Below are 230,686 nucleotides of genomic sequence, written 5' to 3' on the forward strand. Positions count from 1 at the left end.
TGACGCTCGTTCATAGCTCACGCGAGCCGAATTCTCCGGGTCTCCGCCGCTACTGCTGACTTCAGGCGCCACGTTCTCACCCGTATCAACGAGACGTTCTGATCGACTCGACCTCGCCTCTGCCGCAACAACAATGCTCACCGGCGCAGCCACAAAAACCGAAATATCGCTGCTGGCAATGAAACCTCCCATCCGTTCGTCCGCGCGGATCACTACCTACACCCAGACCACTGGCGGTGGAAAGTCATGTGGACGATGATTCAGTTCGCACATTGTGCCTGTGCTCGTCCGAGGCGTATGAGCCGTCATTCCCCTCGAAGCGCCCAGAGTGTTTGGTTCAGCAATAGTAATGCGCCGGTTTCGATGGCAACCGCGCTGGTGACCTACGAAATGGTTGATCACTTTTCGGTTCATCCGATGACCACAAACATCGCGGGGATCGGACGACGCGAGCCACGACGCTACGGATTTTGCACGTCACCAGGCCCGAATTCCGGCAGTTCCATTATCGCGGCCAGCAGATCAGCCATCCTCAATTCGATGTTGACACGGTCGGAGGCCGGAACGTCTGCGTTGTTCAGGATTTCACTTCCGAACAGGGACCAGCCGGCAATAGCAGCGAGCCCGAACACGATGCGTACATCCACCGAGTCGGACGACCGACCGCTCCGAGCGAGGATGGTGCCACCGTCGGCTTCGTCTGTAGGAAGTAAATCCGTTCGACCGTCCAAAGTCAGCCACGTTGCTATTCGTACATAGTCGGGATCTGCAACACCTACAAGAAAGAGACGACGCATAGCCTCTGAAAGTGATTCCACATTTTCGACGACGCTCGCAGACTGTTGACTGTTGCGCGCAAGGACCGCGCGCAAGATGTCGTCCTTGTTGCCGAGATGTTTGTGAATGAGTCCGAGATTGACCCCGGCATCTTGAGCCAACTCCCGAAGCGTTACCGACATCCCCTTGGCCGCGAACTTGGTTCGGGCTGCCCGCAATACGGCATGCCGCACTTCGTCTCTACCCCAGGCTTTTCCCACTGACTTCGGCTCGACCACCCCTTGACAGTAGACGCTTGTCTACTGTCAAATCAACGGGCACCGAAAAGTGACCTAACTCATCTCGTACTTGCTGTCGGGTCGTGCTGAGGTGATGGTCGGCGTCCCAGAGACGTATCCAGCTCGCCGAGCACAGCAATACACCTGAACCCCGGGCCTCACCCGGGGTCCACGAACCGCCCCGAGCCCTGCCGATTCGTCACGACGTCAACCAAACCAGTTCAGCCGAACATCTGACCACATCGGCAGTTCCACGACCAGTCAGTGCCGTAGCCACACCTGAAACGATCAGAGGGAAGGACAACTTTTTACGCCATGGAACGACGCGTTCCATGTCCCCATCATATTTCGGAGGACAGTGCTGAGTTGATCACCACACATGAAGAGAGTGAATTACCCTCTCCAACTGCGCCTTTCTGCTAGTCGGTAAAATTTATCCAGGGTGGACACCATTTACTAGCTACTCGTTCCTTTCCGATCTCGACCGAGCCGAGCATCGTCCGCAGGTCGCATGGTCAGTTCCCCCAGCACGAAGGACGGTCAGTAGATCTACGCCCAAATGATATTAGCGACGGCGACTTTCGTCGCTTGGACCGTCGGAGGCTAGCCGGAAGGAGCACCCAGGTGGAACGAATCGAGAATCGACGACGCGGGTGCCCGTGCTACCTCAGCTCAGCACGAAGGTGAAGAACTGGCCCGAGGCTGTCACCGCCGTTCCTCTAGACACTTACTCCCCCGAAATTCAAACTCCCCGGGCCGAGACGTACGAACATATCGACCGAACGAACACGAATACCGGCTAGACAGAAGCAAATCCGGATCCCGGATATCCGCCACTTCCGTCGAGCGGGACAACATTCAACACCAGGCACATCGCATACCGAGGAATCTTCGCTGGAGATTTCACTCATATTCACCTTGGAGGCATTCACATGATCCGCAGTCCCCTTCGTCGCAGTCGCAGATTGACCGCGGCTACCCTGGCGATCACCGCAAGCATGTTCCTGGCGTCATGCGCCGACAACAGTTCGAGTGGCGGCGGTGAATCCGCCGAATCAGGCTCCTCGCTGAAGATCGGAATGGTCAACGAACAGCCGGATCCCGGTACAGCCACCAAGGGCGGCACGCTGACATTCAGCGGATATGCAGCAGTGACATCGCTCGATCCGGCCAAAGTTCAGATCGCCGGATCTGCCGGTGGCAGTGAACTCGGCGCGATTTACGACGTGCTGATGCGTTACGACCCCATCGAGCAGACGTTCGTTCCGCAGTTGGCGCAGTCCCTCGAGCCGAGCAGCGACAGCAAGACGTGGACGCTCGAGCTTCGTGACGGCGTCAAGTTCAGCGACGGAACGACTCTCGATTCCAAGGCAGTTGTCGACAGCATCAACCGCTACGTCACCAACAAGGGACCGCAGTCGAGCCTGTGGGCAGCCAAGGTTGCCTCCATGGACACCCCGGACGCAACGACGGTTGTCTTCAACCTCGTCGATCCGTGGACCGGCATTCAGTCGATGCTCTCCACCGGCCCCGGCATGATCGTCGCCCCGACCGCTCAGCAGGGTGATCTGTTCACGCCCATCGGTGCAGGCGCATTCACACTCGAAAAGTTCACCCCCAACGAGGAACTTCTGCTCAACGCTCGCCCCGACTACTACGGCGGCGCACCGAATATCGACAAGCTCAAGCTCATCAGCATCGTCGGAGCCCAGCCCACCGCCGAGGCCGTCAAGACCGGTGGCATCGACGCCGCGTACATGCGCACACTCACCCCGATCCTCGATCTGATCGAAAACGGCAACCCGGGCTTCATCGACATCCCGTCACTCGGCTACCTCGCAAACGTCAACATGGCCGAGGGTCGCCCCGGTTCGGATCTCCGTGTGCGCCAGGCAATGGCATTGGCGATCGACCCAGAAACGCTCAACACCCGCGTCAACAACGGCAAGGGCCTTCCCGGCCAGGTGATCTTCCAGGACACCTCCCGCTGGCACAACGACGTCGCACCGACCGGTATAGATCCGGCCAAGGCCAAGGAACTACTCGATCAGGCCAAGGCAGACGGATACGACGGCAAGATCAACTTCGTTGCGATCCAAGAACCCTCCGCGCAAGCAACCGCTCTCGGCGTGCAGGCAATGCTCAACGCCGTCGGATTCGACGCGCAGATCGAGTACGTCACCGGCGCAGGCGATCTCATCAAGCGCCTGTACGTCGACCGCGATTTCGACATGAGCTCGGGTGCGGCCAGTCTTCCCGAGGCTGATCCGTTCGAGCGTCTCTACACGAGTACCAAGTCCGGCGGCAGGAACAACATCACGGGCTACTCCGACGCCGAAATGGATTCCCTCCTGGACAAGTTGGGTGTCGCGACCACCGACGAGGACAAGAAGGCAGTCCTTGCGCAGATTCAGGAACGCGCCAACGAGACCGTGCCGTGGATCGTCTGGGGCAACGTCCCGAACCTGGTCGTGTGGAACAAGGATATCCACGGACTGCAGCAGAACATCGACAGCATGATCCTCTTCGACGAAGCATGGAAGAACTAGACTCGACCATTTGTAGGAGACTTGTGCCGACCTGATCGTTCTTCGATCAGGTCGGCACAAACGAATCCCTGTCCGGCGCAGCCGATCACCCCGCGTGCAGCCGAGATGCCCGGTACAGTTCCATTCTGCGGCCCGCCGACAGATCACACCCGAGCGACGGGCCGCCTAGTCCAGCGCCACTCACAAAGTTGTTGCGACTGTCCACGCAGTATGAATTGCACCCTCGATGTAATCGACCTCGGAGGCGTCACCGACAACTCGAACATCGGACACCACAGCTGCCAATGCCTCGGCCAGCGGCGCCTGCGCCGACACACCCGATGCGACGACAACTATATCGGCGGGAGCTGTCAGTGTCTTGTCACCGGAACGGAACTCGACGTACTCCTTGGTGATTCGCTGCACCGTTGAATTACGGTGAATGTTCACACCCGCCTCCTTGGCGTGGCGCACAGCGGTCCAGCGGCGCGGCATCGCCATCGGAACACCCAACTGCTGACCTTCTTCGATCAGCGTCACGTTGCGTCCGCGCTCGGCCAGGAACTCCGCAAGTTCGAGTCCGACAAGCGAACCGCCGATAACCACGACGTCCTTGCCCATCGGCAGGAACTTGCGGGTCACCGCACGAATCGCGGCGGGGCTCTTGGTGATTCCGGAGAGCTTGCCCAACTTGGCCATAATCCGCAGGAACGGCGGAACCTGCGACGTGTCGCCGGCACCGGTCATCAAGGCGCGCAACGTATCACCGGTGTGCACGTGCGGCAGGTCGCCGCCGGGAACAGACGGGCGGTCGCGCACCGCGCCGGTGGCCACCACAACCACGTCGGCGCCCAGTGCCTTGATCGAGGCGACTGTGGCCTCGGTGTTCAGCCGGATATCGACGCCCAGGCGCGAGGTCTCGACCTTGAGCCAGTCCAACAGGCGACCGTTGTCCGGCGTCGTGAGGCTCGAGAACCACAGTGTGCCGCCGAGGCGATCCGACTTGTCCACCACCGTAACTCGGTGTCCCCGTTCGGCCGCCACGCGAGCAGTTTCGAGTCCACCGGGGCCCGCGCCGATAACAACCACGTACTTCGGGGTGGCGGTGTGCACGAAGGGGAGCAGCGTCTCGTTGCCGAGCGCGGGGTTCACCGCGCACAGCGGAGTGTCGTCCCAGAAGTTTTCCTGAACGCACACATAGCAATTGATGCAGGGGCGGACCCGCTCCGGTGTCCCAGCCTTGAGCTTGTTCACCAACTGCGGATCGGCAAGCAACTGGCGACCCATCGCCGCAAAATCGGCCTTGCCTTCGGCGATTGCTTTCTCGCCGACCTCAGGCAGCACGCGTCCCACGGTGATCACCGGAATAGACACGGCCTTTTTTACTTCGCCGGCAAGTTCGATGTACGCGCCGACTGTGTTCGGCAGCGGACCGTCAGTGAAGTTGGAGAAGGAATTTCGGCCCCAGCCCGTGACGTGGATTGCATCGGCACCGGCGGCCTCGAACAGCGCTGAAGCCTGCGCGGCTTCCTCCGTGGTCAGACCGTCTTCCTCACCGAACTCACGTCCCGCGACACGGAGCAGAATAGCCATCGAATCGCCGACCTCCGCCTTGACTGCTCGGATGGCATCGACAGTCAACCTCGCGCGATTCTCCAGGGAACCGCCGTAGTTGTCGGTGCGCTTGTTATCTGCTCGGCTCAAGAAGCCGCCCAGAACGTAGCCGTGGGCGCAGTGAATTTCGACGGCATCGACGCCTGCGGCCTTCACTCGCCCGGCAGCTTCGGCGAAAGTGCGCACCAACCAATCGATGTCGTCCTGGGTGGCCTCGTGATAGGAGTCTTGCTTTCCTGCGGTAACAGCGCCCATCTTCTTCAGCTCTTCGGGAGTATTGTCGGCCAGAGCAGACCTGTCACGGGGAGCAGAAGGCGTCGACGGAACCAGCATCGGGCGGTCCTGGACCGTATCGATCCGCGCGATCCGGCCGTGGTGCGTCATCTGGACGCACAGCTTGCTCCCTGCTGCGTGGATGGCGTCGGCAAGCGCTGTGAGACCGGGAATGAACCGATCCTCGGACAAACCGGGTTCCTTGGTGCTTGCGGATCCGGCCGGATAGGCGACAGCGCAAGCACCGGTGATGATCAACCCGGTTCCGCCGGCTGCCCGCGCCACGAAATGGTCGATGTCGCCCGTCTCGATTTCTCCGTCTTCGCAGAGGTTCATGTCCATGCCGGGCAGAACAACGCGGTTGGGCACGGTGATGGGACCGATGGTCCCTGGTACGAGCAGGTGCGGGAAGGTCTGGTTGCGGATCACGAGTAGACCCTAAATCTCCTGACAACGCCACATTGCACAGTTTCCGAACATCGAGATGTCACCGGGCGTGCCCCTCGAGACAGTCCGCAAATCACATCGGCAAACTCGCCACGCGGAAAGCATTGGGGACTGTGCCGTAACCTCTGGCGATAGTCGTAAACCTCTGGCGATAGTCGTAATCCGAGTCCCACAAGCGACCGCAACTACACGGCGCGGCGAGTCTGCACGAGGTGGTCGGCACGCTGTGCGGAGCGCGCATCGAGATCGGATGTTCGGGCACCGAACACGAACCGGAGGCGTCTTCCGTGGACATGTCCGCGCAGTGGGTCGTGAGTTGGTGCACATTGCGCAGGTACTCCGGCGCGTTGGTTCGGGTGGATACGGGCAGTGCCCGCTTGATCGTCGCGCTCTAGATGCCGCCGCCCGAGATCGTCACTTTTCTGCAGTGAGCTGTGAATGAGTCACCTTGGTGTGGGCGGAAAGCGCTCCACAAATCATGTCAACAAGGTTGGCGACGGTCTCTTCGAGGTCCGTAGGTGAGTTGGGTGTTGAGGGTGAGCGTTTTCTTTCGGCAAGATCGCCGATCTACAGAAAGCCATCGACGACAAGGTCCCCTTGATGGCCTGGGGTGCAGGCGCCAGTTTCGTACCCTGGACCTCCAACGTCTACGGAGTGGTACCGAGCATGACCAGCGTCATGCTTCTCGATCAAACTTGGATCAACTAGCGTCAACTCCACCCAACGTGACAGTGCCCTTACGGGCCCCCGGGAGGGCACTGCCAATCCAACTGAAAGAAACTGGGGATCAACAACATTCGAGACCCTGGGATAGCTCCAGCGGTAGAGCCATTGCACCAAGTGGCGGCGAACACTCCGGCTACACCTTTCCACGTTTCACTGGCGTCCCCGGAGGATTTTGCTATCACGCTGCAGTCGCACGGACCGCCTGATGAACCCATACCCCGTCGAGTTCATTGACATCAGGAAGCGTCAGAGCAGGGATGAACTGCTTCAGAGTGGTGTGACCAGAGACCCCAACTGAGCGTGATTACCGATCGGCATGCAGCCCAGAATGAATTGCTACGGGTGAACACCCCTCTCCAGGGTGTTCACCCGTCAATCGCTGTTGATTTCACCTATTAATCCGTAGATCTGCCGATACACAATTTCAGCTTGATCAGGCGTCGCGAGGCCGGTTTCGACGGATCTTCTCCGAGCATTTCGAACTCTCGGAACGTCGTGGCAACTTCGGTGACCTAGTCGGCGGTGGCCGCCGAGGAACCTCCCCCACGGATCCGCCTGCTCACGCCGACTGAACCAGTCGCGCAGAAGCTGCGGTGCAACGCCATCCGGTTGTTCTTCAGATCAGCGAAGGGACTCTCGATACCGACCCCGCGGGAAATACGGCGCTTCCCAGGCGAGGGTGCCGCGCTGAAACGGCACACGCAAGCTGCACGAAGTGGTCGGCACGCTGTGCGGAACGCGCATCGAGACCGGGTTGTTCGGGCACCGATCACGGACCGGAGAAACTGCCGCCTTGCGCTCCTGGCGACTGCACACAAGCCTGACCCGAACAACGAGGCCGACAACGGGACATGCCATCACCACAGTTCACGACACAGAAATGCACATCAACCAGCCACACCCAAGAAGCACTAGTGGCCACAAAGGGCCTAATCCCAAAGTGTCCTAAAGTGGCCAGCCAAAATGCCCTTGATGTCCGTTATCTTTACCAAGTGGTTGCCTTCCGTAGCCGCACCACACCCAGCGGACAGAACCGGAATAGGCAACACCACCATGACGACTGCCGAACACCAGCACCCACCTAGGCGCGCGATCTACAAGCCCATCGTCGCTGCGCTCTGGGTGATAGCTCTCGCAGCTTCCATGGTGTTCGGGACAGCGGTCGGACCTGCCTCAGCCGAAACCGCCGCCCAACTCATTTACCGAGTGTGCGGAAATTACGACGACAACCCAATCTCCGGGAGGGCTACCTATTGCCCGGAAAAGTCTTTCCCAGCAGGCGCGGACCTGACGAGCGCGACGCTGGCCTATGCGAACCTTTACCGCACGTACCTGACCGACGCGAACCTGACTGGCGCGAACCTGATCGGTGCGAACCTGGCCCCCGCGGGCCTGGTCCGCGCGAACCTGACCAACGCGAACCTGACCGACGCGGACCTGACCGGCTCGAACTTGTTGGAGGCCAACCTGACTGGCGCGAACCTGGCCGGCGCGAACCTGACTGACGCCTTTCTGCTCGACGCGACCTTAACCAACGCGAACCTTCGTTACGCGAATCTGACCAATGCGGACCTGACCGGCACGGACCTTCGCTACGCGGACCTGACTGGCGCAGACCTGACTGGCGCGAGAATGAACGCCACAGACCTGACCGGCGCAAAACTGACCGACGCGGAGCTGTACCGCGCGGACCTGGCCAACGCGAACCTGACCGACGCGAACCTGGACAACGCGAGCCTGGACAACGCGGACCTGGCCACCGCGAACCTGACCGGCGCAAACCTGAGCAACTCGTATTTTCGCGGCGCTAACCTGACCAACACGATCCTGACCGGAACATCTGCAATTCCGGCCAATATCACTGTGACCACCGAATCCACAGACGGCGCCCCCGTCACCTGGGCCACACCCGTCATGCCCACCGGACTGACTTTCGGCGGCTGCGACTCTGCCTCCGGGACGGTATTTCATGTCTATCTCCCTACCGCCACCGTGACCTGCACCGTCACCAGCACATTCAACGGTGCCCCGACGACAGGCTTCGGTACCTTCACAGTCAAGGTCGTTCCCTTATTTGTCGCACCCGCCTTCACCAATCCCCCACAAGCGCCACTGAAGGCTGGTGTCGGCCTGCCCTTCACTTACACCTTCGACGTCACTGGAAAACCCGAACCCACCCTCGCCCTCACTGTTTACAACCGGCCCGACTGGTTCACACTCACCGGCAGAACCCTTACCGGAACACCTGATGCCGCCGGTAGCTACTCCGTCACCATCACTGCAAGAAACGGCTATGACCCGTACGGCACAGTCCTGAACTTCACCATCGAGGTCACCGCTGAGACTCCCGTCCAGACCATTGCCAGGGTGTGCGGAAGTTACGTTCCCAACCCCACCCTCGCGAGCTTTACTGATTGTTCCGGGAAAGACTTAACCGCCGCACAGCTGAGCGACGTGAACCTGAACTACGCGAACCTGACCAACGCAAACCTCGACGGCGCGAACCTGAAGTTCGCGAAACTGACCAACGCAAAACTGACCAACTCGAAACTGACCAACGCGCCCCTCGACGGCGCGAACCTGACCAACGCAAACCTCGACGGCGCGAACCTGACCAACGCAAACCTGTACTTCGCGAACCTGACCGACGCGAGCCTCGACGGCGCGAACCTAACCAACGCAAACCTGACCCGCACGTACCTGACTGACGCGACTCTCGACGGCGCGAACCTGACCAACGCAATCCTGACCGACGCGGACCTGACCGGTTCGTCTCTAATTCCGGCCGACATCAACGCCACCGCCACATCCGCAGACGGCGCTACCGTCGCCTGGGCCAGCCCCGCCATGCCCACTGGACTGGCGTTCGGTGCCTGCGCCCCAGCCTCCGGAACGGTATTCCCCGTCGGCCGCACTAACGTGAACTGCACCGTCACCAGCGTGGCAGGTGGCATCATGACAACAGGTTCCGGCATCTTCACCATCACCGTTGCTCCCACGGGAACCATCCCCGAGATCATCTTGGGGGTGTGCGGAAACTACATTCCCAATCCCACCCCCGACGCCTACACCAATTGTTCCGGCGCAGACTTCACCTACGCGAACCTAACCGGCGCGAACCTGAGCTACGCGAACTTGGAAGGTGCGAACCTGACCAGCGCGAATCTGACCGGTGCGACACTGACCAAGGCAAAACTGACCAAGGCCATACTGCCCTACGCGGACCTGACCGGCGCGAACCTGTACAACGCCAACCTGTACAACTCAGTCCTCGGCAGCGCGAACCTGTACAACGCGAACCTCAACTACGTGAACCTGAACTGGGTGAACCTGTACAACGCGAACCTGACCGGCGTGACACTTATCGGCTCTCAGGTGTATGGCTCTCACCTGTACAACGCGAACCTGACCGGTGCGAACCTGACCAACGTGGACCTGAGACTCTCGCACCTGGACGGTGCGAACCTGACCGGCACGAACCTGACCGGCGCGAAACTAACCGGCACGACCTTCGATGACGCGACCATTGACGGCGCGACGCTGACCGGTACATCAGCAATTCCGGCCGACATCACTGCGTCTGCCGAATCCGCAGACGGCACCGCCGCCACCTGGACCTCCCCCACTATGCCCACCGGACTGGTCTTCGGCGATTGCACCCCACCCTCCGGCACACTGTTCCCCGTCGGCTCCACCATCGTCACCTGCACCGTCGCCGGCACGAATGACGGTGCATTGACGAGAGGTTCGGGTACCTTCACCGTCACTGTCGATGCCGTAGTCGTCGCCCCCGCCTTCACCGACACCGCACCAGTGACATTGTCCGGGACCGTCGGAACCGAACTACCGCACACCTTCACCGTCACCGGAACACCTACCCCGCAGATCAACGTTACTGGCGGTGAACTACCCGACGGCCTGACCTTGAGTGCCGCCGGCGTCCTGTCCGGAATACCCACCACTCCCGGACCCGTCTCATTCACCATCACCGCCGCCAACGGCACCACCCCCGACGCAACGATGCAAGTCAACGGCACCATCAACCCCGCACCGGAGACCCCCGCTCAGATCATTGCCCGGGTGTGCGGAAATTACGTTCCCAATCCCACCCCCGCGAGCTTTACCGATTGTTCCGGTAAAGACCTGACGGGCACGAATCTGTATGTCGCGAACCTGACCAGCGCGAAACTGACCGACGCGAAACTCGATAGCGCGAACCTCACCGGCGCAAACCTGACCGACGCGAACTTGGATGGCGCGACCCTGACCGGCGCGAACCTGGAAATCGCGAACCTCACCAACGCGAATCTCACCAGCGCGAACCTCACCAGCGCGAACCTGACCAGCGCGAAACTGAATGACGCGAAACTGACTAGCGCCAACCTGACCAGCGCGAACCTACTCGGCGCGAAACTAACCCGCGCCGATATGACCAACGCGAAACTGACCGGCACGACCCTGGATGACGCGACCATTGACGGCGCGACGCTGACCGGTACATCAGCAATTCCGGCCGACGTCACCCTCACCGCCACATCCGCAGACGGCACCGCCGCCACCTGGACCACCCCCACCATGCCCACCGGACTGGTCTTCGGCGACTGCACCCCACCCTCCGGCACACTGTTCCCCGTCGGCTCCACCACCGTCACCTGCACCGTCGCCGGCACGTATAACGGTGCGTTGACAAGGGCTTCGGGTACCTTCACGGTTGCCGTCAACCCTGCAGCCGTCGCCCCCGCCTTCACTGACACCACAGCCGTACAGCTAAACGGTGTCATCGGCACCGTACTGACCCGCTCATTCCCGGTTACCGGAAACCCCGCACCCGTTGTTACGGTGGTCGACCCGGCGAAGTTGCCGCCCGGCATGACCTTCACCGACGAAACCCTCACCGGAACACCCACCACGACCGGTGTGTACCCGTTCACCCTCAAAGCTTCCAACAGCACCACATCCGACGCAGCCCTCGACGTCACCGTGACCGTCGTTGCAGCACCCACTGCCCCGGCTTTCACAGATAGCGGCGCAGTGACCTTGAACGGCATCGTCGGAACCGACCTGAATCACACTTTCGCGGTCACCGGTAACCCTGTACCCACCGTCACCGCCACAGGACTTCCCACTGAACTCACCCTCAGTCCGACTGGGGTTTTGACTGGAACACCCACCAACACAGGAGCATTCCCCTTCACCGTCACCGCCACCAACGGAGTCGGAAACCCCGCAACACTCAATGTCGTCCTCGAGGTGGATGCAGCACCCGCTGCCCCGATGTTCACCGACGCCGGACCGGTCACCCTCAATGCTGTCGTCGGCACGGCACTGACCCGTGGATTTGCCGTCACCGGTAACCCCACCCCCACCATCACCGTGGTCGACCCGTCGAAGCTGCCCACCGGTATGACCTTCGCCGACGGTGTCCTGACCGGAACACCCACCGTCGCAAGTACGTACACGTTCACCCTCAAAGCTGCCAACGGTATCAACCCTGACTTGACTCTCGAGGTCACCGTCAACGTCACAGGCGCCCCAGTGGTTGACCCGCCCACAACCGGATCTCTCGGCTCACTGGAATCGAACTTCGGCAGCTGACCTCACACCCACCTCTCGACAAATGGCAGCGATGCCCTCACCAATGGTGGGGCATCGCCCACTTCCGTCGTAGCGTGCAATCACGGACCGACAATCACCCGAAGGCTTGTCACTGCTCGTTCATACCGTTTCTTCGTCGATCGTTCCACTGGGATCGACTGTCGCCCTGCCGAGTTCACCCTGCAACTATTTCGGCCAACCGTTCACCACGCTGAGGAGCTCGAGATACCTCTGCCTCCGTCCGTCGTTCGCAGCATCCAGCCATGTCAGCAGCTGGAGCCGGAGGCCCTCGTCGGCAGGCCTGTCAACTACCCGTGCGAAATCCGCTGCGACCGCATCAACCACTGGACCAGCCTCGGGAGACGACGGCACAACCCCCGCTATCACTGCCGGGCCAACGAGATCGCGGATCATCGCAGCCGTATCCCGGTGCACACCCTTACCGTGGCAAGCACGGTCAACAGCCAAGTGCTCAGTCAGCATCCTCATGACGTCGCGGAAGCCGCGATCTTGCGAGAGTTCCACCAACTCCACCCAGGCTCGAATCTGTTCCGGTTCAGGATCATCGGGCAGTTCAGGAGTCAGAGTGCGCGCGATCCCCTCGGCCGCGGATTCGGCCCGCCGGTCGCCGAATATGCTGTCGACGAACTCTCCGATCACAGCCCGTCGTTCCGCCTCGGACAGTCCCGCGAGAAGGGATATCGACGCCATCGCCGACGGCGTGCACCCCCGATCGGCAATCGCCAACAGCACCGCCCGTCGCCTACGGAGCAGACGAATGTGAACGGAGACAGCTTCGGTATGTGCGGCGATCACCGAAGACAACGACATCTCCTGTGCAAGCACTTTTCGTATTGTTTCCAGATCCACACCCAACTCACGAAACGTGCGCACCAACTCCAGACGCGCCGCCGCATCGGAATCGTATAGACGGTGACCAGCCGGGTTTCGGCCTTTCGGTGGCACGATCCCGCAATCCGAGTAAAAACGGATCACCTTGACGGTCAGACCAGTCTGCCGCGCAAGATCACCGAGCGAGCGACGATATCCGTGTTCGTCTGACCGTCGGCAATCAGGTCGGCGAACTCGAGAATTCGACCGTCAACATCAATAAATCCGTTGGCGCAGACGACAGCCACTGCTACTCTCTCCTCGAAGCCGTGCAAAAGAACGAGGAGGTGGTACCCGTGAACGTATCGACGTGGGTGCTCCTCCTCAGGGTCACGGTCGGGCGATAGGTCGCCCGGGAGCGCCGTTCAACGAGCACTCCCGAAAGGCACGACCATGCACTTCACTTCCGAACAGCGCCGCGAAAACGGCAGCCTGGAACGCGATTTCACCCTCGGCGAGATCCCCGGCATCCTGTGGACGCCCACATCCTCGCCTGCGCCACTGATCCTGCTCGGGCACCCCGGCGGACTGCGCACCATGTACCCCCGGCTGGCGGGGCGAGCCCGGCACTGCATGGCGAACGGCTTCGCCGCGGCCACCATCGAGCTCCCCGGGAGCGGTGACCGACCCCGATCGACCGATGCCGAGCAGGCCCGCGCGGATCTGCACCGCGCGCTCGCGGCCGGCCAGCCGGTCGACGAAATCGTCGATCGGCTGGTAATCCCACTGGTCGAGAAGGCGGTCCCGGAATGGCAATCCACCCTCGATGCACTTCTGTCACTGCCCGAGATCAGTGGCCCGGTCGGGTACTCGGGCGGGGTGATCGCTATCGGTATCCGCCTGGCGGTAGTCGAACCGCGTATTGTGGCCGCCGGTCTCTTCGCCGGGAGTTTCGTGCCCCGCGCCATGTTCGACGAAGCGCGCCGGGTCACGATTCCGCTGCACGTTCTGTTGCAGTGGGACGATGAGGGAAACGACCGGCAGTTGGCGCTGGACCTGTTCGACGCCTTCGACTCTCGGGAGAAGACGCTGCAGGCAAACATGGGTGGGCACGCCGGCGTTCCGAAGTTCGCAGCGGACGATGCGGGCCGATTCTTCGTCCGCCACCTCAAATGAGGCCTGGCCGTCAGAGCTGGCGACAGGCGGTGTCGGTAAAGCCCGGGGCGCCGCTCATCGAGGACAGATTAAGGAGAACGCCAGAATCGCACATATGATTACAGACACGCCGGTCGACACAGCTGGCCGGACTACCTGCAGACTTCCACTCAGAATCTTGCAGTGAGATCTGGGTTTTGGGGATTCTCGAAGATCCGAACAGCTTCTGCAACAACGGCGTAGGCAAAATCCGGCACTTCAGCTTCAGCCGGCAGGGCTGATAGCTTTTCCTTCGTCAGCGGAGAATTCAGCGCCCGAAGTGGTGTCGCGGCTTGGCCCATCCACGGGGCGAATACCTCGACAGCAGTCGTGTCCGTGATACCGAGGCGTCCGATTTCATCGACAACCTTGTCGAATGTGAGCCACACTTGGTCTCCCAATTGCTCGGCAAAGAGTGTGTACGAACCCCATGACCATTGGGCACGTTGGAGATTCGCAGTCAGCCTCACGGCGCCGTCGGCCGCCACGCCTCGTAGTTGCCCGTCTTCCCATACCCAATCGACTTCGAGGTCGGGGTCGATACTTTTTTGCGGCGTGGTCATTTCGATCGCGTTCGCTCTCTTCGTTTCCTTGCACTTGCGCATTTGTCGAGGCACCGGTGTACCTCTATTGCTGCGTACCTCTATTGCCTTCCTTGGATCACGACCCATGCAATCACGAATGCCGGCCGCTGTGAACCGAAGCTTCGATGCCTAGCAGGGTTTACATCGAGGTTTGCGCAGGTATACGCACTTTCCGCCGGTTAAAATTGAGACCCGACTGTAACATTCGGACATCGTGGAATCGCTCGCCGATCAAACATATTGCAGCAGAAACACATTAAGGATTCTCTGCGCACAAAGCTGCTCCGCAACTGCGGAGTAGACATGACACATCTCACCGAAGACGGCCGATGCGGAATTCTCTCCGGACCAGTGTGTTGCATTGACTGACGCTGTTTTGCCGATTGGGCCTGTCTTCGGGTCCTGTCTCCAACGAAAGGTTGTGCAATGACCAAGTTGCTGTTTGCCGTCACCTCTGCAGATCACTGGACGCTCAACGACGGGACCGCCCACCCCACCGGATACTGGGCCGAGGAGCTGGTCGAATCTCATAAGGCGTTCGTCGATGCCGGGTACGACATCGTGATCGCAACACCCGGCGGCAAGGTCCCGGTTGTGGATGAAGGAAGCCTTGCCCCCGAGGTCAATGGAGGTCAGGAGGGCGCCGACCGTATGCGCAAGTACATTGCCGATCTGCAGCCGGCGCTGAACTCGCCCCACATTCTCGAAGATATCGACGCCGACACCTTCGACGTGGTCTTTGTTCCGGGCGGGCACGGGCCGATGGAGGATCTCGCAGTGTCCACAGCCTTCGGCGAGCTTTTGGTGAAATTCTTGGACGCAGGCAAGGTTGTCTCAGCAGTCTGTCACGCACCGGCAGCGTTGCTTCCCGCACGCAGATCCGATGGAAGCTGGCTATTCGACGGCTACAACCTCACCTCCTTCACCAACGAGGAGGAGACCCAGGCAGGTTTGGCGGACAAGGCTCCGTGGCTGCTCGAAACGAAGCTACGCGAGCAGGGCGGCAAGTTCTCGAATGCCGAGGCGTGGTCCCCTTACGTTGTAGTGGACCGAAAGTTGTACACCGGACAAAATCCCGCGTCGTCCAAGCCCCTCGCAGAGCGAATCATCGCGGACTTGAGCTGAGCGAAATCCCTAAGCGGGGAGCCATGCGTGCCCCGCTTAGGGAATCGTCATGTGCGAGAGCGCTTTTCCATCGCACGCAAATTGATCTAGATCTGGGTGTAAACCGACTTCGTCTTCATATATCCCTCGATGCCCTCTCTGCCGTGCTCGTAGCCCCATCCGGACTGCTTGTATCCGCCGAACGGCATAGCGTGGTCGAAGACCATCTGGCAGTTCAGGGTGACAGTTCCGGCGTCCAGTCGCTTCGCGAGGCGGTGAGCACGTCCGACGTCCGAGGTCCACGCCGTGGCAGCGAGCCCGTATGTGGTGTCGTTTGCCATGGCAACCACTTGGTCATCGTCGTCGAACGGCATGATCGGAACGACGGGTCCGAAAATTTCCTGCTGATAGAGCCGCATGTCGGGCCTGACATCGGTGAGGACGGTGGGATGCACGAAATAACCCGGCCGGTCGATCCGGGATCCGCCTGCCACTACCTCGACACCGTCGCGCTTTCCCTCTTCGACGAAGCCCATGACTCGAGTGAGCTGCTTTTGACTGATGAGCGGACCGATGTGGACGCCCTCATCCTTAGGTCCGCCCAGCTTCAGCGAATTGGCAATCGCCGCAATGCCCTCCACGACCTGATCGTAGACACCCCGCTGAACGAAGATGCGTGAGCCGCTGATGCAGCCCTGACCGGAGTGCACGAAGATACCCATCGCGGCACTCAGGATGGCCGTGTTCAGATCGGCGTCGTCATAGATCAGTACGGGCGACTTGCCGCCGAGCTCGAGCATGACCTTCTTGAGGTTGCCACTGGCTACTTGCACGATCTTCTTGCCGACTTCGGTGGATCCCGTGAAAGCGATTTTGTCTACATCGGGATGCTCGCTCAGTGCCGCGCCTGCAGTGTGGCCGTAGCCGTTGACGAGGTTGACGACACCATCGGGCACGCCGGCCTGAGCCAATAACTTAACCAGTAGCAGTGCCGACAGCGGTGTTTCTTCGGCAGGCTTGACGATGACGCTGCACCCTGCGGCAAGGGCTGGAGCAAGTTTGGCGCACGCGTTGAAGATCGGGCCGTTCCACGGGAAGATCAGCCCGACGACACCCGCTGGTTCCTTGAGCGTGTATCCGTGCATATTCGAATGAGCACCAGTGATCCCGCCGGTCATGTGCACGTCATGGGCGATGCCATTGACCTTCGTGCACCAGCCGCCGTAGTACCGGAAGAATTCGGCACTGGTACCGACGATGGAATGCGCCTGAACGAATGGCATCCCGGTGTTGATCGAATCGAGCTGGGCGATCTCAGTTGCGTGTTCGTCGATCAAATCGGCAGCGCGCCAGAGGATTTTAGCCCTTTCACTGCCGGGGAGACCGTGCCACACACCGGCCTCGAAGGATTCGCGCGCACGAGAAACGGCTTCCTCGACCGCCTTTGCCCCGCCATCGGTGAACTCGGTGATCTGTTCTTCGGTCGCCGGGTCGATGACCGCAATGACTTCACCGGTGCCCGGGAGATTGCGTACCTCGTCCATGATCGATTGGAGTGTCATTCTGACTGCTTTCGGGTAGTTCGAAACATGAGCCGATATCGCTGGCCGATCGGGGTGATCGAATAGCTTGCCTGGGTGGAGATTCGGGCCGTTGGCACTAGCAACCGGGAACGGTGGCCCCGCTCCCCTGGATAGCCATCAAGGTGCAGTACGTCGTTGCGGAGACCTTCCAGGTACCAGCGTCCTGTACTGCCTCACCGGACTGGTCGGGGAGTACGGGAGTACCACCCATTACGAGTGTCCATTTGACAGAGGCGTTGTCGGCGCCGGCTGCGGTGACGCCTTCCACGGTGGCAGTAGTTGCCATCGACTGCGGATCAGCGGCCATCGCTTCGAGCGCTGGAAGAAATACATCGCCGTTCTCGAGCAGGGCGGCACGCGCGGCAGGTGCGGTAGTTCCATTGAAGAAGGTGATGTACGCGTCCGTGATTTCTTTGGTCGCCGCAGCGGACGCCACAGCGCTGGCTGTCGCGGCTGCCGGCGCCGAAGAACTTGTCGCCTTGGCTGATGAGGTGGTCTCGCTCGAACTGTCATCGGAGCTGCTACAGCCCGTCGCGAATGTAGTGACGATGAAGGCGCCGACGATCAGGGCTCGACCGATTACAGATTTACGCATGGTGAATCCTTTCCGGTGGACGGAACGGTTCCGCCACCACATGTTTCGAACTCCTGGCGTGTCAGAAGGTCACGACTGTTCTCCGTCGAGGGAGGGAAGTCTCGTTGCAAGTGCCAAATCGTAAGATTGGCGAGCCATCCAGAATCTCAGGAAATTGGTCAGTGAATACCGCAGGAAGATAGCAGCTCCGTTGATTCCTACGGCTATTCCGATCACAGCGACAATGATGGCGTCGCGTTGAACAAGCGGATCAGATGTGTTGTGTGACAGAAGATAAGCCCCCACTCCCAACGCCGGACCCAGCACCATCAGCGCGATTCCGAGTCGCAGCCAGAGACTGGACCGGCCCGCGGACGGGTCGGGAATCTTCAAATCGGCAAGCTCGCGGGAAAAGCGCTCTGCGCGTGTTTCAGTCGTGGTCATGTAGAACTCCCTAGGTAGAGGGTGGCAAGTTCGGTGCGCAGTCCGTCGTCCGGGTGGCCCTGCTTTTCGATCCGACCTCGAACGAGAACTGCAGCATGGTCAGCGAATTCGAGTACGGCGTTCGCGAACTGTTCGACGAGTATCACGGCGACACCTTGCCTCGCTATCTCGGCGACCTCCTCGTAGAGTTGGCCGACGATCAAAGGCGCTAGTCCCATGGACAATTCGTCGAGCAGAAGCACAGCTGGTTCGGTGGCCAAGCCGCGAGAGAGAGCGAGCATCTGCTGCTCGCCACCGGACAGCGTTCCGGCAATTTGTGAAGCTCGTTCCGCGAGGATGGGAAAACGAGTGAATGCGACCTCTTCGATCTCGTCACGAGAGCGACCGGTGAAGGTCATCATCGACAGATTGTCCCGGACAGACAGATTGGGGAATACGCCGCGCCCCTCGGGGATGAGACATACACCCGCGCGCGCCAATTCCCGCGGTGATACTCCGGTCATGTCTCTGTCACAGAACAGGAGCTGTCCTGAGGTGATCGGATGGACACCGGAGATGATGCGCAGCGTGGTGGTCTTGCCTGCACCGTTCGGACCGAGCAAAGCCACTACTTGCCCTGGCTCGACTGCAAGATCGATGCCGTGCAGGACAGCGATATCGTCGTAACCCGCGCGGACGCCGCGTAGTTCGAGAACGGGACTCATGATTCCCCCAGATACGCTGCCAGAACGGCGTCATCGCGCCGGATCATCTCGGGTGGGCCGACCGAGATGATCTTCCCGAGATCGAGCACATACACCTGATCGCACACGCTCATCACCAATTCCATGTCATGTTCGACCAACAAAACCGCTGTTCCCTGATCCGCCAGTGATCGCAGCAGCACCGAGAACCGTTGTGTCTCCTCGGGGTCCTGCCCGGCAGCCGGTTCGTCGAGAAGAATGACGGACGGGTGCACTGCCATTGCCCTCGCCACCTCGACGAGTCGTCCCATGCCGGTCGACAGCGAGTCGGCGGTGACGGCGGCCACCGCAGCCAATCCCAGTCGATCGATGATGTCGTCGACAACGGCTGTCGCGTTGCGTCGTTGCGGCCCAATTTCGGCGGCAACGAGGAGGTTATCTCTGACGCTGAGACGACCGAAGAGTTCGAGGCGTTGGAACGTCCGTGCCAGGCCGTGTTTGGCGCGCCGAGACGGTCCGGCTCGGGTCACGTCGCAGCCATCGAGGAACACACTTCCCGTGGCTGGCCTACGGAGTCCGGATATGACGTCGAACAGGGTGCTCTTTCCGGCACCGTTGGGTCCGATGAGGCCGGTGATGTTGCCTTGTTCGGCGGTCAGCGAAACGTCGGTGAGTGCGTGGTGGCCGCCGAATGTGACCGTGATGTCCTCAACTTCGAGCTGCGATGGCACGATCGAGCACCTCCTCGTCTTCCGTAGTCCAGGGGCGCTCCAGGCCCCACCACTCCACCGGAATCTCCCGCTGCGCCGGAGCATCCCGTTGCCTCGATACACCCCAACTTCGGGCTGCGAGAATTCCGGCCACCGCCCCGATGATCAGCACGTACCCGTTCACGACATCGACGAGTCGCAGAATCCACAGCGCCCCAATCCAACCGAGCAAGGCAGCCATCACGACGGGGTCCCGAAGTGCGGGCTCCCAACGCCGACGCAGACTGGGTACCAGTCCGTCGTCGACGGCGCCGGAACTGTATGCCAAGCCGGCAGCAGCGGGCAGCGTCTGCACGAGGTTGGCGGCCGCCGGCCACAACGCCACAATTGCATTGAGAGGACCGGCGATCATCGTTCCGGTGAAGAGTCCGTTTCCGACCACACCGAGCCCACCGACGACGGCGATCAGGAAAATACCCAGTCCGGCAACAAAACTGAACTGCTCCGCCGAGATCGACATCAGTTGCATTCCGTACAGCGCCCCACCGAGACCGGCAATGCCGGCTGACAGCGCAAAGACCAGCATTTTCGTCAGCAGCAAGCTGCCTCCCAATGTCGCAAACGCTGCCTCGCTGTCGCGCAGTGCAATCAATCGTCGGCCGAGACGTCCTCGTCGGAGCATTGCCACGCCCAGTGTGACGAGCGCCAGACACACTGCTGAGAACACCGTCAGTTCTGCCGGGGTGTCGATCGCGAATCCGAACAGTCGCGGGCCTACCAATTCCACTGAACCCTGATCAAACAGTGTGATCTCCGTGCCGAACACCTCGAAAGACGGCAACGTGAAGATCCATCGGTCGAAGATGGCCGCGATTGCCGCCGTCCCGAGCGCCAGGTACACCCCTGAGAGTCGCAGCGCCGGCACTGCGATCACCGCACCGACAATGCCCGCGATGACCATCACCGCCAAAAGTGCCCACCATTGCCCATTTCCGCCCAAGCGTGCACAGACGATCGCCCCGACCCCCGCCATCGTGAGCTGTGCGAGCGAGATCTGACCGGCGTAACCGACTAACGGAACGAAGGACAACGCGATGACGCCGAATGCGAATATCTGTCCGTAGGTGATCAGATCACCCTCCCCCAGTACGGTGGCCAGAATGAGTCCGAACGCGACGATAACTCCTGCGAAGGCGATTGTGCCGCGAACTGTCGGTAGCGGAACTTGACTGAGGTGACGGTCGCGTCCCCGAAGTCGCCCGTGCGGAAACAGCAACAGCGCGAGCAGCAACAGAATTGCCGGCGCAGCGAGTCGCAGCCCGGGAAGGTACGGACTCTGCGGTAGGTAACCGGTGAGGTAGCTTTCCATGCACCCGACGACGATCGCGCCGACAAAAGTCATCGGCAAGCTCTTCAACCGTCCGAATATCGCTGCGGCATAAGCACTGACGATCACGAGTGACAGTTGGGTCGCATCGAGGGCGACCATCGGAGCGATGAGAATGCCGCCGATTGCCGCCAATACCGTCCCCAGAACCCAGGCAACCCGGTTGGCGCGAACCGGGTCTGCCCCGGTCAGACCCACCAAGGCACGGTCGTCGACCGTCGCTCGCATTTCGGTTCCGGTTCGAGTGCGCAGCATCAATATTCGCAACCCCGCCGCGACGACGACCGCTACCAGCATGGTGATTGCCTGGTGCCAACTGATCGTCGCAGCACCGATCTGAAAAGAGTCTTGCTCGGCAAAGAACTTGGGAAGCGTGCGTGCCTTGTTCGGACTCCAGATCCACCTCGCGAGCGCAATCAGACCGCTCAGCAAGGCGATCGTCATCACCAGCTTCTCGGCCTCACCAAGGGCTTGGACCGGCCGCACCAACAGTTCGACTAGGAGCCCGAAAGCTGGTGCCAGAACCAGAAGTACGGTCGCTACCGACAGCCACACCGGCCAACCCCAACCGACGCTGAGCTGCCAATAGGAGAAAGCCGCAATCATGCCCGTCGCGCCGTGTGCGAAGTTGAACACGCCGGTGGTCGTGTAGGTAACCACCAATCCGCTGCCGATGATCGCGTAGATCGCGGCGGTGCTCAGCCCGACGATCCCAAAGGAGATGAACTGTTCCATTATTCGAAATCGCCGATGCTTTTACCGACTTCGGCCAGGGTCATCGGCGTCCCGAAGTCAGCCGTCAATTTACGAGCGGGGATATCGCAACGGTAGAGACCGTTGTCGGGATTGAAATCAGCTGCCTCCCATCCGTCAGATGTCGCTCGCTCGACGTTGAAGCACGGCTGCGGCGGGATAGGATTCGCCAAATCGTTAGCGACATGCAAACCTCCCCCGGTCCAGGCAGTTTCGGCGACAGCTGCGTTGTAAAGGCACGAGCGGGTGAGATCGTCACCGCAACTGGCGGCCGACTTCGCGAACAGCAACCACGACGACATGGCGAGCATCGACGGAAGTGTGATCTGCGCGTCCGGGGCGTACTTCTGGTACATAGCCTTGAGCTCCGCCACCGCTGGCTCGTCACTCTCCAATGGCGCTACCCCGCTGAGAGATACGAGATTGTTCTGGAAGTCCGCGGACTTCCCCAACAATTCGATGAACGAGGCGTTATACGCATTGTTGTTGGCATCGATCCAGTCGAGCTTGTAGTTCATGCTGGTGAGGACCTCTTCGAGCTTGGCCAACTGATTGAAGTCGCCCATGAAGATCAGACCCTTGACGCCCTTGCTCTTGATCGCCTGAGCGTATGGAGTCCAGTCCGAGACACCCATAGCTGGATAGAGCTCGTCGTAGATGAGCGTTGCACCGGTCGCTGCGAGTGTTTCTGCGGTCAAGGCACCAATTGCCTTGGTAACCGCCGAATCACCGTTGATGATCCCGACGGCGGCTTTCGAGTCCGGGTAGGCCTCGTCAGCGATCCAGGTCCGAAAACCGTTGTAATTGTCGTAACCGGGAACCATGGTCGGTGACGCACTCACCTCCAGGTCTGCGCCGGCAGACCGTGACTGGACAGCCTGCGCGGGGAAACTCGGCAACATACATGTCAGCCGGTCCTTGACACCGAGAGCATCCAACGCTGCGCCGCCGCCGACGAGAGCAAAGTCGTCACGACAGGCTTCGATCATTCGCTGACGAACTTCCATCAGTTTCGAATCGCGGATGTTGGCCACAATCCGGCGACCGTTGATGCCGCCCGCATCGTTACACCACGACGTGAAAACCTCTGCCGCGTCGGCAAATTCCGTGTTCTTGTTGAAACCCATGTCGGAGAAGACTCCGACAGAAATTTCCTCCGCGGTGACGCCTTGGGCCGGTGCGCCCTTGACATCGCCAGGCTGACACACGCCTCGAAGGTCGCCGAAGTCGCTGGAGGCGGCCGCAGCGCTCGTTCCGCCATCGTCGGCGCCCTCACCCGGACTCTCGCTCGAACTTCGGCCACTGCATCCGGTGACGGCTGCCGCTACCGCCACCACGGCGAGGAAGGCAGCGAGTGTTCGTTGTGGTTTCACAGGTCTCCTACATTTGGTCAAGGCGGTCAACTGACGCAATCGACAGATCACCGTGCATTCCTTGACATGGCACGTGCGTAAGTGAGAGTTCCGCTGCTGAGAGGGGAGGATTGATCCGGTGATGAAGCCGGCTTCCTCGGGAAGGCAAGGAAGCGCAGGAAGCGGCAATATATTCCGGCCGACCGAGCAGCATTGATACTGCGACGAATTCAGGTGATACGGGTCGACAGTGTTGCCCGTGGGTGTGGACGCTCTTTGGCGGCACACGCCGCGGTTAATCGCGACGTGCCAGGTGGCTTTCTGTCATCGCTGTCGGTACCGGGCCCGCACGGAGTGGAGTGCACAACCCGGTACCGAAACGTAAAGCGGAATGTCACTGCTACTTGAGGTTGCTACCGGCATCGATGGTGAGAGGAAGTCCTGTGACGTAACGGGATTCGTCGGAGGACAGGAACAGCACAGCATTGCTGACGTCCTCGGGCTCCACCCAGCCGATCGGCAGTACGTGCATGAACTGCGCGGCGGCCTTCAGATCCTCCGGTCCGGGGCTCTCGAGGTCGGGACGGAACATCTTCATCGTTCCCTCATTCATGAACATCGGTGTATTCACGTTTGTGGGATGAATGGAGTTGACACGGATGAAGTGCTCTCCCAGTTCGACTGCGAACGTACGCATCAGCCCGACCACACCGTGTTTCGCGGCGATGTACGGACCCATGTGGGCGTATCCCTTCAGACCTCCCATCGAACTGGTCAGAATGATCGACCCGCCGCGACCGCCCTCGATCAAGTGCGGAATACCGGCCTTCACCGACTTCCACACACCGGAGAGATTGATGTCCATCATCTCTTGCCAGTCCAGTTCACTGGTCTGGTCAAGGGTAGGGCCACCGGTTCCGATTCCGGCGTTAGCAACGATGATGTCGAGACGGCCCAATTGCTCGACGCCGCTGTCCACCGCAGCCTTGAGGGCGTCGAAATCGCGGACGTCGACCTCCGCCGTCACGATGCGACGGTTGAGTCCTTTGATCAGGTCTGCGGTTTCGGCCATATCGGCCGGCTCAGACGGGGCTATCTGGGCGTTCGGTCTGATCGGTCCGCAGATGTCGATGGCAATGATGTCCGCGCCTTCTTGTGCCAGTCGCACCGCATGACTGCGTCCCTGACCACGTGCCGCGCCGGTAACGAACGCGACCTTGCCCTCTACTCTGCCTGCCATGAAATTGCCTCTCTCGGTTGGGACATCGAGCAATCGCCCGATGCTGTTGTGCGACGAATTACGGCTTTCGGATCGGGTTGAACTCGATGTTGAGTTCCATGAGCCCGCGCAGCAGGAAGGTGGGCTCGTATACGTATCGACGGTTGCCCGCCGGGCCATGTGCGCGTTCGCTGATGGTGATGTCGCTCATCCGGTCGAGCAGACGGTTCAAGGTGACGTAGGCCTCCACTCGGGCGAGCGGTGCACCGGCGCAGGTGTGCAGCCCACGACCGAACGCGATGTGGTCGTGTGAGTTCTTCCGATCGAGCCGAAACTCACTCGGATTATCGAACTTTCGCGGATCACGGTTGGCGGCGGCGAGACCCAGCATGACGACAGTTCCGGCGGGGATGTCGAGATCGCCGATTCTGGTGGACTTGCGGGCGAGGCGGAAGTCCACCTTCGTCGGACTGTCGAAACGAAGTGATTCCTCCATGAATGGGCGGATCAGACTGCGATCCTCACGCAGAGTTTGCTGGAGTTCAGGGCGTTCGGCAAGTACTCGTAACGCCGAACTGAGCAGCTTCGTCACAGTCTCCTGACCGGCGGCGAACAGGAACGTTGCAGGCCGGACGATTTCCAGGATTTCAGGTGTTGATCCGTCCGGATACTTGGCCGACGCCAGACCGCTGAGAATGTCGTTGCGGGGTTCGCGACGCCTTTCGGTCACGTAACCGCTGAAGCGCTCCTCCAGGTATTCCAGCGGGTTGATCCCGACAGGATCATGGTTGAGCGCTCCGACGTGGTTACCGGGTGGCTTCCCGGCGCCCAGCATCCGGCGGAACTCCGCCCGATCTTCTGACGGAACGCCAAGCAGGTCCGTAATTGCCAGCGTAGCAAAAGGTTTAGCGTACTCACCCAGAAACTCGCAGTCCCCGTTATCGATGAATTCGTCGAGCTGACAATCAGCCAAGTCCCACAGATACTGTTCGTTCTCTTGCAGGCGCTTTGGGGTAAGGAGCCGTCCCAGTAGCGATCGAGCTCGCGTGTGCTCAGGTGGATCCATCACAACTATGTGCTCGAAGATCGGGAAATGGTGACGGTGCGCTTCGATCTGGGCGGTGATGTCGTCACCCTCGGGTTCGAACGGCAGCGGAGGAAACGGCCCGCCGATCGCGTTGACGGCCGACAGCGCGTCGGTGTTCTTGAATCCCTCGATCACCTCTTGATGTCCGGTGACTGCCACCACGCCGTAGTGCGGTTCACGAAAAACCGGATTCTGTCCTCGAAGGTAGTCGAAGTATTCGAAGGGATCTTGTGCGATCTCTCCGTCGGAGAAATAGTCGACTGATGCTAGATCGGTCATCGGATCACTGACCTTTCGGGTGAAGTGGCAGGCAATTCGTCCACGATGCTGATGGCCTGGCGCGGGCAAGCACTGACCGCGGCCAGCGCTTTGGGCCACAACGCTTCCGGAGGATTCTCGTTGCAGCTTGCGACGTCATCGTCGACGAGGTCGAAGATCTCGGGCGCGATCTCGACACACAGCGCGTGCGCCTCGCACATGCCGCGATCGATATGTACGCGCTTTGGGGAACCAGTCATTGGGTGCTCCGCATAGTGAATTCGAACTCGAACAGCGGTGGTCTCGCCGATTGCCGACGGCGCGGACATTTTCCGTGCGACCACCGTAGGATGTGAGGTAAGTAACTGAGTTACTAAGCGCTACGATAACCTGGTTATCCAGACAAGGCAAGGGAATTCACAAAATGGAGAACGTAGATCTTGCGGGCGGTCCGGAGCTCACACGAGACCCACTTCTCGACACCGTCATCGACTTCCTCGAGGACGAAGGGTACGACGCGGTGCAACTCCGCGAAGTCGCGCGTCGTGCCCGCACGTCGCTGTCGACTATCTACAAACGGTATGCCACTCGAGAAGAATTGATCGCTGCTGCCATCGAACGGTGGATGATGGAGAACCACTCCGGGCTCGTCAATCACACGCGCGGCCCGAATGAGCCCCTGCACCCGGCCATAATGCGGGTGATGGGGTCGATATTCGAACCTTGGGAAAAGCACCCGACGATGCTCTTTGCGTACTTTCAAGTACGGACCGTCGTCGGCGACCGTGACCTCGGCATGGACAGCTTCGACCCCGTCATACGCATCGGCAGATCAGTCATGTCCGACGTAGACCCTGAATTCGTCACAGAACTGCAGTCGATACTTTCGGCCGTCGTCTACGGACTCGTAGGTCGGTGCCGCGAAAACCAGATCGCGATCAGCGACATCATGCCGACAATTGATCGCACCGTCTACTTGCTGACCACTGGCTATCAGGCCTCGCAGCACAACGAGACAGCTGGGACCGATCGGCCGCCCGCTTCTGTGACTCGCTGATCGCGAGAGGGATCGCGATTGTGAGGTTATCCAAGTGCTGCAAGCGTTTCCGTCGAGGGTGGAGTCGTAAGCATGGCTACGAGCGTGTCGAGGAGTTGACTGACATACACGGCATATGACGCAACGGGGGCGCCGAGCAAACGTTGACGGTGGCGGTCGGCACTTGTGTGTAAGCACATTCCGGACGCTTGGTGAATTCTGATCTCGCGCAACGCTTGTGGAATGTGTCCGAGAAGAGCGCCGACTCGCTCGTAGTAGACACGTTCAGAGTCTCGAGACCCCTCGGGTAGGTCGTCAAGAGGATGCACCACCCGAATGAGTTGCTCGAGAAACGGCAAGTAGTAGCAGTCTTCGTCCTCAGCGAGTTCCATCAAAGGCAACTGATGCGCTTCGAGGACACTTCTCAGGTCCGTTGCAGAAGAGCGCGCGCCGAGAATTGCTCGCCTCCGTGTCAGTTCTTCGACCCGGTACGCCAGGATGGCTTGTATCAAGCCCTCTTTGCTTCCGAAGTGGTATTGCACAGCGGACTTGTTGGCCATACCTGCCGCAGTTCCGATGTGCCTCAGCGGCACACCATCGAAGCCATGCAGAGCATAGAGTCGCTCAGCAGTGAGAATCAGCTGCTGTTTGGCCGACAGGTTTACGGCTGCAGGGGCATATTTTGGCACACCTAATGTAACCATCATCGAAGCCTAAGTCCAAAGACTTAGGCTTCGATGCCCGGCCTCAAGGCGGGATGCGGCACGTGGCGTCCCCACACCCGACAAGCGCGGCACAGAAGGACGAAACCACCGAGCATGTGGCGAGGTACTCGAAGGGAAACTACGGCGATTCTCGATCACGACATTCCGATACGAATGTTCTTCACTTGCTGAAACTCGTGGAGACCCTCGAGTCCCCCTGCTCTACCTGTACCACTCTGTTTATAACCGCCGTAAGGACTTTGGGGTGAGATATCGCTGTTGCGATTGACCCAAACCGAACCTGCTTCGAGCTGACGCGCAACTCGATGTGCGCGTGTGAGGTCGTTGGTTTGAATGTAGGCGTTGAGTCCGAAAACGGTGTCGTTCGCGATGCCCACGGCCTGTGCTTCGTCGGTGAATCGCATTATCGAGACGACTGGGCCGAATGTTTCGATCCGGGCCAACGGTGAGTGATTGTCGACGTCGGTGAAGACGGTGGGTTCTATGAAGAAGCCGTCTGCCAGGTCTCCACCGAGTCGTTTGCCACCGGCGATGAGTTCACCCATCTCCTCGGTTGATGCCCGATCAATGGTCTCGAGGATGCGATCCGCCGCCACCTGACTTACCACTGGCCCGACTACGACGCTTGGATCGAAAGGTTCTCCGATTTTCACCGACTGCACCACAGCGAGAAATTTCTCGATGAACGCGTCGTAGACGGAGTCCTGCACAAGGATTCGACTACCACACGCACAGCTCTGACCGGCCTGTCCCAGTGGACCTTGAAACGCCGACAGTTTTGCCGCCGCATCCAGATCGGCGTCAGCGAAGACGATGTTGGCGGATTTGCCACCCAGTTCGGTGGCCACCGGGGTGAGATTGGCAGCAGCTTCGGCGATGATCTTTTTTGCGGTGTCACCTCCGCCTGTGAAGTGGATCTTGCTGATCCCGCGATGGCGGACGAGCGCGGCACCGCCTTCGGGTCCGGATGGCAGCACATTGACCAAACCGGGTGGTAGACCTACCTCGAGACAGAGTTCGCCGAATCGCAGTGATGTGAATGGGGAGAGTTCGGAAGGTTTGAGTACGACTGCGTTTCCGGCGGCGAGGGCAGGAGCAACGTTGAGTCCGACGACCACCATCGGCCCATTCCAGGGTGCGATGATGCCGACTACTCCGTAGGGCTCGCGTTCGATCAGGTTGACGTCGAACTTGTTGGACACGGGGGTACTCGATCCGTGGGCCTTGTCGACGTATCCGGCGTAGTACCGGATGAACTTTTCAGCCAATCCGATGTGCCCGGCACTCATCATTATCGGAACACCGAAGTCATGCACGTTGAGCCGCGCGAGACGATCGACGTCAGCTTTCACCGCGTCGGCGAGGTCGAACAAAAGGTCGCGACGACGCTCAGGCGTGTACGCGATCCACTCACGATGAGCCTCCCACGCAGACTTCACTGCACGGTCGATTTCGACTTCGCCGGCGATCTCGATCGTTGCGTTCCGTCGGCCGCTTGCCGGATACACGTGCTCGTACGATCCACCCGAGGAGCCCGAAACCCAGTCACTGCCGATGAGAAGTCCGCTGGGAAGTTCATCGAAAACGGTTGCAGCACCATATGTTGCAGTCATAGAACTTCCTTGTCTCGAATGACTGTCAGCGGATCATGAATCCGGCGTCGAGTGGCCATTGGATGCCGGTGATGAATTTGGCTTCATCGGAAACGAGATATGCGACAGCATTGGCGACGTCTTCACACTCGAGCATTTGCAGCGGTAAAGCGTTTTGCATCCCGGAGATCGAGTTCGAGCCGCCGGCAGCGGCATGCGCCATGAGGGCGTCCATCGCGGCATTCTGGGTCATCCCGCTGGCTACTCCGGTGGGATGGATGGTGTTGACCCGAATCCATTCCGGGGCGAGATGTGCTGCCAAACCCTGCATCAGAGCCACAACGCCACGTTTGGCAGACGCGTACGCATTGCCGCTGGCTGACAACGACGAGGAAGCTTTGAGACCGGCAGTCGAACTGGTGATGACGATCGACCCGCCGCGCGCAGCCTCGCGCATGGCAGGCAGCGCCGCTCGCACCGTGTGATAAACCCCGGTCAGATTGGTGTCGATGACATCGTTCCAGTCCGCCAGAAAATCCTCCGATTCTGCCCCCATCCGGATGATGCCTGCATTGGCAATAACAATGTCGACGCGACCGAACTGTTCGTACCCCTCCTCGAAGGCGGCAGTGAGTTGTCGATAGTTCCGCACGTCAGCTTTCAGGCCGACCATGCGCCGAGATTCCTTCTCCACCAACCGCACTGTCTCTTCGAGGTCAGCTTCGCTGGCATTCGGATAGGTCATCGAGTCCACGTTCTCGCAGATATCAACGCCAATGATGTCGACGCCTTCACGGGCGAGTCGTATCGCATGCGCTCGGCCCTGTCCCCGCCCGGCTCCGGTGATAAAAGCGACGCGGCCTTCTAATCCTGACATGTTCGAAGTTCTCCTTTATTCATCAACTTTTCGAATGTAATTTCTGGCGACGTACTAGGCGCTCTCATGTCGGACGCCGCCAACGGCAGTCCGGGCCAGGCTCAGTCGATCCCATGCTTCGTCGGCAGTCGTCTGTAGGGCTTCACCTTTGGCAAATCCCGAGTATGCGGATAGCTGGAGAACTACTTCATCCATCTCCGACTTGGTGATATCGCCCGATTCCAAGGCCGAGCCGACATGTGATTGCAGCGGCGTCACTGCATCGTTCACCGCCACGGATGCAACAGTGATGAACCGTCGATCCCGCCTCGTCAAACCCGGGCGCTGCCAGACGTGTCCAAAGACGAAGTTCAAGATCCCGGCGTGAATATAGGGAGTATCGGGCGATGGAGCGTCGATCAGATTGACGTCCATGAATTCTTTTACACCACGTTCGATCCGATCGTCCCAATCATTGAGCCCGAGAGTGTCATTGCTCGCAGGTTCAATTGGGGAACGCTCGAGACCTCGGTCCTTCTCTATACGGGCCCACTGGCGGCGAACGACGCCTTCGAGATGTGAAGCTTTGGGCCAACCGTTGTACACAGCGAAATGCAAGACAAACTCGAGCATCTCGTCGACGGTCATGTCACCGCTGTTCAGCGCGGCATAGACCTGATCGTCAATGGCGCGAGGCGCAACAGCGGCCCCAACGCAGGTCAGTGTGACCCAACGCCTGTTTCGCCGGCTCAATCCGGGACGAGACCAGATCTCGCCGAATACGAAGTCTTGGTTTGCCTTGTCGAACGCCGAACCGACCTCGGCCGGCCGAGTCGTCATCACCGCGTATACAGCTTCCTCACCTAGATTTTCCATCCCTGTACTCACCTTTCAGTCGTTGGACTGAACTCTAAGTCGTGGGACTTGTTTATGTCCAGCATGGGTTTTCTCGCGCCATGCCCGAACTGCCGTCATATCGCCAAATTCGGGTGGTGGGGGCCCATCGTTCCGGGGAGCAATTTCGGTCGGACCAGAGCGGGAGATCGTCAGCCACGCCACACTCATGATGCTCGAACATGCACTGCTACAAAAGAAACCGGATCGATCGGGAAGCTCGAAACCCCATGCGGCGATGCGAGGTCAGTGATCTCGACGATGCCGGAATGTTGGACGTTGACGCTCGCCTACCGTGTGGAGCGCGCCCAACGGACACCGGCCTCGTCGAACAGGACACCCACGAGGCCCACACCGAAAGTACTTTTCGTCAGTCAACCGAGTACGAGAAGTAGCGAGCACTGTTGCACCACTTCCAAGTCCCGTTCCCGACAGCTGAACACTACGAACCGTTACATGAGGCGTAGTTCCGGTCAGTAGTGGATCCGGAACCCGCCGATGAACGTCAGGGTGTTGCCGTCAGGGTCGCTGATACTCGACAGCTGCACGCCTTTGTTTGCATCCACCACCGCATCCAACGTCAGTCCTCGCAGCCCGACTGCCTCGCGGTGCGTCATGAGGTCGTCCACGGCAAAGTTGAGCAGCGCCTGACCCGCGCGGCGAGTGTCCACCGTGACCTGTACCCATCCGGCGTCAGTCACACGCCACTCTGCCAAGTTCACCATCGGACGATTGTCAGGCCCGCGTCCGAACAGACTCGAGTACCACTGCACTGCCTCTGCGAGGTCTCGAACGGGGACAACAGCGAGAACATGATCGATCGACATGAGTTTGTACCTCTCGACGTAAACAATGGCGCTCGTACTCTGATACTGACCTGGGAGACCGCGCTAATTCATCGGCGAGTTTTCATCTGCGAGTTTGTGGCGGGTCACCTTGGCCTGCCCTCGCTACCTGGTGGTCACCGGTAGATCGACACGGCTCCTGCGCCTACTTACAAGGTTCCTTCGCCGAACTGTTGGCGAGAACGCTGGATCGAGCTTTCACTCAGCAGCCGGCCTACCGAACTCAGGGGTTACCGACGACGCCATTTCTCGAGCAGAGATGTCACTTCAGGTTCAACAGAAATCCGTGCGGGCACCGATACGCTTCCATGCCTCCATCCCAGGGGGGACAAGATGCCACTCGATCGTTCGAACATGTTGATAGTCAATATGGTTCCGATACCGCACAGTTGGTGAGGCCCTTACGCTGGCCTCACTCGACGATTTCGTTCCCAATCCGGCGCAACGCGAAGTCATTTGGCGGGTTCGCTCTGGGTCAGTGCCGTGTGGGAGTCGAAGGCTTCGTCGAGGATGGTGAGCCAGTTGACGGATCCCTCATGCGCGCACCACTCGTCGTCGGCAAAGCTCACGATAGCGAACGCAATAGCAGCAGTGAGTCGGACGTTCCGGCCAGGGTAGGTAACTGGGCGTTTCTCCAGGACAGCTGCGACCTCGCGCTGCCATCGTTGAGCGACCAAGTGGGCGCGCCCACGCAACACGGGAGTGTCAGCAACCACGCGGTGCTGACGCAGGCGGCGCGCTCGCTCATCGCCGTGCACTTCCCGAACACGAAATATGCGTAATACCTGGTGGATCGCTTCAAGATCCGCCTCGTGCGTCGGTCGCGCCTCGAGCGCGGCGCAGAAGTCAGGGACAGTCCATTCGGCGTCGACGAAGAGGACCTCTTCCTTCGACCGAAAGTAGCGAAAGAAGGTCGTTACCGACACCTCGGCGTCGTTGGCGATTTCCTCGACCGTGGTTACGTCGTAACCGTTTTCAGCGAACCGCTCTAAGGCGACATCGACAAGGCGATGCCGCGTTGCAAGCTTCTTGCGTTCTCGTAGACCCATAGTGGTCTCAGCGTACGGTGGACTGCGCAGGACCTGCCACACACTCGGCGTCGCAGATAGACATCAGCCCATTTCACGGACCAGCGGCACGGTTGGTGAGTGATCTAAAAAATGGTAGTTGACTAACATTTGGTAGTTGACTTATGATTTCCCCGTGGCCATGGCCTCCACCTGCAGGACAACACCACACAACGTGCCTGAAGGGCGCCGACACTACAGACTTGGTCACTGCCTGGCTTGCCGCAGAGGGGACGCCGGCAATGACCTGTGTACCGATGCGCATCGCCACGAAAAGGAATGCGCGCCAGAGTGATCCAATTTCTTGTCAACCGCAAGTATCACCAGACGCGGACGCTGTAATTCAGCACCTAAATTCGGCCGATCCCCAAGAAAGGTAAAGAAATGGATTCATCTAATCTTGCCGTCGATTCTCAAGCCCCCGATGTACACGAGAGCCGGCGCATGCGCATCACACCACTAAGTGCCAACATTGGAGCACTCGTAGAAGGAGTCAGCCTCAACGCCCTCAGCGAGGATGAGTTCGACGAACTGCACCAGACCTTACTGAAGCATCACGTGATCTTTCTCCGCGATCAAAACTTGTCGGAAGCGGATCACGTCGCCCTCGCAAATCGGTGGGGCACTCCGATGGCTAACCCGGTAGCGAAACTCCACGGCGACGAAACAGTCTTACATTCCGTCGAAAACAACGCGAAAAAGCCGCCTCTTGCAGACGGATTCCATACCGATCTCACCTACTGGCCGGAGCCACCTAACCTGGCCATCCTCTACGCGCTCGACATCCCCGCAGTGGGAGGCGATACCCTCTGGGCCAGTCTGTACGCCGTCTACGACAGCCTGTCCGACGAAATGAAGCGAGTATGCCAGGACTTGCGCGCATTGCATAAGCCCTCCGACCACTTTATTCAGGCAAATGTGGCCATGTACGGAGATGAATCTGAGCAGGTAATCCGGCAGAATCTTCAGGGCGCGATTCTTCCGTTCGTCCGTACCCACGAAGAGACTGGGCGTCAAGCCTTGTTCCTGAGCTCCTTCATCGATCACCTTGTGGGCATGCACAGACCGGAGAGCGATGCGCTTCTTGGTTACCTGAAAAATCTCGTCAATAATCCGAATTATGCAGTTCGGTGGCGTTGGCGAGCGGGCGACGTCGCGATTTGGGATGAGCGCTGCACGAATCACCGCGCGCTTTCGGATCACTACCCTCAGTACCGGCTGATGCGCCGCTGCACGGTCGAAGGAGGGCGACCCTTCTACCGTCCGGACGGAGCGTCGGAACCCTTGTTTGAAGGAACCTTCGCCTGACAACGATCTGCCCTCCGTTCGAAGCGCACACAATCTTTCAAGTGCTGGTGCGACAACCCGCATCGTCTGCAACTACTTTTCTTAATCCCTGCCCCGACAGTTGCCCGTAGACGACCCGCAACACCGCCTTGAGACGTCTCCCGCGCCGCTGAAATCGTCCGAATTACATTCTCCGCGTTGACAAGTCCTGAACGAGCAACAGAGAATTTCCGTTCACAGGGACCTGTAGGCGGTTCCTGCGAGCACGGCCGATTTCAGCAACTACAGTGAAAACGACAGTTCCGTCGGAACTTGTTCCGATGCGTCTCGAGATGGGTGCCACCTTCCGCGGCCTGGATCGGGGATCGTGCACACGATAAACCTTGAATCACCGTTCTCCGTAAGGTTCTTTCGAAATACACGAAGCGGCACCTGGTAGCGGCTGAGCTGCAACAGATCCGCCGTCTTCGCCTCAGGTACCAGCTAGGAGGAGTGAATACCAGATGGAACGTATCGAAACCTCGACCGGCGTCAATTATGTTGGCACCCTTGCAACTCCACCTCAACGTGACGGTGAAGAACTGACCCGATACATTCTGGAAACAGACACCTACCGCACTGCGATACGACGTGTCGAGATGCTCTACGAGGCGGACCCACAGGGGTCGACACCGACAGGAAAAACGACGATCAGCAGGGCTGCGCATTCCCTTGCCACCGCGGTGACCCAATATGCTATCTGCTCGGACCCGGAAAACCCGATGCTCATGTGGGGCGTAACCGCTCCACACGAGTTTCAAGGACTGAGTTCCCCGAGGTCCGGTTTCGGAATCGAGAACCCGGACAACGTTTACCGGCACACAGCGGTATCGGGATCCTCGACATACGAAATCCGCGGAAAGATCAACCACCCTAGACCGACCGAGCAGCACTTCGAGATGCGCGCCGCCATCCCTGGGACCACCGCCCTCACCGCCGAAGGCGGCATACAACTCACAGGCCTGCACAGCGACGACATCACGGTCGAAGCGGACGGATCCTTCGTCATCACACTAGACGCCCACCCCGCCAACAGGCGGACCAACCACATCCAGATCCCCGCAGAGCAGGATTCGTTCCTGATCATCCGGGACCTCCTCAACGACTGGTCAACGGAGAATGTTGTCCAACTAGAACTGGTACGCACTGCAGGTCCTGCGGCTCGCGAGCCGCGGAGCTTGGAACAGCTGACTACACGTTCGGTGGAGTTGCTGACACAAATGGCACCGTTCTGGCTCGACTACTTCAACCAGTACTTCTATACCGAGGCAGCAAATTACGTGCGTCCGGCGCGTCGTCGTCCCGCAGGTCGTGGACTGTCGACGGGGGGATGGTTTGACGTGAAGGATGGAGAAGCGTTGGTTGTCACCCTCGATCCACTCGGTGCTGCGTCCCTCGGCATCCAACTTTCCGACCCGTGGGGAGTGGCTTACGAGTACATCGACCGAACAAGTAGCTTGAATACCATTCAGGCAGAGGCTAATCCAAATGGTACGTACTCATTTGTCATCTCCCGTGAGGATCCGGGCGCCTACAATTGGCTCGACCCCGAAGGTCATAACTCGGGAATGATCGCAATCCGTTGGCAGTCCCTTCCAGCCAACGCTCCCGTTGAGTTGGCCATCCGGTGCTCCGAAGTTGTCAACCTGGATCAACTCAGAGAGCGTCTACCGGCACGTACTTCCTTCATCACCGCACAGCAACGTAAACACCAGCAGACCTTCAGAGCCTGCAGCTTCTTGCGTCGATACACCGAGTAACGCACTTGTAGATTACTGAAAACGAGTCGATCGGATCGATCGCCTTGATCAACTCACTCGAATCGACTTGTCGTGCGGGCACAGCTACAGGAATGTATGAACCAATGACTGCAGCCGGCGATAGAACCTGTCTCACGGCCGAACACGAGTGCAACTCGAAATTCGCTTGCTCGCAACAGAACCCTGCCGTCCGCCAGGTTCCGATGAGCGGGACAACTCAACCTTCATCATGATGCACGTCACACAATAGGGAATCTTCGCTGAAGATTTCACTCATTCTTCCACTTGGAGGCGTCCCAATGACTCGTAGCTCCCTTCGTCGTCCGCGCAGATTGACCGCGGCTACGCTGGCGATCACCGCAAGTATGTTTCTGGCGTCGTGCGCAAACAACGAATCGAACGGCGGTGCAGGGGAATCCGCAGAATCGGGTTCCGCGCTCGAGATCGGCATGGTCAACGAACAACTAGAGCCCGGCACGCCCAACAAGGGTGGAACATTGACGTTCAGCGGTTTCTCCGCGGTGACGACACTTGATCCGGCGAAGTCTCAGGCCGCCGGAGCCGCCGGTGGAAGTGAACTCGGAGCAATCTACGACTCACTGGTGCGATACGACCCCATCGAGAAGACGTTCGTTCCGCAGTTGGCACAATCTCTCGAGCCCAGCACCGACAGCAAGACCTGGACATTGAAGCTCAGGAATGGCGTAACCTTCAGCGACGGATCACCTTTCGACGCCGCTGCCGTCACGGGGAGCATCAACCGGTACCTCACGAATAAGGGGCCGCAGTCGAGCCTGTGGGCAGCCAAGGTTGCCTCGATGGACACCCCGGACGCGTCGACGGTTGTCTTCAACCTCGTCGACCCGTGGACCGGTATACAGGCGATGCTGGCCACGGGGCCCGGCATGATCGTCGCCCCGTCCGCGCAACGCGGTGATCAGTTCACGCCCATCGGCGCCGGTGCATTCACACTCGAAAAGTTCAATCCCAACGAGGAACTGTTGCTCGCAGCGCGCCCTGACTACTACGGCGGTGCACCTAATCTCGACAAGCTCAAGCTCATCAGCATCGTCGGAGCCCAGCCCACCGCTGAGGCTCTCAAGACCGGTGGCATCGATGCTGCATATATGCGTACGCTCGCCCCGATGCTCGATCTGATCGAGAACGGTAACCCGGGCTTCATCGACATCCCGTCGCTCGGTTACCTTGCGAACGTGAACATGGCTCCGGGGCGTCCCGGCGCGGATCTGCGAGTTCGGCAGGCAATGGCATTGGCGATCGACCCGGAGACGCTCAATACCCGTGTCAACAACGGCAAGGGCCTTCCCGGACAGGTGATCTTCCAGGACACCTCGCGCTGGCACAACGATGTCGCACCGACCGGTGTGGATCCGGCCAAGGCCAAGGAACTGCTCGATGCGGCCAAGGCGGACGGCTTCGACGGCAAGGTCACCTTCCTCTCCATCCAGGAACCGTCCTCACAGGCAACAGCCCTTGCTGTGCAGGCAATGCTCAATGCGGTCGGATTCGACATCCAGATCGAATATGTCACCAGCGCAAGCGACGTCACTAAACGCGTCTTGGTGGATCACGACTACGATATGGGGACCGGCGCGCTCAGCCTGTCCGAAGCCGATCCATTTGAACGCCTGTATGCCAGTCTCAAGACGGGTGGCCGTAACAACGCCACCGGTTACTCGGATGCCCAGATGGATGTCCTACTCGATCAACTCGGAGTCGCTACCACCGACGAGGACAAGAAAGCCGTCCTCGCCGAGATCCAGCAACGCGCCACCGACACTGTCCCCTGGCAGATTTGGGGCAATGTCCCCACACTGGACGTGTGGAACAAGAACGTCCACGGCCTCCAGCAGAGCATCGACGGCATCATGTTCTTCGACGAAGCCTGGAAGGAGTGATCCGGTTGGAGGCCAACAGCACAATGCCGGCTTCGATGTTCGGTAATTGCGCCTCGCCGCACGCCCCACACCGGACTGCATCATGACGCTGCCTGGGCAGGCTAGCGTTCCTGCAGAAGCATTCACGTATCTCGCCGACATGATCAGGGACTTCCCCGAAAAACTCGCGCAACTGCCGATGCCCGACCATGCCATCGACGCCGCCGAGGGCAACCGACTGTTCCTGCGATACCTGACGATCGGGATCGAGCAATTCATCGAGTACACCGACCCCGCCTACCCGGACTTCCAGCAGAAGACCCGAGCAGGAGTGCGAAAGTTCGCGGGAGACAGCCCTGCTCAGCTGTACGACTCGAGCGCCGTGTCGTCGAAGTACCAGTACATCGTCACGGGAAGCATGGCCGAGACGGAACTCATCGAGTTCACCGTCTACTCAGGCGATTTGAGCGGCGCCAACCAAACGCCGCGACGTCTCATCGATGCGATCACAGAAGCCGAGATCGACACCACGACGGACGGCAGCTTCACACTCACAGTTGCCGCCGGCCATGAAGGACGCAACGGGGTGAAACTCGATGCAGACGCCAACTCCCTTTCGGTTAGGCGATATCTCCGTGATCCTCGCGTCGACAAGCCGCGACCATTGTCCATTCAAAGAATCGGCGGGCCCGTAAATCCACCTCCCATCACCGCCGAGACCTTGGCCACCGGACTAGAGCGCGCCGCGCAGTTCGCGTGGTTCAACACCCGAACTTGGGCACAGTGGGTGGAGAAAAACAAGACCGAGAAGTTCAACACCCTCAGCCCCATGCACGATTCGGGCGACATCTTCACCCCGGTCGGACACAAATACATGAACGGCTACTGGTCGGTGCCGGAGGGGTATGCGCTAAGTATCTCGTTCACACCACCTACGGGAGCGTACTGGAGCTTCGTCCCGATGAACTACTGGATGGAGTCCCTCGAATGGCGCTTCGGCAACCGCGTCTACGCCACCAGCTTCGATACCGAAGCTGACGAAACCGGGCGGATCGAATTAGTTTTGGCGCACAATGATCCCACGATTCCTGGCGCGACCTGGTTGGAGACGCTCGGGCACAGCGAAGGCACAATGGCGTTCCGATTCGCACGCTGCCACAACGAATTGCCTGAGACAACGGTCGAACTCGTCCGTCTGGAACAGAACTCGACACATGAGCGGGAGCCGCAGTAGAAACCAATACCGACGCATACGCCCCTGCTACCGCAGTCTCCACACGACCTCGCCCCGTCGCGCCACGGCGGTACGACGCATCGAGCCCGTGTGTGCGACTCGGGGCGATTGTGTTCGTCACGTTGGTTGCAGCGATTCTCCACGGGCCATTGCACGCAGCGTGGTTGGCCCTCGGAAAGCGATACTGGACGAACTCCTCTGCCCCGCTGCTTGTTTCTGTCGATTCATACGTGTCAACGACGAGATTCGCAGCTACTCTCGCGCGAAAGTCTGTGGACGGCGAATGCGGCGATAGGGTTACATCGAGCCATGATGCGTTTCCAGTTCGAGCTGGTACCGGTGGACGAGGTCGAACCGTGGGGAGAGAACCGGAACCTGCACTGGTTCGGACTCACCGAGGGCTGGTACTGCCTCGAGGTGGGTGGAGTCGAGTTGTTGCGTTATACCGAGCAAACCACGGCCAGGCGCTTCCCCGCCCACGGCCGACCGGTCCCCCCGTGGGCGAACTACTACGTGGTCCGCCTCTGGGAAGACATGCTGCAAGCGTTGCCCCACATCCTGGAACCGGTGCCGAGTGATCTGGTGGATTTCGTGACCGCCGGCTGGTCCATCGACTTCGATGACATCGACAACGCAGAGTTCCTGGACGACGAGCTGATCGAGGCGGCCATCGCTGCCTACGGTGATCGAAGCGTCGACACGGGTTATCTACGTTTCGGACCCGAACTACAGTGGTGGCGCACGCCGACGCCGGTAGACACCGTCAACGTGGGCTGGCGGTTCCCTGTCGACCCCGACGGCGAAGTCGCGTTCACTGCGCCGCTATCGGGCCGGGCATCGGTCACTACTGATGAATTTATCTCCGCAGTAACGGATTTCGACGACCAACTTCTCGAAGACATGCAGCGGCGGGTGGACAGGATCGCCGCGACCGGCGTTCCCCCGATGACTGACGTCGACATCCCCGGCCTGATCCGGGAACAGGCCGAGCGGCGAACCCTGCTGTCGCAAGCGATGGCGCACCAAGTGAACACCGACTGGGATGCGGTACGGGCTGGCGTGTCGATCCTGGCTCGACATTCGAGGTGAGTTCCAGCTCACCTCATTCACATCACTGAACGAGCCGATGCTGCAGGAATTCTCAGGCCACACCTGAACGGGCACGACGTCACCGGGGTTGCCAACACCCCTCACTAAGTTCTATGGTTCATTACATGAGTAACGAACCTGTGTGCCCCGGGAGCCGGTCATCGTGATCGACGACGGACGACCACTGTTCCAGCAGATCGCCGAGCAGATCGAAAGCTCGATCATCGACGGCTCACTGCCGGAAGACGAGCAGGTGCCCTCGACCAACGAACTTGCGGCGTTCCACCGGATCAACCCGGCGACGGCAGCCAAGGGCCTCAATCAGCTTGTAGCCGAGGGGATCCTCTACAAGAAGCGAGGAATCGGAATGTTCGTCACTCTCGGTGCGCGCGACGCGCTCAGGTTCAGACGCCGAGAAGCGTTCTCGCGTCAGTACATCGAGCCGCTCGTGGCGGAGGCCGAACGTCTCCAGATTCCCCTCGAAGAACTCAAATCCATGTTGGACGACAGGAAGGTGGCCCGATGAACGCAAGCATTACGACGGCAGAGTCCGATGTCAGGCGTTTCACCGAATCCGAACTCGTCGCCTCGATGCGCGCGGTGAGCAGGAGATACGGGGATGTCGATGCTCTCTCAGACGTCTCGTTCAAGATCGAGCGCAACAAGATCTACGGCCTGCTCGGCCGTAACGGCGCAGGCAAGACGACGATCATGCAAATTCTGACCGGGCAGGACCTGCACACCAGCGGCGACGTCGAGGTATTCGGCGACACCCCGTTCGAAAATGCCGACGTCTTGATGAACGTGTGCTTTGTCAAGGAAAGCCAGACCTACCCCGAAGACCTCCGGGTCAAGCACGTACTCGTCGCCGCGGGCCATCTGCTGCCGAACTGGGACCACACGTTCGCCGAGACGCTGCTCGGCGACTTCCAGCTTCCTCTGGGCCGCAAGGTGAAGAAGCTGTCGCGCGGCATGCGGTCGGCACTGGGGGTAGTAATCGGGCTCGCATCCCGCGCACCGCTGACGCTCTTCGACGAACCATATCTCGGTCTCGATGCCGTTGCGCGCCAACTATTTTACGACCGTCTGCTTGCCGACTACGCCGAACATCCACGTACCGTGGTGCTTTCGACTCACCTGATCGACGAGGTGGCAAATCTGCTCGAGCACGTGATCGTCGTCGACCACGGCCGAATCGTGCTCGACGAGGACGCGGACACACTGCGCAGCCGCGCAGTAGTGGCAACCGGCCCCCTCGCTGCCGTAGATGCTTTTGCCGCGACCGGCACGGTTCTGCACCGTGAGACGCTCGGCACCCACGCCCGCATCACTGTGCAGGCCGACGTGACCGATACCTCGCGGAACCTATTACGGGAGGCTGGGGTCGAACTGGAGCCGGCATCTTTGCAGGAACTTGTCATCGCGACCACCACACAGCGCAGGGAGACCACCGCATGAGCATCGCAGCGACACAACCGCGCACGATCCCGAAGGCGCCCACCCGGTCCCGGATCGGCTCCGTCCTCCGACTGCATACAGTCGCCTGGCCGCTGCTGATCGCCTGGCCGGTCGGCATCCTGTTGGTTTCGTTCCTGATCAGCTTCACCATCTACGCGATCGTCGGGAACGAGCAGGGCGAGGGCTTCACCGGCAGTGTGTTCTCCGTCTACGGTTTCGTGCTCGCGTTCTACCTCCAGTCGATGGCCCAGACATTCCCGTTCGCGCTCGGACTGAGCGTGACTCGCCGCGAGTTCTTCACCGCCACAACGGTGATGGCGCTGGCGCAGTCGGCAGTCTTCGCGATCGTGCTGCAGCTGCTGTCAGTGGTGGAATCCGCTACCGACGGCTGGGGTGTACATATGCGCATGTTCGGCATCGCACGCTATTTCACCGACAGCACGGCCGTGCAGTTGCTTTCACTGTTCGCAACGCTGCTACTGACCAGTTCGGTCGCAATGTTGACAGGCGCGATCTACCAGCGCTGGAGGATCACCGGTCTGCTGGCTTCCCTCACCGGACTCCTCGGCACGCTCGGCCTGTCAGTGATCGTGATCACCTGGGCTCGCTGGTGGCCGGCGATCGGTTCGTGGTTTGTCGATGTCCCCCGAGTGGTGCCGATGACGCTTCTACCGCTGGTCGTGGCAATCGCGTGCATCGCCGGAGCCTGGGCGACGCTGCGCCGCGCAACGCCGTAACGGCCACGATCACTTAAACGAGCCGAGGAGCGATGATGAACAAGGACGCCCCAACAGGCACGGGTGATGGTGCGCTGACGGAGATACTCGCAATCCACGAGCAGTGGTCCAAGGCGATCGTCTCGAACGACGCCGAACGAATCGGCAGATTCATGACGGATGACTGGGTGATCGTGTCCGACTCGGGCATCACTTCAAAAGAACAATTCCTGTCCATTGTCCGGTCTGGCGAGCTCACCCACTCGACGTTCGACCGCGTTACCGACGCCAGAGTCCGCACTTATGGTGACACCGCGGTTCTGACAGCGCGGTTGACGAACACTGCGCACTACCGCGGCCAGCAATTCGAGGCCGACGAGTGGACTACCGACGTCTTCGTTCTACGGAATGGCCGCTGGCTGTGCGTGTTGAGCCATATCACCGCAGCTGCCACTCCCTGATTCTTGCTCGTGCAGGTTGTCGGCGTCAGCCGATGATGTTGCTCGCCTGGTTGCTCCACGCCGGCAGACTGAACAGCTCACCGGAGCCGGAGATGAAGGCACTGTGCGCCTGCGCGTCTCCGCGCAATTTGTCCATGTTCCAGGCAGTGAGAACACCGAGGAACCCCTGCACCCCGCTGACGCAGCCCGGATCGTTTGCAGGGCAGCCTGGTTGCCCCTGAATGTCGTTGTGGTTCGGGCCGTTCAGAGTCGCGCGCACCTTCTCCACAGAGTCCGGAGTGGCACCGAAATAGCCCTCCGCGGACTGCGCTCCGATCAGGTCCCACGGCAACGGCTGCGCGGACTGCGAGATCGGGCTGTTGGAGCCGTTGACGTACAGAACGGAACCCGTGGTCAGCGCCCGCGGGTCGGTGCAGACGTTCATCGCCGCATCCGCTTTGGGCAGGCCACACATGTACTGCCCCGGAAGCTCAATGGGGACAGCGGTTTTCAGTTCGCCGCCGGCACTGATCGCCGCGTTGAGGGCACCGACCGCCCCCTGGGAGTGCCCCATCGCACCAACGTTGCCGGTATCCAGGGTCTGATAGAAGATGCTCGACGGACCGCTGTCCTCATGCCGGAGGAAATCCACTGCCTCCAGCATTTCCTGACCCGTGCCGGTATTGGTGTTATCGGCCGCGATCACCACGAAACCCCACGACGCCAGATGGGAGAGCAGATAGTCGTACTGGAAGGGGTGTGCCCACGTCCCGTCACCCCAAGTGATGATCGGGTGTCGATCTCCATTCGATCCCAGGTCAGTGGGGTACCAGACGTCGAACTTGCTGCCGGAGGAGTCGCAACAACCGAAACCTTGCTGACTGGTCACCTCCCACGGACCTCGCTCGGAGTACGTGGCGTCGACGGTGCTGCCGTTCGCGACAGGCTCACTTGTTCCACCCGCCTGCGCTGTGCCGGCGGATCCCAGCAGAACCAGAGTTGCAGCGGCGAGGAGCACGACGCTCTTGCTCATCAGACTTTTCATGTGACGCACCCTAACGACGAGACCTAATCAAAATTAGGCTTTGTCATCTAATCGTTACAGTTTCGAGTTTGCTTGCCGGAGAAGCACCTTCGGCGTCATCATTCTCGTATTATAACGTTTACATAACAACACCTATCAATAATTAAGTTTGATGGCACGATCAGTTTCCATCGGAAGGGTGACCGACCCGCACCATGGCGAAGGAGTACACATTGCACGACGAAGCAACTCACGAGGCCGTCGAATCAGCACTCGCCAAGCTCGACCTGGATGCGAAGGCCCAACTCCTCCAGGGCCAAGACATGTGGACCCTGCCTGCCCTCCCGCAAATCGGCCTCGGGTCACTGGTGATGTCCGACGGACCGGTAGGCGTGCGAGGAGTCTTCTGGGGACCGGACGATCCGTCGATCCTGCTGCCGTCGCCCACCGCCATGGCGGCGACCTGGGATCCTGACCTGGTCGCGCGTGCGGGAGTTCTGCTCGCACAGGAGGCCCGCCGCAAGGGCGTGCACCTGTTGCTCGCTCCGACTGTGAACATGCACCGTACCCCGGTCGGTGGCCGACACTTCGAGACTTACTCCGAGGACCCTTTGCTCACCGGCGCAATCGGTTCCGGCTACGTCCGCGGGGTGCAGTCCGGTGGCGTCGGCGCCACCGTCAAGCATTTTGTAGCCAATGACGCGGAGACGGAACGCATGTCAGTCGACAACATCGTCTCCCCGAATGCGCTGCGCGAGATCTACCTCGCGCCCTTCGAGGACATCGTCAAGAACTCCCGACCCTGGGCAATCATGTCCGCGTACAACAGCGTCAACGGCACCACTATGAGCGAGCACAACGAGCTTCTGAACGGAGTATTGCGGGGCGAGTGGGGATTTGACGGTTGTGTGGTCTCCGACTGGATGGGAACGCGCTCGACGCTGGGCGCCATTCTGGGTGGCCTCGACATCGCGATGCCCGGCCCCCGCTCCGTCTACGGAGAGCTACTGGCCGACGCGGTCAGGAAGGACGAGGTCGACGAGTCGGTAGTCGACGACGCGGTGCGCCGAGTCCTACTGCTCACGGCGCGCGCGGGTCTCCTCGAGGGCGCCAATCCTGCTGTGACCGAGTTCCCTGCGCCGGTGGACGGCCGCGCGCTGGCTCACGAGATCGCCGGACGGTCATTTGTACTGACCCGCAATGCTCCCGTCGGCGGTGAGACGATTCTGCCGATCGACCCGAGCACTACCACCGTCGCACTGATCGGACTGGCTGCCCACGACGCCCGCGTCCTCGGCGGCGGCTCCGCAATGGTCTTTCCCGAGTCCGTCGTGTCCCCTCTCGACGGACTGACGGCAGCGCTACCCGACGGCGCACTCAGCTACAGCATCGGCACAACGCTGACCGACCAGATGGGCACGGCCGAAAGAGGATTCGATTTACGCGCCCGATGCTACGACGCCGCGGGAACGCTGCTTCGAGAACTCGACCTGCCCAACGGGATGATCACGTGGATGGGAATCCTCCCGGAAGGCCTCGACTTTCAGGCGCTGCATACCGTCGAACTTCTCGGCACCTTCACGCCGAGCGAGAGTGGCGCGCATCGCTTCGGCACCAAGGGACTCGGCACTTTCACCTTGACTGTCGGCGGTGAGACTCTGTTCGACGGTGACCAGCCAATGGAAAGCTTCGATCCATTCGAGCTGTTCTTCGGTGCTCCGAAGGACCGCGGCTCCGTCGAACTGACGGCCGGAGAACCCGTCGAAGTAGTCCTGAAGCACACTCCGACCAAGATGGAGGGCTCGCCGATCGACATCCTCAGTTTCAGTCTGGGACACCGGGAGCCGCAACGAGACCCGGAAGAACTGGTGGCCGACGCCGTCGAGGCAGCGAAGGCGGCGGACGTAGCCGTTGTTGTCGTCGCGACAACTGACCAGGTCGAGTCCGAGGGCTTCGACCGCAGCACACTGAATCTGCCGGGGCGCCAAGACGAGTTGGTCTCCCGCGTGGCCGCCGCAAACCCACGAACTGTCGTTGTCGTGAACTCGGGTTCGCCAGTGGAGATGCCCTGGCGAGGCGACGTCGCGGCGGTACTACTGAGTTGGTTCCCTGGCCAGGAAGCCGGCGCCGCACTGGCCGATGTCTTGGTCGGACTGACTGAGCCAGGCGGCCGACTGCCGACCACTTGGCCCGCAACACTTGCGGATTGCCCGGTCACGGATGTGACACCCGTCGACGGCAAGCTCACGTACGCCGAGGGCCTGTTCATTGGCTACCGCGCCTGGGACCGAACAGATGTCTCACCCGCATTCGCGTTCGGGCACGGCCTCGGCTACACCACGTGGGAATACGAGAGCGTCGATCGGGAAGGCGACACCGTCTCGGTTCGCATCCGCAACACTGGATCGAGGCAGGGACGCGAGGTTGTGCAGGTGTATCTTGCTGCCGTCGACATCGACCCGTCCAGACCCGCCCGCGAGCTTGCCGGCTTCGCGAGCGTAGTGGCAGACGCCGGCGAAACCACAACGGCAACAATCACTCTGCCGCATCGTGCATTCGAGATCTGGGACGAGCAGCGCGGGCATTGGTGCTCCCGACCCGGTTCGTACGATCTTCACGTCGGCGCCTCGTCGGCCAACTGCCCGCTCACCCTGCGCATCGAGGCGCAAAATTGAAGTCCTTGAATACCTTTCGCGTCATCGCCGGGGCTGCCGCCTTGGCAGTGCTCTGGCCCGTGGTCAGTTCCGCTGAACCCCGAACAGACACTGCAGGGGTGGTCATCGAGTCGCACGATGTCAGCCGGAGCGTCGCTGATCCGGCTGACTGCGGTGCGGGATCGCGGCCGGACATCATGGCGGCTCAGAGTCAGCAGGCAGGACTGATGGCCGTCCTCCTCACCCAGGCGCGATGAGAAACGCTTCCGTCGATAGGCTCACTGCATGACTGAGCGACAGCGGGGTGGCCGGGCGGTCAAGGCCGAGGCCCGGCGCGAGGCCATTCTCGACGCGACGATGGCCGAGATCGCGGAGCGCGGATACCGTGGCACCACTCTCGCTGCTGTCGCCGAACGCGTCGGCCTGACGCAACCCGGACTGCTGCACCACTTTCCCAGCAAGGAACACCTCCTGATCGGAGTGCTCGACGCTCGCGACCGATGGGACGCCGCAGCCCTTCTCGCGAACTCGACGGATGTGCGACTGTCCCACCTCGAACAAATCGTGGAATTCAATGCCGACCGGCCAGGAGTCGTCCAGACCTTCACCGCACTCGCCGCCGAGAGCGCGACCGGGCAGCACCCAGCGCGTGAGTTCTTCACCGAGCGCTATGCGTCCGTGCGCGAGGGCATGGCCACATTGCTACGTGCCGAACTCGGTGACCGATTGGCCGGCGGGCTCACACCTGAGCAAGCTGCACCACTGCTCATCGCGGTCATCGACGGCATCCAGATCCAGTGGCTCTTGGCGCCGGACGAGGTAGATATGCCCGCCGCATTCCGGAACTTCCTCGCGCTACTGACCGCGATGACGCCTACCGAGAAGCCGACCAGCTGACCCGGTGAACTACCCCGGTCGGATGTGGCGGGGGCCGGCAGGCGCGAAGATTGTGTCCCAGTCGTGTTGGACGCTCGCCACTGTGTAGCCGCGACTGGCCGCCTCACCGAGGACCGTGTGTGCGCCGGTGTCGTAGGGCGTGTCATTGCGGGTGGAATCGTCGTGGTGGACGACAAGTCCAAATCCCGGTGGGTTCCCGGCCAGCGCATAGTCGAGCATCTGCGCGTCGCCGTCGGAATTACCCGCCGCGAACAGTGGCCGTCGTCCAATCCTGCTCCAAATACGTGCCGGTTTCTCAGGACCATCGTCCATGAACTCAAATGACGATCCATACCGCACATCGCCAATGGTGTTGTCGTATCTCAATCCGAGGGCTGAACCAATGACGCGTTCAGGCGGAATTCCATAGCATTGTTCGACGATAGGACGCATGAAATCGCGGTCGCCGCCGGAGACGATGTAGCAGCTGAAGCTGTTGTCCGCCAGAAAACGGAGCAACTCGACCATCGGCTGGTACGCAGTCAGCGGGTATGGCCGATGCAAGGTCGGATGCTGTGCAGTACGGATGAATTCAGCAACGGATGCCGCATAGTCGGTGACACTGAGACAGTCGGACGCGTGAGTGATCGCCCCAATTGCGATCCGCAGATCGGTGTCATCTCCCCCAGCATGTTTCTCCAACGCCTGTGCCAGCCAGCCGTAATCGCCGTCGAGCGCGCTGCGGTATGGCTCGATCTCGGCAAGTGCGGTGCTGGATGCAGCCTGCACGCGCCACTGCTCGACGATGAAATGCACCTGAACCGGCATGGGTTTTTCGGGCCACAATGTCCCGTCGTTGTCGAACACAGCTACCCGATCTGCAACCGGCACAGCGTTCGCCCCGCAGGTAGCGGTCTCGATAAAACGCACAATCGCCTCACGAGTAGGCGAACTGCCCCACGACGACAGCGGCGATGATCCCATCGCTCATACCTCTCTCACGACAAGACTCGCAACGTTCACCTCTGCAGGTCCTGAGAAGCTCCGAGTTCGTCGATGTCGATCAGATCGACATCGTCCAACTTCCATTCTTTCGCCATGACTTCGGATCCGACGCCATAGAAGCGGAACATCAGCTCGAACGTGTCCGAGTCTCCAGTTGCGATGAAATTCGACTCCAGTCCAGGGATGACCCGTGGCCCGAAGTATGCGTCAAGGGATCCGTCTTCGTTGAATCTCACGCCTGGGGTTTGAGAGGACACCGAGAACTTCGTCGCGTGACGGATGAAGGTGTGTTCCGTTCCGTCATACATTGTGACGGACCAGTATTGGGACACCGGCACCCCGGCCGGTACACGCAGCCGATACGTGCGGTCGGAGCGAAAGAGATTGCCTGCGCGATCGCGAACGTTCACCAGGTAGAACTGTCCGATTCCCAATCGTTTGAGACCGATGAATGCCATGTGGTAAATCACAGCGCGGTCGGTATAGGGGTAGACGTCGCCGTTCGCAAAGTTACGATTCTGTCCCTCTACGAAATCGCGCCCGGCGGGAAAGAACCACTGGCGGCCGTCGAAGAACGGCGGTTCGTGCTCGTACAATTCTCTCAACCACTCGTGCGCTTCCTGGATCGCGCTCTCCAGCAACGCGATCCGCTGCGCCGACGGCGCGAATGGCCGACCCCGCTCGATCCCGATCGCCTTCAACATTTCCGCGAAGGCTCGATCGCGTGGAAGCCATGGTTCCGCCTGAATTGTGCGGTCCAGCGCTTCCCAGAATCGGATGTCATACGGAATCCGCGTGTCGACCAACTGGCCGTGTAGGTCCCGTCTCGGAGTCTCTGTCGGATTGTCCGCCTCGGCAAGCGGGTAGATGCCGATTCTGTTGCAGTACTCCAATCCCGAGTCGAGGGCAGCCTGGGTCGGGTCCGGAAGCACCGACCGCAGCAAAGCGTACACTCGATTCGTATCCGATTGCAGCACAACATATCCTTCCGGAACTTCGCCGTCGTAGGCAGGCGGCAGGACGAGATAACGAGCGCCGCGACCCTCGTCGGCACCGAACTTTCCGACATCTTCGAGCGGCACCTGCCAGACATTGCAGATGCTTCCGTTGAGTACGTGCTCGCCGGATCCCGGCGGAATGTCGATGACGATCGGTCCGTCCCGTCCCGGATCGATGAACGCCATGTAGTAGATCAGATCCGGGTTTGGGGTCAACGTTTGGTTCTTCCAGTCCAAAAGGCCTGACCAGAAAAGAAACTCGTTCGCACCTGACGGCGACATCTCCGTGCGCATGACCTCGTAGTTCACCGCGGCCATCCCCCACACTGCTGCCTCGACGGCGCGTCTGTGGATCCCGCGATCGATGGCACTACCATCTGAAGCAATCGACATCAGCGAACATCTCCTCATCTCGCATGGCACGTTGACGTTCCCCACATCGTCGCCGATTCGGGCGCACCGTGATTCATCCCAAAAGGATGATCTCTGCGGCCTCGAGCGATTCGACTCGAACGAGGAGACAGTATCGAGACGACGTGACACCGTTGAACACCAGTGAACGAAGCTGCGGAGAGCCAGTTCGTTACTCGGGCACGAGCAATACCGACACGGTTGGACCGTCCTCACCAGCAACAAAGTCGACGCGTCGAATCGTGCGACAATCAGGCGGTGAACGACACCAGCGGAGTTTCGCACCAGAATCGATCGCGACTGCTGTGTGTCGGCGTCCTCTTCTCCGTAGGCTTGTTGTGGCCCACTCCCCTCGCCGCGGCCGCACCCGCCGCGACCGGACCGGCGAGCTGCGTACCGTTCGGAACCGCCCAGCTGCCGCCTGGCGCACCCTCGAGCGGAGGCCGAGTCGGGCTGGCCGAACTGCCGACGTTCACCGGCTCGACCGCCCCCACGTCCGTCGAGGTTCGCACGCCGACCACGCAATTCAACCGATTCTGGGACTTCGCGCTTGTCGGCCACGACCTGCTCACCCGACCCCGGGAAGCCGACGCGCCTACCGCCGAGCCCTGGCGATTCGTACCGATGCCCGAGTGCCTGCGCGGCCGCCTGGTCGGGATATCGGTAGACGACGACGAACTCGTCGCGGTCGACGACAACGGCTGGATCTACACGATGGACAATGCGTCCCAGCACCCGCTGGTGTGGAACTGGACCTCCGCGTGGGGCGCACCCCTGTGGAGCGCCCCCGGCCGCCAACTACCAGGAGACCGGCCGAACGGGTGGGCGCTGAGCGTGTCGTCGCCGTGGGACAACCAAACTTTCACCGACATCGCCGGACGAATCCACTTCGTCGGATTTGGCAAGATGACCATGCTCCCAGCGTTGACCGGGGACGGCAGCCGCATCACGTACGCGGACCCGTGGCTACCCAACGACGACAGCTACGAGATCGGCGGACCGCTCGGCGGGCGGTTCCAGGCCGACTCGTTGTCGGCGGCCGGATCGACCACCTTCGTGATGAACAAGTACGGCGACATGTACACCCGCACATTTGATTTCGACTCGTCGGGATCGGACTCGATCTTCTTCCGCTACAGCTGGGACGACCAGTCGGGTAAGCCGTCCGCACCCAATCTCGTTGCCGAAACACTCGACCGCAGCACCGCTGCGATCCAACTACCGGCGCCGGACTGGGTGCTCCAACCCAAGATTCCCGGCGAAATCACATCCGCGATCAGTGTGCACTCCCTCGGCCCCGGCCCGAATCGGCGCGAGTTGCGCGTGGAGGGCCGCAACGGCACCGAATCCGGTTTCTGGCACAAGGATCTCGTAGGCGGCATGTGGGAGTTCACGCCGACGGGCGCGGACCTCCTCGGCTCGCCGATCGAGAATGCGCCGACAGACCGCTCGACCGATACCCTGGCCCCCGCCGCCCCCTGGGACCTGTCCACATCCCTGCCCGCCCGCAACGGAGCCATCGACGGTCAGACATTGATCGACATCGGATTTCCGTACACGGTGGTGGACCCGCGCATGCTCGACGCGATCGGCCAGCACGCACAACCCTCTGGCTACCGGTTGGACGTGGACCACTTCGACCCGGTCGCCACTACCCGGACCGCAACCGTGACTGCACCGGACGGCACCTGCATTCCGGTCATCCTGCATACCGCCGACGGTCTCCGAATGACACCCCGCGGGCCCGGCCTCGACGCCAACCCACGCCACCTCGTCGGCGCAATCGAAATCCCCGCGGACTCATACGCGACTCGGGAATCGGACCCCACGCTGGACGCGTTCGTGCGGGACTGGATGCGCGGCAACCACATTGCGGCAATTACCCTCAGCGCCACCGACCATGACCTGGTGATCCGCTAACACGAAACCCGCTCGCACGTCACACAGGGGCCGCTCCCGCCGGTATCAACATCAGCGAGTTCTCCGTGGCAAGGAGGTGTGTAGCGGAGGATTCCGAACCCGCGAGACCACTGAGGCTATCAAGGTGGCTGGTCCTGTTTTTCAGGATTCAGGGCCATCACGTCCTCATCCCCAGCGGCGATTGCTCGGGCGTAGCGTCCGGCGTACTGCTCCAGAGTGACGGTTGCTTCAGCTTCACCTTCCCACTGGTCCGGCACCTCAGAGCCGTCTCGAGCCGTTCGCGAGACTCGCGCCGGGGAGAACTCGATGACGGTGCGTGTGAACACGCACCGTACGAAACTCGTGGATACGGAAAAGCGCGTCGCATCGAAGGTGCAATCGATGAACGACGTGTCGGAGAACTGCGCACCCGTGAGGTCCGAGTCGTCAAATGTGCACCGTTCGAACACGGTATTGGGCACGGAGCGGAGTCCCTGAGCTTTTGCCCCGGTGAAATCGCAATCGACGACATTCGGCCCGAGCGCCACGCGAGAGAGGGTGGCGCCGCGGAAACTGCATCGCTCGAATCGGCGGCTCAAGCGTGGTTGGCCGGTCAATGCGGCGAAATCGAAACGGCAGTCGAACAGTTCGGTCTCGAAGACAGTGAATGCACCCCGCGCGAAACTCAGATCGATACGTTCCAGCGTAAGGAATCTGATATCAAAACCCCAGGTATCCACCGTCAGACCACGCAGATCCACCAGCCCGTCATGGGTCGCCGGCCATCGAGAAGTGAGCGTGTGAGGTGGCTTCACGATCCGCGACTGATTGAGCAACTGTGCCCGTAGATTCTCGACGTCCTCGCTGGACCAACGGCGGCGCAGAGCGCTGATCTCGGACCTCTTCACGGTCTCAATCGTATCGCCGAGATACTCGGAAACTGGTCGTGGCTGCCGAAGAGCCAAAGAACGCTCCTTCGACTCCATGGCAGCCCCGACATCAACCATGAGGGCATTCCGACTCACCACAACCAAGCGCGCATGGTGCCGCGTGCGTAGATCGAAGCAGGCATCATGCCGTCGTAGTAGCCGAACTGCACCCACCGTTCCACCGCATCCATCAGCGAAAGATTAAGAGCGCAAGTGGCATTCGAGAGCCTTCTGCTGCGTACGCTGCATATCGGGGTCGCGCATCAATAGACTCGTGCGATGCTCCGGGGCACGCATCGAGTCGGCGACAAATCAATCCAATTCCCGCCGGGCTGGTAGATTCCGGAACGTCACGATCGGGAGTAGCACCGCCAAACCGAGCACGCAGAGGCTCGCGCGCAGCGCAACCAACCTGGATTCGACATTGATCTCGACCGCACGGTCGAGCTGGGCCGAGGACAAGTCCATTCCGGCAAGGCGGCTGCGAAGGTCGTCGTTTTCGACGAAGCTAACCGAACTGGTTGTTACTTCAATTCTGCTGCCCGACAGTAGATCCGATCCGTCGGCGACACGGACCGAGGCGGACTGCGCAAGCACGGACATCAGCACGGCCCCGGCGACGGCGGTACCCGTGCACAGGCCGAGAAAGTTCGCCATTCCCCGAGCGCTGCCGATCTCTCCGGAGAGCGACGGTGGGCTGGTCTCCATGAGCAGTGCACTGCCCGCACTCAGCCCCACTCCGATACCGAGGCCCAAGGCGACCTCACTGATCAAGGTCCACACACCTGACCATTGGTTGGAGATGGTCATTGCCAGCAGTATCACCGACGCGGCAGCCAGCACGTGGGCTGCAGTCAACAGCCAACGGCACGCTATCAATCGCATCAGAACTGGTGTGGCAGCCGCGGAGGCGAGTGCGGCAAGGGAGATCGGTATCAGCATCAGTGCCGTTCCCAGCGGGCTCTTGCCCAGCACCATCTGCGTATAAAGCGGCAGCAGGTAGCTCACGCCGGCCATCAACAGGTTCACCGCGACCAGCCCACTCAGGCACGCGCGGTTGAGCCCTGACCCGAACACCTGAGGGGCAAGCAGGGGTGTCCTGTCAGCGTCCTGCAACTCGTGTTGGCGCGCGACGAACGTGTGGAGCACCAGGCCGCCGATCAATAACAACGCGAGCACGGGCGAGAGGCCGAGCACACTCACGGGAGCGCCCTCGGCAGCGAGGACAAGCCCCCACGATCCGATCTGATTGATGGCGGCGACCAACATCAGCACGCCCACGGCCGAAAGCGCGATACTGGTCTTGTCGATGGTCCCTCGGAACGTAGTCCGGGGAAGCCGTAGACGGGACGCGACGACGCTCGTTCCTGCAATGACGACGAGCAGCAGTACGAAGGGTGCTCTCCAACCCCAGGCCTGCACGAGGAATCCACCGACCAGCAAAGCGAGCGCCGCGCCGATTCCGGTTGTACCTGCCAGGACCGAGACCGCAACGGTGCGCTGCGTACCGGAATATGTCTGACCGAGAATCGCCAGCGCGTTGGGCACAAGAAGAGCACCGCCGAGTCCGGCGATCGCCTCACCCGCGATCAGAACCGAGACATTCTGTGCCAGAACGCAAGACAGCATGCCGACGGCGTAGATTCCCAAGCCGAGCAGCTGAGTGTTTCTAGCACCCAGCACCCCGCTGATCTTGCCGCCCGTGATCGTGAAGGCTGCGACGAACACACCGTACGCGACGATGGCCAACTGCACGTTTGAGATCGTGGTGTCCAACCCGTCGACGATCCCACTGATTGCCATTGGCAACACCGTGGCGTTGAATACCGAGACCAAACCGGTGCAGCACACGAGCACGAGCGGCAACCAACTCGCCCTGAGTTGAGCGTCGACCGCACGCTCGGTTACCACAGGAACGGATGGCAACTGATCCGCAGTATCCATATGTGCACCCCTCGGGGATCGGTGATGTCGCGGCGGTGGCATAACCGGCGGTGAGCGTGACCACCCATGCACGGTGAGCCTGCTGCTGTCGATCAGGCCGGCAGAGTCAGAAATTGCATTGGCGGCGTTTCCTCGAAGCGGCGAGAGACGTTGCCGGCGAGTCCGCCTTCGAGGGATGTGTCGCCCATCAGGTCGAGCTTGCCTGCCGGCGCGCCCTCGCTGAAGTCCAGCTTGTCGAAGTCCACCCACACCACATTGGGTCGCGTGGTCGAGTCGAAGACGTACCGCTTATTGGTCAGATCGGAGACGGTCTGCCAAATCGTCTGCGAGGCATAGGGTTTGTCTGGATCAGGGATGCGGAATGGTTGCGCAGCATTGCGGATGACGCTGAATATTCCCGCGACCGCCTCGACCTCGCTCTTCGGCTCAGGCAGCCGGCCCACGTAATACGCAGCACGGGCGAACCGGTCGGCCGCAAGCGTGGTCCCCGGCAGCGGCTTGGTGCCACCGAAGCCGTCGACCTCCTTGAGAAGTTCGATCTGCTTGTCGAAAGACGGGGAATTGGTCATCACGAGATATTCACGGTCGTGCCAGACGGTCGCCTTGCCGTCGAGATACTCGATGATCGCCGAATCGCCGGTCGCGTCATCCAACGCGAGGTGAACGGCGGGCACCTCGCCGGTCGCCGGATCGCCCAGCGGTACAACCTGAACATCGGACTCGACAATCCAGGCGGCGGCATCCGCAACGGTGGCGAAGTTGTCCAGGAAGTACTGCAGCCAAATCGCCATGCTCAGACTTGGCCTCGATGTGTCGTGACTACCGTAGTCCGATTCCGCGAGCCATAAGATATGGCCCGCCAGTCCCGCCTCGTTCATACCGTCCACCGACATCATATCGAACGCGCCAGCCACGACGCTGCCGTATTCGGCTGTCCAACTGAGGGAACCGCCAACGCCGTCGTTGCGTTCAATCCCCCGGGGAAGTAACCACAGATTTGTCCCGGTATCGCGGTGATAATCCATGTTACGGCCGACGAGAACGGCTCCTGCGGCATCAGGCCACATTACTCTGGTACACATCGTTTCACCTTCTGTAGATTTCGAGAGAATCAATGTTTGCCGAATTTCTTCGCCTACACATCGCAGCCGCGAGGCCCATTCCGCGACAGCCGATCCCGCCCACCGGCAGCCACTCGTTTGCGAATTCAGTTGGTGGGCTTTTTGCGGCGGGTGGTGAGCAGACCGGCGATCCAGCCGAGCAGGAGAATCACAACGAGTGTGAGCCAGAGTGGTGACCGCACGGATACCCAGAACAGTTGGATCGTGGTCGCGCTCACGCGGGGTGAGTAACGATGTGGCGGAAGCAATCTGGGTGTCCGGACTCATCGGAGGTACCTTTCGTCGCCACAGTCGGTGAGTAATCGATCTGCAAGGATGCGTGCGTGAGACTGCTCGCGGTCAAGGTTCGCCGACCGCTGGGGAATTGATCCAGGCATCCACGTCCATGAGGGACGACTGGGCGGCACGGTCACAGGAACTTGCCCGAAAATCCGAACCGGACTCATCGGGCGCACGACAAAGATTGGAACAATCGAAATCTAACACGCGGGACGCGGTGAAATGGTCGATTAGGGCGAATTATTAGACTTTGCCAACCGTCCTGGTCACTACCTTTGCGCTACCGACCGAATCGACCACTCACTGCACGCGCGGTCGCCCACATCGCGCGTGACATCACGCACGAAATCGCTAAATTCACCCCCGATTTCACCCCTGGCCAATGCGCCGTATGCCCACGCAAACACGTGACCCGTGATACAAATCAAAGAGGAGTTGCCTTTGCATATCTTCTTTCGCACCCTTTGTCAGACCGGCAATTCTTGGACCGCGCCGATCCCCGGCGCAGATGAATCGTACGCTCGCCTGCCGAGTTGCGGACCTCGTGCGCCATATTCGGAGGGCATTCCAATAACCATTGCCTGAGCAGTTGATTCGTCCCACATCTGATCCAGGAAAGGTGAAAGTATGTGCACTCGCGTCATCTGGAATGAACCCGGCGGAGCGGTTCTCGTCGGTCGAAACATGGACTACCACCGAGATACCGGCACGAACCTGTGGGTTATGCCTCGGGGGATCAAACGAGACGACGGCGTCGGCGGCCAACTGTCCTGGGTAGCCCGATACGGCAGCGTCGTGGCAGGCGCGTACGACATGATGACCGTCGACGGGATGAACGAAGTTGGCCTCGCCGGGCACATACTCTGGCTCTCCGAATCGACGTACGGCAAGCACGACAAGAGCAAACCCGCCTTGAGCATGGCGGTCTGGATGCAGTACTTCCTCGACAACTTCGCAACCGTCGACGAAGCAGTGTCCTGGATCGAGGACACCAGTGTCCAAGTCGTCCCACCGGGAGACCCGAGCACCGGTGAAGTACCCGCGGTGCACCTCGCGTTGGACGATGCGAACGGCGACTCCGTAGTCATCGAGTACATCGACGGAAAGCCCAGCGTGTGGCACAGCCGTGACTACCGTGTGATGACCAACTCCCCCACCTACGACAAGCAGATCGAACTATTGAAGCAGGTCCAAGGGTTCGGTGGAGACAGGCCTCTTCCCGGCACCACAGTGGCCTCCGATAGGTTCGCGCGCGCAGCGTATTACGTCGGACGCCTTCCCGAACCCAAGAGCCAACTCGAGGCAATCGCCGGCATGTTCAGCGTCATCCGTAACACCGCGCAACCGTTCCGCATCCCAGATCCCGACAAGCCGAACGCGTCCCAGACGATTTGGCAGACCGTCTCCGACCTCACCAACAAGCGATACGTCTTCGAGTCGACAACTCGACCCAATGTCGTCTGGGTCGAGTTGAGTGAATTGAACTTCGAGGAGGGCGCTCCCGCCGGCAAGCTCGACCTGATCGGCGACACCGCTCTCGAGGGTGGGCTGGCCGGAAATGTCACCGGCCGCTTCGATGAGACCGCGCCTTTGAAGTTCCTCGCCCTACCGTCCTGATCGGTACCCGAATCATCGGTGGTTATGTGCGCCTGCACGATATGGACAACGCACATAACCGCCGGTATTCGCGCGATCATATCGCGCTATAAACCTTGATCGATTGTGTCTCACGATTCCTCACTTACGCACCGCTGTTTCCTCACGATGATGAAACTGGTGCACTCAGACCGCTTCTGCCATGGCTGACACTGGCCGGGTGCTTTTTCCCAGGAATACCGCGGAGGCGAACAGGAAGAACAACGCACCGACGAAGGTGCCGATATTGGCCATGTTGGGATCAAGTGTATTTCCGTCACGAAGTATGAACGATCCGACGGCAGATATGCCGAAAGCAATGGATCCGAATGTGTTGAGCCAGACGCTTTGCCATTCCTTCGATCGCGGCGCCCAGTACGTCTTCGCGCGCCACAGGATAAGCACAGCAAGACCGCTCGAAACGAGGAATGCGATAGAGCCCTCCGCGTTGGGATTCCAGACGAGGTGCATTTCTCCTTGCACGTTGAGGTTGTGCAGAGCTGATCCGGTACTGATGTTGAACAATATCGTGCCGAGAAGCTGCACTGCTGCCGATAACCACACGGCACGGATTGCCGGCTTACCGGAGTCGGAAGTAGTGGCCGATCCACTGAGTATCAACTGGATAAACGCGGCGCCGGTGAAAAACCAGGACCCGGCGAAAAAGAAGACGTTCGCGAGGGCGGCACCGAAGAGCGACGAAAGGAAGGGTGCCGAACCGAGCGCGAAGAGGGTCGATCCGATCACGAAGCCCCAGGACTGCATCCGTAATGTCGGGTGAATCAGCATGCGCCGCAGTGTAGTTCAACTCCGACATATTATTTCGTGGATCCGAGATTTTGCGCATACACCCCGGCCACGACTGCGTCTCCGGATCGATTCGCCAGGTCTGATCGTTACCGAATCAATAGGGTGATTTTTCGTTGTTTGCCCTCAATGTCCGAATTTCACTGTTAGCGTGCGAGTTATGACAGCCCCTTCAAAAGCTGGACATCGTTTACTGTTCCGCAATGTTCGTATCTTCGACGGCGTCTCTGCGACAGTAGTTTCGGGTGACGTTCTGATTGACGGAGAAACGATTGCGGGAGTCTCGCAATCCCCAATCGGAGACGACCCGAGTCGAGAGACCACCGTCATCGACGGTCAAAATCGAGTCTTGATGCCGGGCATGAGCGATGCTCACGTGCATCTGGTCGGCAACGCTAATTCATACATGGACATGGTGACGGGAAGCGAAGCGCACATCGCGCTCAATGGCCTCGCCGAGGCAAAGAACATGCTCCACCGCGGGTTCACCACGGTCCGGGACATGGCCGGCGACACCAGCAGCATCAAATCGGTCATCGACCGAGGACTGTTCGAGGGACCTCGAATCTATCCCTCCCAGGCCGCTATTTCGCAGACCAGCGGGCACGGCGACTTCGGATTCGTCTACGAATGCCCCACCGCTTTGGGCGGAAAGCAGTCTCGCGCCGAAGAAATCGGCTTCATGCGCGTCGCAGACGGTCCGGAGCGGGTACTGGCTGCGGTTCGCGAACAACTCAAAAAGGGTGCCTCACAGATCAAGATGATGGTCGGCGGCGGCGCAGCGTCGATGTACGACCCTCTCTACACTGTCCAGTTCACCGATCCCGAACTGCGCGCGGCAGTGCATGCTGCCACCGACTACGGAACCTACGTCGCTACCCACGTCTACAACGTCACCGGCATTCGCCGCGCGATCGATGCCGGTGTGAAATCCATCGAACACGGCCATCTCGCCGACGAGGAAACGATCGCGCTGATGGCCGAGAAGGACATTTGGCTTTCGATGCAACCCTTCGCGCTGGGAGATCACCATTATCCGGATCCCGGTCGCGCGGAAAAAGATCGTGAAATCTGCACCGGCACAGATGATGTGTACAGCTGGGCTCGCAAACACGGTGTCAAAACAGCTTGGGGCACAGACCTTTTACTCGAACCGCAGCTCGCGCCGCGGCAGAGCGAAATGGCCGCCCGACTCGGCGATCATTACAGCAATGCCGACGCCCTTCGGATGCTCACCTCCGGAAATGCCGAACTCTTCCGGCTTGCCGGCGAGCGGGATCCCTACAGGCAGGCACCCCTCGGAGTAATAGCCGAGGGCGCGTGGGCGGATGTCCTTCTCGTCGACGGAAATCCGCTCGAGGACCTCAACCTGCTCGCAGATCCAGGCAAGAGTCTAAGAGTCATCGTCAAGAACGGCCAGGTAGTGAAAGACACTTTGTGACATCTCTCGTCGATGCGTGATCCTCCACGAGACGAACCCACCGGGGACCTCTCGTGTAGCTCCGCGCCGCCGTGCCGCACCAAGGTCGGGAGGCCTCAAATTGGTTGAAACCAGTTCAGAGAGTTGGCAATTACCCGCCGCCACATCGGCGGGGACATTGGTCTCCGCTCGGGGCATCGAATTACACGGACCGTGGGGCCACGTGTTCGGTCCACTCGACATGGATATCGACGCAGGCGGTGTGACGGTGCTGTCTGCGCAAGCCGGCGCCGCGCGAACCGCCCTGCTGATGGCACTGTGTGGACGAATGCGATTGTCTGCGGGGACATTAGCGGTACTCGGCTACGACAATCCGAGACGAATCTTGGCCATCTCGGCGATCGCATGTCTGAACGAACTCGACGAGGTCCGACCGTCGGTGACCGTGCGTGACATGGTGACCGAACAACTGCGATGGGATTCGCCGTGGTACAAATTCGTTCCCCGCGTGAGCGAGGTGGAAGTCGCGAACATGTGTGCGGACACGTTCGGTGACATCGAACTACCACCGCTCAACGCCTTCGTCGACGACCTCCCGGAAATCCAACAATTGTTGTTGCGGATCGCCGTCGCGAACACCAGACGTCCGCCGTTGCTCGTTGTGGGGCGCATCGACAAAATCGCCGACGACCTCGAGCGAGCCGCCTTGCTGCAACGGCTTGTTGCACTCGGCGAGCACCAGTCGGTGATCACCGCAGACGTCAACGCCCTTCCGCCAGATACCGGGGTCCACACAGTGGTGAACATGCACGGACTGCTCGGGGCCGGCGATATCGGCGTCATGACCGAAGGAAGGTGACTGATGCTCGCAGGTATTTCTCTGGGCAGTGATGTCAAACGCTACTCCCGCGGCACCCTGCCCCGGATCGCGATCGTCACCATCATCTTGTTACCGCTGCTGTATGGCGCAATGTACTTGTGGGCCTTCTGGAATCCGTTCGGCGAGGTGAACAAGATCCCCGCAGCGATTGTCAATAACGACTCGGGGCGAACATCGACGGGCCAACAAGTCGACGCCGGCGATCAAGTCGTCAAATCGCTCATTGCCTCCGGACAACTTGATTTGACAGAGGTCTCGGAGCAGGAAGCCCAAGCCGGACTCTCCAGCGGCAAGTACTATTTCACGATCACGTTGCCGGAGAACTTCAGCGACGCTGTCGAGTCACCCAACGGCGACAACCCCGAAAAGGCCGATCTCACCTTCACCTTCAACGACGCCAATAACTATCTGGCCACCATCATCGGGCAGGACGCGTCTGAACAGGTCATCAACCAGGTCAACTCGACCATCGGGGCCCAAGGCGTCGGCCAAGTCCTGACAGGTCTGCAGACCGCCGGTTCGGGCCTGGGCCAGGCTGCCGACGGAGCGAAGACCCTCGCAGCGGGTATCGACACAGCAAAGGCCGGAGCGGATCAACTCAGCTCCGGTGCCGACGAGCTCTCCACCAACATGGTCACCGCACGCGATGGGTCTGCGCAGCTCGCAGCCGGCGCCGGGCAACTCGCCACGGCGATCGACGGTGTCGCCGACCCGTTGCTCAACGCCCTCGACTCCGGCAACGTGCCCAACCTCGGAGCCCAAGCGGCGCAGCTGAGGCAGTCGCTCACTGCTCTCGGCGATCGCCTCCCCCAACCGCCGCAAGTGACCATCTCCCCAGCGGTCCAGCGGGTGCTCGACCTTCTCGGGCCCAGCACCGATCCTCTCGCCCAACAGGCCGTTGCAGCACTCACCCCACTCACCGCAGCACAACCTCAAAGTGACACTGCCGCACTACAAGCAGAAATCAATCGGCTCAGCGGTGATGCACGCGCACTCGAATACCAGTTGACGGATCCAACCAGTCCCCTGCAATCCGGACTCGCACTCCTGCAAAACGGTGGACTCGCTTCAGACGTGCGGCAACTACGCGACGGTGCCGACCAGCTCAGTTCCGGAGCCACGACTTTGAACTCTGGACTGATCCAGTTGACCGATGGCAGTATCGCGCTTGCAAGCGGAGCCGATCAGCTCGCTTCGGGGATGGTGGAACTGCAATCGGGCTCGGATGAACTGGCAGACGCCCTCGCCAAGGGCGCTGGGCAAGTACCCAGCTGGACTGACGATCAGCGCACCGCTACCGCGGACACCCTGTCCACTCCAGTCGCACTCAAGCAGGACTACACGAACGAGGCGCCCACGTTCGGTACGGGATTCGCGCCGTTCTTCCTCTCTTTGGCCCTGTTCGTCGGCTGCATTATCACCTGGATGCTGTTGACCCCGTTACAATCCCGCGCAATTGTCAGTAATCTTGGCCTGTATCGAACAGTTCTTGCGTCGTACTGGCCGGCACTGCTCATCGGCATCCTCCAAGTGATCACGATGTACGCAGTGGTACACATCGGAGTGGGCCTGGACGTCAAACACGTTCCCGGAACGATCCTGTTCCTGATGCTCGTCTCGGCGACCTACCTGGCGATGATTCAGATGTTCAATGCTCTCTTCGGAGTTGCAGTCGGCCGCGTGGTGACATTGGCCTTCCTGATGCTGCAACTGGTCTCCGCCGGCGGCATCTACCCGGTGCCCACCACAGCTACCCCATTTCAATACATCCATCCCTTCGACCCGATGACGTATACCGTCAACGGACTCCGGCAACTCATCACCGCCGAACACGTCGATTCGCGACTCTGGACAGCAATCGCCGTTCTTTCCGGCATTCTGCTCGTCTCGATGACCATCAGCGCACTCTCGGTACGCCGCAACCGCCGCTACACGATGGAGCGTCTGTACCCATCGATCGAAGTGTAAATTACTGTGAAACAACAACATCCGACTTGATACTCGACTGTCCGACTGGTCCGTAATCGCTCGTTCGACTGGTCCGTAATCGCTCGTTCGACTATTGGAGGAGAAAGATGTCAGATATTTTTGCAGCTCCCACCGAAACCCTCGCACCTGCGTACACCGGAAGGCTCGGCACGGATCCAATTCCCGCGCTACGACTACCCAAAGCCGAATCCGATCCCGAAGCGGCATACCGGTTCATCCACGACGAGTTGATGCTCGACGGTAGTTCACGACTGAATCTCGCCACTTTCGTCACCACGTGGATGGACCCTCAGGCTGATCGTCTGATGGCCGAAACGTTCGACAAGAACATGATCGACAAGGACGAATATCCAGCAACAGCGGAAATCGAAACTCGTTGCGTCAACATGGTTGCCGACCTCTTCCACGCAGAAGGACTGACATCCGACCCTGCCTCCGCGACCGGGGTCTCCACCGTCGGCTCCTCCGAGGCCGTCATGCTCGGTGGACTCGCCCTCAAGTGGCGATGGCGTCAACGCCGCGAGCAGGAAGGCAAAGACGCTACGAAACCGAATCTCATCCTCGGTAGCAACGTCCAGGTCGTGTGGGAAAAATTCTGCCGTTACTTCGACGTCGAACCGAAATACCTTCCCATGGCCAAGGGCCGCTACGTGATCACACCCGAACAGGTCCGCGACGCTGTCGACGAGAACACCATCGGTGTGGTCGCGATTCTCGGCACCACTTTTACCGGCGAACTCGAACCCGTTGCCGAGATCGCCGCAGCACTCGACGACATCGCAGCTAACGGCGGCCCAGACGTACCACTGCATGTCGACGCAGCAAGTGGTGGTTTCGTGGTCCCATTCCTGCACCCGGAACTGAAGTGGGACTTCAAGATTCCACGTGTTGTATCGATCAACGTCAGCGGACACAAGTACGGCATGACCTATCCGGGCATCGGGTTCGTGGTCTGGCGCTCGAAGGAATACCTACCGGAAGATCTGGTGTTCCGCGTCAACTATCTTGGCGGAGACATGCCGACCTTCACCCTGAACTTCTCCCGATCAGGTAATCAGGTCGTCGGGCAGTATTACAACTTCATCCGCCTCGGTGTAGCCGGTTACACCCAGATCATGGAATCTCTACGTGACACCGCACTGATGCTGTCCGCGGCGCTCTCGAAAATCGACAACATGCACATCATCACCGACGGCACCGCCATCCCGGTCTTATCCTTCGAAGTCGTCGACGACCCAGGCTTCACCGTCTTCGACATCTCCCACGAACTGCGAGCACGCGGCTTCCAAGTTCCCGCCTACACGATGCCCGCAGACGCCGAGGACGTCGCCGTACTGCGCATCGTATTACGCGAAGGCTTCAGTCAAGACCTCGCATACAAACTGGTAACCGCGATCAACGAAGTCGTCCAACAACTCAGAAACAGCGCCGCCGACAGACCTGCGAAGAAGGCATTCGCGCACTGACCGCCAATTCCTCCCTCAATAGGTCAGGCCGCCCGACGGTGGCCTGACCTATTCTTCAACAAATACAGTGTGCCAATTCGATCTTCTTTGCACGAACCCTTTACGAGTGCAGCCTCGGCGCGTTTACGTGCGCACTTTCCCCGACGCTCGGTCTGCTCGACCGAGGGATCGGTCTCGTTCCGAAAATCGAGCGTGCTGGGCACCAGCGCGCGTCGGGACCGAAACTGCCTCCAACAGCGTGTTTACCCTTTTTGTCCAACCGACATTGCGGTGGCGGTGACACGACTGGTGGCAGAGTGGTCAGCGAACTGCTTCCGGTACGAGGAAGGAGTGGTTGCGAACGCGGTCACGAAGTTCTGCCGGAAGGTGACAGCGCTCCCGAACCCACAAGCGACCGCAATGGCATCGATGCTCCAGTCTGTCGTCTCCAGGAGAACTCGAGCCTCGCCCAGTCTTTGCTCGAGAACCCACCGGGCCGGTGTTGTTCCCGTAGCAAGACGGAACTGCCGGATGAAGTTTCGCCGACTCATCCGTGCCTCAGCCGCAAGGCGGTCGACGGAAAGCGGTTCGTCAAGCCGACCGAGCGCCCATTCCAGCACGTCTGCAACAGCTGTGTCGCCGGCAGATTCCGCAAGTGGTCTCTCGATGTACTGAGCCTGTCCACCCTCTCGATGCGGTGCAACAACGAGGTTTCGCGCGACGCGGGTGGCCACTGCGGATCCGAGGTGTTTCCGTACCAGATGCAGACATGCATCGACCGAAGACACCGTCCCCGCGGACGTCATGACGTCGCCATGGTCGATGTAGAGCACCGATTCGTCCAAACGGATGCTGGGGTGGCGTTCGGCAAGTGTGGGCATCATGTCCCAGTGCGTGACAGCCGAGCGACCGTCGAGGAGCCCGGCGTCAGCGAGAGCAAAAGCGCCGAGGCACAGCCCTACGATCGGCGTTCCGCGGGAGTGGGCCCGGGAAAGTTCGGCTCGCAAGAGCTTGCTGATCGGCGAAAGTGATAGCGGCCATGAGGGAATGATCACGATGTCGGCCCAGTCGAGCGTCCGCAGCCCCGCAACCTCTCCGATCGAGTACCCCTCGGTGGTTCGAATCGTGCCCGCTCGGTCGGACCAAAGCCGGGTTTCCCAGTCGGGTGCAAGTCCGAGACGACCTAACTCACCGAACACCATCAACGGTGCTGCAAGATGAAACATCGTGACGTCGTCAAACGCGTACACGGCGATTCGCATCGGACCTCCTCAACATGGCGCAAAATCATCGAAAGTATGCACCCGTGCCACTCACGGATGGGTACAAACCTACCGAAGAATGGAAGACGATCATCCGGATAGCCGATCCGGAACTGAATCCGAACTGCCATCAGGAGTGATGAACTGTGACTACACCCCGCCGCGCCCTTATCATCGTCGATGTCCAGCAGGAGTACTTCGACGGGCCTCTGCAGATCCAGTACCCGCCGCGTGAAGAATCGCTGGCCAACATCCTCAGTGCCGTCAAGATTGCCGGTGCCAGCGACGTGCCCGTCGTCGTCGTTCAGCACCAGATGCCCGAAGGCGCCCCGGTCTTTGTCGAAGGAACGCCCGGATGGTCACTTCACCCGGACCTCGAAGGGCACATCGATCCGGCAACCAAGCGGGTGCACAAGCAATTCGCAAGCATATTCGCCGGCACAGATATGGCGGAATGGCTGCGTGCGAAAGACATCGACACCATCACGATCGTCGGCTATATGACCAACAACTGCGACCTCGGCACCGCCGTGGAGGCCGAGGCTCTCGGGTTCTCCGCAGAGATTCTTTCCGACGCCAGTGGGGCGATCCATTTGGCAAACGAGGCTGGGCAGGTATCTGCTCGGTCACTGCACGAGACACTCATGGTGCTTCTGCAATCGAACTTCGCAGCGGTCACGACTACATCCGAGTGGGCCGACGCTGTACAGTCCGGAACGAGTTTACCCAAGAGCAATCTTGTGGTCTCGGCCATCCAAGGACGCGAGTCAGCGGGCAAATGACAACCCAATAGAGCAGGGCTACAAACGATTCGGGAAGTTCGACGCACCGGTGCCGACCAGGACCAGATCGGCACCGGTCCAGTTGTTCATTGCTCGCCGGATGCGGTGCACGTACCTCTCCTCCGCACTCAGCAACAGGTGCTGTCACGGACCAGTGAAAAAGTGGTCATCCAGGTCGATGCCGGTTTCCAGGTCCGATATCTCATGTGTGCAGGTTTTGTTCTTCCACCGCAACGGAATTCCAGTTTCCGCGTCGAACGCAACAGTGGAATCAAGACCGGCCCAGTCCGGCGGCATCTCGAATTCCCACGCACTGCGCCCATTAATCTCCACTGCACGGCCTGCCATATCTGGTGGAAGGAGGTCGGCGAATCGGGAATCCGGCCAGGCTCTGTGTATCTGGAGAAGTTGCGTGACGTGAATATCGAGACTGTAACCACCACTTCGTCGTTCGAGCACAGTGTCGGTGCGGAACCATGTCTGTTTCTGCCGATTCTGAAGAAAGAGCACCCCGCCGTCGTCAGCTAGTTGAATGCAGGATCGAGGTTTGAACCAGAATTCGAGTTGCGCACTGGGGCGACCGCCAGAAGGCCTCTCCTTGGAAATCATTCCGTGCAGCGGAATCCGCTCCGCAGCCTTGTAGCGTCGCGCTACCTGGCGCCACCTCGAGGGCGGGTTCTGCATCGAGGCAGCGGGACGATCCACCCGGAGGGTCCGCCCCTCGGCGGGTACAACCGCGACCGTAAATGGTCCTGCCTCAAACAATTCGGCGGTCGCAGCTAGACCCGTGATCCGCTCGGCCAAAGCAAAAGCGCCTTGCACGGCGTGCTCGCCCGGTTCGTTTTGTGCGTCGTCATCGATCCCGATTCCGCCGACTTCCCAGATCAGATCCACCACTCGCGCGTCCCCGATCACCGGGCCCGATCCGAACAGTTCGAAGTGCGCAACCCGTTCGCCGTTCAACCACCAGATGAACTGACTGTCGGCATTCACACCGAGATAGTGTGCTACCACCTCGTGTTCGGGTAGTAGCGGCCGCATCAGCGCTTCGGTGACTGCGAAAGACCCACCGTTGAGTTGGATTAACAACGTGTTGTCGCCGTCTATCGCTGCAACCGCGACCACGTGCACACCTCCGAATCCGCCTGCGACGGCATGCTCCACGAGATCTAGTTCCACTTCGCTGACCTCGGCAACGCCGACTGCCTCCGAGTGCATGTCCAAGTCCGATTGCGAACTCTCGGCACCAAGAAGACTCAATACCTCTACCGGAGAGCGACCGGGGATGACAGCAGCGCAGTATCCGAAGGCGAATTGCTTGTCCAAGTACGGCTGAAGCCATAAATAGTCGTGATAAGTAGGCACAGTGACACGCTGCCACAACGCCCGTCAAACGACGTACCGTTTCGGCAATGTCACCAACCGGGGCCGACCTGCAGGGAGAAGGAATAATTCCCCGCATGAATTGGAATTGCAGAAATGGTCGTGACACCCGGGTGCACGGGCGCACTTGATCAAGTGATCTCCGATTTCAGCAATATCCGAACTACGTTTCGCCGCCGAGCACGACAGCAGCCGGGCCGTAATGTACGGCCCGGCTGCAGCACTCACGCGCACCAACTGGAACTCTGAATTCGCCTAGCTGCTGAACCAGATGGACGCGATGGACTTACAGGTTGATTACGTCACCAACGAAGATCTGGTCAGGATCAACGATCTGTGGGTTCATGTCCCACACCGCCTGCCAGGTGAGGCCTCGTTCTGCACCGATGCCGAACAAAGTATCGCCGGTTGCAACAACCACCGACTCGCCTGATACGGGAGCCTCCGGAATGCTTTCTACCGGTGCGGGTTCGGATACCTCAGACTCGACAACCGGAGCCGGGTCCGCAGCGGGCACGGGTTCCGGGGCAGGCGCGAGTTCCGGGGCAGGCGCGAGTTCCGGTGCAGGCGCAGCCGCGAGTTCGGGTTCCGGTTCTGGTGCGGGTGCAGGCGCAAGTTCGGGTTCAGGTGCAGGTGCAGGTGCAACGCTCGCGCCGGTGTCACACGCGCCGACCGAACTCAGGAAGGACATCGGATCGATGGCCCCACCACTGTGAATGCGGAGATGCAAATGTGGGCCGGTGGAGCTACCGGTGTTGCCCGTTGCGCCGATCTGGTCGCCGACCGCAACGCGCTGTCCGACACCGACCCACGTTTCGGAGAGGTGACCCATCTGGATCTGCTCGCCCGAATCGGCTTCCAACTGGATGTACGTGCCGTATCCACCCGGATCGTTCGGTCCGGCAACAGAGATCGTGCCCGACGTAGGCGCATGGAGCACCGTGCCGACGTTAACGGCGAAGTCGACGCCGTCGTGCCCTCCGTGGTAACCCTGCGAGAGCGAGCCATTTACCGGCCACTCCCAGTTACAGCTCGCCGACCAGCTTTGTGCACCGGCCATACCGGCATTCACCACTGCCCCGGCGCCGACGAGAGAGCCAACTCCTGCAGTTACGGCGATGAATCGAATTGTGGTGGAGGTCTTGCGTTTGTTGTGCTTACTCATTTTTTCCTTGACTGATGTGGTCGGAGCAGGTGCATGCAGGCGGCACTCAGTGCGTGCTGAGCCGCGTGGCTTTCAGCACCAACCCCGTTGGGATGAACTTTTAGGGACGCGCCATGGCGAGAAGTGCACTTAGGACTCTCACGACCACGGACACGTGGGTATCAAGCGAACGTCCAGCAGCCGATGAGCTCGAGGATCTCCCCAAACTCTGGAGCCACGACGGAACCGTCAGTCGGTGGTGCGCTCGGCCCGTAGACGCCGCTGCGCCGCGAAACCGCGCGGGAGGACGGTGGGTCCGATGACACTCGCTATCTGCTGGCGACAGCCCCGACCGAACTTGGATCCACAGCGAAACGGCAGTGGACCCGATCCTGCGTCGGGGGCTTCGAAGCTACCTCACCGAACCGATAGCTCTTCGAAGACTGCTCAACGGGTGGCGGGTGTCTACCCAAGTTGTCGGGAATCAGGGGGTGAAACATGCAGATCCTTGCGTTGCGGACGGAAGCACTCCATACGATGCCGCTTCCAGAAGCTGCTTGCGACGGCTGAATTACCCAGGCGCATACCTGACTTGGTGGTTTCGACCCGACCGGTCGATATCGCGACTCGAGGCCCGATCAATGAGCGCTCATCTCCCTGAACTGGGCACGATTTCAAGGCAGATCGAGGTGATAGAGATCCGCAGTGCCCGGAGGGTTTCACCACTGCTCCGGCCCACTGTGACACCAATCCGATACCCCGAGATCCGTCAGCCGGACTTGTTCGCAGGACGACCCAAATCCGATGCATGACAAATCAATTCGAATGGCATCGGCTGGCGGCGCCGGGGTGCAGATGCCACTCGCGGTGAGCAACGCATGCCCTTTGAAAGACCGCTTGAAAGACTGCACTCACAGGGAAGCGCGGCGAGTTCCCCGGGTTCGGATATCAGCCAAGACGCCGGTAGAAACCCGCTGTTTGGTTTTATTGCTAATTCAGCGGGGCAAGGGGGTACCTACCCACACCGGTTGAATTACCTGTTTCGGTACCCGTTTTCAGCTGCGTCGATGCGCGTCACACTGTTATGTGAGAACCAGAGCGGACAATCGGATTTTTCTCGAATAATGCCGTCAACTGCACTTATCTCTTACGACTGGGATGCCGACGCACCGATTCACGAGCGGTCTCCTACTCAATGTCGGGTGCTACGTGGCGAACGCTAGACCATGCCCGCGATCGCTTACTCCTGTCCGCATCTGTCGATTCCCAGAACTTCACGCCACCAGGACTCTCGTTCGTCGGATTCCGTCCAAACAACTGGATCCATGTCACTCCTATTTTTCAACACACCTTCCCCACTGTTACCCATCCCACAATTCCTGAAACCCGGCACCAACGTGACGGAATGCGTGGATGAACGTCAGAGGACGGAGACAAAGGACGAATCGACGGCAGCGCAACGCTCCCGACCTCGACACAAAAGCTGTTGCGGAGTGGGCGTGAACACATCCACGTGAGCGACCGGTAACCGCTGATCGGCGGCAGTCCCGCGCGGTGTCATTCGGGCGAGGTGCCGGCGTCGTTCTCCCCATGGCGGGCTTGCTGGAGTTCGGCATTGATACGACGCGCTTCGGCAAGTTGATCTTCGAGGATGATGATGCGGCACGCCGAGTCCAGAGCCGTGCCATTGGCGACAAGCTCATGAGCGCGCGCGGCGATCCGGAGTTGGTAGCGAGAGTAACGCCGATGCCCTCCCTCGGACCGTTGCGGGGCGAGGAGCTTAGCGGCGTCGAGACTGCGCAGGAAAGCTTGCCTGACGCCGAGGATATCTGCGGCCTGGCCCATGCTGTAGGCCGGATAGTCCTCGTCGTCGAACCTGTCGGACAGTGCACTGTGCGGGGGTTCAGCCGGAATGAGTGGCCTCTTTCTGTCAACGGACGGGACCCCCGGCGCCGTAGAGGCCGCCGGGGGTCGGGGTTGAACTTCCATTACACAACTGCACTCTTTCGAGCTCCCGGACCCAATCGTGCTGTCCGGTAGCCGCTCTCAAGGGGCTGCCGAGGTCGTACACACTGACAACACAACCAACGGCCTCGACGCGACCCTGCCCTGCGGTACCGCTTGCGGGTAGTTCATTTCTCCCGCACTTCTTGATTCGTTCTTCCTTGCAAGAGATAACCTACAACGGCTTCAACGAAATGTCTACCCTCGTCGCTACAGAAATTTTCCAGTGACGTCTGGAACAATGCTCCTATGCGAAATACCCCGAAATCCGACTCCTTGCTCCGCACTCAGTTGGACAGGGAGGAGTTCGAAGCGTCTCAGGAGGATCGCGACCGCGATGTATCGAGGTCGGATGAGGACTTCACAGGGTCAGGATCGCGAAGTCGCGGCACCACGATGCGTACCGCACGGGCGGACCTGTCGACGCATGCGCGCGGGGTGGAGAACATGAACGAGGCCTTGCACCCACGACAGGATTGATATCCCGTATCGCTGTGCGGCGGGGTGTCGGCCGCTTCGAGAGCAGTCACATGCGGGCAGCGAACGTTTTCTGACGATGTGGAGGCGGAGCGAGCAACCGCTGCATCTCTCCGTTGCACTCGTCGCGTTTGTCGCGATTTCGATCGTCGCGTCGGGGTAGTCGCCCTGCCGAGCCACGAGGGCTTGAACTGATCCCCTCCCCACTGCACTGGTGGCGATGGGTCAATGTTTGAAGGCGTCCCTGAACTTTCGCCCCGCCTGTTTGAGCTTGTCGCCGGTTTGTTTTGCCTGGCCTTTGGCCTGTTCAGACCTTCCCTCGGCCTCCATCTTTTCGTTTCCCAAGCTCTTGCCCACGGTCTTCTTGATGACACCCTCGGCGGTTTCTGCCTTGTGCCTGATTCTCTTCACGATGCTCATGGCGGTTCTTTCTGCTCGATGATCGTCGGTCGAACGGGTTTCGCCAGGCGCCTCCGCCGGAACGTACATGAAGACGATGATCATGCTGGCCTCCCGGCCACACAGTAATGCCCAGTCAACGCCGCATTCCGTTGCAGGTCAACACCGTAGATCGAAGCAATGAACCCAGAACGGTGGGCCAGAGGGGAGAATCTCGCGACACGAGCGAATGACGACGGCCCGACCGCTCGAAGGTGCGTGCTTACATACGCGATTGGGTTGGCTTCGCAGCGAGATCGTGTCCAATCCAGTTGGCTGACAAAAGAACCTGCGGCGACAGTGCGTCCAGGTCCGGAGAAGCGGAGACTGGAGACAGGAGGTCATCATGCGTGTGCTCCGTGGTTTGTTCGACGCGCTCCTGGGGGTCGTCACGGCTGTGCTCGGCGCAGTGCTCGGAATGCTTGCGACCGTGGTGTGGCTTGTCGGTGCCGTACTGTGCGTGACGGTTATCCTGATTCCTCTGGGAATCCCCGTCATCAGGCTAGGTCGCCGACTCTTCACTCTTGCGAGGCAGCTGATGCACCTTCCGTAGGCCTGCCCACACGATTTCCTTAATTGTGTTCATCCTGTGCGATCCCGGCGGTCATCACCGAATCGTCTCGGCAACAGGCAATCACCGCATGAAGTTGTCGGGTTCGTAGGGCGAGAAGTACTTTGGTGGCGCGCGAGGATGAGTCCGAAGACGACGCCTGCGTCTGCATGGGCGGCTGTAACCAACCCGACCGACTCCGGCAGGAAGCGCTGCTCGGGTGCGGGTCCACCGACCCCGGCGTCGCCACGTTCTGCGACGACGTCGGTGGCACATAACCAGCGACCGTGAGACCAACCTACCCACCAATCAGACTGTGCACCAAGAATATCCGCCTTCCGGGGTGCAACGTGCGGTCGTCCATCGCTATGGACAGATTGTGCTCGAACGAACAGCTTGATGGCCGGCGAGAAGGTCAGATGTGTACTCGCGACGCCTGCCGGAACACCACATCACACCTGGAGGAGGGCTTACGGCCGCGTGCCTGAATGCCTACCGAGGTAGCCGGAAAGGCCGCGCCCGGCTCGGGTGACGATCAATACCCAAGCCGGCTACCCGTATCGGCAGTCACTGCGGTTTCGGTTCACGTCGCTGAAGACCGCGCCCCATACCCAGTGCAGCTGTGGCGAGACCTAGAACGCAGACAAGTGCTCCCACAACCACATTGGACCAGATCATGGAAGTGCTGGTATCGACACCCGCAACGATCCAAGGCGAGACGATCAGCCAAATCCCGAGTAGCGGTGCAACGAATGTCATGCCGTGGGTGCGGCCGTAAGCGGATCCGAATGCCACCGCAAGCAACCCGATCGCAGCACCACAGATCAAGTTGGTGACACTGAGGTTGGTTTGAGCCGTGAAGCCGATGATCCACGCGGACGCCGCTGCGTACAGTCCGGACAACAACATCAGCCCCTCGACGACTTGGGCGGTTGGTTGTTCGGCGGCCTGATCGTAGCGCTCGCGCAGTGCAATGATGTCAGGGTGAGTGTGCATCGGTGCGTGGGTAGATGATGACATGTGATTCATCTCCTCGACCGGAGCGGAGGGCAAAGGTTGCCCTTCCGATCCGTATGTATGTATGGCAGAGGTACAGACGCTTTCCGTTTCGGTCGTCACCGGTGAAGATTGCCTGACGAATGCGAGCCTTGTCGGTGCTGCCGAAATCGGTGAGGGCACTGGACCACCACATACGTACCCAATCAGGCGTCTGCCAAAAGCAATAATCGAAGCAATAATCAAGAAGATGACGGTGCGTGGAGCCCTGCACGCCGAACGGGAGACCAGGGCACGTTCCGGCATCGGAAACGTGCGCTGATCTCCCGTTCGGTGGATCCTATTGCTTGGTTGAGTTACCGCTTCGCTGCATGATGCGCTGCGATGTAGCCGTAAACCAGTCCCTGGCCGATCGTCGCGCCCGCGCCCGGGTAGGAGTGGCCGAACGCATTCGCGGCGGTGTTGCCGATCGCGTACAGCCCGTCGATGGAGCTGCCGTCCTCGCGGAGGACTCGGGCGTGGGCGTCGGCGCGCACGCCGCCGCATGTGCCGAGGTCACTCAATGTCATCTTCACCGCGTAGAGGGCGTTCTTGTCGAGCGGCCTCAGGTTCGGGTTCGGGGACACTGTCGGGTCGCCGTAGTAGCGGTCGTATGCGCTTCCACCGCGGCCGAATTCGCCGTCACTACCGGCCGCTGCGGCGTCGTTGAACTTCTGGAACGCCTCAGCGAACGCATCCTCAGGCAGACCGGCCTTACGGGCGAGTTCGGTCGGGTTGCTCGCCTGATGCGCGATACCCTCCTCGAAGAACGACGGCGGAAGGGGCTGGCGCGGGAAGATGCCACCGGCGAACACGTAGCTGTTGCGGTACTCCTGGTCGAAGACGATCCACATGGATTCTGCGGGGTCGCCCGCCTTCTCCCGGTCGAGCACGCACTGACCGAACGTCATGTAGTCGGTGGCCTCGTTCACGAAGCGTCGACCGGTGTGGTCGACGATGAACGAGCCAGGCAGTGCACGCTCGGCGAGCATCACCATCGGTGGTCTCCCCTTGATGCTCGCGACCGCCGGGAACCACCACGACTGGTCCATCAAGCCGATGTCTGCGCCCAGTTCCTGCGCGACTTCGATTGCCTCGCCGGTGTTGCCTTCGGCGCCGAGGCTCTCGTGCTCACCGAGGCTCTCCGACTGGTACTTGTGGCGCCACTCCATGTTGTGATCGAAGCCGCCGGCGGCCAGCACGACGCCGCGCCGGGCCGTCACGGTTACCTCACGTCCGTCTTGCACGACTACTGCACCGGTTACGCGGTCACCTTCGGTGATCAGCCGAACCAACGACGTTTCCGTCCACACCGGAATACCTGCCTGAACCACACCTGCAAACAGGCCGGCGGCGAGCGCCTGACCACCTGCGATGTATTCACGCTTGAGGACGTACTTACCGAAAACGCCCTGAGACAAGCGGCGGATGATGCGCGGAAAAGCCTTGGTCGGCTTCTTCGCCATCAGGTTCATCCACTTGTAGTCCGCGCCGGTCACCGGCATCGGCAGCCCGGCTTCCATCAAGCCGGGGCGCAGGCGGCCGCGTTCCTCTCCCAGCACCGAAGCGTCGAACGGCTGGCACTCGCAGGTGCGGCCGGCAGCGCTACCGCCGGGCAGTTCGGGGTGGTAGTCGGAGTATTCCTTGGCCCAGAAGAACTTCATGGGCGTCGTGCGGGAGAGCATGTCGATCGTGGCGCCACCATTGTCGACGAATGCCTCGCCACGTTCGGCTGGTGCCGTATCACCGACTACCGCACGCACATACGTCTTCGCGCGCTCAACGGTGTCGCCCGCATTGGCAGCTGCAAGTACCGGGTTGGCAGGCATCCAGAACGCCCCACCGGACCGCGCCGTCGAACCGCCCACGTACTGCGTCTTCTCCACGATCAGCGTGGACAAGCCGAGCTCGTTTGCGGTGAGGGCGGCAGCCATGCCGGTACCGGACCCGATTACCAGCAGGTCGACTGTGATGTCGTCGGCCCGTGTCGCGGGGGGTGCCTGATTCTTAGCCATTAAACAAATCCCTTCACGTGGTTTATCGAGGTAGAACGCTAGGGCAGGCGCGGGGCAAGATGGTCCGGATGCCCAGTCAGCGGGATTTTTTACGCGGATTGTTGGTGCATTGCGGCCGTCACAGCCGAATCATGACGTGCATGTCAGCGCTTTTCGTACCTGATCCCGAGAGCAAGAATGATCGTGACGACACACATGGCCACGAGCATCGCGCAGACAGCACCGAGCGCGGCAACTGTCGGTGTGGACGTGCCGGGAACCACGAGAGATGCGAGCAGAACTGTCGTAATCGACGTTCCGACGGCCATCGCTGCAGTTCGCACAACCGACTGACTACCGACAGTCTCGCTGGTGCTGTGTTCGGGAACGAATTCCACGAGGAGATTCGACAACGCCGTGTATGCAAATGCCGTTGCTATCGAGACGACGACGATCAGCATTGTCATTCCGACCACTGAACCGTGGAATACGAGAAAACCGGAACATGCCCCGAGGAACAATGCGGTTCCAATCAGCAACGCGGTGCGCGCGCCAACCGACGCTGCCAATTTGCCTGCGAGCGGTGTGAACAACATGCCGACCATCGCGCCGATGAACGACAGGAGACCGGCGGTGGTGGGTGAAAGCCCGAGCCCGAACGGTGAGGTTTTCGGAGATTGCATGATGATCGGAATGAGCATGGTGACCACACCGATCGGACCGAGCCCGAGAGCGATCGTGCTCAGCATGGTCAAAGCGATGTTGCGTTCAGCAAGCAAGCGCAAGTTGACAATTGGGGATGCGCAGTTCAACTCCCACCTCACCCACCAGGCAAGGACGACGGCGCCGACGAGCAGGAGGCTGAGTACCCGAAGATCGTCCCAGCCCCACGACTTTCCTTGCGTGAGCCCCAACAAGATAGACGCCACTGCGACGGCTAGTGCCACTGCTCCAGCGAAATCAACAGGCTGTCGATGGTAGGTCCGACGGCGCCACGGCAATACAACTTCAACCAGGATGATGCAGACGACGGCGTAGGCGGCAGTGACGACAAAGATGTACCGCCAATCGCCGAGATCGATGATCACACCCGCAACGACCAGCGACGCCGCACCGGCGGCAATGGCAGATCCCGCGATCAGCGCAACAGCCATCGCCACCTTCTCCACGGGCAGATGCTCGCGGGCCAAACCGATGCACAGCGGCAGAATCGCACCTGCGACGCCCTGAATGGCACGGCCGATAATGATGCCCTCCAGCGTTCCAACTGCCATGCTCACAATCGAGCCGACGGCGGCGAATGCCAGCACGACCATCAACACGCGTTCGCGGCCGTACATATCGCCGAGCCTGCCGCATACCGCAGCAGAGGATGCCGCGACCAGCAGGAACGCGGTGACGGACCATCCCACAGCCGACGCGTCGGCGTCGAAGATCTCGGCGAAAGTCGGCAGCGCCGCGTACATCATCGACGTCTCGAATGCGCTGATCACCTCGACCGTGATCAGCACGGTCAGTATGAGCCAAACCGGTCGGGACCGTTCGTATCGACGTTCGACATAGCCTGCCAGCGGTCTAGTTGGTTTCACCGTTGTCCGCATTCATGCTCCTCTTGGGTCGATATCGCTCGAAAACGGTAACAATGTGACTCTTGATACAACTTTTCCATTCCGATCAGTGAGACTGCCTCGAAGGTGTATAAAGCTGGCGCGCGGACGTACCCAGTCTGCAGGAACAATCCTCGGATGTGTCGTAGAGTTCCGTCGGCGGCAAAACCCGACCCCCGTCGCGCCCGCACCGACCAGCACCGATGCCCGCGCGTCGTAGGAGTCGTACAGTCGCGGGCAGAGACCAAGGAGGCGATGACGTTGAGCGCACAGTTCGATGACGAGACGACGACCAATCCCGACGAGACCAATCCCGACAACGAGTCACAGTCGAATAATCCTGCTGACGAACATTCATCCGGCGAGGTAGCCACGCCCACCAAACGTGACCGTGAATTATCCGAATTGGTGGACGGTCTAGAAGAACGTATCTCCGCCGAGCGCGAGGCTGCAGCGGTGCCGGGCAACGCAGCCGAACGTAAACGCACGACGCAAACCGATCCCGACGACCAGGCACCGGACTGACTCCGTCGCAACGCATTTCCCTCTTGCGGGGAAATTGGGCGACGTCACCCGGAAAGCAAGGTTTTCATTACCTGTCGTCAAGGGTGAACATGCGGAACACGGTCCGCATACACAGAACGACCCCGGCGAAGCCTAAGACCGCACTGGCGAGTGCATAGCCTGACAACTGAGGTGTGAGCTGCGGGCCGCCGGGTACGAACAGCAGAATCGCCGCGACAAGCAGCGCGGCAACTCCAGCCCCCATTCCCAGAGCGTTGTTCGCCGACCGTCGGAGCCATCGCCTGTCGTCGGGGTGAGCGACAGAACGGGTGCGGAGAGTGAAGCTTCCCGACGCGAGAGAGGTTGCGATCTGGTCGAGCTGACCGGGAAGACGCCGCACTACCGCGGTTGTGACCGCCGTCGTCGACAGAATCGCCTGCGCGGCCGCTGCCGGGCTGGCGACCTGAGCCAACAGTCGGGGAACTTCGGCGCGAACCGCGGCGACGAGGTCGATGTGTGGATCCAGCAGCCGCAGTGCGCGCTCCAATGACGCGAGTGAACGGAAAGCTGCCGCGACGTCTCCCGGCACTCCTATTCGATGATCTCGAAGCACGGTGAACATGCGCGCGAACGATGCCATGGAAACATTGGGTTGAACACTGAGCAGGGTGATCTCGCGGCCCACCTGGTGTCGCAGCGCTCCGCGTTCCACATCGGCGGGTACGTCGAATGCCATCAGCATCGCGTCGACGGTTGCCACCGGGTCGCCTGCCAGAGCAGCGTTCAGGAGTACGGCGAACAGTATCCGTGTCTCCCCGTCCAGCACGCCCACTGCGCCGAAGTCGAGTAGCCCTACCCGACCGTCGCGAAGGATCATGATGTTGCCGGGGTGCAGGTCGGCGTGGAACACCCCGTGGACAAAGATCCCGTCGAGCAGTGACGCAAGCAGTTCGGTGGCAATTTTGCTGCGGGTGCCGTGGTCGACGTCGATGAGCGCTGCTTCACCGTCGGAGAGCGGTGTGCCGTGAAGCCGTTCCATCACGACCACCCGTCCGCTACTGAAATCGGGATAGATGTGTGGAACGACTACATCCGGGCGGTTCACCATGGTGGCAGCAATCGCGGCGGTGTTCGCGGCCTCGGTACGGTAGTCGAGCTCTTCGAGCAGCGACGTGACGAGCCCGCCGGCAAGTCGGTGAGCGCCGATATCGCGCGCCCAAGGAAAACGGGTTTCCGCGAGGGACGAAACGCGAAGGAAGATATCGCAATCCACGCTCACTTGTGAGCTCGCCTCGGGTCGTTGAACCTTCACCACCACATCCACGCCTTCGTTGGTGCGCGCGGAATGTACCTGTGCGACAGAGGCGGCGGCGAATGGTTCCTCGTCGAACGACGCAAAAACCTCTTCGGGGGTGTCGCCGAGTTCCGATGCCAGCAGCTGTGCAATGCGGTCGGGATCAGCCGGCCGTGCCGAACTTTGGAGCGTCGAGAGAGCGCGAGCCAGCCCTGGTGGTACCAGGTCGTCTCGTGTGCCGAGGATCTGTCCCAACTTGACGAAAGTGACGCCGCACCGGTTGATAACTTCCACCAGCGCGTCCCCGAACTGAGGTGCGGACGGTCCTGCACGGAGAGCCGACCCACCTCCAGCTCGCGCGACGATCCCCATGATCTGGGCGTACCGCTTTGTTCGGCGCCACGATTTTCGGCTGCGCCGCAGTGCTTCTGGCACACCTGGTACGGACCCCGTAGGAATGACAACTTCAAGGAAGACCAATGCAGCCAGGCAAGCCGCGAAAACCCAGAGCGCGGCGACTCCGAAGAAGGTGAGCGCAATTCCCTCGCTCACCAGTAGTCGACCGTCCGGGCTCGCAATTCCGGCGAGCGTTGCGACGTAGCTCGCCAGCGAAACACCCACCGAGAGCGCTGTCACCGAGACCACCAGTGTCCGCGGCCACCCGACTTTCGCCCCCAGCGTTCGTCGCATGGCGACCGCGAGTGCTGCGGCAAGAATCGGCGTCGCGATAATCCAGACGATCAAGTCCATGGCGGTAGCGTAGAGGTTCACTACCTGCGTTTCATCCGGGAAACCCCGAGTCCGCCAATTTCGAATTAAGGTGCCGGCGGCGCCGATTCCACCCGCATCCCTACCGGCGGGCTGGGTACCGAATCGGTCGGCCCCACGGCTACACCGGCACCCTAAGCTGATCTCGTGACGACACACTCCGGCTTCGCAATCGTCGACGAAACGCTCGGCACTTTTGTCCGCGGGCATCACATCTTGTCCGATGGCGTGCGATTGGACGACAACTACTTCAGTCTGACCCGCAACATCGACGGGCGGGCAGTCGGATTCATTGCCCACTCTGTCGACCCCGACTCCGTACGCGGCATGCTCCCCCGCCTGCACCACGTCTTCGATCAGCTCCAATTCCTCCATCATCTAGCTGTTCGAGCGGTCGTCCTCGAGTTCAGCGAGGACGCCCCGTCCACAGAAGAACTCGACGACGCACAACGGGACCTGACACTCGATGCCGTAGAGGTATTTCCCGACAACGACGTCGTCCTGGATCTGACAGATACGTGCGGTTCACACTTCATGGACGGATACTGGCCGGCGGTCCGATTCAACGGCGACGACGAGGTCGTCAAGGTGACGGTCGAATCCTGAGCGCGACTGGGCGTCGCAACGCTATCCGGAATCGCGAGCATATTTCCGGCACAGGTCAGACCTAGCTCCTAGCCCGTCAGCCGGACTACCTCATCTGCTGCGCGAACCGAGTTGCCCCGCGATATTGTCAGGGCATGGCCCGTTCCGGCGTTTCCTGGCGAACCCAAGCAATGGCGTGGCCGCTGATCACGGGTGCCGGATACGGAAGCTACCTCGCGCTGCAATTCGCAGACCCCCGTGATGTCGGGAGCATTCTCAGAGCGGTACTCCTCGGATCGCTATGCTCTCTTCCCGCTGGCGCACTACTGGGAATTGCAGCGATTCTGACCGGAAAAGGTGTCCTTGCGATCGGAGAACACAACTCCCGAGCCTCGGCGCCGACGAGCTGGAGGCTTGCATTCGCAACCACGACAGCGCTGGTGACGGCAATGATCATCATGACAGCGCTGTCCGTCACAAGACTCGACGGGTGGACGACCGCTGCGTCGGCGCTGACGATCGCCACCATCTCTTTCGCTGCAGCATCCTGCTATTACCCCGTGACCGCTTCCCACTGAATGGCTGGGCAGTACGAAAGTCGAATCACTCGAAATAGGACGCATAGTCACTGAAAGGAACCTGGCCGGTGGGGCTGGACGTTATCGCGTCGGCGACGGCAGAAGGAATAGGAGCCCACTGGGCAGGCATCGCCGCCGCCAGGGAGGGCTTCAATATGTAGAGCAGCGCAAAGTTCACTATCCAGAGCGGCGGCGCCATCGACATACCCACCTTCGAGCTCGCACCGCCCTTGGTATTGGTCACCAGTTGAGCTGTGCCCGAAATCTGCTGCGAGGCAAAGCCATAGACCGCTTGCACCGTGTAGGCCGACTGATAGAGCGCAACCAGAGTGCGTGTTGCACCGTTGTTTCTCATCCAGGTGCCCACAAAACCGCCAGGAGCGATCAAGGAGTTCACCTGCCTCGTCGGCGCGTCCGCGTTGGCCGGACTCTCCAGCAGCCCACTGGTATTCACGTAGAGCCCGTAGCTGGCCAGAACCGACGGCGTCGCATTGCCGTCGACGATGGAATAGAGGGGACGCCCGTTCGTATTGGTGAGGATCCAGGCGCATGCATCGATCACCTCGGCAGCTTCGAGACTGCCGCCGACCCCGCCACCCGTGACGAGGTCGTGATATTGCTGCTCCGACAACGCATCCTCACTGTCCAGCCCGATCTGGGCGGCAATCTCGTCTGCCGCTTGTTGACCGAGTGGCTGGTTCAGCTGACCGGGGCTGGTCATCTGCGTCGGTGCCAGGTGCTCGTAGCCAGGGGCCCCGGAAAACGGGATCGCGAACCCGGTGTCGACGGTCTCTGCGGCCGGTTCGCTACTGGCTGTCTGGGGAACTGCCAGAGCAACGAGGCAGGCTCCGACCAGTGCCAGCACCGAGATGCCCTTGCGGCGGGCTCGCACTCCGCATCGATGTCCCGGACTCGTTAAACCTATGCCCTGCATACTCGTTAAACCTGTGCCATGCATGCGACGACCTCCCAGAACACCATCGGGCGTTTCAACACGAGCGCGCGTCTCAGTCAAACGCCGCGACTGACGCTGTGTCAAGGACCACGTCGTCAAGGCTCGCGTCCACTCACGCCAGATGCGACGGAATCGGTGAGCCAGTCGACACCGGAACCGCCACAGCGGAAATGAAGAATGGCCGCTTGCCAGATCACATGCCCCGGACTGTCCACGTTGCCGCCGTGTCGATGGGTGGCTGGTGACGGCACGCACTCCGCACCCACCGTCGGTCCAATTTTCTGGGATAGTCAATACACATTTCGGCACAATTGGAACGAGGAATTTTGAGCATTACCGGGAGTATCCCGTCGAAACATGAACACAGAACGCATCGACGACGGCCACCAGTCGATCACCGCTTCCTCGGGTTCGACACTCGCGTGTTTCCGCACGCAGTCGCAATCCTGGCCGTATGGCTACTGTGGGTTGTGATCATGCCGGCCATCGATTCTGCTGTGTCGTCGGAAGATCCGACCGTTGCCGGCGAGCGCCTGGCGGTGACCGAGTCCGTGTCGTTCACTGTGCCCGAGGGCTGGAATATCGACAGCGGCTTCCGCATCGACCAACGCGGCGCGTCCGATTCCGTGCCGCGGGTGGAACTGACCGGCAGCAGCGTGAGTTTCCTCGTCGACGCTGACGACTTCACCGGCACCGCCGACGAACTTCTCTCACAGGTCGACGCTGTGAGTGTCGCGACAAACGGAAGCTCGGTACTCGCCATGTCCGGCGCACCGCAGCCCGTCACCACCGACGGTGGTTTGACCGGCGTCCAGATTCGCTTCGATACACCCCGCGCCGCGGGATCGATGACGACGTTTGTCGTTGGCGACAAGGGAATTCGGGTGCAGGTGGTCGGTCCGCCCGACCAGATCGCAAGTCGCAGTCAAGAAATCGCCGATATGATCTCGTCATTCGGCACCACCGAGGGAGACATCAAGTGAGCGCCGACCTGCTCGAGAACCGCTCCCAAGCACTAGAGGCGACGGCGTGGGGCGAGAAATTCCGGTTTATCCAGCCGCGCAACGTCGTGTTCTGGATATACCTGTGGATGTGCGGCGTCGGCGTGGTCAAAGCCTGGCAGATGTTCGCGCCCTATTCGGGATACTTCGGGCAAGCACTTCTTGTCGCCGGCCTCGTCGGCGTCATCAGCGCTGCGGTGTGGACATGGTGGTTCCGGCACGTCGACCGGTACGAACGCCAACCCGTGGGATTGGTGCTCACCGGCTTCGTCTGGGGCGCCACCGCAGCGACGTTCACCATCGCGATCTCCGGTAACACTGCACTCGGCTCGCTCTACTCGAAACTTGTCGGGCAGGTATGGGCGCAGGATTGGCAAGCCGGACTCTCGGCACCGCTAGTGGAGGAAACCGCGAAAGGCATCGGCATTGTTGTTCTCCTCGCGCTTGCGCCGCGACTGGTCCGCACCGCAACCGACGGACTTCTACTCGGCGCGTTCATCGGCTTGGGATTTCAAACCAGCGAAGACTTCTTGTACTCGGTTGTCGGTGCGACACAAGGCTTCGGTGCCCACCAAACCGACGGGCTGATCGGTTCTATTGCGCTTCGCACATACTCCGACATCGTTTCGCATCCTCTCTTCACCGCACTATTCTGTGCCGGAGTTATCTATCTGATCGGCACACCGGCCCAACCTCGCAGAATCGGACGCGGGTTGGCGTTGATCGTGGCCCCGATTCTGATTCACGGCGTATGGGACTCGATGCTGGCACTCGCCGGCGGCAACAAATCCATCGTGGTGGTCATCATGATCGGCGACGTCATCTTCGCATTGACAGCGCTGTGGATCGCGTTTGTCTGGGCCCACCCACGCGAATCCCATTTCGTCCGTGATGTTCTCGCTCCGGAAATCGAATCCGGAGTATTGACCGATGACGAAGTGACTGCTGCCGGTGGGTGGCGACAACAGCGCGCTTACGTCAAAGCCGCACAGACCCGCGCGGAGCGCCGCCAACGACGTCACATCGTTCGCGCTGCGTTGGATCTGTGTGGGGACCTCGCTGTCAGCAAGGGCCTCGACAGTCCCGAAGTTGTCGAAGCACGCAACGAGATCACCCGCCTCCGACACGGAATCGCCGCAGACTCGCAGTCCTAGGTGAGGGTTAGCTCCGCATAGGACGATCGGGCAGCTCGAGCGCTGCCCGTGTTACGACGATTTCTCCGTGTCCGATGGTCGAGATACGCGTTGTGCCACAACAATCTGGGCGCCTGATCAATCACATTGGTCAGGCGCCCAGCTCTATCTGCAGGTGGGACCACTCGTGGCTCTCAATGATGTTCCCTACCAGGTGGATAGCTCTGAAGTACACCGAACTCGGCTGCTCGGCGTTGCGTAGTCCATTCACCGGGACGTAGATGGGCAAATACTTGTCGGGAACAGTCGTCGACTCCGACCCCATCCCGGTCTCCGACATCCGCAGCGCAGTTTCGCTCTGCCTTGCTACTGTCCGGAACGCAACATCGAATTCGTTGCCATACGTGCATGTTCTACCCGAGGTCGGCTGCAACACCTAACCACACCAAGGAGATCCGATGACCGATATCACCGCGCTGGTCCACTCACTCATCGAACGAGTGCAAATACTCGAAGACGAGATTGCAATCCAGAAACTCGTCACGGCGTACGGTCCCGCCGTCGATGCCGGAGAGGCGGACAAAGTCGGGGCTATGTGGACCGAGGATGCCGTGTACGACATCGATATTCGCACTCTGAACGGTCGAGCCGAGATCGCCGAGATGGTCCGCACCACACCCCACCAGGACTACATCAATACCGGTTGCGGCCATATTCTCGCCCCGCTCAACATCGTCGTCGACGGCGACAAGGCTACTGCGACGGGCCATTCTCAATTGCTACGCCGCAACGAAGGCGAAGATTCGTTCCGTGTCTGGCGTGTCGCGGCGAACCGGTTCGATCTCGTGAAGATCTCGGGCGAGTGGAAGATCAAGCAGCGCACCACCCGCTTACTCGACGGAAGCGCGCCCGCTCGCGATTTGCTTGCGCGAGCAGGCAACTGAGTCGAGCATCTCGCCGAGTGAGCAGAGATCGAGCAGTCCAGTACAGCGTCACCATCGCCGAAGTCGACCCCGAGGCCACGGGTATCGCCGCACCGATATTCGGCGATTCCGGAACGGTCACGGCTGCACCGAGCGTCGGTTCCTGAACTCTGCCGCCCAACTCATCGAAGACCAAAGTACCTGGCACCATTGACTGGCCACGCCCTCAGTCGAGAATGAGCTACCCGATGACGGGTAGTGTCCCTCGGGTGGCTATAGATCCGGCAAAGTCGTGGTGGGAGCGTTACAACGAGGCCGTCCGCAGCGTGCACGAATCCGGTTGGGGCGGAAATACTTCGGTGCTCTCGCATGAGATCTGCGAACTGCTCGTCGACGTCGATGCGGCATTCGCGGTCACCGGCGCGCAGACTCCCGGATGGCCGAACCCATATGAGGATGGCCTCGATCCGGACGAGGCGGCCTACGAGCGTGCCTCCAATCCGGAGAAGTACCTGATCGTGGTCGCCAGAGCACAGGCATGGACAAAGGTTCTCCTCGACCGAGGCTGGGCGCAAGAAGCATCACCCGTACGGTGGGCGCTCCGCCCCTTCGATTCCGGCGGAGCAGACACCGTTCTCCAACCTGCGAGTAGCGGCGCCATTCCACTGGTATTGACGACGCACTCACCGGTGGACAGCAATCATCCGTTCAACGTGTCGATCAGCGCAGGCGACCCAGCTGTGTGCTTGGCGTCGATTCCCGACTGCGCCTGCGACGCGTGCGACAGCGGGTCGGCCACACTGCTCGAGGAGATCGACACATTGGTGCTGTCTCTCGTCGACGGCTCACTCCAGGTCGACGTCGCCGCCAAGAACTTGTCAATTCGCACTCTTTCGGTGCCCGAAGTGGCACGGCCCAGAATTTCGATGAACCTACGGACTTCACGGCGACACCATGGCCCACGAACTGGACGGCACGCCCCTTGTCGGCCCCGATCACGACTCAGCACCCCGGACGCCCCTTCCCGCGAACGGTGTCCGGAACTGCCGCCCGTGCGGTCAACCGTCGACTGTTACGCAAGCCCGGAGTTGCGGGTGCATCGCAAATCTACCGCCGCACAGACGAATAGAATCGGCAGCAGAGTACCTGACCCAAAATTTGTAGCGGCCACATGCTTGTGACTATTCGACTACATCAGGTTCGCGGCAGCTATCGATCGGTCGACTCAATCAATTCACATGCAGCCCAATATAAATCGTCATAAACGAACGCTCCTCTCGTTGCGTTCTCAATGCATCCACCACCGACCCGGGTCGCTCCTCACGACTCGTGGAGGGCTTGCACCGCGTTGTTCGAGTAGCAGGAGATTGCAAGCCCTGGCCACGCCGCGGTGATGGTGATGTAGTTGATGGGTGGGGGGAACCCCGACATGAGGAGCAGACAATGGCCAAGACATTCAGGGGCGTAGTCAACCTCGACATACGAGACTCCATCCCGGACTGGGCCCCGTACGAGCAACCTAAAGCACCGTCAGACTCACCGAACGTGCTGTACATCGCCCTCTATGGGCAGTGGCACACCCACAGCCCTGTGCTCGCCGACTCGGTCCTACCTACTGACGGGCCGTAATCACACAACCAACGGAATGGCCTGCATCAGCGAAGCGGCCATCGGATTCCCGAGTGCAAACGGGCACATTCCGCCGCAGTGCGCCACCCACAGAATCGGACCGTGAAACATAACCGGCGAACCAATCAGCCCGGCAGCGACCCCTCACGCAAGTTCGAGACTAATGAAGCGCTGACCAGGATAATGGTCGAAGATCGGCATAATCGCCAGCAGTCCGCACCGAAAAGTATGCCCCTACCAAACGATGTCAGATAGGTAGTGACATGCCCGGAAGGTCGTCAGAGCCTGGTATTGGATAAACGGCAGCCCGAGGCATATCAGCGGCTAATGCGGATCGCAGGAAGCTTCGGAGTGGACGAAGACACTAGCACCCGGGTACGCAGCGCCGTGGGTAGATACCCGAGCAAGTGGCAGAACAAAGTGAAGGAACAGTGGTCAGGCAGAGGCGCGAGAGCTGGTTTGGATGAGTCATGCCCCCATCGGTAAGGGCTGGCGTGTCGACGCGGCCGCCCGGTAAAGGGTTGCCGCGATGAGGGATTCGAATTCCAGGCGGTTTACCGATCCCTGCTGATCGTGGTCCTGCCGGCGTCGAGCCGACCACGGACGGGGTTAGCGTCGGTGCACTCGGCTGAGCCGGTCGGTGACGATGCGGCTTTGTTCTTCTGAGCCGATCAGTTCCGCGATAGCGACCTGCTCGGCGTCGAGGCCGATCGCCAGCTCGACCCGGCCGGCGGCGTCGATTAGACGTTTTGCATGACTCAAGGCGGTGCGGCTTCGGGATGCCAGCTGCTCTACGAGTTCAATTCCGGCAGCAACAGGATCGATCGCGATGCGAGTTGCCAAGCCGAGGTCGCGGGCCTCAGTCCCGGACACTTCGCGGCCGGTGAAGATCATGTCCTTGGCGACATCGCGGCCCACCAGCTCAGGCAGCAGTTGTGTGCCGGCCATGTCAGGTACCAGACCCCATTGGATTTCCAAGGCGGCAAGCCGGGCGTCGGGTGCAACGACCCTGATGTCCGCACCCAATGCGAGCTGGAGTCCTCCGCCGAATGCAACACCTTGGACTGCGGCTACTACTGGTACCGGCACCATTGACCACACATGAACTGCTTTCTGCGCCAAGGCTCGTGCTGCTCCTAGCCGATCGCCGAGCTGCACCGCGTCGGCGGTTCCGGCACGCATCTGCTCGATCTGTTGTAGGTCGAGTCCGGCGCAGAAGCTGCGCCCGGCGCCACAGAGCAGCACTGCAGCAACCTCTGGCTGAGCCATGAGCGACTGGCCCGCGGTCACGAGGGCCTCAAGCATCTCTACGTTGAGCGCGTTGAGCTTTCTGGGCCGGTTGAGCTGCACAATCGCGGTGCGACCGTCAATTGTGAGGGTCACTCCTGGGCTTCCCGGGCCTTGTTCGCTGGACGAAGCCGTGGTGGTCGTGGTCACTGATGGATCTCCTTCTCCGACAGGGCGAGCCGTGGTCGTGGTGCGCTGCGGCGCTACTTTTGTTCTTCCTGCCGACTGTGCTGGCGCAGGAATTCCCCGAGTTCTGTTGTGAATTGGTCGTTGTCGTCTCCAGCGACCATGTGGGCGGCGCCGAGCACAGTGCTGACCTGCGCGTGCGGCATGAGCCGTCGGAGCGTGTTCACGCCTTCGTCGGTGACGATGTCGGAGCGGGATCCGCGGATGAGCAGGGTTGGTGTGGTGATGGCTGCGGCGGCTTGTTCGAGCTGTTGGGCGAGGTCGATGTCGTCACCTTCCTTACCGCCGGAGAAGAACTTCGGATCCCAGTGCCAGTGCAGGCGTCCGTCGCGGGTGCGCAGGTTTTTGCGCAGGCCTTCGATCCGCGGCGGGGTGGGTCGGGTCGGGTTGTAGGCGGTGACCGCGGCCGCTACCTGCTCCAGGTTGTCGAAGCCGTCGGGAGCGGCCGTGACGAACTGGAGAATTCGTTCGAGTCCTTCGAGTTCGACCCGGGGGGTGACATCGACCAGGACCAGAGCCGTCGCCAGATGTGGGTTTCGTGCCTGCGCGATGAGGCCCGCTGCTCCGCCCATGGATGCGCCGACGAGAATGACTTTGCGGGGTGTCGGCGGCTGATCCTGAGCGGAGCTGAGCACCCGGTTGAGCTGGTCGATGATATCGACCACGTCGTCAGCGAGGTCTGTGAAGTTGTAGTTTCCCGACTCCGACCATCCGCTGTCGCCGTGACCGCGGGCATCGAAGGTGGAAACAGTCCATCCGTCGGAGTAGAGGCGCTCGGCGGTGCGTCGCCAAGAGTGGCGAGTCTGTGCGCCTCCGTGGGAGAGCAGGATGAGCGTGCTGTGGTCGTCAGGGTTGTCCCACAACTCTACAGCGAGCCGGCCAGCACCGCCGGTGAGGTCCAGCAGTGTGCTGTTTGGTGAATAGGGTTCTGACACAGCGGTCCTCAGATCTTTGCGGTAGGACGTCAATGGGTTGCGCGGTGTGCGATGTCTCGGCCGATGATCTCTTTCATGATCTCGTTGGTACCGCCGTAGATCGGCAGGATGCGGGCATCGGCATACGCCTTGGCGATCGGGTATTCGAGCATGTAGCCGTATCCGCCGTGCAACTGCAGGCAGCGGTCCACGATTTTGTTGTGCATGTCCGAGAGCCAGTACTTGGCCTGTGCTGCGTCGACGGCGGAAAGCTCACCGGCGTTGAGCAATACGGTGGCGCGGTCGAGAAGCGAGGTACCCGCCTCGAGGTCGGTCGCGATCTCGGCCAAGGTGAATCGCGTGGCCTGGAAGTTACCGATGGGCTGGCCGAACGCGTGTCGCTCGAAACAGTACGTCCGTGTCCACTCGAACGCTGCCGCCGCAGCAGCCACAGCGGTGGCAGCGATGGACATGCGCTCACGCGGAAGCCGTTCCATCACATGAACGAAACCCTTGCCCTCGTGACCGAGAAGACTGTCGGCGGGCAGTCGCAGATCATCGAAGAACAGTTCGGCAGTGTCATTGCTGCGCAGCCCCAGTTTCTCGAGTTTGCGCCCGCGCCGGAACCCGGGCGCGGTCGTCGGCACGAGGAACAGGCTCATGCCGCGGGAGCCTGCACCATGGGTGGTCTTGGCCAAGACGATCACCACGTCCGCCGCGATTCCGTTGGTGATGAAGATCTTCGAGCCCTGCAGTACCCAATCGTCACCATCACGTGTGGCAGTGGTTCGAATGCCCTGGAGATCGCTTCCGGCGCCCGGTTCGGTCATCGCCATAGCGCCGATGGCCGTGCCATCACACAACGACGGCAACCAACGCTGCTTCTGCTCATGTGTTCCGAGATCGACCAGGTACGGAATGACCAGATCGTCCTGGACACTGGTGCCGGCGTTGAACGAGTTGGCGCCGACGGCAGCGAACTCCTCCATCTGGACCATCCGGAACCGGAAATCGGGTATTCCGCCGCCGCCGTACTCACCAGGCACGGAGATCCCGAGCAGTCCTGCTTCACCGGCCGCCTTCCAGGCGTCACGGTCGATGAACCCTTCCGAATCCCACCGTTCGATGTTCGGGGTGATGTGTTTGGCGATGAAGGCCTTGACGCTGCTGCGGAAGTCCTCGTGGTCCTGGTCGTAAATCGAGCGTTTCATGATGTCCTGTGTGAGAGAGATGAATTCAGCGCGGGGCCATGCGGATGGCGCCGTCGAGACGGATGGTCTCACCGTTGAGCATCGGGTTCGACACGATGTGCGCGACCAAGGCGCCGTACTCGGCTGGGTCGCCGAGACGCGACGGATGCGGCACCTGCCCGCCGAGGGACTTCTGAGCTTCCTCGGGCAGTGATGCGAGCAGCGGGGTCTTGAACAGGCCCGGGGCGATGGTGTTCACGCGGATCAGCAGCGACGCGAGGTCCCGCGCGATCGGCAGGGTCATCCCGACGACGCCGCCCTTGGATGCGGAGTACGCGGCCTGGCCGATCTGGCCGTCGAACGCGGCGACCGAGGCGGTGTTGACGATGACGCCGCGCTCGCCGTCGATCGGCTCCGTCTTCGAAATGCGCTCGGCGGCAAGACGTAGAACGTTGAAGGTGCCGACGAGGTTGACGTTGACGACCTTGGTGAAGAGATCGAGTGGGAAGGCTCCTTTGCTGCTCACCGTTTTCGCTGCCGGTCCGATGCCGGCGCAGTTGACGGCGACACGCAGCGGGCCGAGCGACTCCGCGACATCGAGGGCTGCGGCGACGGCGGACTCGTCGGTGACGTCGGCGGCGGCGAAGCGGGCGCGGTCGCCGAGTTCTTCCGCGATGGTCTCACCGTTCGACGACGGCAGGTCGATGATGACGACCTGGGCACCGTCGGCGAGGAGGGCTTTGGTGGTGGCGAGACCGAGGCCGGACGCGCCACCGGTGACGACGGCGACGCTGTCATTGACGATCATGAGTGTTCCCTTCTAAACATACTGTGGCTCAGAGGCGTTCGATGATGGTGGCGTTGGCCATGCCCGCGCCCTCGCACATGGTCTGTAGGCCGTAGCGGCCACCAGTGGCTTCGAGCTGGTTGACCAGGGTGGTGAGCAGGCGGGTACCGGAGGAGCCGAGGGCATGGCCCAGGGCGATGGCACCGCCGCGCGGGTTCAGCTTCGTGGGGTCTGCATTGAACTCGTGCGCCCATGCCAGCGGCACGGATGCGAATGCCTCGTTGACCTCGTAGGCGTCGATGTCCTCGATGCTGAGGCCAGCCCGGGCGAGGATCTTGTGGGTGGCTGGGATCGGGGCGGTCAGCATGAAGATCGGGTCGTCGGCGGCGACGGCGAACGAGTGGAACCGCGCCCGCGCGGTCAGTCCCAGTTTGCTGGCGGCCGTCTCGCTCATGATCAGGACAGCGGAGGCGCCGTCGGTGAACGGCGATGAGTTGCCCGGGGTGATGCGCCAATCCAGGTCAGGAAATCGGCTGGCGTAGGTGTTCGTGTGGAACGAGGAGGCGAGGTTGCTCAACCCCTCGACGGTGGTACCCGCGCGTACCGTTTCGTCCACTGTGTGAGCGATGATGTTGCCCTCGCCGCTGCGGACGGCGATGGGCACGATTTCTTTGTCGAAGGCGCCGGCGGTGTGCGCAGCCGCGGCGCGCCGGTGTGACTGCGCGGAGAACGTATCGAGGGTGTCGCGGTCGAGCTTCCACTTCGTGGCGATCAGTTCCGCGGAAATGCCCTGGTTGACGAGGCCCTCAGGGTAGCGGGCGGCGATGCCCGGGCCGCCGGTGTCCTTGCCGAGGGTGGTGGTGCCCATCGGGATGCGGCTCATCGACTCGACGCCGCAGGCGATCACGATGTCGTAGGCCCCGGCGATGACGCCTTGCGCGGCGAAGTGCGCCGCCTGCTGGCTCGACCCGCACTGGCGGTCGATAGTGGTGGCGGGCACAGAGTCCGGGAAACCGGCGGACAGGAGCGCGGTGCGCGAGATGTTCAGGGCTTGCTCACCGACTTGGGAGACACAGCCCCCGATCACATCGTCGACAAGTGCCGGGTCGAGATCATTGCGGTCGACGATGGTGCGCAGCACATGGGCGAGCAGTTCGACGGGATGGGTGCCGGACAGGGCGCCGCCGGGCTTTCCCTTACCGGATGCAAGACGCACCGCATCAACGATCACAGCATTGGTCATTGTCAGTTCTTTCTCGATGTGGTGTGCGAGTCGGGTCGCCCGTCGAGCTCCAGTACTCGCCGAGCGGTTGTACGTCGGTGACCCGCCTCCTGGAGGTGCAGCACCGCGACGCATCGCCTCGCGGAAATGCTCGGCCAGGCGTCGCGGTGCTGGCGGGTCTAGGAGGGCTTGTTGCCGTCACCCTGCAGGACGTGGACGACGCAGACGGCGCCGAGGCCGACCATGTGTGCGAGACCAGTGCGGGCGCCGGCGTGCTGGCGGGCGCCCGCATCGCCACGAATCTGCTCGGTGATCTCTGCGATCTGCCCGATCCCGGTCGGGCCGACCGGGTGCCCGGCTCCCAGTAGACCACCGGAGGTGTTCACGGCGACGCGGCCGCCGCGATCGAACTCGCCGGCGGCCAGAGCCTTGACCGCTTGGCCCTCCTCGGCGAGACCCATCGCCTCGACGTACTGCAACTCCTCGATGGTGAAGGCATCGTGCAATTCGACGAGGTCGACGTCTTCGGGGGTGATGCCGGCCTGCTCGTACGCGAGGTGAGTGGTCTCACGTGTCAGTTCCGCATCGAAACTCTTTGCGCCGTAGAGCTGTTCACTGCGCTGCACCGAAGCCAGAACGCGCACTGCTCGCGTGCGGTCGAGCTGTAGCCGATCGATCGCGTCTTCGGAGACCACAAGGGCGGCTGCCGCGCCCTCACCGACGGGGCAGCACTGCAGTTTGGTGAAGATACCGGAAATGGCCGGGCCGCCCAGAACTTCCTCGAGCGTGTACGCCTTCTGACGCTGGGCGTACGGGTTGAGCGCAGCGTTGGAGAAGTTCTTCACCGCGACCGCAGCGATCTGCTCCGCGGTGGCACCGTAGGTGTGCATGTACTCGTCCGCCAACAGCGCGAAATGGGTGAAGGGGGCGACACGGTCTGCGGAAAGCTCGGGAATCCCGGTGTCACGCTCTGCGCGACCTACCATGTTCAGCTTGTCGACTCCCATCGCGAGCGAGACGTCGCTGATGCCGCTGGCGACGTCCAGGCAGGCCAGCCGGAACGCTGACGAACCGGATGCCGAAGCGTTCTCGACCTGAGTCATCGGAGCGCCGTTGACACCGAGATATCGCAGCATCGGACGTGAGGTGGCCATGCCGAGCAGGGCGGTTCCGGTGTACGTGCTTTCGACCTGTGCCCAGGACAGCCCGGCATCTGCGAGTGCGCGGCGGATCGCCGTCAATCCGAGGTCGATGTATGGGGTGGCGCTCGGTGCCTGGAACCGGTGCCGTCCGACGCCGATCACGTAGACCGGCCGCAGTTCTTTGAGGTGTTTGGTCATGATCCGGCGCCCTTCTCGACGTGGAAGCGCAATTCGTAGAGGTCCTCGTCCCCTCGACGAATTGCCGTGGTGGTGGCAACAACCGACTCGCCGATCCGGCCGCTGTCGACGACATCGAGGATGCCGCGAACCAGGGGGCCCTCGTCGAGCACGATGGAGGCGACGGTGAACGGGGTATCAATGTCGGGACTGGTATGGAACCGCACGGTTGCGGTCGCGTGGATCCGGCCACGGCCGGACAGTGGCACAGTGTGCAGTTGTGTGCCGTGGTCACCGTTGAGTAGAGAACCTGCGGCCTGCGGGGGATACGAGATGAATCCGCTGCTGTCACGTACGCCGGCGAGAGTCGGGGTACCGCCCTCGTCGACGCTGTACAGCAATGGCTCGGCTGAATTATTGGTCATCAGAATCACTTTCGTAAACAGCGCCTACAAGGCGAGTGAGTAACCACCGTTGACCGGAATGGTCTGGCCGGTGATGTAGCTCGACGCATCCGAGGACAGGAACAGTGCCGCGTTGGCGATATCCGAGGGCTCCCCGAAGCGGCGAACGATGTAGTTGGACAGCACTTTCTTGGCGAACTCCTCGTTCTGCATCCGGGATTCGGTCGCCGGTGTCCGGGTAGCGCCGAGTGCGATGCAGTTCGCGGTGATGCCATATCGGCCACCGAGACGAGCCATTGCTCGAGTGAAACCGGCGGCGCCTGCTTTGGCGCCCGAGTACACCTCCATGCCGTTGGTCTCACCCACACGACCGGCATCGGAAATGATCGTGATCACTCGGCCCCACCCGTTCGGGACCATCTGGGCGATCCCGCATCGAGTGACGTTCAGAACGCCATCCAGATTGACGTGGAAAAACCGCTCCCAGTCCGAGGGGTCCTGCTCCCAGAACGGCAGCTGCCGTGTTGGTGCGGGACCCGCGCCGCCATTGCCCGCGTTGTTCACCACGATCGACACCGGCCCCAGGCCGTGGTCCGAGAACATGCGGTTGACCTGCTCGAAATCACCGACATCGGCCTGAGCAGCCACCGCGACCCGGTTACCGGTGGAGATTTCGTCCGCAACCTGCTTGGCGCGATCGAGATCGAAGTCGTTGACGATGACGCTTGCGCCGTACTCGGCGAGAGTGGCGGCGATCTGACGCCCCACTCCTTGACCAGCGCCTGTCACCAGTGCCACTCGTCCCGACAGGTCCAGCAATTCTGTTGTGCTCACAGCAGTTCCTTTCGAAGTTCTCGCTTGAGGAGCTTGCCCATCGGACTGATGGGCATCTCGTTGATGAAGTGAAATTGACGGGGCCACTTGTACTTTGCGAGTCGCCCGTCGCAGTAGCTCAATAGGTCCTCGGCTGTCACGGTCGAACCCTCCCGAGGTTGGATCGCGGCAACGGGCTGCTCCCCCAACTCCTCGTGCGGGACGCCCACCACCGCTGCCATCACGACGTCGGGATGAGCATTGAGAACCGCCTCGATCTCGGCGGGGTAGATGTTCACGCCGCCGGCGATCACCATGTCGCTGACCCGGTCGTAGATGTACAGGTAGCCGTCCTCGTCGATGTGACCCACATCGCCCGTGCGGTAGAAGCCGCCGGGAAGCAACGCGTCCGGTCCGAGCGGACCTCGCCCGATGTAGCCGCTGATCACCACCGGGGTTTTGACGACGATCTCACCGGTGGTGCCTGTCGGAACCTCGGTTCCGTCCTCGTCGACGATCTTCAGGTCGACGTGCCGGAACGGCCGCCCACTGGAAGCCGGTCGCTCACGCAGATCGCTTGGCGTTGCCCCGGTGAGCATCCCGGCCTCGGTACATCCGTAAAGCTCGTAGAGGACCTCGCCGAACAGATCGATCGCCCTCTCCTTGATGTGAGCACCGAACGGTGCGGCGCCACCGCCAATGAACTGGACGCTGGACACGTCGTGTCGAGTCAGCGTCTCCTCGGGTAGAGACAAGATTCGCTGCAGCATCGTCGGAACGGCGACCCAGTGGGTGATCCGATGTTGTTCGATGAGACGCAGCGCCGATTCGGCATCGAATCGCCGCTGAAAGACGACGAGCCCGCCTCCCTGCAACGTCACGCGGGTGAAGCTCGGGCCTGCACTGTGGTGCATCGGCAGACTCATCAACAGGACACCGCCAGGAGCGGCGGAGGCCTTACCGTCGAAGTGCACCGACTGGCCGTACTCCATGAGCGTCGTCGGATCAGGTGTGCTCTGAAATCCTCCGATCGGCGCTCCCTTCGGGGCGCCGGTGGTGCCGGAGGAGTAGATGATGGTCGGCGCGAATTCCGCGGCGGGCCGCGGTTCCGGGCTTCCGGTGGAGATGAGGTCTTCGTAGAAATCGGCCCCCTCCACCCGAGTGTCGAGAGTGACGATTGTGGCGAGGTTCAGATCGGACCAAGCGGCGACGAGGGCGCTCGGGTCGTCGTCGTCGATGATGGCAGCGCACACATTGCAGTCGCTGAGAATGTAGGTCGCCTCGGGCGGCGTGAGCTTGAAGTTCACGGCAACGGCTGCGGCGCCGACCTTCGCGATCGCCAAGGACACGACAGGCCATTCGAGTCTGGTTCTGATTCGGATGGCGACGAAGTCGCCGGGACCGACTCCCCGGTCGCTGAGGGATGCTGCCAGTCGGTTCGACCGGTCGTCGAGTTCTCCCCAGGTGAGGGTCCTGTCCTCCTCGACAGCACACACCAAGTTCGCGTCATCGGGAGCGAACGAGATACTGCTTCTTCTTTCACTGGTGGTCATTGGGTTCTCCTTCTGCTCGGGGCTGTAAGCGCCAGATGAGGTGTGTCAGTTGAATCCACCGCGGGATCCACCACTGACGGCGATCACCTGTCCGGTGACATAGTCGGAGAGCGGTGACGCCAACCAGAAGATCGCGTCTGCCGCTTCCTGAATGGTTCCCGTTCGCCCCAATGCGGCAGCGGGTAGAGGCTGAGGCGCGAAGATGTCCGTTGCACCGGTGGTGTCGAGGCCGAGCTTCTCGAGGGTCTTGTCCGGCACGCCCAAGGGGATCTCGCGTCCGCCGGCCTTGATGGTCTCCCGAGCCGACTCGGGCGCACCGAAACGTGTCTGGATGATCCCGAACGCCACGGCGTTGACCGTGACGTTGTACCGACCCCATTCCGATGCCAGGGTTTTCGTCAACCCGATCAGGCCAGCCTTTGCTGCCGCGTAGTTGCCGGCACCCAAGGGACCGAACGACGCCGCCAAGGACGACACATTCACCACTTTCCGTGCACTCGCGCCCACTGCCGCCGAGTCCCGGAAATGAGGGGCCGCGGCCCGCAGAATTCGAAACGGTGCAAGGAGGTGGATGTCGAGCATCGCCTGAAACTGCTCGTCGGTCATCTTGTGCACCGGTGCATCCCAGAAGTAGCCGGCACCGTTGACGATGATGTCGATCCCGCCGTGCCAGTTGAACACGTGCTCGATCAGTGCGTCCGGGACAGCCGGGTCGGTCAGGTCGTCGGTAAATATGGTGGTGTCGCCACCGATCGCACTCTGGGCTTCCTGCGCGCGATCAGGGTCGACATCGGCGATGCACACCGTGGCGCCGTTGGCTGCGAGGGTCTGAGCGGTAGCTCTACCGATACCCTGCGCCCCGCCGGTGATCAGTGCGACCTTTCCCTCGAGGACGTCGGAGGTGATTGTGGGAACAAAAGTCGACACGGTCTAGCGTCCCTTCCATACGGGCTCCCGCTTCTCGATGAAAGCTCGGATGCCTTCCTGCGTGTCTTCGGAGTTGATAGCCGGATCGGCGTACACATGCTGCTGCTTCCACGCGTCCTCGTCGGTCCAGTCGAAGGCGCGGCGCACGATCTCCGTGCTTGCCTGCACCGCGAGAGGCCCCGATTTGACGATCTTTCCGGCGAGTTCGACTGCCGTCGCGAACACCTCTTCACGCGGAACCACGTAGTTCACCAATCCCCACCGGGCGAAGTACTCCGCAGGCCGGGCTTCGCCCGTCAACGCCAATTCCATTGCAATGTGGTACGGAATGCGCTTGGGCAGGCGGAACAAACCACCACCCAACGCGACCAGCGCTTTCGCTGCCTCCGGAATGCCCATCGTGGTGTCGGTGGATGCCACCACGAGATCGCACGCCAGGCACAGTTCGAATCCGCCTGCCAGCGCATGTCCCTCGACAGCGGCGATCAGCGGCTTCGTCGGCCGCACCTTCGAGACACCGAAGCCGCCGCGCCGTTCGGTTGCCCCGAAGTCGCCCACCGCGGCAGCCTTGAGATCCTGGCCGGCCGAGAATGCCGAGCCGGCGCCCCGGAGGATCGCTACTCGCGACTCGCTGTCTTCCTCGAAAGAATCGATCGCGGCTTCCATGGCGCGGGCCGTGGCGCCATCGACAGCGTTGCGACGCTCCGGCCGGTTGATGGTGATGACGGTGATGTACTCACCGACCTTCTCGGTCAGAACTAGAGGGGCCGAGTCTGTTCCCACAATTTCCTCCTTGCATGTGCACCTCGCCGGCACACGATTCGTGATCCATGCTACATACTTGTTAGTCAGCCATCAAGTATGTAGATGGGTTCGACTTCCTTCGAGCACACGGAGCGCTTCTTTCGGCGACGACGCGTTGTTCTCAGTGTCAAGATCTTCTAGTTGCTTGTCAACCAACTAACATGTGCGCTAGTTTGTGACGACCGACACAATCGGCTGTACTGCACCTCCTCCCACACGCGCGTTCGACCAGAAGAGGACGTCACGATCGACTTTGGTGCAGTTCGTACCGCAACCCCCACGGTCTCTGCGCAGCCCTCCGTCCTCCCACCAGGACAGACCCGCCCGAAACGGGCACTTCCCGCACCTCCGTCAGCATCCGCTCGTGGCTCTACGGGTAGTTCCGGCGAACACGTCGCGGTGCACACCACGAAAGCAAACGTCTGTGAATCTCAATTCGACTGAGCGACCCACGACGCAGGCCGCCAAATCCGGCCTGTTCGGGATGTCGCCAAAGGCCACGATGTATCTCGTCGGCGCTCTTGTCATCCTCTCGGCCGACAGCGAGACCTTCGCCATCCTTCCGCTCCTCCGGGAGTTGAGCCTCGAGTACGGCCTCAGTCCCACCCAAGTCGCCTGGATGGCAGCTCTTCCCGGACTCACGGCTGCAGGGCTCGTCCCGGTGATGTGCCGATTGGGCGACATGTTCGGCGTTCGGCGCCTGCTGATCATCAGCATCGCGGCCGCCGCGGCGGGCAATGTCATCTGTTTGTTGTCTCCCGGGCCCACCGGCTTCCTTGTTGGTCGAGCCATTATCGGTGGCGGCGTCGCCTGCATCCCGCTGCTCTACTCGTACCTGCGCCTACAGGCCGAGACACAGGAAGAGATCAACGAAAGCGCTGGATTCATGACCGCCATAATCGGAGGCGGGTTGGTCGTCTCATTCCTGATGGGCGGCGTCATCATGGAGGTCGGCGGTTCGGTCCGCACCGCGATGTTGGCCATCACCATCCTGTCCCTCGTCGTGGTAGTACTGCTTCGCTTTGCGCTGCCCGACAACCCAACCCGAGTGAAATGCACGATCGACTACGTGGGCTCCGTCATCCTCGCGGTGGCCCTCACCGCACTCGTTCTCGGCCTCGCCGAGGGAAACAAGTGGGGATGGACCTCCTCAAAGATCATCGCCTGTCTCGTCAGCGGCACAGCACTGCTGGCAATCTGGGTGGTCTGGGAGCGTCGGACTGCCGCGCCGATCATCGACTTGTCAGTGATCATGCGGCGCGAAGTCTGGCCCGCGTTCGTCGTCTGCGCTATGACCACTTTCATGGGAGTTGCGACCGTACTGACAGCTACGCAGTACCTTCAGACTCCGGAGAAGGCCGGGTACGGCTTCGGAATGACCCCCTTCCAGGTGGGGCTCTCTCTACTGCCTGTCGGATTCATGATGGCGTTCGGTGGACTGGTAGTCGGCTCGGTCGTCGAACGAATCGGGGTGCGTCCCACCGCTGCACTCGGCGGACTGCTCTCTATCCTGAACTTCGGCTGGTTCTCCGTCACCGACGCGGCCGTGTGGAAGTACCTGGTCATGTTGTTCCTGTTCGGGACTGCGTACGCGCTCACCGTGACGGCCGGCGCCTCGGCATACCTGCGAGCCGCGCGACCAGGCGAGACGGGAATGGTCACTGGCGCCGCCCGCATCGTCGCGACCGCCTTGGGTTCGCTCGGCCCCGCCATCGCGGCCGCACTGCTGACCTCCTCGTACATCCCGAAGACGTCGATTCCCAACGCGGCCAACTATGACAAGGTGTGGATGTTCTTCGCAGCATGTGGTGTGCTGGTGATCGTGGTGAGCCAACTCATCCGGCAGTCCGACGTCCGGAATGATCTGGCGCCCAACACCGTACAGAACCAGACCGCTTAACGTCCCCGGCCATAGAGGTAGGGGCACCCGGATTGCCAGGTGCCCCTATTTCCGCAGACGTTGATTCCCAACTCGGCCTCGTCCATCGAAACGATGACCCTTCGACCACACCGTGACTCGTACCCGCATCATTCTGATCACAGACGGGCTACGACTTAGAGGATTTGTCGGCCAGCTAGCTTATACTTCTCGCATGTCACCACGGGGGAAGACCATCAGCCAGATAGATCCGGCCATGCAGCAGGTCCCGGGACGACGTTCACAGTCCGACCGGAAAGAAGAGTCCCGCGCCAAGCTCATCAAAGCAGCGATTGAACTTCTCGGCACCAACGGTTACTCCGGCACCACACTGATAGAAATCGGTCGCCGCGCAGGTCTGAGTCGAGGGTTGGTGACCTTCCACTTCGGTACCAAAGAACAAATCATGATTGCGGTTGTCGCCACCATCCGTGAACGAGTCCAGTCGACCCTTGTTGGTGAAAACTTCCGAGGCCTCGAGGCGATCGACCAGCTTGTCGACAACTATCTGCTCGGCGACGTAGATTCCGGCAGCACCATCCGAGCGATGTACATCATCATCATGGAGTCGGTCACCTCGTCACCAGGACTCAGACCATCGGTGGCCGAACACAACACCGTCTTCCGAAACCTGGTCGCCGGCTGGATCAGTGAAGCACTCGACGACGACCAGGTCGAACCACACAGCGACCCATACACACTGGCAACTGTCGTCGAAGGATTGCTGCGTGGAGCACTCATCCAATACATCGTCGAGCCGTCAGCTGTCGATCGCGCTGACGTCGCCATGCTCGTCAAGCACATGATCCGCAATCAGTTGCGAGCGACGGCAACTGATAGCTCCGCTTGAACAGAGAGGTCTGGTCAACTGGGCTTGCGCCACGGAAACGACCGAAACATCCGAATTGTGTAGCTGAATTCCGATGCTGAACCTGCCGCTAACACATATCATGTCCTCCTGTCGATGAAATATGTTGCACTGCAACAAAATAGGTTCAAAGTGAATGGGCGTCGCCGATATCGAGTGGCCGCGTCGCTACCAGAGTGAGAGCGGACATCCTGCAGCCTCGGCCGCAGCGATGCGCTCTTCGATGCAGTCGGTTCCTACGTTCTGTTCGATCCCGATACGGATCGCGGCAGCGATGGCGCGAGTGCGACCCGCGGGTCCTCGAACGTCGGCGAGGGGGCTGGCGATGTTGCGTCGCCGGAGCTCGTATTCGCTGCGGTTGCTGCGATTGGTTCCCAACTGCATGTGTGCCGGGTTGGTGCAGCCGGCGAAGTCGCATTGATGGCACAGTACCGCGTCGTCGATGTTGGACCATCCCAACCTCGCAATGACGCCGTATTCGAGTTGGTAGGCGAACAAGTGCGCCGGCACGGTCCCGCGCCGAGACGGCCCGGTAGGCTCGCCGTGTTGGTCGACGGCCGGGAGAAGCCGGTCCGAATCTGGAGCCGCGTCGGAAGGCTGCCCCTCCTCGCCGCCGGGAACAGCAACGGCGATATCCCGATGTTGCAGTTCTCGGAGCGAGCAGATCACCCATCGCTCCAACTGCTTGTACAGCACGATGATTCACGTCGCGAGATCGACTATCGGGAGGGCGCCGAGCAGGCCTTCGAACTCGCAGATGCCCGGGGTTGGACCACAGTAAGCATCGAAAACGACTGGACCGCCGTATTCAGTAGTCGATATTGCCGGCGCGGTTGAAGAACTTTCCGGTGGGTCCATCGGCGCCTAGTTGGGCCAGCATCACCGTCCCATCAGTGCCTTCGGTGATGGTCTGATGTCCGCTGTGGCCGTTGAAGTCGGTACTGGTGTAGCCCGGATCGCTGGCATTGACCCGGAATTCCGACTCAGCACCCCGGACGCCCCTTCCCGCGAACGGTGTCCGGAACTGCCGCCCGTGCGGTCAACCGTCGACTGTTACGCAAGCCCGGAGTTGCGGGTGCATCGCAAATCTACCGCCGCACAGACGAATAGAATCGGCAGCAGAGTACCTGACCCAAAATTTGTAGCGGCCACATGCTTGTGACTATTCGACTACATCAGGTTCGCGGCAGCTATCGATCGGTCGACTCAATCAATTCACATGCAGCCCAATATAAATCGTCATAAACGAACGCTCCTCTCGTTGCGTTCTCAATGCATCCACCACCGACCCGGGTCGCTCCTCACGACTCGTGGAGGGCTTGCACCGCGTTGTTCGAGTAGCAGGAGATTGCAAGCCCTGGCCACGCCGCGGTGATGGTGATGTAGTTGATGGGTGGGGGGAACCCCGACATGAGGAGCAGACAATGGCCAAGACATTCAGGGGCGTAGTCAACCTCGACATACGAGACTCCATCCCGGACTGGGCCCCGTACGAGCAACCTAAAGCACCGGCAGGCTCACCAAACGTGCTGTACATCGTCCTCGACGATGTTGGATTCGGTGCACTCGGCTGTTACGGCGGACCGATTGATACGCCGAACATCGACAAGATCGCTGCACGCGGCCTGCGCTATGGGCAGTGGCACACCACAGCCTTGTGCTCGCCGACCCGGTCCTGCCTACTGACGGGCCGTAATCACACAACCAACGGAATGGCCTGCATCAGCGAAGCGGCCATCGGATTCCCGAGTGCAAACGGGCACATTCCACCGCAGTGCGCCACCCTCGCCGAGGTCCTCGTCGAGCAGGGTTTCAGCACGGCGATGGTCGGCAAGTGGCACCTGTGCGCCGAGGACGAGATGAATCTCGCTTCCACCAAACATAATTGGCCGATCGGCCGCGGATTCGACCGCTTCTACGGATTCCTCGGCGCCGAGACCAACCAGTGGTATCCCGACCTGATCCACGACAACCACCCCGTGCAGCAACCGGCCACTCCGGAGGAGGGCTACCACTTCAGCGTCGACATCACCGACAAAGCTATTCAGTACTTCGACGACGTCAAGGCGATCGCGCCCGAACGGCCGGTTTTCCTCTACTACGCCCCGGGGTGTGCGCACGCTCCACACCAGGTGCCGCGCGAGTGGGCAGACCGCTATCGGGGCCGTTTCGACGACGGCTACGAGGCGATGCGCGAGCAGATCCTGGCACGGCAGAGAGAAATGGGCCTGGTCCCTGCCGACACCGAACTACCGACACTCAATCCCATCGGCACCCCCGACACGCGCACCGGCCCAGACGGGCAGCCATTCCCGCCTCTGGATTTCACGCGCCCCTGGGATACCCTCGCGACGGACGAGAAGCGACTGTTCGCCCGGATGGCAGAGGTCTATGCAGGCTTCCTGTCGCACTGCGACAACCAGATCGGCCGGCTGCTGAGCTACCTCGAACAGATCGAGCAACTCGACAACACCATCATCATGCTGGTCTCCGACAACGGTGCCAGTGGCGAGGGCGGTCCGAACGGCTCGGTCAACGAGAACAAGATTGCCAACGGCGTACCGGACGATCTGGCCGAAAACCTCTCCATGCTAGGCGAACTCGGCAGCACCAAGACGTATAACCATTACCCGAACGGGTGGGCGATGGGCTTCAACGCCCCATTCAAGATGTGGAAGCGCTATTCGTTCAACGGCGGAACCTGCGACCCGTGCATCATCTCGTGGCCGGCCGGGATCGCCGCCCGAGGAGAAACTCGCGACCAATACCACCACGCCATCGATCTGGTCCCGACCGTGCTGGACTGTCTCGGCCTCGAACTGCCAGACACCGTGAAGGGTTACACCCAGCATCCATTGCAAGGTGTGAGCATGCGCTACAGCTTCGACGCGGCCACCATCCCGACAGCCAAACACACCCAGTTCTATTCGATGCTCGGCACCCGCGGTATCTGGCACGACGGCTGGAAGGCCGTCACCACCCACCCGGCAATCAGCGGCTGGGCCCGGTTCCCCGAGGACACCTGGGAGCTTTACCACACCCAGATCGACCGATCCGAGCTGCACGACCTCGCCGCCGAGGAGCCCGGCAGGCTCGCCGAACTGGTCGGCCTGTGGTTCCACGAGGCCGGCGCCAACCACGCCTTTCCGCTCGACGACCGCTCGGCAGTCGAGATACTCACCACGCCTCGCCCGCAGCTCGCGGCGCCGCGCAACCGCTACATCTACCGGGCGGGTGGCGCCGAGGTCCCCGAGTCGGTTGCCGTCAACATTCGCAACCGCTCCTACTCGATCGGGGCGTTGGTCGATCTCCCGAACCCCGGGGCATCCGGGGTGCTCTTCTCGCATGGCAGTCGCTTCGGTGGCCACGCCTTCTATGTCAAGGACAACCGGCTGCACTACGTCTACAACTTCCTCGGCAGCGAACAGCAACGGATCGTCGCAACCGAGGACCTGCCGACCGGCGAGAACCTCATCCTGGCCGCCACATTCGACAAGGACGGCGAGGATCCACCAGGAACCGCCCATGGCACCCTCGGGCTGTTCTATGGAGATCGGAAGGTCGGCGAGGGCCGAATCCGAACTCAGCCAGGCAAGTTCAGCATCGCAGGCGAAGGACTAAGCGCCGGCCGCGCCATCGGGGAACCTGTCACCGACGACTACCCGGGCACCGCACCGTGGGCATTCACCGGCGGCACCCTGAACCGGATCGTCGTAGACGTCAGTGGAGAACCCTACGTCGACCTCGAACGCGAAGCCGCGGCCATGCTTTCCCGCGAATAACAGGACCGTCGTGTGGTGGCAACATCGAGGAGGAATCAGGTTATGGCCGAACAAGTTCGATCCGATCTGGACACCGAAGGACAGATCGGCGATCCGCTCCCTAGTTGGCGGGACGGTCCTAGCAAGCAAGCAATCCTGGAATTCGTCGGGCGAGTGACAGATGCAGGCGGGCCGGGCGCCGTCCCCGCCGAGGAGCGAATCGCGGTGTTCGACAACGACGGAACGCTGTGGTGCGAGAAACCGATGCCCATTCAGCTCGACTTCATCCTGCGCCGCCTCGTGGCCATGACTGAGGAGGATCCGGCACTGCGCACCCGCCAACCCTGGCTCGCAGCCGCCACCCGCGACTACGCCTGGCTCACCGCTGTCATCACCGATCACTACCGCGGCGACGACAGCGGGGTGAAGGTGTTCGCGAAAGGAGTTCTGATGGCGTACGCCGACATCACCGTGGAAAAGTTCGAGGCCCTGGCCGACCAATTCTTGCGCACGACAGACCATCCCACCCTGGGCCGCACCTATCTGACGTGTGGCTACGTGCCGATGATCGAGCTACTCCGGTACCTCGAGGCGAACGAGTTCCACAACTACATTGTCTCCGGCGGTGGGCGTGACTTCATGCGGCCGATCAGCCTGGACGTGTACGGGGTTCCCCGTCAGCGAGTTATCGGCAGCAGTGCGTCGCTGGCATGGAAAGCCGACGGGCGCGGCGGCACACTCGTCCATAAACCCGCATTGGACGTGTTGGTCGACGGAACCGAGAAACCAGTTCGAATCTGGAGCCGTGTCGGAAGGCGGCCCCTCCTCTCCGCCGGGAACAGCAACGGCGATATCCCGATGTTGCAGTTCTCGGAGCGAGCGGATCTCCCGTCGTTGCAACTGCTTGTACAGCACGATGATTCACGTCGCGAGTTCGGCTATCGGGAGGGCGCCGAGCAGGCCTTCGAACTCGCAGGTGCCCGGGGTTGGACCACAGTAAGCATCGAAAACGACTGGACCGCCGTATTCCCGGACTGAGCGTCTTCGTGATCGGTAGGCAAGCGAGGACCGGCCCGTCGCACCTGGGCCGGTTCTCTGCTGTGTAGCCCGAAATCGCCTCGCTCGCAGCGAGCAAGGCGCCCAACCGTCGGGCACTCAACGGCGATAGTTCAGTAGTCGATCCTGCCGGCGCGGTTGAAGAAATTTCCGGTGGGTCCATCGGCGCCTAGTTTGGCCAGCATCACCGTCGCATCAGTGCCTTCGGTGATGGTCTGATGTCCGCTGTGGCCGTTGAAGTCGGTACTGGTGTAGCCCGGATCGCTGGCATTGACCCGGAATTCCGGCAGGTTCTTCGCGTATTGCAGAGTCAAAGCGATCACAGCCGCCTTCGAGCTCGCGTACGGCACGGCGCGCACAAAGTGCTCATCGGTACCGGGGGTGGCCAGCGAGCGGGCGAAGCCGACTCCGGAGGCGACATTGACGATTACCGGGTTCGACGAGCGTCGCAACAGCGGAAGCGCCGCCTGTGTAAGACGCACGACGCCAAGCACATTCGTGTCGAATACTTCCTGCATGGCGTCGGCGTCCAGGTCATCGACGCCGAAAGACCCGCCGAGGACACCGGCGTTGTTTACCAGAACGTCGAGCTCGGGCAACTGGGCGAGCGCAGCCTCGATGCAGCGCTGATCCGTGACGTCGAGTTGGACGGGGTGAGCGCCGAGGTTCTGCACCTCCGCAGCTGAAGCCAGGTCCCGCATCCCGGCGTAAACGGTGTGGCCGGCGTCGATGAGCCGTCGCGCGGTCTCCAGTCCGAGGCTGCGGTTGGCTCCTGAAATAAGTGTCGTAGTCATGTCCACAACGCTCGCTCAATTTTGGTGCGCACACCAGGCACCGATCGACGGTGGGACCAGCAGTACTACCCACTGCGCGCCCACAGCGAGCAGGATGAGGTCATGGACGAGTTCGCGAGTGTGCTGCGCGCGTGGCGTGACCGTGTGCAGCCTGAGCACGTCGGTTTGCCACCAGGTACGGGTCGACGCGCCAGAGGGCTGCGGCGGGAGGAGCTCGCGATGCTCGCCGGAGTCAGCGTCGACTACGTTGTGCGGCTCGAGCAGGGCCGGGCAACCAATCCCTCCGCGCAACTGCTCGGCGCGCTTGCGCGGGCATTGCGCCTGACCGACGAAGAACGCGACCATCTGTACCGAGTCGCCGGAGTCGCGATTCCGACACCTGCCTCATTGCCGCGACACGTGGGTCCGAGCGTCCAGCGGATCGTGGACCGTCTCGGCGACGTGCCGGTCGGTGTCTTCAGCGCCGCGCATGACCTCCTGTTGTGGAATCCGCTCTGGGCAGCGCTACTCGGTGACCCCTCACTGCTGGCCGGGTTTCAGCACAACCTCGTCTGGCGAGTCTTCTCCGAGAAGAACACACGTGCCACTCATACCGCCGTCACTCATATCACTATCGGAGAAGACGAATTCAGAGCGGACCTTGTGTCGGACCTGAGATCCGCAGTGGGGCGCTACCCCGACGACGCACCGCTCAGGGACCTCGTCGACCGTCTCCTCTCCGAATCCGATGAGTTTGCAGCGCATTGGGAGCAAGCACACGTAGCCCTGCACCGGTCCAGCCGAAAGACCGTGCACACCCCAACCGTTGGCGACATCACGGTGGACTGCGACGTTCTCAGCGCGCCCGGTAGCGGCGACCTGCGGATCGTCGTCTACACAGTCGCACCCGGATCCGCCGACGCAGCCAAGCTCGATCTCCTTCGTGTCGCCGGATTGCAGGACCTGACGCATCACTGACGAACACGGCGACACACTCATACGTAGGACAGCACATTACCCCTGAGGTAATCGACGCATCCCCGCTGCTCCTGCAACACTCGATTCCAGAGCGAATCTAGCTGAACGTTACTGAGAGACAACCGATTAGTCATACACGCACTCCTCCGAGAGGCAGGAACCAGACATGAGTGAAAGCTACGTAGTTGGCATCCTCAACAACGTCGCCATGGGAGACGACATCACCGAATACCTCCAACGCATCGACAGCACCCTCACACCGTTCGATGGCCGCTTCATCATCCACGGAGGCTTGCCTGACGTCCGCGAGGGACACTGGTCAGGTGATCTCATCATCCTCCGATTCCCCACGTCCGCTGCGGCCCAACACTGGTATACATCGGACGCCTACCAAGCTATCGCTCCGTTTCGAATCAATAACTCGACTGGCACCGTGGCTTTTTTCGAAGGCGTAGACCAAAACCACCGAGCAACCGACATTCTGATCTGACCGAATCTCAAACCTATTCCCCTGCAGCCTTACTCGAGTTCCCGAGCCGCACTCGATACAAATCGAATGTGCCCGATATGCCTATTGATTCGAATAGACGTTCGAGTATAATTGGGTCAAGGGTGGGGAGGCCTTGATGACTACGGTGAACGATTTTGTTTCGGTGGGGGATGTTGTCGCTGGTTCCGCGACGGGTGTGCGGGGCAGGTTGTGGCGATTGCGACCGGCCGAGGTTCGGGATGTTGCAGTTTCCGTTTCTGCGGAAATCCTTCGGCTGGAGGCGATTCGGGTTGCCGCAGTAGATGAGTTGGCGCTAAATCCTGATGAGCAGGTGCTGTGCTACCGCGGTGTTGGTCGCTGGTTGGCGGCGAACACGATGCTGCAGAACGCGGCCGGTAACAAGATTGCCGCTCTCGGTGCCGCACTGCGGGCATTCCCGGACATTACTGCTCAATTCGAGGCCGGCGATCTCTCGTTCGATCATGCGGCAATAATCGTCGCGTTCTGCGAATCACCACCAAAAGGTATGCCTACGACTGCTTTACCGTCCTGCATGAAGACTCTTCTCGCTGCGGCGTCCGGTGTGGAGGCCACCACCATCAAACTTCGCTATGCGATTGCGGTTCTGGAGCGGATCTTCGAATCCGACGACACACCACCAGGCGAGGACGATGATCTCAACGTCTTGCGGATTTCGCCGACGCTCAACGGTCGGGTCGCCATCAAAGGTGATTTCGACGCACTCACCGGTGAAATGTTGTTGTCGGCGCTCTCAGGTCTGTCGATGCCGAAACCGGCTGCTGACGGAACTCCGGATCAGCGCTCGGCAGCCAAGCGCACCGCCGACGCTTTCACGGAATTGATCCGACGGTATCTCGATAATGCTGTTACCGGTGTCGATGGTGGTCAGCGTCCGCATGTGAATGTGCACATCACCGCGAAAGACCTTGCCGAGCATCGCGAATGCGCCACCATGCGAGCTGACAGCGATGTCGCATCGAATGACGACGCGCCTGATTTCGAGGATCTTGACGTCGAGGATCTTGACGTCGGGTACATGCCGTGGATGGGGCCGCTCAGTGTGAGCCTGACCCGGATGCTCGCCTGTGACTGCATGCTCTCGACCGTTCTGATGGACGGCAACGGCGCACCGCTGGATGCGACGCCGCACAAACGCCTCGTCACACCGGAACAACGCACCGCGCTGATCGCTCGGGACAAAGGCTGCGCCTTCCCCAACTGCGATGCCGTACCGGCCTGGTGCGACGCCCACCACATAAAACCCTGGTCAACCGGAGGCTTGACGGTGATGGACAACCTCACCCTCCTCTGCCGGAACCACCACCGATTGATCCACAGCACCAGCGGGTTCCGCGGCATCTGGGAAATCAAAATGGGCGATGATCACAAACCCTGGTTCATCCCACCAGCTGCGATCGACCCGAAACAACGACCCCGCCGCTCCACCACCCGGCAAGGCCCAGTCCACCGAGACTGAATCCGGCGCTGCCGGAACTGCATACCGTGTGAGAGCTTCGCATCACCAGCCAGACGATGCGAAGCCCACACGCATGTCCCGCGCCAAAACATGTCTTCGTCGCCATAATCCTAGAGATCAAGCTACCGTGCGGAGATGAACGTAAAGGCTCACATCCTCGCTGAACGGCGGGAGTTGGTCACACTACTCGAGACGTTGAGCCCTGACCAATGGTCGATGCCGTCGCTCTGCGGAAACTGGTCGGTGCGCGACGTCGCGATACACGTGTCGATGGATTCCGTCACGATGCCTCGCTATTTTCTTGCAGCGCTGCACAATCGATCCGCTAGCCGTGTCAACGAGCACTACGTAGCCGCTCAGAACAACCTGCCGACCGACATCCTCGTCGATCGCCTCGCGGCTTCGGCGACCACGAGTTGGTTCGCACGATATGCCCCACGCCTCACCCTGTCCGACCACGTTGTGCACCAGCAGGACATCCGGCGACCGCTCGGGTTACCTCGAACGATCGATCCGGAGCGTCTACGACTCGTCCTCGATCGACCCGATCCGTTTGCACAGCCGCGTCGATTCACCAAAGGACTCCGGTTCACTGCATCCGATCTACCCTGGGAGCGCGGCACTGGACCAGAAGTCCACGGGCGAGCAGAGGCGCTGGCCCTCGCAATGGTTGGGAGGGAATCGGTGCTTGACGATCTCGAAGGTGATGGCGTTGATGTTCTCCGCGCCCGCATGTTTCACGACGGCAACTGACGCTTCAACACCTATGGAGCGTGCTTCAGTCGGCGATAGGGGTGGCATACTCCGGTCGCCCGGTGGGCTGGTAAACCTGAATTGTCACGCCCTTCGGAGTAACTCGCGAGTCGACCAGGTCCAGTGCGATATCCGGTCCCGACTCGGGGAATAGCCGCGTACCCTGGCCGATCACCATGGGGTAGATGAGCAGGGTGATCTCGTCGACGAGCTTGTTGTCGAACAGCCAGCGAACGAGGTTGCCGCTGCCGTGTACCTGCAACTCACCCCCAGGCTTGGCTTTCAGCTCGCGGATAGCCGTCGCAAGGTCGCCGGAGAGAACGGTCGTATTCGCCCAACCCGGTTCGGTGAGCGTGGTCGATGCCACGTACTTGGGCCGCGTGTTCAATGCCGTGGCGATGGGGTTACCCGAATCTTCCATCACGCCCCAGTATCCGGCGAAGATCTCGTAAGTCCGCCGGCCGAACAGGAAGGCGTCGGCTCGTTGGTAGACGTTCTTGACGAACGTCGTGCCCTCGATGTCTTTGCCGAACAGTGGCAGGGCCCATCCGCCACGCTCGAATCCGCCTCTGCGGTCTTCATCCGCCCCGCCGAGCCCCTGCATAACGCCGTCGAGGGAAACATTAGTGATGGTCGTCAGTTTCATGGTCACAGTTCCCTTCTCCACCATCGAGTGGTCACGGACATCCTCGAATGTCACTGACCTCAGCTTGCTCGGACGAGGTCCGGAGCGTCAATCTGCGACGAGTTGCATCCCGTTGATCGCCCGTCCGGCGCCCCGCTCTCGCTGCCGTCCGATGACATAGCGGCCTGGCGCGATACCAGTGGCGCCATGCTCTGGGTGGATGAGGTAGGCAGTTACGTGGGCGTCGAGGATGCCCAGAGCAAGACCCCGGGAATCTCTCACCGGCGACGACCACGTGCACACCCCTTCATCGGCGACCAGGCTGTGCGGGTTTCCACCCGCCGCACTGCGCAGCAACTCCAGTCCGGAGAGTGGTACGTTCACCGACCTCGTCCACGCTGCGGGCGTGACGATGTCGGCGGCAAGCGAATACGGGAGCACGATGAGATCACCTTGTGCTTGTAAGCCGTCGACGACGGGTATGGATACTTCTCGGTCGAGATAGTCGAAGACATCGAGGCCCGTGAGGGCAGTGAGCGCGGACAAAGTCATGGTCGAATTCATATGAGTCACCTGGGAGTTCGTAGTTTGATGTTCGGAAACTAGTTTTCGGAATTGGTATTCAGGGCCGGGTCAGGTTCGACGAACGAGTCGGGCGTAGTCGGCGCCGGCTATGCCGTAGGTCCAGCCTGCAGCGTCAAGAGCTGACGAGAACCATCCGGGGACGTAGAGCCCGTAACGACGACGCCGTCCGTCGCGTTCAGGAGAGCCGTTGACTGCAAGCAGGATTCGACCACTACGTCCCCAGCCGTCGGGCGATGCATAGAGTTGTAGCGTGTGGCCGGCATTGCCGGGATCATCAGTTTGGTCGACCAGTGCGAGTCCAGCCGTATCGATGTAGGTGTCCCATCCGATGCGCTCGATCGCACAGCGGCGGATCTCGACATTCCGTTCGTCCGCAATGTGTTCGGCCGTCGGATCGAGAACTACCCAGCTGGGAACAATCGTCCCGTGCTGAACATAGACGCCGTGCCCGTCGCCGAATTCAATTGCTGGAGAATCTGAATCATGCAACCGACGTTCGTTGTGCACTCGGCCCGGTGTGGGTTCGGTATGCAGGACGGTGGGTCTTTCCGACATGACACATACGGTGTCGAACGCCCACCACCATCCGGTTGCACCAGCCAGAGCGGTGTGAATGTCGAGTAGTTCGTCATCGTCGGAATGGAAAGAAGTAAGACCGCATCGACGGTATGCATCGTAGTAGGCGATTCGATGAGCTTCCTGCTGTCCGTACCACGTCACGCTTCCAGGGAAGGGAGTCGACATCGTCCGTATCGCAGCCGCAACCCCGTCGAATAGCGTGGTGTGCAACGAGTCCCAGACAGCTGCTCTCAGGATCCGATCGGGGCTGATTCCTAGACGAACTGCGTCCTCGGGAGACTGAGTGCGTGCAGTGTCGATCCCCCAGCGTTCGTTCGGCCAGTCTGATCTTCGACGCTCGATGTGCGCATCCATACGGCTGCGTGAGTGCGAAAACATGCTCGCAATGCGGGCGGAAGCGCAGCGAAGTCGGTTGCTGTCCAACGACATCGACAAGCCTTCGGCCACAATCAAATCTGATCCAGCTGGGGGCGACGGAACCCAGAGGAACTCCGGTTCCGGAAATCCTGATCGCCGATACAGTTGCGCGACAGCCCATTCTGCAGTGTCGCGGTCGGAGGGGCGTGTGCAGAGGCCGTGTTCGAGCCACGCGTTCCGCACAGCATCAACGTTGTTGGTGAATGGCGCTCGGTGTCGAGACACCGAGTACATCGGCGCGGCGCTCACGCGATGGTGGCGGTGTCGGCCTTTCCTGTAGTCATAGTTATCGAGGGTGACACGAGAAAGCGCGGAACGCAAGGCCGGTACCTCATCAGTCGAACACCGACCAGCAGATGTCGTTCCGCAGCCGCTGGTCGTCGAGTACCAGCTCGCGAATTGCCGCTGGGAGCTGGTCGCGCTGCCACTGGCACTCGAGTCGGCCCGTAGCCTCCTCGTCTGCCGTCGCAGCAGCGCGTGCGGCCTTGATCGCGTAAGCAGCAGCACCAAGTTCGTGCGCGGCGACATGTGCGACGGCCCCGGCCTGACCGGCAGCGTACGCAGCATGTCGCGCCGGCCCACGCAGGTCCCGAGCCGCACCCATTGCATGACCGCCCGCAGCGCGAGCTTGCATCATGGTGACCTCGCCCCGCACCCAGGCTCGCGCACCCTCGATCGCCTCACGCGGCCGCGGATCCAGCGGCTGAACCGACTCGAAAAGATGAAGGACGTGCTCGGCGCACGATGCCGCCCAGAGAGCGAGGAGATGGTGATCGGAATCTGTGAGAGTCCCACCACGACGGATCGTCACGAAACGCGGATCCCGGACCTTCGGGAGGATCATGGTTCGTACGCTCCTTCTGCTCGCGGCAGCCGAACATTGCGCCCTGGGACAACTCGGCAGAGACTCTGCCGCCCTTGACAATTGCTCGGAGACAATTGCTCGGCAACAACTGCTCGGGCGGCTCTACGTTACTTGACCAGGCGAGGTGGAAGAATTGCTCACGCCGTCAGACTCCGTCGACGGTTCGGCGTCGACGTCAGTGGTACCCAACCGGGAGAGTTGCGCCGGATCGCGTCGTGAAAGCCGGATACCGAGAAGCCAACCGACAGCCAGGCTCACAGGCGTAACGGCGACGAGCACCACGTTCACTGCAGTTCCAGCGGCAGTAATCAGCTCCATCTGGTCCACAATCAAATACGTTGCGTAGGTCAACATCAGAAGAGCGGATACAGGAGCTATGAGCACCCTCCAGACCGAATGCCCGCGACGATCGTTCCAGAAGAATGCGATAACTGCCGCGGCTGCCATGACCTGAAGCACGACGATGCCGACGATACCGGGCGAGTTCACCCACAGCAGGAGTTCGAGGTAAGGGTCGGCGCCGACAACGACGAACACAACGATTATCACCATCGCCAGGAGACTCTGTACCGCGCTGGCCACGTAGGGGGACTTGTAGACCGGGTGTAGTTTGCCCAGGAACTGGGGCAATACACGTTCGCGCGAAAGCGCAAAGACGTAGCGGGTGATTGCATTGTGGAACGCGAGCAGGCTGGCGAGAATGCTCGTGATGATCAACAGTTCCATGAGGGTGCTCGCCCAACCTCCGACGTAGTGCTCGATGGCGTTGAAGTACATACCGGCGGGATCGGAAGCCGCTAGCTCGAGCGCCTGATCCGGTCCGTACGCCTGGATGATGATCCACACCATGAAGGCGTAGAAGAGACCCAGGAATGCCACCGCGATGTATGTCGCCCGCGGAACCGTCCGAGCGGGATCTTTTGCTTCTTCCCGGTACAGGGCAGTCGCTTCGAATCCGATGAACGCAGCAAAGGCCAGGGTCAACACGCCGCCGAGACCGGGACTGAACACATTGGATGGAGCAAAGGAGTCCAGATCAATTCCCACGGCACCGCCTTGAAAAAGAACGGCGGCTGCGAGCAGCACCAGAATCCCCGTCTCCGCGGTCAGCAACAGGATCAGGAACCGAGCGCCGAGATGTACCGATCGAGATCCGAGGAACCACACCAAAGCAACCCCGAGTAACGACCACACTCCCCACGGCAGATCCAGCCCAACCAAGTCCGCCATAGTTGACTGCGCGAAATAGCCTAGGGCCCCGAAGATTCCGATCTCGAGGGAGTTGTAGGACACAAGCGCAAGCACCGCTGCGGCCAAGCCCCACCGAGGGCCAAGCCCGACTGAGATATAGGCGTAGAAGGCGCCTGCATTGTGGATGTACTTGCTCATCGCAGTGAAGCCGATTGCGAACACTCCCAATGCGAGCCCGGCCAAAATGTATCCGCCAGGGGCCCCGATGCCTGCAATGTTCAAGGCCAGAGGCGCAACCCCTGCCATCACCAGTAATGGCGCCGCCGCCGCCACGACAAAGAAGACGATGCCGGCGGTGCCGAGGACGCCTCCTTCCAGCTTCAGAGCGGGTTCGGGTGCAGTTTTCTTCATGAGCAACTTCTCCAGTCAGGGCAAGGGGGCGACTATCCGGAACAGGCAGATATGGGTGCAACCAGAATTAATCGAATCAGTTTCGATTATGGTAGATCGTTGTGACCGGCGCCACAAGGGCATAATCGAATGAACTTCGATTCTGAGAGGTGGGGGACGATGGGAAGACCGCGTATCGCACGTCTGGACCGCGAACGAATTGCGGAGGCAGCGCTCGCGCTCGTCGATCGTGACGGCGACTTCAAAATGCCTGATCTTGCAAAACACCTGAATGTGCAGGTGTCATCCATCTATCACCATGCAAAGGGCCGCGCGGCCGTGGTGGAACTGGTTCGAAACCGCGTCGTACGAGAAATCGATGGGTCAGCGTTCGAGCGCCTGACCTGGGACGACGCCTTTACTGCGTGGGCTCGATCGTATCGATCCGCGTTCAGTCGACACCCCACCTCCATCCGCCTCCTCGCTACGGAGACGGTGCGTGATCCGACGTCGCTATCGGTCTACTACGCTCCCGCAGAAGGCCTCCGGAAAGCCGGATTCCCAGACGACCACATCTTGGCGGTCATCACCGCTGCTGAGAACTTTCTCCTCGGCGCCGCACTGGATGCAGCGGCACCTGAGGTCATGATCGAAGCGGACTCGACAACACCCGACGACGCTCTGACAAGGGCGCTTGCTGCAGCTCCGACGGGACAAGCGAGGGCTGAGCAAGCCTTCGAACTCGGTTGGAGGGCTCTGCTGTCGGGCTTTCGACGTCTCCTCGAGGAATTGCACGAGGCATCGGCGCGCCCAGCATCCTCCTCGTGAGCAGCTGTTGCAGATCCAGGCATCCGCAACGACAAGCAGTGCTCAGTGACAAGCAGTGCTCAGTGAACTTGTCTGCCTCCCAACCACGTTCGGGATACAACCAAGTCGCTGAGCTCCTTAGCGGAGCCAAGTTGGCCGGGATCGACGGGAAGCTGGATCATGTCGGCTCGCATTCCCGGCCGAAGGCAACCCCACATGTCCTCTTCGAATCCTTGATAGGCGACGCCCGCCGAGTATGTTGCCAGGGCCCAATCGAGGCCGACGCGTTCGCCTGGTAGCCATCCCTCAGTCGGGATACCAGCGGGCGTCTGGCGGTGAATCGCGGTGGCAATTCCCTTGATCGGCTCAAAGGCGGTAATGGGCCAGTCGCTGCCGAATGCCACCCGCGCGCCGCGCTCAGCGAGGGTTCCGATGCGATATTGCCGGTCACCACGGTCGGCGCCGATCCGCGGGATAGTCAATTCCGTCATCAGCGGGTCGAGCTGAGCCCATAGCGGCTGAAAGTTGGCGATCACTCCCAATGACGTGAATCGGTCCAGGTCGTCGCCATCTACCAATTGAAGATGCGCGATAGTGGCGCGTCTATCACGCGGGCCGTTGCATCGATCGACGTATTCGATTGCATCGAGGGCCATGCGTACACCTGCATCGCCGATGGCATGGATATGAATCTGAAAGCCCAACCGGTCCACGGCAGCGGCAGCTCGACCGAGTTCATCGGCTGTCCAATTGCTGATTCCGTGGGAATGCGGGCAATCCGTGTACGGCGCGAGGAGCGCTGCTGTTCCGGCCTCGATGACACCGTCGGCAAAGAACTTCACCGTTCCTGCCTTGACTGCGTCGCCGCCCCGTTCCACAACCTTCTGCCGAGCCTCGACAAATGCCGGCAGGTCGCCCTGCCAACTCTCAGGGGTAGCTCGGAATGCAAGATTTACTCGGGTGGACAAGCGCGCACTTTCAGCGGTGGCCAGCCAGATCTCGACATCGCCTAGTTCGGTCCACGCGTCCTGCACCCAGGTGATACCCGCTGCGGCAAGCATTTTCGATGCTTTCGCAAGCGAATCAACTCCCGCATCGAGGGTAACCGCGGGCAATAATGCCAGTACCGGGTTGATCGCTCCCCATTCACGTAAGGTCCCGAGCAACTCACCGTCGGACGTTCGCACGATCTCGCCGCCGACCGGATCCGGGGTATCCCGCGTCAACCCGGCGCTTCGCAGCGCAGCGCTGTTGACCCATGCGGTGTGATAGTCCATCGTGCGCAAGACGACGGGCCTGTCCTCGACAACACCGTCGAGCCAGCGCGCATCGAACCGACCGCCCGGAGCAAGGGTGGGCGACACGCCCTCACCGAAGATGCACTCGGCGTCAGGGTTTTCATCCGCCCAGCGACGCACCTCCCGCAAGACCTCGTCGATACTGCCGCAGTCACGAATCTTGGCACCACGCATTTCCAGGCCACCCATCAACGGGTGCACATGGCCGTCGCCGAACGACGGCAATAGTGCGCCACCCGCCAAGTCGACCACCTCGGTGCGAGCCGACTTCAACGCACGAGCCTCCTCCCCCAGGCCAACCACGCGACCGCCGGCCACAGCAAGCGCGTCGCTGACCGTCCGGACTGAGTCCCCCGTGCGTATCGTGCCTCCGACAAAAAGTAGTTCGGCCTCCACTTACCGCACCTCCATGCATTAATCGAATTTGATTCGATTAATCTAGACTGCGGATTCACCGACGTCAATAGCGGTTTCCACGTTGCGATTTGAGAGTTTTACGACGATTTCCACAGATGGATGTGTGTCGATCGAACGCGAGGCAACGCGTCGACGCCACTGAGACAACCGTCCGGTACGGCCTTCCCTGCTGTGATCTACCGGCGCCGCAAATTCACACCGCACCCCGACGGCCCCTACGACGCGGTGCGGTCGGATTTGTGCGCAACACAAGCAGTGTCACCGGACGATGTCGGCGACCTGACCGACGCGCGGATCGAACGCATCGGTACCACGCGGATGTTGCTCGAGGCGAAGATGGAAGAGTTGCGCGAGCTTTTTGATCTGAAGCCCAAAGACCTCAACATTGATCTCGACCCCCTCGGGCCACTTTCTTTCCGGCGAATGCGGTCAGGGGCGTTCGGCAGTTGCCAGCTACGCCGGAGCAAGAAGCCTGTCACGGGAATCGAAGCCCAGTCGTTCGACGATTGCAGCCAGAGGCGAGTTAGCTTGGCGTGCAAACTCTCCGCGAGTAAATGCCGTGGTGTAAGTGGTACGTTCCAGATGCCGGACGATCCAACCGGCGTCGGTCAGCGTTCGACGCAGATTGTCCTCACTGATGCGATAAGGACCAGGGAATTCCTCTGGAACCTCGTCCGAGAAGCACACCAGATGGAGCCGAGCTTGGGGCCGGCAGGTTCGTAGCACCGCCTCGGCATACGGTTGGCGCTGATCTTCCGGGAAACAGTGGTACAGCGCGCTGTCGAGAACAGTCGTGAACCGATTGTCGTACCCATCAAGCGTCATGGCGTCGGCTACATCAAAATCGACTGCCTTCTCGAGTCCCCGCAGACTGGCCCGTTCGCGCGCGATTCCAATCGCTGTAGGTGAGGCGTCGAGTGCACACACCCGGTATCCACGGTCAGCAAGAAACAGAGCGTTTTCACCCAGCCCACAACCAATGTCAAGGACTTCACTCGCTAGCTGGCCGTCGGCTTCGAGTTTCCGGACCACCGGTTGTGCTTCGCCGATATCCCACGGCACTCGGTCGAAGTCGAGTTCGTTGCGCTGTGCGGCGTCCGGCAACTCCGTATTGCTCGCAAAAGCATCGAAGTCGCCGCGATACAGCGCATCAAAATCGGCTGAACTCGGTTGGCGAGGCGGTTGGGGTCCGTCGGCGGTCACAACCTGCTCCTCCTACGCGTAGTGGCAACCTGAGCTTTACGGGTAGCCCTGCTCATCCGGCCCTAAACCCTTGCTCGGATTCTTGGCACATGCGTGGGGGCTTCGCATCGTCTTTTACTGGTGATGCGAAGCTTAGGCGCGGTATTTACTTCCGGCGCAGCCGGATTCAGTCTCGGTGGACCGGGCCTTGGCTTTCAGCGCGTCACCGGCGCACTCCAGAGCCCGACGAGCGCGTCGACGATATCTGTCGTGAAATCATCCCAGTTCGAGACGTCTACAGGTTCGTCGCCGGCAAGGATCCTTTCGCGTTCGGCACACATGTTCAGCATCACGTACCGTGCCATCTCGCCTCGGGCGCGACGAACGTCGTCCGGCATGTCGGGCAGACAAGCAGTGAGTGCGCCGAGCATCTTCTGCAAGAGTTCCGAGGACGAAACGTTCTCGTACACAACGGCACGCAGGGTGGGATCGGCCATCAATTGAACGCTGAACCGCGCATACCACGTGGGTCCGGTCAATTCGTTGTAATGATCGGTGGACGCCCGAACCAGGCAGGTGATCCAGTCACGGAGATCTGTAGACCCTTCGACGTCTGCCAGCAACTCCTTGCGCTTCTGCTCGATCGGAATGGCATGTTTGTTCACGATCGCACGGAGTAGATCGGTTTTTGTACCGAAGTGATATCCGACTGCGGCGTTGTTGCCCTGCCCAGCGGCCTCACTCACCTGACGATTCGAGACAGCAAAAACCCCGTGCTCGGCAAACAGTCGCTCCGCGACGTCGAGTATCCGCTCGCGGGTTGCAGCGGAACGAGGAGAGCCCGCCTGCGTGCCCGAATCGCTGATCACTTCTTCAGTTCTTGCTGCCACATCTACCGCCACAGTCAGGTGCTCGGCACTATGTGCGCACCGAGACATTGATCACCATCGACCTCGCAGCGCTTGCGCGAAGTCAGTCAGCTGCTTTAACTTTATTCAATCAGTTGACTTAATTCAAGACTTCTTTACTTTTCTCCGATGGAGCTTCCCAATGTCGATATCCACTTCTGAACCCAGTAAGGCCGCACCGCCGTCAACTACTGCCGTAGTTGCAATTCTGGCATTTGCCGGCATCGTGGTCTCGCTGATGCAGACGCTGGTCATCCCGATCATTCCGCACCTTCCGGAATACCTGAACGCGTCCGCCTCGGACACAGCCTGGGTAGTGACCGCCACCCTCCTCGCTTCAGCCGTTGCCGTCCCGACGATGGGCCGGTTGGGCGACATGTTCGGCAAACGCCGCCTACTCCTGATCAGCCTGGCACTTCTGGTGGTCGGCTCGATTGTGGGTGCAATGAGTTCGAGCGTTGTCCCACTTGTCTTTGGACGCGTCCTCCAGGGACTCGCCGCGGGTGTCATCCCTCTAGGTATCAGCATCATGCGTGACGTGCTTCCGCCCAAGAAGCTGGCCGGCGCTGTAGCGATGATGAGCGCAGCCATGGGAGTCGGTGGTGCACTGGGACTTCCGATCGCAGCAATGATCGCCGAATACGCCAACTGGCACGTTCTGTTCTGGGCCTCGGCAGTCCTCGGTGCCATCGTGACGGGTCTGATCCTGGTCATCGTGCCTGAATCGACTGTCCGCACCGGCGGCAAATTCGACTTCGTCGGAGCCCTCACACTCTCCGTCGCACTCATCACCCTGCTCCTGGCGATTTCCAAGGGCAATTCCTGGGGATGGGCGAGCGCACTCACACTCTCGATGCTCGCTGCTGCTGCCATCGCATTCGCCGTCTTCGCCTGGTGGGAACTCCGTAACCCCAAGCCACTGGTCAACCTACGTGTGTCAGCACGTCGCCAAGTACTACTGACCAACCTCGCTTCCGTCGTCTTCGGATTCGCGATGTTCGCCTCCAGCATGGTGTTCCCCCAGGTTGTCCAACTGCCGGAAGCCACCGGCTTCGGGCTCGGCGGGTCGATGCTCATCGCCGGTCTGGTCATGGCCCCATCCGGCATCATCATGATGCTCATCGCGCCAGTCTCCTCGAAGATCACCAACTCCCACGGCCCCAAGATCACACTCATGATCGGCGCAGTCGTCGTTGCGATCGGATATCTCATCGGCATCTTCGCGCTGCACTCCATCTGGCAACTCGTCATGATCGCCCTCATCATCGGCGCAGGAACGGGCATGGCTTACGGCGCGATGCCTGCCCTCATCATGGGTGCTGTTCCCGCCTCGGAAACCGGCGCGGCCAACAGCTTGAACACCCTGATGCGCGCACTCGGCACATCGTTTGCCAGCGCAATCGCCGGTGTCGTCCTGGCTCAGATGACAATGACTCTCGGCGACTCCACGCTGCCGACCGAGAACGCGTTCCGCGTCATCATGGCCCTGGCCGCGGGATCGGCCCTCATCGCACTTTTCCTGGCAGCGTTCCTGCCGAAGTTCCGTAACCCGGCCCGCGACGTTCCCGACTACGTACCCGCGGAACCCGCAGCGGCTCACTGAACCGACACCGACACATTACGAAAGCCGCCGGTACCCCATGGGGTACCGGCGGCTTTCGTATTTCTTCGCTGCGAAATATCTGCAGCATCCGTCACGTCAACATCCCAGAGGCGTCAACGAGCCGAAACCCAACCTACGCAACGTTTCTGAGAGTCTTCTGAGTGCAGCCGACGCTGCCTCGGTGTTTCCCAGAACACGCAGGCGCTCGAGGTAGGTGCCCATTCCTGACCAAGAGTAAGTAAAGTACCCACGGTCTGCGATCGGCAAACTGGTCGTTCGACCCGTGCGTCGTGCCGCTCATTCAACCCTTTTGGAGAAGTCAGATGCGTTTGTCCACCCAGCGGTCTCGCCGCCGCACCACTGCCGCTGCGGCTCTGGTCGCCGCGACTGTGCTCGGAATCCTCTTGCCCTCGACCGCTCAAGCGCAACTCACCGGCTCGGCCGGCTCGTCCGGTGGGGGCGTCAGCGGGACGCAAGCAGCACCCCGAGCAGCGTTGCCCGGGTGGCGTGAGATCTTTGTCGACGACTTCACTACCGATGCTCCGATCGGCAGCTTCGCAAACGACGAGTGCAACAACCCCGGCAAGATCGTCTACACCGGAACCGAGAACACGCGCTGGCGGACGTACCCCGAGTGCTACCTCGACACGTACAACAAGAACCCTTACCGCGCAGACGAAGTAGTCAGTGCCCACGACGGAGTGCTCGACTATTACCTCCATGACGTCGACGGCCGCCGCGCCGGAGCCAACATGTCCCCAGTCATCAACGGCGGCAGCCAGGCCCAGGTCTACGGACGCTACTCGGCGCGAGTCAAGGTCAGCCATCCGGCGATCACCGGTTACCGGTTGGCGATGCTGCTGTGGCCGGACTCCGAAGGATGGCCGGAAGAAGGCGAGATCAACTTCCCGGAGGGCCCGCTGACGGGACCGATCTACGGCTTCCATCACTACGCCGAGGAGGGCGCGGATGCGAACTCCCAGGCGCTCTCCGATGTCGACACCTCTACCTACGCGGATTGGCGTGTTGTCACGATCGAGTGGACGCCGTCGGTTGTTCGATTCATGCTCGACGACAAGGTCCTGCTCGAGTCCACGCGGGGAATTCCGGATACCGCGATGCGTTGGCAGCTCCAGCTCGAGTCCAGCCTCTACCCGGCTCTCGGCGGCGGCAATTTCCTCGTCGACTGGGTGACCGTGCACGCATGGGACGGCGCGTAACAAGTTCCTGACAGCTGGTCGAGGTACAAAGCCGTGCCTCGACCAGCCCAATGGGCGTAGATTCCCGTTTTCGGACACGATTGCCTAGACTCCCCAAAGTCATCAAAAGTAAGGGAAGGCAAACCTGTGCGCACCGCGGTTACCGGAGGAGCCGGATTCATCGGCTCGACGCTTGTGGATCGCCTGCGCAAGGACGGTCACCAAGTGCTCGTCATAGACGACCTGAGCCGCGGTCGGGTAGACAACCTCGACGCGGCGCTCGCGACAGCAGATGTCGACCTCGAAGTTCTCGACATCCGGGACGACAGAATCGGCCCGCTGTTCGAGACGTTCGCCCCCGAAGTGGTTTTCCATCTGGCAGCGCAAATCGATGTGCGGCACAGCGTCGCCGACCCGATCAACGACGCCGACGCAAATATCCTCGGCACTGTGAAAATCGGATCTGCGGCGATCGCGGCACAAGCTCGCAAGATCGTGTTCATGTCTTCCGGCGGTTCCATCTACGGGTCACCGGAACACCTACCCGTCTCCGAGCACGCACCGGTCAACCCGCTCTCGCCCTACGCGTGCAGCAAGGTCAGCGCCGAGAACTACCTCAACTGCTTCCGGCAACTCCACGGCCTGGATTGCTCGCACATCGCCCCGTCCAACGTGTACGGCCCCCGCCAGGATCCCCACGGTGAGGCTGGCGTCGTCGCAATTTTTGCCCGCGAAATGCTTTCCGGCGGAGACACGTTCCTGTTCGGTGACGGCGGCAATACGCGGGACTACGTCTTCGTCGAGGACGTGGTGACGGCGCTGATCGCAGCATCGGGCACCGCAGGCTCGGGGCAACGCTTCAATATCGGAACCGGAGTGGAGACGTCCGACCGAGAACTACACGCACTGCTTGCGCACGCCACCGGCGTCGCGGCGGAACCCACCTGGATGCCAGAGCGACTCGGGGATGTTCGCCGGTCCGCGCTCGACGCTGCACTGGCACGCACGGAATTGGGATGGACCCCGTTGGTATCGCTGTCGGAGGGGATCGCCCGCACCGTCGACTACTTCCGGACACCTGAAACACCGTCTTCCGACATAACACCGTCATCCGATACAGCACCGTCGACGCTCGTCTGAAAAATGCCGCCATCCCCCAAAGCATCTCTTCGCGTCAGCCATCTGGACGTGATGCACAGCCGTACGCGGATCACGTCCGTCATCGGTCCCGTACATCTTCCTGACGACGCCACCATTGCCGCTCGACTTCGCACGATGGCCGAAGCCGGGCCACACACGCGCCTCGGACTCAGACCGTCAGCGCACGGCAATCGGTGGACATTCGATCCCGAATCGTGTGCCCCCGAAGTAGTTCGGCTCGATCCGCCGACCTCCCCGATGGACCTGCTCGATACGGCGTCGAACGTCTCGCGAGAGGACCGCCCCACAACCGTCACAGTGGCCGGGAACTATCTCCGCACCGACCACAACCACGGTCTCGGCGAAGTCGCTCTGACGCTCATGATGAACGAGGTCATCCTCGGCATGATCGACCCCGCCGATCCTCAGGTGTGGCGTCCGTCGCGTGCCTCGCGCTCGGGGATCACCACTGCGGCGCTGCGCACCTACGGTTCGGATCCACGGCGCGGCTGGGCGCTGCGCCGGTCACTCGATCGGACGCCGCGTCCTGCGCAGTCCGGACCGGTGGAACCGTGGACGCCCGCCCGCACTGCTGCCGTGGTCACCACTGCTCCCGACATCGTCACGTCCTTGCGTGCGTGGCGGGACCACAATCTTCCGTCGGTGTCGATGTATGCCCTGACCGCCGCGGTGCTCCACCGTGCGCTGGCCGACGCCGGACTCACGATCAACCCCGTTGCAACGGTGACCCTCGATGCCCGACGCTACCTTCCGGCAGGTCGAGTTCCTTTGGGAAACTTCGTCTCCGGACTCGAATTCGATCTGGGGGCGAACCCGACGCCCGGCCGCATCCACGAGGTCACGTCCGAGGCGGTGGCAACGGGTCGGCCCGTTGCGAACCTCGCCCTGAACACGATGCGGACTCGAATCGGGTTGCGAATCAACAATTCCCGCGCATATCCGATCAGCCGACCACAAACTCCCCGCGCCCAGCTGCTGTTTTCGAGCATCGGTCCGGTGCCGCGACAGGGTCAGGTCCCGTGGCTCACCGACGCGTCACCGTTCTACTCGGCGCACAACGACCCCGTCGGTCCAGAGGGCATAACGCTCACGTGGGCAATCGTGGAAGGTGCGCTCGCGACGACGGCGTCGTTCCACGGAAACGTGTTTCCGCAGGCTTTGGTGGCGGCAGCCCTGGAGTGCGCAGCCACCGATCCCTTTGCCTTTCTGTCCTCGGTTGCCTGACCCGATGCACCCCGCGACCATGACAGTCCGATAATATAGGTAAGGCTGCCCTTCCCGGGTGGTGTTGCACCCCGCCTAGAACCCGTCGGAGTACGTCTTGACAGCGCAGACCCACCTGATCCCCGGGATCACCGTACTGATCTGCTGCTACACCCACGATCGTTTGGAACAGCTGTCCACCGGCATTCGCAGCGCCCAGGCACAGCTCCGCCCAGACGTGGACGAACTGATTGTGATCGTGGACCACAACGACGCACTCCGCACCGATCTGGTTTCCGCCTTCCCGACGGGCGTCACCGTGATCCCCAACGCGGCGACCCCCGGCTTGTCCGGCGCCCGCAACACCGGCGCCGAGGCAGCGCGGACTGAATTAGTCGTCTTCGTCGACGACGACGCCGCGCTCCGCCCTGGATCACTGGACAGCGTCCGTAGTGCCTTCACCGACGCGTCCGTTATCGCCGTCGGCGGTGCGGTACATGCCACATGGGAGGCGGGAGCCTCACCGTCATGGTTCCCGGACGAGTTCGGGTGGGTGGTGGGCTGCGACTACCGCGGACTTGCCGCCGACGGCGCCGAGATCCGCAATCCGATCGGCGCCGCGATGGCTGTCCGTCGTGCCGAATTGCAGAAGATCGGTGGTTTCTCCGATCGCCTGGGCCGTGTCGGAACAGTGCCGGCCGGTTGCGAGGAAACCCTCATGGGAATCGAACTGCGACAGCAGTTCCCGGGATCCAAGGTTGTGCGAATCGAGACGTTTGCCGTCGACCACTTCGTTCCCCGCCCTCGTAGCACTCTGCGCTACTTCGTCAGTCGCTGCCGCCACGAGGGCCGCTCCAAGGCTGTGCTGTCCGAGATGGTGGGTGGAAAGGCCGGGCTCGCCGCTGAACGCAGTTTTGTCGTCCGCACCCTGAGCACCGGGATTCTCCGCTATCTGCGCGGTGCGGTAACGGGCGACGGCATCAGCGCGGTGTCCCGAATTCTTGTCATGATCCTCGGATTGTTTGTCACGGCAACAGCTACTGCGCTCGCGACCATTCGCCAAGGCCCTCGTCGTGTCATCGAGTCGGAAGTGCAAGAACCAGTGGAAAAACCGGCCGAAGCCCCCGTCGCCACCGACGAGTTGATCACCGTCGTGATTCCCACCGTCGGTCGCGATTCGTTGCTCAACACCGTACGTACCGTGCTGGCTCAGGATCATCGCAATATCGAATTGCTGGTAGTCGACAACCGTCCCCACCGAAATGAGGCCGCGCGGATTCTGGCCGACATCGACGACCCCCGCCTGTCGGTCCTGGAACAACCCATTCCCGGAGTCTCGGCAGCCCGAAACAAGGGACATCAGAGCGCCAGGGGCCGGATCGTCGCCTTCACCGACGACGACGCAGTCCCCGATTCCGGGTGGATCTCGGGCATTGTCACCAGCTTCCGTGCCGACAACACCAGTTCTGTCGGAGTCGTGACCGGCCGGGTGCTCGGCACCGAATCCAACACCAGGGAACAAGCCTGGTTCGAGGAGGCAAAGGTCTTCGACAAGGGTGAGGTAGCAACGCTCTGGGCGATGAACTCTCGCAAGGAGACTGCGCTCGGCACCGACGACACTCTCGGCGAGTACGGTCCCCACGGTCCGTTCTTCCCTTACACAGCGGGCGAGTGCGGTTCAGGCAACAACATGGCGTTCCGCTCGACCGCTCTGCACTCGATCGGCGGATTCGACGAGCGCCTCGGCACTGGCACCCCCACCCACGGCGGTGAGGACCTCGACGCGTTCCGCGCAGCACTCCTCGACGGTTGGGCAATTGCCTACAATCCGAATGCCGTTGTGCGGCACTACCACCGTGACAACATGCCGGAACTTCGAGTGCAGAGTTACGGCTACGGCACCGGTATGGCCGCGTCGTTGACCAAGTTCGTCCTGTCCGGATCACCGCGGCCGATCCTCACGCGCATCCCGCGGGGTATCCACATGCTGATCTCGCCGACGTCGACGAAGAACATCGACTTCCCGTCCGACTGGCCGCTGCACCTGCGAATCCTCGAAGCCCTGGGTTACCTGGCCGGTCCGGTCCTCTTCGTTCGTAGCCATCTGAACGCGCGCCGGGTCGGTGCCGGGCGATGAGCACCGAAATAGACACCGACACAGACATCATCGATCTCCGACCGGGTAAGCCTGCGTCACCGCTCCCCCACTACGGGTGGAATCCCCGTATCTGCCTGAGAATCGGCGTGGCAGTTGCGGTTGCCATGTTCGTGCTCAACCTCGCCGTGGCAACCGACATCGCCGACTTCGTGCCCGCGCCGATCCGCCTGCTGATCGCGCTTGCCGGTATGACACTGGTTCCCGGACTGCCCGTTGTTGTTGCGCTGCGCATTCCAGGCCGCGCACTCTCCGCTGCCCTGATCGTGTCGGTGTCTTTGGCCGTCACCATCCTCGCCAGTCAGCTGACGATAGTGGCGCAGTGGTGGAGTCCACTTCGCACTCAGTTCATCTTGGCCCTACTCGCACTTGCACTCTGCGCCGGCGCCGCGCGCACAGTGCCGCCGAACTACCGACTGCCGAGCAGTGAACGTCAGCGAATTCTGAGCTTCGACCGGAGCCGAGCCTACGGTTTCGGTGCGCTGCTGATCGCCCTCGTTCTGTTCGTGGTCGCCGCTGCGAGGTTGGATGTCGCTGCGGCCGGCCACTTCGGCATCGTTGCCGAGATCGGCCCGATCTACGTACTCGGGCTGCTGACGCTCTGCGGCACAATCGTGTACACGCTGCGTCAACGCCTGATCGACCATGTGTTGATGGCGGCTAACACCGCCATGCTGATCGTCTACACCACGATGCTCGTGCCGGTCGCCACCGGCGAGACCACCGTGCCGGTCGCGTTCGTGCATCGCGGTTTCATCAACATTCTTGCCCAGAGCGGCACCCTCCCCAACTCGATCGACGCGCGATTCAGTTGGGCCGGATTCTTCTCCGCCGGGGCACATCTGATCACTGTCGCCGATGTACCCGACGCGACCGTGCTGCTTCTGTGGGCGCCGCTGTACATGGGTGCACTTCTGGCGTTTCCGCTGTACGCCATCGCGATTGCCATCACCGGTCGCGTTCGGCTCGCCTGGCTGTCAGTGGTGATCTACCAGCTCTTCAACTGGTATCAGCAGGATTACTTCGCACCGCAGGCTGTCGCGACGATCTTCTACACCACCATCCTCGCGACGCTGTTGTGGCAGCTTCGACGCTCACCGCTTCCGGTAATCGGTTCCGGGATCGGCCGATTCATCGTCTCCGCGCCCCGGCGCACGCCCGGGTTCGTTCCCGGTTTCGATTCACTCCGCACACTCGCGGTGGGCGCGGTATTGCTGCTCCTCATCGTCGCCACCACCGTCAGTCACCAGATCACCCCGATCCTGGTCATCGTCGTCCTGGCATCGTTCTCGCTGTTCGGAGCAACGCGCTACCGGACCCTGTGGCTGGCAGCGGGTCTCGTGTTCGCTGCGTGGTTCAGCTACGGTGCCACCGACTTCTGGATCGGCCACCTCCAGTCGATCTTCAGTGAGATCGGGCAGGTCGGCAATTCGGTGGGCCGCGGTGTAGGCGAGCGAATCACCGGCGATCCCACGTACCAGCAGATGCAGTACTTACGTATGGGCGCATCCGGGCTACTCGCGCTCATTGCCTTTGCGGGCTGGGTGCTCTCGCGCCATCGACGAACATGGCTCGTGGCAGGAGCCGTTGCCGCAGCACCGTTCTCGCTTGTCCTGCTGCAAAGCTACGGCGGCGAGATGATCATCCGTTGCTTCGTTCTCGCCTCTCCGGTCCTGGCTCCCTTTGCCGCCGTCGCCCTCGCTCATGCCGGCAACCAGATCGGCAAGGCACTCAACCCGGTCTCGTCGGCGAATCACACGCGGCCGCGCAGGACACGACCGTCCCACGGGGTTCGGGCCGCCGCCGCAACCTTGGCGTTGGTCTCGCTCGGTTTGCTCTTGACCACAAACCGCGGACTGAACACTGCATTCGAAGCGTCGACAACCGATCAGGTCACGGTATCGGACCAGTTCATTGCCGCGGTTCCACCGTCGACCACGATCATGACGTGGAGCCACGCGTCTCACACGAACGGTGTGCGACGGACCCTGGACCCGCTCGGGCCGCGAATGATGTTCGTCGACAGCTACGACTGCGCCAACGACCTCAGCGGTTGCGCTCTCGCCCGTAACCCGATGTACGTGTACGTCACGAGCCAGGGCATCGGAATGGCGTTGTTGCAGCAGGGCATGACGCAGGAGTATCTCGACGCCGAACTGGCCGCTATCATCGACAGCGGCCTCTACGTCCCGATGATCGAAAAGCCGAGCATCACGATCCTGCGCCGGGTCGACGCACCCGCTATCGAATTCGAGTCCCCATGAGTGTTGCGATCTTCTTCTACCTTGCCGCCGGCGTTCTCCTGGTCGCCGGTGTGATCCTGCGTGAACGCGAGGTCCCTGCCACCGGCAGCATCGGCCGCGGACACGCCGCCCAACTGATCAGCCTTGCGCTCGCCGTCTGTGTGATCACCGCCGCGACATTGACTTTCGTACGACTGATCGCAATGGCTGTATGAGCCGTCGACGGCAACGCACTGCCGGAGCTATCGCGGCGCTCGCCCTCATCGCGTCGTGTACCTCGTGCACGATCGCGACCGATTCGCCGGCCGAAAACCCTTGCGCGCCCGAATCCGCACCTGGTGGCGCGTCACTTCCTCGAGGTGACCTGCAGGGTTGGAAGCAGATCTTCAGCGATGATTTCGACGATTGTGATCTCGGTTCCGACTGGGGCACCTACAGCGGCCAGCCGGGCGGCAATCCGAACAGCACGTGGGATGCGTCGATGGTTCAGGTCGACAACGGTCTGCTCCACCTGAATTCGCAACGAACCGATTCGGGATGGATCACCGGAGGGGTGTCGAATTATCCGGTCACCCAGCAGTACGGACGGTGGGAGATTCGCATGCGCGCCGACAACAGTGACGACATCTCGTACCACATGCTGCTCTGGCCGCAGAACGAGAAGTGGCCACCGGAAATCGATTTCGCGGAAAGCGTCAGCGGCACCCGCGACGAGATGTCCGCCTTCCTGCACTGGGTCGACGACAAAGGCAGCAACGACAAAAAAGGTGTATCCACGGGCGGAGATTTCTCCGAGTGGCACACCGTCGGAGTTGAGTGGGGACCGGGCATCGTCCGCTACCTGCTCGACGGCAAAGTCTGGGCCGAAGCACATTCGGAGACAATGGTTCCGGACGTCCCCATGTGGCTCGGCCTGCAAGCCGAGGCCGGAGCGTGCGAACGTCGTGAGGACTGGGGCATGGCGCCGTGCTCCGACGCGTCGGAGCAGCGCCCGGACAACGTTGCCGTACAGGTGGACTGGGTCACTGTGTATGCGGCAGACTTCGACGCGTTGGAGAAGATGCAGAAATCCGGTTACTACGATCCGTCACCGGATGCCATTCAGTTCACAGACTGAGATTCGCTCCGCATTGCGAGAACCGCACGGGTAAGTGGCACAACAAGGATCACGGCAGACACAGACTCAGCCACGATGTACGCCCAGCCCAACGCGACAAGTCCGTGCTCGTCGATCAATGCCAGACTGAGTCCGAGAATCAGTGCTGCATTGCAGATCTGCACTGCCACGGCAAGCCGCAAGCGGCGACGCACGCGGGCAACCGCGGTATACGCGGCCACTACTGTCGCGGGAATGAGCGCAATCGCAGCAAGGCGGAGCAGCGGAGTTCCCTGCTCCGCGTACGGCTTACCGACGATCTCCAACATCACCGGCGCGATTACGGCAAACAGCAGAACACCACTCAACGCGACAGCACCGAGTATCGCAAAGAATCGAAGGGTCAGACCGTACAGGCGCGTCGGATCACTACTGGCCGATGCGGCAACATACGGCCCCATCAGCATGGTCATCAAGACCAGTACGGCGGTAACCAGGGACCAGGAGATTGCAAAATACGCGTTGGCGTCGGCGCCCATGCGCGATACGACGATCAACGGGAGTAGCAGTGGTGCAAGGGCACTGACCACGTAAATACCGTAGGAACCGGCCAGGTAATTGCCGATCTCCCGGCGAGGCGGCAACTGCGACGGCGCGCTCTGGTGGTCGGGAGTGCGTAGCCGCCGAGCAACCATCACGCCCAGGACAAGCGCGGCGATCAGCGCCGGTATCGTCCACGTCCAGATGATGGCGAGGTGTGAAGCGGTAAACGCCAATGCTGCGGCAAGCACCAGTTTTACAATCGCGTGCGCGACGTTCTTCCCTGCGGCCCAACCGGCTTCGCGGAATGCCACCGCGGTGTGGTCGAGCATGGCAAAAGTGGAGAACACCACCACGACCACCGGAAAGAGCCAGTATTCGAACGGATGGAGGAACATCTCCGACGTCGGTCCCAACAGCAGGAATCCGCCGCCCAGGAGAAGACCGCCCACCGCACCAACGGCAAAGCCCGCCCCGACCATCGACTTGGAGCGCTGCCCGGCAAGCGGAAGGAAGCGTTCGAAGAGTCCGCCGATACCGAAGTTGCCAAAGGCCGAGAGCATCGTGGCCGTGGTGATCACCGCCGCGGCAGCACCGACCTCACGCGCCGGGTACAGGCGTCCGAGGATTGCCCAGTAGACAAGACCCACAACACCCGTCAAGAGCGCTGAGACGGTGAGCGCCAGACTGTTTCGCTCGAGGCTGTGGCCGTTCGTGCTGGAACCCCCAGTACTGGGACCCTCCATACTCGGGTCACCTGCGATTGCCGCCCCCGGCGATATGACGGTGTCGCCGGAGGGGGCGGTCACAGTGTCAGTTCGCGGACGTCAGCCTGTGCTGTCTTCTTCTGGATTGTCTTGGTCTCGCGCCAGTGCTGCCATTCCTGACCGATGGTGCGCAGCACTCGCATGCCGTCGCTGTAGGCGTTGAGGTTACTGCGTCCGTGGATCCGGGGACCCTCGAAGCTGCCGACCTCGACGATGTTGAGACCACTCGTCGCAAGACGGACGTTGATGACGGTCTCGATCTCGAAACCGTCGCCCCACTGCGCGCGCTGGTACTCGACCGGCGCCAGTTCGAGCAGCGGGATGTGCTTGCGCCAGAAGGCGTTGTAGCCGTAGCAGAGGTCGGAGAACTTTGTTCGGAAGATGAGGTTGACCAAGCCGTTGAGGCCCTTGTTGCCGAAGTTGCGTAATCCGGTGATGTCGGAACTTCCACCGCGGCCGACAAAACGGCTTCCTTTGGCGAGGTCTGCCCCGCCGACCAGAGCCTCGACGAAGAAGGGAATCTCAGCGGGGTCGGTCGACCCGTCGGCGTCGATGGTGACGATGATGTCGCCGGTCGATGCCTCGAATCCACAGGCCAGGGCGTTGCCCTTACCGGAACGGGTCTGCACGACAAATGTTGCATCCGGCCACAATTCACGGGCCACAGCTACGGTGTCGTCAGTGGAATGGCCGTCGACGAAGACAATCTGATCGATATCCGTAGGCATCCGCGACGCAACGAACGGCAAATTCTTTGCCTCGTTCATGGCCGGGACGATGACGGAGACGGTCGGACGGTTTCCACCCTTGCCGGATTCCGGTTCGGACGGTGTCGCTCCGGTGATGTCGGCGGCCGGGCCACCTGTCGGTATCGAAGTACTCACGACGATCGTCTCCACTCATATTGACAGTCCGATGCCTGGAGAATGTGTTGGCCACTGGCTCACACCCAGACAATGTCCCTCTCCAAGAACTGGATTCGGGAGGTCCTGCAGTTCGTCGAACTGCATGCCCTAGAGTAGAAGATAGGCAAGCCTTAGCAAAGCCCTAGAGGGCTTGTGTGTCGACAGTCACATAATATCCGGTGGCCGCGACGCTGGTGATCCGGTATTGCGCCAACGAATACGCTCGAAGACAAACAAAGGAACTTACACGTGCACACTCAGGTTGCGATCATCGGTGCCGGACCTGCCGGACTGACTCTCGCTGCGCTGCTTCACCGCCAGGGTATTTCCTCCATCGTCCTCGAGCGTCACGACCGCACGTACATCGAGACACGAACCCGAGCCGGCATCCTCGAACAACCCACCGTCGATCTCATGCACGAAATCGGCGTGGGCGACGGAATCACGCGCGAAGGCATGGTGCACAACGGGTTCTATGTTCGATTCGACCGAACCACACATCATCTCGACTTCACCAGGCTCGTCGGCGGACACGCCACCGTCTATCCGCAGCAGAAGCTGGTTGCCGACCTCGTTGCGGACCGGGTCGGGGGCGGTGAGCCTCTTCTCTTCGAGGCCTCGGTACGTTCGATCGACACCACCACCGACGGCGCCCGCCTGCAGGTCGAGACGCCGGACGGACTGATCGAGATCACCGCGGACTTCGTCGCCGGCTGCGACGGATTCCACGGGGTGAGCCGCGCTCACCTTCCCGCCGACACGGTCCGAGAGTTCGAGAGGACCTATCCCGTTGCGTGGCTCGGCATCCTGGCGCACACCGCCCCAACCACCCCCGAGGGCATGTACTGCGCACACGAGAACGGCATCTCGGTGCACAGCATGCGCGGGCCGAACATCACCCGCCAGTACCTGCAGGTTCCCGCGGACACCGATCTGAGCGACTGGTCTGACGAACGCATCTGGGACGAGCTGACACTCCGCAGTGCCAGCGACGATTTCCCGGTACTCGAGCGCGGCGAGATCTTCGACAAATCACTGGCCCCGCTGCGCTCGTACGTGTGCGAAACCATGCAACACGGAAGGCTTTTCCTACTCGGCGACGCCGCCCACATCGTTCCCCCCACCGGCGCAAAGGGTCTCAATCTTGCAGTGTCCGATGCCGTCACGCTGTCCTATGCGCTCGGTGCGCATTACCTGACCGGGGAGCGTGAGTACCTCGACGCGTATTCGAGCACGTGCCTTCCACGTATCTGGAAGGCACAGCACTTCTCCGCAATGCTCACCGAAACCCTGCACTCGCTGTCCGCAGATCCATTGGATTGGCAGCTGCGACGCGCTCGCCTGACCAGGTGGGTGGAGTCGGAGCACGAGCAGTCCGCCCTGGGCGAGGTCTACCTGGGCCTACCCTTCCCCAGTCCCTGGCAGTTTCCGGCATAACAGCAGTTCCCGACATAACAGCAGTTACCGGATCAGGTATTTCAGAATCGAACCGGCCGCGGAAGTTCGGGCAACCGGATGCCGAACTCCGCGGCCAGCACGGCAAGCGCTTCGTCTCCGTCCAGGTCGCGGGCACTGCGGTCTACTCCGTCCGTAACGGCTAGCTGGTACTGCTCATCAGGCCTGCAGGAGAGTGTCTTTCGAACGCTGCCCTCGGTCAGGGAGCACACGATTCCGCTGGTGAAGCGGGCCAGCGGGGAGGTGCTGTGCCACCACGCCATTGCCGCGAAATCTGCGAGTGGCCTCGTGGTCGCGTCTGTCAGGTACGAGGCGCCGGAGGGAAAACGCACGTCCCATCCGACGACTGCGCCGGCGTCGATCGGGTGCACTATCGCGTCGCCGCCGAACCCGACATCGACCAACCACGTCTCGCCTGCGAATCCGACAACGATCGCGACGTGGCCCAGTGGGAGCCCCGGCCCGTTCGGCGTGACGACGGCTGCGCCGACCAGCTGTGCATCGAATCCGACGGTGCGCAGTGCGCGGGCGAGTAGGCCGTTGAGTTCGTAGCAGATGCCACCTCGCTCACGTCCGAGCAGCTTCTCCTCGATTGCGGCTACCGAGACCTCGACCGGGCGTTTGCGGTGAATGTCGAGATTCTCGAACGGGATTCGGGACAACTGAGCGTCGGCGATGCGTCGCAACAAGGACGCATCGACGGGACTGGTCAGGCTATCGTCGGGCAATGCAACTCTGCGGAGATACGAGTGCATTTCCGCACTCGACATCACGTCGGCGTCGCGACGCATACGCCGCATTTGCGGTGCTACCGAGGGTATTTGTGGTGTAGATCGCAGTGCTACCTCTACCCCGCTTGAATCCATTTGTGTAGCCTACCCTAATATTGCGGAGGCACTCGAGAACGTCAGCCGCACGTTCGATGCCCGATTGGAGAACCTCGGTGTTCACATCACCCAACTATGCGAAGTCGCAGTCCTCGGGCGGTAAGTCCATCCGACTCTCCCGGATCAGCGATTACGCTACCGGGCGCACTCTCGTCGTACCGCTCGACCACTCGGTCACCATCGGGCCGCTCGGCAAGGCCGACCATGCAAACTCGTTGGTCCGCACTCTGGCACAGGCCGGCACCAATGCCGTAGTTCTCCATCGCGGCCGCGCCAAACACGTCGACCCGGCCCACTTCGCGCGCATGGGATTGATCGTCCATCTCTCTGCCGGGACCACCCGCAGCATGGATCTCGACGGAAAGGTGCTTGTCGGCGGCGTCGAGGACGCGCTACGCATCGGCGCCGACGCGGTCAGCGTGCACGTCAATATCGGATCGTCCACCGAACGCGAGCAGCTCCAGGATTTCGGCAAGGTCTCCCATGAATGCGAAACACTCGGAGTTCCCTTGCTGGCCATGATGTATGCGCGCGGTCCCCTGCGTGGCGATCTCCCGTCGGACACGGCGGAACTGAAGCACCTGGCGGCTATCGCCACCGATCTCGGTGCAGACCTGGTCAAGCTCGACTACAGCGGCACCCCCGAATCCATGCGTGAGGTTGCCGAGTCCTGCCCGCTGCCCATCTGCGTCGCGGGCGGCCCGCCCCTCGAAGACGTCGACGCGCACGCACTCGCGCTCGGCGCCGAGATACTGAGCTCAGGTGTTGCCGGGTTGAGCTTCGGCCGTAATGTATTCGAGGCACGCAATCCGTACGCGGTGGCCTCTGCACTGGCCCGGATGATGCACTCCCCCCAGGAATCGGCGTCCCGGTCCGAACTCGAGATTGCCTGATCTTCAGTTTTCACCACCTCGCACGCACGCGCGCTTGTTCAACCAACGAAGGGAACGTGTCCAACCATGGACAGCACTATCGTCACCGACCAGATCCTCCCGGCGACGGGGGCCGGCACGGACAGTCGACGGACACCGATCAGCCGCGAAGGCCACTTCGCCTGGCTCGACGTCCGTTCGGTCGAGCAGAGCTTGCTGCCGGCAATTGTGCAAGCCGCATTGCACCATCGCATCGACGGCATCCTCTCGGACAAGATCGAGACCTTCGACGGCCTTCCCCCGACCGTGCGCCGCATCCTGAGCGTCGACGCTCCACTGGCAGAGGACTTCCCGTACGACGGAGTTGACCTCGTCGTGGTCGCCGACCGCGCGGACGCGTTGTCCCCCAACATCGGCCACACCCCTGACCGTGGCGTCCACGTTGTCGTTTCCGACGCACCGACTCTGCAGTTGGCGTGCGAGGTCGTTCGTGAGGTGCCGTGGACGCTCCTCACGTTCACCGACCCCACCAAGATCCCCCTCGAGATCGTCATCGCCGCAGCCGAGAACTCCGGCGGACGCACGGTCACCACGGTCACCGACGTCGAAGACGCCGAAATCGTGAAGCTGGTCCTCGAGCACGGCTCGGACGGACTACTGCTCGCACCCCGTAGCGCCGACGACGTCGTCCGCATCGCGCGCATCGTCGATCACCAGATCGAAGCGATGGAACTCTCCGAGCTTGTTGTCACCAAGGTCGAGCACATCGGCATGGGCGATCGCGCCTGCATCGACACCTGCTCGTTGCTCGAGAAGGACGAAGGCTGCCTGATCGGTTCGTTCTCCACCGGAATGTTCCTCTCCTGCAGCGAGACCCACCCGTTGCCGTACATGCCGACGCGTCCCTTCCGCTGGAATGCCGGCGCAGTGCACTCCTACGTCCTCGGCCCGGACAACCGCACGCGCTACGTCAGCGAACTTCAGGCCGGCCATCCGATCCTCGCGGTCCGTTCCGACGGCAGTGTTCGTGAAGTACGCATCGGCCGCGTCAAGATCGAGAAGCGCCCGCTGATCTCGATCACCGCAGTTGCCCCGAACGGCAAGAACGTCAACGTCATTGCACAGGACGACTGGCACGTGCGTCTGCTCGGACCCGGTGGCAGCGTCAACAACGTCACCGAACTGGAACCGGGCGACAAGCTGCTCGGCTACGTTCCCACCGAGGCGCGCCACGTCGGTCTGCCGATCACCGAATTCTGCGACGAGCGCTAGGAAATATGTCCGTTCCCGAGATCCTCTGGTACATCGGAGCAAACGACGGCGAGGTGCCGTGGGATCCGCGGCACCGGTTCGAGCCGTCGTTTGCCGCTCTGCGTGAGCAGGCGCGCACTCTCGACCGACTCGGCTACTACGGCGCGTTGACAACGGCCCGCGAGCCGATTTCGCTTGTCGCAGATACCGAACGGCTGCGCTTTGTCGTACCCGAGTATCCCGGAGTCAAACCGCCGGCGTTGCTTGCCGAGGAGGCACAGGTCTTCGACCAGTATTCCGGCGGCCGGTTGATCTACAACCAGGTCAACGGCGCCGATCCGGTGTTGGCGCGGTACGGACGATTTCACTCCAAGGACGAACGCTACGGCGTGTCCGAGGAGTACTGGCCGCTGTTCAAGCGGCTCTATCTCGATGAGGCGCAGGCATTCTCGGGTGAACACTTCGAGCTCGGTCCGCGGTACAAGCCGGCCATCGCCGGACCCCGTCAGCCTGACGGGGTTCCGGTCTGGGGTACCGGGGCATCCCCCGCCGGAATCTCGCACGCGGCAGAGGTTCTCGATGCCTACCTCATGTTCATGAGCCCGGCTGACGCGATGTCGACGCTGTTCACGAAAGTCAGGAAGGCAGCCGCCGACAAGGGCCGCGAACTGAAGTTCGGAGTATTGGCCAGCGTCATTGTCAGGGAAACGGAAGAGGAAGCCTGGGAGCGGTTCGAATGGCAGCTGTCCCAGACTTCACCGGAATCGGTGCTCAGCACCGCGGACCGCAATCTGACCAGCTTCGGGTTCCCACCGTTGGCGGAACTCACCTCGGACGACGCTCAGGTACAGGCCCGGATCGACGCTCTGCGAGCCGGGCGTCTGCCCTCGCGCGCCGAACTCGAATTCGCACCGAACATGGCTGCCGGACTGACCACCTGGTCCGGCGCCGAGCCGCCATTCGACGTCGCCGGTAAGGGCACGGGCAATTATCTTGTGGGCAGCGCAGACAACGTGGCCGCGCGCATGCTCGAGCTGAGCGAGAGTGTGGGCATCGACATCTGGATCCTGTCCGGGTGGCCACTGATCCGCGAGGCCGAAATCGCGGCCGAACTGCTTTTCCCCAGGCTCGGCGTGACAGCTGCGTTCGGAGCAACTGCCGGTGTCTGATATTTCGACGATCGAGACTTTCCTTCCCCCTCGCGGACACGAACCATTCTCGGTTCCGTGGTCCTCCGTGCGGGAACGGTTCGAATCCGTTGCAACCGCAGTGCCTGACAACATCGCGGTGGTCTGCGGCGGTAGCAGTCTGAATTATCGGGACCTTCACTCGCTGGCAGACGCACACGCTCGGGCCCTGATCGGTCATCTCGGTGACGGGCATCTCGGTAGCGATCGGCGCCCCGTTGCCCTCGACACCACCTGCAGCCTCGACTGCGTTGTCGCGCTTGTCTCCGTGCTTCTCTCGGGACATCCACTGGTGCTACTCGATTCGCAACTGCCCGAGGATCGGCGCCACAGCATTCTCACGCGCTCGGGAGCTGCTCGATTTACCCCGGCCGCGTTGGCTGCATTGCCCCGACACCCCGAACAGCCGCTGCCGGTTGTCAGCGAGAGCGACTGCGCAGTACTGCTTTTCACTTCCGGTTCCACCGGCATGCCGAAGGCGGTCCGCCAGGGTCACCGCCTGTGGCTCAACCAGGCGGCGGATTTTCACGCCACGCTCGGCATCGGTTCGGGCGATCGGTTGGGAATGGCGTTGCCGATCAGCTTCGGCGGCGGACTCGACGTCGTGTTCAGCGCACTACTCAACGGCGGCGAACTGCACTTCCTCGATCCCCGCGAAGTAGGTATCGAAGAAGTCCCGCAGTGGATTTCGAGCCACATGCTTACCACGCTGCACGCCACCCCTTCACTGCTGCGCGCAGTCATGAAGGTGTGCGCCGGCACCACCACACTGACCGGTCTCCGCTTGGTCACCACGTGCGGTGAGGCCGTGCACGGCGATGACGTGACCAGGCTCCGCACACTGCTCAGCCCGACTGCGTCGTACTGCAATCTGTCGGGTTCCTCCGAGACCGGCAATCTCGCGTTCAACGAATTCCCCCCTGGCCGCGAGGTTCCCGACCGGGTACTTCCCGTCGGCGTAGTTGCCGCCAACAAGGTGGTTCGGTTGCTCGGCCCCGACGGCACCGATGCCGCGCCGGGTGAGGTCGGGGAAATCGTCGTCGAATCGCCCCATCTTTCCGAAGGCTATTTTGTCGAGCGAGACGGCACCGCTACGGCAGACCTCACGAAGTTCGGCCAGGCCGCAGACGGCACACGATCGTTCCGGATGGGCGATCTGGGCCGATTCGACCAGCACGGACTGCTCCACCTGGTCGGCCGGAGCGACGACGCCGTCAAGGTGCGCGGCTACCTGGTTGAGCCGTCGGAAGTGGAGTCGGCACTGCGACGCCTACCTGCTGTCGAGGATGCCGTTGTGCTGGCTCGGCAAACAGACTCGGGTGCCGTGCTGGTCGGATACGTTGCCGTAGATCCCACTACGCGCGCGCCGTCCGCGGCAGACCTGCGACGAGATCTCCGAAAGACTCTGCCTGACTGGATGATTCCTGCCAACCTGATGCTGCTTCCAGCCCTACCGCGCAACGAGCGCGGCAAGGTGGACCGTGGCGCTCTACCTGCACCGTCACCCAGGCCCGCCGTGATTCCCCCCGCTGTGGGTGTCGAGTCCGAACTGGCAGCACTGTGGTCCGAAATCCTCGGGATCGAGCAGATCGGCCGTGACGACGACTTCGTCTCTCTCGGGGGCGATTCTCTGCAGACTCAGCAGATGCTCACCCGTGCCGCCGCGACGTTCAGCGCAGAACTGTCGTCGGCAACCTTGGCCAACTTCCCTACCCTGCACCAGTTTTCCGCACATCTCGAACAGTCCTCTGCAGGTACAGCGCTGCGCACCCGCGTGCTGGTGCCGTTGCAGACCGGCGGCACCGGAGACCCGATCTTCGCCTTTGCCGGAGCCGGTTCCACCGCGTTGGCGTTGCTGCCGCTGGCAAGGGAACTCGGGCCCCGATGGACGGTGCACGGTCTCCAGGCCCACGGACTCGAAGGCCGCGGATTCCCCGATTGGACGGTGCGCTCAGCGGCGAAGCGCTACCTACGCGAGATCCGCCGGGTACAACCGCACGGCCCGTACACCTTTGTCGGACACTCACTCGGCGGTGTGATCGCAATGGATGTCGCCCGCCTACTCGAAGCCGAGGGCGAAACCGTCAACGCGGTGATCTGCCTCGACACGATCCTGAGTGGGCCGCTGGGTTCAGGAACACTCGATCACTCACGCAGTGAGCCGGATTCGGGCAATCAGTCGATCCCGGTTTCCGAACCTGCGGCTCCCACCGATCGCCGCACACTGTGGAAGACTCGCGCCATGCTGCTGACCGCAGGACTATGGCAGTACCCGGCACAGATTCAGTGGGATCTCTTCCACGATCTGGGTCGACGCGTCGCGCTCATGCACCGACTGCAGCCGTGGGGAGGCACAGTATCGGTAGTCATGGCAGAAGACAACCCGGATGACCCCGCGTGGTGGACTCGAGTTGCACCCCAGGTTGTTTCGGTGGAGCGTGTGTCCGGCGATCATGTCGGTATGCTCCGACCGCCGTATGTCGCGCGCACTGCCGCACTGGTGCGCGAGGCATTGAAATGAGCTTTCGCGCAGCAGTTTTGATCATTGCACATCACCAGCCAGAAGTCTTTGCCGCACTCGTGGATTCACTGCACCATCCATCCATCGATATCTACGTCCACATCGACGCAAAAGCTGATCTCGCATCGTTCGAGGCCGTGGTGCCGGAAGGTGGCCGGGTGAGTTATCTGCGCGAACGCTCTTCCGTGAATTGGGGTGGACTGAGCATCGTCCGCGTGATTCTGCGTTTGATCGAGCGTGCACGATCCTCCGGTAACAAGTATCAGCGATACGCCTTGCTATCGGGTTCCGATCTGTTGATCGCGCCGATCGACGAGGTACTGACGGCCTGGCAGAGTTCCACCGAGTTCATTCGAGTTGACTGGCGCCTGACCGGCCCCGGTGCCCGTCGAACTCATCAGGTGGACCGTCGCCACTTCCCGGACGACAGGTTGCCGCTTCGCGCGAGACTGTCCGGGCGTATCCCTCGGAAGGTGGATCCGACTGTCGAGTTGTACCAGGGATCGGCTTGGTGGGCACTGACCGCCGGCGCTGTGGACCAGGTCACCGGATTTATCGCGGAACATCCGCGGTGGCTCGACTTCCATCGGCACACATTGTGTTCCGACGAGATTGTCTTCCACTCGATCCTCAAAGCCGCGCCGCACGCGAGTCGGATCGTTCAGGACGTGGAGCAGTGCGCCGACGTCGACGCATTCATCGCCGACCCGGTACACGCCCTACATCACATCGACTGGTCGGATCGAACTGCGCTGAGTCCGCGGGTATTCGGAATCGACGACGAACCGACACTGCGTACGTCACCGGCGCTGTTCGCCCGCAAGGTCGACGAGACCTCGACGGCACTGATCGATGCTTTTGCAGTGAACCCGGATTCTCCGCGATGAGCCGCCTGCCCACCCGCCGCCTGAGCGCGGGACTCGAGTCCAACGCCGCTGCGCTGATGCTCTCGTCCGTGGCAACAGGTGCACTCGGGCTGGTGTACTGGGCAGTGGCAGAACGCTTCTTCACCACGGCTGAAGTCGGCCGAGCGTCGGCGGTCATCAGCACGGCAACGATGCTCGCATCGGTGTCCTGTCTGTCTCTCGGCGGCGCGTATCAACGCTTCCTTCCGGTCGCCGGACGCGCCTCGACGCGTCTGGTCCTGGGCGGGTTGGCTCTGACCGCCACCGTGGCCGTTCTTCTCGGTTGCGGTTTCCTGCTCGTCAATCCGACCAATGAACGCCTCTTCACCAACACCACCGAGCGCGTCGTCTTCCCGATGTTGGTGATGACTCTGGCGATCTACGCTCTGACCGACCCGATCCTGACGGGTCTGCGACTGGCGAAGAGTGTTGCGGCCAAGAACATTGCACTGTCGGTGCTCAAGATCGTTCCGATCGTTGCCCTGGCGGGCACGGGATCTACTCTGGCTCTCACCGGGTCTTGGGGCGTGCTGGCGTTTGGCGTCACCGCGGTTGCGCTGGTTCACATTCTGCGCACCGGTGTGCGCGGACGGACGACAATCGCGCCTGATCTGCCACCGGTGCGCGAACTGTGGGCATTCCAGGGCGTCTTCTTCACGATGACGCTTGTGCTCACGGTAACGCCCCTTGTACTGCCACTGATCGTGGTGTCGCAGTTGGGCACCGAACAGAACGCCTATTTCAACGTGGCCTGGACCATGTGCTCGGCAGTGGGACTACTCCGTAGCGGAGTCGGTTCGTCGTTCATCGTCGAAGCCTCGTCGCCAGATGCCGACCGGAAAGCCCTGCTGAGGCGGTTGTTGCGCATGCTCGCCGTGGTGACCGCGGTATCTGCTGCGGGGCTGGCGATCGGCGGACCACTGGTTTTGTACGTGATCAGCCCCGACTACTTCCACGCGGCAACAACACTCGTCCTCGTCATGGCGCTCGATTCGATAGCCGGAGCTGTTGTCGTGGTCTATTTCCTTCTCGCCCAGATCTTGCGACGACTCCGGCTTATGTTGGCGGTCCAGTGCGTCATCGTCGTCACCACGGTATCGCTGGCACTGGTCTTGATTCCCCGGCTGGGCCTGATCGGAGCCGGACTGGCAACGCTGAGCGCTCAGTTGGTCGCCATCGCGGTGATCGCGGTGCCACTGCGCCGTGCGGTAGTCGACTTCTCGGCTACCCCGGATGTCACGAAATCCGACCCTCGTCACCTCGACACTCCGGACCTCGAGATTCCGGAACCTGACGTGCTGGATTCTGCAAGAACTTAGTGCGCTGCTCGCACTTTCGCGAGCGTCTCGACTATCTTACGTCCGGTGAACCGGACGGTCTCGACGCCCGGGCGTCGTATCACCACCGAGGCAGCCGGGCGCGCGATGTCCGTCAACGCCCGCACCACCGCCACGGGCAACGGTCCCGACGGTACCTGCGGCCACAGCAGCGCAGTCAGCGCCTCGCCCGAAAGCGGGCGCACGCCAATCGACTCCGCATACTCGCGAGCGATCCGCTGGTGCGCAATCCGCTGCTGCGACCCGTGCACGGCACTGACCTGGTGGGGATAGATCCGGTACTCGTATCCGATCATCGCCACGTTGGCGAGACGACCGAACTGCGAGAGTTCCGCGAACATCCGGTAGTCCTCCGCGTGAGCGAATTCCGTCCGGAACTCGAGACCACTGCGGTCCAGGATGGGCTTGCGGATCATGACCGATGCGCCGCAGTGGCAACTGCCGAGTAGCAACCTCTGGCGGCATGCCGCATCCGAGCGCGGCATCCGAACCCGGCCCGTCATCGCCCCGAACAGTTCGTAATCGGTACCGCACGACACTATCGACGCATCCGCCGTCAACACTGCCAACTGGGCGGACAACCGGCCGACGCCCATCCTGTCGTCAGCATCCATCCGCGCCAGGAACTCGCCCCGCGCTTCCGCGAGGCCTCGGTTCAAAGCGCCGACCAGTCCGGTGTTGTCTTGGCGTATTACCCGCAGTCGCGGATCTGCGACCGAGGCGAGCACTGCGTCCGTGTTGTCGGTGGACCCGTCGTCGATCACCAGTAGTTCGAAGTCGCGGAAATCCTGTGTAAGAACCGAATCGAGCGCCTCGCGCAGGTAGGGGCCGGCGTTGTAGGCAGGGATCAGGACGGTGACCAGTGGCGCGCTCATCGGTGCCTCAGAATCGCAGAGTACAGACCGGGGGTGTACTTCACCATCACCGCGAACACAGCCTCGCGGCGGTGACCTGTGCGTACCAGCGGAATCACGTCGTCCGTCGAAATCGAGCGACGCACCCGGGTTATCGCCTCATCGTAGAGTTCGGGCCGCGTCGGTGACGCATGGCGGGCACGCATGGCCACGTGAGCGACGGACGTCAGCACCTCGCGGTAGCGGAAGGCACGTATCTCGTTGCGCCACTGTGCGCTCAGTCGATGGGCATCCAGCTCGCCGTCGATATCGCGTTCGACTTTGAACAGGTCCAGCGTGCGCGGGGTGAGCGAGGTACTGATCGAGCCCTCACGGTAGAGATACCGGTACAACGGCTCTTCCACCAAGGCAACTCGCTCGGCAGCCAACGACATTCGCAGTACGGGCGCCATGTCCTCGTATCCCTGCCCCTCGTCCCACGGGCGCTCCCCCAGCAACTCACGGCGGAAGAGCTTGGTGCACGCGTAGGCTTTTGCGTCCCCGAGAATGAGGCGTCGCGCAAATTCTCTGCCAGACACCACCATCGCGTCGAACGGCGCCTCGTCGATCTGGATTGCCGCACCGGATTCGTCGACGCGAGTTGTTCTGGTGCAGGCGAAGTCGGCCGACGCGGTGATCAATGCCGACTCGAGTCGCTCTACGAAATCGGGTGCCGCCTCGTCGTCACTGTCGAGGAACCACACGAGGTCCTCGGTCACGGCACTCAGGCCGGAATTGCGTGCGCGCCCCAAGCCCTCGTTGCGCTCGTGGACCACGGACGTGAAATCGACACCACGCGAACGCAAGTACGACTCCGCACACGCCATGGACTCGTCACCACCGCGATCGTCCACCAGGACGATCTGCGCAACCGGACGGGTCTGCTCGAGCACGGAACGAAGGCAGCTCTCCACGTACGGCAAGCACTGATACACCGGCACAACCACACTCACACCAGCAGGGCTACGGTTCACCGATCACTCAGGTCTCTCGATAGAAAACACCAACAGGAAGTTAGGATAACCTAGGTTCCGTCAAAATGGGGTGTCACCGTCGCCACCAGACCATGGTGGTCCGAACCCTCTATCTCGATGCGCTCGAACTCCGTTACCGTCGCTCTGTTCGTCACGATGTGGTCGATGCCGATCAGCGCCGGATACCACGCGTCAGCGGGATAAGTCATCACGAACCCCGCACCCGTCTGCTCCGCGGCATCGGTGAAACCGTCGGTCAGGATCGCACGAAAACGACTGTGCGAGTATGTCGAGTTGAAGTCGCCGCCCACAATCATCGGGTTGCCGTCCGCTGCCTGTTCGTGCAGCAGTCCGTTCAACTTGCCCATCTCCGACGCCCACATCCAGGCCGGCGACGGGTACGGCGGCATCGGGTGCACCGAAGCCAACGTCACGCTGCGGCCGTCGCCGATATCGGCTGTTGCCACGAGATTGGACATAGCGAAGCGGCCCAACGACTCCTGCTCGGTGAGCGGGAAGCGACTGTAGATTCCGGTACCACCGCCGCCGTCCCTCGGCTCGACAAACCGGTACGGCAGCAACGCCGCCAGACCATGCGTGTCCAGTTGCCGCACCGCTGAATCCGTCAATTCCTGAATGGTGAGTACGTCGATCGAGTGCGAGCGGACCTGCTCGACCAACGCTTCCGGATCAGCCTCACCCAGGCGAATATTCGCCTGCATCACCCGGATTCCATCGCCGGCAACCGTGTCCGGCGTATTCGAGACGAACAGTGGTGCTTGGGTGAAAGCACCCGCCAACACAACGACAATGCCCGCTGCGAGGGTCCGCCAGGATCGCGTTACTGCCAGCACCACCAAGCCCAGCAGACCGACACCGAGCATCAACGGAACAAACGACGAAGCGATGATCAATGTGTTCGACTCGGGGCCGACGTAGAAAGCAATCACACCCAGCGCCGCCACAGCTACCGCGGCAACTCCGGCGAGGTATGCCGCCCGCCCGACAACTCGGCGGGCTCCGGTCACAGAACTCGTGGTGGACTCGGGGTCGACCGCGCCGCTATTCGGCACCCATTACCTCGAGCCAGGCACCCACCTGCGGATCCGACGCGAGATCCACGAAATCGATTGCTGCGCCCTCGAATCGCCAGCGCTCGACCAACGACATCAGCCGCACCGAATCCAAGCCCAGATCGATCAGGCTCACGTCTTCGGTCAACTCGTCAACGGGGAGGTCGAGGACCTCGGCAAGATCGGAGATGATGCGTTCGCGGGTGAATACTGTAGTCATCGGTGTTCCTTTTCGAGTTCTGTCGAGGGCAACGGATCGTTGTCCCCGCCTGTGTCTAGATCTGGAGTTCCGCCGGTTACTCGCCGCAGTGACCCCAGCACCACCGTCGACAGTAGGGCGACGCCGCCGAGGGTCAGGCTGTAGACGACAACAGCCGTCGACGGCAGGAACGCTGCGCCGAATGCACCGGCAATCAACGCACCCACCGAGAGTCCGGCAACTTCCTGTGCCGCCCACAATCCATTGACACGGCCCAACAGTGCTGTCGGTGTGTGGGTCTGGATGATCGAGTACCGGAGCACTTCTTGAACAGATGTGACGGCACCCACCACGACCAGCAGGAGAACAGCCACCACCAGTCCCGTGGCCAATCCGACCAGGGCTTGCACGGCAAACGCCGCTACCAGTGCCGTCATCAGCACTCGGCCCGGATGTGCAAGGCGGCCAAGCCAACCGCTGGTGACGGTAGCCAGCACCGCACCGATGGCGCCGGCCGCGTACAACATGCCCACCGCGCGGGAGTCACCCGTGAACCGTTCGTCGACGAACCCGGGAACCAGAACGAGGACACCGCTGCCGAGCATCGCGATCACACCGACTGCCATGACACCGCCAACCACGCGGTGCCCGAAAATGAAGCCCGTCACGGACACCGGCGGTTCGCCGTGCCCGGACTCGTGCCCGTGCTCGGGTGGCATCATGGACGGCAATCCCGAGAGAAGCACGATCGTGATCACGGTTCCGGCGGCCGCAACCCAGTAGTTCCAGGCCACCGACGTTGCCGCGATCAACAATCCGCCGAGTGCCGGAGAAATCACGGCGCCCGCCCGCGCACTGAGCACGTTGAGCGCGCCGACACCCACCAATTGGTCTTTGGGGATAAGACTGGGGATAACGGCAAAAAGCGCTGCGATACTGATCGAACCGATCAGCCCGTTGACAACGGCAAGCACAAAGATTGCCACCGTCGACGGATTCTCGAGCATCGCGTTGACTGCCAACCCGACAAACGTCAACCCGGATACTGTGCGCGCAAACAGAATCAGGGTCTTCCGGTCGTACTTATCGGCAAGAACTCCGCCGACCACCATGCCGCCGATGGACGCACCACCTTCGACGGCTGCCACGAGACCGACCATGAAGGACGATTCCGTAAGCGCGTACATCTGGATCGGCACACCGACCATCAGCATCCCGATACCGAAGATCGAGATGGTACGGGCAATGAAAACTCGCCGGAACGCGGCACTTTCGCGCAACGGCCGCAAGTCGAGTAGCACTCCGTGTTCGCTCATCGCTAGCCCGCTGCGCCCTTCGCGACCGCGTCGGAGATGATCGGCATGACCTGGTCGGTAGCCCAGCCGAGCGAGAGCGCCGACGGGAATCCGACGGCGTTGGGTAGACCGGTGTTACGGGCCAGCGACACCACAGCGCCGTCCTGCACGGCAGGCAACGCGTTCCAGCCCTCGAACTTCGTGAGGTAACCCAGGTCTCCGGTCGGTGAGACGACAAACAGCACGTCCGCGTTCATGTCTCCGACATTCTCGTAGGACAGGATGCCGCGGCCGTCCGCGTCGACGGGAAGTGTGGTGGCATACGGGCTCAGGACCAACCCGAGCGAGGTGAGGAACTGGCCGATGCCGCGCTCGTCGGAGGCCAGCACCGACAACTGTCCGCCGGTGTCGCCGATGATCGCGTTGTACGTCTTGCCCGCGATCGTCGGGTTATCTGCGCGTGCCTTGGCCAGATCCGCTTCGGCAGCCGCGATCACCTCTTCTGCCTTGGCCGGGATACCGAGTGCGGCAGCAACTTTACGAGTCGAGTCCTGCCACGGCTCGCCGTTGGCCTTCGTGTCGAAGTGGACCACCGGGAACTGCTTGCTCAGCTGGTCGTACGCAGACTGGTCGAGTCCCCAGAAACCGGTGGAGACAATGATGTCGGGCTCGAGCACAGCCAACTGCTCGGTGATCGATCCGGCACCCGTTTCCATGTCGAGGGTTTCGGGTGTCTCTCCGCCGAATGCCTCTACCTGCCACGGCCACACTCCGGAGCCGCCGGTAGCGGCACGGTTCTGTGCATCCACCGGAATCGCGATCGGCGTGACCCCGAGCGAGAGCAGAATGTCTGCGTCCTGCGGGGAAAGAGGCATCGCGCGGGTCGGGGCGGACTCGATGGTCGTCTCACCGAACTTGCCGGACACCGTCACCGGGTACTGGCCGGCGTCGGCGCTCGCCGAGGTGGTCTTGCCGGAGTCCGTGGTGTCGGAATCCGACCCGCACGCCGTGACACCGAGCAGAACAGTTGCCGCGGCCAGCGCTGCACCGATCCTGCGATTCCATCGAGTGTTCATTCCGCTTCCTTCGTGGTTAGTAGGGGCTTCGCCCCGTGCGCCTTTGTGGTTGCCCTAGCTACCGGAAAGGCGCACGGGGGTTATTTCTTGTGCCAGTTCGCCCAACGAACCGGCGGCAAAGACCTGAGCGGCCTCAACCTCGCAGCCCGCCTCACGCAGTCTGCTCATCACTGCCATCACGCCGATGCTGTCACAGCCGAGCGCAAAAATGTCGTCGCCGAGTCCCACCTGATCAAGCCCGACATGATCCGCCACCACCTGGCACAGAATTTTCTCGATCTCTGTCACCGGCTCGCGGTACTCCCCGACTGGCGAGATCTCCGGACGCGGCAATGCCGCTCGATCGATCTTGCCGTTCGGCAACGTCGGGATCTCGTCGAGAACCACAAATACAGACGGGACCATGTAGTCCGGCAACACAGCGCTCACGGACCGCAGCAAGCCCGCACTGTCGGGTTCGGTCCCGTCCGCCACGACGTAGGCCACGAGTGCACGGGCCCCGATATCCTCGCGGACCAATACCAGTGCGGCACCGATTCCTTCGGTGGCAAGCAGCGCGGCCTCGATCTCCGCGGGTTCGATGCGGTAACCACGAACCTTCACCTGGTCGTCGCTGCGACCGCGGTACTGAATGTGCCCCGACGCCGTCCACTTGGCTCGGTCGCCCGTGCGGTACATCCGGGTTCCGTCTGGGGCGAACGGATCGGCCACAAACCTTTCCGCAGTTCGTGCGCGTGCACCGAGGTACCCGCGCACCACACCGTCACCGGACAGGTACAGCTCGCCTTCGACGCCGACCGGAACGGGGCGCAACCACTCGTCGAGAATACGAGCACGCGTATTGCCGACGGGCCGACCCGCGACCGGTGACGCGCTGTCCGACACCCGCGCAATCAGCGCGTCGACGGTACTTTCGCTCGGGCCGTACAGGTTGTACGCCTCAACTCCGTCTTTCTCACGCAACAGATTCCACAGCGGCTGCGAGACGGCTTCACCGCCGAAGCCCAGTGATGCGGGCACTCGAGTCCCGTCCAGCAGGCCGTTGTCGATCAGCTGCGTCAGGTGCGACGGTGTCACTTCGACGAAGTCCCATTCCTGCTCGCGCGCTTGCAGGGCCATGCGGCGCGGATCCCGCTGCGTCGTCTCGTCGACAACGCACAGGGCGTGGCCGTCGAACAGCCATAACTGGGGCTGCCACGACGCGTCGAAGGCAAACGACCACGCGTGTCCCACTCGCAGTCGATCACGCTGCGCGCGTCCCTGCGTCGGCACGTAGAGATCTGCCCGGTGGCTGTGGAACAGCGTCACCAGGCCACGATGCGGCGCGAGTACGGCTTTCGGTACACCGGTCGATCCGGAGGTGAACACGATGTACGCCGGATGATCCGCATGCAGCGGTGCGAGTCGATCCGCGTTGGTGACCGGCGTTGAGGACAGTTCATCGAACTCCAGGCTGTCCATCGCCAGCACCAGTGATGCGGGTATCCGGTCGGCGAACGCACCTACTGTCAGAGTGACTGCAGGCGAGACGGTTTCGAAGATCGCATTCAATCGGCCTGCCGGAGCGTCGGGATCACACGCGACGTAGGCGCCACCGGCAGCGAGTACCGCGAGAATCGCTACGACGCTCTCCGCTGAGCGCGGCAGCATCAACGCCACCACCGTCTCGGGGCCGACGCCCTGCCCGATCAGCACGCGCGCCATCCGGTTGACCCGCGCCCCGAGTTCCCCGAATGTCCAGGACACATCGCCGGCGAGCAGTGCGGTCTCGTCGGTGTGACGAGCCACGGCGTCGTCGAACAGATCCGCCGCCGTAAGCGTCGGCACCACAATCGGATTGACGCCCCACGCAGCCTCGATCAGTTCCTGATCCGCAGCCGGAACAGCCTCGATCTCGGACAACGTGCGCTCCGCGGACAGCGCCGTGAACTCCTTCAGCACCTGCGCCAGCCCGTCAGCCAACCTCTGGACTGTGCTGCGGTCGAAGAGTTCCGAGCTGTACTCGATCATGCCGACCACAGTGTCGGTACCCGCGTACTCGACAAAGTCGAACGACAGGTCGAACTTGGCGGTCGCTACCTCGATAGGCTCCGGCGTCATTGCCGCGCCCAGGCTTTCGGCCGGGTTGGGCTCCGTCAAATAGACGATCATGGTCTGGAACAGCGGGTGCATCGACCGAGACCGCTCGCCGCCGCCCAGCACTGAGTCGACTACCTGCTCGAACGGCAGGTCCTGATGCTCGAAAGCACCGAGATCGCTGTCACGGATTCGGTTCAACAGTTCTGCGAGCGTCGGGTTGCCCGACAGGTCGGTACGGAGCACCACCGTGTTGAGGAAGAACCCGACCAGGTCCTCGAGTTGCGCATCCCCGCGGCCGGAAACCGGAGTTCCCAGCGGAATATCCACGCCCGCACCGGACTTGTGCAGAAGCACCGCCACTGCCGCCTGCGCCAGCATGAACATGCTCACGTTGTGCTCTCGGGCCAACGCTCGCAGTCCCACAACCACTTCGGGTTCCCAGGCCAGGTACACAGCGCCACCGGCGTAGCTCGTCCGGGCAGGCCGCGTCCGGTCGAAGGGCAGTGACAACTCTTCCGGCAAGCCCGCAAGGTTCTTGCGCCAGTAGATCTCCTGCGCAGTGGCAAGACTTTCCGGATCTTCGAGGTCTCCGAGAATCTCCCGCTGCCACAGTGTGTAGTCGGCGTACTGAACCGGCAACGGTGCCCAGTCCGGGGCCTGGCCGAGCTGGCGCAGCGCATAGGCCGACATCAGGTCACCCAGCAACGCGCGGGTAGACCATTCGTCCGTCGCAATGTGATGGATCAGCAGGAGGACGACGGTGTGTGTCTCCCCCGCCTTGTCGAACTCGAACACCGAAACCCGCACGGGTATCTCATGTTCGAGGTCGAAGCTGTAACGCGAGGCGTGCGCAACCCGTTCGGTGACCTCGTCCGCCGACACCGTGTGCCGGTGTACCTGAACGTCGATATCGTGGGGCGGCACAACCACCTGGTACGGCTCGCCGTGCACTGAATGGAACACCGTGCGGAGCGCTTCGTGCCTGAGCACCACGTCCTGGACTGCCGCCGCCAGCGCGGCAACGTCCACCGAGGCCGCCACGCGCCACGAGATCGGCACGTTGTACGCGCCGCCGTCCACGCCCAACTGTTCGAGGATCCACATCCGCCGCTGGGCAAACGAGACCGGCACTCGTTCCGGACGCTCCCGACGTCCGAGCGTCGACGAAGTGCTGCTTACGGCGTCGGCAGCAAGTACAGCCAACTGCGCGACCGTTGGCGCCTCGAACACGCTACGGACGGCAAGCTCGACACCCAGTTCACTGCGCAATGCATTGACCAGACGAATGGCCGTCAACGAGTGGCCGCCGAGCGAGAAGAAATCGTCGTCGATTCCCACCGTTTCCAGCCCGAGCGCCGACGCAAACACCTCGCACACCTGGCGTTCGAAGTCCGTACGCGGTTCCCGCGCGGACACAGCGCTCTCGAAGCTGGGGCGCGGTAGCGCCTTTCGGTCCAGCTTTCCGTTGAAACTGACCGGGAACTCGTCGACCGTGATCACGATTGCCGGGATCAGGTAATCGGGAACCGTGCCGTTCAGAGCGTTACGCAACGTGGTCGCGTCAACCACTGCACCGGCGGCCGTCATGACGTAGCCGACGAGTACAGCCTCGCCCTCGGGGTTTCGATGCACCGCGGCGACCGCCCGCGTCACGTCGGGATGTCCCTCGAGGATTGTCTCGACCTCACCCAGTTCGATGCGCAAACCACGAATTTTGACCTGGTCGTCCAAGCGCCCGAGGAACTCGATGGTTCCATTCTCGGTCCAACGAACCAGGTCACCAGTCCGGTAGAGCCGCGAACCATGCCCGCCGTAGGGATCGGCCACAAATCGATCAGCAGTCAGCGCGGACCGCCCCAGGTAGCCGTACGCCACCTGCACTCCGCCGATGTACAGCTCGCCTGCCACACCGGCCGGAGTCGGCTGCAAGCTCGAATCCAGAACGTAGAGTTCCACGTTCGATCCTGGACCACCGATCAAGGAGGATCCGGCGGGGTCGATGCTCAGGTCACGAGCAAGGTCTGCGGCAAGAGTGACCTCGACGGCAGCCTCGGTCGGCCCGTACAGATTGTCGAGTCGCACGCCCGGTAGCGCGGCAGCAAATCGTGCGACGGTTCGGTTCTGCAGTGCCTCACCGCTGCACACGACGCGGCGCAACGACGTCACGGCGGACATCTGTTCGGTGAGTGCCTCTTCGAGCATGGCCGGAACGAAGTGCGCGATGGTCACGTCGTTCTCGCGCAGCAACTGCACCAACGCTACCGGATCCCGGTGCGTATCCGGGCCCGCAATCACGGTGGTTGCACCGTTCATGCTGGGCCAGAACAACTCCCAGACCGAGACGTCGAAGGTGGTCGGTGTCTTGAGGACCACGCGGTCAGTTGGCAGCACCGGCGACTCCGCCTGCACCCAGGCCAATCGGTTGACCACGGACTCGTGGGAAACCAACACACCCTTGGGGTTTCCGGTGGAACCGGAGGTGTAGATGAGATACACCGGGTGAGCCGCGGTCAGGGCGCTCCGACGCTTGGTCACCGCGTCACCACTGAGCGCCTGCAACCGGGTCTGCACTACCGGTGCGTCGACATCGGTACGGGCAACACCAACTGGCAGGGTTACGGCACTGGTTGCGAGCACACGCACCGGCCGAGCGTCACCGAGCATGTACTCGATACGCGACGCCGGCAACCCCGTGTCGATCGGCAGGTACGCCGCACCGGATTTCACGACCGCGTGGATTGCCACAATCAGATCTGCCGAACGCGGAACCGCAACGGCCACCACGTCACCAGGACCAGCGCCGTCTTCGATCAGCAAGCGGGCCAAACGGTTCGAGCGCGCCTCGAGCTGGGCGTAGTCGATCTGCTCGCCGAACGCCGACAGTGCTGTTGCTGTAGGCGACAACGCCGCCTGCCGCGACAGAAGGTCACCGAGGGTCACGGATTCAATGGCGGCGCGGGGTCCGACGCCTACCGCGAGGCGGTGCGCCCGCTCGTCAGCGTCCACCAGTTCGACAGCCCCGACCCGCGAGGACGGGGCGGCCGCAACCTGATCGACAAATCGTGACAGGGTGGCGAGGATCATCGCCACCCGCTCCCGGTCGAAGAGGTCTTCGGCGTACTCGGCGATGACGGTCACTTCACCGGTATCCGGCGCGTCGACAAATGTGACGTTGAGATCGAACTTCGCACGCACGTTGGTCAATTGCTCCCAGCGAGTGGGCACCCCGAGGAAATCCGGGAGAACGCCGGCGCGTTGGAGATAGCTCACCATCACCTGGAACAGCGGATTGCGGCCTTCGACGCGTGGGGGCGCCAACTCCTCGACCACCCGCTGGAACGGGATGTCCTGATGGTCCATCGCACTGAGGTCGGCGTCGCGCGTCCGGTCCACCAGCTCACCGAACGTCGGATCTCCCGACAGGTCGGTGCGCAGCACAACGGTGTTGACAAAGAACCCGACCAGGTTGTCGAGCGCGCTGTCGGAGCGACCGGATACCGGGCTACCAACGGCAATATCGTTGCCTCCGCCCAGACGCGAGAGCACCGCTGCTGTAGCCGCGTGCAGGACCATGAACATCGTGCCGCGATGGTCGTCGGCAATGCCGCGCAGTTTCTGCACCACTTCGGAGCCCAGGGCGATCTGGACGTTGCCTGCAGTGCCAGTGGGCTGAGCGGGGCGCAGACGGTTGGTCGGCAGGACTATCTCGTCCGGGAGTCCGGCCAGGTGATCACGCCAGAATCCGAGCTGGCGATCCGACAGGTCGCCAGAGAGTAGATCGTGTTGCCACAGTGAGTAATCCGCGTACTGCACGGGCAGCGGCTCCCACTCCGGAACCTGTCCCTGCGTCCGGGACAGGTAGGCACGGGTGAGATCACCGAGCAACGGTGCGTCCGACCATTCGTCGGTCGCGATGTGATGCAGCACCAACACGATGATGTATTCGGTAGGTGTGATTCGCACCAGTGTGACACGCAGCGGTACGTCGGTGCGGAGATCGAAGTTGGCCGTCAGCCGCTCGATCACCACACCCTGCGCGGTCTCCGCATCGGCGGCAACAATCTCGAGACGGGTCGCATCCGAGACATCCACGATCTGCTGGTACGGATTCCCGTCGACAAGTCCGATGACGGTACGGAGGGTTTCGTGGCGATCCACGACGTCCTGCAATGCCGCTGCCAACGCGGCCTCGTCCAGCGCGCCGTCCAACCGGGCCACGTGCGCATAGTGGTAACTCAGGCTGTCGTCCTGAAGCTGTGCGAGCATCCAGAGTCGTTCCTGCGCTGCGGACAGCGGCACGAACTCGGGCCGGTTGCCCACGACAATCGACGGTTGTGCGCTTGCCGCACTCGGGAGCAGTTCGGCAATCAGCGCCGGCGTGCGGGCCTCGAAGAGATCCCGAATCGTCAACTGCACGTCGAACTCCGCACGCACCCGCGAGACCACACGCATCGCGATCATCGAATGCCCACCGAGTTCGAAGAAGTCGTCCTCGGCACCGACCGAATCGAGTTCCAGCAGGTCTGCGAAGACGTCGCACAGCGCCTGTTCCGTTGCGTTCTTCGGCGGCCGCGACGCAGTCCCGGTGCGAACCTCCGGCATCGGGAGAGCCTTGGCGTCGAGCTTGCCGTTCACTGTCATGGGGATCGCGTCGATGATCTGCAGAGTGCTGGGCACCATGTAGTCGGGCAGCTTTGCCCGCAGGTACGCGAGCACCGTGGCGGTGATGTCCTGGTCCGAATCATCCGTCGTCACCATGTATCCGGCAAGACGTTTCATTCCCGGGACCAGCGGGTCTTCCACGGCAATCACAGCTGCGGACGCAGCCAGAGGGTGTGATTCGACGGCTGATTCGACCTCGTGCAACTCGACGCGGTAACCACGAATCTTTACCTGGTCGTCGATACGACCGAGGTAGTCGAGGTTTCCGTCGCGCCGCAACCGGACGAAGTCGCCGGTGCGGTACATGCGGTCGCCGCCGAACGGATCGGCAACAAAGCGGTCGGCGGTGAGGTCGGTGCGCCCCAGGTAGCCGCGCGCCAATCCGACACCGGCGATGTACAACTCGCCGGCAACTCCGTAGACGACGGGACGCAGCCACGCGTCCAGGATGTAGCCCCTGGTCGCACGGATCGGGGTTCCGACAGTGGGTGTAACGCTGTCGTCCGTGCCGGCGCCGAGAGTGTTGATCGTGTACTCGGTCGGCCCGTACAGGTTGTAGCCGAGCGTTCCGTCGCTGTCTCGCAAGCGGTTCCAGACCGAGTCCGGAACTGCTTCGCCACCGAGCAGCACCAACGGCGGGCGGTGCCCGGTGCGGTTGGCGTCGATCCGTTCCCGGTCGAGCAATCCCTCGGCCAGCAAAGCCGTCGCGTAGGTGGGTGTCACGTTGACAACGTCGATCTGCTGACGGTCGCAGTAGTCGACCAGAGCATTCGCGTCGCGGCGCAGGTCCTCGTCGCAGATGTGCACCTCGTGGCCCTCAACGAGCCAAAGCAGCTCTTCCCACGACATGTCGAAAGCGAAGGAGACGGTGTGCGCCACCCGAAGTCGACGCCCACCCTCGGCAGCCACCACCGGCTCGAAGATCTTTTCCTGATGGTTGCGCTGCATGTTCGTCAGGCCGCGGTACGGAGTGAGAACGCCCTTGGGCTTACCGGTCGAACCGGAGGTGTAGATGACGTAGGCGGGGTGATCGAGGCGCCCGGCGCGGCCCGGTACAAACGCACAGAGCTCCGCTGCAGTCAGCGGGCTGTTGTCCCAATCATTGTTTCCACCAAGAAGAATCGAACGATCAGCGGGGAGGTTCAATCGGGTCGCCGCAGCCGCATTGGTCACGAACAGAACCGGATCGGCATCCTCGATCACCGTCTCGAGGCGGTCGTCCGGCTGGTCGAGTTCGAGCGGCAGGTACGCCGCACCGGCACGGAGCACCGCAAACAGTGCAACCACCATATCGACGGTGCGCGGGAGTCCAAGCGCTACTACCGATTCCGGACCGCCGCCGCGAATGATCAGTTGGCGAGCAAGCGCTTCCACTCGGCCCGCCAATTCCTGATACGTGACCCGCTCGTCACCGAATACCAGTGCGACCTCGCCTGGAATGGTTGCGGCCCGCTCGATGAGCATCTCGGCGATCGTGACGTCTTCGACAACGGGCAGCGGCGCGTCCCAGGACAACGCCGCACGCCCCAATTCGGTCGGGGTGAGGGCGGGAACGGCTGCGACCAACCGGTCACCGTCGCGTGCAACCGTTTCGAGCAAGGTAATGAAGCGCTCGTGCAAGGCGTGAGCGCGCGTGGCATCCACGATGTCGTGACGGTAATCGATCTTGACGTGCAGTTGCTCACCAGGCGAGACCACCACGGCCAGCGGGTAATGCGTGTGGTCGAGGCTGTCCTCGGCAACGATGTCGTGGCGCGCCGACTGCGCCGCCATCTCGGTCGCGTTCTTGAAATTCTGCAACACGAACAAGGTGTCGAACAGTTCGGTGTGCCCCGTTGCCCGCTGAATTTCTCCGAGTCCGAGGTACTCGCATTCCATTCGCTCGACGTACTCGTCCTGCATCCGTCGAAGCAACTGCGACACGGTTTCCCCTGGCACCAGCGTCACTCGCACGGGCACGGTGTTGAGGAACATGCCGAGCACACTCTCGAGTCCGGCAATCTCGGTAGGCCGACCCGCCACGGTCGAACCGAACACCACGTCGGTGCGGCCCGATTCCGCAGACAGAAGTAGTCCCATGACCGCATTCATCAACGCATTCAGCGTCACTCCGCTGCGCCTGGCCTGCTCACGCAGTGCCTCGGTCAGTTCCGCGTCCACGTAGGACTCGATACGGGTGGGCACCACCGGGGCGCCGCCCTTGGCACCGGCGGCGATCAGCGTCGGGTTCTCGAAACCCTCGAAGTTCTGACGCCACGCCTGTGCTGCGACGTCCGGGTCACGGGAGTCGAGCCACGTCAGATAGTCGGTGAACTGGGCGCCGGCGGCTGGTACGGGATCACCGGAGTAGCGGGCCAACAGTTGGTCGACGAACAGTGCGCCCGACCAGCCGTCCCACAAGATGAACTCACGGTTGATCACCAGGCGGTCGATGCCGTCGCCGAGGTGGATGAGCAGCATGCGCCACAACGGTGGTGCGGTGAGGTCGAACGGACGTGCGCGGTCGGCGGCCGCCAACTCGTCGGCGCCGGCCTTCTGCTCGGTGGGCGAGAGCATCGACAGGTCGGCTTCGACAAAAGGAACTTCGAGTCCGGTTCCGATGAACTGAACCGGGTCTCCCAGACCGGCATTGGTGAATCCGGCTCGGACCGTGGGATTCTCGTCCAGAAGCGATGCCGCAGCGCCGCGCATCCGAGCCACATCGATGCGATGGCCGAAATCCAGTGAGAACTGTGCCGTGTAGATGTCCCGGCCGGAATCGAACACCGATTGGAAGAACAGTCCGCGCTGCAATGGCGAGAGGGGCCAGATGTCCTCGATCACCACGTCGCTGACGGATTCGACGAGTTCGATCTCGCTCTGCGTGAGTGTGATGTGACGCAGATCGGACGGAGTGAGCCCGGACGTCGCACCGCCCTCCGCCAAAGCCACCAACTCACGCAGCGCATCTCGCCACAAGCCCGCCAGGGTCTCCAATTCCGCCTCGTCGACACCGAAGTCGGAAGCAAACTCCACACTGGCACCGCCGGACCGGTCGGCATGCACAGCGATGTCGAGGGCGTATCGACCGATACGGTCGCCGCCAGTGCGCACCAGCACCTGAGGCGTCGGCAAGGCTGCCAGCGCAGGGCCGGCCTGAACGTTTGCGTAGCGCAGCAGCGGCCAACCGGAACCACCTGCGGCCCTTGCCCGTTCCTTGGCCGATCGCAGAGCACTGTGCGCATCGCCGGTCAGCACCAACCGAACCGGAGACGTGTAACCCAGCGGCCCGACGGTACGGCTCAGGTCGACGTCGTCGCCGGCTGCCCACGGCTGACGTCCGTCGCGCCACACGTCGACGGTGAGTTCGTCACTACCGTCGACGCGCCGCGTCCAACGGGAGACTGCGAGCGCTGTGGCCGCAGCCCACACGTCGGCAGGCTCGCCCTTGACCAGGCTCGGCACTCGCGTTGTTGCAGTGGCGTATTCAGACGGCGTCAGCAGCTCCGTCCGGGCTGCCGGAGCACCCGCGGTGTCGGCTGCCACTACAAGATTTGCACCCGGCGCCAGCACCGACGTCCAGGTGACCAACTCGGCCAGACGGGTCGGCGATGTCGCTTCCTCGGCAAACCGTCGGGCATGCGCCTTCAGTGACGTGGGCACGGGTGGCAGGACAACCTTGCGCCCCTTGGACACCGCCCGGAGCGCGGTGGCAAAGTCCTCCGTGACAACCTGCCAGGATACGTTGTCGATCAAACCTGCTGCGGCAGTGAGGATCAGGTCGCCATCGGCGGACCAGGAAACACACAGCCCTCGACCGGTTGCGGGGTCCGGAACGACATCATCACCAACCAGTGAATCCGCCTGCACCGCATCAGGTTCGGCAACTGCAAGCATCCACAGCACCGGCACGGGTGCAGTAAGAGTCGCTCGCAACCCGTGGTGATGGGTGACAATCGCCTCGACCGCGTCGACCAATTGCTCCCGGGTCAGATTCGCAGGAGCGGCAATACGGTGCTCACGTAGAGTGCCGGCAACCGGCAGTCCGTTGTCACGGCGGGCAGCGAGACTCGGCAGCAAGGTCAGTGGTCCCGCGCCGTCTTCGTCGTGCGGACGATCCGCAGCCACGACGTCCAGTCCGTCGACGTCGTACGACCACACGGACTCGTCGACTGCCTCGAGGAACGAGTCGACGAAATCTCCGAGACTGTCGGCAATCTCGTTGCAGCGCTGCGCATTGTCCGGGTGACTGCGAAGCCCGATCTCGATCGGTTGGCCCGACTTGTGCAGCAACACGATGAACTCGAGTTCACCGACCGGCCCGGATGCAAGCATCTCCACGTTGGATTCTCGGCCGATAGTGAAACGGGAGGTCGAGTTGGGCATGATGTTGATGCCGATGCCCGGGGGCCGCCAATCCGGGTTCCTGGCAGCCAACTCGCGGCCGATCGCCTCACCCCGATAACGGCCGTGCTTGAGCAGTTTCCACATCTTCTGCTCGGCGCTCGTTGCGATGTCCGCGAGTCTGGCCTGCTCTCCGACGTCGATGCGCATCGGAAGCACGCTGGCCACCATGCCGGGCACAGCCCGCAATTCACGCGTTCCGCGAGCCGTGGTCGGCAGGCTCAGCACTACGTCGGTGGTGCCGGTTGCTCGCGCGACATAGCCGCCGAGCAGCGCAATCACCAGCCAGGACAAGCGCAGTCCGTGCGCTTTGCCGTACTCCTCGAGTCGCTGACGGCGTTCGAGGTCGAGCGTGAGCGTCACACTCGTGACGCCGGGCGCCGGTGGGTGGTCGACGGTGATCAAGCGCGGCGACGTCGGAAGATCGCCCAACTCGGCAATCCAGTAGTCCCGATCGTCGTCGATCGTGGTGCCGGAGGTGTACTCGACATCGGTCTCGACGAACCGTGCCAGCGCCCATTCTGCGCTCAAATCCGGTGCGGTGCCCTCGACGTACGCACGCATGATTTTGTTCAGAACCAGAGCGATGCCGTAGCCGTCGTTGATGATGTGGTGGTACTGCTGGTAAAGCCGCATCGTGTCACCGTCGATGAGGTGCACGGCAAAGGTGAAGAGCAGGTCGGTCGCCAGATCCACCGGCGATTCCATCCGCTCGCGCATCCACCGCAGCGACGCCTCTCGCGGGTCGGCCTCGGCGCGGAAGTCGATGACGGGCAAGTCCCAGTCGCGGCTCTCGCGCGCAATCTGCACCAGAGCGCCGCGAGCATCCACGTCGAAGTTCACATGCAATGTCTCGGCCTGATCCAGCACAGATCGGCAGGCCTCGACCACTCGATCGATATCGACCTCACCAAGTGTCTCGGTGTAGATACCGGTGTTGTAGAGGTGTCCCACCGAGTCCAACTGGTGCCCGAAATAGATGCTGCGTTGGGCCGCTGTCACCGGAAATGCCGACTGCACTGTATTTTTCTCCAAGACTTCAAGATCCACCGTTGGCTCACCAGCGTGGACAAACTGCTGGTTAGCCTATCCAAACTACGGAACGGCGCTCAATTCGACCTGCCCGAACTCTGCGGCAATCGCTCGTGCATCGCCTTCGCCGAAGACAGTCGCGTCGTAATCGAGCCGGATTTCCACGAGTCGCCCGTCGCCTGAGGCGTAGACCGTCACGTCGAGAACACGCGGGTCAACGCGGCGCTCGTCGCCGAAATTTCCCACACCCCGACTCTCGACATCTCGGATCACCCGGACACTCACTTCCGGCCGTCCCCACATCGCAAAGACCGGAGCACTCTGTGCATTGAGGTACCGCAACATGCCGTAGCCCGTGCCTATACCGCCTGGTACGACGCCCAGAGCGGCCTCCGCGGCCGCCATCGCATCTTCTGGAGTGACCGAGACGGGCAGTGCCGGCAACCGAACCGGCACCCCGACAGCAAAGGGACCCACGGTCGCCAACGGGTCCGGTTCGTCCGAACCGGCAATGCGAGCGTCACGCTCGAGTTCGACGGTCAACTCAGCCGGCGCGGCTCGCCACCTCGCCAACCCGTAGGTGAGGGCGGCCAGCGCAGCCGTTTCCACATCGCCTTCCAGTCGCGCGTCCACCGTCGCCCGATATGTCCCCCTCGGGCCACCCGTGAGAACCGCGGGCGCTCCCGGGCGCAACTCGGCGCCCGGTGCCAGGACCTGCGACCAGTGCGTCAGTTCACCCATCAACGCCGGATCCTGCGCCAACTCGTTGAAACGCTCCGCGCACCCGTGCGCGGTCGCGGCGGGACGGCGAAGTGACATCACGCCGCCGCTCGCACGCGCACGCCACATCGACTCGAGGTCCGCTCGCACCACCGCAGCCGACGCCGGATCTGCCGCCAACGCATGCACGGCAACAACCAGGATTCCGCTGCGGGATTCTCCGGCATCGAGCCAGCGTGCCGTCACGGTCCGGCCGTCTTCGAGATCGAGTTCGGCAATCAGCGCCGTGGCCTCTGTCGCTGCCCGCAAGGCAAGATCGGTATCGCCGAGGTCACTGCACTCGACATGCTGCACAACTGCAGCCGCATCAGCGACGGTCTCGAGGGACCACAAGACCGACGCAACCCTCGTCAGTCGCAGCCGCAACGCATCGTGCGCCTGCAGCAGTGCCGACATGGCTTGCTCGACGTCGCTCGCCCTGGTTCCTACGGGAGTCGAGACAGACAGCGCGGTACCAAGCCCTGCTGGCGAGACTCCGGATTCGCGGGCGCGGTGCACCAACGGTGTCAATGCCAACGAACCCGTCACATCGCTCGGATCCACCGGCCCGGTGTTGGCGGTCTCAACCTCGCCTGGCGCGCCGAAATCCACGACCTTGGCCAGCGCGGCGGGTGTGCGCCATTGGAATATCTCCTTGGGCCCGAATGTAATTCCGCGCCGACCGGCAGCGTTCACGACCTGAATCGAGATGATGCTGTCGCCGCCGAGCATGAAGAAATCGTCATCTGCACCCACTGTGTCGACGCGCAGAGCCTCTGCGAACAACTCGCACATCGCTGTCTCTTCTGGGCCCTGCGGCGCCCGCCGTTCGGACTCGTCGGGAGCAACCGGCTCCGGCAGAGCCCGACGATCCAGTTTCCCGTTCGGCGTCAGCGGCAACGCGTCGAGTACAACCATTGCCGTCGGAACCATGTAGTCCGGCAACAGCGTCGACGCAAAAGCGGCAAGCTCGGCCGCGGCAACCGTCGCATCCGGAACCGGGACGACATACCCGTGGATCTGACCGCCTCGCGCCACGACAGCGCACTGAGCCACCGTCGGATGCGACGTGAGCACGTTCTCGATTTCGCCCAGTTCGACGCGAAGTCCACGCAGCTTGACCTGACCGTCCGTGCGGCCGAGGTATTCGAGAGCGAGGCCTGCGTCGCCGTGCTCGCGCCACCGCACCAGATCGCCGGTGCGGTAGAGCCGTTCGCCGCTCTCTCCGAACGGATCGGCGACAAACCGCTCCGACGTCAATGACGCCCGGTCGTGGTAGCCGCGCGCCAACTGCACACCGCCGAGGTACAACTCCCCCGCAACTCCCGGTGCAACGCGCCGTAACCGGGCGTCCAGAACAAGTACGCGGGTATTCCATAGTGGACGCCCGATTGTCACCCAGTTCGTGTCCAGCGCGGGAACGATGCGCGACGCCGTCACGTCCACCGCTGCCTCGGTGGGTCCGTACAGGTTGTGCAATTCCGCATCGACCAACGCGTGGAACCGATCCCGATGATCAGGGGTGAGCGCTTCGCCGCTGCACAGCACCCGAGACAACTGCGGGCGCGGGCCCGTTTCCACGGCAACGTGATCGAGGAAAGCAGCAAGCATCGACGGCACAAAGTGTGCTGTGGTGACAGAACGTCGTTTGATGACGTCGCGCAGGTAGCGCGGATCGCGATGCCCCTCCGGCGCAGCCACCACCAGTGTTGCCCCGGTGATCAAGGGCCAGAAGAACTCCCACACGGACACGTCGAACCCGGCCGGTGTCTTCTGCAGCACACGGTCGTCGCTGCCGAGGTGGTATTCGTCCTGCATCCACGACAGTCGGTTGACCACGGCGCGATGGCTGACCAGAACGCCCTTCGGCCGCCCAGTTGATCCGGACGTGTAGAGCAGGTACGCAGCACTGTCGGGATGGACAACCGCACCCACGGCTGTGGCCACATCCGATTGTGTTGTTGCAGTGCCGCCCTCGTCGATCTCGAGTATCGGAGCGGGACCGGTCAGCGGTTCGATACCCGGGCCTACCACCAGCAACGACGGCCGTGCGTCCGCGAGCATGTACTCGAGCCGATCCACCGGGTAGCTGTCGTCGAGCGGAAGATAGGCGGCACCCACGCGGTGGATAGCCAGCAACGTCACTACCAGTGCGGCACTGCGCCGTACCGCCACCGCGACAACGCCACCCGTCGGCACCACACCTCGAAGTGTCGCGGCGAGACGCTCGACTCGCCCGTTCAATTCGGTGTAGGTCAGCGACTCGCCGCTCTCGTCGACAATCATGGCGACGGCGCCGGGTGTGAGCGCGACCTGGCGAGCGAACATGCCCGGCAAGGTCAGCGAATTGTCAAGCGGTACAATACGGCCCGGCTCGGATATCGCGATCGCTGTCCGGTCCGCCGGAGTCATCGGATCAAGCTGGGATAACCGTAGTTCCGGGTTTGCCGCACACTGCCGCAGCACCTGAACCAATCGCCCGGCAAATGCGTCCACCGTGCCCCGATCGAACAGATCAGTGGCGTACTCGATGCGACCACGGATCCCGCCGTCGGCGGATTCCGCGAGGTCGAACGTCAAGTCGAACTTGGCCGTTCCGGTTTCGAGGAATACCGGACTCGCCTCGAGGCCCGCCATCTCGATCCGGTCCACGGCATCGCGGTACTGCACCAGTATCTGGAACAGGGGCTGGCGGGACAGGGAACGGGCCGGGGCCATCGCCTCGACCAACTGCTCGAATGGAACATCCTGATGCGCATAGGCATCGAGGTCAATGGCGCGAACTCGCTCCAGGAACTGTGCGAAGGTCGGGTCTCCCGACAAATCGGTACGCAGCACCAGGGTGTTGACAAAAAAGCCCACCACCCGCTCGAGCGCGGCATCGGAGCGCCCGGCAACAGGTGAACCGACGACGATGTCGTCCCCGGCTCCGAGTTCGGACAGCAGGACTGCAACTGCGGCGTGCGTGAGCATGAACATCGTTGCTCCACCGGCAGCGGCGATTGCCGCCAATGAAGCCCGTACTTCCGGCTCGAGTTCGAACGCGACCGCAGATCCCCGGTACGTCGACACTGCAGGGCGCGCCCGATCACGAGGTAGCGCAAGCTCTTCGGACTGCCCGGCAAGCACACCGGTCCAATACTCGAGCTGACCGGCCAGCACGGATTCGGGGTCGCTTGCCTCGCCGAGGACTTCGGGTTGCCACGCGCTGAAGTCTCGGTACTGCACCGGCAGAGCGTCGGGCATCGCCGCTGCGCCGGACACGAGGTGTGAGTACGCCCGAGTCAGATCGGAAACCAGTGGACGCGCGGACCATTCGTCGGCTGCGATGTGATGCACCAACACCATCAGGTGCGCGTCGTCGGTACCGGTGCGCAGGAGAACAGCGCGCACGGGAAGTTCGTGCGCGATGTCGAAGGTGTAGGCGGCTTCCCGCGAAAGTGTCGACTCCAGCTCGGCTGGAAGCACGTCGAGAATGGCGAGGTCAAGCTCGACGTCCGCGATCGGAAGCACTCGCTGATACCCGATGTGCCCAGACTCGCCGTCACCGGACTCAGCGGTGAACACGGTGCGTAGTGTTTCGTGTTGGCTCAGAACGTGCGCCAGCGCGCCTCGCAACGCATCCAGATCCACCGAACCCTGCAGATGCATGGTGTACGGGATGTTGTAGGTGGAGCTGGGGCCCTCGAGCTGGAACAGGAACCACAGGCGTCCCTGCGCGGCAGACATCGGCACGGTCGTCCCGTGATCCCGGCGAACCAGTTCAGGTCGCCTGACCTTCCCGATCTGTGCTGCCCGAGCCAGTTCGGCGGGGGTACGTAGATCGAACACCTCGCGGATCGTCACGTCGTGACCGGTGCGAGCGCGGATCGCCGACGCCAATCGAGTGGCGAGCAACGAGTTGCCGCCGAGAGCAAAGAAATCCTCGTCGGGGCCGACGGTAGTGATGCCGAGGAGCTCGGCGAGCAGCTCGCAGTAGATCCGCTCCAGTTCGGTTGCCGGCTCGCGCCGTCCCTCGCTGCGTACCGGTGCGGGAAGCGCGTCGCGGTCGACCTTGCCGTTCGGCAGCACGGGAAAGCCGTCGAGAACGACAAATACTGCAGGAATCATGTAGTCGGGCAGCAGATCTCGAAGATGCACCCGCAACTCGGAGTCGTCTGGCATGTCGGCGCCTGGTGCGCGAACCGCGTACCCGACAAGCTGATCTGACCCCGCCGCGCTCGCGCGCACCACAACCAGTGCACGTTCGACGGACGGATGGGAAGCCAACGCCGCCTCCACCTCGCCGGGTTCGATCCGGAATCCGTGCAGACTCATCTGAGCGTCGGCGCGAGAAACGAAGTCGAGTTCGCCGGACCGAGTGCGACGCACCAGATCTCCGGTGCGGAACAACCGTCCACCGCTGCCCAACGGATCCGCGACAAACCGGGCTGCGGTCAACTCCGGTCGGCCGAGGTAACCGCGGGCAACCTGGACGCCCTCGACATACAGTTCACCCGTCACCCCGTCCGGCACCGGACACAGGTATGCGTCGAGTAACCGCGCACCCACTCCGGGAACGGGAGCGCCGATCAGCACTCGGTTGGCGGAAGGTGTTGCCGTCCAGAAGGTCACATCACCGGCAACCTCGGAGGATCCGTACGAGTTGATCACTCGTGTGTTCTTCTCGTCGAACATGTCGATCACCGCGCGCGTGAGCGGTTCACCACTGAGGAACCAACTCGAGACCCGGTGTGCCGATTCTTCTCGGAACTGCGCCAGCGCGGCAGCCAGGCTCGGCACCGCGGTGAGCTGGCGCACGCCATGTCGGTCGATCAGATCCGCGAGCGCCCCGGCATCACGAGACTCCGCGTCAGCTGCGAGAACCAACCGGGCACCGGCCAGTAGCCCTGCCAACAGTTCGGTGGAACCGTCGATGAAACTCATCGAACTCTTTGCCAACCGCACATCCGCCCACCCGTCGGCGCGCACCAGATCACGCTGCCAGACCAGGCGATTAGCCAGTGCGCCTGCAGTTCCCATCACACCCTTGGGCTGACCGGTGGAACCGGAGGTGTAGACGACGTACGCGGCGGCGGCAGGCGACACGACCCGGCCCACCCGATCACCGCGAAGCTCAGCAGCGGCAGCCTCGAGTTCGGCGATAGTCGCATCGTCCGAGTCCGGCCGAATCCACTGCGCGGTATCGGCGTCGACGATCACCAGCGCCGGATCGGCATCGGCAAGCATGTACTCGATTCGCGCACGCGGGTACGACGGATCGATCGGCAGGTACGCCGCGCCCGCGGCAATCACGGCGCGGAGCGCAACAACACACTCGATGCTCCGTCCGACGGCGATGCCCACCACCACGTCGGTGCCGATGCCACGCTGGATCAGTAACCGCGCCAACCTGTTCGAACGATCAGCGAGCTCTCGGTACGTGTACTCGTCCGGTCCACAGATCAGGGCCACTCGATCGGCGAACTCATGTTCCGCGTCGTCCAGCAGTTCGGGCAGCAGACGGGTTGTGTGACCTACGACCGACTGTGCATGTCGTTCGGCCGGCAACAGCACGTCCACGCTCTGCAGGCCGGCATCCGCGTCGGTGGCAAAATGCTCGAGGACCGCGCGCAACCGAACCGCGATGGACTCTGCCGTCGCCCGATCGAAAAGATCCTCCGCGTACTCGATCCGCACGTCGAGTCCGTCGGCGAGCTCTACGAACTCGAAGGTCAGATCGAACTTGGCGGTGCCCGTGGAAACGTACGACGGGCTGACCTCGAGTCCGGTGAAGCTGGGTACCGAGTGCGGCGTGCGATGCTGAACCATCGTCTGGAACAAGGGATGTCGGGCGAGAGATCGCGTCACGCCCACCACGTCGACGACCTGCTCGAATGCTACGTCCTGGTGCGCAAACCCGTCCAGGGCGCCACGTCGCACACGCGAGAGCACCTCGGTCAGCGAGGGGCGTCCGCTCAGATCGACCCGTTGCGCCACCGTATTGACAAAAAATCCGACAGTATCCTCGAGGCTGCCGTCCACCCGGCCTGCGATCGGGGCACCGAGCGTGATGTCCTCACCGGCACCGAGTTTCGACAGTAGAACGGCGACCGCTGCCTGCGCCAGCATGAACATCGTCGCGCCCGACTTCTCGGTCACGGATCGCAATCCGTCCGCCACCGGCGCGCCGGTGTGTGTCCAGACCTCGCCGCCGCGCCACGTCGGCACAGCAGGGCGAGCACGGTCGTACGGCAGCTGCAATTCCTCGGGGGAACCGGAGAAAAGGTCGCGCCAGTACGTGAGCTGCCGGTCGGTGGACGCGCGCAGGTCGGAATCTTCTGCGCACTCGCGCTGCCAGATCGCGAAGTCCGAGTATTGAATTCGAGGCTGCTGGGCCGGCAACTGCTCCCCGTTGTACACCGCTGCCAGATCGGTGAGCATCGGTCCGGCCGACCACTCGTCACCCGCGATGTGGTGAATAACCAACAGCAGCACTGCGGACTCGGCATTCGACTGCACCAGGTGAGCCCGTACCGGAATGTCATGTTCGAGATCGAACGGCACGCAGGCCGCAGTCAGCAGCGCGGACTGCAACTCCTCCTCGGGGACCTCACTGACCGTGAACTCCGGCGCCGCGTCGAGTACCCGACCGAAACCCACTCCGTCGATGTCGACGACAACGGTGCGTAACACCTCGTGTCGGGCGACAACTGCGGCAACAGCGCGTTCGAGCGCTGCCGCATCCACTTCGCCGCGCAGATGCAGCGCAAACGGAATGTTGTAGGTAGCGGATGGACCCTGCGTCTGGTGTACAAACCACAGGGACTGCTGCGCCGACGACAGCGGCACAACGTCCGTCCGCTCGTGCGCAACAATGGCAGGACGAGCCGGCGCAGCGGATTCCACTCGGACGGCCAGTCCTGCTACCGTCGGCGTGTCGAAGACGTCGCGCAGCGACAATTCCACTCCGAGTGCGGATTTGAGACGGGCCACGAGCCGGGTAGCGGAGAGCGACGTGCCACCGAGCGTGAAGAAATCCGCGTCGACACCCACCACGGTGAGCCCGAGCAGATCGGCAAACATGCCGGACAGCGCGATCTCTGCAGCGGTCTCAGCCGAACGACCCGTGTCCGCATCCCCGAAGTCCGGCGCCGGCAGCGCCTTCCGGTCGATCTTGAGGTTAGGGGTGAGTGGGAACTCGTCCATCACAACAATCGCCGACGGCACCATGTACGCCGGAAGACGATCGGCAATGAATGTTCGTAGCGCCGCGAGGTCGACAAGCGCGCCCGGGGCAGCCGTGACGTAGCCGACCAGATGAACGGTGCCACTGTCGTCACTTCGGGCGACCGCGACGCAAGCACCAATCGTGTCGAACTCCCCTGCCACGGTCTCGATCTCGCCGAGTTCGATGCGGTGCCCACGCACCTTCACCTGATCGTCGCCGCGGCCGAGGTATTCGAGCTGACCGGATTCGGTCCACCGCACCAGGTCGCCGGTTCGGTACATCCGGCCGCGGCCGAACGGGTCAGCCACAAATCGGGTGGCCGTCAGGTCGGGTCGACCACGGTAGCCGCGTGCGAGTTGTGTTCCCGCAACGTACAGTTCGCCGATCGCACCAACGTTGACCGGTTGCAGATAGCGATCCAGAACCACTGCGGCGGTTCCCGCGAAGGGCCGGCCGATCGACCCTGTCCATTCGATGTTCGGCAACACCGGGGTGCTGGTGCACCACACCGTGGCCTCGGTGGGTCCGTACATGTTCTGCACCGACCGTGCCAGCTCGCTCAGCTGTTGCGCCGTGCGGGTGGGCAAGGCTTCACCGCCCACCAGGACGTCGACGCCAGCCAGATCGGTTCCGCCGTGCTCGAGCACCGTCCCCCACTGCGAGGGAGTGGCCTGCACCGCGGTGACGGACTCCGAACTCATCAGTGCCGCGATGGCTGCCGGTTCCTTGGCCTGATTCTCGTCGGCAAGGATCACTGCGCCGCCCGCGGTGAGCGGGACAAACAGTTCGAGGACGGCAATGTCGAAGGACAGCGTGGTCACAGCGAGCAACCGGGTGTGCGCGTCGATACTCGTGAGATCCGTGGCCGAACGGACAAACCGTGCCAGGGCGCGGCGGTCCAGCATGACTCCCTTGGGGTTTCCCGTGGAACCGGAGGTGTAGATGACGTAGGCGGTGTTGGCCGGCGCCACGCGCGCCGCACTGTCCGCACTGAATTCTGCTGCCGACCAACCGATCTCGCTGCCGGCCAGTGTTGCGACGGCAGTTCCGGCCGGGACCACGATCCGATCGGTGAAGCCCGAGGTGGTCAGCAGTATCGCCGGCCGAGCGTCGTCAAGCATGTACTCGAGCCGCGATGCGGGGAACTGCGGGTCGAGCGGAATGTACGCGCCGCCGCAACGCAGCACCGCGAGGAGCGCAACCACGGCCGACGCATCTCGTGGCAGAGCCAGCGCGACCAGCGACTCCGGGCCGGCGCCCCGAGAGAACAGCTCGGCTGCCAAAGCGTCGACGCGCGCAGCCAATTCGGCATAGCTCAGCCGTTCAGTGCCGGCAACCAGGGCAAGATTGTCACCGTGCTCGTCAACCTGAGCGTCGAAAAGATCCAGGACGTCCGGGCAATCGTCATCGAAACCTGTTGCCCACCCTCCCCATTCGGCGAGGATCTGCAGAGATTCCGGTTGGAGTAGCGACACCTGGGCGATCGCGGCCCCCGTGCCCTCAGCGGTGACGGATTCGAGCAGCCTGGTGAGAGCTGATGCGTGACGCGCGAGCTCCAGGTCCGTGTATCGATCTGCGTCGGCGTCGATCTGAATCTCGAGCTCGCCGGTCTCGTCGAGACGACGCACGATGAAAGCGATGTCGTGTACCGGACCGCGGGCCAGTGAATGGACGGTGGCAGCGGCCCCGTCGAATCGCAGGGTGTCGCCGAACGGCTTGATGTTGACCGTCGGGCCGACGGGGCCGGCGCTACTCGCGGGCAGTCGCAGGTCACGATGAACAGCCTCGGAGCGATACGCGGCATGCGGGGCCGTGCGCTTGACCGCCGCGCGGACGCCCGCAGCGAGGTCGATGAGACTGGAATTCGGGTCGACCGCGACGCGCAGCGGCAGGACGTTGACCGCGGTGGTCAGAACTTTGGCGGCAACGGTGCCCATACGGTTCATCGACGGGAATCCGAGCGTCACGTCGAGGCTGCCAGTCGAGCGTGCCAGGTACGCCGCCACTGCGGCCGTGACTACGTCGGCCCAACTGCCCTCGACAACGCGTCCCGCGGCAGTGATGCGCTCTGCCGATGCCGCGGAGATCAGCGTGGTGTGGGACTGAAGCGTCCGTGCAACGGACGACGCGGGCGGGCTTGCGATCCGCGAGAGACTCACCGACTCCTGGGCGCCGAGCAGTTCGGCCGACCAGAAGTCCCGATCGAGGCTCTGAGCGTCGGAATCCGCGCGAGCGGTGTCCTGGTCGAGGATCAACTCGAGCGAGTCGAAGCGGCTGGCCGGCGGTTCCTTGCCCCGAGCCACGGCATTGTGAACGGCGGCGATCCTGCGGCCGAGCAAGCTGTACCCGTAGACGTCGATCAACGTGTGGTGGACACGGAAGAACAACGCGTGGTGCGACGGCCCGAGCGCAAAAACGGTGACAACGCATCCCGGTCCGGCCGACGGATCGAGGGGCACGCGGAGCTGTCGGCGCATCTCTGTGAGCGCGACCTCAAAGCTCTCACGTGCGACAACGTCGGTTCCGGGGTACTCCCAGGCGCCGAGTTCCTGATACACCTCGCCGGAGTCCGTGCCGAACTTCGCCATGAGCGACGGGGTTTCCGCGACCACACGATCCACCGCGCGCGCGAGGACGGACGGGTCGAGCGGGCCGACGATCTCGATGCATTGACCGGTGACAAAAGTGGGGTTCTGCGGGTCGAGTTGTTGCGCGAACCACATCCCTGCCTGCGCAGCCGTCAACGCCAGACGCTTCTTCGACACCACTGGATCTCCTCGCAGTCCTGCATGCCCTGATCGCTCTTTCGAACGCACCAAGGGTTAGGGTTACCTACCCTACTGGAGAGCGAGTGGGCGTCATCTGACACCCTGGGTATAGATAGGTCCATTCGCGAGAGGAATTCGCTCATGCCGGTTACCACCCCGTCCCGACGGCTCGACCTGCCGATCGTCCTGCGAGAGCTGACGGTCCTCCGAACTGTCGAGGTCACACCGCGCATGCGCCGAATCACGGTCGGGGGCGAGCAACTGGGCACCTTCCAGTCCGGCGAATTCACCGTCGCCGAGTTCCGTACCGAGGGTGCCGACGACTACGTGAAGATCTTCCTCCCCGAGGCGGGCGCAGCGGCTCCGGTGCTGCCCGAGCAGCATGACGGCCATCTGCACTGGCCGAAGCGCCCGGCGCCGGTAGCCCGCTCCTACACGGTGCGCCGCTTCGACGCCGAGGCCGGCGAACTCGATCTCGACTTCGTACTTCACGGCCACGGAATTGCCGGCAACTGGGCGCGCAACGCACAGCCCGGTGACACCCTGCATCTGGCCGGCCCGAAGGTGTCGACCATTCCGCCCGTCGGCGCCGACTGGTGGCTGCTTGCCGGCGACGAAACTGCACTACCTGCGATCGCCCGTTACGTCGAGGAACACGACGGTTCGGTGCCGCTGTACGTTGCGGTGCTCGTCGACGGTCCCGCCGAGGAACAGCGCGAACTCCCCGGCGTCACGTGGGTGCACCGCCGCGAGGGCGCCTCGGACGCCCGCCTTTTGGCGGATGCTGCCCGTACTCTCGGTCCCAGCACCGGCGCCGGCTGGATGTGGATCGCTGGTGAGGCATCCATCGTTCGCGAATTACGCGCGACGGCAAAACAACTCGGAGTAACCAAAGATCTTCTCGATGCATCCGGCTACTGGCGGGTGCAGGTCGGCGACGGCCCCCTCGCCCGAGTTCGCACGCTGCGCGACAAAGCGGTGGAGTCGCTCGAACACCGCCGCCGCGAGCACGCCTGATCGGTCGCGGTCAGCGTGAGGCGAGCTGGTCCCGGGCTCCGGGCACCGGCTGCGCCGGGTCCGAGCCCAGTTCCACAATCACGTTCTTCGTGTCGACGTGGACGACCCGTGGTACCAGCGACTTCGCCTCACGGTCGTCGACGTGGCGGTACGACATGATGATCACCAAGTGCCCGGGCGAGATCAGATGTGCCGCAGCGCCGTTGATGCCGATCACCCCGGAACCTCGTTCGCCGGTGATGGCGTAGGTCTCGAGGCGTGCACCGTTGTCGATGTCGACGATGTGCACCTGCTCACCTTCGAGCAGGTCGGCAGCTTCCATCAGGTCTTGGTCGATGGTCACGGATCCGACGTAGTGCAGATCCGCCTGAGTGACGGTGGCACGGTGGATCTTCCCGGAAAGCATGATGCGGTTCACGGTCTTACACTCCACTGAGCTCTGCGACGGATTCGTCCACGCTGATCGCGCCCAGTACGTCGGCCGCGGTGAACACCCGGCCACAACGCTTGGCGACGTATTCCAATCCCATCAGATGCTCGTCACGCGAGAAATCGGCAGTCGCGTCCGAGACCATGAACGGCTCGACGTCACTCATGAACGCCTCGGCCGCGCTGAGCATGCAACCCATATGCGCGTACACGCCGGTCACGATCAACTGATCGCGGCCGACACGGGCGAGGAGCTGACGCAAATCCGTGCGCTGGAATGCCGAGTATCGCCACTTCGTCACCTCGATGTCGGACTCTCCGGGAGTGAGCGCGTCGATCACCTCCGTATCGCGGCCGGTTGTCATACCTTCGCCCCAGAAATCGGCCAGGATGCCCCGCCTGGACGGATGCTGATCGCCCGGCTGCATCGTGTAGACAACCGGAATCCCGGCCCGAACACACGCGTCACGAATCGCCACCATGTTTGCGGTTGCGGTGTTGATGGGCTCCTCACCGGTGTTGTAGGCGTCGATGAAGTAACGCTGCATGTCGTGGATCAAAAGCGCGCAGCGCGACGGGTCGAGCTGCCAGGCGACGCGGTCAGCGGATACCTCGTCACGGCGGGGCAGAACATAGCCGGCAATGGGGGGGATGGCCATCGGGCGCTCCTATTCGGTTCGATCGGTTGTGTGTAGGGGACTTCACATGTCGAGCGTGGCGCCGCCGTCGACGCGGAGGTCGTGCATCGTGATGTGCCTGGCCGCGTCCGAGCTGAGGAACAACGCCGTGGCGGCGATGTCACCCGGTTGCGCGAGCCGGCCGAGCGGAATCCCGAGGCGATAGGCGTCGGCGTCACCGGCGATCACCCCGGCAGATCGGTCTGTACCGTCCCACATTCCGCGCAGCATGGGCGTGTCCGTCGATCCCGGTGAAATGATGTTGCAGCGGATTCCGTGCGGCGCGATCTCGAGACCGAGGCTCCGCAGGTAGGCGGTTGCCGCGGCCTTCGACGCACCGTAGGCAGCCATGTTCGTGCGCGGGGTCGATGCCGCGTTGGACCCCACTGCGGTGATTACGCCACAACCGGCGGCAACAAAGCGGCGAGCCGCTTCGCGGGCGACGTTCATGGTTCCCGTGGCGTTGACGGCCATGCACGCATCCCAGTCGTCGTTGTCCTCGGTCAGCGCGGAACCTGCCCGCAGAACGCCTGCCGTGTGCACGAGCACCGACACCGTTCCGATCGCGTCGGTTGTGGCGGCAAATGCCTGCTCGACGGACTGACGATCCGTCACGTCGACCGCGAGCGCAAATCCGCCACCCGGTACCGTCGGAGCTGCAAGGTCCCACCGAGCGACCGTGGCTCCGGCCTCTTCGAACAGTGCCGCCGTTGCCGCGCCGATACCGCCGCCGGCACCGGTAATCACGACAGATCGCCCAGTCACACCCTTCACATCCATGAGCCTAGGCTATCCTTATCGAAATTGTTCACGCCGCCGGGCCACCACCAGTGAAGGAAGACATGCTTTCCGAAGTGTCACCACCTCAGCTCTCCTTCACCCCGTGGCCTGCAGACGACGCCGCCCGATACCGCAGTGAAGGAGTCTGGGCCGGAAAGACATTCGACCAGATTCTGCGTGAGAGCGTGTCTGCACATGCCCACTCCGTCGCAGTCGTCGACGCCGAGCAGACATGGACGTACGCCGAGCTCGACGCCCACGTGGACGCCCTCGCTGCCGGACTCGCCGACCTCGGCATCACCGCCCAACATCCGGTGATGGTCCAACTGCCCAACCAGGCCGAGTTCGTCGCCGTGGTCTTCGCGCTTTTCCGGATCGGCGCAGTACCCGTGTTCTGCCTCCCCGCGCATCGCTCCTCGGAATTGACCGCACTGGCCGGCGCCTCGCGCGCCGTTGCCGTCATCACCTCACACCACATCGACGGGTTCGACCACGGCACCCTGGCACTCGAGGTCGCTTCATCGACCCCGACCTTGAATACCGTTGTGTGCCTGCCAGATCCCGGATCGGACGCTCCAGCCGGCACGGTGAACTTCGACGCGGTGAGCGCCGCACCACGCGCATTCGCCGCCGCAAACCCGGGATCCGTGGCGTTTCTGCAGCTGTCCGGCGGCAGCACCGGCATCCCCAAACTGATCCCCCGCACTCACGACGACTACCTCTACAGCGTGCTGCGCAGCAATGAGATCTGCGGTGTCACAACATCGACGGTCTATCTCGCGACATTGCCGGTAGCCCATAACTTCCCGATGAGCTCCCCGGGAATCCTAGGAGCTCTCGCCGCCGGCGGAACTGTGGCGTTGACCCCGTCCCCGAGCCCGACGACGGCCTTCGCGATGATCGAACGCGCCGGAGTGACGATGACGGGACTCGTTCCGCCGCTCGCCCGGTTGTGGACCGAAACAGCCGAACGTGGCCACTCACATGACCTCTCGACTCTGACATCCGTACTGGTCGGCGGCGCTCGCTGCCCCGACGAGTTGGCAGCCCGCATCGGCCCCGCGTTGGGCGCACGACTGCAGCAGGTGTTCGGGATGGCCGAGGGTCTGGTCTGTTACACCCGCGACGAAGATCCCCTCGACGTCGTCCTCACCACGCAGGGCCGCCCCATGTCCCCCTTCGACCAGATCCGGGTGGTCGACGACAACGACAACGACGTACCCGCAGGCACCGAAGGTCAGCTACTTACCAAGGGCCCGTACACAATTCGTGGTTATTACGACAATCCCGCAGCCAATGCGCGTTCCTTCACCGCCGACGGGTGGTACCGCACCGGCGACGTGGTTCGGGTTGATCCGAACGGCAACATCACCGTATGCGGGCGTGCGGTCGACCGAATCAACCGCGGCGGCGAGAAAGTATCCGCCGAAGAACTCGAAGAACACCTCCTCGCCCACCCCGCGGTACGCGACGCGATAGTTGTTGCCATTCCCGACGAATATCTCGGTGAGCGCACGTGCGCCTTCCTCCTTGCCTCAGATCCGTCGAGTCCGCCGAAAACAGCCCAGATCCGGTCCTTTGTTCGCGAGCGCGGCCTGGCGAGTTGGAAGATCCCCGACCGAGTGCAGGTGCTCGAAGAATTCCCGGAGACCGGCGTCGGCAAAACCAGCCGTAAGGATCTGCGTCGGATGCTCGCCGCTCGCTGACCTAGCTCAACTCGCTGCGGCCGCGGCAACGGTGCTCGGTGTCGCCAGCGCCCGATGTTGTTCCAGCAGCACCTGAGCGCTTGTCCGCCCGAGCACAACCGCGGTGTCGTCGATATCGAGGCAAACGATCAAACTCATGATCAACACCTTGCAATCTCGAAGCAGACCGAACCCCTTGAACTGCAACGAAAATACCGACACTCGAATTGGAAACCACGACGAGCGTAGGATCAAAAAGGTGCGCAACGACGGCGATACCTGGGACATTGTCAGCAGCGTCGGCCTGACTGCGCTGGGGGTGGCCGCGTTTCGCGCACTTGAATCACGTCGCCCCGACGCCCTGATCGAAGATTCCTACGCGCCGTGGTTTGTCGCGGCCGCGGGCGAACCACACTTCACCGCACTACTGGACAACCCGTCATCCTTGGAAGACCTACCGCTGTCCGGGTTCATGGGCATCGGCATGGGCATCAGAAGCAAATTCTTCGACGAGTTCTTTCTTGACGCCGCCAGATCAGGAGTCGCCCAATCAGTCATCCTGGCAGCAGGATTGGATGCACGGGCCTATCGACTGAACTGGCCTACCGGCACCGCGGTTTTCGAAGTCGATCAGCCGCGGGTACTGGAATTCAAAGATCAGGTGCTCGCCGAACATGGAGCGGAACCGAAAGCGGACCGTCACACGGTGGCTGTCGATCTGCGAGAAAACTGGCCCGCCGCTCTCGAAGCGTCAGGGTTCGATCGCGCCAGGCCGTCGTCGTGGTCGGCAGAGGGACTTTTGGCCTATCTTCCCGGCCCCGCACATGACGCATTGTTCGAGAGAATCGACGAACTCTCGGCGCCGGGAAGTCGACTTGCTTTGAACTACTTCCCATCCGGAATGGACGGCAAGCGATTCGCCGACATCAGAGCAAAGTACTTCAAGAAAGATCCATTCGGCGGCTTGGACTTGTCGGCATTGTTCTACGACGACCAGCGCGCCGACCCCAAGCAGTGGTTGACCGACCGCGGTTGGTCGGTTCAGTGCCGCGACACCCTTGAACTGGCCAACGAGTACGGCCAACCGATCCCGGAACTGCCACCGGAACTCGCCGATTTGTCGAAGCGCTCGGGTTATCTGACGGCCACGAAGTAGCGCCAACTCAGAGCGTCTTGATCAAGCCACCGTCGATCACAAAATCCGCGCCCGTGATGTTTGCGGCGCGGCCTCCGGCAAGAAATACCACCAGGTCCGCGACTTCTTCCGGGTACGTGAATCTGCCCGTCTCCGAGCCGGCGGCTGCACTGTCCACGATGTCTTGGGCGCTGAGTCCGGCGACCCCGGCGAGCGTCGACGCTACCCCGTCCGATCCGAGCCACAACGCCGTCCGCACTGGTCCCGGGCTCACCGTGTTCACCCGGATACCGTGCGGGGCCAACTCTTTCGACAGCGATTTGCACAGGTTGCTCAAAGCGGCTTTTGCCGCACTGTAGTCGATCACCGCTGGATCCGGAAGAAACGCATTCACTGAGCTGACCGTCACGATGCTCCCACCGCCGGCCGTCATCGACGGCAGAGCAGCCCGGATCATCCTCACCGCGGACATGAACGTCACGCGCAGCGACGCGTCCCAGTCGCCGTCCGTGACGCTGAGAAATCCCTCGGTCCGCGGCGTCACCGCGCCCACGTTGTTGATCAGTATGTCGATATTGCCGCGCTCTGCGGCCGCGGTAGCCAAGGCCGGCGGGCCGTCCGCACTCGCCAAGTCGACGGCGAGGAACGTGACGCCGTCGCCGGTCTCGAGTTTCTCGATGTCTGCCGTACGTGTTCGTGAACCCGCGATCACATGGGCACCCTCTTCGACCAACGCCTGGGTGATCGCGAGACCGATACCCTTACCGGCACCGGTGACAATCGCGGTCTTCCCTTTCAACAGTAGATCCATCGAACCGGCTCCCGTCCGACCGGTCCAAATCCGGCTTCGGCCGTAGAGTCTCCACTGCGATCGGTGGATAAACCTGGCGCCTCTAAGGTGCAAACCTCACTTCCGGGACCAAAATCCCAAAGTATGAACTCAGAAATATTTTCTCCGTAAATCACTGGCAAACACGTCCGATGCGCCGTATTGTTTTCGACGCATGCTCCGGCGTGCTGGGACTCGTTGACGCTCATGGAGATGTTGGCAAGACCAATCGGAGACAGGTCCTGCACTCCCACAGGGTGTGGGGCCTGTCCTCGATCTGGCGAATATCCCAGCTAAGATCGATCAAGTCCCGCAAATCGGATCAGACGGAGATCCAGATCAGTAGATCCAGATCAGTACCAGTGCCGTCGGCCACCGACCGCCCGTCCTGTCGAGCCCAGCACGAACAAGATCAGCCCGATCACCAAGAGGACAACGCCGATTGTCCACAGAATCGGAATATTCAAGAGAAATCCGATCAGCAGCAGGATAATTCCGAGAATAATCATGGCAGTCTCTTTCGACGACAAGCCCGACACATGTACACGCGAAGTGACGGCACTCTGCCTTGGGATACCCAGCTCACTTGCGTTTCATACCCCTCCTGGCCGGGTATTTCGATAGTCCCCGCGCCACACAGCTGAGGAATCGAGCGGTTCCATGCGACGAATCGTGACTTTGATCGTTTTGATCTGGCTTGTTGTCGGTGCCATCGCGGCCGGCCAGCGAGGCTACTACAGCAACTCTCCGTCCAACTGCGCCGGCGTAGGCACCATCGCCTTGACCGTGGTGGCTGGGCCTCTGAACTACTTCGGCGTCAACCCCAAAGTTACGGATTGCACTCTGCCGCAACCTAGTTCCTGACGAGTACCTCGGCCACCCAGAGGCGGTGCCTGACGGCTGTCCAAAGGCGGTGCCTGACGCTGAAGGCAGTCAGCGCCAGGCACCGGGTTCTAGCGTGGGGGTGGTGCAGGCTTCCCTCTGCACCATCCCCACGGGGAGCAACACTAGCAAGAATCGAACAAATGTGCGAGTCGAATAGGAAGTTCATTGCGGTGGGCCGTAGGCATCCGCCCCGAAACCGGAAGTGATCAGCATCAACACCATCAGGCCCCACCCTGCCCCTTGCCAAATGGGCCACACCCCACCCCGTTTCCACACCCGATATGTCTGCGCAAAGGCAATCAGCCCACCGGCCAGGAAGACAGCGGCCGGCGCGAAGGCGAGGGTACCGAGTCCAGACGACCTGTCGACCAGGAAGAGCGAACACAGCACCGCAAGCGCGAGTCCGGTCACCACACCCGTGAAGGTCACTGCCTTACGGAACTCTTCCGGATCCGACCACCGTTTCTCGGTATCCATCGCTGTGTTGCGGCGCCGCGCCGACATGGCCTGCTCCCTTCACTGGAACCTCAGTTGAATCTGCGGCCAATCGGATTGGATACCCAGCCCTCGTGTCGAATCAACCTCGAGCGGGTACGCGTTCGAAGAGTCGAGCAACGAGATTCGACGACTACTACGGAGACGATTACTACGGAGAGGAGTCGCCATGCATGCTGCGCGACTGAAGAAGGTCGGTTCGAGCGAAGGACCGTTTGCCTCGGTGTACTTCGAGGACGTCCGCAATCGTGAAAACTCACGTGAGCGCTTCGAGTTGGAGTGGCGTTCGATGCACAATCAATTGTCCAAACAGGGAGCACCAGATGCATTGATCGAACAGTTCGACAGCGTGAAGGACAATCATCACGGAATTTCCGGCCGGGCCGGACGCGCGCTGGTGATAACGCCCGATGCCGTCATGGTCGACGACATCCTGCTCGAACCCACGGCGTCGACCATCGTGACGGTTGGTTCGCTGCCCTATCTGATTCCGCTCGTTGCACACGGACACGACACCGAGCCGTTTCTCCTCGCCAAGGTCGATCACACCGGCGCCGATCTGTGTGTGCGCGACGCGCGCGGGCGAGACGTCTACAGCGAATCCGTGGACGGCGACGGGTTCCCCGTACACAAAGCTCGAGTTGGTGGCCCCGACCGCTACATCGACACTCAATCCCTGGCGCAGGAGAACGTACGAAAGAACTTGGCCCAAGCCGCAACTCGCACCGCCGCACTGGCCCGCGAACACAAGCTGCAATTGGTGCTGATCATCGGTGAAGTTCAGTCGCGCACCGCCTTCGCGCAGCACCTTCCGTCATCACTGCGCACTGTGGAGATCGAGCGCGGATCACGCGCAGCAGGTTCTTCTGCGGCAGAAGTAGCCAAGGCCATACGCGAACTCATCGATACCGAACGGTTGCGGCGCATGGACACCGAAACCGAGCGTTTCATGGCCGGGCAGGGGCGCGACACCGAACTGTCGGTCGACGGCACTGCCCGCGTGCTCGACGCACTGGAACAGGGCAAGGTCGAAACTCTGCTCTTCACCGATCCCGATGACAAAGAAGTATCAAGTAATTCGCACTTTGCGCCCGCGAACCGACTACTCCCCTATCTGGCGATCCGAACCGGGGCCGAACTGATCCAGGTAGACGAACGTCTCACCCTCGCAGACGGATACGGAGCGATATTGCGACATCCGTGAAGTTCTCCGTCACCGTGACGCATGCCGACCCTGCGAATCCGGGAAGCCGTCCGCGATAGCGGCGACCAACTCGAGATAGGCGCGCGCAGTGCGTTTGTTCAACAACTTCAGATCTATGGGCCCGCCCTCCCCCAGATGATCGTCGTACGGGAGGGTGCACACCGCCCGAACTCCGCGCTGCGCAAACACTTCCTCGAGTTGGTCGAGATCGAGCGACGACGATCCGGGCCGCGTGGCGTTGATCGCAACCACCGACCTGCTCACCAGGTCGCCGTAACCGTGTTTGGTCAGCCAACTCAACGTGGCGGCTGCGCTGCGCGCTCCGTCCTGAGCCGTCGGACTGACTACCACCAATGCGTCAGCCTCGTCGAGGATTCCGTACATCGCCGAGTGCATGATGCCGGTGCCACAGTCGGTGATGAGAATGTTGTAGTGCACTTCGAGGATGCGCAGTGTGTCGAGGTAGTCCTGCTCGTTGAACGACTCCGATGTTTCCGGATCCGCTTCGCTGGCAAGGATTTCCAACCGGCTGTCACCTTGTGACGTGTAGTACCGCACATCACTGTACGTACGAATATTACTGTCTGCCAACAGATCACGAACCGTCAAGTGATGCTCGCGACGTTCCCGATCGGCGAGGGTACCGAGGTCCGGATTGGCGTCGATCGCAACAATCCGATCACCACGGATCGACGCAAACGTGGAGCCGACGGTCTTTGCCGCCGTCGTCTTCCCTACCCCACCTTTGAGCGAGATGAAGGCGATCTTGTAGACGCCGCGCACCGTCCGATTAGCACGACGGACCAGCGCCTGATGTTCGAGTTCTACCGCCGACTGCCCGGTGTTGATCCGCCCACCCGAAAGCTTGAACAGCAGAGCACCGAAACCATGTTCGGGCGGACGCTTGGCGCGCTTGATGATATCCAGATCGTCGACGGAGGTCATCGCTTGCGGCGTCGACGTTCGGAAATCGGTCGGCTCATCGCGTCGCGCTTGCCGCATCCGTTGACTCGGAAGCGGTTTGACCGGAACCCCGTCGCTCTGCGGAACCTCGTCACTCTGCGGAACTTCGAACTGCGGTGTAAAGGTAACGGTTCGAACCGAATTCGCGTAGGAATTCTCGGAGCCACTCAGCAGATCATCCGTGTCGGTCGTTCCGGAACCGTTCTGCGGGAATCCACCATTCGAGCCATTGTTATCGCTGTGCACCGTTTTCCTAGGTCAAGGTCGAATCAATTCGGACATCACACGTCGCGACGCTATCACTGTGCGGGCGCCTTGGCCCATCGTTGATACCGCAAAGGCGGGCCGATTTGTTACACAACACAGTTCGATGACTTTGGTCCTCGAAACTCCCGATCCTCCAGCAAATCAGCCGGCATACCTGTTGTCCGGTACGTATTGCGCCGGAACGCATCCGAAATACACAGCCGCAAAGCGTGGGCAAAGCCGACGGCTTCCCAACCGAACAAATGTCCAACTTCGGCGCACCTACTAACCGTGGTAGTAGGTGCCTGTATCCTTTGCACCTATGACCTCCCGCCTCGCTGATGTCGCGCAGTTGCGCGGCGCCTGTGTCGGCGGCACGTCCGGAGCGGTATCCCTCGCCGCCCACGCACTCGGCGGCGGTGGCATGGCGCCGTCGCAAAGTGCGGTGGTTCTGTTGCTCCTCGCCTGCGCGAGCGTCGGCGCTGTCGTTGCGTCCATCGATATCCGTCGATCGCCCACCGTGGCCTTGGCTCTCATGCTTGCTGCCGGGCAGGCAATCGGCCACATAACACTGACCATTGCCTCGGACCACCAGCACGGCGTTGTTCCGTCGCTCCCGATGCTCGCAGCTCATATCGCCGCGGTCGGAGTCTGCGCGGCGGCAATCCACGGCGCCGAACGCGGCTACGTCGTTGCGGCATCCACGGTCGCATCAATCGTTGCCGTCCTGCTGCGGCCCTGGGCGCCGCAGCACCCACACCTCACCGCGCGCACTCGCTACCGCGCCAAAGTTGTTCTCCGGCAACTCCTCACCTCCGGTCTGGGCACTCGCGGCCCGCCGGCATTCGTGTAACTCACTTTCCCTTTCCTCTTTGCGCACGAAATCCCGTGCGCCCCATTGCTGTGCGTCTTTTTCGGCCGCCCGCGGTTGATATAGGCGCACAGCGGGATCGAGTACACGCATGTCCGCACCCGAAATGGAGCGCGCGCAGCCGCACGCTTCCAACGACAGTTCCCCTCCGAAAAAGAAGGCAGGCGGCGCCAGACCACTGATCCTGCGCCTGCACTTCTACGCCGGAATTCTCATCGGACCGTTCATCCTCATCGCGACGTTGAGCGGTGGCCTCTACGCGGTGGCACCCACCATCGAGAAATTTGTCTACAGCGACTACCTACAAACCGACAGCACGGGACAGATAACGTCGCTGAACGATCAAATCCGCTCCGCTCAGCAGTACCGCCCGGACCTGACGGTCTCGGCTGTCCGTCCCTCCACTGCCGACGGCAAAACCACCCGGGTTCTGTTCACCGATCCGTCTCTCGGAGAGTCCGAAAGACTCGCGGTTTTTGTCGACCCGGTGCTCGCTCAACCGGTCGGCGAGTTGACGGTGTACGGCAGTAGCGGTTCACTGCCGGTTCGAACCTGGATTTCCCAACTCCACCGCAACCTTCATCTCGGCGAACCAGGACGCCTGTACAGCGAACTGGCCGCGTCGTGGATGTGGGTGGTTGCCCTCGGCGGTGTCTACCTCTGGTTCCGCCGGTACCGAACCTCTCGCAACGCCCGTCTGCTCACCATGGATCGAACGGCCGCCGGGCGTAACCGAACCCTGAACTGGCACGGAGTTGTCGGCATCTGGATCGCAGTGGCGCTGGTGTTTCTCTCGGCAACCGGGCTCACGTGGTCCACATACGCCGGTGAGAACGTCAGCAGCGTGAGAACTGCACTGAGTTGGACCACCCCGTCGGTGGTCAAGACACTTGGCGACGCTCCCGCGCAGCGTTCCGGCGGGCACGACGGTCACGACATGGCCCCGATCGCCACCGGGACTCTGACGGACACCAACGTCGGGCGGGTCGACGCGGTCCTCGGCATTGCCAGATATCACGGCATCACCGGCCCGGTCGAGGTGTCGATTCCAGCTGATGCACAAACCGCTTTCACCGTCGCCCAGACGCGACAGCCCTGGGTGATGAGCAACAACACCATTGCAATCGACGGAGCAACGCACAAGGTCACCGACGAGCTGTGGTTCGCGGATTGGCCTCTCGCGGCAAAACTCTCGGCCTGGGGAATCCAGCTGCACATGGGACTTCTCTTCGGTCTCACCAATCAGATCGCGCTCGCAGCACTGGCCGTAGCGCTGGCGAGCATTGTCATTCGCGGCTACATCATGTGGTGGCGTCGACGACCGATCCGTGGATCCGACTGGGCGATGGGCCGAGCACCTGCGCGCGGTGGCATCCGAAAACTCTCCCCGATCAGCATCGTTGCCCTGATCGCCGCTAGCGCCCTGATCGGCTGGTTCGTTCCGCTGCTCGGCATCAGCCTGATCGCCTTCCTCCTGATCGACCTTTCCGTCGCGGCACTCCGACGCCGCACAACCACCTGATACTTGAACTACGGAGATACACATGTCTGTTCGCACCACACTTTTCACCGCTGCCGCGTTGGCGGCGGCTATGACGCTGGCCGGTTGTTCATCGGATTCCGGCAAGGACACCGAAGCGGCACAATCCATCACGATCGAGGATCAATGGGTCAAAGCCGCGCCGGACGGCATGAGCGCGGCCTTTGCCGAACTGGTCAATTCCAGTGGCAAAGACGTACGGGTCGTCTCGGCCACCAGCCCCGCGTCCCCTCGCGTCGAACTGCACGAAGTTGTGACCGGCGACGCCGGGACAATGACAATGCGCCCCAAGGACGGTGGTTTTCGGGTTCCCGCGAACAGTTCCGCCAGCCTTGCGCCAGGCGGCGATCACCTGATGTTCATGGAACTCGCCGGCCCGCTCCTCCCCGGCGCCGAAACCGACGTCACCCTGATCTACGACGACGGTTCCAGTTCCACCTTCACAGCCCAGATCCGCGACTTCTCCGGTAACCAGGAGAACTACGATCCCAATCACGGTGGCTGAGAACAGCAACCTGCGACTGAGCCGGCGGCGTCTCCTCGGAGGTGGCGCCGCCGCGCTTGCTGTCGCGGGAACAACGTGGGGTGCAGCAACTCTGGCGCAGGCCGACGAACAGTCTCCGGGTAAAGCCGTTGTTCCGTTCCACGGCGTTCACCAGGGAGGCGTCAGCACCCCGCCGCAAGCACACGCCACCTTTGTCGGCTTCGATCTGCGACCAGGAGTCGACCGGGCCGCCGTCATCGGAATCATGAAGATGTGGACAGCCGACGCTGCCCGCCTCACTGCGGGAATGCCCGCTCTTGCCGATACCGAGAAGGAACTGGCGGTTGATCCGTCGCGGCTGACGATCACCGTGGGTTACGGACCCGGACTGTTCACCACTCTGGGGTTACGGGATCGGGCACCAGGCTGGTGCGCTCCGCTACCGAGCTACCCGATCGACCGACTCGAAGATCGCTGGGGCGCAACGGATCTTCTCCTCCAGATCTGCAGCGACGATCCCGTCACCGTGGCACATGCGGTACGGGTACTGACCAAGAACGTCCGCTCCCTTACCTCAATTCGGTGGACACAGAAGGGGTTTCGCAACGCACGGGGAACCACGCCCGAGGGAACAACTATGCGCAACCTCATGGGCCAGGTCGACGGTACCGTCAACCCGGCGCCGGGAACCACGGATTTCAACTCCCTCGTGTGGAGCGACGGCGCCGATCAGCCATGGTTAGCCGGGGGAACGTCGTTGGTGCTTCGGAGAATTCGCATGGAAATGGATACCTGGGACGAACTCGATCGACCGGCGCGTGAACTCACGATGGGTCGCACGTTGTCGAACGGCGCGCCGTTGACCGGCACCAACGAGTTCGACGAGGCTGATTTCACCGCTACCGACAGGTTCGGAATACCGGCCATTCCGCCGGGATCACACATCGCGCGTTCCCATCGACGCCACGAAGGGGAGCAGTTCTTCCGTCGTGCCTACAACTACGACGATCCCCCGGAAGGCGAGGAGACGTCCAACTCCGGGCTGATCTTCGCGGCGTACCAGCGGGACATCGCGGCGCAGTATCTGCCGGTTCAGCAGCGGCTGAGTGACTTCGACGCACTCAACGAGTGGACAACGCCGATCGGTTCGGCCGTCTACCTCATTCCGCCCGGATGCGAGGACAACGACTACCTCGGCAGTGGACTACTGAAATAGACGCAGTTGGGCTCCGAAAACTCCGGAGCCCAACCTCGTCTTACTTCTTACGCGGACCTGGCATCGCCGCACCGGGGCGAGCGGTGGTCAGTCGTGTCACCCAACCGCTGACCGGCCACTTCTTGAGTCCGACGTTGTGCGGAGTGATTTCGGTGCCGACGTACTTGGCCGCCAGCTCGTCGTCGACGTCGCCGGTGAAGCGCCACAACATGCTGCCGTCGGCGTTACGAGTGGACACCTCCCATGACTGCGCTCGGAAAGCACCACGAATGATGCTGTCCGCGAAGACGAGTACAGGAATCCCGACTTCGGCACGCACTGCGGCGCCGGCCGCCCATTCCTGGCGGGCGAGTTCGTAGATCTCTTCTGCGGTGGCACCGGCGCGAGCAGAACCCGGAACATGCAGCACCACACTGGGTGTCGGTAATTCTGGTGCCGGATCTGCGGAATAGCGAAGGGCGATTTCCTCGACGCGGGTTGCCCGCAGATCCTTGTCCGTGACCTCACCAGCAAGGTTGGTCAGGTTCTCGCCCGCCTCGCTGATCCGAAGTGTCTCCACGATGCCGCTGACCACGGCGTCTGCCGTGCCGCTTGCATCCGCACCGGCTACGCTGCGAATGAGAACGTAGTGCTCGACTGCCGAACCGGCGTCGTAGATCTCGCGAATACGTGAAATTTTTGCAGCGGTCACTCCGGGTGTATCCGCTGACCCGGAGGCGCCTTCGAGGTTGTCGAGTTCACCCAGCGCCTCGAAAACCGAAGCGAATACCTGGTTTCCGGTGCCGTGGCCGACATGGAACACCTGATTGTTACGCGGGTCACGCAACGCGAACACATACTCTCCCAAGCGCTTTCCGACCTTCTCGGAGAACGGTTGCGGAGCCGGCTTACGGACGAGCACCTCGGTGGACAGCGTCCGCATCACCGCGAGCCGAAGCGCATCGGGCACACTTGTCGATGCTGCGGCGCCCGAAAAGATGGCTGCCGACGCCGAACTGATCGACGTGAACGTGCGACCGACCTGCTTCTCGAGCGAGGCGCACACAATGCCGACCGCGCTCAGTCTCGACTCGAGGGTGCCTTCGCCCTCGGCGAGAAACTCCTTGATCAACGGTGCTACGAGCAGGGTGGGGCTGATACCACGCGGAACTGTCCAGACAATAGCCATGCCACGAGCCTAGGCGATCACAAGCAGGCCCGAGGTCAGTCGCATGTCATCGGGACATTTCCAACCAGCGGGACTGCCCGATACGGCGCCGGCGCTGCCACCACAGAATCGGGGCATGAACAGATTTGTAGGCAAGGTAGTCATCGTCACCGGCGGTTCTCAGGGAATGGGAGAAGCAACCGCCCGACTCCTCGCAGCAGAAGGCGCGACGGTGGTCATCGGCGACGTACTCGACGAGAAGGGCGCCGCAGTCGCTGCCGATATCGGCGGTGTCTTCCATCATCTCGATGTCAGCAGTGAGTCCGATTGGGTGAGCCTCGTCGAAGCCACTACTTCCCAGTTCGGCACCGTGGACGTCCTGATCAACAATGCGGGCATGCTTGCCTTTGCCGCTGTCGAGGACATCGACGTCGAGGCCGTCGAGAAGCTGTTCTCTGTCAACGTCATCGGCGCAATGCTGGGGGCCAAGAGCGTTGTTCCCGTCATGAAGAAAGCCGCGCGTGGCGTGATCGTCAACATTTCGTCCGTCGACGGACTGCGCGGCGTCAACGGTCTGAGCGCGTACACCGCCAGCAAATGGGCGGTCCGTGGACTCACCAAAACTCAGGCACTCGAACTCGGACCGTCGGGCATCCGCGTCTGCTCGGTACATCCCGGTGGCGTCGACACCCAGCTGGGCAACCCGATGGGCCGTACGGGCGACGACCTGCAGAAGCCGTACGGTCAGGTTCCGCTGCGGCGAATCGGGCTCCCCGACGAGGTCGCCCGGGTAACCGCCTTCGCTGCCAGCGACGACGCAAGTTACATGTCCGGAGCCGAGCTGGCCGTCGACGGCGGTTGGTCGGCAGGCACCTACTACCCCGGGTTGCCCGGCAGCTGACGCACTAACATCGGTGGTTCCTGATACTTCCGAGAAAAGGAACCGGCACTTCCATCATGACCTTGCTCGTGCGCGGTATCGAATGGTCGGATCCGGCAGCTCCGCGTATCCGCCTCGTCGACGACACAACCGGCGACACCACGTTTCTCACCCACACGTCGGTATTCCGTTTTTCTGTGGACGAGCGACGAGGACGGCGGTGCCTCGGGTGGCGTGACATGACGGCCGACGGACCCGGTTACCTTCCGTGTGATCGGGGCGCGAAGGTGACCAGCGGACGCCAATGTGACCGGTGCAGAAATCGCGAAGGGTTCACAAGCGTCCACCAGGCTCACGTGAACGGTGCGCACATTCACCCGAATGTGCGCACCTACCTCACCCAGCCACAATGGCTGTACATCGACATCTTCGCGGGTGGCCGGATGAAGGTGGGGACGGCGTCGCAGTTTCGTAAGTACCCGCGCGTCGCGGAGCAAGGCGCCGCAGCGGCCGTGTACGTCGCCGGTTCGACGGATGGTTACAACATTCGCACTCTCGAAGCCGACGTGTCGAGGCAGTTTCACCTGAGCCAGGCGATCCGCACATCACGCAAACTCGAAGCACTGACGAACAGAATCGACACCGCCGCGTTGTGTAACGAGTTGCAGCAGTTCATCGTCTCGAACCGAGAAGAGTTGTCCTACATCGGATCCGGGATCGAGGGCATCGAGATTTTCGAACAGCCCGAGGTCTGGACACCACCGGCCTGCTCGCAGATCGTTTTCGACGCCACCCCGGCGCTGACGTATCCCCATTCCTTCGAGTCGGGTGAGCACTCTCTGTATCTCGAAGGACTGACCGGGCCGGTGGCACTGTTTCGTACCGATACCGACCCGGAATCTCCTCGCTTTGTCGCAGATATCTCGGCCCTGGTCGGGCGTACCGTCACGGTGGGCAACTTCGACTCGCCAGGCGTCGCAATTCAGGAATCACTGTTCTGACGGTCGTCTGAGGGTTGCCTTCAGCAGCTTCCTGCGACCGCAGCGTCGAATCCGCGCGTCACCTCGGCCTGCTCGTCGGCGGACAGAGTCGACCATTCCGGGTAAGCCTGCACCGATGTCAGCATGTCGTTCGCCAGCGACTCACGGGTCAGTCCGATGTCGTCGCCTGATTCGTCGATTGCCTGCTGGTATCCGTCGAGGAACTTGAGAACGTCGTTGCAGGCTTGCTCGTACGTGCGAGGAAGCCCCGCTACTGCGGTGCCCTCGGGAGCGGTGGCGACATCTGAATCGGTCGCCGACGTGGTGGACGTCAGAGTCCCCACTTCGGTCGGCGTCCCGCCGTCGGAACCGCAGGCCACCAGCGCTATCAATGAACAGGCTCCGATGAACCCGACAATCGTTTTCTTCATCTCTTCAGAATGCCAGAGCTGACCCGGCAGCCGAGCCGCAGAGCCCCGGCCCCGATCGCGACACCGTGATAGCCTTATATAGCTGCAAGGTAACTAGGGGTGGGTTTCCGCAGTCTCCTGCTCGATTCGAGCGGGAGACACCGTTAAAGAGATTCGTCTCAAAAGGGGTAGAGGCTTGTGGGACTGTTTCGTAGGCGCGGATCCCGAGAAGAGGACGACGATCGTGAGCAGAGCCTCGATCGCGAAGACCCCGGGTATGCCGTGTGGTTCTCGAACGTTTCCGATTCGGAGGGCCAACCTATCCCGTACAAACGGCCACTGACGTCCCCGGTTTATCCGCAACTACAGCCGCCGCCGCTCGACCCGACGACAGTGGTTCCGCCGCATCTTTCCGGTTCCTCCGGCGAGTGGTTGACCGCCGATCGCATCGGTGAGGCCGAAACAATAAATACGCCTCTATCTGCACATTACCGACCTATTCCGCAAAATTCACAAGTGGGAAAAACCTCTCGTGCGCTGGATCCAACCCGCCCCCAAGCCCCGCCGAAGAATGTACCGATGACTTCGCCGCCGAAGCATCAATTGGAGTCGCAGCGCTCGCCTGCGCCCTACCCCGCACCCCACAAAGGAGAAGCAATGAGCAACATCGACAAGGTCCTCGGCGAACTGATGCGTATCGACGGCGCCACAGGTGCAGCCGTCGTCGACGCCGACAGCGGCATGGTTCTCGGCATGTCCGGAAACCCGTCCTTCAGCCTCGAATACGCCGGTGCCGGAAACTCCGAAGTTGTGCGCGCAAAGCTCCGCACGATGAGTAACCTGGGAATTACCGACACCCTCGAAGACATCCTGATCACCCTGACCACCCAGTACCATCTCATCCGCGTGATCGAGACGCCCGGAATGTCCACACTCTTCGTGTACCTCGTCCTCGAACGCACGCGCGCGAACCTGGCACTGGCTCGTCACAAGCTGGGCGAGCAGACTCCCAAGATCGAGATCTGACCTACTCGTTCCACCGGCCCGGAAGTCGACACCGACTTCCGGGCCTTTGTGTTGCTTCGGCGCGGTTGCTTCGGCGCGGTTGCTTCGGCGCTCCAGCCAGTGCCCATTTTCCGAGCGAACGTACCTTTCGGCGCATCCAAGGCGATGAAAGGCGCGTTCGCTCGGTCTGTTTCGGTCCACTTCGTCCGCTTCAGGCCGAAATGTCGCGAATGACATACTTGTAGTTCGTCTCTCCACAGAAATGAGCTCTCGACACATGTCACGCACGGCAATAAGCAGGCGCAGCACCGCTGCTGTTTCGATCGGCTTCGTTGCCGCACTGATCCTCGGCGGGTGCTCCAGCTCGTCAGCCGCCGAAACCGAAACCGGCAGTCTCGGTTCAGGTATCGGCTCCGGTGTCACCAGCAGCTCGTCGGCGCTCACGAGCGACAATGCAGCTGTATCCGCCGCTTCCGCACTGTTGGCGCAGATTCCGATCAAGGGACGCGCCCCCAAAACCGGATACGACCGCGCGTTGTTCGGCACAGCCTGGACCGACGATGTCGACGTCGAGTTCGGTCACAACGGCTGCGACACCCGTAACGACATCCTGGCCCGCGATCTGACCGCCCTTACGTACAAGGACGGCAACCGGTGCTCGGTGCAGACCGGAACGCTCAATGATCAGTACACCAACACCACGATTGCCTTCACCCGCGGTCAGGACACGTCGTCGGCAGTCCAGATCGACCACGTCGTAGCGCTGTCCGACGCCTGGCAGAAGGGCGCTCAACAACTCGACACTCGGACGCGCACCAACCTCGCCAACGACCCGCGCAACCTGCGAGCCGTCGACGGTCCGGCCAACCAACAGAAATCCGATTCCGACGCCTCGTCGTGGCTGCCGCCCAACCGGGGCTACCGCTGCCAGTACGTCGCCGCGCAGGTCGAAGTGAAAGCCGCGTACGGGCTGTGGGTGACGCAGGCCGAACACGACACCATCGCCGGAATCCTTCAGGACTGCACGGGAACTGCTCCGACGCAGCCACCTGTCACTTCGCCGCCCCTCGTCACGTCCAAGCCTGTCGTCACCTCGGCTCCGGCAGGGGCGGTGACCACGCCGTTCAAGAACTGCGCAGCGGCCAAAGCTGCGGGCGCAGCTCCCGTACGTATCGGTGACCCCGGCTACGGCGCCCACCTCGACGGCGACGGTGACGGCGTGGCCTGCGAGAAGTAACGCTCAGCCAGGTGTGTCCTCGATCGTCCACTGAGGATGCTCCCGCTGCGGCGTGACGCTGATCGCGCGGTAGGAGTAGCCGTCCTGCTCCGTGATCTCCCAGGTGAAGTCGACGGTTTCACCGACAAACAGTTCCCTGTATCCGCCACGGATTGTGCGCGAATGGCCGGGCTTCAGCTCAGGCATCGCATCGGCCCATATATGGGAGAAGAAGGCCCAGCAGCCGCCAGGGGTATCAGCGGACTCGATCACGCCCCAACCCTGCTCGCCGTTCCAGATCGAGACGGTTCCCTTGCTCATCGTTCGATACTCGCACGGCAGCCCGCCCCCTGACGAGCAGATTTACACTCTCCCCTCCCGGGAGGGTAGGGTCTGACGATCTCGTAAGGACGGAACCCTGATGGCTGCAACCACACTCGACACGACCACCGACGACGGCACCGTACGGTCTGCGCTGCGCTCGCCCCGGCGCCTCAAAACCGAAGTGCTCGGCGGCCTCGTTGTTGCCTTGGTGCTTATCCCCGAGGCGATTTCGTTCTCGATCATCGCCGGCGTGGATCCGCGGGTGGGTCTGTTCGCGTCGTTCACCATGGCCGTCACCATCGCGATTGTCGGTGGCCGTCCGGCGATGATCTCGGCAGCCACAGGCGCGGTTGCGCTGGTGGTAGCGCCCCTGACCCGCGATTACGGCATCGACTACCTCATTGCCACTGTCCTGCTGGCCGGAGTCCTGCAAATCGTGCTGAGTGTGCTCGGTGTGGCAAAACTGATGCGGTTCATTCCGCGCAGCGTGATGGTGGGATTTGTCAACGCACTCGCGATCCTGATCTTCATCACCCAAATTCCTCATCTGATCGGTGTGCCGTGGCTGGTCTATCCACTTCTGGTGTGCGCCATGCTGATTCTGATATTTCTCCCCAAGCTGACCACCGCTGTCCCGGCGCCGCTGGTGGCCATCGTCGTGCTGACCGCGGTAACCGCCGTCTTCTCGTTCGACGTGCCCAATGTCGGTGACGAGGGCGAACTTCCGTCGAGCCTGCCGACGCTGATGTTCCCCGACGTCCCACTGACGATGCACACGCTCTCGATCATCGCGCCATTTGCTCTGGCCATGGCATTGGTCGGACTTCTCGAATCATTGATGACCGCAAAGCTTGTCGACGACATCACCGATACCCACTCGAACAAGACTCGCGAGGGATGGGGGCAGGGAGTCGCCAACATCGTCACCGGAATCTTCGGCGGCATGGGCGGTTGCGCGATGATCGGACAGACAATGATCAACGTCAAGGTCTCGGGAGCACGCACCCGTATTTCCACCTTTCTGGCCGGAGTGTTCCTGCTGATCCTGGTGGTCGGCCTCGGCGATGTGGTGGCCTTGATCCCCATGGCCGTTCTGGTCGCAGTCATGATCATGGTGTCCGTCGGCACCCTCGATTGGCACAGCATCAATCCTAAAACTCTGCGGCGCATGCCTCTTGGCGAGACCACCGTCATGCTCGTGACCGTCGCCGTTACGGTAGCGACGGAAAACCTCGCGTACGGCGTCATCGTCGGAGTCATCACCGCCATGGTGATATTTGCCCGACGCGTCGCACATCTGACCGAGGTGGTCGACGTTGCGCATCCCGACGAGAACACGCGGGTCTACGCGGTGCGCGGCGAACTGTTCTTCGCGTCGAGCAATGACCTGATATACCAGTTCGACTACGCCGGTGACCCGCAGAACGTAATCATCGATCTCTCCGGTGCCCACATCTGGGACGCGTCCACCGTCGCTACGCTGGACGCGATCACCACGAAATATGCAGCTCGTGGCAAGAACGTCGAGATCGTCGGCCTGGACGCGGCATCCGCGGAGCGCCACGTCCACTTGTCCGGCCGGATGGGAGCAGGTCACTGACATGGAAAACAAGCCCATGAGAATCGGTCAGGTTGCCGAGCGCACCGAATTGTCGATCAAAACCATTCGCCACTACGACGATGTCGGGTTGGTGACACCGTCCGAGCGCAGCGGCGGGGGCTTCCGGCTCTACACCGAATCCGACGTCGAACGCCTGCTCGTGATTCGGCGGATGAAGCCACTCGGATTCACCCTGGACGAGATGAAACAACTTCTCGAATCCTTGTCGATCCTGGCCGACGACGCCGCTGATCCCCTATCGCGGACCACGGCAACCGAATTCATCTCGGCCTGCCATACGCGCGCCGAGGACAGCTGCAACCACCTGCGCAAACAGCTTGCCTACGCCGAGGAGTTGACTGCGGTGCTCGCAGCACCGATTTCGGCAGAGTTCCCGGCACAACTGCGTCCCTGAACTAGGCTGGACACATGGCCAGATACTTCGATGTCCACCCGCACGACCCGCAGCCGCGTGCGATCAGCCAGATCGTCGCAATGCTTCGGGACGATGCCCTCATCGCATACCCGACAGATTCCTGCTACGCCCTGGGTAGCCGGATGGACAACCACGGTGGCGTTGACCGGATTCGTGACATCAGGGCACTGCGCTCCGATCACCATTTCACCTTGGTGTGCGCGGACTTCTCACAGCTCGGCCACTTCGTGCATGTCAACAACGCCGCGTTTCGCGCGGTAAAAGCTGCCACACCAGGGCAATACACGTTCATCCTGCCCGCGACCAAGGAAGTTCCGCGGCGCCTCGCACATCCGAAGAAGAAAACCGTCGGCGTGCGAATCCCCAACCATCCGGTAGTACGGGCCCTACTCCACGAACTCGGTGAGCCACTGCTCTCGAGCACCCTGATCCTTCCCGGCGCAGAAGAACCCATGACGGATGGTTGGCTGATCAAGGAAGAGCTGGACAACCATCTCGACGCCGTAATCGACTCGGGCGATTGTGGCACCGAACCGACAACTGTCGTCGACTTCTCCTCCGGTGCACCGGAGGTTGTACGCGTCGGCGGCGGGGACCCGTCACGCTTCGAGTGAGCGTAGATGTATGTCTGAACCTCAGGATCTGGTCGGCGCTGTACTCGGGCTGTCCATCGGCACGATAACCCTGGTGGTCGTTGCATCGCTGATCGCGAAGTTTCCCGGCGACGAGCCGAACTCCGTGATGGGGATACGCACCAAAGCAACGATGTCGAGCCCCGAAGCCTGGCAACAGGCCCATCGAGCTGCCCGCCCAGGACTGCGGCGAGCAACATGGATTGCGCTGGCCGGCTTTGCTGTTCAGCTCGGCATCGGCATCACTGTCGGATTCGGGACGGCTGCTTCTGCCGCGGCGGCGGCAGTGGTGTTTGCCGCGGTGACGGTCGCGATCCTGGGTGCGGCACTGACCGGCAACAGGGCGGCGCGAGAAATTCAATGCCGCAACTGAATGTGCTTCCCTAGGTGTGAATCAGGACGCCTGCAACAAACGTCTTCACGAGCTCCCGCTCGTCACGTGCGTCGACGCCAGGCACCATGAGGAGCGAGAGAATGACTCGTACCGTCCACTTCGCGTGAGCCCCGTCGGCACTGCTGCCGAGGAACGCGGCTCCCAAGCCGTTGATGACCTCCGACGAATTCGCCAGCTCACCAGACAGACTCGCATCCCCTGGCAGAAACCACGCTGCCAGCGTCGGGGTACTGCGCACCGCGGACACGGCCGAGAGGATCGCCGCTTCGAGTCGCTCCCGCGGATCGGCGATCGGCGCAACGGTCGCGGCAATGGCGGCTCCCAGCTTTCGCGCTTCACGGTGAACAAATGCAACGTGCAGGGCCTGCCGATTCTCGAAATAGCGGTACAGAGTTGCGCGGGAACAGCCTGCAGCAGAGGCTATCTCAGCCATTCCCACCGCACCGACGCCCTTGTCGACAAACAACACTGCCGCACTGTCGAGAATCTTCTCGGCAGCGGCAAGGGCCCGGCCGTCCCCCAGCCAGTCGCTGCTCACGACGCGTTCACCGACAGCGGAGCCGTCAGCGGACGGCGGACGTAGTTTCCCGGCGCGTACGTCATTGCGTCGACATCAACACGGAAGTCGGGAATGCGAGCCAGCAACTCTTCCAACGCAACTCGCGCTTGCATACGAGCCGCCGACGCGCCCAGACAGTGATGTGCGCCGTGACTGAACGTCAAGATCTTCTGCGGTTTACGCAGCACATCAAGTTCACCGGCATCCGGGCCGTACTTCGACGGGTCACGATTAGCTGCTCCGTACATCAACAGCACCTTGCGTCCCGCCGGAATAGTCTTGCCGCCCAAGCTCACATCGCGGGTGACGGTTCGAGCAAGACCCTGCACTGGCGACGTGAGTCGCAACAGTTCCTCGACCGCGTCGGTGATCAGTTCCGGATCGTCGATCAGAAGCTGACGCTGGTCGACTCGCTCGGTCAGCATCGCCACCGAACCGCCCAACATCCCTGTTGTGGTGTCGTTTCCGCCTGCCACCATCGTGAATGCAAATCCGAGGATCGACAGCAAACCGCTGATGTCACCATCCGCCCCGAGGCCTGCCGCCAGGAGGTGTGAAATCGTGTCGTCGCCCGGTTCCACCTTGCGTCGCTCGACCAACGACGCGAAGTACATCATCAATTCACCTGTCGCGGCCTGCGCCGTTGTTGCTGCGGCAAGCGCACCCCCGGCAGAATTGGCAGCAACGATCGCCTCCGTCCACCCGTCGAACTGGTCGCGATCGGATTCCGGGACTCCCAGGTAGTGCGCAACAACCATCGACGGTAGTGGCTTGAAAAGTTCGACGACTATGTCACCGCTGTCGCGCGCTTTCAAGGCCTCGATGCGCTCGACGACAAAATCCCGAACCATCGGTTCGACGGCAGACACCTGACGGGGAGTAAATCCTTTGGACACCATGCGGCGGAACTCCGACTGAGCTGGCGGATCCTGCATCACAAACGGTGGATTGTCCTGCATGCCTATCTGTTCCAGCTCGCCGTAAACGGTGGTCAGACCCTTGGCGGACGAGTACGTCTGGTAATCCCGCGCTGCGTTGTAGACGTCCTCATGGCGGGTGAGAACCCAATAGTCCTCCCCGGGGACCTCGGGGAGGACGTGATGCACGGGGTCGTGTTCACGCAAGGCGTCGTACATCGCCCAAGGTGATCGCCAGGATTCCCCGGTCGACGGAACAAACTGCGGCAGGTGTGACACAGACGACGTCATGCCTCGACTATGAGACAGAAACACAATTATGTCAATGATTGGCGCGCAGGGGATGCGCCCGCGCATTATCGTGTCCACATGACCACCGGCAAGTCCCGCACCGTTGTCGCTGTTCTCCTCCCCCGCGAACACCTGCCCTTCATCCGCGATTGGTGCGTGCACCACATCGAACAGGGATGGGACGTCGTGCTGTACGACAACACCGGTTCCGTTGGATCGTCGCGGCGAAGCAGTGCATTCAGCCTGCATCGGTGGCATGGGAGAAGTATCGACAAGCGCGGAAACTCCTACGGCACGTTTACCGAAACACTGTCCGACAGTGACGTTCAAGCGGCATTTCGCCGCGAACTGCAGGGCCTCCCCGTCACGGTCGTCGAATGGCAACCCCGGGATACGGAAGGCCGGATAGTGCACGGCCAGGTCGAGGCATACGTCGACTACGTCACGCGATTCCGCACCTCTGTTGCCTGGAGCGCCTTCATCGACGCCGACGAATACCTCCAGCACGCACCGGGATTGGACTGGGACGACCTACTGCACGCTGCATCGGAACAGGACTGCCACCGCATCCAACTCGACGCACTGGTCTACGAATCACGCTGGACCAGCGGCGGGGAACCACGCGAACTGCGAGACCTCACATGCCAAGGCCTGCAAGAGTACGGCTGCAAGAATATTGTTCGCCTGTCGGAAGTTCTCGACGCCGACATTCACTGGTACTGGAAGACCACGGGGGACGACACCCGCATCACACCGCACCGCTCACTCTTCTGGTTTCGCCACTACCGCGGTAGCGAGGCCGTTCTCGACCTAACACCGAACAGGAACTACCCGAGGCCTGACACTGCCGAAAGTCTGGAAGTTCCGCAGGCATCTCACACACGATGAATGTGTCTGCAAGACACAGGTATTGGAACTACAGATAGACCTCCGGCCCGCGACCTGTTGCCAGTTCGCGGGCCGGAGATGTAGATCAGCGACAGATCAGGAGCCGGTGCCGGCGTTGATCAGTCCGGCGAGGCCGAGGATCGCGCCGACGCCGCCGATGAGGCCTGCGATGGGCGAAGCGTACTTAGCCAGGTCGCCGAGCAACTTAGCGGTATCGGCGTCAATGCTACCTGTGGTTGGCATTTCAATCTCCTCATCATGGAATGTGTGCGTGAGCCCCACGCCGGGTGTGTAACCGCGCTCACACTAGCTGTAAGACGGCCGATATTAAAAGCGGTTCCGCTGAGTGGGATACAGATCACATCCCGACCAGTAAGAAGCCAGGAGAAATACTGCGCGAAGGAGGCAACCATTCGGGTACCGCTAAATGACGAGCAGGAGAACAACAGTGGGCAAATTGGACGGAAAAGTGGCGCTTATCACAGGCGCTGGCCAAGGTGTTGGGCAGGGAGTCGCATTTGCCCTGGCCAAGGAAGGTGCGTCCATTGCCGTTGTCGGTCGCACCGAATCGAAGCTTGTCGACACCTGCAAGGAAATCACCGATCGTGGTGGCCGGGCCGAGCCCGTGCTCGCTGATGTCAGCGACGGAGACTCCATCACCGCAGCGGTTGACCGAACCGTCGAACTGTTCGGTGGAGTCGACATCCTCGTCAACAACGCGAGCCTGAATCCCTTGGGCAACATTCTGGACCTGACACCCGAGAAGCTGGCTGCCGGACTCGAGTCCGGGCCCGTGGCAACACTGCGCACGATGCAGGCGTGCTACCCGTCGATGAAGGCCCGTGGCGGCGGCGCGATCATCAACATGGTCAGCTCGGTGGCCGTTCGTTGGGACGCCAGCGGCTACGGCGGGTACGCAGCCGTCAAGGAGTCCGTGCGTGCGCTCACGCGAGCAGCAGCCTGCGAGTGGGGTGTGGACGGGATTCGTGTCCTTGCTGTCGCGCCACACGCCTCGTCGCCCGGCTTGCAGCGCTGGGCCGAGGCTCGCCCCGAGGAAGCAGCGGCCTTTGTGGCCAGCATTCCGATGCGCCGCATCGGCGACTGCGAAAACGACATCGGCACTGCCGTCGCATTCCTCGTCGGACCCGACGCCGGCTACCTGACCGGTGCAACAATCCCACTCGACGGTGGACAGTCCCGCTGGGGATGACAGAACTATGGGCGGCCCTGGATCGATTACCGATTCAGGGCCGTTCGGCTGTGCTTTTACTACGATCACCCAGCAATGTCCTGTCCTCAGCCGTTGATCGGTGAAATACAAATGCCACCAAAGCGGACGACAGGCTCAGAACAGTCAGAATGATTAACCCGACCATCCACCACATGGCTGCCAGTATGCCTGACACAGCACCTGCGGTGACAAGCACCCGAACGAGATCGAACAAATCGGACAAGTGCGAAACTGGCTCTGCCACAGTCCAATAGACCATCATCCACAGCGACACGACAAGGCGCAGCGTGATCGACGGCACAGAGCACTCACACGATCGACAAATACGGTGCATTCTGGACAGATGACTTCGTCTCGTTCCGCTATGGAAGCCGTCGACACTGCGCTCAGTGCCCCATGGGGCGGGATCAGCAACATCGCCGACCTCGACGGGGACATGCACTGGGTAGATTTCGGGGGACCCGAGGGGGTCGATTTCGGGGGACCCGAGGGGGTCGATTTCGGGGGACCCGAGGGGGTCGATTTCGGGGGCCCCGAAGACTCGACGCCCATCGTCCTGGTCCACGGACTCGGCGGCTCACATTTGAACTGGGTCCGGGTGGCGCCCACTCTGGCGAAACACACACGTGTCTACGCGGTGGATCTGCCTGGCTTCGGCCTCACCCAGGCTCACGGTCGCACGACACACATTCAGGCAAATGCCGCACTTCTGAACCGGTTTATCGACACGGTTGTCGGGAAACCGGTAATTCTGTTCGGCAACTCGATGGGCGGAATGGTATCTGCCCTCGCTACCGCCGCCCGCCCTGATTCGGTGGCCGGCCTGGTGCTGGTCGACCCTGCGCTGCCTCTTCCGATTCGGATCCCCGATCCCGTCATCGCTGCCCAATTCCTCGTGTACGCGCTGCCCTATGTGGGGGAACAGGCAATGAGCCTTGGCCGACGGACGATGACGGACGAGCAGTTGGCCACGCAGATGACCAACCTCTGTTTCGTAGACCCCGCCCGCGCCGACTCCGAGGTGGTTGCAGCAGGCGCCGCCCTGGCGAAGATCAGGCGCGGCTTTGCCACTCAGGACGCAGACTTCCTGCAAGCCGCACGATCGCTGCTCACCGTGTTGGCCCGTCCACAGAAGTATCGAAAAGCATTGCGCGACATCAGTGCTCCCACGCTTCTCCTGCACGGCGAGCGCGATCGCCTCGTCTCGGTGGCTGCGGCACGAGCTGCCGCCGCAGCACATCCACACTGGACCACGATCATCCTCGGCGACACCGGGCACACTCCCCAGCTGGAATTGCCGGACGAGTTCAACCGTCATGTCCTGGCATGGCTCTCGCACACGAGACTGATCACGATCTGACACTCACCGGAACCACACCGGTGGATCTGCCGTCCCGATCGAGCAAGTGCCCCATCAGTTTTGGTGTGTTCAGGACGACTCGACGGTCCACCACCTCGAGCGTCGGCGCCCGGGCAGCCAAGTCCGCTTCGAGTGCCGCAAGGTCAGGCAGTGCGCGAAACCACCCGGCAAAGAAAAGATTGTTCGAGCCTGCGACGGTGGCAACAAGACGAATCTCCGTCCGGGCCCGCAGGATTCGCGCCGCACGCTCCGCATCGAGTATGGGAATCCGAGCCGTCAGCAGTACCCGAATCGGCCGCCCCGTCGCGGATCTCGCCAATTCACAACGCAACAGGGTGTGCTGCGACAGGGCCCGGCCCAGCCGTCGACGAGCCGTCGAGGTGCTGATCTCGAGTTCATGAGCAAGTTCGGTCACCGACACGCGCGGTCTGCGTCCGAGAACGTCGATCACGGCGACCGTTGCCCGGTCCAACGGATGTCGGCGCCCGAGCGGCGGCGGCGCCACCCCGGATTCACGCAGCGTCCGAACGCCGGAGGGTTCGAGAGTGCCCAGCCGCCAACGACTTCCCTCGGTGAATACCCTGGTGACAGGGTGCACCACGACGTCGGTCACCCCGTCCTCGAGTTGCAGATCGTCGAGTACGTATCGAGCCAGCGCATCTGTGCTGACAAACAGCGCTTCTGCCATGACTGCGCAACCACCCGAGTGAACGTTCACGCTCATCACATGCGCGTGCGCCACGAGTCGATCGACGATCTGCCTGCGTGATCGAGGTTCGCACCGAACGTCGAGGAATGCCAACACCGATCCCGCGTCGGCGGCCGGGTACGCCGCTATCCAGGCAGTGCCCGAGTCGGTGAGAGATCTCCACCGACGCGCAGCGGTCACCGGGTCAACCCCGACAACGTTGCCGATCAACGCCCACGATGCGCGCGGCTGTACCTGCATCGCGTGGACGATTCGCAGATCGATCTCGTCCAAAACTATCGAATCCTGCATGACGAAATAAACTAGTGCATAAATACTGCATTACGGTCCGCAAATCCCGGCGCGAACGCACTCTCAGACAATGACGACAAAAGATCGCGCGGCCAAGCACCTCGACACCATCTCCGATGCCGCACTGGCACTGAGTCACCAGATCCACGAAGATCCCGAACTCGCGTTTGCCGAGTACAACGCGTCGGCCGCCGTCGCGGACATGCTCGAGGGCGCCGGTTTTGCGGTCGAGCGTGGTGTTGCCGGACTCCCGACCGCCCTCGCCGCTACGTACGGCAACGGCGAACTCGTGATCGGTCTGTTTGCCGAGTACGACGCGCTCCCCGATATCGGACATGCCTGTGGGCACAACATCATCGCCTCTGCCGCCGTGACCGCAGGATTGCTCCTCGCACCGTTGGCCGACGAACTGGGAATCACCGTGGCCGTCTTCGGCACTCCGGCCGAAGAGGGCGGCGGCGGAAAGGTCGTCATGCTCGAGGAGGGCATCTTCGATTCACTGCATTGCGCCATGATGGTGCACCCCGGCGCGGGAGACCTGCGCGCCCCCAACATGCTTGCCATCTCGCACCTCGACGTCGAGTACACCGGAGTGTCCTCGCACGCGTCGTTTGCCGTCGGCGCCGTCAACGCAGCCGACGCGTTCACCGTCGCCCAGGTGAGCATCGGCCTACTACGACAGCATCTTCCGAAGGACGTTCAAGTTCACGGTTACGTCAGCGACGCCGGAGTCGCACCCAATGTCATTCCCGGCAGCTCCCACGGGACGTACGCCGTCCGAGCCGAAACGCTGGGCGGCGTCGAGGCAGCCCAGCCCAAGGTGGAGCAGTGTTTCACCGCCGGTGCCATCGCGACCGGTTGCGACATCGCGATGACGTCGCCGTCGCCCGCGTACGCGGAGTCACGGTGGGATCAGCAGTTGAGCGTCCTGTACCAGGAGAACCTCGAGGCGCTCGGTCGCACGTTCTTCGACTACAACGGTCCGGCGGCCGGGTCAACCGACATGGGCAATGTCTCGCACCGTATCCCGACCATCCATCCCATCATCGGGATCGAATGCAACGGCGCCGGCAACCACCAGCCCGAGTTCACTGCGTACTGCCGCTCCGAGACCGGCGACAAAGCCGTCCTGGACGGCGCGTTGGGACTGGCGTGGACGGCGATCGACTGTGCAACGGATGCGGAGGTGCGTGCCCGACTCCTTGAAGGGCCTGCGGCCCCGTGAGCCTTTTCGGTAGCGTCGGCTACCACAACGACGCCCAGGAGGAACTCATGCTCGACGGAACTCCCTGTTGGATCGACCTCACCAGTTCGGACACCGAGGTCGCGAAGAACTTCTACACCAACGTGTTCGGCTGGCAGGTCGAGCGCAACGACGATCCGCAGTACGGCGGATACGCCATCTTCAGCAAGGACGGGCAACCCATCGCCGGTCTCGGCCCCCAGCAGGAGGGCAATCCGTACGGCAACATCTGGACCACCTACATCTCCTCTTCCGACGCGGCAGCCTCCGCCGCCGAAGCCGAGGCTGCCGGCGGCACGATCATGATGCCGTCCATGCAGGTCGGCGATCAGGGGAGCATGGCGATTATCGGCGATCCGGCCGGCGCGGTGATCGGAATCTGGCAGCCCGATCAGCATGAGGGATTCGGGTTGGTCGGAGTGCCCGGCGCTCCGGTATGGCACGAGACGATGTCGAAGAATTACACGGCCGCGCTGCCGTTCTACGCGGATGTGTTCGGCTGGCAGTTCGAGTCGATGGGTGACACGGACGAGTTCCGCTATTCACAGGCCAAGCTGGGCGGCTCTGCCGTTGCCGGTGTCATGGATGCCAGTTCGTTCCTGCCGACAGAGGTGCCGTCCTTCTGGCAGGTGTACTTCGGCGCCGACGACACCGATGCCGCAGTCGCGAAGGTCGTCGAGTTCGGTGGCAGCGTCATCGCGGCCCCTGAGGACACCCCGTTCGGGCGTCTGGCTGGTGTCGCAGATCCGCTAGGGGCGGCGTTCCGTATCTCGACCATCGTGGGCTGAGGGCCTGTGTCCCTGTGCGCCTTTCCGGTAGCGCCGACTACCCAAAAGGCGCACGGGGGCGGAGCCCCTATTTGAACGCATGCCCAGAAGGTGTGCAGTTTTGGGCGTTCACCGCCTAATCTCATGGGATGCCCGCCCCCGCACCTCTCCTCGATGTGTACTCGCAACCGACACTGTCGACGCTTGCGCCGTCAATTCTCGCCTCGCTGGGAGTTGCCGGCGAGCCCAATCGACTGAATCTGCCCCCCAGCAAACGAACGGTGATTCTGCTGGTCGACGGCATGGGGGCTAATCTCCTGGCGCGCAATGCCGAGCATGCTCCGTATCTGAACTCTTGGGTCGGCTCCCCGATCCGTGCCGGATTTCCCACCACGACGGCCACCAGCATCGTGTCTTTGGGAACCGGCCTCCCGTCGGGCGCGCACGGCATCACCGGCTATCAGTCGTACGTCGAAGAAGCCGATGCGGTGTTCAACTGGCTCGGGTGGCATCCCACCGGGAAAAAGGAGTCGTACGCCGATTCGATAGTCCCCGAGGTCCTCCAACCGGAAGCCACGACGTTCGACCGGGCGCAGGCCGCAGGCATCACCGTGACGACGGTTGTCCCGTCCAAGTTCGACGGCAGCGGACTTACTCGCGCGGGCATGCGCGGGGCAGCTTTTGCCGGCATTCAGGCGTACGGCGATCTGGTGGCTCGCACGGTTGCCGTCGCCAAATCCGCGGAGCGCACCTTCACGTATTGCTACATCAGCGAGATCGACGCCCTCGGGCATGTGTACGGACCTGAATCGGAGCCGTGGCTCCAGCAACTCTCACTCGTCGATCGTGTTGTCGAACAACTCGCCGCTGCCCTTGGTCCGGACGTGACTCTGATCGTGACCGCCGACCACGGAATGGTCGAGATCACCGACGCAAACAAGATCGACTACGACAACTCGCCGGTGCTGTCCAAGGACGTACTGGCGCTCGCCGGCGAACCACGCTGTCGGCACATCCACACCCGTGAAGGCGCGGCGGCCGACGTGGCCGCGCGTTGGCGCGCCGAACTCGGTGACCGGATGTGGATCGGCACCCGGGCCGAGGGCATTGTCGCCGGGTTATTCGGCCCCTCAGTACATTCCGCGTTTCACGGGCGGATCGGCGACGTCATCGCCATCGCCACCGACGATGTTGCTGTGGTGCGCCGCTCAGTGGAATCAGGTTTGGCCGGGCTGCCCGGTCAGCATGGCGCACTCACACCGGACGAACTACTGATCCCGCTACTGTCGTCGCCGACTCGCTGAGCCGAACCAAGCCGTACCGAACGAACGAGAGCCCGCGAACCTGTTCGGTTCGCGGGCTCTCGTCTGTGAAGAAGATCAGGCGTTCGGATCGGTTCCGAGCGGCGGCAGGATGACAACCTGGCCGGCGTAGGACAGTCCGGCACCGAAGCCGACCAACAGGGCCTTGTCGCCCGGCTTGACCTGGCCGTCGCGGAGCATCTGCTCCATGGCCAGCGGAACCGAAGCAGCGGACGTGTTGCCCGTCTCGGCAATGTCGTTGGAGACCGGGAATCCTTCGGGCAGCTTCATGCTGCGAGCGATGACCTCGTTGATGCGCTGGTTGGCCTGGTGCGGCACAAACGCGTCGATGTCGTCGATGGTCAGACCCGACTTCTCGAGCGTGCGCGTGGCAACCTTGCCCATTTCGAAAGCAGCCCAACGGAATACGGCCGTACCGGCCATCTTGATCCACGGACGAGCGCCTTCGGGCTTCTCGATGAACTCGAGCCAGCTCGGCTCCTGCTTGATGGCGTCGGACTGGCTTCCGTCCGAACCCCACTCGACGGGACCGATTCCCACGGTGTCACTGACACCGACGATGACGGCACCGGCGCCGTCGCCGAAGATGAAGCGCACACTGCGGTCGGTGGGCTCGGTGGTGTCACTCATGCGGTCGACGCCGACCACAAGCGCGTAGTCGGCGGTTCCGCCGCGGATCAGGTCGTTGGCAACGCCGAGTGCGGTGCTGAATCCGGCACAGCCGGCAGCCAGGTCGAATGCGGCCGGACCGTTCATACCGAGTTCGTGAGCGATCACCGATGCGGCCTGCGGTGTCTGCAGGTCGTAGGTGGAGGTGGCGATGATGACAGCGCCGATCTGCTCGGGAGCGATGCCACTGGCAGCCAGAGCGCCGCGGGCGGCACCGAGAGACATCGCGACGACGCCTTCGCCGTCGCCGGCAAAGCGGCGAGACTTGATGCCTGTGCGCGTCTGAATCCACTCGTCGGTGGAATCGATCGTCTCGCAGATCTCGTCGTTGGTCACAACCCGCTCAGGGCGGTGAACGCCGAGCCCGAGAAGGACGGACTGCCGACCTCCGGCCACACTGGCAATCGGCTTACCCATTGATCGATCTCCTCGTTGCTTCAGGTGCATTACTCGTTTCCGAGATCACACGTTACGTAGCGGACATACGCCCACGCCTCTCAGGTCACCGTTAGGTTACGACAACAACATGAGGCTGGCTCACATTACGCTTCTCGCGCGTCTGCCGTCCAGATGTTCGATCAAGCCCGCAAATGGGCTAGAACAGCCAGAACCCGACGATGCCCGCTTTGGGAAGTCGACAGGCCGAGCTTCGCGAAGATATTTCCTATGTGCTTGCTCACAGCAGTGTCGCTCACAACCAGTTTCTGCGCGATTTCCTGATTTCCCAACCCTTCTGCCATTAAGCCGAGCACTTCCGATTCCCGCGGAGTGAGTGCGCGAATGGGATCGTCGGCGCGCCGACGGCTCATCAGTTGGGATACCACCTCGGGGTCCATGACAGTTCCGCCGCCGATCACCCGCTCGAGCGCGTCGACAAATTCGGCGACCTTGCCGACACGTTCCTTCAGGAGGTATCCGACACCTCCAGCGCCGCCCGCGAGGAGCTCACCGGCGTAGCGATCCTCCACGTACGCGGAAAGCACCAGAACGGGAAAGCCTGGCCGTATCTTGCGAACCTCTATCGCGGCCCGCAGACCCTCGTTGGTGAACGTGGGCGGCATCCGCACGTCCAGGACGCCGGCGTCGGGAGCGATGTCCTCGAACACCGACAGGAACTGGTCCGCGTCGGGCACCGCAACAACCTCGTAGCCCTCCCCGCGCAACAGCAGCGCCAGTCCCTCACGCAGCAACGCGTCGTCCTCGGCAATCAGAATCCGCACGGCAGTTCCACCTTCATCGTTGTCGGCCCACCGGCCGGACTGTCCAGGACCACAGTTCCCTCGAATGCTTCGACCCGACGCCTGATCCCGGCGAGACCGCCCCCGAAACGTTCGCTCGCGCCGCCGTGCCCGTTGTCGAGAACGTCGATTGTCATGGTCTCAGGATCGGATTTCGTGGACGCTCGCACGGTGACAGCGTGTGCGCCACTGTGTTTGGCGACATTGGTCAGTGCCTCGGCCACCACGAAGTAGGCGGCGGCCTCCACTGCGGCCGGAGCGCGTCGTAGGTTCTCGATTTCGAGCACACAGGGCACGGTTGAACGTCCCGCAAGAGCGGACACCGCACCGTCCAGACCGAGTTCGTCGAGAATCGGCGGGTAGATGTCGTGAACGAGCGCCCGTAGCTCGCTCAGTGCTTCCGTTGCCGCTGCCTGCGCCCGGTGCACCTGTGGAAGCGCCTGATCCGGATTGTTCGACAGTGCCCGCTCGGCCATTCCGAGCATCATCACCACCGCCACCAGACGGTTCTGGGCACCGTCGTGCAAGTCCCGCTCGATGCGTTTGAGTTCTGCCGAGTGTGCGTCCAACGCCGCCGCACGACTTGCGGTCAACTCGCTCACCCGCCGCGACAAATCTGCCCGGGCATCCTTCGCCAGCAGAGACGACGCCAACAGTGAGAGCCACCGCGCCATCGCCGGAATCAGCCACCACGCCAACAACAAATACAGGGCACCGACGACGGGCATGCCGGCCGCGCCCCACCACGACGTCACGGGATAAAGATTGGACACCGGCTCGTCGGCGGGCATGGCCTGCCAATAGAACGGAACCGCAAAGGTATTGAGGGCGCCCAGTGGCAACGCGACGGTGAGAAGTGCGGCGACGGGTGCTCCCATTGCATGGAGAACCAACCAGCCGCCGTCGCGTCGCGTCGACCGGTCGGTGAGCAACCGACGGAGATCCCCGATTCCCGGGTTGGCCGGCATGGGCGGATAGTGATGGGGAACAGCAGAACCCGAGTAGCGAGCCGAACGAGCACGGGCAAGATCCGCCCACCATCGCAACACGCGCACGTAGGACGGAACCAGCACCCACCCCACGATCAGCACCGACAACGAGAGCAGGACCATGCCCGCGATCACCAAAGCCAGGGACACCACGCCGGCGCAACCCTCGACAAGTACGTAGCGCACTGCCCGAAACCTCTGCTTCACCGTCCCAGCATGCCGCACTCACCGCGCAGATCCACTACAGCTGGCTACACCATCTATTCGGGACTCTGCAGGATGTCGGGACGCACCGAATCTCCATAGCGTCTATTTCATGAAGAATCGACACGCGGTCCTCAATCCTCCGGCACCGACGGTGACCGCTCCCGCCGTCCGGCTCGAGGGAGTCAGCAAGGACTACGGCAAAGGCGGCGGCGTCACCGCTCTCGACAACGTCAGCCTCACCCTGCCCCGCAGCACGTTCACCGCGGTCATGGGTCCGTCCGGTTCCGGCAAGAGCACCTTCCTGCACTGCGCTGCCGGTCTCGACAGCCCGACCAGCGGATCGACCTGGCTCGGCGGCACCGACATTTCACGACTGAAGCCGAAGGCCCGCAGCATCTTCCGACGCGACCATGTCGGTTTTGTCTTCCAGGCGTACAACCTGCTCGGCGCGCTGACCGTGCAACAGAACATCACACTCCCCCTACTCCTCGCCGGACGCACCGCCGACAAGAACTACCTGACTTTCGTTCTGGAGGCAGTCGGACTCGGCGCGTTGCGCAATCGTGCACCTGCCGAACTGTCCGGCGGACAACAACAACGAGTTGCCATCGCCCGAGCACTCATCACCCGACCCGACGCGCTTTTTGCCGACGAACCCACCGGCGCGCTCGACTCGCGCAGCGCGAAGCAGGTATTGGAACTTCTGCGCCATACCGCTGCCGAGTTCGATCAGACCGTTGTCATGGTCACCCACGATCCTGTTGCCGCGTCGTATGCCGACCGGGTGCTGTTTCTGGCCGACGGAAAACTGGTCGGGCACCTCGACCGGCCCACTCCGGCGCAGGTAGCCGAGCGCATGACGCACCTCGGGGACTGGTGACCGTGAAAACTCATACCGTTGCCCATCTGAGGGCACATCGCTCCGGCTTCATCGCCGTCTTCGTATCCGTGTTCTGCGCTGCCCTCCTCACCTGCGCGTTGGGGATTCTGCTGGAAACGGGAGTGCGAGGCGGAGTCTCGCCGCACCTCTACGCCGGAGCCGACGCCGTCATCAGTGCGCCGCAGGCACTGGTGGTCAAGGAAGACGCCGATCAGCCCTTTGCCGAGCGTGTTCTGCTCGACGGCGATGTGGTCCACAAGCTCGACGCACTCGATGCCACCGTTATTCCCGACATCTCCGTCCCCGTCAGCACCGGCGACGGCGTCGTACTCGACGCACATCCTTGGCGCACAGCGCAATTGGTGCCATATTCACTGACCGGCGGACGCGCACCGCAGAATCACAGCGAAGTTGTCGCCACCACCGGCGCTGCCGTCGGTGATCGAATCACTCTGGCGCACGGCGGGATCGAGGACGAGTACACCGTTGTCGGCACAGCTGATTCGGCTTCGGACGCATCACCCGACCGTCCGGCACTCGTCTTCCTGAACGACCAGGAGGCTGAACGGTTGTGGCCGCACGGGAATTCGGTCACCGCGGTCGGTGTGATCACGCCCGCAGGTGTGAATGCGGCCGCTCTTGCCCGCGAGGTGCTGGCCGACACCGGCGCTGAGGTCTCGACCGGCACCTCGCGCGGTGGCGTCGAATTCCTCGACGCCGGCGCTGCGCGAACCCAGTTGATCGTGGTCTGCGCATCGTTTGCGGGTCTCGCTTTGATGGTCGCCATGTTTGTCGTGTCCAGCACGCTCTCACTCTCGATCAACGCACGCCGTCGGGAGTTTGCCCTGCTGCGGGCAATCGGGGCCACCACGCGCCAGATTCACACGATGATCGGACGCGAGGTGCTCCTCGTCTCCACCGCCGCAGCCGCGCTCGGGCTGATCCCCGGATTCCTGCTTGCGGAAGTTCTGGGCGCGCAGTTCGCGAGTGCGGGCGTCATCCCTCCCGATTTTGCCTTGGTGTACAGCCCGATTCCCGCTGTGGGCGCATTTGTCATCTGCATTCTGACGGCGCGGGGCGCAGCGGCGGTGGCTGCCCGGCGCCCGGCAAAACTCGAACCTACCGAGGCGCTGCGCGAATCCGAGCGCGGCCCAGCCGAATTGAGTCGAGGGCGGATTGTCACCGGCGTCGTGCTCGGCGTACTCGGTCTGACTACGTCCGTACTACCGGCGTTCCTGCCCGGCGAGGCTGCAGCTGCCGGAGCGGGCAGTAGCGCACTGCTGCTGATCTTCTCCGTCGCCTTGCTTGGTCCACTGCTGGTGCGCGCCATCATCCGGGCCGTCGGCGGGCCACTGCGTCGTAGCAGCCGAGCGTCGCGAGTTCTGGCTGCCGCAAATGCCGAATCTCATTCGCGCCGGCTCTCCTCCGCCATCGTGCCGCTGGCGCTGGCCATCGCCCTGGGCTGCGTGCAGTTCTTCAGCCAGTCCACCGTCGCCGCGGAGGCAACCGATCAGTCGATCAAGGGAGTGACCGCAGATCTGATCGTCGGCGCTCCGGCCGGCATCGCGCCCGCACTCCTCGATTCCGTCAGGGCAATTCCGGGGGTGAGCGCCGCCAACCCCGTCGTCCGCAGTCAGGTCCTGCCGGTGACGAGCGGGGACGAGGCCGGTGCGGCGGTCACCCCGATCTCCGCGCAAGGAATCGACGCCGCCCACGCCGCGTCCACTCTCGACCTCGACATCGTGGAAGGAGATGTGGCCGATCTGACCGCCGACACCGTTGCTGTGAGCAGCGACGGCGCCTTCGCCCTCGGTGCCCGCGTCGGCAGTCGCGTCGATCTCCATCTCGGCGACGGAACGGTAATACATCCGCTGGTAGTCGCGACGTACGGTCGTGGACTCGGTTTCGGCGACGTCACTCTGCCGGTCGACACGCTGCGGACGCACTCCACCGACGCACTGATCGACACAATTCTGGTGCACACCGAACCCGGACGCATCAACGAAGTTCAGCAGTCACTGCAGTCCTTCTCCTCTATCTCTGCAATGAACCAGGACCAGTTCGGGGCCGCCGGCGCCGACGAGCGTCGCATGCAGTCCTGGGTGAGCATCCTCGCGGTCCTGGTTCTGCTCGGTTATCTGGCTGTCGCTGTCGTGAACACCTTGGTCGCGGCCACTGCCAAACGCTCGCGCGAGTTTTCACTCCTGCAACTGGTGGGCGCTCGGACTGATCAGGTTCGCGCAATGATGCGAATCGAATCCGTCATGGTGGTCGGTATCGCCATCGTGGTCGGGACACTGATCGCCGTACCTCCGCTGATGGGAATCGCGATGGCCGTCTCCGGCACGCCGGTACCCACCGTCTCGCCGGTGGTCTACGGATCGATAGTTGCCGTCACTGCCGCCTTGGGATTCCTGTCGATCGCCGTCCCGACGTGGGCCGCACTGCACAAGAACTGAGTGCCACTACCGTCGTCACTTATGGACGCGGCCGACTGGGACAAGAAGTACGAACGATCGGAACTCGTCTGGGGCACTCCCCCGAACGAGCTTCTGGTGGAATACGCGACGGCCCTCCCCCACGGCCAGGCATTGGACCTGGCCTGCGGCGAGGGCCGCAACGCGTTGTGGCTGGCAACACGAGGCTGGGAAGTGACCGGCATCGACTACTCGGCCGTCGCAATCGACAAGGCCCGCACGATCGCCTCCCGATCCCCGCGCTCCGTGGTCGATCGACTGGACTACCGCTGCGGTGACGTCACCACGGTCGATTACGGCCACAACTACGATCTTGCGCTCGTTCTGTACCTCCATCTGCCGGCACCACAGCGCACGATGGTTGTGAACCGTGCCATAAATTCTCTGAAACCTGACGGAATCCTCATGATTTTGGGTCACGACCGAAGCAATGTCGATTACGGCATCGGCGGACCACAGAATCCCGAAATCCTCTACACACCAGAGGATTTGATGGAAGAATTCGGAAACCAGCTCAGTTTTGAGATCGCCGGAAACCCACACAGACACACCGAAACGGGAATCGCGATCGACGCTCTTGTCATCGGCAGGAAATTTGTTGTTGGCAGTTCAAAGAACGACTAGTAACATGTATTAAGTTACCGACGAGTAATAAACTTCGGGCGGTACTAGGAGTGCTGGACCGCACCACCTCACTGGGAGAAGCAGACATGGGCCATTACAAGAGCAACGTTCGGGACCTCGAGTTCAACCTCTTCGAGGTACTCGGACTGGAAAAGCCACTGAGCGAAGGCGCTTGGGGCGATCTCGATGCCGACACCGTCCGCAGCATGCTGGCCGAGGTCGCACGACTGGCCGAGGGACCGCTCGCCGAGTCCTTCGCCGAGGCCGACCGTAACCCGCCTGTCTTCGACCCGGAGACCCACGAGGCGACGCTTCCCGAGTCCTTCAAGAAGTCCTTCCGCACCATGTGGGACGCCGAGTGGTTCCGCATGGGACTGAGTGAGGAAGTAGGCGGCGTACCCGTCCCCCGCACGGTCGTGTGGGCGATCGCCGAAATGCTCCTCGGCGCGCAGCCGGCCGCATTCATGTACCAGGCCGGACCCTCCTTCGCCGACGTGCTGTTCAACAACGGCACCGAAGAGCAGAAGAGCTGGGCAGCCACTGCTGTCGAACGCGGATGGGGGGCCACCATGGTCCTCACCGAGCCCGACGCCGGCTCCGACGTCGGCGCCGGCCGCACCAAGGCGATCAAGCAGGACGACGGCTCCTGGCACATCGAAGGTGTCAAGCGCTTCATCACGTCCGCAACCTCGGATGATCTGTTCGAGAACATCTTCCACCTCGTCCTCGCTCGCCCCGAAGGTGCCGGCCCCGGCACCAAGGGTCTGAGCCTGTTCTTCGTCCCGAAGACGCACTTCAACTTCGAGACCAACGAACTCGGCGACCGCAACGGCGTCTTCGTCACCAACGTCGAGCACAAGATGGGCCTCAAGGCATCCACCACGTGTGAGCTCACCTTCGGTGGCCACGGCGTCCCCGCACAGGGCTGGCTGGTCGGCGAGGTTCACAACGGCATCGCGCAGATGTTCGACGTCATCGAGCACGCTCGAATGATGGTGGGCACCAAGGCTATCTCCACCCTCTCCACCGGCTACCTCAACGCCCTCGACTACGCAAAGCAGCGCGTCCAGGGTGCCGATCTCACCCAGATGACCAACAAGGCCGCACCCCGCGTCACCATCACGCACCACCCCGACGTGCGTCGTAGCCTCGCGATGCAGAAGGCATACGCCGAAGGCCTGCGTGCGGTGTACCTCTACACCGCGGCCCACCAGGACGAGATCGTCGCCAAGCACGTCTCGGGCGCCGACAAGGACACCGCGTTCCGCGTCAACGACCTCATGCTCCCCATCGTCAAGGGCGTCGGCTCCGAGCGCGCGTACCAGTACCTGACAGACAGCCTCCAGACCCTCGGCGGCTCGGGATTCCTGCAGGACTACCCGATCGAGCAGTACATCCGCGACTCCAAGATCGACTCGCTGTACGAAGGAACTACCGCCATCCAGGCGCAGGACTTCTTCTTCCGCAAGATCGCTCGTGACCGTGGTGTCGCCCTCGCTCACATTGCCGGACAGATCAAGACGTTCATCGACAGCGAAGCTGGCAACGGTCGTCTCAAGGCGGAGCGCGCACTGCTCGCTACCGCACTCGAAGACGTCCAGACCATGGCGGCAACCCTCACCGGGTTCCTCATGGGCGCCCAGGAGCAGCCTTCCGAGCTGTACAAGGTCGGCCTCGGCTCGGTGCGCTTCCTGATGGCTGTCGGCGACCTGATCATCGGCTGGCAGCTGCTGCGCCAGTCGGAGATCGCTATCGCAGCGCTGGACAACGGCGCTTCCGACAAGGACAAGGCGTTCTACGAGGGCAAGGTCGCCATCGCGTCCTTCTTCGCCAAGAACGTACTGCCCGAGCTCACCGCGTCGCGCGAGATCATCGCCAACACGGAGAACGACATCATGGAGATCGACGAAGCTGCATTCTGATCGACTGACGGGTCCGGCCGCTGAGGGTTTTCCCTCAGCGGCCGGACCCGTTTCAGCTCTCTTCACGATCGGCCGCACACTTGGCGCACCGGTTCGGGTTGTCTGTGGTTGGCTGAAACAGCACTGCCGACTCCAACCCGAAAAGGTGATCGCCGTGGCCGCTCTGCACGAGGCGTACGAATCTCAGCCCGAGTACACACGCGAGACAGCAGTAACAGCGCGCGGGTTGCGCCTCGACGGCCCGTGGGGCCCGGTATTCGGCCCAGTCGACCTCGACATCGGAGCCGGCGGCGTCACCGTCATCGAAGGCTCGGCCGGATCCGGACGCACCTCACTTCTCCTGGCACTGAGCGGGCGATTGAAGCCCAGTTCCGGATCGCTGAGCGTATTCGGACGTACCCGCCCACGCGACATCTTCGACATCTGTTCCATCGCCGGTTTCGAGGACATCGACGAACTGGCGCAGTCAGTCACCGTTCGCGACCTCGTCACGGAGCAGATCCGTTGGGACGCACCATGGTACAAATTGATCGGCCGCGCCGGTGACGAGCAACTCGCCGCCGTCTGCGGGCCGGTGTTCGGCGATCACCCACTACCGCGCCTCGGTCAGTACGTCAGCGATCTCGGTGAACTCGAAGCCACCTTGCTGCGGATCGCCGTCGCGAACACGAAGAAGACCGCGGTGCTTGTCATCGACGACCTCGAACAGGTACGACGCGATGACGAGCGCGCCTACCTGGTGGAGCGACTCGCCGACCTGGGGCGATATCAGACCGTCATCTGCTCCACGGTGAATCCGCTGCCCGAAGGGTCACCGGTCGACGTGCTCACTCTGCGCGACGATGTCACCTATCCCGATCAAGAAGGCGCGAGGTAGCGGCGATGCTTGCAGGAATGTCACTCGGAACCGAACTCAAGCGGTTCTCCCGGGGAGTCATGCCCCGAATCGCACTCGTCACCATCATCCTCATGCCACTGCTGTACGGCGCAATGTACTTGTGGGCGTTCTGGAATCCGTTCGGCGAAGTCAACAAAGTTCCGGTCGCGCTGGTCAACATCGATCGTGGCGCCATGGTTCAAGGGAAAGAACTCAACGCGGGTGACCAGGTGAGCCAAGCCCTACTCGACTCCGGCGAACTGGACCTGCACCTCGTCTCCCCCGCCGAAGCAGCGCAGGGCGTTTCGGACGGTACATACTACTTCTCGCTGACGTTGCCCGAGAATTTCAGTGAAGCTGTCGCGTCGCCCACATCAGACAATCCACATAAAGCCCAGTTGCAGTTCGCCTTCAACGACGTGAACAACTACCTGGCCACGATCATCGGCCAAAACGCCGCCCAGCAGATCCTCAACCAGGTGGGCGCCACGATCGGCGCACAATCCGTCGAGACCGTGCTGCTGGGACTCACCGACGCGGGCGCCGGGCTGAAACAGGCCGCTGACGGAGCGCAACAACTCTCCGCCGGCATGACAACCGCAAACGACGGCGCAGCCCAACTTGCCAGCGGCTCGAAGACCTTGGCGGACAACATGGTGACTGCCCGCGACGGCGCCGCCACCCTTGCCGACGGTACTGCGCAACTCTCGACGGGAATCGACACCGCAACCGGTGGAATCCTGGCGCTCACCGACGGATTGGGGCAACTCGATGTGGGTGCCGGTCAACTGGGCAACGGCGCAACAGAACTCAGCGGTGGTGTCACCCAGGTTGTCGACACCCTCAATGCCCTGGGCGACACACAAGCTCAGGCAACACAGTTGGTCAGCCAAGCCGTCGCGGCACTGCGCCTGAATCCCGATCCGGTTTCCCAACAGATCGCCAACGCATTGGTACCCGCCCAGGACCTGCTCCGCACCCAAGGCTTCGGCGAATCCACGATGGGGCAACTGGCCGAGCTCAAAAGCGGCGCACAGCAACTCGCCTATCAACTCGGCGATCCGTCGAGCACCTTCCGCGCCGGCCTGAGCGCGGCGGTTGGTGGCGGCGGCGAACTGCGCAGCGGACTCGTGCAGCTACGCGACGGCGGCCAGCAGGTCAATGCCGGAGCCCAGAGCTTGAGCAGCGGTCTCGTTCAGCTCACAGACGGCAGCATCGAACTCTCCTCCGGCGCCGCTCAACTCGCCGAGGGAACCCCGAAGTTGCAGGCCGGCGCGTCCGAACTCGCCACCAAGCTCACCGAAGGGTCCGGGCAGGTGCCGAGTTGGACCGACGAGCAGCGCACCGCGGCAGCGCAAACGCTCTCCAGCCCGGTCGAACTGCAGGAAACCTACAAGAACCGAGCCGCCACCTTCGGCACCGGTTTCGCCCCGTTCTTCCTGCCCCTTGCACTGTTCGTGGGCGGCATCATCACGTGGATGCTGCTCAAACCACTGCAGAATCGACCGATCGCCAACGGACTGGGAGCACTGCGCGTTGTGTTGGCGTCGTATTGGCCGGCACTGCTGATCGGCGTCTGCCAGGTGATCGTCATGTACGTGGTGGTGCACTTCGGGGTGGGACTGCATGCCACGCATATCGCGGGCACCATCGGATTCCTCATACTCATCACGGCCACCTACATGGCACTGATCCAAGCCTTCAACGCGATATTCGGCGTGTCCGTCGGACGCGTTGTCACCCTGGCGTTCCTCATGTTGCAACTGGTCTCGGCCGGCGGAATCTATCCCGTGGAAACCACGGCCAAACCCTTCCAGATCATTCACCCGTTCGACCCGATGACCTACGCCGTCAACGGTTTACGCCAGCTCACGGTAGGCGGAATCGACTCGAGGCTCTGGGTGTCCATAGCGGTGCTCAGCGGGGTGCTGATCGCATCGCTGACCGCCAGTTCACTTGCCGCCCGGCGCAACCGACAGTGGACGATGGACAGACTGCATCCGCCGATCGAGGTGTAGCGCCGCCAATTGTGACAAGTCTACTTGACATTGAATGACAAGTGTCCTTTACTTTTTCTATGGTCGAAAGAGCGGGAGACAACCGAGTGCGTGAGCACCGACGCCTCGTTGGGCTCACCCAGGCGCAGCTGGCCACAGCTGGGCAGGTGAGTCGGCAGAGCATTGTCTCCATCGAACGCGGCGACTACGCACCCAGCGTCTACCTGGCAATACGCCTGGCCGAAGCGCTGGGGACCACCGTCGAAACACTCTTCCCGCTACCGGAACATGCCGAGGAGACAGTATGAGCACGATGATGAAGGCACTGCGGTTCGTCGGCGATCTGGACGACGACTTCTACAAGGACGAGCGCCAACGCGACGTGTGGAACGAAGCCTCAGCGGTCGGGTTCCAGCTGGCCTACTGGATCGCCTTGATTGCAGCGGCGATTCTTCCGTGGGTTGCCGGGCGAACCGGCGCGTGGATTTCATTCGGACTGATCATCGGGTGGTTTGCCTGTTCGATGGTGGTGCTGCGGTACGCACAGGCCCACGATGTCGATGTCTACGCGAGCATGAAGGGTCTCGACCCCCGAGTCCTCGTTGCCGGGTCCGTCTACTTGATCGCACTGATCGGCGTCGTCGCACAACTGATGGCTCGGCCGGGCGAGGGAATCGCGACCTGGGCCGGCGTTGGAGTAGGTGCGCTCATCGGGCTCACAGCTGCCGTCCTGGCTGTAAAACGCCACCAGAAACGCGCCGCCCTACTCGACAAGGCGGACGAGCTTCTCTGAGCGGCCATCTTTTCTGACAGCCCAGAAGTTCGCGGCAACCGAATAGAGTGGAGGCGCGCTCGGGTTCTACCTGCTCGGGTCCCCACTATTCGGAGGTCAGATGCCCAGCCCACTCCCGGACTTGGTGTCGGTTGTCATACCCGCGTACAACGCCGTCGAACTGATCGACGAACAGCTGGACGCTCTGGCCGCACAGGATTACGCGGGCCGCTTCGAGGTGATCGTCAGCGACAACGGCTCGACCGACGGTCTTTCTCGGCACCTGGAAGACCATCCCCACGCGACAGCCCTCGCTCTGCGGCTGATCGACAGCAGCGACAAGCCTGGAGCGGCGCACGCCCGCAATGTCGGTGTGGCACAGTCCAAAGGTGAGCTGATCGCATTCGCGGACGCCGACGACCGCGTCCACCCCGGCTGGCTCAGCGCAATGGTCGACGCGTGCACACGCTTCGACGCGGTGGGCGGCACACTCGAAACGGCGTCGATCAACTCTGCTGCCGTCGCCTCCTGGCGCCCACTTCCGACAAGCGGCACATTGCCGAGCATCCCCGGATTTCTCCCTGTCACTGCAGGCTGCAGTTTTGCCGCGCCGCGGTCCCTCATCGACGAGCTCGGTGGATGGGACGAGGAATTCACCGGTTCCGGTGAAGACTTCGAGTTCTGCGTTCGACTTCAATTGCGGGGCTTCACTCTCGGACAGGCCACCGACGCCGTGACCGCTTACCGCCTGCGTGACTCGTACCTCGAACACTGGCGACAGAACGTGGCGGGCGGACGTGCCGATGCCAAGCTCTACGCGAGTTTCCGCAACCACGGAATGCCTCGCCGATCGCCCATTGCGCTGGCTGACACGATTGCCTACGTCGTCTTCCGAAATCCCTTGATCCCGAGGAAAATCCGAAGAAACACCACGGGAATGTGGCTTTTCCACCTGGCCAATCTCTACGGACGCACCCGTGGCAGCATCGAAAACCGTGTCTACTACCTCTGAAGTCAGAGATAGAGGATGCGGTACTTGAAACTGCCTTTGATCCGCCCCACCAGATTGCCGGTGGTCCATACCCATTCGCCCCGGCGACTACGTGACCACGCCCAAGGCCATACCGGCAGCAATACCACGACCACACTGGCATGCAAGAGCGGCCAGTACCAGGCGCGGCCAGGAGCGTCGTACTGCCGCGCCACTCTGGCTTCTTCCTCGGCATAACTCACCACCTGACGCCACGACTCGCGCATACCCGTCCGAAAGCGGTAGGAGACAATCGCTTCGGGGCTGTTTCCCAGGGTGTAGCCCTCTACCTGGGCGCGCCAACAGAACTCGACATCGCTGCCGGCTGCCGGATAGCTCTCGTCCCAGCCCCCGATATCGTCGAATACCTCGCGCCAGATGCCGAGGTTGCAGCCGAAGGTGATCGGCAGGAAGCGACCGAGCACTTGAAGTTCGTCGGGTTCCGGTAGCGCGCGCCAACGTGCCACAACCGGGTCGTTCAGGGTGTGTTTTTCCAATGGACCACCAACAAGATCGAAGGACGCCGACGCCGACGCCATAGCGGTGAGCCACCCGGGATGAACGCGATCGTCCTGATCGCAATACGCCACAAACGGATACCGGCTCGCCCGCGTACCGACGTTGCGCGCGGACGACGTTCCCGGCACCGCCGAGGAATCTACCCAGCGAAGTGCCAGTTGATCGCGAAGCGGATGCTCCTCCACATGCTTGCGCAGCGCAGACTCGCCCGCGTTGTCACTGATCACCACTTCGAAACTGCCGTCGAAGTCCTGACCTGCGAGTGCGTGCAATTGCTCGTCGAGGAGCGGCAGTGCGTGGAAGGCCGCGATCACTACCGAGACGGATTCCGCTGTACCTGCCGACCTTGCCGAATTTCTCCCCACATGGCTACTCATGTGAGTTGTCTCCCCAATTCCTCGACAGTACGACCTTCGGCCGAGAGTACCGACTCCACTATCCGGAGGTAGTCCCGCACAATCTGTTCGGCACTGCTGCGACGCAGTAGCGCCACCGGATAGATCAAAGCTCCCGTCAGACCACTCGGCACGTTATCCGAGAAGTGTTCGGTAATCGCGTATTCCAATTCATGCTTCGCCACACAGTTCGAGAATGGCTCGGATCGAACCGACAGCCCCTGGGCGTCGATGTCGATTCCGGCTTCGGCACGTTGGAGGATCAGCGTCGCGGGGAAAAGCACATTCATCGACTCCGACTCCGGCAAGCCCAGCGCCTCGATCAACCGCGGACCCGAGATGTCGGGATGAGCCAAACCATCGAGCAATGACGAACGAACCTGCTCGACAACATCATCGAACGCGAGTCCCCTTTCGACGTGTATCCGCATGAGTACGTCTTCGGCGAAGTTACCCACCATGTCGTCGAGAAGTCGATCGCCACGACCGGCGTTTGCTGTCGCTACCCGAACGTCGGGATTCTCGGCGAGGGCGCTCAGTTGAACGGCAAACGCGGCTTGGAGAATCATGAACAGACTGACGCCACGGTCGTGCGCGTACGCCGTCAAATCAGCATGCAACTGCGAATCGACGCCGAACTCGACGGTCTCGCCCGCCGTCTGCCACACCGGCGGCCTGGGATGATCAAGTCGAAGCATCGGACGCGGCTCCCGGCCGACAACGTTCTGCCAGTGTCGAATCTGTCGATTCAGTTCACTGTCCGGAGCGTGCACCGAACCCAGAATCTTGTGCTTCCAGACCGAATAGTCACCGAACTGAACCGGCAATTCCTGCCACGCGGGTTCGAGGCCGGCACTACGTGAGGCATACGCGATCAGTACATCACGCGTCAGCGGCCCCATCGAATACCCGTCCGCGGAAATGTGGTGCACAACGATGGCGAGAACAAACTCCTCGGCGCCCAACTGCAGCACTTGCATTCGGAACGGAAGATCGGTGGTCACGTCGAAGTCGGACCAGAGGAACCCGTGCAGCACCGCAGCCAACTCGGACTCCGACACCTGCTTCGGCTGCAGATCCAGGGAGATGTCGGCCACCGGCACGACAACCTGAACGGGTCCGTCCGGTGTCGGCGGATAGATCGTGCGGAGCGATTCGTGGCGGGTCAAGAGATCGGTAGCGGCAGCTGCCAGCACCGTGTGGTCGATCTTGCCCCGTAGACGCAACGCGATCGGCACGTTCCAATCACTGCTCTGCTGGGCGCGATTGGCCGCCCAGATCCGCTCCTGCGCAGGCGCCAGGGGTATTACCGCGCCCGCCGAACGCCTCACCAACTCAGGTCCACGGTCGGCACTGCTCGCCGCGGCGCCGACGAGAACCGCCAGTTCGGCGACAGTCTGCGCGTCGAAGATTGACCGGACCGCGATCTCTGCCGAACCGGACTCTCGCAGCCGTGCAACCACTCGTGTTGCCAGCAAAGAGTTTCCGCCGATCTGGAAGAAGTTGTCATTCATGCTGATGCTCTCGAGTTCGAGCACTTCGGCAACCGTGCTGGCAACCAATCGTTCCGTTGCATTCGTGGGGGCGACGAACTCCCGCTGCCGGATTCGAGGCTCGGGCAGACCGCCGCGGTCGATTTTACCGTTTGCATTGTGCGGCAACTGCTCGAGCACCTCGACGACGGAAGGAACCATGTATCCCGGCAGCCGGGACCGAAGGTGTTTGTCCAGCTCCTCGAGATCGAACAGATCCGAACTCGGCGAGGTCACGTAGGCGACGAGTCGCGCGTCGGCACTGTTCGGCGAGTGGACGCTCACCACCGCTTCTCCAACGCCGGGACAGGCGGCCAGGGCGGACTCGATCTCCCCCAACTCGATGCGGAATCCCCGGAGCTTGAGCTGCAGGTCGATCCGGCCCAGATAAGTCAGTGAGCCGTCGCGGCGACGACTGACAAGATCGCCCGTGCGGTAGAGCCGACCGCCCGGAGCACCGAACGGATCGGCCACGAAGCGCTCGGCGGTGAGCGCCGAACGACCCAGGTATCCACGTGCCAACTGAATCCCCGACAGGTAGAGCTCGCCCGCGACTCCGTCAGGAACGTGGTGCAGTCGCGAATCCAGAACGTACGCAGACACACCCGGCTCGGGCAGGCCGATAGGTATCGAGCGGGTGTCGGCGCCGGACACCCGATGCCGAGTGGCGCTGACCGCTACCTCGGTGGGGCCGTAGAGATTGTGCAGGCTCGCGGCCGATATCGCGCCGAATCTCGTTGCAAGTGATACCGGCAGTTCCTCACCGATGCACAGTACATTCCGCACGCATTCGGGGAATCCGGTTTCGGCCGCTGCGGTGAGCATCAGCAGCATCGAGGGAACAAGATGTACGTCGGTGATCGATTCCTTCTCGATAATCGACAGCAACACCTCGGGTTCGAATTGCGAGTCCTGCGGTGCCAGCACGAGTCTGGCACCGACGTGCAGCGCCCACCAGTACTCCCAGATCGACAGATCGAAGCCAGCCGAAGTCTTGACGAGCACAGCACTCGACGCGTCCATCGGGTATTCCTGTTGCATCACACGCAACTGATTGACCACCGCGGCATGAGACACCACGACGCCCTTGGGTACACCCGTCGACCCGGACGTGAAAATCACGTACGCCGGGTGGTCACTACGCAGCGGCACTCGGCGTTCGGCGTCGGTCATCGCACCTACGGAATAGCCGCTCAGGTCGAGTGTATGAAGGTCGACCTCCGTCCAATTTCCACTACTCACGCTGTCCGCACCACCTGCGGTCACCACCACGCTGGGTGCTGCCGTGTCCAGCACGAGCGCAATTCGCTCCGTCGGCTGTTCGAGTTCCACCGGTACGTAGGCACCGCCGGCCTCGATCACCGCGTACATCGCGATCACCTGGTCGATCGAACGCCGAACAGCCACTGCCACCGTAGTTTCCGGACCGACTCCCAGCTCGACGAGATGACGCGCCAGCGCGGACACCCGCTGTTGCACCTGCGCGTAACTCAGCGTTTCATCGCCGGCGGTGACCGCGGGTGCGTCCGGGCTGATGCTGACCTGAGCGTGAAACTCGGAAGCAAGTGTCGCAGCTCCGCGCACCAATCCCGTTCCACCGCTGGCAATCCCGTCGATGCGGCAATGATCCGAAGTCGACAGCAGCGGGATATCTCCGCACGCGAGTCCCACCGAACCGACAACGGAGCCGATGATCCTCAGGTAGCGATCGGCAAAATCGGCGATGGTACCGGAATCGAAAAGATCGGTGGCATACACGATTTGCGCCGCCATCGGGCCGGATTCGCCGTCGGCCCCGGGAACCAGAGTCAGATGGAGATCGAATTCCGCCAGTTCGATATCCGGATCGACGACGGACACCTCCAGTCCCGGCAAGGCAAAGGTCATATCACCCAGATTCTGGAACGAGAGTGCGACCTGGAACAGGGGATGATGAGCCTGTGTCCTCGTCGGTTCCAGTACCTCCACAAGCCGTTCGAAGGGGATATCCGCATTGGCGAAGGCACCGAGATCCACTTCTCGCACGACGTCGACCGCATCGGCAAAACTCGTCGACGGCGGTAAAACAGTCCGCAGTGCAAGGGTATTGACGAACATACCGACCACCGGATCAAGAGCCTGCTCGCCGCGCCCGGCGACGGGAGTTCCGATAGTGACGTCGTCGGTGCCGGCAAGTCGCCCGAGCAGCACCGCCAAAGCGGTGTGCATGAGCATGAATACCGTGACGCCTCGGTCTGCGGCAAGCTCGCGCAGCGAAGTGTGCAGTTCTGCGTTCACCTCGAACTGATATCTGGCACCTACAAACGACTGCCGCGGAGGCCGAGGACGATCAAAGGGAAGCTCGAGCACTTCCGGGGCACCGCTCAGCTGCCTGCGCCAGTAGCCGAGTTGTTGCGCAGCAACCGAACCCGATTCCTTCTCGTCACCGAGCACCGTGCGCTGCCAGATCGCGAAGTCGGCGTACTGGATCTCGAGTGGCGCCCAGGTAGGTGCGGAGCCGCTGATTCGAGCTGCATACGCGGTCATGGTGTCTGCCGCCAACTGCGCCATCGAATAGCCGTCGGCGCTGATGTGGTGAACCACCAGCACCAGTACATAGACAGGAACCGCCTCCGTGTCCCGGTCACCCACCCGGAGCAGGTCGACATGGATCGGAACCCTCGCGGTGACGTCGAAAGGTGTTCTCGCCGACGCCAGAATCCGCTCGTGCAGAGAAGTTTCCGCAGTCCACTCGGCTTGCAACTGCGTGTCGAGCGATAATGGCGGCAGCACGTCCTGATACGGACCGGCCACTGCATCCGGGTACACCGTCCGCAGCACCTCGTGTCGCGTCACGACGTCCGTGATCGCCGACCCGAGCGCTACGACGTCAAGGTCACCGGCCACACGCAGCACAATCGGAATATTCTCCGTAGCCGACGTCGGATCGAAACGATTGAGGAACCACATCCTCTGCTGGGCAAGCGACAACGGGACGCGTTCGGGGCGTGCGAGCGCGCGTAGCGGTGGACGCGTCGAAGCACCTCGAGTGATTCGTGTTGCCAACTCCGCCACCGTGGGTGCGTCGAAAAGGTCACGCACACTCAATCCTGCGTCGAATGCCTCGTTGGCACGAGCCACCACTCGAGTAGCAAGCAAGGAATTGCCGCCGATCTCGAAGAAACCGTCGTGAATACCCACAGTTGCCGAGCCCGTCACTGTTTCGAAGATGCCGGCCAGCGCCACTTCGTCATCGGTTCGCGGCGCCGCGTACACACGTTGCTCGAAAACAGGTTCGGGCAGGGCTTGTCGATCCAATTTTCCTGCCGGCGTCACAGGCAGCGAATCGATGAACGTGATCGATGCCGGACGCATGTACGTCGGCAGATGTGCCGCGAGGTGCGCACGCAATCCTGCAACGGCAATCTCGACACCTCGGTGAGCGAGCACGTACGCCACCAGAACCGGTTCGGCCGATTGCGGACCACGGTAGGCGATCGCTACCGCAGCAGCGACATTCGGATAGGTCGCTACGGCCGACTCCACCTCACCCAATTCGATCCGGTACCCCCGGATCTTCACCTGATCGTCGCCGCGCCCGCAGTAGCGGAACGCTCGGGTAGCGGTACCGGAACCCGTCAGACGTACCCGGTCGCCCGTTCGATAGGTGCGAGAACCCGGAGCACCGTCCGGGTCCGCGACGAAGCGCGACGCCGTTAGACCTGGTTTGCCGTGATAACCCCTGGCCAACGCGGCGCCTGACAGATACAGCTCACCCTCGACACCCGGTGGAACCGGCACAAGCCCGTCCCCACGCGCCACGGCCGTCGTACCCACCACCGGAACGCCGATCGACACCGGTGCTGACGGATCCATCGGACCACATTGTGTTGCCATCACCGTGGATTCGGTGGGCCCGTACGCGTTGTACATCCGTCGCCCGTCGCCCCACGTCCGAACCAGAGCCTCGGAGCATTGGTCACCGCCGACGATGACCACCGACAGTTCCGGTAGCTGTCGCGCATCCATCGACTCCAACGCGGACGGGGTCACAAAAGCGTGAGTGACGTGCTGTTCACGAAGGAGCTGCGTCAGCTCCGCGCCGCCGTACATATCGGCGGGGACGACAACCATCGCCGCGCCCACACCGAACGCCAAGAGCAACTCGAGAACCGAGGCATCGAAGCTCGTCGACGCGAATTGCATGGTGCGCGACCGGGCATCGACTCCGTATTGCTTCTGCGCCTCCACAAATGCGGACAGGCCACCGTGAGTGACAGTTACTGCCTTCGGCGTGCCGGTCGATCCTGACGTGTAGATCAGATATGCGACGTTGGACAAACGGATCGGGGAGCGTCGGTCGCTGTCCACGATCGGGGCACCGTCCGGCTCACTCCGGCTCCGCAGATCACCGAGGTCCACCACCTCGATCCGAGCCGAAAGATTCGCCGGCAATACCCGTTCCAGGTCAGACCCTATGACCAGCGACGTACCCGAATCCGCGAGCATGTGCACGATGCGATCGGCCGGGTAATTGGGATCGACGGGAAGGAACGCGGCCCCGGTCTTTGCTACTGCCCACACCGCAATCACGTAGTCGAACGAGCGGGGTAAACAAATCGCGACAACGGATTCCGGACCGAAACCGCGTCGAATCAATGTGCGCGCCAGAATATTCGATGCTCGGTCCAACTCGGCGTAGGACAACCGGCCACCCCGATCAGGATCGATCAGTGCCGTCGTGCCGAGCGAAACCCCGCGCCCCAGGATCTCGGGCAACGTCAACCGCGTTCCATCGAACGGCACGGCCTCAGGTAACTGATCCGCGGCAAGTCGCAGATCGATCGAACGCACGGCAATTGTTGCGTCGGCCGCAACCACGCTCAACACGCGTGCGAGCCGATCTACCAGGCTCTGAGCCGTCGATTCGTCGAACAGGTCTGTGGCATAGGCCAACTCGAGATCCAGTCCGGAAGGTTCACCCGAAACAGCCGGCGTTGACGTTGCGCTCCACTCGAGGTCGAAGCGAACCGAACCGGTGTCGATAGTTTCAACCTCGACGCCGCCAAGATCGCCGACCGCTGCCTGCACCAGGTCCGCAGCCGATTCGGCGACCGTGACCGTGCTCTGGAACACCGGGTGATGACTCCGCATCGGCAACACTCCGACGGCCTCCACGACGTGCTCGAACGCGACGTCTGCATGTGCCAGCGCTGCAAGATCTTGTGCGCGCACCACGGCCAGCAACTCGTCGAACGAGGCAGCGGGATCAACGGCCGTACGCAACGCCACCGTTCCCACGAACATGCCGATCGTATCGGCCAAAAGTGGATTGTTTCGGCCCGAAACCGGCGTCCCCACAACGATGTCCGAACCCGAACCCACTTGGGACAGCAAGGCCACCACACCGGCGTGCACGACCATGAACATCGAAACCTGCTGCGCTCGGGCGAGATCTGCCAAACCTTGGCCGACAGCCGGCGCCAGAGTGCAACTGACCCGCGCTCCGCGCTGAGTGGGCTGATCGGTTCGTGGCCTGTCCCAGGGAAGTTCGAGCAGGGCCGGAGCGTCGGTAAGCACTTCTCGCCAGTATGCAAGTTGTTGCCCCGCAACCGACTGCGGATCACGTGGGTCACCGACAGCCGCACGATTCCACAACACGTAGTCGGCATACTGGTGCACCAGTGGAGCCCACTGCGGGCTGTCTCCCGAAACTCGAGCAACGTACGCCTGCACCAGTTCCCGCAACAGGATCGGTATCGACGCACCGTCTCCGGCAATATGATGCAGCACCAGAACGAGTGTGTGGTGATGTGCACCCACACGGAGGCAGTACACCCGCAACGGCCCACGAGCTGTGATATCGAAGCTGCCCGAGATCAACTCACGAATCCGCGCGGTGCGCTGTTCGGAACCGGTGTCGCTCATGTCCTCGAAAGTGACTGCCGCACTGTCGGTACCTGGCGCATCCGCCTCCTGGACGACCTGCGCAGCGCCGTCGACGCTCTCGACATACACCGTACGCAAAACCTCGTGCCGGATCACCAGATCGCCCACCGCCGCAACAAGTGCCGCGGCGTCCAGTTCGTTGTTCACCGTTACTGCCCCGGCGATGTTGTAGGCAGCCGACGTGGGATCGAGTCGGTTCAGAACCCACATTCTCTGTTGAGCCGGCGAGAGCGGCAGCCGCTCCGGACGAGCCAGCTCCCCCAGACGCGCGGACTCCTCGACGCGGCGAGGCAACTGCGCGAGTGCATCTGCCAGCCCGGCCACTGTCGGATTGTCGAAAATATCGCGCAATCGGAGATCAGCGCCCATCCGGGCGTTGACCTCACCGATTATGCGATTGGCCACCAGCGAATTTCCGCCGAGATCGAAGAAGTCCCGGTCGACGCTCACCTCGTCGAGGCCCAGCACGGCGCGGAACACCTCGGCGATCTCGGCTTCGTCCGCGTTTCGCGGTGCGAGAACCACTCGGTCGATCGGCCGTTCCGGCATCGGCAGCGCTCGGCGATCGAGCTTGCCGGTAGAACCGAGCGGGAGTTCGCTCAGCACGGTGACGGAGCTGGGCACCATGTACGCAGGCAAAGTCTGCCGCACATCCGCCAGGAGTTGTGCCGTGTCGGGAACGATGCCACCCGTAAGCACAACGTAGGCAGCGATTTCGGCACCGGTCGCCGGATTTTCGTACACCGTTGCCACCGCACCGGCAACACCCGGCAGTCCGACAAAGGCTGCCTCGATGTCCCCCAGTTCCAGTCGCTGACCGCGCAGCTTCACCTGAAAGTCACTGCGCCCCAGATACTCGAGAGTCCCATCAGCGCGCCACGCGACCACGTCGCCTGTTCGGTACATCCTCGTACCCGGGACGAACGGGTTCGCGACGAAGCGACCGGCTGAGAGATCGCTCCGCCCGATATAGCCTCGCGCCAACTGAATGCCCGCCAGATACAACTCTCCCCGCACGCCGGCAGGGACAGGATTCAATCGCGAATCCAGTACGTAAACAACGGTGCCGCGTACCGGGGAGCCTATCGAGATCTCCGGCCCGTCCAGAGCCACCGAGCGAGGCACCTCGACTGCAGTGACGTCCACAGCGGCCTCGGTGGGGCCGTACAGGTTGTGCATCTCAACCTGCGCCAAACGGTGAAGTGCGGCAGCACTCGTCAGTGACAGTGCCTCGCCGCTGGTGAATACGACGCGCAGGCTCTTGAACATGGGTGCGCTCTCGGCATGAGAGCCGACAAATGCATCCAGCATCGAGGGAACGAAATGAACCACCGTCACCTGTGACCGATCGATCAACTCCCCCAGATAGCGCGGATCGCGGTGGCCATCCGGCGATGCGATCACCAGCGTTGCCCCGATCACCGCAGGCAGCAACAACTCCCACACCGACACGTCGAACGTCGCCGGCGTCTTGAGCAGGAATACGTCGTCTCGGCTGAGGGAGTAATCATCTCTCATCCACGTCAGACGGTTGACCAGACTCTCATGTGACACCTCCACGCCCTTGGGCTCACCCGTGGAACCAGACGTGAAGATCACGTAGGCCGGATGTCCACCGAGCAGCGGGCGTCTGCGGTCGCGATCCTCGATCGGATCGGACGAGTAATGCGCAGTGTCGAATTCAGCCAGTACCGCCTCGGTGATCGTCAGAGTTGCACCGGCAGCTGACATCATCGCGTCGATCCTCGGGCGAGGCAGTCCGGGATCCAACGGTAGATAGGCCCCGCCCGCAGCGAGCACGGCGTGCACCGACACGACAAGGTCGATTCCGCGCGGAAGTTCCAGTGCCACTATCTTTTCCGGACCAATTCCGTGATCGATCAGCAGCCGGGCCAATCTGTTCACCCGAGATCGGAATTCGTCTTCGGTCAGTACCTGATCCGCCGATCTCAACGCCACGGCGTCGCTGCTCGCCGCAGCTCGCTCGGCAAGCAAGTCGGAGTACGTGCCGGGCGCTGCGACAACAGTTTTGGGCCCACTCCCCCAATTGTCGAGGATCAGCTCGCGCTCGGTGCGCCCGAGAATATCCGCCGCGCCGATGCCGGCGGCGGGATCGGCGACCAACGCCGCAAGCATCCCGGTGAATCGTTCCGCAATGGACACTGCCGTCACCCGGTCGAAGATATCAACGGCGTAGGTCAGCAGGACGTCCAGCGCCTGCTCCGGATCCGGATCTGTCGCAACAGTCAGATGCAGATCGAAACGCGACACCGGTAGATCGATCGGGATGGGACGCGCTCTCACCCCGGCCAGCTCGATCTCTGTGGGAACCGCATCCTGGAAGGCCAGCATTACCTGGAAAAGCGGGTGAAATGAACCGGAACGCGGTGGATCGAGTGCGGCCACAACCTGTTCGAACGGAACATCACTGTTACTCATTGCCTCGATGTCCGAACGGCTCACCTGCGCCACGAGGTCGTCGAACGAGAGGTCGGGATCGACGGCAGTACGCAGTACCACTGTGCCGACAAACATTCCGACGAGGTTGTCCACCGACTCGTGGGTACGTCCGGCAACCGGTGTACCGACTGCAACGTCGCCCTGACCGGACAACCGGGCCAAGAGTACCGCGATGACGGAATGGACTACGGCAAACAGAGTTGTTCGGCGCGAACGAGCGAACCCTCGCAACATTTGGTGCACGTCACCGCTCACCTGGAACCGCACCGTGTCGCCCTCGGCAGAGCGCACCTGGCCGCGGGGCCGATCTGTCGGTAGGTCAAGCACCGCTGGTAGTTCGGCCAACGTCGACTGCCAGTATTCGAGTTGCCCGTCGAAGCGCCCGGCAGCGCCCGCGGTATCGGATAGCAGGCTCCGCTGCCAGAGTGCAAAATCTGCATACTGCAACGGAAGTGGTGACCAAGCCGGCGCGTTGCCCTTGGCCCGTGCCGAGTACGCAATCATCAGGTCACGGATCAAGGGGCCCATCGACAGACCGTCCGCCGAAATATGATGCACCACAAGCACGAGAACGTGCGCGTGGTCACCGATCCGGAGCAGACCTCCGCGGATCGGTACCTCGCTGGTCAGATCGAAGCCCCGACCGGCGAGTTCCGCGATCAGCTCGCCCACGTTCTCCGGTTCGACGTCGACTGCCGGCGGCAAAATCCACGACGGTGCCTCGAGAACATGCTGGCGGGCAACACCATCGAACTCCGGGTAGCGGGTCCGCAGTACCTCGTGCCGGTCGACGATGTCCGACATCGCGGTCGCCAAGGCCGACGGATCGAGATCGCCGTCGAGACCGAGGGCAACCGGTAGGTTGTACAGCGGTGACTGCGGATCGAGTTGGCCGAGAAACCACATACGTTCCTGCGCTACGGACAGCGGCACGATGTCCGGGCGCGACGGCGGCGGTAGCGGCGGCGCACCGAGGGCGGCCGAGCTTCGGGGCGCACTCTCGACCCAGTGGGCCAACTCGGCAACGGTCGGAGCCTCGAAAAGCGCCCGGATCGGAACCTCCCGGGAGAACACTCCAGTCAGCTTGTGTGTCACCCTCGTTGCGATCAGTGAGTTTCCACCGATCTCGAAGAAATTGTCGGCTCGTCCGACGTTCTCGATCCCGAGGATCTCCTCGATGACCTCGGCAACCCGCTGTTCGACGTGCCCTTGCGGCGAGCGGTACTCACGAAGCACCGGAGTCGGTTCCGGCAATGCCCGCCGATCGAGTTTGCCGTTAGCATTCAGTGGGATCGAGTCGAGAACCTCGAGAACAGTGGGCACCATGTATCCGGGCAGCACGCCCTTGAGATCGGCAAGAACGGCTGATCCGTCGAAGGTCTCCCCCTCGGCGGGAACTATGTACGCCACCAAGGACGCCGATTCCGGAGCCGACCGCCACTCGTGGACGATTACCGCACCCGCACGCACACGCCGATCTCGGCCGAGCGCCGCTTCGATCTCCCCAAGTTCGATGCGCTGGCCCCGCAGTTTGATCTGGGAATCGTTACGGCCCAGGTACTCCAGCACGCCGTCCTTACGATGGCGAACCAGGTCACCGGTGCGGTACATCCGACGTCCGTCTCCGGACCACGGTCCGGCCACAAATCGTTCGGCGGTCAGATCCGCCCGACCCTCGTACCACGACGCCAACTGTGCACCGCCGAGATACAACTCGCCGGGAACACCGAGCGGGACCTGCTTCAGACGCGAATCCAGCACCAGCAGCTGTGTATTCCACACCGGTGTGCCGATCGGGACGGTGGCGCTCTGGACGTCGTCGCAGTCGAACGCTGTGACGCTCACGGCCGCCTCGGTCGGTCCGTAGAGGTTGTGAATCTCGACGTCGAGAGTGCGTCGAAGTTCCCCAACAGTGTGCGGACGCAACGCTTCACCGATGCACAGAACACGGCGCAGTGACGGCTGATCCACTACGCCACCGGATTCGAGAAATGCATCGAGTAACGAGGGAACAAAATGTGCTGTCGTAACCTCGAAGTCACGCATCGCCGTGGCGACATACTCCGGATCACGATGTCCGTCCGGCCGCGCGAGCGCCAGCCGCGCGCCGCTGGTCAACGGCCAGAACAGTTCCCACACCGACAGGTCGAATGTGATCGGTGTCTTCTGAAGTACCGTGTCGGTGCCGCCGAGCGAGTACCGGTCCTGCTTCCAGAGAAGTTGATTCACTACCGCCGAGTGCGAAACCGCGACGCCCTTCGGCATTCCCGTCGATCCCGACGTGTAGATCACGTACGCCGTGTTGTCCGGTCGCAGTGGGCGAATCCTGTCTCGGTCCGTGATCGGACCCGGCAACGC

Annotated in this window: 183 protein-coding genes and 3 pseudogenes (1 of these 186 cut by a window edge); 94 read left to right on the top strand and 92 right to left on the bottom strand. The window is 62.0% G+C overall.

Annotated elements, in window-relative coordinates:
- Positions 1 to 461 precede the first annotated feature (461 nt).
- Positions 462 to 1,055 (bottom strand): TetR/AcrR family transcriptional regulator, encoded by a 594-nt coding sequence (locus V2B23_RS16155; protein WP_430951282.1) that lies wholly within the window; start codon positions 1,053 to 1,055, stop codon positions 462 to 464.
- Positions 1,056 to 1,987: 932 nt separating this feature from the next.
- Between V2B23_RS16155 and V2B23_RS16160 the strand changes: the two genes are divergently transcribed.
- Positions 1,988 to 3,604: an ABC transporter substrate-binding protein gene (locus tag V2B23_RS16160; protein WP_430951283.1), complete on the top strand. Its 1,617-nt coding sequence runs from the start codon at positions 1,988 to 1,990 to the stop codon at positions 3,602 to 3,604.
- A 180-nt stretch (positions 3,605 to 3,784) separates the two neighbouring features.
- Here V2B23_RS16160 and V2B23_RS16165 read toward each other — a convergent pair whose 3' ends face one another.
- Positions 3,785 to 5,899, bottom strand: coding sequence for an FAD-dependent oxidoreductase (locus V2B23_RS16165; protein ID WP_430951284.1), 2,115 nt, complete (start codon positions 5,897 to 5,899; stop codon positions 3,785 to 3,787).
- Between the two features lie 230 nt (positions 5,900 to 6,129).
- Here V2B23_RS16165 and V2B23_RS16170 point away from each other — a divergent pair, with 230 nt between their 5' ends.
- Positions 6,130 to 6,312: a hypothetical protein gene (locus V2B23_RS16170; RefSeq protein WP_430951285.1), complete on the top strand. Its 183-nt coding sequence runs from the start codon at positions 6,130 to 6,132 to the stop codon at positions 6,310 to 6,312.
- Positions 6,313 to 7,615: 1,303 nt separating this feature from the next.
- On the top strand, positions 7,616 to 12,238 hold the full coding sequence (locus V2B23_RS16175; RefSeq protein ID WP_430951286.1) for a pentapeptide repeat-containing protein: 4,623 nt from the start codon (positions 7,616 to 7,618) through the stop codon (positions 12,236 to 12,238).
- Between the two features lie 186 nt (positions 12,239 to 12,424).
- Here V2B23_RS16175 and V2B23_RS16180 read toward each other — a convergent pair whose 3' ends face one another.
- The 3 genes and pseudogenes from V2B23_RS16180 to V2B23_RS16190 form a co-directional block, all read right to left on the bottom strand.
- On the bottom strand, positions 12,425 to 13,084 hold the full coding sequence (locus tag V2B23_RS16180) for a hypothetical protein (protein WP_430951573.1): 660 nt from the start codon (positions 13,082 to 13,084) through the stop codon (positions 12,425 to 12,427).
- 48 nt (positions 13,085 to 13,132) lie between these two features.
- Positions 13,133 to 13,234 (bottom strand): annotated as a pseudogene (locus tag V2B23_RS16185) (MerR family transcriptional regulator); the annotation flags it as partial.
- A gap of 8 nt (positions 13,235 to 13,242) precedes the next feature.
- Positions 13,243 to 13,377, bottom strand: coding sequence for a hypothetical protein (locus V2B23_RS16190; protein WP_430951287.1), 135 nt, complete (start codon positions 13,375 to 13,377; stop codon positions 13,243 to 13,245).
- Positions 13,378 to 13,522: 145 nt separating this feature from the next.
- On the opposite strand from V2B23_RS16190, the gene V2B23_RS16195 reads away from it, so the two are divergent.
- Positions 13,523 to 14,245, top strand: coding sequence for an alpha/beta hydrolase (locus V2B23_RS16195; protein ID WP_430951288.1), 723 nt, complete (start codon positions 13,523 to 13,525; stop codon positions 14,243 to 14,245).
- A 149-nt stretch (positions 14,246 to 14,394) separates the two neighbouring features.
- Here V2B23_RS16195 and V2B23_RS16200 read toward each other — a convergent pair whose 3' ends face one another.
- On the bottom strand, positions 14,395 to 14,826 hold the full coding sequence (locus V2B23_RS16200) for a hypothetical protein (RefSeq protein WP_430951289.1): 432 nt from the start codon (positions 14,824 to 14,826) through the stop codon (positions 14,395 to 14,397).
- Between the two features lie 447 nt (positions 14,827 to 15,273).
- On the opposite strand from V2B23_RS16200, the gene V2B23_RS16205 reads away from it, so the two are divergent.
- Positions 15,274 to 15,972 carry a type 1 glutamine amidotransferase domain-containing protein gene (locus V2B23_RS16205; protein ID WP_033231573.1) on the top strand — a complete coding sequence of 233 codons (699 nt, stop codon included), beginning with the start codon at positions 15,274 to 15,276 and terminating at the stop codon, positions 15,970 to 15,972.
- 86 nt (positions 15,973 to 16,058) lie between these two features.
- Here the strand turns inward: V2B23_RS16205 and V2B23_RS16210 are convergent, their stop codons facing one another.
- The 10 genes from V2B23_RS16210 to V2B23_RS16255 all read right to left on the bottom strand — a co-directional run bounded on the left by V2B23_RS16210 (position 16,059) and on the right by V2B23_RS16255 (position 26,261).
- Entirely contained in the window at positions 16,059 to 17,513 is a 1,455-nt protein-coding gene (locus V2B23_RS16210) for an aldehyde dehydrogenase family protein (RefSeq protein WP_430951290.1), read from the bottom strand.
- A gap of 97 nt (positions 17,514 to 17,610) precedes the next feature.
- A complete protein-coding gene (locus tag V2B23_RS16215; RefSeq protein ID WP_430951291.1) occupies positions 17,611 to 18,129 on the bottom strand; it encodes a hypothetical protein in 519 nt (172 codons plus the stop codon).
- Between the two features lie 69 nt (positions 18,130 to 18,198).
- Entirely contained in the window at positions 18,199 to 18,552 is a 354-nt protein-coding gene (locus V2B23_RS16220) for a hypothetical protein (protein ID WP_430951292.1), read from the bottom strand.
- A complete protein-coding gene (locus V2B23_RS16225; RefSeq protein WP_233364659.1) occupies positions 18,549 to 19,256 on the bottom strand; it encodes an ABC transporter ATP-binding protein in 708 nt (235 codons plus the stop codon). Before V2B23_RS16225 ends, V2B23_RS16220 begins: the two co-directional genes overlap by 4 nt.
- Complete coding sequence (locus V2B23_RS16230) at positions 19,253 to 19,966, bottom strand: ABC transporter ATP-binding protein (protein ID WP_430951293.1); 714 nt, start codon at positions 19,964 to 19,966, stop codon at positions 19,253 to 19,255. The genes V2B23_RS16225 and V2B23_RS16230 overlap by 4 nt, the downstream gene beginning before the upstream one ends.
- Positions 19,944 to 22,067: an ABC transporter permease subunit gene (locus V2B23_RS16235; protein ID WP_430951294.1), complete on the bottom strand. Its 2,124-nt coding sequence runs from the start codon at positions 22,065 to 22,067 to the stop codon at positions 19,944 to 19,946. The genes V2B23_RS16230 and V2B23_RS16235 overlap by 23 nt, the downstream gene beginning before the upstream one ends.
- Positions 22,067 to 23,458, bottom strand: coding sequence for an ABC transporter substrate-binding protein (locus V2B23_RS16240; RefSeq protein ID WP_430951295.1), 1,392 nt, complete (start codon positions 23,456 to 23,458; stop codon positions 22,067 to 22,069). The genes V2B23_RS16235 and V2B23_RS16240 overlap by 1 nt, the downstream gene beginning before the upstream one ends.
- 379 nt (positions 23,459 to 23,837) lie before the next feature.
- Positions 23,838 to 24,677, bottom strand: a complete 840-nt coding sequence (locus V2B23_RS16245; RefSeq protein ID WP_033231581.1) for a mycofactocin-coupled SDR family oxidoreductase — start codon at positions 24,675 to 24,677, stop codon at positions 23,838 to 23,840.
- 58 nt (positions 24,678 to 24,735) lie between these two features.
- Complete coding sequence (locus tag V2B23_RS16250; protein ID WP_430951296.1) at positions 24,736 to 26,022, bottom strand: cytochrome P450; 1,287 nt, start codon at positions 26,020 to 26,022, stop codon at positions 24,736 to 24,738.
- Complete coding sequence (locus V2B23_RS16255) at positions 26,019 to 26,261, bottom strand: ferredoxin (protein ID WP_033231796.1); 243 nt, start codon at positions 26,259 to 26,261, stop codon at positions 26,019 to 26,021. Before V2B23_RS16255 ends, V2B23_RS16250 begins: the two co-directional genes overlap by 4 nt.
- 164 nt (positions 26,262 to 26,425) lie before the next feature.
- Here V2B23_RS16255 and V2B23_RS16260 point away from each other — a divergent pair, with 164 nt between their 5' ends.
- Positions 26,426 to 27,058, top strand: a complete 633-nt coding sequence (locus tag V2B23_RS16260; RefSeq protein ID WP_430951297.1) for a TetR family transcriptional regulator — start codon at positions 26,426 to 26,428, stop codon at positions 27,056 to 27,058.
- Positions 27,059 to 27,084: 26 nt separating this feature from the next.
- Here V2B23_RS16260 and V2B23_RS16265 read toward each other — a convergent pair whose 3' ends face one another.
- The 6 genes from V2B23_RS16265 to V2B23_RS16290 form a co-directional block, all read right to left on the bottom strand.
- Entirely contained in the window at positions 27,085 to 27,741 is a 657-nt protein-coding gene (locus V2B23_RS16265) for a TetR/AcrR family transcriptional regulator (RefSeq protein ID WP_430951298.1), read from the bottom strand.
- Positions 27,742 to 27,896: 155 nt separating this feature from the next.
- The gene (locus tag V2B23_RS16270) at positions 27,897 to 29,375 is read right to left on the bottom strand and encodes an aldehyde dehydrogenase family protein (protein WP_033231583.1); all 1,479 of its coding nucleotides are present in this window, start codon (positions 29,373 to 29,375) and stop codon (positions 27,897 to 27,899) included.
- A 25-nt stretch (positions 29,376 to 29,400) separates the two neighbouring features.
- Complete coding sequence (locus V2B23_RS16275; RefSeq protein WP_138868741.1) at positions 29,401 to 30,231, bottom strand: mycofactocin-coupled SDR family oxidoreductase; 831 nt, start codon at positions 30,229 to 30,231, stop codon at positions 29,401 to 29,403.
- 54 nt (positions 30,232 to 30,285) lie between these two features.
- Complete coding sequence (locus V2B23_RS16280) at positions 30,286 to 31,086, bottom strand: carboxymuconolactone decarboxylase family protein (RefSeq protein WP_095886937.1); 801 nt, start codon at positions 31,084 to 31,086, stop codon at positions 30,286 to 30,288.
- 491 nt (positions 31,087 to 31,577) lie between these two features.
- Positions 31,578 to 31,931 carry a VOC family protein gene (locus tag V2B23_RS16285; protein WP_430951299.1) on the bottom strand — a complete coding sequence of 118 codons (354 nt, stop codon included), beginning with the start codon at positions 31,929 to 31,931 and terminating at the stop codon, positions 31,578 to 31,580.
- A 470-nt stretch (positions 31,932 to 32,401) separates the two neighbouring features.
- On the bottom strand, positions 32,402 to 32,998 hold the full coding sequence (locus V2B23_RS16290) for a TetR family transcriptional regulator (RefSeq protein WP_430951300.1): 597 nt from the start codon (positions 32,996 to 32,998) through the stop codon (positions 32,402 to 32,404).
- A 402-nt stretch (positions 32,999 to 33,400) separates the two neighbouring features.
- Here V2B23_RS16290 and V2B23_RS16295 point away from each other — a divergent pair, with 402 nt between their 5' ends.
- From V2B23_RS16295 to V2B23_RS16335, 9 genes are all read left to right on the top strand, one after another.
- Positions 33,401 to 34,324, top strand: coding sequence for a TauD/TfdA dioxygenase family protein (locus V2B23_RS16295; protein WP_430951301.1), 924 nt, complete (start codon positions 33,401 to 33,403; stop codon positions 34,322 to 34,324).
- Between the two features lie 482 nt (positions 34,325 to 34,806).
- Positions 34,807 to 36,102 carry a DUF1214 domain-containing protein gene (locus tag V2B23_RS16300; protein WP_430951302.1) on the top strand — a complete coding sequence of 432 codons (1,296 nt, stop codon included), beginning with the start codon at positions 34,807 to 34,809 and terminating at the stop codon, positions 36,100 to 36,102.
- A gap of 299 nt (positions 36,103 to 36,401) precedes the next feature.
- Positions 36,402 to 38,021: an ABC transporter substrate-binding protein gene (locus V2B23_RS16305; protein WP_430951303.1), complete on the top strand. Its 1,620-nt coding sequence runs from the start codon at positions 36,402 to 36,404 to the stop codon at positions 38,019 to 38,021.
- A gap of 82 nt (positions 38,022 to 38,103) precedes the next feature.
- Complete coding sequence (locus V2B23_RS16310) at positions 38,104 to 39,234, top strand: DUF1214 domain-containing protein (RefSeq protein WP_430951304.1); 1,131 nt, start codon at positions 38,104 to 38,106, stop codon at positions 39,232 to 39,234.
- A 309-nt stretch (positions 39,235 to 39,543) separates the two neighbouring features.
- Complete coding sequence (locus V2B23_RS16315; protein WP_430951305.1) at positions 39,544 to 40,323, top strand: DUF5984 family protein; 780 nt, start codon at positions 39,544 to 39,546, stop codon at positions 40,321 to 40,323.
- 163 nt (positions 40,324 to 40,486) lie between these two features.
- On the top strand, positions 40,487 to 40,849 hold the full coding sequence (locus V2B23_RS16320) for a GntR family transcriptional regulator (protein WP_430951562.1): 363 nt from the start codon (positions 40,487 to 40,489) through the stop codon (positions 40,847 to 40,849).
- Entirely contained in the window at positions 40,846 to 41,781 is a 936-nt protein-coding gene (locus V2B23_RS16325) for an ABC transporter ATP-binding protein (RefSeq protein ID WP_430951306.1), read from the top strand. The genes V2B23_RS16320 and V2B23_RS16325 overlap by 4 nt, the downstream gene beginning before the upstream one ends.
- A complete protein-coding gene (locus tag V2B23_RS16330) occupies positions 41,778 to 42,518 on the top strand; it encodes an ABC transporter permease (protein ID WP_430951307.1) in 741 nt (246 codons plus the stop codon). Before V2B23_RS16325 ends, V2B23_RS16330 begins: the two co-directional genes overlap by 4 nt.
- 35 nt (positions 42,519 to 42,553) lie before the next feature.
- Positions 42,554 to 42,958: a nuclear transport factor 2 family protein gene (locus V2B23_RS16335; protein ID WP_430951308.1), complete on the top strand. Its 405-nt coding sequence runs from the start codon at positions 42,554 to 42,556 to the stop codon at positions 42,956 to 42,958.
- A 25-nt stretch (positions 42,959 to 42,983) separates the two neighbouring features.
- On the opposite strand, the gene V2B23_RS16340 is transcribed toward V2B23_RS16335, so the two are convergent.
- Positions 42,984 to 43,982 (bottom strand): hypothetical protein, encoded by a 999-nt coding sequence (locus tag V2B23_RS16340; protein WP_430951309.1) that lies wholly within the window; start codon positions 43,980 to 43,982, stop codon positions 42,984 to 42,986.
- Between the two features lie 212 nt (positions 43,983 to 44,194).
- On the opposite strand from V2B23_RS16340, the gene V2B23_RS16345 reads away from it, so the two are divergent.
- The 3 genes from V2B23_RS16345 to V2B23_RS16355 are packed head-to-tail and all read left to right on the top strand — an operon-like array spanning position 44,195 to position 47,512.
- Complete coding sequence (locus V2B23_RS16345; protein WP_430951310.1) at positions 44,195 to 46,636, top strand: glycoside hydrolase family 3 protein; 2,442 nt, start codon at positions 44,195 to 44,197, stop codon at positions 46,634 to 46,636.
- 5 nt (positions 46,637 to 46,641) lie between these two features.
- Positions 46,642 to 46,872 carry a hypothetical protein gene (locus V2B23_RS16350; RefSeq protein ID WP_430951311.1) on the top strand — a complete coding sequence of 77 codons (231 nt, stop codon included), beginning with the start codon at positions 46,642 to 46,644 and terminating at the stop codon, positions 46,870 to 46,872.
- Between the two features lie 28 nt (positions 46,873 to 46,900).
- The gene (locus V2B23_RS16355) at positions 46,901 to 47,512 is read left to right on the top strand and encodes a TetR/AcrR family transcriptional regulator (protein ID WP_430951312.1); all 612 of its coding nucleotides are present in this window, start codon (positions 46,901 to 46,903) and stop codon (positions 47,510 to 47,512) included.
- A gap of 9 nt (positions 47,513 to 47,521) precedes the next feature.
- Here the strand turns inward: V2B23_RS16355 and V2B23_RS16360 are convergent, their stop codons facing one another.
- Together V2B23_RS16360 and V2B23_RS16365 are read right to left on the bottom strand one after the other, a co-directional pair.
- Positions 47,522 to 48,358: an HAD family hydrolase gene (locus V2B23_RS16360; protein ID WP_430951313.1), complete on the bottom strand. Its 837-nt coding sequence runs from the start codon at positions 48,356 to 48,358 to the stop codon at positions 47,522 to 47,524.
- A gap of 152 nt (positions 48,359 to 48,510) precedes the next feature.
- Positions 48,511 to 49,887 (bottom strand): DUF1214 domain-containing protein, encoded by a 1,377-nt coding sequence (locus tag V2B23_RS16365; RefSeq protein ID WP_430951314.1) that lies wholly within the window; start codon positions 49,885 to 49,887, stop codon positions 48,511 to 48,513.
- A 276-nt stretch (positions 49,888 to 50,163) separates the two neighbouring features.
- Here V2B23_RS16365 and V2B23_RS16370 point away from each other — a divergent pair, with 276 nt between their 5' ends.
- A complete protein-coding gene (locus V2B23_RS16370) occupies positions 50,164 to 51,825 on the top strand; it encodes a hypothetical protein (protein WP_430951315.1) in 1,662 nt (553 codons plus the stop codon).
- 119 nt (positions 51,826 to 51,944) lie between these two features.
- Here V2B23_RS16370 and V2B23_RS16375 read toward each other — a convergent pair whose 3' ends face one another.
- The 4 genes from V2B23_RS16375 to V2B23_RS16390 all read right to left on the bottom strand — a co-directional run bounded on the left by V2B23_RS16375 (position 51,945) and on the right by V2B23_RS16390 (position 56,016).
- Positions 51,945 to 52,712 (bottom strand): pentapeptide repeat-containing protein, encoded by a 768-nt coding sequence (locus tag V2B23_RS16375; RefSeq protein ID WP_430951316.1) that lies wholly within the window; start codon positions 52,710 to 52,712, stop codon positions 51,945 to 51,947.
- A gap of 333 nt (positions 52,713 to 53,045) precedes the next feature.
- Positions 53,046 to 54,677 (bottom strand): MFS transporter, encoded by a 1,632-nt coding sequence (locus V2B23_RS16380; protein ID WP_430951317.1) that lies wholly within the window; start codon positions 54,675 to 54,677, stop codon positions 53,046 to 53,048.
- A gap of 92 nt (positions 54,678 to 54,769) precedes the next feature.
- Entirely contained in the window at positions 54,770 to 55,759 is a 990-nt protein-coding gene (locus tag V2B23_RS16385; RefSeq protein WP_430951563.1) for a linear amide C-N hydrolase, read from the bottom strand.
- Between the two features lie 125 nt (positions 55,760 to 55,884).
- Positions 55,885 to 56,016, bottom strand: a complete 132-nt coding sequence (locus V2B23_RS16390; RefSeq protein WP_430951318.1) for a hypothetical protein — start codon at positions 56,014 to 56,016, stop codon at positions 55,885 to 55,887.
- Between the two features lie 688 nt (positions 56,017 to 56,704).
- Between V2B23_RS16390 and V2B23_RS16395 the strand changes: the two genes are divergently transcribed.
- A complete protein-coding gene (locus tag V2B23_RS16395; protein ID WP_430951319.1) occupies positions 56,705 to 57,694 on the top strand; it encodes a linear amide C-N hydrolase in 990 nt (329 codons plus the stop codon).
- Between the two features lie 165 nt (positions 57,695 to 57,859).
- On the opposite strand, the gene V2B23_RS16400 is transcribed toward V2B23_RS16395, so the two are convergent.
- On the bottom strand, positions 57,860 to 58,501 hold the full coding sequence (locus V2B23_RS16400) for a hypothetical protein (protein WP_430951320.1): 642 nt from the start codon (positions 58,499 to 58,501) through the stop codon (positions 57,860 to 57,862).
- Between the two features lie 178 nt (positions 58,502 to 58,679).
- Between V2B23_RS16400 and V2B23_RS16405 the strand changes: the two genes are divergently transcribed.
- The 4 genes from V2B23_RS16405 to V2B23_RS16420 all read left to right on the top strand — a co-directional run bounded on the left by V2B23_RS16405 (position 58,680) and on the right by V2B23_RS16420 (position 64,274).
- A complete protein-coding gene (locus V2B23_RS16405; RefSeq protein WP_430951321.1) occupies positions 58,680 to 59,960 on the top strand; it encodes an amidohydrolase family protein in 1,281 nt (426 codons plus the stop codon).
- Between the two features lie 202 nt (positions 59,961 to 60,162).
- Positions 60,163 to 60,798 carry a hypothetical protein gene (locus tag V2B23_RS16410; RefSeq protein ID WP_430951564.1) on the top strand — a complete coding sequence of 212 codons (636 nt, stop codon included), beginning with the start codon at positions 60,163 to 60,165 and terminating at the stop codon, positions 60,796 to 60,798.
- Positions 60,799 to 60,801: 3 nt separating this feature from the next.
- Positions 60,802 to 62,787, top strand: a complete 1,986-nt coding sequence (locus V2B23_RS16415; RefSeq protein WP_430951322.1) for a YhgE/Pip family protein — start codon at positions 60,802 to 60,804, stop codon at positions 62,785 to 62,787.
- A 107-nt stretch (positions 62,788 to 62,894) separates the two neighbouring features.
- The gene (locus tag V2B23_RS16420) at positions 62,895 to 64,274 is read left to right on the top strand and encodes a glutamate decarboxylase (protein WP_430951323.1); all 1,380 of its coding nucleotides are present in this window, start codon (positions 62,895 to 62,897) and stop codon (positions 64,272 to 64,274) included.
- Positions 64,275 to 64,516: 242 nt separating this feature from the next.
- Here the strand turns inward: V2B23_RS16420 and V2B23_RS16425 are convergent, their stop codons facing one another.
- Positions 64,517 to 65,515 carry a GlxA family transcriptional regulator gene (locus V2B23_RS16425; RefSeq protein ID WP_430951324.1) on the bottom strand — a complete coding sequence of 333 codons (999 nt, stop codon included), beginning with the start codon at positions 65,513 to 65,515 and terminating at the stop codon, positions 64,517 to 64,519.
- 146 nt (positions 65,516 to 65,661) lie between these two features.
- On the opposite strand from V2B23_RS16425, the gene V2B23_RS16430 reads away from it, so the two are divergent.
- Positions 65,662 to 66,297: an isochorismatase family protein gene (locus V2B23_RS16430; RefSeq protein ID WP_430951325.1), complete on the top strand. Its 636-nt coding sequence runs from the start codon at positions 65,662 to 65,664 to the stop codon at positions 66,295 to 66,297.
- A 144-nt stretch (positions 66,298 to 66,441) separates the two neighbouring features.
- Here V2B23_RS16430 and V2B23_RS16435 read toward each other — a convergent pair whose 3' ends face one another.
- From V2B23_RS16435 to V2B23_RS16450, 4 genes are all read right to left on the bottom strand, one after another.
- Positions 66,442 to 67,662, bottom strand: a complete 1,221-nt coding sequence (locus V2B23_RS16435; protein WP_430951326.1) for a DUF6461 domain-containing protein — start codon at positions 67,660 to 67,662, stop codon at positions 66,442 to 66,444.
- Positions 67,663 to 67,966: 304 nt separating this feature from the next.
- Positions 67,967 to 68,845: a peptidoglycan DD-metalloendopeptidase family protein gene (locus V2B23_RS16440; RefSeq protein ID WP_430951327.1), complete on the bottom strand. Its 879-nt coding sequence runs from the start codon at positions 68,843 to 68,845 to the stop codon at positions 67,967 to 67,969.
- Between the two features lie 1,536 nt (positions 68,846 to 70,381).
- Positions 70,382 to 70,669 (bottom strand): MerR family transcriptional regulator, encoded by a 288-nt coding sequence (locus V2B23_RS16445; RefSeq protein ID WP_430951565.1) that lies wholly within the window; start codon positions 70,667 to 70,669, stop codon positions 70,382 to 70,384.
- A gap of 861 nt (positions 70,670 to 71,530) precedes the next feature.
- Positions 71,531 to 71,725, bottom strand: coding sequence for a CsbD family protein (locus V2B23_RS16450; protein ID WP_033231811.1), 195 nt, complete (start codon positions 71,723 to 71,725; stop codon positions 71,531 to 71,533).
- Between the two features lie 364 nt (positions 71,726 to 72,089).
- Here V2B23_RS16450 and V2B23_RS16455 point away from each other — a divergent pair, with 364 nt between their 5' ends.
- Together V2B23_RS16455 and V2B23_RS16460 are read left to right on the top strand one after the other, a co-directional pair.
- On the top strand, positions 72,090 to 72,296 hold the full coding sequence (locus V2B23_RS16455; protein WP_430951328.1) for a hypothetical protein: 207 nt from the start codon (positions 72,090 to 72,092) through the stop codon (positions 72,294 to 72,296).
- A gap of 125 nt (positions 72,297 to 72,421) precedes the next feature.
- Positions 72,422 to 72,571: a hypothetical protein gene (locus V2B23_RS16460; protein ID WP_430951329.1), complete on the top strand. Its 150-nt coding sequence runs from the start codon at positions 72,422 to 72,424 to the stop codon at positions 72,569 to 72,571.
- A gap of 289 nt (positions 72,572 to 72,860) precedes the next feature.
- Here V2B23_RS16460 and V2B23_RS16465 read toward each other — a convergent pair whose 3' ends face one another.
- A complete protein-coding gene (locus V2B23_RS16465; RefSeq protein ID WP_430951330.1) occupies positions 72,861 to 73,313 on the bottom strand; it encodes an SPW repeat protein in 453 nt (150 codons plus the stop codon).
- A gap of 61 nt (positions 73,314 to 73,374) precedes the next feature.
- On the opposite strand from V2B23_RS16465, the gene V2B23_RS16470 reads away from it, so the two are divergent.
- Positions 73,375 to 73,611 carry a hypothetical protein gene (locus V2B23_RS16470; RefSeq protein WP_430951331.1) on the top strand — a complete coding sequence of 79 codons (237 nt, stop codon included), beginning with the start codon at positions 73,375 to 73,377 and terminating at the stop codon, positions 73,609 to 73,611.
- Between the two features lie 34 nt (positions 73,612 to 73,645).
- Here V2B23_RS16470 and V2B23_RS16475 read toward each other — a convergent pair whose 3' ends face one another.
- Entirely contained in the window at positions 73,646 to 75,343 is a 1,698-nt protein-coding gene (locus V2B23_RS16475) for a 3-ketosteroid-delta-1-dehydrogenase (RefSeq protein WP_430951332.1), read from the bottom strand.
- A gap of 143 nt (positions 75,344 to 75,486) precedes the next feature.
- Positions 75,487 to 76,923, bottom strand: a complete 1,437-nt coding sequence (locus tag V2B23_RS16480; protein ID WP_430951333.1) for an MFS transporter — start codon at positions 76,921 to 76,923, stop codon at positions 75,487 to 75,489.
- Between the two features lie 261 nt (positions 76,924 to 77,184).
- On the opposite strand from V2B23_RS16480, the gene V2B23_RS16485 reads away from it, so the two are divergent.
- Complete coding sequence (locus V2B23_RS16485) at positions 77,185 to 77,454, top strand: hypothetical protein (RefSeq protein WP_430951334.1); 270 nt, start codon at positions 77,185 to 77,187, stop codon at positions 77,452 to 77,454.
- Between the two features lie 67 nt (positions 77,455 to 77,521).
- Here V2B23_RS16485 and V2B23_RS16490 read toward each other — a convergent pair whose 3' ends face one another.
- Positions 77,522 to 79,477 (bottom strand): ABC1 kinase family protein, encoded by a 1,956-nt coding sequence (locus tag V2B23_RS16490; protein ID WP_430951335.1) that lies wholly within the window; start codon positions 79,475 to 79,477, stop codon positions 77,522 to 77,524.
- Positions 79,478 to 79,642: 165 nt separating this feature from the next.
- Between V2B23_RS16490 and V2B23_RS16495 the strand changes: the two genes are divergently transcribed.
- Positions 79,643 to 80,101 (top strand): hypothetical protein, encoded by a 459-nt coding sequence (locus V2B23_RS16495; protein ID WP_430951336.1) that lies wholly within the window; start codon positions 79,643 to 79,645, stop codon positions 80,099 to 80,101.
- A 134-nt stretch (positions 80,102 to 80,235) separates the two neighbouring features.
- Positions 80,236 to 80,658, top strand: coding sequence for a hypothetical protein (locus V2B23_RS16500; RefSeq protein WP_430951337.1), 423 nt, complete (start codon positions 80,236 to 80,238; stop codon positions 80,656 to 80,658).
- A 25-nt stretch (positions 80,659 to 80,683) separates the two neighbouring features.
- Here the strand turns inward: V2B23_RS16500 and V2B23_RS16505 are convergent, their stop codons facing one another.
- Positions 80,684 to 81,592, bottom strand: coding sequence for a hypothetical protein (locus V2B23_RS16505; RefSeq protein ID WP_430951338.1), 909 nt, complete (start codon positions 81,590 to 81,592; stop codon positions 80,684 to 80,686).
- 443 nt (positions 81,593 to 82,035) lie between these two features.
- Here V2B23_RS16505 and V2B23_RS16510 point away from each other — a divergent pair, with 443 nt between their 5' ends.
- From V2B23_RS16510 to V2B23_RS16535, 6 genes and pseudogenes are all read left to right on the top strand, one after another.
- The gene (locus V2B23_RS16510) at positions 82,036 to 82,596 is read left to right on the top strand and encodes a hypothetical protein (protein ID WP_430951339.1); all 561 of its coding nucleotides are present in this window, start codon (positions 82,036 to 82,038) and stop codon (positions 82,594 to 82,596) included.
- The gene (locus tag V2B23_RS16515; protein ID WP_430951340.1) at positions 82,593 to 83,768 is read left to right on the top strand and encodes a PrsW family intramembrane metalloprotease; all 1,176 of its coding nucleotides are present in this window, start codon (positions 82,593 to 82,595) and stop codon (positions 83,766 to 83,768) included. The genes V2B23_RS16510 and V2B23_RS16515 overlap by 4 nt, the downstream gene beginning before the upstream one ends.
- 437 nt (positions 83,769 to 84,205) lie before the next feature.
- Positions 84,206 to 84,691 (top strand): nuclear transport factor 2 family protein, encoded by a 486-nt coding sequence (locus tag V2B23_RS16520; protein ID WP_430951341.1) that lies wholly within the window; start codon positions 84,206 to 84,208, stop codon positions 84,689 to 84,691.
- Positions 84,692 to 84,708: 17 nt separating this feature from the next.
- Positions 84,709 to 84,837: a hypothetical protein gene (locus V2B23_RS16525; protein WP_430951342.1), complete on the top strand. Its 129-nt coding sequence runs from the start codon at positions 84,709 to 84,711 to the stop codon at positions 84,835 to 84,837.
- A gap of 81 nt (positions 84,838 to 84,918) precedes the next feature.
- The gene (locus tag V2B23_RS16530; RefSeq protein ID WP_430951343.1) at positions 84,919 to 85,851 is read left to right on the top strand and encodes a DUF6226 family protein; all 933 of its coding nucleotides are present in this window, start codon (positions 84,919 to 84,921) and stop codon (positions 85,849 to 85,851) included.
- Between the two features lie 262 nt (positions 85,852 to 86,113).
- Positions 86,114 to 86,387: pseudogene (locus V2B23_RS16535) on the top strand (arylsulfatase); the annotation flags it as partial.
- Between the two features lie 521 nt (positions 86,388 to 86,908).
- Here the strand turns inward: V2B23_RS16535 and V2B23_RS16540 are convergent.
- From V2B23_RS16540 to V2B23_RS16590, 11 genes are all read right to left on the bottom strand, one after another.
- Positions 86,909 to 87,736 carry a crotonase/enoyl-CoA hydratase family protein gene (locus V2B23_RS16540; RefSeq protein ID WP_430951344.1) on the bottom strand — a complete coding sequence of 276 codons (828 nt, stop codon included), beginning with the start codon at positions 87,734 to 87,736 and terminating at the stop codon, positions 86,909 to 86,911.
- Between the two features lie 53 nt (positions 87,737 to 87,789).
- The gene (locus V2B23_RS16545; protein WP_430951345.1) at positions 87,790 to 88,707 is read right to left on the bottom strand and encodes an alpha/beta fold hydrolase; all 918 of its coding nucleotides are present in this window, start codon (positions 88,705 to 88,707) and stop codon (positions 87,790 to 87,792) included.
- 29 nt (positions 88,708 to 88,736) lie between these two features.
- On the bottom strand, positions 88,737 to 89,897 hold the full coding sequence (locus V2B23_RS16550) for an acyl-CoA dehydrogenase family protein (RefSeq protein WP_430951346.1): 1,161 nt from the start codon (positions 89,895 to 89,897) through the stop codon (positions 88,737 to 88,739).
- Positions 89,898 to 89,922: 25 nt separating this feature from the next.
- Positions 89,923 to 90,684, bottom strand: coding sequence for a 3-hydroxyacyl-CoA dehydrogenase (locus V2B23_RS16555; protein ID WP_430951347.1), 762 nt, complete (start codon positions 90,682 to 90,684; stop codon positions 89,923 to 89,925).
- Between the two features lie 28 nt (positions 90,685 to 90,712).
- Positions 90,713 to 91,906, bottom strand: coding sequence for a thiolase family protein (locus tag V2B23_RS16560; RefSeq protein WP_430951348.1), 1,194 nt, complete (start codon positions 91,904 to 91,906; stop codon positions 90,713 to 90,715).
- Between the two features lie 158 nt (positions 91,907 to 92,064).
- Positions 92,065 to 93,225 (bottom strand): thiolase family protein, encoded by a 1,161-nt coding sequence (locus tag V2B23_RS16565; protein WP_430951349.1) that lies wholly within the window; start codon positions 93,223 to 93,225, stop codon positions 92,065 to 92,067.
- Positions 93,222 to 93,629 (bottom strand): Zn-ribbon domain-containing OB-fold protein, encoded by a 408-nt coding sequence (locus V2B23_RS16570; protein WP_430951350.1) that lies wholly within the window; start codon positions 93,627 to 93,629, stop codon positions 93,222 to 93,224. Before V2B23_RS16570 ends, V2B23_RS16565 begins: the two co-directional genes overlap by 4 nt.
- A gap of 24 nt (positions 93,630 to 93,653) precedes the next feature.
- Positions 93,654 to 94,442 carry an SDR family NAD(P)-dependent oxidoreductase gene (locus V2B23_RS16575; protein WP_430951351.1) on the bottom strand — a complete coding sequence of 263 codons (789 nt, stop codon included), beginning with the start codon at positions 94,440 to 94,442 and terminating at the stop codon, positions 93,654 to 93,656.
- The gene (locus V2B23_RS16580; protein WP_430951352.1) at positions 94,439 to 95,974 is read right to left on the bottom strand and encodes a class I adenylate-forming enzyme family protein; all 1,536 of its coding nucleotides are present in this window, start codon (positions 95,972 to 95,974) and stop codon (positions 94,439 to 94,441) included. The genes V2B23_RS16575 and V2B23_RS16580 overlap by 4 nt, the downstream gene beginning before the upstream one ends.
- 45 nt (positions 95,975 to 96,019) lie before the next feature.
- Entirely contained in the window at positions 96,020 to 96,901 is an 882-nt protein-coding gene (locus V2B23_RS16585) for an SDR family NAD(P)-dependent oxidoreductase (RefSeq protein WP_430951353.1), read from the bottom strand.
- 3 nt (positions 96,902 to 96,904) lie between these two features.
- Positions 96,905 to 97,684, bottom strand: coding sequence for a crotonase/enoyl-CoA hydratase family protein (locus V2B23_RS16590; RefSeq protein ID WP_430951354.1), 780 nt, complete (start codon positions 97,682 to 97,684; stop codon positions 96,905 to 96,907).
- A gap of 445 nt (positions 97,685 to 98,129) precedes the next feature.
- Between V2B23_RS16590 and V2B23_RS16595 the strand changes: the two genes are divergently transcribed.
- Both V2B23_RS16595 and V2B23_RS16600 read left to right on the top strand, forming a co-directional pair.
- Complete coding sequence (locus V2B23_RS16595; protein ID WP_430951355.1) at positions 98,130 to 99,605, top strand: MFS transporter; 1,476 nt, start codon at positions 98,130 to 98,132, stop codon at positions 99,603 to 99,605.
- 193 nt (positions 99,606 to 99,798) lie between these two features.
- The gene (locus V2B23_RS16600) at positions 99,799 to 100,473 is read left to right on the top strand and encodes a TetR/AcrR family transcriptional regulator (RefSeq protein WP_430951356.1); all 675 of its coding nucleotides are present in this window, start codon (positions 99,799 to 99,801) and stop codon (positions 100,471 to 100,473) included.
- A gap of 186 nt (positions 100,474 to 100,659) precedes the next feature.
- On the opposite strand, the gene V2B23_RS16605 is transcribed toward V2B23_RS16600, so the two are convergent.
- Positions 100,660 to 101,187, bottom strand: a complete 528-nt coding sequence (locus V2B23_RS16605) for a hypothetical protein (protein WP_430951357.1) — start codon at positions 101,185 to 101,187, stop codon at positions 100,660 to 100,662.
- 728 nt (positions 101,188 to 101,915) lie between these two features.
- On the opposite strand from V2B23_RS16605, the gene V2B23_RS16610 reads away from it, so the two are divergent.
- Together V2B23_RS16610 and V2B23_RS16615 are read left to right on the top strand one after the other, a co-directional pair.
- Positions 101,916 to 104,273: an arylsulfatase gene (locus V2B23_RS16610; protein ID WP_430951358.1), complete on the top strand. Its 2,358-nt coding sequence runs from the start codon at positions 101,916 to 101,918 to the stop codon at positions 104,271 to 104,273.
- Between the two features lie 42 nt (positions 104,274 to 104,315).
- A complete protein-coding gene (locus tag V2B23_RS16615) occupies positions 104,316 to 105,290 on the top strand; it encodes an HAD family hydrolase (RefSeq protein WP_430951359.1) in 975 nt (324 codons plus the stop codon).
- A 131-nt stretch (positions 105,291 to 105,421) separates the two neighbouring features.
- On the opposite strand, the gene V2B23_RS16620 is transcribed toward V2B23_RS16615, so the two are convergent.
- A complete protein-coding gene (locus V2B23_RS16620) occupies positions 105,422 to 106,102 on the bottom strand; it encodes an SDR family NAD(P)-dependent oxidoreductase (RefSeq protein ID WP_430951360.1) in 681 nt (226 codons plus the stop codon).
- Positions 106,103 to 106,126: 24 nt separating this feature from the next.
- Here V2B23_RS16620 and V2B23_RS16625 point away from each other — a divergent pair, with 24 nt between their 5' ends.
- From V2B23_RS16625 to V2B23_RS16640, 4 genes are all read left to right on the top strand, one after another.
- Positions 106,127 to 107,059: a helix-turn-helix transcriptional regulator gene (locus tag V2B23_RS16625; protein ID WP_430951361.1), complete on the top strand. Its 933-nt coding sequence runs from the start codon at positions 106,127 to 106,129 to the stop codon at positions 107,057 to 107,059.
- Between the two features lie 166 nt (positions 107,060 to 107,225).
- Positions 107,226 to 107,549, top strand: coding sequence for a DUF1330 domain-containing protein (locus tag V2B23_RS16630; RefSeq protein WP_430951362.1), 324 nt, complete (start codon positions 107,226 to 107,228; stop codon positions 107,547 to 107,549).
- 136 nt (positions 107,550 to 107,685) lie between these two features.
- Positions 107,686 to 109,047 (top strand): DUF222 domain-containing protein, encoded by a 1,362-nt coding sequence (locus V2B23_RS16635; protein WP_430951363.1) that lies wholly within the window; start codon positions 107,686 to 107,688, stop codon positions 109,045 to 109,047.
- 135 nt (positions 109,048 to 109,182) lie between these two features.
- Positions 109,183 to 109,800 (top strand): maleylpyruvate isomerase family mycothiol-dependent enzyme, encoded by a 618-nt coding sequence (locus tag V2B23_RS16640; RefSeq protein ID WP_430951364.1) that lies wholly within the window; start codon positions 109,183 to 109,185, stop codon positions 109,798 to 109,800.
- Positions 109,801 to 109,825: 25 nt separating this feature from the next.
- Here the strand turns inward: V2B23_RS16640 and V2B23_RS16645 are convergent, their stop codons facing one another.
- The 5 genes from V2B23_RS16645 to V2B23_RS16665 all read right to left on the bottom strand — a co-directional run bounded on the left by V2B23_RS16645 (position 109,826) and on the right by V2B23_RS16665 (position 114,473).
- Positions 109,826 to 110,500: a dihydrofolate reductase family protein gene (locus tag V2B23_RS16645; protein WP_430951365.1), complete on the bottom strand. Its 675-nt coding sequence runs from the start codon at positions 110,498 to 110,500 to the stop codon at positions 109,826 to 109,828.
- 33 nt (positions 110,501 to 110,533) lie between these two features.
- A complete protein-coding gene (locus V2B23_RS16650) occupies positions 110,534 to 110,989 on the bottom strand; it encodes a hypothetical protein (RefSeq protein WP_430951366.1) in 456 nt (151 codons plus the stop codon).
- Positions 110,990 to 111,058: 69 nt separating this feature from the next.
- Positions 111,059 to 112,255 (bottom strand): DUF6745 domain-containing protein, encoded by a 1,197-nt coding sequence (locus V2B23_RS16655; RefSeq protein WP_430951367.1) that lies wholly within the window; start codon positions 112,253 to 112,255, stop codon positions 111,059 to 111,061.
- 85 nt (positions 112,256 to 112,340) lie between these two features.
- Positions 112,341 to 112,850, bottom strand: a complete 510-nt coding sequence (locus V2B23_RS16660) for a putative immunity protein (RefSeq protein WP_430951368.1) — start codon at positions 112,848 to 112,850, stop codon at positions 112,341 to 112,343.
- Between the two features lie 123 nt (positions 112,851 to 112,973).
- Entirely contained in the window at positions 112,974 to 114,473 is a 1,500-nt protein-coding gene (locus V2B23_RS16665; protein WP_430951369.1) for an APC family permease, read from the bottom strand.
- A gap of 159 nt (positions 114,474 to 114,632) precedes the next feature.
- On the opposite strand from V2B23_RS16665, the gene V2B23_RS16670 reads away from it, so the two are divergent.
- The gene (locus V2B23_RS16670; RefSeq protein ID WP_430951370.1) at positions 114,633 to 115,280 is read left to right on the top strand and encodes a TetR/AcrR family transcriptional regulator; all 648 of its coding nucleotides are present in this window, start codon (positions 114,633 to 114,635) and stop codon (positions 115,278 to 115,280) included.
- A gap of 59 nt (positions 115,281 to 115,339) precedes the next feature.
- Here V2B23_RS16670 and V2B23_RS16675 read toward each other — a convergent pair whose 3' ends face one another.
- Entirely contained in the window at positions 115,340 to 116,953 is a 1,614-nt protein-coding gene (locus V2B23_RS16675; RefSeq protein ID WP_430951371.1) for an amidohydrolase, read from the bottom strand.
- A 258-nt stretch (positions 116,954 to 117,211) separates the two neighbouring features.
- Here V2B23_RS16675 and gvpK point away from each other — a divergent pair.
- Positions 117,212 to 117,385 (top strand): annotated as a pseudogene (gene gvpK, locus V2B23_RS16680) (gas vesicle protein GvpK); the annotation flags it as partial.
- A 42-nt stretch (positions 117,386 to 117,427) separates the two neighbouring features.
- Here gvpK and V2B23_RS16685 read toward each other — a convergent pair.
- Complete coding sequence (locus tag V2B23_RS16685) at positions 117,428 to 118,177, bottom strand: class I SAM-dependent methyltransferase (RefSeq protein WP_430951372.1); 750 nt, start codon at positions 118,175 to 118,177, stop codon at positions 117,428 to 117,430.
- Positions 118,178 to 118,371: 194 nt separating this feature from the next.
- Positions 118,372 to 119,046 carry a TetR/AcrR family transcriptional regulator gene (locus V2B23_RS16690; RefSeq protein WP_430951373.1) on the bottom strand — a complete coding sequence of 225 codons (675 nt, stop codon included), beginning with the start codon at positions 119,044 to 119,046 and terminating at the stop codon, positions 118,372 to 118,374.
- A gap of 160 nt (positions 119,047 to 119,206) precedes the next feature.
- Between V2B23_RS16690 and V2B23_RS16695 the strand changes: the two genes are divergently transcribed.
- The 8 genes from V2B23_RS16695 to V2B23_RS16730 all read left to right on the top strand — a co-directional run bounded on the left by V2B23_RS16695 (position 119,207) and on the right by V2B23_RS16730 (position 129,745).
- Entirely contained in the window at positions 119,207 to 120,667 is a 1,461-nt protein-coding gene (locus V2B23_RS16695; RefSeq protein ID WP_430951374.1) for an MFS transporter, read from the top strand.
- A gap of 323 nt (positions 120,668 to 120,990) precedes the next feature.
- Positions 120,991 to 121,887, top strand: coding sequence for a glycoside hydrolase family 16 protein (locus tag V2B23_RS16700; RefSeq protein WP_430951375.1), 897 nt, complete (start codon positions 120,991 to 120,993; stop codon positions 121,885 to 121,887).
- Between the two features lie 126 nt (positions 121,888 to 122,013).
- The gene (locus V2B23_RS16705; RefSeq protein WP_430951376.1) at positions 122,014 to 123,006 is read left to right on the top strand and encodes an NAD-dependent epimerase/dehydratase family protein; all 993 of its coding nucleotides are present in this window, start codon (positions 122,014 to 122,016) and stop codon (positions 123,004 to 123,006) included.
- 48 nt (positions 123,007 to 123,054) lie between these two features.
- Complete coding sequence (locus V2B23_RS16710; RefSeq protein WP_430951377.1) at positions 123,055 to 124,251, top strand: hypothetical protein; 1,197 nt, start codon at positions 123,055 to 123,057, stop codon at positions 124,249 to 124,251.
- A 97-nt stretch (positions 124,252 to 124,348) separates the two neighbouring features.
- Positions 124,349 to 126,367: a glycosyltransferase family 2 protein gene (locus V2B23_RS16715; protein WP_430951378.1), complete on the top strand. Its 2,019-nt coding sequence runs from the start codon at positions 124,349 to 124,351 to the stop codon at positions 126,365 to 126,367.
- The gene (locus V2B23_RS16720; RefSeq protein ID WP_430951379.1) at positions 126,364 to 128,649 is read left to right on the top strand and encodes a hypothetical protein; all 2,286 of its coding nucleotides are present in this window, start codon (positions 126,364 to 126,366) and stop codon (positions 128,647 to 128,649) included. The genes V2B23_RS16715 and V2B23_RS16720 overlap by 4 nt, the downstream gene beginning before the upstream one ends.
- Entirely contained in the window at positions 128,646 to 128,843 is a 198-nt protein-coding gene (locus V2B23_RS16725; RefSeq protein ID WP_430951380.1) for a hypothetical protein, read from the top strand. Before V2B23_RS16720 ends, V2B23_RS16725 begins: the two co-directional genes overlap by 4 nt.
- Positions 128,840 to 129,745: a glycoside hydrolase family 16 protein gene (locus tag V2B23_RS16730; protein WP_430951381.1), complete on the top strand. Its 906-nt coding sequence runs from the start codon at positions 128,840 to 128,842 to the stop codon at positions 129,743 to 129,745. Before V2B23_RS16725 ends, V2B23_RS16730 begins: the two co-directional genes overlap by 4 nt.
- Here the strand turns inward: V2B23_RS16730 and V2B23_RS16735 are convergent.
- Positions 129,730 to 131,073, bottom strand: coding sequence for a lipopolysaccharide biosynthesis protein (locus tag V2B23_RS16735; protein WP_430951382.1), 1,344 nt, complete (start codon positions 131,071 to 131,073; stop codon positions 129,730 to 129,732). The two genes, V2B23_RS16730 and V2B23_RS16735, sit on opposite strands and share 16 nt — an antisense overlap.
- A complete protein-coding gene (locus tag V2B23_RS16740; protein ID WP_260684520.1) occupies positions 131,070 to 131,876 on the bottom strand; it encodes a glycosyltransferase family 2 protein in 807 nt (268 codons plus the stop codon). The genes V2B23_RS16735 and V2B23_RS16740 overlap by 4 nt, the downstream gene beginning before the upstream one ends.
- A gap of 309 nt (positions 131,877 to 132,185) precedes the next feature.
- On the opposite strand from V2B23_RS16740, the gene V2B23_RS16745 reads away from it, so the two are divergent.
- A complete protein-coding gene (locus V2B23_RS16745) occupies positions 132,186 to 133,373 on the top strand; it encodes a 4-hydroxybenzoate 3-monooxygenase (protein WP_430951383.1) in 1,188 nt (395 codons plus the stop codon).
- 41 nt (positions 133,374 to 133,414) lie between these two features.
- On the opposite strand, the gene V2B23_RS16750 is transcribed toward V2B23_RS16745, so the two are convergent.
- Positions 133,415 to 134,191, bottom strand: coding sequence for an arylamine N-acetyltransferase family protein (locus tag V2B23_RS16750; RefSeq protein WP_430951384.1), 777 nt, complete (start codon positions 134,189 to 134,191; stop codon positions 133,415 to 133,417).
- Positions 134,192 to 134,334: 143 nt separating this feature from the next.
- Here V2B23_RS16750 and V2B23_RS16755 point away from each other — a divergent pair, with 143 nt between their 5' ends.
- The 6 genes from V2B23_RS16755 (at position 134,335) to V2B23_RS16780 (ending at position 142,333) form a co-directional block, all read left to right on the top strand.
- Positions 134,335 to 135,171, top strand: a complete 837-nt coding sequence (locus V2B23_RS16755; RefSeq protein WP_430951385.1) for a 2-amino-3,7-dideoxy-D-threo-hept-6-ulosonate synthase — start codon at positions 134,335 to 134,337, stop codon at positions 135,169 to 135,171.
- A gap of 66 nt (positions 135,172 to 135,237) precedes the next feature.
- Positions 135,238 to 136,422: a 3-dehydroquinate synthase II family protein gene (locus V2B23_RS16760; protein ID WP_430951386.1), complete on the top strand. Its 1,185-nt coding sequence runs from the start codon at positions 135,238 to 135,240 to the stop codon at positions 136,420 to 136,422.
- A gap of 5 nt (positions 136,423 to 136,427) precedes the next feature.
- Positions 136,428 to 137,570 carry an LLM class flavin-dependent oxidoreductase gene (locus V2B23_RS16765; RefSeq protein WP_430951387.1) on the top strand — a complete coding sequence of 381 codons (1,143 nt, stop codon included), beginning with the start codon at positions 136,428 to 136,430 and terminating at the stop codon, positions 137,568 to 137,570.
- Positions 137,563 to 140,109: an alpha/beta fold hydrolase gene (locus V2B23_RS16770; RefSeq protein WP_430951388.1), complete on the top strand. Its 2,547-nt coding sequence runs from the start codon at positions 137,563 to 137,565 to the stop codon at positions 140,107 to 140,109. Before V2B23_RS16765 ends, V2B23_RS16770 begins: the two co-directional genes overlap by 8 nt.
- The gene (locus tag V2B23_RS16775; RefSeq protein ID WP_430951389.1) at positions 140,106 to 140,996 is read left to right on the top strand and encodes a beta-1,6-N-acetylglucosaminyltransferase; all 891 of its coding nucleotides are present in this window, start codon (positions 140,106 to 140,108) and stop codon (positions 140,994 to 140,996) included. The genes V2B23_RS16770 and V2B23_RS16775 overlap by 4 nt, the downstream gene beginning before the upstream one ends.
- Positions 140,993 to 142,333, top strand: a complete 1,341-nt coding sequence (locus tag V2B23_RS16780) for a lipopolysaccharide biosynthesis protein (protein ID WP_430951390.1) — start codon at positions 140,993 to 140,995, stop codon at positions 142,331 to 142,333. Before V2B23_RS16775 ends, V2B23_RS16780 begins: the two co-directional genes overlap by 4 nt.
- Here the strand turns inward: V2B23_RS16780 and V2B23_RS16785 are convergent.
- The 8 genes from V2B23_RS16785 to V2B23_RS16820 form a co-directional block, all read right to left on the bottom strand.
- Positions 142,330 to 143,226 (bottom strand): glycosyltransferase family 2 protein, encoded by an 897-nt coding sequence (locus V2B23_RS16785; protein ID WP_430951391.1) that lies wholly within the window; start codon positions 143,224 to 143,226, stop codon positions 142,330 to 142,332. The two genes, V2B23_RS16780 and V2B23_RS16785, sit on opposite strands and share 4 nt — an antisense overlap.
- A complete protein-coding gene (locus V2B23_RS16790; protein ID WP_430951392.1) occupies positions 143,223 to 144,197 on the bottom strand; it encodes a glycosyltransferase family 2 protein in 975 nt (324 codons plus the stop codon). Before V2B23_RS16790 ends, V2B23_RS16785 begins: the two co-directional genes overlap by 4 nt.
- A gap of 71 nt (positions 144,198 to 144,268) precedes the next feature.
- Positions 144,269 to 145,291: an endonuclease/exonuclease/phosphatase family protein gene (locus V2B23_RS16795; RefSeq protein WP_430951393.1), complete on the bottom strand. Its 1,023-nt coding sequence runs from the start codon at positions 145,289 to 145,291 to the stop codon at positions 144,269 to 144,271.
- Positions 145,281 to 145,511 carry a phosphopantetheine-binding protein gene (locus V2B23_RS16800; RefSeq protein WP_430951394.1) on the bottom strand — a complete coding sequence of 77 codons (231 nt, stop codon included), beginning with the start codon at positions 145,509 to 145,511 and terminating at the stop codon, positions 145,281 to 145,283. The genes V2B23_RS16795 and V2B23_RS16800 overlap by 11 nt, the downstream gene beginning before the upstream one ends.
- A complete protein-coding gene (gene entS / locus V2B23_RS16805; RefSeq protein ID WP_430951395.1) occupies positions 145,508 to 146,806 on the bottom strand; it encodes an enterobactin transporter EntS in 1,299 nt (432 codons plus the stop codon). The genes V2B23_RS16800 and entS overlap by 4 nt, the downstream gene beginning before the upstream one ends.
- A 2-nt stretch (positions 146,807 to 146,808) precedes the next feature.
- Complete coding sequence (locus V2B23_RS16810) at positions 146,809 to 147,861, bottom strand: ABC transporter substrate-binding protein (protein ID WP_430951396.1); 1,053 nt, start codon at positions 147,859 to 147,861, stop codon at positions 146,809 to 146,811.
- Between the two features lie 54 nt (positions 147,862 to 147,915).
- Positions 147,916 to 160,035 carry an amino acid adenylation domain-containing protein gene (locus tag V2B23_RS16815; protein WP_430951397.1) on the bottom strand — a complete coding sequence of 4,040 codons (12,120 nt, stop codon included), beginning with the start codon at positions 160,033 to 160,035 and terminating at the stop codon, positions 147,916 to 147,918.
- A gap of 45 nt (positions 160,036 to 160,080) precedes the next feature.
- The gene (locus V2B23_RS16820) at positions 160,081 to 170,751 is read right to left on the bottom strand and encodes an amino acid adenylation domain-containing protein (RefSeq protein ID WP_430951398.1); all 10,671 of its coding nucleotides are present in this window, start codon (positions 170,749 to 170,751) and stop codon (positions 160,081 to 160,083) included.
- Between the two features lie 144 nt (positions 170,752 to 170,895).
- On the opposite strand from V2B23_RS16820, the gene V2B23_RS16825 reads away from it, so the two are divergent.
- Positions 170,896 to 171,771: a siderophore-interacting protein gene (locus V2B23_RS16825; protein ID WP_430951399.1), complete on the top strand. Its 876-nt coding sequence runs from the start codon at positions 170,896 to 170,898 to the stop codon at positions 171,769 to 171,771.
- A gap of 10 nt (positions 171,772 to 171,781) precedes the next feature.
- Here the strand turns inward: V2B23_RS16825 and panD are convergent, their stop codons facing one another.
- Genes panD through V2B23_RS16840 form a run of 3 tightly spaced genes read right to left on the bottom strand, consistent with a single transcriptional unit; the run spans position 171,782 to position 173,657 of the window.
- The gene (gene panD, locus V2B23_RS16830; protein ID WP_430951400.1) at positions 171,782 to 172,189 is read right to left on the bottom strand and encodes an aspartate 1-decarboxylase; all 408 of its coding nucleotides are present in this window, start codon (positions 172,187 to 172,189) and stop codon (positions 171,782 to 171,784) included.
- 4 nt (positions 172,190 to 172,193) lie between these two features.
- A complete protein-coding gene (locus tag V2B23_RS16835; RefSeq protein WP_430951401.1) occupies positions 172,194 to 172,859 on the bottom strand; it encodes an isochorismatase family protein in 666 nt (221 codons plus the stop codon).
- 42 nt (positions 172,860 to 172,901) lie between these two features.
- Positions 172,902 to 173,657: an SDR family oxidoreductase gene (locus tag V2B23_RS16840; protein ID WP_430951402.1), complete on the bottom strand. Its 756-nt coding sequence runs from the start codon at positions 173,655 to 173,657 to the stop codon at positions 172,902 to 172,904.
- Between the two features lie 62 nt (positions 173,658 to 173,719).
- Between V2B23_RS16840 and V2B23_RS16845 the strand changes: the two genes are divergently transcribed.
- Positions 173,720 to 175,363: a (2,3-dihydroxybenzoyl)adenylate synthase gene (locus V2B23_RS16845; RefSeq protein WP_430951403.1), complete on the top strand. Its 1,644-nt coding sequence runs from the start codon at positions 173,720 to 173,722 to the stop codon at positions 175,361 to 175,363.
- 6 nt (positions 175,364 to 175,369) lie between these two features.
- Here the strand turns inward: V2B23_RS16845 and V2B23_RS16850 are convergent, their stop codons facing one another.
- Complete coding sequence (locus tag V2B23_RS16850; RefSeq protein ID WP_430951404.1) at positions 175,370 to 175,501, bottom strand: hypothetical protein; 132 nt, start codon at positions 175,499 to 175,501, stop codon at positions 175,370 to 175,372.
- A gap of 100 nt (positions 175,502 to 175,601) precedes the next feature.
- On the opposite strand from V2B23_RS16850, the gene V2B23_RS16855 reads away from it, so the two are divergent.
- Positions 175,602 to 176,498 carry a class I SAM-dependent methyltransferase gene (locus V2B23_RS16855; RefSeq protein ID WP_430951405.1) on the top strand — a complete coding sequence of 299 codons (897 nt, stop codon included), beginning with the start codon at positions 175,602 to 175,604 and terminating at the stop codon, positions 176,496 to 176,498.
- Positions 176,499 to 176,505: 7 nt separating this feature from the next.
- Here the strand turns inward: V2B23_RS16855 and V2B23_RS16860 are convergent, their stop codons facing one another.
- Both V2B23_RS16860 and V2B23_RS16865 read right to left on the bottom strand, forming a co-directional pair.
- Complete coding sequence (locus V2B23_RS16860) at positions 176,506 to 177,288, bottom strand: SDR family oxidoreductase (protein ID WP_430951406.1); 783 nt, start codon at positions 177,286 to 177,288, stop codon at positions 176,506 to 176,508.
- Positions 177,289 to 177,659: 371 nt separating this feature from the next.
- The gene (locus V2B23_RS16865; protein ID WP_092803415.1) at positions 177,660 to 177,815 is read right to left on the bottom strand and encodes a DUF6131 family protein; all 156 of its coding nucleotides are present in this window, start codon (positions 177,813 to 177,815) and stop codon (positions 177,660 to 177,662) included.
- Positions 177,816 to 177,966: 151 nt separating this feature from the next.
- On the opposite strand from V2B23_RS16865, the gene V2B23_RS16870 reads away from it, so the two are divergent.
- Positions 177,967 to 178,170, top strand: a complete 204-nt coding sequence (locus tag V2B23_RS16870) for a hypothetical protein (RefSeq protein WP_430951407.1) — start codon at positions 177,967 to 177,969, stop codon at positions 178,168 to 178,170.
- A 183-nt stretch (positions 178,171 to 178,353) separates the two neighbouring features.
- Here V2B23_RS16870 and V2B23_RS16875 read toward each other — a convergent pair whose 3' ends face one another.
- Positions 178,354 to 178,695: a hypothetical protein gene (locus V2B23_RS16875; protein WP_430951408.1), complete on the bottom strand. Its 342-nt coding sequence runs from the start codon at positions 178,693 to 178,695 to the stop codon at positions 178,354 to 178,356.
- A gap of 160 nt (positions 178,696 to 178,855) precedes the next feature.
- Between V2B23_RS16875 and V2B23_RS16880 the strand changes: the two genes are divergently transcribed.
- The gene (locus V2B23_RS16880) at positions 178,856 to 179,890 is read left to right on the top strand and encodes a hypothetical protein (RefSeq protein WP_430951409.1); all 1,035 of its coding nucleotides are present in this window, start codon (positions 178,856 to 178,858) and stop codon (positions 179,888 to 179,890) included.
- A 9-nt stretch (positions 179,891 to 179,899) separates the two neighbouring features.
- Here V2B23_RS16880 and V2B23_RS16885 read toward each other — a convergent pair whose 3' ends face one another.
- The gene (locus tag V2B23_RS16885; protein ID WP_430951410.1) at positions 179,900 to 181,099 is read right to left on the bottom strand and encodes a MinD/ParA family ATP-binding protein; all 1,200 of its coding nucleotides are present in this window, start codon (positions 181,097 to 181,099) and stop codon (positions 179,900 to 179,902) included.
- A 322-nt stretch (positions 181,100 to 181,421) separates the two neighbouring features.
- Between V2B23_RS16885 and V2B23_RS16890 the strand changes: the two genes are divergently transcribed.
- The 4 genes from V2B23_RS16890 (at position 181,422) to V2B23_RS16905 (ending at position 185,210) form a co-directional block, all read left to right on the top strand.
- A complete protein-coding gene (locus V2B23_RS16890) occupies positions 181,422 to 181,952 on the top strand; it encodes a hypothetical protein (RefSeq protein ID WP_430951411.1) in 531 nt (176 codons plus the stop codon).
- A 109-nt stretch (positions 181,953 to 182,061) separates the two neighbouring features.
- Entirely contained in the window at positions 182,062 to 183,492 is a 1,431-nt protein-coding gene (locus V2B23_RS16895) for a PepSY-associated TM helix domain-containing protein (RefSeq protein WP_430951412.1), read from the top strand.
- Between the two features lie 22 nt (positions 183,493 to 183,514).
- Positions 183,515 to 184,015 carry a copper chaperone PCu(A)C gene (locus V2B23_RS16900; RefSeq protein ID WP_430951413.1) on the top strand — a complete coding sequence of 167 codons (501 nt, stop codon included), beginning with the start codon at positions 183,515 to 183,517 and terminating at the stop codon, positions 184,013 to 184,015.
- Positions 184,008 to 185,210 carry a Dyp-type peroxidase gene (locus tag V2B23_RS16905; RefSeq protein WP_430951414.1) on the top strand — a complete coding sequence of 401 codons (1,203 nt, stop codon included), beginning with the start codon at positions 184,008 to 184,010 and terminating at the stop codon, positions 185,208 to 185,210. The genes V2B23_RS16900 and V2B23_RS16905 overlap by 8 nt, the downstream gene beginning before the upstream one ends.
- Positions 185,211 to 185,250: 40 nt before the next feature.
- On the opposite strand, the gene V2B23_RS16910 is transcribed toward V2B23_RS16905, so the two are convergent.
- Entirely contained in the window at positions 185,251 to 186,378 is a 1,128-nt protein-coding gene (locus V2B23_RS16910; protein ID WP_430951415.1) for a GIY-YIG nuclease family protein, read from the bottom strand.
- A gap of 115 nt (positions 186,379 to 186,493) precedes the next feature.
- On the opposite strand from V2B23_RS16910, the gene V2B23_RS16915 reads away from it, so the two are divergent.
- Both V2B23_RS16915 and V2B23_RS16920 read left to right on the top strand, forming a co-directional pair.
- Positions 186,494 to 187,258: an SDR family NAD(P)-dependent oxidoreductase gene (locus V2B23_RS16915; RefSeq protein WP_430951416.1), complete on the top strand. Its 765-nt coding sequence runs from the start codon at positions 186,494 to 186,496 to the stop codon at positions 187,256 to 187,258.
- A 56-nt stretch (positions 187,259 to 187,314) separates the two neighbouring features.
- Entirely contained in the window at positions 187,315 to 188,238 is a 924-nt protein-coding gene (locus V2B23_RS16920) for a DUF2797 domain-containing protein (protein WP_430951417.1), read from the top strand.
- 20 nt (positions 188,239 to 188,258) lie between these two features.
- On the opposite strand, the gene V2B23_RS16925 is transcribed toward V2B23_RS16920, so the two are convergent.
- The gene (locus V2B23_RS16925; RefSeq protein WP_430951418.1) at positions 188,259 to 188,648 is read right to left on the bottom strand and encodes a hypothetical protein; all 390 of its coding nucleotides are present in this window, start codon (positions 188,646 to 188,648) and stop codon (positions 188,259 to 188,261) included.
- A gap of 636 nt (positions 188,649 to 189,284) precedes the next feature.
- Between V2B23_RS16925 and V2B23_RS16930 the strand changes: the two genes are divergently transcribed.
- Together V2B23_RS16930 and V2B23_RS16935 are read left to right on the top strand one after the other, a co-directional pair.
- Positions 189,285 to 189,653 (top strand): hypothetical protein, encoded by a 369-nt coding sequence (locus V2B23_RS16930; RefSeq protein WP_430951419.1) that lies wholly within the window; start codon positions 189,285 to 189,287, stop codon positions 189,651 to 189,653.
- Between the two features lie 256 nt (positions 189,654 to 189,909).
- Entirely contained in the window at positions 189,910 to 190,869 is a 960-nt protein-coding gene (locus V2B23_RS16935) for a GmrSD restriction endonuclease domain-containing protein (protein WP_430951420.1), read from the top strand.
- Positions 190,870 to 190,872: 3 nt separating this feature from the next.
- Here the strand turns inward: V2B23_RS16935 and V2B23_RS16940 are convergent, their stop codons facing one another.
- Entirely contained in the window at positions 190,873 to 191,169 is a 297-nt protein-coding gene (locus tag V2B23_RS16940; RefSeq protein WP_430951421.1) for a hypothetical protein, read from the bottom strand.
- A gap of 100 nt (positions 191,170 to 191,269) precedes the next feature.
- On the opposite strand from V2B23_RS16940, the gene V2B23_RS16945 reads away from it, so the two are divergent.
- The 4 genes from V2B23_RS16945 to V2B23_RS16960 are packed head-to-tail and all read left to right on the top strand — an operon-like array spanning position 191,270 to position 194,213.
- Positions 191,270 to 192,772 carry a SulP family inorganic anion transporter gene (locus V2B23_RS16945; RefSeq protein WP_430951422.1) on the top strand — a complete coding sequence of 501 codons (1,503 nt, stop codon included), beginning with the start codon at positions 191,270 to 191,272 and terminating at the stop codon, positions 192,770 to 192,772.
- Between the two features lie 16 nt (positions 192,773 to 192,788).
- Entirely contained in the window at positions 192,789 to 193,187 is a 399-nt protein-coding gene (locus V2B23_RS16950; RefSeq protein ID WP_033231837.1) for a MerR family transcriptional regulator, read from the top strand.
- A gap of 14 nt (positions 193,188 to 193,201) precedes the next feature.
- Positions 193,202 to 193,822 carry an L-threonylcarbamoyladenylate synthase gene (locus V2B23_RS16955; RefSeq protein ID WP_430951423.1) on the top strand — a complete coding sequence of 207 codons (621 nt, stop codon included), beginning with the start codon at positions 193,202 to 193,204 and terminating at the stop codon, positions 193,820 to 193,822.
- 10 nt (positions 193,823 to 193,832) lie between these two features.
- Positions 193,833 to 194,213 (top strand): SdpI family protein, encoded by a 381-nt coding sequence (locus V2B23_RS16960; protein WP_430951424.1) that lies wholly within the window; start codon positions 193,833 to 193,835, stop codon positions 194,211 to 194,213.
- 10 nt (positions 194,214 to 194,223) lie between these two features.
- Here the strand turns inward: V2B23_RS16960 and V2B23_RS16965 are convergent, their stop codons facing one another.
- Positions 194,224 to 194,772: a TetR/AcrR family transcriptional regulator gene (locus tag V2B23_RS16965; RefSeq protein WP_430951425.1), complete on the bottom strand. Its 549-nt coding sequence runs from the start codon at positions 194,770 to 194,772 to the stop codon at positions 194,224 to 194,226.
- Positions 194,769 to 196,001 (bottom strand): cytochrome P450, encoded by a 1,233-nt coding sequence (locus V2B23_RS16970; RefSeq protein WP_430951426.1) that lies wholly within the window; start codon positions 195,999 to 196,001, stop codon positions 194,769 to 194,771. Before V2B23_RS16970 ends, V2B23_RS16965 begins: the two co-directional genes overlap by 4 nt.
- 78 nt (positions 196,002 to 196,079) lie before the next feature.
- Here V2B23_RS16970 and V2B23_RS16975 point away from each other — a divergent pair, with 78 nt between their 5' ends.
- The gene (locus tag V2B23_RS16975; protein ID WP_430951427.1) at positions 196,080 to 196,889 is read left to right on the top strand and encodes a glycosyltransferase family 92 protein; all 810 of its coding nucleotides are present in this window, start codon (positions 196,080 to 196,082) and stop codon (positions 196,887 to 196,889) included.
- 96 nt (positions 196,890 to 196,985) lie between these two features.
- On the opposite strand, the gene V2B23_RS16980 is transcribed toward V2B23_RS16975, so the two are convergent.
- A complete protein-coding gene (locus tag V2B23_RS16980; protein WP_155276676.1) occupies positions 196,986 to 197,132 on the bottom strand; it encodes a hypothetical protein in 147 nt (48 codons plus the stop codon).
- A gap of 205 nt (positions 197,133 to 197,337) precedes the next feature.
- Between V2B23_RS16980 and V2B23_RS16985 the strand changes: the two genes are divergently transcribed.
- Together V2B23_RS16985 and V2B23_RS16990 are read left to right on the top strand one after the other, a co-directional pair.
- On the top strand, positions 197,338 to 198,099 hold the full coding sequence (locus tag V2B23_RS16985; RefSeq protein WP_430951428.1) for an SDR family NAD(P)-dependent oxidoreductase: 762 nt from the start codon (positions 197,338 to 197,340) through the stop codon (positions 198,097 to 198,099).
- A gap of 364 nt (positions 198,100 to 198,463) precedes the next feature.
- Positions 198,464 to 199,480 (top strand): alpha/beta fold hydrolase, encoded by a 1,017-nt coding sequence (locus V2B23_RS16990; RefSeq protein WP_430951429.1) that lies wholly within the window; start codon positions 198,464 to 198,466, stop codon positions 199,478 to 199,480.
- On the opposite strand, the gene V2B23_RS16995 is transcribed toward V2B23_RS16990, so the two are convergent.
- On the bottom strand, positions 199,470 to 200,480 hold the full coding sequence (locus tag V2B23_RS16995; protein ID WP_430951430.1) for an AsnC family transcriptional regulator: 1,011 nt from the start codon (positions 200,478 to 200,480) through the stop codon (positions 199,470 to 199,472). The genes V2B23_RS16990 and V2B23_RS16995 overlap by 11 nt on opposite strands.
- Positions 200,481 to 200,550: 70 nt before the next feature.
- Between V2B23_RS16995 and V2B23_RS17000 the strand changes: the two genes are divergently transcribed.
- From V2B23_RS17000 to V2B23_RS17010, 3 genes are all read left to right on the top strand, one after another.
- On the top strand, positions 200,551 to 201,705 hold the full coding sequence (locus V2B23_RS17000) for a M20 family metallopeptidase (RefSeq protein ID WP_033231676.1): 1,155 nt from the start codon (positions 200,551 to 200,553) through the stop codon (positions 201,703 to 201,705).
- 47 nt (positions 201,706 to 201,752) lie between these two features.
- Positions 201,753 to 202,511, top strand: coding sequence for a VOC family protein (locus V2B23_RS17005; protein WP_430951566.1), 759 nt, complete (start codon positions 201,753 to 201,755; stop codon positions 202,509 to 202,511).
- Between the two features lie 128 nt (positions 202,512 to 202,639).
- Entirely contained in the window at positions 202,640 to 203,794 is a 1,155-nt protein-coding gene (locus tag V2B23_RS17010; RefSeq protein ID WP_430951431.1) for an alkaline phosphatase family protein, read from the top strand.
- A 75-nt stretch (positions 203,795 to 203,869) separates the two neighbouring features.
- On the opposite strand, the gene V2B23_RS17015 is transcribed toward V2B23_RS17010, so the two are convergent.
- From V2B23_RS17015 to V2B23_RS17025, 3 genes are all read right to left on the bottom strand, one after another.
- The gene (locus V2B23_RS17015; protein WP_033231678.1) at positions 203,870 to 204,898 is read right to left on the bottom strand and encodes a beta-ketoacyl-ACP synthase III; all 1,029 of its coding nucleotides are present in this window, start codon (positions 204,896 to 204,898) and stop codon (positions 203,870 to 203,872) included.
- A 161-nt stretch (positions 204,899 to 205,059) separates the two neighbouring features.
- On the bottom strand, positions 205,060 to 205,701 hold the full coding sequence (locus tag V2B23_RS17020; protein ID WP_430951432.1) for a response regulator: 642 nt from the start codon (positions 205,699 to 205,701) through the stop codon (positions 205,060 to 205,062).
- On the bottom strand, positions 205,689 to 206,915 hold the full coding sequence (locus V2B23_RS17025; RefSeq protein WP_430951433.1) for a sensor histidine kinase: 1,227 nt from the start codon (positions 206,913 to 206,915) through the stop codon (positions 205,689 to 205,691). Before V2B23_RS17025 ends, V2B23_RS17020 begins: the two co-directional genes overlap by 13 nt.
- A 109-nt stretch (positions 206,916 to 207,024) precedes the next feature.
- On the opposite strand from V2B23_RS17025, the gene V2B23_RS17030 reads away from it, so the two are divergent.
- The 9 genes from V2B23_RS17030 to V2B23_RS17070 all read left to right on the top strand — a co-directional run bounded on the left by V2B23_RS17030 (position 207,025) and on the right by V2B23_RS17070 (position 217,476).
- Positions 207,025 to 207,795: an ABC transporter ATP-binding protein gene (locus V2B23_RS17030; RefSeq protein WP_430951434.1), complete on the top strand. Its 771-nt coding sequence runs from the start codon at positions 207,025 to 207,027 to the stop codon at positions 207,793 to 207,795.
- A 2-nt stretch (positions 207,796 to 207,797) separates the two neighbouring features.
- On the top strand, positions 207,798 to 210,254 hold the full coding sequence (locus tag V2B23_RS17035; protein WP_430951435.1) for an ABC transporter permease: 2,457 nt from the start codon (positions 207,798 to 207,800) through the stop codon (positions 210,252 to 210,254).
- A 21-nt stretch (positions 210,255 to 210,275) separates the two neighbouring features.
- The gene (locus V2B23_RS17040; protein ID WP_430951436.1) at positions 210,276 to 210,896 is read left to right on the top strand and encodes a class I SAM-dependent methyltransferase; all 621 of its coding nucleotides are present in this window, start codon (positions 210,276 to 210,278) and stop codon (positions 210,894 to 210,896) included.
- Positions 210,897 to 210,982: 86 nt separating this feature from the next.
- Positions 210,983 to 212,818, top strand: coding sequence for an acyl-CoA dehydrogenase (locus tag V2B23_RS17045; protein WP_430951437.1), 1,836 nt, complete (start codon positions 210,983 to 210,985; stop codon positions 212,816 to 212,818).
- 154 nt (positions 212,819 to 212,972) lie between these two features.
- Positions 212,973 to 213,695, top strand: a complete 723-nt coding sequence (locus V2B23_RS17050) for an ATP-binding cassette domain-containing protein (RefSeq protein ID WP_430951438.1) — start codon at positions 212,973 to 212,975, stop codon at positions 213,693 to 213,695.
- A 5-nt stretch (positions 213,696 to 213,700) separates the two neighbouring features.
- Positions 213,701 to 215,713, top strand: coding sequence for a YhgE/Pip family protein (locus V2B23_RS17055; protein ID WP_430951439.1), 2,013 nt, complete (start codon positions 213,701 to 213,703; stop codon positions 215,711 to 215,713).
- 59 nt (positions 215,714 to 215,772) lie between these two features.
- A complete protein-coding gene (locus V2B23_RS17060) occupies positions 215,773 to 216,000 on the top strand; it encodes a helix-turn-helix transcriptional regulator (protein WP_430951440.1) in 228 nt (75 codons plus the stop codon).
- Positions 215,997 to 216,485: a hypothetical protein gene (locus V2B23_RS17065; protein WP_430951441.1), complete on the top strand. Its 489-nt coding sequence runs from the start codon at positions 215,997 to 215,999 to the stop codon at positions 216,483 to 216,485. Before V2B23_RS17060 ends, V2B23_RS17065 begins: the two co-directional genes overlap by 4 nt.
- A gap of 100 nt (positions 216,486 to 216,585) precedes the next feature.
- Positions 216,586 to 217,476: a glycosyltransferase gene (locus tag V2B23_RS17070; RefSeq protein ID WP_430951442.1), complete on the top strand. Its 891-nt coding sequence runs from the start codon at positions 216,586 to 216,588 to the stop codon at positions 217,474 to 217,476.
- 2 nt (positions 217,477 to 217,478) lie between these two features.
- On the opposite strand, the gene V2B23_RS17075 is transcribed toward V2B23_RS17070, so the two are convergent.
- A complete protein-coding gene (locus V2B23_RS17075; RefSeq protein ID WP_430951443.1) occupies positions 217,479 to 218,390 on the bottom strand; it encodes a glycosyltransferase family 2 protein in 912 nt (303 codons plus the stop codon).
- Positions 218,387 to 230,686, bottom strand: partial view of an amino acid adenylation domain-containing protein gene (locus V2B23_RS17080; RefSeq protein ID WP_430951444.1) — the 3' portion only. It continues 4,968 nt past the right edge of the window; 12,300 of the gene's 17,268 nt are visible here — the last part of the coding sequence; its start codon lies off the right edge, out of view; it ends in the stop codon at positions 218,387 to 218,389. The genes V2B23_RS17075 and V2B23_RS17080 overlap by 4 nt, the downstream gene beginning before the upstream one ends.

The sequence above is a fragment of the Rhodococcus sp. 24CO genome (genome assembly GCF_050586165.1).
Lineage (GTDB): Bacteria > Actinomycetota > Actinomycetes > Mycobacteriales > Mycobacteriaceae > Rhodococcus_F.

Bases quoted from the DNA above. Each gene is read 5' to 3' on its own strand.
- V2B23_RS16245 (WP_033231581.1), bottom strand. From the start codon at position 24,677: ATGGCAGGCAGAGTAGAGGGCAAGGTCGCGTTCGTTACCGGCGCGGCA.
- V2B23_RS16835 (WP_430951401.1), bottom strand. From the start codon at position 172,859: ATGGCCATCCCCCCCATTGCCGGCTATGTTCTGCCCCGCCGTGACGAG.
- V2B23_RS16975 (WP_430951427.1), top strand. From the start codon at position 196,080: ATGACCACCGGCAAGTCCCGCACCGTTGTCGCTGTTCTCCTCCCCCGC.
- V2B23_RS16500 (WP_430951337.1), top strand. From the start codon at position 80,236: ATGGCCCGTTCCGGCGTTTCCTGGCGAACCCAAGCAATGGCGTGGCCG.
- V2B23_RS16960 (WP_430951424.1), top strand. From the start codon at position 193,833: ATGTCTGAACCTCAGGATCTGGTCGGCGCTGTACTCGGGCTGTCCATC.
- V2B23_RS17075 (WP_430951443.1), bottom strand. From the start codon at position 218,390: ATGAGTAGCCATGTGGGGAGAAATTCGGCAAGGTCGGCAGGTACAGCG.
- V2B23_RS16210 (WP_430951290.1), bottom strand. From the start codon at position 17,513: ATGACACTCCAATCGATCATGGACGAGGTACGCAATCTCCCGGGCACC.
- V2B23_RS16255 (WP_033231796.1), bottom strand. From the start codon at position 26,261: ATGACTGGTTCCCCAAAGCGCGTACATATCGATCGCGGCATGTGCGAG.
- V2B23_RS17000 (WP_033231676.1), top strand. From the start codon at position 200,551: ATGACGACAAAAGATCGCGCGGCCAAGCACCTCGACACCATCTCCGAT.
- V2B23_RS16650 (WP_430951366.1), bottom strand. From the start codon at position 110,989: ATGAATTCGACCATGACTTTGTCCGCGCTCACTGCCCTCACGGGCCTC.
- V2B23_RS17040 (WP_430951436.1), top strand. From the start codon at position 210,276: ATGGACGCGGCCGACTGGGACAAGAAGTACGAACGATCGGAACTCGTC.
- V2B23_RS16880 (WP_430951409.1), top strand. From the start codon at position 178,856: ATGCATGCTGCGCGACTGAAGAAGGTCGGTTCGAGCGAAGGACCGTTT.
- V2B23_RS16640 (WP_430951364.1), top strand. From the start codon at position 109,183: ATGAACGTAAAGGCTCACATCCTCGCTGAACGGCGGGAGTTGGTCACA.
- V2B23_RS16990 (WP_430951429.1), top strand. From the start codon at position 198,464: ATGACTTCGTCTCGTTCCGCTATGGAAGCCGTCGACACTGCGCTCAGT.
- V2B23_RS16220 (WP_430951292.1), bottom strand. From the start codon at position 18,552: ATGACCACGACTGAAACACGCGCAGAGCGCTTTTCCCGCGAGCTTGCC.
- V2B23_RS16470 (WP_430951331.1), top strand. From the start codon at position 73,375: ATGGCAGAGGTACAGACGCTTTCCGTTTCGGTCGTCACCGGTGAAGAT.
- V2B23_RS16800 (WP_430951394.1), bottom strand. From the start codon at position 145,511: ATGACTACAGTATTCACCCGCGAACGCATCATCTCCGATCTTGCCGAG.
- V2B23_RS16365 (WP_430951314.1), bottom strand. From the start codon at position 49,887: ATGTCGATTGCTTCAGATGGTAGTGCCATCGATCGCGGGATCCACAGA.
- V2B23_RS16940 (WP_430951421.1), bottom strand. From the start codon at position 191,169: ATGAGCAAGGGAACCGTCTCGATCTGGAACGGCGAGCAGGGTTGGGGC.
- V2B23_RS16205 (WP_033231573.1), top strand. From the start codon at position 15,274: ATGACCAAGTTGCTGTTTGCCGTCACCTCTGCAGATCACTGGACGCTC.
- V2B23_RS16225 (WP_233364659.1), bottom strand. From the start codon at position 19,256: ATGAGTCCCGTTCTCGAACTACGCGGCGTCCGCGCGGGTTACGACGAT.
- V2B23_RS16160 (WP_430951283.1), top strand. From the start codon at position 1,988: ATGATCCGCAGTCCCCTTCGTCGCAGTCGCAGATTGACCGCGGCTACC.
- V2B23_RS16215 (WP_430951291.1), bottom strand. From the start codon at position 18,129: ATGCGTAAATCTGTAATCGGTCGAGCCCTGATCGTCGGCGCCTTCATC.
- V2B23_RS16385 (WP_430951563.1), bottom strand. From the start codon at position 55,759: ATGTGTACCAGAGTAATGTGGCCTGATGCCGCAGGAGCCGTTCTCGTC.
- V2B23_RS16285 (WP_430951299.1), bottom strand. From the start codon at position 31,931: ATGTCGATCGATCATGTTCTCGCTGTTGTCCCCGTTCGAGACCTCGCA.
- V2B23_RS16895 (WP_430951412.1), top strand. From the start codon at position 182,062: ATGTCCGCACCCGAAATGGAGCGCGCGCAGCCGCACGCTTCCAACGAC.
- V2B23_RS16840 (WP_430951402.1), bottom strand. From the start codon at position 173,657: ATGGATGTGAAGGGTGTGACTGGGCGATCTGTCGTGATTACCGGTGCC.
- V2B23_RS16765 (WP_430951387.1), top strand. From the start codon at position 136,428: ATGTCCGTTCCCGAGATCCTCTGGTACATCGGAGCAAACGACGGCGAG.
- V2B23_RS16910 (WP_430951415.1), bottom strand. From the start codon at position 186,378: ATGGCTATTGTCTGGACAGTTCCGCGTGGTATCAGCCCCACCCTGCTC.
- V2B23_RS16750 (WP_430951384.1), bottom strand. From the start codon at position 134,191: ATGCGGCGTATGCGTCGCGACGCCGACGTGATGTCGAGTGCGGAAATG.
- V2B23_RS16760 (WP_430951386.1), top strand. From the start codon at position 135,238: ATGGACAGCACTATCGTCACCGACCAGATCCTCCCGGCGACGGGGGCC.
- V2B23_RS16725 (WP_430951380.1), top strand. From the start codon at position 128,646: ATGAGTGTTGCGATCTTCTTCTACCTTGCCGCCGGCGTTCTCCTGGTC.
- V2B23_RS16420 (WP_430951323.1), top strand. From the start codon at position 62,895: ATGTCAGATATTTTTGCAGCTCCCACCGAAACCCTCGCACCTGCGTAC.
- V2B23_RS16870 (WP_430951407.1), top strand. From the start codon at position 177,967: ATGCGACGAATCGTGACTTTGATCGTTTTGATCTGGCTTGTTGTCGGT.
- V2B23_RS16630 (WP_430951362.1), top strand. From the start codon at position 107,226: ATGAGTGAAAGCTACGTAGTTGGCATCCTCAACAACGTCGCCATGGGA.
- V2B23_RS16305 (WP_430951303.1), top strand. From the start codon at position 36,402: ATGACTCGTAGCTCCCTTCGTCGTCCGCGCAGATTGACCGCGGCTACG.
- V2B23_RS16695 (WP_430951374.1), top strand. From the start codon at position 119,207: ATGTCGATATCCACTTCTGAACCCAGTAAGGCCGCACCGCCGTCAACT.
- V2B23_RS16380 (WP_430951317.1), bottom strand. From the start codon at position 54,677: ATGGATACTGCGGATCAGTTGCCATCCGTTCCTGTGGTAACCGAGCGT.
- V2B23_RS16560 (WP_430951348.1), bottom strand. From the start codon at position 91,906: ATGACCAATGCTGTGATCGTTGATGCGGTGCGTCTTGCATCCGGTAAG.
- V2B23_RS16395 (WP_430951319.1), top strand. From the start codon at position 56,705: ATGTGCACTCGCGTCATCTGGAATGAACCCGGCGGAGCGGTTCTCGTC.
- V2B23_RS16280 (WP_095886937.1), bottom strand. From the start codon at position 31,086: ATGGAAAATCTAGGTGAGGAAGCTGTATACGCGGTGATGACGACTCGG.
- V2B23_RS16550 (WP_430951346.1), bottom strand. From the start codon at position 89,897: ATGAAACGCTCGATTTACGACCAGGACCACGAGGACTTCCGCAGCAGC.
- V2B23_RS16850 (WP_430951404.1), bottom strand. From the start codon at position 175,501: ATGAGTTTGATCGTTTGCCTCGATATCGACGACACCGCGGTTGTGCTC.
- V2B23_RS16970 (WP_430951426.1), bottom strand. From the start codon at position 196,001: ATGACGTCGTCTGTGTCACACCTGCCGCAGTTTGTTCCGTCGACCGGG.
- V2B23_RS17070 (WP_430951442.1), top strand. From the start codon at position 216,586: ATGCCCAGCCCACTCCCGGACTTGGTGTCGGTTGTCATACCCGCGTAC.
- V2B23_RS16955 (WP_430951423.1), top strand. From the start codon at position 193,202: ATGGCCAGATACTTCGATGTCCACCCGCACGACCCGCAGCCGCGTGCG.
- V2B23_RS16610 (WP_430951358.1), top strand. From the start codon at position 101,916: ATGGCCAAGACATTCAGGGGCGTAGTCAACCTCGACATACGAGACTCC.
- V2B23_RS16810 (WP_430951396.1), bottom strand. From the start codon at position 147,861: ATGAACACTCGATGGAATCGCAGGATCGGTGCAGCGCTGGCCGCGGCA.
- V2B23_RS16530 (WP_430951343.1), top strand. From the start codon at position 84,919: ATGACGGGTAGTGTCCCTCGGGTGGCTATAGATCCGGCAAAGTCGTGG.
- V2B23_RS16620 (WP_430951360.1), bottom strand. From the start codon at position 106,102: ATGACTACGACACTTATTTCAGGAGCCAACCGCAGCCTCGGACTGGAG.
- V2B23_RS16250 (WP_430951296.1), bottom strand. From the start codon at position 26,022: ATGACCGATCTAGCATCAGTCGACTATTTCTCCGACGGAGAGATCGCA.
- V2B23_RS16520 (WP_430951341.1), top strand. From the start codon at position 84,206: ATGACCGATATCACCGCGCTGGTCCACTCACTCATCGAACGAGTGCAA.
- V2B23_RS16875 (WP_430951408.1), bottom strand. From the start codon at position 178,695: ATGTCGGCGCGGCGCCGCAACACAGCGATGGATACCGAGAAACGGTGG.
- V2B23_RS16945 (WP_430951422.1), top strand. From the start codon at position 191,270: ATGGCTGCAACCACACTCGACACGACCACCGACGACGGCACCGTACGG.
- V2B23_RS16860 (WP_430951406.1), bottom strand. From the start codon at position 177,288: ATGGATCTACTGTTGAAAGGGAAGACCGCGATTGTCACCGGTGCCGGT.
- V2B23_RS16235 (WP_430951294.1), bottom strand. From the start codon at position 22,067: ATGGAACAGTTCATCTCCTTTGGGATCGTCGGGCTGAGCACCGCCGCG.
- V2B23_RS16950 (WP_033231837.1), top strand. From the start codon at position 192,789: ATGAGAATCGGTCAGGTTGCCGAGCGCACCGAATTGTCGATCAAAACC.
- V2B23_RS16720 (WP_430951379.1), top strand. From the start codon at position 126,364: ATGAGCACCGAAATAGACACCGACACAGACATCATCGATCTCCGACCG.
- V2B23_RS16415 (WP_430951322.1), top strand. From the start codon at position 60,802: ATGCTCGCAGGTATTTCTCTGGGCAGTGATGTCAAACGCTACTCCCGC.
- V2B23_RS16195 (WP_430951288.1), top strand. From the start codon at position 13,523: ATGCACTTCACTTCCGAACAGCGCCGCGAAAACGGCAGCCTGGAACGC.
- V2B23_RS16935 (WP_430951420.1), top strand. From the start codon at position 189,910: ATGTCACGCACGGCAATAAGCAGGCGCAGCACCGCTGCTGTTTCGATC.
- V2B23_RS17065 (WP_430951441.1), top strand. From the start codon at position 215,997: ATGAGCACGATGATGAAGGCACTGCGGTTCGTCGGCGATCTGGACGAC.
- V2B23_RS16450 (WP_033231811.1), bottom strand. From the start codon at position 71,725: ATGAGCATCGTGAAGAGAATCAGGCACAAGGCAGAAACCGCCGAGGGT.
- V2B23_RS16565 (WP_430951349.1), bottom strand. From the start codon at position 93,225: ATGACCAAACACCTCAAAGAACTGCGGCCGGTCTACGTGATCGGCGTC.
- V2B23_RS16290 (WP_430951300.1), bottom strand. From the start codon at position 32,998: ATGGGTCTACGAGAACGCAAGAAGCTTGCAACGCGGCATCGCCTTGTC.
- V2B23_RS16845 (WP_430951403.1), top strand. From the start codon at position 173,720: ATGCTTTCCGAAGTGTCACCACCTCAGCTCTCCTTCACCCCGTGGCCT.
- V2B23_RS16930 (WP_430951419.1), top strand. From the start codon at position 189,285: ATGAGCAACATCGACAAGGTCCTCGGCGAACTGATGCGTATCGACGGC.
- entS (WP_430951395.1), bottom strand. From the start codon at position 146,806: ATGAGCGAACACGGAGTGCTACTCGACTTGCGGCCGTTGCGCGAAAGT.
- V2B23_RS16440 (WP_430951327.1), bottom strand. From the start codon at position 68,845: ATGAGTAAGCACAACAAACGCAAGACCTCCACCACAATTCGATTCATC.
- V2B23_RS16785 (WP_430951391.1), bottom strand. From the start codon at position 143,226: ATGAGCGCGCCACTGGTCACCGTCCTGATCCCTGCCTACAACGCCGGC.
- V2B23_RS17055 (WP_430951439.1), top strand. From the start codon at position 213,701: ATGCTTGCAGGAATGTCACTCGGAACCGAACTCAAGCGGTTCTCCCGG.
- V2B23_RS16490 (WP_430951335.1), bottom strand. From the start codon at position 79,477: ATGGACTTGATCGTCTGGATTATCGCGACGCCGATTCTTGCCGCAGCA.
- V2B23_RS17005 (WP_430951566.1), top strand. From the start codon at position 201,753: ATGCTCGACGGAACTCCCTGTTGGATCGACCTCACCAGTTCGGACACC.
- V2B23_RS17015 (WP_033231678.1), bottom strand. From the start codon at position 204,898: ATGGGTAAGCCGATTGCCAGTGTGGCCGGAGGTCGGCAGTCCGTCCTT.
- V2B23_RS16775 (WP_430951389.1), top strand. From the start codon at position 140,106: ATGAGCTTTCGCGCAGCAGTTTTGATCATTGCACATCACCAGCCAGAA.
- V2B23_RS16925 (WP_430951418.1), bottom strand. From the start codon at position 188,648: ATGAAGAAAACGATTGTCGGGTTCATCGGAGCCTGTTCATTGATAGCG.
- V2B23_RS16295 (WP_430951301.1), top strand. From the start codon at position 33,401: ATGGATTCATCTAATCTTGCCGTCGATTCTCAAGCCCCCGATGTACAC.
- V2B23_RS16340 (WP_430951309.1), bottom strand. From the start codon at position 43,982: ATGAAAAGTCTGATGAGCAAGAGCGTCGTGCTCCTCGCCGCTGCAACT.
- V2B23_RS16335 (WP_430951308.1), top strand. From the start codon at position 42,554: ATGAACAAGGACGCCCCAACAGGCACGGGTGATGGTGCGCTGACGGAG.
- V2B23_RS16915 (WP_430951416.1), top strand. From the start codon at position 186,494: ATGAACAGATTTGTAGGCAAGGTAGTCATCGTCACCGGCGGTTCTCAG.
- V2B23_RS16275 (WP_138868741.1), bottom strand. From the start codon at position 30,231: ATGTCAGGATTAGAAGGCCGCGTCGCTTTTATCACCGGAGCCGGGCGG.
- V2B23_RS16465 (WP_430951330.1), bottom strand. From the start codon at position 73,313: ATGTCATCATCTACCCACGCACCGATGCACACTCACCCTGACATCATT.
- V2B23_RS16570 (WP_430951350.1), bottom strand. From the start codon at position 93,629: ATGACCAATAATTCAGCCGAGCCATTGCTGTACAGCGTCGACGAGGGC.
- V2B23_RS17060 (WP_430951440.1), top strand. From the start codon at position 215,773: ATGGTCGAAAGAGCGGGAGACAACCGAGTGCGTGAGCACCGACGCCTC.
- V2B23_RS16480 (WP_430951333.1), bottom strand. From the start codon at position 76,923: ATGCGGACAACGGTGAAACCAACTAGACCGCTGGCAGGCTATGTCGAA.
- V2B23_RS16865 (WP_092803415.1), bottom strand. From the start codon at position 177,815: ATGATTATTCTCGGAATTATCCTGCTGCTGATCGGATTTCTCTTGAAT.
- V2B23_RS17030 (WP_430951434.1), top strand. From the start codon at position 207,025: ATGAAGAATCGACACGCGGTCCTCAATCCTCCGGCACCGACGGTGACC.
- V2B23_RS16995 (WP_430951430.1), bottom strand. From the start codon at position 200,480: ATGCAGGATTCGATAGTTTTGGACGAGATCGATCTGCGAATCGTCCAC.
- V2B23_RS16260 (WP_430951297.1), top strand. From the start codon at position 26,426: ATGGAGAACGTAGATCTTGCGGGCGGTCCGGAGCTCACACGAGACCCA.
- V2B23_RS16300 (WP_430951302.1), top strand. From the start codon at position 34,807: ATGGAACGTATCGAAACCTCGACCGGCGTCAATTATGTTGGCACCCTT.
- V2B23_RS16330 (WP_430951307.1), top strand. From the start codon at position 41,778: ATGAGCATCGCAGCGACACAACCGCGCACGATCCCGAAGGCGCCCACC.
- V2B23_RS16635 (WP_430951363.1), top strand. From the start codon at position 107,686: ATGACTACGGTGAACGATTTTGTTTCGGTGGGGGATGTTGTCGCTGGT.
- V2B23_RS16665 (WP_430951369.1), bottom strand. From the start codon at position 114,473: ATGAAGAAAACTGCACCCGAACCCGCTCTGAAGCTGGAAGGAGGCGTC.
- V2B23_RS16660 (WP_430951368.1), bottom strand. From the start codon at position 112,850: ATGATCCTCCCGAAGGTCCGGGATCCGCGTTTCGTGACGATCCGTCGT.
- V2B23_RS16600 (WP_430951356.1), top strand. From the start codon at position 99,799: ATGTCACCACGGGGGAAGACCATCAGCCAGATAGATCCGGCCATGCAG.
- V2B23_RS16780 (WP_430951390.1), top strand. From the start codon at position 140,993: ATGAGCCGCCTGCCCACCCGCCGCCTGAGCGCGGGACTCGAGTCCAAC.
- V2B23_RS17010 (WP_430951431.1), top strand. From the start codon at position 202,640: ATGCCCGCCCCCGCACCTCTCCTCGATGTGTACTCGCAACCGACACTG.
- V2B23_RS16700 (WP_430951375.1), top strand. From the start codon at position 120,991: ATGCGTTTGTCCACCCAGCGGTCTCGCCGCCGCACCACTGCCGCTGCG.
- V2B23_RS16355 (WP_430951312.1), top strand. From the start codon at position 46,901: ATGACTGAGCGACAGCGGGGTGGCCGGGCGGTCAAGGCCGAGGCCCGG.
- V2B23_RS16505 (WP_430951338.1), bottom strand. From the start codon at position 81,592: ATGCAGGGCATAGGTTTAACGAGTCCGGGACATCGATGCGGAGTGCGA.
- V2B23_RS16400 (WP_430951320.1), bottom strand. From the start codon at position 58,501: ATGCTGATTCACCCGACATTACGGATGCAGTCCTGGGGCTTCGTGATC.
- V2B23_RS16315 (WP_430951305.1), top strand. From the start codon at position 39,544: ATGATGCGTTTCCAGTTCGAGCTGGTACCGGTGGACGAGGTCGAACCG.
- V2B23_RS16730 (WP_430951381.1), top strand. From the start codon at position 128,840: ATGAGCCGTCGACGGCAACGCACTGCCGGAGCTATCGCGGCGCTCGCC.
- V2B23_RS16425 (WP_430951324.1), bottom strand. From the start codon at position 65,515: ATGCGAATCGCCGTGTACGCGTTTGACGACGTCACGATGTTTCATCTT.
- V2B23_RS16920 (WP_430951417.1), top strand. From the start codon at position 187,315: ATGACCTTGCTCGTGCGCGGTATCGAATGGTCGGATCCGGCAGCTCCG.
- V2B23_RS16825 (WP_430951399.1), top strand. From the start codon at position 170,896: ATGCCGGTTACCACCCCGTCCCGACGGCTCGACCTGCCGATCGTCCTG.
- V2B23_RS16265 (WP_430951298.1), bottom strand. From the start codon at position 27,741: ATGGTTACATTAGGTGTGCCAAAATATGCCCCTGCAGCCGTAAACCTG.
- V2B23_RS16270 (WP_033231583.1), bottom strand. From the start codon at position 29,375: ATGACTGCAACATATGGTGCTGCAACCGTTTTCGATGAACTTCCCAGC.
- V2B23_RS16475 (WP_430951332.1), bottom strand. From the start codon at position 75,343: ATGGCTAAGAATCAGGCACCCCCCGCGACACGGGCCGACGACATCACA.
- V2B23_RS16455 (WP_430951328.1), top strand. From the start codon at position 72,090: ATGCGTGTGCTCCGTGGTTTGTTCGACGCGCTCCTGGGGGTCGTCACG.
- V2B23_RS16445 (WP_430951565.1), bottom strand. From the start codon at position 70,669: ATGGGCCAGGCCGCAGATATCCTCGGCGTCAGGCAAGCTTTCCTGCGC.
- V2B23_RS16580 (WP_430951352.1), bottom strand. From the start codon at position 95,974: ATGACCACCAGTGAAAGAAGAAGCAGTATCTCGTTCGCTCCCGATGAC.
- V2B23_RS16900 (WP_430951413.1), top strand. From the start codon at position 183,515: ATGTCTGTTCGCACCACACTTTTCACCGCTGCCGCGTTGGCGGCGGCT.
- V2B23_RS16175 (WP_430951286.1), top strand. From the start codon at position 7,616: ATGTCCGTTATCTTTACCAAGTGGTTGCCTTCCGTAGCCGCACCACAC.
- V2B23_RS16615 (WP_430951359.1), top strand. From the start codon at position 104,316: ATGGCCGAACAAGTTCGATCCGATCTGGACACCGAAGGACAGATCGGC.
- V2B23_RS16980 (WP_155276676.1), bottom strand. From the start codon at position 197,132: ATGCCAACCACAGGTAGCATTGACGCCGATACCGCTAAGTTGCTCGGC.
- V2B23_RS16310 (WP_430951304.1), top strand. From the start codon at position 38,104: ATGACGCTGCCTGGGCAGGCTAGCGTTCCTGCAGAAGCATTCACGTAT.
- V2B23_RS16670 (WP_430951370.1), top strand. From the start codon at position 114,633: ATGGGAAGACCGCGTATCGCACGTCTGGACCGCGAACGAATTGCGGAG.
- V2B23_RS16325 (WP_430951306.1), top strand. From the start codon at position 40,846: ATGAACGCAAGCATTACGACGGCAGAGTCCGATGTCAGGCGTTTCACC.
- V2B23_RS17045 (WP_430951437.1), top strand. From the start codon at position 210,983: ATGGGCCATTACAAGAGCAACGTTCGGGACCTCGAGTTCAACCTCTTC.
- V2B23_RS16405 (WP_430951321.1), top strand. From the start codon at position 58,680: ATGACAGCCCCTTCAAAAGCTGGACATCGTTTACTGTTCCGCAATGTT.
- V2B23_RS16555 (WP_430951347.1), bottom strand. From the start codon at position 90,684: ATGATCGTCAATGACAGCGTCGCCGTCGTCACCGGTGGCGCGTCCGGC.
- V2B23_RS16485 (WP_430951334.1), top strand. From the start codon at position 77,185: ATGACGTTGAGCGCACAGTTCGATGACGAGACGACGACCAATCCCGAC.
- V2B23_RS16200 (WP_430951289.1), bottom strand. From the start codon at position 14,826: ATGACCACGCCGCAAAAAAGTATCGACCCCGACCTCGAAGTCGATTGG.
- V2B23_RS16890 (WP_430951411.1), top strand. From the start codon at position 181,422: ATGACCTCCCGCCTCGCTGATGTCGCGCAGTTGCGCGGCGCCTGTGTC.